At 71.8% G+C, this 227,963-nt stretch carries 198 protein-coding genes, 2 tRNA genes, 5 pseudogenes and 1 riboswitch (2 of these 206 running past the window's edge); of the genes and pseudogenes, 106 read left to right on the top strand and 99 right to left on the bottom strand.

The genetic code is table 11. The features are described 5' to 3' along the window. From ACZ6R6_RS02240 to ACZ6R6_RS02215, 6 genes are all read left to right on the top strand, one after another. Positions 1 to 379, top strand: the 3' portion of a protein-coding gene (locus tag ACZ6R6_RS02240) for a cell division protein FtsK (protein ID WP_470089463.1). Its footprint begins 1,880 nt before the window's first position; 379 of the gene's 2,259 nt are visible here — the last part of the coding sequence; its start codon lies off the left edge, out of view; it ends in the stop codon at positions 377 to 379. Between the two features lie 140 nt (positions 380 to 519). Next, a complete protein-coding gene (locus ACZ6R6_RS02235; protein WP_470089462.1) occupies positions 520 to 738 on the top strand; it encodes a hypothetical protein in 219 nt (72 codons plus the stop codon). 23 nt (positions 739 to 761) lie between these two features. Beyond that, on the top strand, positions 762 to 1,172 hold the full coding sequence (locus ACZ6R6_RS02230) for a hypothetical protein (RefSeq protein WP_470089460.1): 411 nt from the start codon (positions 762 to 764) through the stop codon (positions 1,170 to 1,172). 32 nt (positions 1,173 to 1,204) lie between these two features. Further along, complete coding sequence (locus tag ACZ6R6_RS02225) at positions 1,205 to 2,404, top strand: DUF3631 domain-containing protein (RefSeq protein ID WP_470089458.1); 1,200 nt, start codon at positions 1,205 to 1,207, stop codon at positions 2,402 to 2,404. Between the two features lie 140 nt (positions 2,405 to 2,544). Continuing rightward, positions 2,545 to 2,730 (top strand): helix-turn-helix transcriptional regulator, encoded by a 186-nt coding sequence (locus tag ACZ6R6_RS02220; RefSeq protein WP_470089457.1) that lies wholly within the window; start codon positions 2,545 to 2,547, stop codon positions 2,728 to 2,730. After that, positions 2,730 to 4,136, top strand: a complete 1,407-nt coding sequence (locus ACZ6R6_RS02215; protein ID WP_470089455.1) for a tyrosine-type recombinase/integrase — start codon at positions 2,730 to 2,732, stop codon at positions 4,134 to 4,136. Before ACZ6R6_RS02220 ends, ACZ6R6_RS02215 begins: the two co-directional genes overlap by 1 nt. A gap of 138 nt (positions 4,137 to 4,274) precedes the next feature. Here ACZ6R6_RS02215 and ACZ6R6_RS02210 read toward each other — a convergent pair. Continuing rightward, positions 4,275 to 4,348, bottom strand: a tRNA-Ile gene (locus ACZ6R6_RS02210). Positions 4,349 to 4,500: 152 nt separating this feature from the next. Here ACZ6R6_RS02210 and galK point away from each other — a divergent pair. The 3 genes from galK to ACZ6R6_RS02195 are packed head-to-tail and all read left to right on the top strand — an operon-like array spanning position 4,501 to position 6,007. Next, positions 4,501 to 5,619, top strand: a complete 1,119-nt coding sequence (galK, locus tag ACZ6R6_RS02205; RefSeq protein WP_470089453.1) for a galactokinase — start codon at positions 4,501 to 4,503, stop codon at positions 5,617 to 5,619. 23 nt (positions 5,620 to 5,642) lie between these two features. Continuing rightward, entirely contained in the window at positions 5,643 to 5,888 is a 246-nt protein-coding gene (locus tag ACZ6R6_RS02200) for a hypothetical protein (RefSeq protein ID WP_470089452.1), read from the top strand. Beyond that, entirely contained in the window at positions 5,885 to 6,007 is a 123-nt protein-coding gene (locus ACZ6R6_RS02195; RefSeq protein ID WP_470089450.1) for a hypothetical protein, read from the top strand. Before ACZ6R6_RS02200 ends, ACZ6R6_RS02195 begins: the two co-directional genes overlap by 4 nt. Positions 6,008 to 6,094: 87 nt before the next feature. Here the strand turns inward: ACZ6R6_RS02195 and ACZ6R6_RS02190 are convergent, their stop codons facing one another. Continuing rightward, complete coding sequence (locus ACZ6R6_RS02190) at positions 6,095 to 6,685, bottom strand: MarR family winged helix-turn-helix transcriptional regulator (protein WP_470089448.1); 591 nt, start codon at positions 6,683 to 6,685, stop codon at positions 6,095 to 6,097. Between the two features lie 65 nt (positions 6,686 to 6,750). Between ACZ6R6_RS02190 and ACZ6R6_RS02185 the strand changes: the two genes are divergently transcribed. Continuing rightward, on the top strand, positions 6,751 to 8,136 hold the full coding sequence (locus tag ACZ6R6_RS02185; RefSeq protein ID WP_470089447.1) for an MFS transporter: 1,386 nt from the start codon (positions 6,751 to 6,753) through the stop codon (positions 8,134 to 8,136). On the opposite strand, the gene ACZ6R6_RS02180 is transcribed toward ACZ6R6_RS02185, so the two are convergent. Genes ACZ6R6_RS02180 through ACZ6R6_RS02155 form a run of 6 tightly spaced genes read right to left on the bottom strand, consistent with a single transcriptional unit; the run spans position 8,082 to position 15,964 of the window. Next, positions 8,082 to 9,692, bottom strand: a complete 1,611-nt coding sequence (locus tag ACZ6R6_RS02180; RefSeq protein ID WP_470089446.1) for a dipeptide ABC transporter ATP-binding protein — start codon at positions 9,690 to 9,692, stop codon at positions 8,082 to 8,084. The two genes, ACZ6R6_RS02185 and ACZ6R6_RS02180, sit on opposite strands and share 55 nt — an antisense overlap. Beyond that, a complete protein-coding gene (locus tag ACZ6R6_RS02175) occupies positions 9,689 to 10,558 on the bottom strand; it encodes an ABC transporter permease (RefSeq protein WP_470089445.1) in 870 nt (289 codons plus the stop codon). The genes ACZ6R6_RS02180 and ACZ6R6_RS02175 overlap by 4 nt, the downstream gene beginning before the upstream one ends. 31 nt (positions 10,559 to 10,589) lie before the next feature. Continuing rightward, the gene (locus tag ACZ6R6_RS02170; protein ID WP_470089443.1) at positions 10,590 to 11,561 is read right to left on the bottom strand and encodes an ABC transporter permease; all 972 of its coding nucleotides are present in this window, start codon (positions 11,559 to 11,561) and stop codon (positions 10,590 to 10,592) included. Then, the gene (locus ACZ6R6_RS02165) at positions 11,558 to 13,183 is read right to left on the bottom strand and encodes an ABC transporter substrate-binding protein (RefSeq protein ID WP_470089441.1); all 1,626 of its coding nucleotides are present in this window, start codon (positions 13,181 to 13,183) and stop codon (positions 11,558 to 11,560) included. The genes ACZ6R6_RS02170 and ACZ6R6_RS02165 overlap by 4 nt, the downstream gene beginning before the upstream one ends. Positions 13,184 to 13,218: 35 nt before the next feature. Then, positions 13,219 to 14,973 (bottom strand): FAD/NAD(P)-binding protein, encoded by a 1,755-nt coding sequence (locus tag ACZ6R6_RS02160; protein WP_470089440.1) that lies wholly within the window; start codon positions 14,971 to 14,973, stop codon positions 13,219 to 13,221. Between the two features lie 46 nt (positions 14,974 to 15,019). Further along, positions 15,020 to 15,964 (bottom strand): glutathione S-transferase C-terminal domain-containing protein, encoded by a 945-nt coding sequence (locus ACZ6R6_RS02155; protein ID WP_470089438.1) that lies wholly within the window; start codon positions 15,962 to 15,964, stop codon positions 15,020 to 15,022. Between the two features lie 37 nt (positions 15,965 to 16,001). Then, positions 16,002 to 16,114: riboswitch (SAM riboswitch) on the bottom strand. A 52-nt stretch (positions 16,115 to 16,166) separates the two neighbouring features. On the opposite strand from ACZ6R6_RS02155, the gene ACZ6R6_RS02150 reads away from it, so the two are divergent. Continuing rightward, positions 16,167 to 16,667, top strand: a complete 501-nt coding sequence (locus ACZ6R6_RS02150; RefSeq protein WP_470089436.1) for a DUF402 domain-containing protein — start codon at positions 16,167 to 16,169, stop codon at positions 16,665 to 16,667. Between the two features lie 46 nt (positions 16,668 to 16,713). Here ACZ6R6_RS02150 and ACZ6R6_RS02145 read toward each other — a convergent pair whose 3' ends face one another. The 3 genes from ACZ6R6_RS02145 to ACZ6R6_RS02135 all read right to left on the bottom strand — a co-directional run bounded on the left by ACZ6R6_RS02145 (position 16,714) and on the right by ACZ6R6_RS02135 (position 19,129). Further along, positions 16,714 to 17,487 (bottom strand): enoyl-CoA hydratase-related protein, encoded by a 774-nt coding sequence (locus ACZ6R6_RS02145; RefSeq protein WP_470089434.1) that lies wholly within the window; start codon positions 17,485 to 17,487, stop codon positions 16,714 to 16,716. A 91-nt stretch (positions 17,488 to 17,578) separates the two neighbouring features. Continuing rightward, positions 17,579 to 18,700, bottom strand: coding sequence for a nitric oxide synthase oxygenase (locus tag ACZ6R6_RS02140; RefSeq protein WP_470089433.1), 1,122 nt, complete (start codon positions 18,698 to 18,700; stop codon positions 17,579 to 17,581). Positions 18,701 to 19,053: 353 nt separating this feature from the next. Continuing rightward, positions 19,054 to 19,129 (bottom strand) — tRNA-Asn (locus tag ACZ6R6_RS02135). Positions 19,130 to 19,294: 165 nt separating this feature from the next. On the opposite strand from ACZ6R6_RS02135, the gene ACZ6R6_RS02130 reads away from it, so the two are divergent. Beyond that, positions 19,295 to 19,609, top strand: coding sequence for a YtxH domain-containing protein (locus ACZ6R6_RS02130; RefSeq protein WP_470089518.1), 315 nt, complete (start codon positions 19,295 to 19,297; stop codon positions 19,607 to 19,609). Between the two features lie 248 nt (positions 19,610 to 19,857). On the opposite strand, the gene ACZ6R6_RS02125 is transcribed toward ACZ6R6_RS02130, so the two are convergent. The 3 genes from ACZ6R6_RS02125 to ACZ6R6_RS02115 all read right to left on the bottom strand — a co-directional run bounded on the left by ACZ6R6_RS02125 (position 19,858) and on the right by ACZ6R6_RS02115 (position 24,836). Beyond that, positions 19,858 to 20,319, bottom strand: coding sequence for a hypothetical protein (locus tag ACZ6R6_RS02125; protein ID WP_470089431.1), 462 nt, complete (start codon positions 20,317 to 20,319; stop codon positions 19,858 to 19,860). Beyond that, entirely contained in the window at positions 20,316 to 21,602 is a 1,287-nt protein-coding gene (locus ACZ6R6_RS02120) for an MGH1-like glycoside hydrolase domain-containing protein (protein ID WP_470089430.1), read from the bottom strand. Before ACZ6R6_RS02120 ends, ACZ6R6_RS02125 begins: the two co-directional genes overlap by 4 nt. An 87-nt stretch (positions 21,603 to 21,689) precedes the next feature. Continuing rightward, the gene (locus tag ACZ6R6_RS02115) at positions 21,690 to 24,836 is read right to left on the bottom strand and encodes an AfsR/SARP family transcriptional regulator (protein ID WP_470089428.1); all 3,147 of its coding nucleotides are present in this window, start codon (positions 24,834 to 24,836) and stop codon (positions 21,690 to 21,692) included. Between the two features lie 173 nt (positions 24,837 to 25,009). On the opposite strand from ACZ6R6_RS02115, the gene ACZ6R6_RS02110 reads away from it, so the two are divergent. From ACZ6R6_RS02110 to ACZ6R6_RS02060, 11 genes are all read left to right on the top strand, one after another. Then, positions 25,010 to 25,243, top strand: a complete 234-nt coding sequence (locus ACZ6R6_RS02110) for a hypothetical protein (protein WP_470089427.1) — start codon at positions 25,010 to 25,012, stop codon at positions 25,241 to 25,243. 434 nt (positions 25,244 to 25,677) lie between these two features. Then, positions 25,678 to 27,117 (top strand): aspartate aminotransferase family protein, encoded by a 1,440-nt coding sequence (locus ACZ6R6_RS02105; RefSeq protein WP_470089425.1) that lies wholly within the window; start codon positions 25,678 to 25,680, stop codon positions 27,115 to 27,117. Then, the gene (locus ACZ6R6_RS02100) at positions 27,099 to 28,145 is read left to right on the top strand and encodes an NAD-dependent epimerase/dehydratase family protein (protein WP_470089424.1); all 1,047 of its coding nucleotides are present in this window, start codon (positions 27,099 to 27,101) and stop codon (positions 28,143 to 28,145) included. Before ACZ6R6_RS02105 ends, ACZ6R6_RS02100 begins: the two co-directional genes overlap by 19 nt. A gap of 18 nt (positions 28,146 to 28,163) precedes the next feature. After that, positions 28,164 to 29,195, top strand: coding sequence for a UbiA prenyltransferase family protein (locus tag ACZ6R6_RS02095; RefSeq protein ID WP_470089422.1), 1,032 nt, complete (start codon positions 28,164 to 28,166; stop codon positions 29,193 to 29,195). A 26-nt stretch (positions 29,196 to 29,221) separates the two neighbouring features. Beyond that, the gene (locus tag ACZ6R6_RS02090) at positions 29,222 to 30,253 is read left to right on the top strand and encodes a glycosyltransferase family 2 protein (protein ID WP_470089420.1); all 1,032 of its coding nucleotides are present in this window, start codon (positions 29,222 to 29,224) and stop codon (positions 30,251 to 30,253) included. A gap of 3 nt (positions 30,254 to 30,256) precedes the next feature. Next, on the top strand, positions 30,257 to 31,267 hold the full coding sequence (locus ACZ6R6_RS02085) for a glycosyltransferase (RefSeq protein WP_470089419.1): 1,011 nt from the start codon (positions 30,257 to 30,259) through the stop codon (positions 31,265 to 31,267). Next, positions 31,264 to 32,289, top strand: coding sequence for a hypothetical protein (locus ACZ6R6_RS02080; RefSeq protein ID WP_470089417.1), 1,026 nt, complete (start codon positions 31,264 to 31,266; stop codon positions 32,287 to 32,289). The genes ACZ6R6_RS02085 and ACZ6R6_RS02080 overlap by 4 nt, the downstream gene beginning before the upstream one ends. Next, positions 32,286 to 33,380, top strand: a complete 1,095-nt coding sequence (locus ACZ6R6_RS02075) for a class I SAM-dependent methyltransferase (protein WP_470089415.1) — start codon at positions 32,286 to 32,288, stop codon at positions 33,378 to 33,380. The genes ACZ6R6_RS02080 and ACZ6R6_RS02075 overlap by 4 nt, the downstream gene beginning before the upstream one ends. After that, a complete protein-coding gene (locus ACZ6R6_RS02070; RefSeq protein WP_470089413.1) occupies positions 33,377 to 34,843 on the top strand; it encodes an endonuclease/exonuclease/phosphatase family protein in 1,467 nt (488 codons plus the stop codon). The genes ACZ6R6_RS02075 and ACZ6R6_RS02070 overlap by 4 nt, the downstream gene beginning before the upstream one ends. A 3-nt stretch (positions 34,844 to 34,846) precedes the next feature. Continuing rightward, positions 34,847 to 35,878 carry a glycosyltransferase family 2 protein gene (locus ACZ6R6_RS02065; RefSeq protein ID WP_470089411.1) on the top strand — a complete coding sequence of 344 codons (1,032 nt, stop codon included), beginning with the start codon at positions 34,847 to 34,849 and terminating at the stop codon, positions 35,876 to 35,878. A gap of 59 nt (positions 35,879 to 35,937) precedes the next feature. After that, a complete protein-coding gene (locus ACZ6R6_RS02060; RefSeq protein WP_470089410.1) occupies positions 35,938 to 37,038 on the top strand; it encodes an endonuclease/exonuclease/phosphatase family protein in 1,101 nt (366 codons plus the stop codon). Between the two features lie 94 nt (positions 37,039 to 37,132). Here ACZ6R6_RS02060 and efeB read toward each other — a convergent pair whose 3' ends face one another. From efeB to dnaG, 3 genes are all read right to left on the bottom strand, one after another. Then, entirely contained in the window at positions 37,133 to 38,341 is a 1,209-nt protein-coding gene (gene efeB / locus ACZ6R6_RS02055; RefSeq protein ID WP_470089408.1) for an iron uptake transporter deferrochelatase/peroxidase subunit, read from the bottom strand. Between the two features lie 305 nt (positions 38,342 to 38,646). Next, a complete protein-coding gene (gene rpoD / locus ACZ6R6_RS02050; RefSeq protein ID WP_470089407.1) occupies positions 38,647 to 39,750 on the bottom strand; it encodes an RNA polymerase sigma factor RpoD in 1,104 nt (367 codons plus the stop codon). A 185-nt stretch (positions 39,751 to 39,935) separates the two neighbouring features. Beyond that, on the bottom strand, positions 39,936 to 41,786 hold the full coding sequence (gene dnaG, locus ACZ6R6_RS02045) for a DNA primase (RefSeq protein WP_470089405.1): 1,851 nt from the start codon (positions 41,784 to 41,786) through the stop codon (positions 39,936 to 39,938). A 160-nt stretch (positions 41,787 to 41,946) separates the two neighbouring features. On the opposite strand from dnaG, the gene ACZ6R6_RS02040 reads away from it, so the two are divergent. Continuing rightward, positions 41,947 to 42,789: a M23 family metallopeptidase gene (locus ACZ6R6_RS02040; protein WP_470089404.1), complete on the top strand. Its 843-nt coding sequence runs from the start codon at positions 41,947 to 41,949 to the stop codon at positions 42,787 to 42,789. A 144-nt stretch (positions 42,790 to 42,933) separates the two neighbouring features. On the opposite strand, the gene ACZ6R6_RS02035 is transcribed toward ACZ6R6_RS02040, so the two are convergent. From ACZ6R6_RS02035 to ACZ6R6_RS02015, 5 genes are all read right to left on the bottom strand, one after another. Further along, positions 42,934 to 44,166, bottom strand: coding sequence for a deoxyguanosinetriphosphate triphosphohydrolase (locus ACZ6R6_RS02035; RefSeq protein WP_470089403.1), 1,233 nt, complete (start codon positions 44,164 to 44,166; stop codon positions 42,934 to 42,936). 281 nt (positions 44,167 to 44,447) lie between these two features. Further along, positions 44,448 to 47,093, bottom strand: a complete 2,646-nt coding sequence (gene ppdK / locus ACZ6R6_RS02030; RefSeq protein ID WP_470089402.1) for a pyruvate, phosphate dikinase — start codon at positions 47,091 to 47,093, stop codon at positions 44,448 to 44,450. Between the two features lie 338 nt (positions 47,094 to 47,431). Next, positions 47,432 to 48,817, bottom strand: coding sequence for a glycine--tRNA ligase (locus tag ACZ6R6_RS02025; RefSeq protein WP_470089400.1), 1,386 nt, complete (start codon positions 48,815 to 48,817; stop codon positions 47,432 to 47,434). Positions 48,818 to 48,938: 121 nt separating this feature from the next. Then, complete coding sequence (locus ACZ6R6_RS02020; protein ID WP_306857208.1) at positions 48,939 to 49,217, bottom strand: antibiotic biosynthesis monooxygenase family protein; 279 nt, start codon at positions 49,215 to 49,217, stop codon at positions 48,939 to 48,941. Positions 49,218 to 49,303: 86 nt separating this feature from the next. Continuing rightward, the gene (locus ACZ6R6_RS02015; RefSeq protein ID WP_470089398.1) at positions 49,304 to 49,810 is read right to left on the bottom strand and encodes a DinB family protein; all 507 of its coding nucleotides are present in this window, start codon (positions 49,808 to 49,810) and stop codon (positions 49,304 to 49,306) included. 134 nt (positions 49,811 to 49,944) lie between these two features. On the opposite strand from ACZ6R6_RS02015, the gene ACZ6R6_RS02010 reads away from it, so the two are divergent. From ACZ6R6_RS02010 to ACZ6R6_RS01985, 6 genes are all read left to right on the top strand, one after another. After that, positions 49,945 to 50,337: a DUF6703 family protein gene (locus tag ACZ6R6_RS02010; protein ID WP_470089396.1), complete on the top strand. Its 393-nt coding sequence runs from the start codon at positions 49,945 to 49,947 to the stop codon at positions 50,335 to 50,337. Between the two features lie 96 nt (positions 50,338 to 50,433). Beyond that, positions 50,434 to 51,411: a metal ABC transporter substrate-binding protein gene (locus ACZ6R6_RS02005; RefSeq protein WP_470089394.1), complete on the top strand. Its 978-nt coding sequence runs from the start codon at positions 50,434 to 50,436 to the stop codon at positions 51,409 to 51,411. 36 nt (positions 51,412 to 51,447) lie between these two features. Next, complete coding sequence (locus ACZ6R6_RS02000; RefSeq protein ID WP_470089392.1) at positions 51,448 to 52,200, top strand: metal ABC transporter ATP-binding protein; 753 nt, start codon at positions 51,448 to 51,450, stop codon at positions 52,198 to 52,200. Next, positions 52,197 to 53,030, top strand: a complete 834-nt coding sequence (locus ACZ6R6_RS01995; protein WP_306857202.1) for a metal ABC transporter permease — start codon at positions 52,197 to 52,199, stop codon at positions 53,028 to 53,030. The genes ACZ6R6_RS02000 and ACZ6R6_RS01995 overlap by 4 nt, the downstream gene beginning before the upstream one ends. Beyond that, a complete protein-coding gene (locus ACZ6R6_RS01990; protein WP_470089390.1) occupies positions 53,027 to 53,434 on the top strand; it encodes a Fur family transcriptional regulator in 408 nt (135 codons plus the stop codon). The genes ACZ6R6_RS01995 and ACZ6R6_RS01990 overlap by 4 nt, the downstream gene beginning before the upstream one ends. Before the next feature lie 505 nt (positions 53,435 to 53,939). Next, positions 53,940 to 54,488 carry a CGNR zinc finger domain-containing protein gene (locus ACZ6R6_RS01985; protein ID WP_470089389.1) on the top strand — a complete coding sequence of 183 codons (549 nt, stop codon included), beginning with the start codon at positions 53,940 to 53,942 and terminating at the stop codon, positions 54,486 to 54,488. A gap of 15 nt (positions 54,489 to 54,503) precedes the next feature. Here the strand turns inward: ACZ6R6_RS01985 and ACZ6R6_RS01980 are convergent, their stop codons facing one another. From ACZ6R6_RS01980 to recO, 3 genes are read right to left on the bottom strand one after another with little or no spacing between them, the layout of a single operon-like run. Further along, complete coding sequence (locus tag ACZ6R6_RS01980; protein ID WP_470089388.1) at positions 54,504 to 55,280, bottom strand: crotonase/enoyl-CoA hydratase family protein; 777 nt, start codon at positions 55,278 to 55,280, stop codon at positions 54,504 to 54,506. A gap of 44 nt (positions 55,281 to 55,324) precedes the next feature. Then, a complete protein-coding gene (locus ACZ6R6_RS01975; protein WP_306857195.1) occupies positions 55,325 to 56,104 on the bottom strand; it encodes an isoprenyl transferase in 780 nt (259 codons plus the stop codon). Next, entirely contained in the window at positions 56,101 to 56,838 is a 738-nt protein-coding gene (recO, locus tag ACZ6R6_RS01970) for a DNA repair protein RecO (protein WP_470089386.1), read from the bottom strand. Before recO ends, ACZ6R6_RS01975 begins: the two co-directional genes overlap by 4 nt. A 162-nt stretch (positions 56,839 to 57,000) precedes the next feature. Here recO and ACZ6R6_RS01965 point away from each other — a divergent pair, with 162 nt between their 5' ends. From ACZ6R6_RS01965 to rocD, 5 genes are all read left to right on the top strand, one after another. Beyond that, entirely contained in the window at positions 57,001 to 58,578 is a 1,578-nt protein-coding gene (locus ACZ6R6_RS01965) for a CDP-alcohol phosphatidyltransferase family protein (RefSeq protein WP_470089385.1), read from the top strand. After that, positions 58,575 to 59,282 (top strand): DUF5941 domain-containing protein, encoded by a 708-nt coding sequence (locus ACZ6R6_RS01960; protein ID WP_470089384.1) that lies wholly within the window; start codon positions 58,575 to 58,577, stop codon positions 59,280 to 59,282. Before ACZ6R6_RS01965 ends, ACZ6R6_RS01960 begins: the two co-directional genes overlap by 4 nt. A 181-nt stretch (positions 59,283 to 59,463) precedes the next feature. Next, positions 59,464 to 59,937: an Lrp/AsnC family transcriptional regulator gene (locus ACZ6R6_RS01955; protein WP_470089382.1), complete on the top strand. Its 474-nt coding sequence runs from the start codon at positions 59,464 to 59,466 to the stop codon at positions 59,935 to 59,937. 109 nt (positions 59,938 to 60,046) lie between these two features. Then, positions 60,047 to 60,841, top strand: a complete 795-nt coding sequence (ddaH, locus tag ACZ6R6_RS01950) for a dimethylargininase (RefSeq protein WP_470089380.1) — start codon at positions 60,047 to 60,049, stop codon at positions 60,839 to 60,841. A gap of 43 nt (positions 60,842 to 60,884) precedes the next feature. Beyond that, the gene (rocD, locus tag ACZ6R6_RS01945) at positions 60,885 to 62,096 is read left to right on the top strand and encodes an ornithine--oxo-acid transaminase (RefSeq protein WP_470089379.1); all 1,212 of its coding nucleotides are present in this window, start codon (positions 60,885 to 60,887) and stop codon (positions 62,094 to 62,096) included. 112 nt (positions 62,097 to 62,208) lie between these two features. Here the strand turns inward: rocD and ACZ6R6_RS01940 are convergent, their stop codons facing one another. Then, entirely contained in the window at positions 62,209 to 63,771 is a 1,563-nt protein-coding gene (locus ACZ6R6_RS01940; protein ID WP_470089378.1) for an alkaline phosphatase D family protein, read from the bottom strand. Between the two features lie 256 nt (positions 63,772 to 64,027). Between ACZ6R6_RS01940 and ACZ6R6_RS01935 the strand changes: the two genes are divergently transcribed. Next, the gene (locus tag ACZ6R6_RS01935; RefSeq protein WP_470089376.1) at positions 64,028 to 65,314 is read left to right on the top strand and encodes a Glu/Leu/Phe/Val family dehydrogenase; all 1,287 of its coding nucleotides are present in this window, start codon (positions 64,028 to 64,030) and stop codon (positions 65,312 to 65,314) included. 224 nt (positions 65,315 to 65,538) lie between these two features. Here ACZ6R6_RS01935 and ACZ6R6_RS01930 read toward each other — a convergent pair whose 3' ends face one another. After that, positions 65,539 to 66,015: a MarR family winged helix-turn-helix transcriptional regulator gene (locus ACZ6R6_RS01930; RefSeq protein ID WP_470089375.1), complete on the bottom strand. Its 477-nt coding sequence runs from the start codon at positions 66,013 to 66,015 to the stop codon at positions 65,539 to 65,541. A 74-nt stretch (positions 66,016 to 66,089) separates the two neighbouring features. Between ACZ6R6_RS01930 and ACZ6R6_RS01925 the strand changes: the two genes are divergently transcribed. From ACZ6R6_RS01925 to ACZ6R6_RS01910, 4 genes are all read left to right on the top strand, one after another. Further along, the gene (locus ACZ6R6_RS01925) at positions 66,090 to 67,178 is read left to right on the top strand and encodes a substrate-binding domain-containing protein (RefSeq protein ID WP_470089374.1); all 1,089 of its coding nucleotides are present in this window, start codon (positions 66,090 to 66,092) and stop codon (positions 67,176 to 67,178) included. 78 nt (positions 67,179 to 67,256) lie between these two features. Further along, complete coding sequence (locus ACZ6R6_RS01920) at positions 67,257 to 68,654, top strand: APC family permease (protein ID WP_470089372.1); 1,398 nt, start codon at positions 67,257 to 67,259, stop codon at positions 68,652 to 68,654. 157 nt (positions 68,655 to 68,811) lie between these two features. After that, positions 68,812 to 69,822, top strand: a complete 1,011-nt coding sequence (locus ACZ6R6_RS01915) for an acetamidase/formamidase family protein (RefSeq protein ID WP_470089371.1) — start codon at positions 68,812 to 68,814, stop codon at positions 69,820 to 69,822. A 259-nt stretch (positions 69,823 to 70,081) separates the two neighbouring features. After that, positions 70,082 to 72,790, top strand: coding sequence for an ATP-binding protein (locus ACZ6R6_RS01910; RefSeq protein WP_470089369.1), 2,709 nt, complete (start codon positions 70,082 to 70,084; stop codon positions 72,788 to 72,790). A 19-nt stretch (positions 72,791 to 72,809) separates the two neighbouring features. On the opposite strand, the gene ACZ6R6_RS01905 is transcribed toward ACZ6R6_RS01910, so the two are convergent. The 7 genes from ACZ6R6_RS01905 to ACZ6R6_RS01875 form a co-directional block, all read right to left on the bottom strand. Further along, positions 72,810 to 73,745 carry an acyl-ACP desaturase gene (locus tag ACZ6R6_RS01905; protein ID WP_470089367.1) on the bottom strand — a complete coding sequence of 312 codons (936 nt, stop codon included), beginning with the start codon at positions 73,743 to 73,745 and terminating at the stop codon, positions 72,810 to 72,812. Between the two features lie 79 nt (positions 73,746 to 73,824). Continuing rightward, positions 73,825 to 74,079 (bottom strand): acyl carrier protein, encoded by a 255-nt coding sequence (locus ACZ6R6_RS01900; RefSeq protein ID WP_306857180.1) that lies wholly within the window; start codon positions 74,077 to 74,079, stop codon positions 73,825 to 73,827. Between the two features lie 99 nt (positions 74,080 to 74,178). Continuing rightward, positions 74,179 to 75,429: a beta-ketoacyl-ACP synthase II gene (fabF, locus tag ACZ6R6_RS01895; RefSeq protein WP_470089365.1), complete on the bottom strand. Its 1,251-nt coding sequence runs from the start codon at positions 75,427 to 75,429 to the stop codon at positions 74,179 to 74,181. Then, a complete protein-coding gene (locus tag ACZ6R6_RS01890; protein ID WP_470089363.1) occupies positions 75,426 to 77,120 on the bottom strand; it encodes a thiamine pyrophosphate-binding protein in 1,695 nt (564 codons plus the stop codon). Before ACZ6R6_RS01890 ends, fabF begins: the two co-directional genes overlap by 4 nt. Beyond that, entirely contained in the window at positions 77,117 to 79,807 is a 2,691-nt protein-coding gene (locus tag ACZ6R6_RS01885) for an aldehyde dehydrogenase family protein (RefSeq protein ID WP_470089361.1), read from the bottom strand. The genes ACZ6R6_RS01890 and ACZ6R6_RS01885 overlap by 4 nt, the downstream gene beginning before the upstream one ends. Before the next feature lie 79 nt (positions 79,808 to 79,886). Then, positions 79,887 to 84,416 (bottom strand): aminotransferase class I/II-fold pyridoxal phosphate-dependent enzyme, encoded by a 4,530-nt coding sequence (locus ACZ6R6_RS01880; RefSeq protein ID WP_470089360.1) that lies wholly within the window; start codon positions 84,414 to 84,416, stop codon positions 79,887 to 79,889. Positions 84,417 to 84,471: 55 nt separating this feature from the next. Next, complete coding sequence (locus tag ACZ6R6_RS01875; protein ID WP_470089358.1) at positions 84,472 to 85,767, bottom strand: MFS transporter; 1,296 nt, start codon at positions 85,765 to 85,767, stop codon at positions 84,472 to 84,474. 152 nt (positions 85,768 to 85,919) lie between these two features. Between ACZ6R6_RS01875 and ACZ6R6_RS01870 the strand changes: the two genes are divergently transcribed. From ACZ6R6_RS01870 to ACZ6R6_RS01805, 14 genes are all read left to right on the top strand, one after another. Next, positions 85,920 to 87,710, top strand: a complete 1,791-nt coding sequence (locus ACZ6R6_RS01870) for an NAD(P)/FAD-dependent oxidoreductase (protein WP_470089356.1) — start codon at positions 85,920 to 85,922, stop codon at positions 87,708 to 87,710. 14 nt (positions 87,711 to 87,724) lie between these two features. Continuing rightward, on the top strand, positions 87,725 to 88,492 hold the full coding sequence (fabI, locus tag ACZ6R6_RS01865; RefSeq protein WP_470089355.1) for an enoyl-ACP reductase FabI: 768 nt from the start codon (positions 87,725 to 87,727) through the stop codon (positions 88,490 to 88,492). Beyond that, positions 88,485 to 89,234: a hypothetical protein gene (locus ACZ6R6_RS01860; RefSeq protein ID WP_470089353.1), complete on the top strand. Its 750-nt coding sequence runs from the start codon at positions 88,485 to 88,487 to the stop codon at positions 89,232 to 89,234. Before fabI ends, ACZ6R6_RS01860 begins: the two co-directional genes overlap by 8 nt. Further along, the gene (locus ACZ6R6_RS01855; protein ID WP_470089351.1) at positions 89,231 to 90,658 is read left to right on the top strand and encodes an acyl-CoA carboxylase subunit beta; all 1,428 of its coding nucleotides are present in this window, start codon (positions 89,231 to 89,233) and stop codon (positions 90,656 to 90,658) included. Before ACZ6R6_RS01860 ends, ACZ6R6_RS01855 begins: the two co-directional genes overlap by 4 nt. 16 nt (positions 90,659 to 90,674) lie before the next feature. Beyond that, a complete protein-coding gene (gene gntA / locus ACZ6R6_RS01850; protein ID WP_470089349.1) occupies positions 90,675 to 91,319 on the top strand; it encodes a guanitoxin biosynthesis heme-dependent pre-guanitoxin N-hydroxylase GntA in 645 nt (214 codons plus the stop codon). Between the two features lie 11 nt (positions 91,320 to 91,330). Continuing rightward, complete coding sequence (locus ACZ6R6_RS01845; RefSeq protein ID WP_470089516.1) at positions 91,331 to 92,671, top strand: cation:proton antiporter; 1,341 nt, start codon at positions 91,331 to 91,333, stop codon at positions 92,669 to 92,671. A gap of 136 nt (positions 92,672 to 92,807) precedes the next feature. After that, positions 92,808 to 93,614, top strand: coding sequence for an AfsR/SARP family transcriptional regulator (locus ACZ6R6_RS01840; protein ID WP_470089347.1), 807 nt, complete (start codon positions 92,808 to 92,810; stop codon positions 93,612 to 93,614). 47 nt (positions 93,615 to 93,661) lie between these two features. Beyond that, positions 93,662 to 94,756, top strand: coding sequence for a sugar phosphate nucleotidyltransferase (locus tag ACZ6R6_RS01835; RefSeq protein WP_470089345.1), 1,095 nt, complete (start codon positions 93,662 to 93,664; stop codon positions 94,754 to 94,756). Continuing rightward, a complete protein-coding gene (locus ACZ6R6_RS01830; protein ID WP_470089343.1) occupies positions 94,753 to 96,198 on the top strand; it encodes a class I adenylate-forming enzyme family protein in 1,446 nt (481 codons plus the stop codon). The genes ACZ6R6_RS01835 and ACZ6R6_RS01830 overlap by 4 nt, the downstream gene beginning before the upstream one ends. 18 nt (positions 96,199 to 96,216) lie before the next feature. Further along, on the top strand, positions 96,217 to 97,497 hold the full coding sequence (locus ACZ6R6_RS01825; RefSeq protein WP_470089341.1) for a cytochrome ubiquinol oxidase subunit I: 1,281 nt from the start codon (positions 96,217 to 96,219) through the stop codon (positions 97,495 to 97,497). A gap of 24 nt (positions 97,498 to 97,521) precedes the next feature. Then, entirely contained in the window at positions 97,522 to 98,529 is a 1,008-nt protein-coding gene (gene cydB / locus ACZ6R6_RS01820; RefSeq protein ID WP_470089340.1) for a cytochrome d ubiquinol oxidase subunit II, read from the top strand. A 51-nt stretch (positions 98,530 to 98,580) separates the two neighbouring features. After that, positions 98,581 to 99,495, top strand: coding sequence for an aldo/keto reductase (locus ACZ6R6_RS01815; protein ID WP_470089339.1), 915 nt, complete (start codon positions 98,581 to 98,583; stop codon positions 99,493 to 99,495). A 121-nt stretch (positions 99,496 to 99,616) separates the two neighbouring features. Beyond that, complete coding sequence (locus ACZ6R6_RS01810) at positions 99,617 to 100,162, top strand: VOC family protein (protein ID WP_470089337.1); 546 nt, start codon at positions 99,617 to 99,619, stop codon at positions 100,160 to 100,162. Further along, the gene (locus tag ACZ6R6_RS01805; protein ID WP_470089335.1) at positions 100,146 to 100,964 is read left to right on the top strand and encodes a MerR family transcriptional regulator; all 819 of its coding nucleotides are present in this window, start codon (positions 100,146 to 100,148) and stop codon (positions 100,962 to 100,964) included. The genes ACZ6R6_RS01810 and ACZ6R6_RS01805 overlap by 17 nt, the downstream gene beginning before the upstream one ends. Before the next feature lie 426 nt (positions 100,965 to 101,390). Here the strand turns inward: ACZ6R6_RS01805 and ACZ6R6_RS01800 are convergent, their stop codons facing one another. The 3 genes from ACZ6R6_RS01800 to ACZ6R6_RS01790 form a co-directional block, all read right to left on the bottom strand. Further along, the gene (locus ACZ6R6_RS01800) at positions 101,391 to 102,068 is read right to left on the bottom strand and encodes a response regulator transcription factor (RefSeq protein ID WP_306857162.1); all 678 of its coding nucleotides are present in this window, start codon (positions 102,066 to 102,068) and stop codon (positions 101,391 to 101,393) included. Next, positions 102,061 to 103,020: a sensor histidine kinase gene (locus tag ACZ6R6_RS01795; protein WP_470089334.1), complete on the bottom strand. Its 960-nt coding sequence runs from the start codon at positions 103,018 to 103,020 to the stop codon at positions 102,061 to 102,063. The genes ACZ6R6_RS01800 and ACZ6R6_RS01795 overlap by 8 nt, the downstream gene beginning before the upstream one ends. A gap of 207 nt (positions 103,021 to 103,227) precedes the next feature. Then, positions 103,228 to 104,145, bottom strand: coding sequence for a UbiA family prenyltransferase (locus ACZ6R6_RS01790; RefSeq protein ID WP_470089333.1), 918 nt, complete (start codon positions 104,143 to 104,145; stop codon positions 103,228 to 103,230). A gap of 159 nt (positions 104,146 to 104,304) precedes the next feature. Between ACZ6R6_RS01790 and ACZ6R6_RS01785 the strand changes: the two are divergent. Both ACZ6R6_RS01785 and fabG read left to right on the top strand, forming a co-directional pair. Then, positions 104,305 to 105,672: pseudogene (locus tag ACZ6R6_RS01785) on the top strand (2-isopropylmalate synthase); the annotation flags it as partial. A gap of 162 nt (positions 105,673 to 105,834) precedes the next feature. Further along, a complete protein-coding gene (gene fabG, locus ACZ6R6_RS01780) occupies positions 105,835 to 106,539 on the top strand; it encodes a 3-oxoacyl-ACP reductase FabG (protein WP_470089331.1) in 705 nt (234 codons plus the stop codon). A gap of 16 nt (positions 106,540 to 106,555) precedes the next feature. On the opposite strand, the gene ACZ6R6_RS01775 is transcribed toward fabG, so the two are convergent. From ACZ6R6_RS01775 to ACZ6R6_RS01765, 3 genes are read right to left on the bottom strand one after another with little or no spacing between them, the layout of a single operon-like run. After that, entirely contained in the window at positions 106,556 to 107,446 is an 891-nt protein-coding gene (locus ACZ6R6_RS01775) for a Gfo/Idh/MocA family protein (RefSeq protein ID WP_470089329.1), read from the bottom strand. A 16-nt stretch (positions 107,447 to 107,462) separates the two neighbouring features. After that, positions 107,463 to 108,407, bottom strand: a complete 945-nt coding sequence (locus ACZ6R6_RS01770) for an NAD-dependent epimerase/dehydratase family protein (RefSeq protein WP_470089327.1) — start codon at positions 108,405 to 108,407, stop codon at positions 107,463 to 107,465. 54 nt (positions 108,408 to 108,461) lie between these two features. Further along, the gene (locus ACZ6R6_RS01765) at positions 108,462 to 108,806 is read right to left on the bottom strand and encodes a YrdB family protein (protein WP_306857152.1); all 345 of its coding nucleotides are present in this window, start codon (positions 108,804 to 108,806) and stop codon (positions 108,462 to 108,464) included. 116 nt (positions 108,807 to 108,922) lie between these two features. Between ACZ6R6_RS01765 and ACZ6R6_RS01760 the strand changes: the two genes are divergently transcribed. Together ACZ6R6_RS01760 and ACZ6R6_RS01755 are read left to right on the top strand one after the other, a co-directional pair. Beyond that, the gene (locus tag ACZ6R6_RS01760) at positions 108,923 to 109,621 is read left to right on the top strand and encodes a TetR/AcrR family transcriptional regulator (protein ID WP_470089325.1); all 699 of its coding nucleotides are present in this window, start codon (positions 108,923 to 108,925) and stop codon (positions 109,619 to 109,621) included. 51 nt (positions 109,622 to 109,672) lie between these two features. Next, positions 109,673 to 110,050, top strand: a complete 378-nt coding sequence (locus ACZ6R6_RS01755) for a VOC family protein (RefSeq protein WP_451934579.1) — start codon at positions 109,673 to 109,675, stop codon at positions 110,048 to 110,050. Positions 110,051 to 110,315: 265 nt separating this feature from the next. On the opposite strand, the gene ACZ6R6_RS01750 is transcribed toward ACZ6R6_RS01755, so the two are convergent. From ACZ6R6_RS01750 to leuA, 4 genes are all read right to left on the bottom strand, one after another. Further along, positions 110,316 to 110,624 carry a hypothetical protein gene (locus tag ACZ6R6_RS01750; RefSeq protein ID WP_470089323.1) on the bottom strand — a complete coding sequence of 103 codons (309 nt, stop codon included), beginning with the start codon at positions 110,622 to 110,624 and terminating at the stop codon, positions 110,316 to 110,318. A gap of 110 nt (positions 110,625 to 110,734) precedes the next feature. Then, positions 110,735 to 111,220 carry an Ohr family peroxiredoxin gene (locus tag ACZ6R6_RS01745; RefSeq protein ID WP_470089321.1) on the bottom strand — a complete coding sequence of 162 codons (486 nt, stop codon included), beginning with the start codon at positions 111,218 to 111,220 and terminating at the stop codon, positions 110,735 to 110,737. Positions 111,221 to 111,443: 223 nt separating this feature from the next. After that, entirely contained in the window at positions 111,444 to 112,724 is a 1,281-nt protein-coding gene (locus tag ACZ6R6_RS01740; RefSeq protein ID WP_470089319.1) for a D-arabinono-1,4-lactone oxidase, read from the bottom strand. Between the two features lie 390 nt (positions 112,725 to 113,114). Further along, positions 113,115 to 114,824, bottom strand: coding sequence for a 2-isopropylmalate synthase (gene leuA / locus ACZ6R6_RS01735; RefSeq protein ID WP_470089317.1), 1,710 nt, complete (start codon positions 114,822 to 114,824; stop codon positions 113,115 to 113,117). Positions 114,825 to 115,337: 513 nt separating this feature from the next. Here leuA and ACZ6R6_RS01730 point away from each other — a divergent pair. Then, positions 115,338 to 115,583 (top strand): DUF2630 family protein, encoded by a 246-nt coding sequence (locus ACZ6R6_RS01730; RefSeq protein ID WP_470089315.1) that lies wholly within the window; start codon positions 115,338 to 115,340, stop codon positions 115,581 to 115,583. A gap of 27 nt (positions 115,584 to 115,610) precedes the next feature. Here the strand turns inward: ACZ6R6_RS01730 and ACZ6R6_RS01725 are convergent, their stop codons facing one another. Next, the gene (locus tag ACZ6R6_RS01725) at positions 115,611 to 116,597 is read right to left on the bottom strand and encodes a hypothetical protein (protein WP_470089313.1); all 987 of its coding nucleotides are present in this window, start codon (positions 116,595 to 116,597) and stop codon (positions 115,611 to 115,613) included. A gap of 14 nt (positions 116,598 to 116,611) precedes the next feature. After that, positions 116,612 to 117,526 carry a transporter substrate-binding domain-containing protein gene (locus ACZ6R6_RS01720; RefSeq protein ID WP_470089514.1) on the bottom strand — a complete coding sequence of 305 codons (915 nt, stop codon included), beginning with the start codon at positions 117,524 to 117,526 and terminating at the stop codon, positions 116,612 to 116,614. 421 nt (positions 117,527 to 117,947) lie between these two features. On the opposite strand from ACZ6R6_RS01720, the gene ACZ6R6_RS01715 reads away from it, so the two are divergent. Further along, a complete protein-coding gene (locus ACZ6R6_RS01715; protein ID WP_470089311.1) occupies positions 117,948 to 119,891 on the top strand; it encodes a serine/threonine-protein kinase in 1,944 nt (647 codons plus the stop codon). A gap of 85 nt (positions 119,892 to 119,976) precedes the next feature. Here ACZ6R6_RS01715 and ACZ6R6_RS01710 read toward each other — a convergent pair whose 3' ends face one another. The 3 genes from ACZ6R6_RS01710 to ACZ6R6_RS01700 form a co-directional block, all read right to left on the bottom strand. Further along, positions 119,977 to 121,521 carry a hypothetical protein gene (locus ACZ6R6_RS01710; protein ID WP_470089309.1) on the bottom strand — a complete coding sequence of 515 codons (1,545 nt, stop codon included), beginning with the start codon at positions 121,519 to 121,521 and terminating at the stop codon, positions 119,977 to 119,979. Then, the gene (locus ACZ6R6_RS01705; RefSeq protein ID WP_470089307.1) at positions 121,521 to 122,666 is read right to left on the bottom strand and encodes an FAD-dependent monooxygenase; all 1,146 of its coding nucleotides are present in this window, start codon (positions 122,664 to 122,666) and stop codon (positions 121,521 to 121,523) included. The genes ACZ6R6_RS01710 and ACZ6R6_RS01705 overlap by 1 nt, the downstream gene beginning before the upstream one ends. Positions 122,667 to 123,073: 407 nt before the next feature. Further along, the gene (locus tag ACZ6R6_RS01700) at positions 123,074 to 123,349 is read right to left on the bottom strand and encodes a hypothetical protein (RefSeq protein ID WP_470089305.1); all 276 of its coding nucleotides are present in this window, start codon (positions 123,347 to 123,349) and stop codon (positions 123,074 to 123,076) included. A gap of 124 nt (positions 123,350 to 123,473) precedes the next feature. On the opposite strand from ACZ6R6_RS01700, the pseudogene ACZ6R6_RS01695 reads away from it, so the two are divergent. The 4 pseudogenes from ACZ6R6_RS01695 to ACZ6R6_RS01680 all read left to right on the top strand — a co-directional run. After that, positions 123,474 to 123,847 (top strand): annotated as a pseudogene (locus ACZ6R6_RS01695) (urease subunit gamma). A gap of 15 nt (positions 123,848 to 123,862) precedes the next feature. After that, positions 123,863 to 124,105, top strand: a pseudogene (ureB, locus tag ACZ6R6_RS01690) (urease subunit beta); the annotation flags it as partial. An 83-nt stretch (positions 124,106 to 124,188) separates the two neighbouring features. Then, positions 124,189 to 124,866: pseudogene (locus tag ACZ6R6_RS01685) on the top strand (amidohydrolase family protein); the annotation flags it as partial. Between the two features lie 34 nt (positions 124,867 to 124,900). Continuing rightward, positions 124,901 to 125,230, top strand: a pseudogene (locus tag ACZ6R6_RS01680) (GTP-binding protein); the annotation flags it as partial. A 446-nt stretch (positions 125,231 to 125,676) separates the two neighbouring features. Here ACZ6R6_RS01680 and era read toward each other — a convergent pair. Then, complete coding sequence (gene era, locus ACZ6R6_RS01675) at positions 125,677 to 126,597, bottom strand: GTPase Era (RefSeq protein ID WP_470089303.1); 921 nt, start codon at positions 126,595 to 126,597, stop codon at positions 125,677 to 125,679. Positions 126,598 to 126,614: 17 nt separating this feature from the next. Continuing rightward, positions 126,615 to 126,974, bottom strand: a complete 360-nt coding sequence (locus ACZ6R6_RS01670; protein ID WP_306858552.1) for a cytidine/deoxycytidylate deaminase family protein — start codon at positions 126,972 to 126,974, stop codon at positions 126,615 to 126,617. Positions 126,975 to 127,244: 270 nt separating this feature from the next. Between ACZ6R6_RS01670 and ACZ6R6_RS01665 the strand changes: the two genes are divergently transcribed. Genes ACZ6R6_RS01665 through ACZ6R6_RS01655 form a run of 3 tightly spaced genes read left to right on the top strand, consistent with a single transcriptional unit; the run spans position 127,245 to position 129,983 of the window. Continuing rightward, on the top strand, positions 127,245 to 128,483 hold the full coding sequence (locus ACZ6R6_RS01665; protein WP_470089301.1) for a sensor histidine kinase: 1,239 nt from the start codon (positions 127,245 to 127,247) through the stop codon (positions 128,481 to 128,483). Further along, positions 128,474 to 129,115 carry a response regulator transcription factor gene (locus ACZ6R6_RS01660; RefSeq protein ID WP_306857126.1) on the top strand — a complete coding sequence of 214 codons (642 nt, stop codon included), beginning with the start codon at positions 128,474 to 128,476 and terminating at the stop codon, positions 129,113 to 129,115. Before ACZ6R6_RS01665 ends, ACZ6R6_RS01660 begins: the two co-directional genes overlap by 10 nt. A 13-nt stretch (positions 129,116 to 129,128) precedes the next feature. After that, entirely contained in the window at positions 129,129 to 129,983 is an 855-nt protein-coding gene (locus ACZ6R6_RS01655) for a DUF4097 family beta strand repeat-containing protein (protein ID WP_470089299.1), read from the top strand. Positions 129,984 to 130,092: 109 nt separating this feature from the next. Here the strand turns inward: ACZ6R6_RS01655 and ACZ6R6_RS01650 are convergent, their stop codons facing one another. From ACZ6R6_RS01650 to ACZ6R6_RS01630, 5 genes are all read right to left on the bottom strand, one after another. After that, entirely contained in the window at positions 130,093 to 130,509 is a 417-nt protein-coding gene (locus tag ACZ6R6_RS01650) for a hypothetical protein (protein ID WP_470089298.1), read from the bottom strand. Between the two features lie 702 nt (positions 130,510 to 131,211). Beyond that, on the bottom strand, positions 131,212 to 132,516 hold the full coding sequence (locus ACZ6R6_RS01645) for a hemolysin family protein (RefSeq protein WP_470089296.1): 1,305 nt from the start codon (positions 132,514 to 132,516) through the stop codon (positions 131,212 to 131,214). After that, positions 132,513 to 132,995 (bottom strand): rRNA maturation RNase YbeY, encoded by a 483-nt coding sequence (gene ybeY / locus ACZ6R6_RS01640; RefSeq protein WP_306857119.1) that lies wholly within the window; start codon positions 132,993 to 132,995, stop codon positions 132,513 to 132,515. The genes ACZ6R6_RS01645 and ybeY overlap by 4 nt, the downstream gene beginning before the upstream one ends. An 85-nt stretch (positions 132,996 to 133,080) precedes the next feature. Further along, positions 133,081 to 134,145 carry a PhoH family protein gene (locus tag ACZ6R6_RS01635; RefSeq protein WP_470089294.1) on the bottom strand — a complete coding sequence of 355 codons (1,065 nt, stop codon included), beginning with the start codon at positions 134,143 to 134,145 and terminating at the stop codon, positions 133,081 to 133,083. A 91-nt stretch (positions 134,146 to 134,236) separates the two neighbouring features. Continuing rightward, positions 134,237 to 134,587, bottom strand: coding sequence for a histidine triad nucleotide-binding protein (locus tag ACZ6R6_RS01630; protein WP_470089512.1), 351 nt, complete (start codon positions 134,585 to 134,587; stop codon positions 134,237 to 134,239). Between the two features lie 285 nt (positions 134,588 to 134,872). On the opposite strand from ACZ6R6_RS01630, the gene ACZ6R6_RS01625 reads away from it, so the two are divergent. Beyond that, the gene (locus ACZ6R6_RS01625; RefSeq protein WP_306858550.1) at positions 134,873 to 135,352 is read left to right on the top strand and encodes a SigE family RNA polymerase sigma factor; all 480 of its coding nucleotides are present in this window, start codon (positions 134,873 to 134,875) and stop codon (positions 135,350 to 135,352) included. Beyond that, a complete protein-coding gene (locus tag ACZ6R6_RS01620; protein WP_470089292.1) occupies positions 135,349 to 136,011 on the top strand; it encodes a hypothetical protein in 663 nt (220 codons plus the stop codon). The genes ACZ6R6_RS01625 and ACZ6R6_RS01620 overlap by 4 nt, the downstream gene beginning before the upstream one ends. A gap of 36 nt (positions 136,012 to 136,047) precedes the next feature. On the opposite strand, the gene ACZ6R6_RS01615 is transcribed toward ACZ6R6_RS01620, so the two are convergent. The 3 genes from ACZ6R6_RS01615 to hrcA all read right to left on the bottom strand — a co-directional run bounded on the left by ACZ6R6_RS01615 (position 136,048) and on the right by hrcA (position 139,035). Then, a complete protein-coding gene (locus ACZ6R6_RS01615) occupies positions 136,048 to 136,779 on the bottom strand; it encodes a 16S rRNA (uracil(1498)-N(3))-methyltransferase (protein ID WP_470089291.1) in 732 nt (243 codons plus the stop codon). An 87-nt stretch (positions 136,780 to 136,866) separates the two neighbouring features. Beyond that, positions 136,867 to 138,009, bottom strand: a complete 1,143-nt coding sequence (gene dnaJ, locus ACZ6R6_RS01610) for a molecular chaperone DnaJ (protein WP_470089289.1) — start codon at positions 138,007 to 138,009, stop codon at positions 136,867 to 136,869. A gap of 12 nt (positions 138,010 to 138,021) precedes the next feature. Continuing rightward, positions 138,022 to 139,035 carry a heat-inducible transcriptional repressor HrcA gene (gene hrcA, locus ACZ6R6_RS01605; RefSeq protein ID WP_470089510.1) on the bottom strand — a complete coding sequence of 338 codons (1,014 nt, stop codon included), beginning with the start codon at positions 139,033 to 139,035 and terminating at the stop codon, positions 138,022 to 138,024. A gap of 179 nt (positions 139,036 to 139,214) precedes the next feature. Here hrcA and ACZ6R6_RS01600 point away from each other — a divergent pair, with 179 nt between their 5' ends. Genes ACZ6R6_RS01600 through ACZ6R6_RS01590 form a run of 3 tightly spaced genes read left to right on the top strand, consistent with a single transcriptional unit; the run spans position 139,215 to position 141,537 of the window. Then, the gene (locus ACZ6R6_RS01600; protein WP_470089287.1) at positions 139,215 to 139,949 is read left to right on the top strand and encodes a hypothetical protein; all 735 of its coding nucleotides are present in this window, start codon (positions 139,215 to 139,217) and stop codon (positions 139,947 to 139,949) included. A gap of 55 nt (positions 139,950 to 140,004) precedes the next feature. Then, positions 140,005 to 140,820, top strand: a complete 816-nt coding sequence (locus ACZ6R6_RS01595; RefSeq protein WP_470089509.1) for a DUF3097 domain-containing protein — start codon at positions 140,005 to 140,007, stop codon at positions 140,818 to 140,820. A 24-nt stretch (positions 140,821 to 140,844) separates the two neighbouring features. Then, the gene (locus ACZ6R6_RS01590; RefSeq protein WP_470089286.1) at positions 140,845 to 141,537 is read left to right on the top strand and encodes a DUF4870 domain-containing protein; all 693 of its coding nucleotides are present in this window, start codon (positions 140,845 to 140,847) and stop codon (positions 141,535 to 141,537) included. A gap of 136 nt (positions 141,538 to 141,673) precedes the next feature. Here the strand turns inward: ACZ6R6_RS01590 and hemW are convergent, their stop codons facing one another. After that, positions 141,674 to 142,885, bottom strand: coding sequence for a radical SAM family heme chaperone HemW (hemW, locus tag ACZ6R6_RS01585; protein ID WP_470089284.1), 1,212 nt, complete (start codon positions 142,883 to 142,885; stop codon positions 141,674 to 141,676). Positions 142,886 to 143,065: 180 nt separating this feature from the next. On the opposite strand from hemW, the gene ACZ6R6_RS01580 reads away from it, so the two are divergent. Continuing rightward, positions 143,066 to 144,343: a glycoside hydrolase family 18 protein gene (locus ACZ6R6_RS01580; RefSeq protein ID WP_470089282.1), complete on the top strand. Its 1,278-nt coding sequence runs from the start codon at positions 143,066 to 143,068 to the stop codon at positions 144,341 to 144,343. Positions 144,344 to 144,428: 85 nt separating this feature from the next. Here ACZ6R6_RS01580 and lepA read toward each other — a convergent pair whose 3' ends face one another. After that, complete coding sequence (gene lepA / locus ACZ6R6_RS01575; protein WP_470089280.1) at positions 144,429 to 146,270, bottom strand: translation elongation factor 4; 1,842 nt, start codon at positions 146,268 to 146,270, stop codon at positions 144,429 to 144,431. 74 nt (positions 146,271 to 146,344) lie between these two features. Between lepA and ACZ6R6_RS01570 the strand changes: the two genes are divergently transcribed. Both ACZ6R6_RS01570 and rpsT read left to right on the top strand, forming a co-directional pair. Next, a complete protein-coding gene (locus tag ACZ6R6_RS01570; RefSeq protein WP_470089278.1) occupies positions 146,345 to 147,346 on the top strand; it encodes a glycoside hydrolase family 18 protein in 1,002 nt (333 codons plus the stop codon). Between the two features lie 148 nt (positions 147,347 to 147,494). Continuing rightward, complete coding sequence (gene rpsT / locus ACZ6R6_RS01565; RefSeq protein WP_306857103.1) at positions 147,495 to 147,767, top strand: 30S ribosomal protein S20; 273 nt, start codon at positions 147,495 to 147,497, stop codon at positions 147,765 to 147,767. A gap of 264 nt (positions 147,768 to 148,031) precedes the next feature. Here the strand turns inward: rpsT and ACZ6R6_RS01560 are convergent, their stop codons facing one another. Then, a complete protein-coding gene (locus tag ACZ6R6_RS01560) occupies positions 148,032 to 148,520 on the bottom strand; it encodes a MarR family winged helix-turn-helix transcriptional regulator (protein ID WP_470089277.1) in 489 nt (162 codons plus the stop codon). 75 nt (positions 148,521 to 148,595) lie between these two features. Here ACZ6R6_RS01560 and ACZ6R6_RS01555 point away from each other — a divergent pair, with 75 nt between their 5' ends. Further along, complete coding sequence (locus ACZ6R6_RS01555; protein WP_470089275.1) at positions 148,596 to 149,495, top strand: EamA family transporter; 900 nt, start codon at positions 148,596 to 148,598, stop codon at positions 149,493 to 149,495. Between the two features lie 142 nt (positions 149,496 to 149,637). Here ACZ6R6_RS01555 and holA read toward each other — a convergent pair whose 3' ends face one another. Further along, complete coding sequence (gene holA / locus ACZ6R6_RS01550; RefSeq protein ID WP_470089273.1) at positions 149,638 to 150,609, bottom strand: DNA polymerase III subunit delta; 972 nt, start codon at positions 150,607 to 150,609, stop codon at positions 149,638 to 149,640. Between the two features lie 113 nt (positions 150,610 to 150,722). On the opposite strand from holA, the gene ACZ6R6_RS01545 reads away from it, so the two are divergent. Further along, a complete protein-coding gene (locus ACZ6R6_RS01545) occupies positions 150,723 to 150,875 on the top strand; it encodes a hypothetical protein (protein WP_470089272.1) in 153 nt (50 codons plus the stop codon). Between the two features lie 311 nt (positions 150,876 to 151,186). Here ACZ6R6_RS01545 and ACZ6R6_RS01540 read toward each other — a convergent pair whose 3' ends face one another. The 5 genes from ACZ6R6_RS01540 to hutI all read right to left on the bottom strand — a co-directional run bounded on the left by ACZ6R6_RS01540 (position 151,187) and on the right by hutI (position 158,100). Continuing rightward, on the bottom strand, positions 151,187 to 151,654 hold the full coding sequence (locus tag ACZ6R6_RS01540) for a nuclear transport factor 2 family protein (RefSeq protein WP_470089270.1): 468 nt from the start codon (positions 151,652 to 151,654) through the stop codon (positions 151,187 to 151,189). A gap of 173 nt (positions 151,655 to 151,827) precedes the next feature. Continuing rightward, on the bottom strand, positions 151,828 to 154,236 hold the full coding sequence (locus ACZ6R6_RS01535; protein ID WP_470089269.1) for a ComEC/Rec2 family competence protein: 2,409 nt from the start codon (positions 154,234 to 154,236) through the stop codon (positions 151,828 to 151,830). Between the two features lie 172 nt (positions 154,237 to 154,408). After that, a complete protein-coding gene (locus ACZ6R6_RS01530; RefSeq protein WP_470089267.1) occupies positions 154,409 to 155,125 on the bottom strand; it encodes a ComEA family DNA-binding protein in 717 nt (238 codons plus the stop codon). Positions 155,126 to 155,951: 826 nt separating this feature from the next. Continuing rightward, positions 155,952 to 156,800, bottom strand: a complete 849-nt coding sequence (locus ACZ6R6_RS01525) for a DegV family protein (RefSeq protein WP_470089265.1) — start codon at positions 156,798 to 156,800, stop codon at positions 155,952 to 155,954. Positions 156,801 to 156,891: 91 nt separating this feature from the next. After that, positions 156,892 to 158,100 (bottom strand): imidazolonepropionase, encoded by a 1,209-nt coding sequence (hutI, locus tag ACZ6R6_RS01520; RefSeq protein WP_306857094.1) that lies wholly within the window; start codon positions 158,098 to 158,100, stop codon positions 156,892 to 156,894. Between the two features lie 835 nt (positions 158,101 to 158,935). Here hutI and ACZ6R6_RS01515 point away from each other — a divergent pair. The 6 genes from ACZ6R6_RS01515 to ACZ6R6_RS01490 are packed head-to-tail and all read left to right on the top strand — an operon-like array spanning position 158,936 to position 164,872. Further along, positions 158,936 to 159,820 carry an STAS domain-containing protein gene (locus ACZ6R6_RS01515; protein ID WP_470089263.1) on the top strand — a complete coding sequence of 295 codons (885 nt, stop codon included), beginning with the start codon at positions 158,936 to 158,938 and terminating at the stop codon, positions 159,818 to 159,820. Then, positions 159,820 to 160,200, top strand: coding sequence for an STAS domain-containing protein (locus ACZ6R6_RS01510; RefSeq protein WP_470089261.1), 381 nt, complete (start codon positions 159,820 to 159,822; stop codon positions 160,198 to 160,200). The genes ACZ6R6_RS01515 and ACZ6R6_RS01510 overlap by 1 nt, the downstream gene beginning before the upstream one ends. Then, on the top strand, positions 160,197 to 160,598 hold the full coding sequence (locus ACZ6R6_RS01505) for an anti-sigma regulatory factor (protein WP_470089259.1): 402 nt from the start codon (positions 160,197 to 160,199) through the stop codon (positions 160,596 to 160,598). Before ACZ6R6_RS01510 ends, ACZ6R6_RS01505 begins: the two co-directional genes overlap by 4 nt. Continuing rightward, entirely contained in the window at positions 160,586 to 161,596 is a 1,011-nt protein-coding gene (locus ACZ6R6_RS01500) for an ATP-binding protein (protein WP_470089258.1), read from the top strand. The genes ACZ6R6_RS01505 and ACZ6R6_RS01500 overlap by 13 nt, the downstream gene beginning before the upstream one ends. Next, complete coding sequence (locus tag ACZ6R6_RS01495; protein WP_470089256.1) at positions 161,593 to 163,284, top strand: ATP-binding response regulator; 1,692 nt, start codon at positions 161,593 to 161,595, stop codon at positions 163,282 to 163,284. Before ACZ6R6_RS01500 ends, ACZ6R6_RS01495 begins: the two co-directional genes overlap by 4 nt. Beyond that, complete coding sequence (locus tag ACZ6R6_RS01490) at positions 163,277 to 164,872, top strand: SpoIIE family protein phosphatase (protein WP_470089255.1); 1,596 nt, start codon at positions 163,277 to 163,279, stop codon at positions 164,870 to 164,872. Before ACZ6R6_RS01495 ends, ACZ6R6_RS01490 begins: the two co-directional genes overlap by 8 nt. A 105-nt stretch (positions 164,873 to 164,977) precedes the next feature. Here the strand turns inward: ACZ6R6_RS01490 and hflX are convergent, their stop codons facing one another. Together hflX and ACZ6R6_RS01480 are read right to left on the bottom strand one after the other, a co-directional pair. Next, entirely contained in the window at positions 164,978 to 166,435 is a 1,458-nt protein-coding gene (hflX, locus tag ACZ6R6_RS01485) for a GTPase HflX (protein WP_370879586.1), read from the bottom strand. A 135-nt stretch (positions 166,436 to 166,570) separates the two neighbouring features. Beyond that, on the bottom strand, positions 166,571 to 167,266 hold the full coding sequence (locus ACZ6R6_RS01480; protein ID WP_470089253.1) for a DUF4097 family beta strand repeat-containing protein: 696 nt from the start codon (positions 167,264 to 167,266) through the stop codon (positions 166,571 to 166,573). Between the two features lie 249 nt (positions 167,267 to 167,515). Between ACZ6R6_RS01480 and aceB the strand changes: the two genes are divergently transcribed. The 9 genes from aceB to ACZ6R6_RS01435 all read left to right on the top strand — a co-directional run bounded on the left by aceB (position 167,516) and on the right by ACZ6R6_RS01435 (position 177,761). Next, positions 167,516 to 169,102, top strand: a complete 1,587-nt coding sequence (gene aceB / locus ACZ6R6_RS01475; RefSeq protein WP_470089252.1) for a malate synthase A — start codon at positions 167,516 to 167,518, stop codon at positions 169,100 to 169,102. A gap of 168 nt (positions 169,103 to 169,270) precedes the next feature. Then, positions 169,271 to 170,728: an FAD-linked oxidase C-terminal domain-containing protein gene (locus ACZ6R6_RS01470; protein WP_470089250.1), complete on the top strand. Its 1,458-nt coding sequence runs from the start codon at positions 169,271 to 169,273 to the stop codon at positions 170,726 to 170,728. After that, positions 170,728 to 172,014, top strand: a complete 1,287-nt coding sequence (locus tag ACZ6R6_RS01465) for an FAD-binding oxidoreductase (protein ID WP_470089249.1) — start codon at positions 170,728 to 170,730, stop codon at positions 172,012 to 172,014. Before ACZ6R6_RS01470 ends, ACZ6R6_RS01465 begins: the two co-directional genes overlap by 1 nt. Before the next feature lies 1 nt (position 172,015). After that, entirely contained in the window at positions 172,016 to 173,254 is a 1,239-nt protein-coding gene (locus ACZ6R6_RS01460) for a (Fe-S)-binding protein (protein ID WP_470089248.1), read from the top strand. Between the two features lie 88 nt (positions 173,255 to 173,342). Beyond that, positions 173,343 to 174,083 carry an IclR family transcriptional regulator gene (locus ACZ6R6_RS01455; RefSeq protein ID WP_306857076.1) on the top strand — a complete coding sequence of 247 codons (741 nt, stop codon included), beginning with the start codon at positions 173,343 to 173,345 and terminating at the stop codon, positions 174,081 to 174,083. Positions 174,084 to 174,251: 168 nt separating this feature from the next. Further along, a complete protein-coding gene (locus ACZ6R6_RS01450) occupies positions 174,252 to 175,160 on the top strand; it encodes an ABC transporter ATP-binding protein (RefSeq protein WP_470089246.1) in 909 nt (302 codons plus the stop codon). A gap of 7 nt (positions 175,161 to 175,167) precedes the next feature. Continuing rightward, positions 175,168 to 175,875, top strand: a complete 708-nt coding sequence (locus tag ACZ6R6_RS01445; protein WP_470089245.1) for an ABC transporter permease — start codon at positions 175,168 to 175,170, stop codon at positions 175,873 to 175,875. Between the two features lie 7 nt (positions 175,876 to 175,882). Further along, entirely contained in the window at positions 175,883 to 177,127 is a 1,245-nt protein-coding gene (locus tag ACZ6R6_RS01440; RefSeq protein ID WP_470089243.1) for a sensor histidine kinase, read from the top strand. Further along, the gene (locus ACZ6R6_RS01435; protein WP_470089242.1) at positions 177,120 to 177,761 is read left to right on the top strand and encodes a response regulator; all 642 of its coding nucleotides are present in this window, start codon (positions 177,120 to 177,122) and stop codon (positions 177,759 to 177,761) included. The genes ACZ6R6_RS01440 and ACZ6R6_RS01435 overlap by 8 nt, the downstream gene beginning before the upstream one ends. Positions 177,762 to 177,934: 173 nt before the next feature. Here the strand turns inward: ACZ6R6_RS01435 and ACZ6R6_RS01430 are convergent, their stop codons facing one another. Beyond that, positions 177,935 to 178,867, bottom strand: coding sequence for an SPFH domain-containing protein (locus ACZ6R6_RS01430; RefSeq protein WP_470089241.1), 933 nt, complete (start codon positions 178,865 to 178,867; stop codon positions 177,935 to 177,937). Between the two features lie 169 nt (positions 178,868 to 179,036). Between ACZ6R6_RS01430 and ACZ6R6_RS01425 the strand changes: the two genes are divergently transcribed. From ACZ6R6_RS01425 to ACZ6R6_RS01410, 4 genes are all read left to right on the top strand, one after another. Beyond that, the gene (locus tag ACZ6R6_RS01425; RefSeq protein WP_470089239.1) at positions 179,037 to 179,627 is read left to right on the top strand and encodes an RNA polymerase sigma factor; all 591 of its coding nucleotides are present in this window, start codon (positions 179,037 to 179,039) and stop codon (positions 179,625 to 179,627) included. Next, positions 179,624 to 180,721 (top strand): CU044_5270 family protein, encoded by a 1,098-nt coding sequence (locus tag ACZ6R6_RS01420; protein ID WP_470089238.1) that lies wholly within the window; start codon positions 179,624 to 179,626, stop codon positions 180,719 to 180,721. The genes ACZ6R6_RS01425 and ACZ6R6_RS01420 overlap by 4 nt, the downstream gene beginning before the upstream one ends. A gap of 66 nt (positions 180,722 to 180,787) precedes the next feature. Beyond that, positions 180,788 to 181,729 (top strand): pirin family protein, encoded by a 942-nt coding sequence (locus ACZ6R6_RS01415; RefSeq protein WP_470089236.1) that lies wholly within the window; start codon positions 180,788 to 180,790, stop codon positions 181,727 to 181,729. Between the two features lie 144 nt (positions 181,730 to 181,873). Next, positions 181,874 to 182,224 carry a PepSY domain-containing protein gene (locus ACZ6R6_RS01410; protein WP_470089235.1) on the top strand — a complete coding sequence of 117 codons (351 nt, stop codon included), beginning with the start codon at positions 181,874 to 181,876 and terminating at the stop codon, positions 182,222 to 182,224. Here ACZ6R6_RS01410 and ACZ6R6_RS01405 read toward each other — a convergent pair whose 3' ends face one another. The 6 genes from ACZ6R6_RS01405 to miaA form a co-directional block, all read right to left on the bottom strand. Further along, on the bottom strand, positions 182,225 to 182,908 hold the full coding sequence (locus tag ACZ6R6_RS01405; protein ID WP_470089233.1) for an HNH endonuclease family protein: 684 nt from the start codon (positions 182,906 to 182,908) through the stop codon (positions 182,225 to 182,227). 86 nt (positions 182,909 to 182,994) lie between these two features. Then, positions 182,995 to 183,357 carry a phosphomannose isomerase type II C-terminal cupin domain gene (locus tag ACZ6R6_RS01400; protein WP_470089232.1) on the bottom strand — a complete coding sequence of 121 codons (363 nt, stop codon included), beginning with the start codon at positions 183,355 to 183,357 and terminating at the stop codon, positions 182,995 to 182,997. A 132-nt stretch (positions 183,358 to 183,489) separates the two neighbouring features. Continuing rightward, positions 183,490 to 184,248, bottom strand: coding sequence for an SDR family NAD(P)-dependent oxidoreductase (locus ACZ6R6_RS01395; protein ID WP_470089230.1), 759 nt, complete (start codon positions 184,246 to 184,248; stop codon positions 183,490 to 183,492). A 231-nt stretch (positions 184,249 to 184,479) separates the two neighbouring features. Beyond that, on the bottom strand, positions 184,480 to 186,756 hold the full coding sequence (locus tag ACZ6R6_RS01390) for a tetratricopeptide repeat protein (RefSeq protein WP_470089228.1): 2,277 nt from the start codon (positions 186,754 to 186,756) through the stop codon (positions 184,480 to 184,482). 61 nt (positions 186,757 to 186,817) lie between these two features. Then, positions 186,818 to 187,624 (bottom strand): diaminopimelate epimerase, encoded by an 807-nt coding sequence (gene dapF / locus ACZ6R6_RS01385; protein ID WP_470089226.1) that lies wholly within the window; start codon positions 187,622 to 187,624, stop codon positions 186,818 to 186,820. A gap of 94 nt (positions 187,625 to 187,718) precedes the next feature. Continuing rightward, positions 187,719 to 188,624: a tRNA (adenosine(37)-N6)-dimethylallyltransferase MiaA gene (gene miaA / locus ACZ6R6_RS01380; protein ID WP_470089225.1), complete on the bottom strand. Its 906-nt coding sequence runs from the start codon at positions 188,622 to 188,624 to the stop codon at positions 187,719 to 187,721. A gap of 182 nt (positions 188,625 to 188,806) precedes the next feature. Between miaA and ACZ6R6_RS01375 the strand changes: the two genes are divergently transcribed. Continuing rightward, positions 188,807 to 189,154, top strand: a complete 348-nt coding sequence (locus ACZ6R6_RS01375) for an antitoxin (protein ID WP_470089224.1) — start codon at positions 188,807 to 188,809, stop codon at positions 189,152 to 189,154. A 91-nt stretch (positions 189,155 to 189,245) separates the two neighbouring features. Here the strand turns inward: ACZ6R6_RS01375 and ACZ6R6_RS01370 are convergent, their stop codons facing one another. Further along, the gene (locus ACZ6R6_RS01370) at positions 189,246 to 189,761 is read right to left on the bottom strand and encodes a methylated-DNA--[protein]-cysteine S-methyltransferase (RefSeq protein ID WP_470089222.1); all 516 of its coding nucleotides are present in this window, start codon (positions 189,759 to 189,761) and stop codon (positions 189,246 to 189,248) included. Between the two features lie 19 nt (positions 189,762 to 189,780). Between ACZ6R6_RS01370 and ACZ6R6_RS01365 the strand changes: the two genes are divergently transcribed. Continuing rightward, positions 189,781 to 190,761 (top strand): ribonuclease Z, encoded by a 981-nt coding sequence (locus ACZ6R6_RS01365; protein ID WP_470089221.1) that lies wholly within the window; start codon positions 189,781 to 189,783, stop codon positions 190,759 to 190,761. Here ACZ6R6_RS01365 and ACZ6R6_RS01360 read toward each other — a convergent pair. The 4 genes from ACZ6R6_RS01360 to miaB all read right to left on the bottom strand — a co-directional run bounded on the left by ACZ6R6_RS01360 (position 190,713) and on the right by miaB (position 194,950). Then, positions 190,713 to 191,846, bottom strand: a complete 1,134-nt coding sequence (locus tag ACZ6R6_RS01360) for an aminotransferase class I/II-fold pyridoxal phosphate-dependent enzyme (RefSeq protein WP_470089219.1) — start codon at positions 191,844 to 191,846, stop codon at positions 190,713 to 190,715. The genes ACZ6R6_RS01365 and ACZ6R6_RS01360 overlap by 49 nt on opposite strands. Further along, the gene (locus tag ACZ6R6_RS01355; RefSeq protein ID WP_470089217.1) at positions 191,843 to 192,460 is read right to left on the bottom strand and encodes a helix-turn-helix transcriptional regulator; all 618 of its coding nucleotides are present in this window, start codon (positions 192,458 to 192,460) and stop codon (positions 191,843 to 191,845) included. The genes ACZ6R6_RS01360 and ACZ6R6_RS01355 overlap by 4 nt, the downstream gene beginning before the upstream one ends. 119 nt (positions 192,461 to 192,579) lie before the next feature. Further along, positions 192,580 to 193,248: a class III extradiol ring-cleavage dioxygenase family protein gene (locus ACZ6R6_RS01350; protein WP_470089215.1), complete on the bottom strand. Its 669-nt coding sequence runs from the start codon at positions 193,246 to 193,248 to the stop codon at positions 192,580 to 192,582. A 205-nt stretch (positions 193,249 to 193,453) separates the two neighbouring features. Next, a complete protein-coding gene (gene miaB, locus ACZ6R6_RS01345; RefSeq protein WP_470089213.1) occupies positions 193,454 to 194,950 on the bottom strand; it encodes a tRNA (N6-isopentenyl adenosine(37)-C2)-methylthiotransferase MiaB in 1,497 nt (498 codons plus the stop codon). 238 nt (positions 194,951 to 195,188) lie between these two features. Between miaB and ACZ6R6_RS01340 the strand changes: the two genes are divergently transcribed. The 5 genes from ACZ6R6_RS01340 (at position 195,189) to ACZ6R6_RS01320 (ending at position 200,505) form a co-directional block, all read left to right on the top strand. Next, positions 195,189 to 195,944 carry an amino acid ABC transporter ATP-binding protein gene (locus ACZ6R6_RS01340; protein ID WP_470089212.1) on the top strand — a complete coding sequence of 252 codons (756 nt, stop codon included), beginning with the start codon at positions 195,189 to 195,191 and terminating at the stop codon, positions 195,942 to 195,944. 35 nt (positions 195,945 to 195,979) lie between these two features. After that, a complete protein-coding gene (locus ACZ6R6_RS01335) occupies positions 195,980 to 196,789 on the top strand; it encodes a glutamate ABC transporter substrate-binding protein (protein ID WP_470089210.1) in 810 nt (269 codons plus the stop codon). Positions 196,790 to 196,848: 59 nt separating this feature from the next. Further along, entirely contained in the window at positions 196,849 to 197,517 is a 669-nt protein-coding gene (locus tag ACZ6R6_RS01330; protein ID WP_470089209.1) for an amino acid ABC transporter permease, read from the top strand. Then, positions 197,514 to 198,452: an amino acid ABC transporter permease gene (locus ACZ6R6_RS01325; RefSeq protein WP_470089207.1), complete on the top strand. Its 939-nt coding sequence runs from the start codon at positions 197,514 to 197,516 to the stop codon at positions 198,450 to 198,452. The genes ACZ6R6_RS01330 and ACZ6R6_RS01325 overlap by 4 nt, the downstream gene beginning before the upstream one ends. A gap of 175 nt (positions 198,453 to 198,627) precedes the next feature. Next, positions 198,628 to 200,505: a S9 family peptidase gene (locus tag ACZ6R6_RS01320; RefSeq protein ID WP_470089206.1), complete on the top strand. Its 1,878-nt coding sequence runs from the start codon at positions 198,628 to 198,630 to the stop codon at positions 200,503 to 200,505. Position 200,506: 1 nt separating this feature from the next. Here the strand turns inward: ACZ6R6_RS01320 and rny are convergent, their stop codons facing one another. From rny to recA, 3 genes are all read right to left on the bottom strand, one after another. Next, on the bottom strand, positions 200,507 to 202,123 hold the full coding sequence (rny, locus tag ACZ6R6_RS01315) for a ribonuclease Y (RefSeq protein WP_470089204.1): 1,617 nt from the start codon (positions 202,121 to 202,123) through the stop codon (positions 200,507 to 200,509). A 434-nt stretch (positions 202,124 to 202,557) separates the two neighbouring features. After that, on the bottom strand, positions 202,558 to 203,436 hold the full coding sequence (gene recX / locus ACZ6R6_RS01310; RefSeq protein ID WP_470089202.1) for a recombination regulator RecX: 879 nt from the start codon (positions 203,434 to 203,436) through the stop codon (positions 202,558 to 202,560). Between the two features lie 13 nt (positions 203,437 to 203,449). Next, on the bottom strand, positions 203,450 to 204,553 hold the full coding sequence (gene recA / locus ACZ6R6_RS01305) for a recombinase RecA (RefSeq protein WP_470089200.1): 1,104 nt from the start codon (positions 204,551 to 204,553) through the stop codon (positions 203,450 to 203,452). A 246-nt stretch (positions 204,554 to 204,799) separates the two neighbouring features. On the opposite strand from recA, the gene ACZ6R6_RS01300 reads away from it, so the two are divergent. Further along, positions 204,800 to 205,102 (top strand): hypothetical protein, encoded by a 303-nt coding sequence (locus tag ACZ6R6_RS01300; RefSeq protein ID WP_306857035.1) that lies wholly within the window; start codon positions 204,800 to 204,802, stop codon positions 205,100 to 205,102. A gap of 128 nt (positions 205,103 to 205,230) precedes the next feature. On the opposite strand, the gene ACZ6R6_RS01295 is transcribed toward ACZ6R6_RS01300, so the two are convergent. The 3 genes from ACZ6R6_RS01295 to ACZ6R6_RS01285 form a co-directional block, all read right to left on the bottom strand. Next, positions 205,231 to 205,425, bottom strand: a complete 195-nt coding sequence (locus ACZ6R6_RS01295) for a DUF3046 domain-containing protein (RefSeq protein ID WP_470089198.1) — start codon at positions 205,423 to 205,425, stop codon at positions 205,231 to 205,233. A 79-nt stretch (positions 205,426 to 205,504) separates the two neighbouring features. Beyond that, a complete protein-coding gene (locus ACZ6R6_RS01290; RefSeq protein ID WP_470089197.1) occupies positions 205,505 to 205,993 on the bottom strand; it encodes a VOC family protein in 489 nt (162 codons plus the stop codon). Positions 205,994 to 206,073: 80 nt separating this feature from the next. Beyond that, positions 206,074 to 207,411 (bottom strand): pyridoxal phosphate-dependent decarboxylase family protein, encoded by a 1,338-nt coding sequence (locus ACZ6R6_RS01285; protein ID WP_470089195.1) that lies wholly within the window; start codon positions 207,409 to 207,411, stop codon positions 206,074 to 206,076. A 132-nt stretch (positions 207,412 to 207,543) separates the two neighbouring features. Here ACZ6R6_RS01285 and ACZ6R6_RS01280 point away from each other — a divergent pair, with 132 nt between their 5' ends. Beyond that, positions 207,544 to 212,241: an ATP-dependent helicase gene (locus tag ACZ6R6_RS01280; protein WP_470089193.1), complete on the top strand. Its 4,698-nt coding sequence runs from the start codon at positions 207,544 to 207,546 to the stop codon at positions 212,239 to 212,241. Positions 212,242 to 212,316: 75 nt separating this feature from the next. Here ACZ6R6_RS01280 and bla read toward each other — a convergent pair whose 3' ends face one another. From bla to ACZ6R6_RS01260, 4 genes are all read right to left on the bottom strand, one after another. Then, on the bottom strand, positions 212,317 to 213,324 hold the full coding sequence (gene bla / locus ACZ6R6_RS01275; RefSeq protein ID WP_470089191.1) for a class A beta-lactamase: 1,008 nt from the start codon (positions 213,322 to 213,324) through the stop codon (positions 212,317 to 212,319). 257 nt (positions 213,325 to 213,581) lie between these two features. Then, positions 213,582 to 214,796: an MFS transporter gene (locus tag ACZ6R6_RS01270; protein WP_470089189.1), complete on the bottom strand. Its 1,215-nt coding sequence runs from the start codon at positions 214,794 to 214,796 to the stop codon at positions 213,582 to 213,584. Between the two features lie 18 nt (positions 214,797 to 214,814). Further along, positions 214,815 to 215,012: a hypothetical protein gene (locus tag ACZ6R6_RS01265; protein ID WP_470089187.1), complete on the bottom strand. Its 198-nt coding sequence runs from the start codon at positions 215,010 to 215,012 to the stop codon at positions 214,815 to 214,817. A gap of 93 nt (positions 215,013 to 215,105) precedes the next feature. Beyond that, on the bottom strand, positions 215,106 to 215,996 hold the full coding sequence (locus ACZ6R6_RS01260) for an EamA family transporter (protein ID WP_470089185.1): 891 nt from the start codon (positions 215,994 to 215,996) through the stop codon (positions 215,106 to 215,108). Between the two features lie 113 nt (positions 215,997 to 216,109). On the opposite strand from ACZ6R6_RS01260, the gene ACZ6R6_RS01255 reads away from it, so the two are divergent. Continuing rightward, on the top strand, positions 216,110 to 216,637 hold the full coding sequence (locus ACZ6R6_RS01255) for a MarR family winged helix-turn-helix transcriptional regulator (RefSeq protein WP_470089183.1): 528 nt from the start codon (positions 216,110 to 216,112) through the stop codon (positions 216,635 to 216,637). A gap of 181 nt (positions 216,638 to 216,818) precedes the next feature. Here ACZ6R6_RS01255 and ACZ6R6_RS01250 read toward each other — a convergent pair whose 3' ends face one another. From ACZ6R6_RS01250 to ACZ6R6_RS01220, 7 genes are all read right to left on the bottom strand, one after another. Beyond that, complete coding sequence (locus ACZ6R6_RS01250) at positions 216,819 to 222,326, bottom strand: amino acid adenylation domain-containing protein (RefSeq protein WP_470089181.1); 5,508 nt, start codon at positions 222,324 to 222,326, stop codon at positions 216,819 to 216,821. Positions 222,327 to 222,394: 68 nt separating this feature from the next. Then, positions 222,395 to 223,558: a 2-oxo acid dehydrogenase subunit E2 gene (locus tag ACZ6R6_RS01245; protein ID WP_470089179.1), complete on the bottom strand. Its 1,164-nt coding sequence runs from the start codon at positions 223,556 to 223,558 to the stop codon at positions 222,395 to 222,397. Beyond that, entirely contained in the window at positions 223,551 to 224,534 is a 984-nt protein-coding gene (locus ACZ6R6_RS01240; RefSeq protein WP_470089177.1) for an alpha-ketoacid dehydrogenase subunit beta, read from the bottom strand. Before ACZ6R6_RS01240 ends, ACZ6R6_RS01245 begins: the two co-directional genes overlap by 8 nt. Then, entirely contained in the window at positions 224,531 to 225,448 is a 918-nt protein-coding gene (locus ACZ6R6_RS01235; RefSeq protein ID WP_470089175.1) for a thiamine pyrophosphate-dependent dehydrogenase E1 component subunit alpha, read from the bottom strand. The genes ACZ6R6_RS01240 and ACZ6R6_RS01235 overlap by 4 nt, the downstream gene beginning before the upstream one ends. Then, positions 225,441 to 225,671 (bottom strand): phosphopantetheine-binding protein, encoded by a 231-nt coding sequence (locus tag ACZ6R6_RS01230; RefSeq protein ID WP_470089174.1) that lies wholly within the window; start codon positions 225,669 to 225,671, stop codon positions 225,441 to 225,443. Before ACZ6R6_RS01230 ends, ACZ6R6_RS01235 begins: the two co-directional genes overlap by 8 nt. Positions 225,672 to 225,674: 3 nt before the next feature. After that, on the bottom strand, positions 225,675 to 227,015 hold the full coding sequence (locus tag ACZ6R6_RS01225; RefSeq protein ID WP_470089172.1) for a condensation domain-containing protein: 1,341 nt from the start codon (positions 227,013 to 227,015) through the stop codon (positions 225,675 to 225,677). Next, on the bottom strand, positions 227,012 to 227,963 hold the 3' portion of the coding sequence (locus tag ACZ6R6_RS01220) for a class I adenylate-forming enzyme family protein (RefSeq protein ID WP_470089170.1). 521 nt of this gene lie beyond the right edge of the window; the window shows 952 of its 1,473 coding nt (coding positions 522-1,473); its start codon lies beyond the right edge, outside the window — the gene reads right to left on this strand; the stop codon is at positions 227,012 to 227,014. The genes ACZ6R6_RS01225 and ACZ6R6_RS01220 overlap by 4 nt, the downstream gene beginning before the upstream one ends.

Genomic DNA, 227,963 nt, shown 5'->3' with positions numbered 1-227,963 from the left:
TGCGGCCCGGCAACAGAGGGGCACTCTGTCCGGGCATGCGCTGGGCGAGGCGTTCACCGCCGACACCGCGCCCACCTTCGACCTGCTGGGCGACATCGCCGCCGTGGTGCACGAGCCCAAGTGCTGGTCGGAGACCGTCGTGGCCCGGCTCGCCGAGCTCCGTCCCGAGGTCTACGGGCCGTGGATGGAGCTGGAGGCCGACGCCCGCGCCGCTCAGCTCACCACCGCCCTGAAGCCGTACGGGGTCAAGACCGGTCAGGTCTGGGGCACTCCGGAGAGCGGCGGCAAGGGTGCCAACCGGCGCGGCATCATCCGCCGGGACATCATCACCGCAATCACTTTGCGTGACGGAAGGAAGGGGTCAGGCACCGGCGCCTGACTGGCCGGAGGGCGCTAGGTCTAGCACCGCACCCCGCTAGACCTAGCACCCCCGCTAGCACCCCATCCGAGGATCGACCAGGGCCCTAGTGCACTAGCGCCCTACCTGCGGCAACCCTGAAAACGGCCCTGGAGGCCCCCATGGCGCCCGGCATCGTCCTGCTAGTCCTCTGCCTACTTGTCACCACGTTCAGTTACATCGGTTTCTGTCTCGCCTCCCCCTGGGGGCGCTGCGTCCGCTGCCGTCCGGGCGGCAGGAACCGCGCCTGCCGTGCCTGTGACGGCACCGGGATGCGTCCCCGGCTGGGCCGGCAGCTCTACACCCACCTGCGCCGCCTGCACCGCGACGGCACCCGCTGACCACCTCGAAACGGAGACCATCCATGTCCATCCCGCCCACCACCCGCCCGGCCTTCACCACCGCCACCCGCGTCCTGGCCACCTGCTGCGACTACGGCGCCCCGATCCGCTATGCCCTGGCCGCCGCACTCGTAGCCGATCTGGACAGCCAGCACCGCCGCGAGCGTCAGTCATACGAGCAGGGCTACCGCGATGGTCACCGCTCTGGCTGGGAGATCGGCTACGGCTACGCCCACCAGGAGATGGCCGGCCACTGGGAATCCCTGGCCGCTCAGATCCGCAACCTGTCGCGGACCCGCACCCACGCCGAACTCGAAGCTCTCCGATGGGACGGGCGCCGAGAGGACTTCGGCAGACCTCGCCCCGGCGACCGTCAAGGCCGTCGACTCGCCGCGGCCAACGCCGCTGCGGTCCCGCGTCGGCGGAGCGCATGACCAGCCCACTCGCTCATACGGGAGCCGATCTCATGTCCCAGCCCAGCGCCGACAACAACACCTACGGCGCGATTCTGCTCGACGCCCTGCTCGACGCTCTGACCCGCTACGTCATCCTGCCGACCTCGCAGGCCGCCGACGCGGTCACACTGTGGATCGCCGCCACTCACGCTCAACCCGCGTGGGCGCACGCGCCCCGGTTGGTGATCCGCGCCCCGGAGAAGCGCTGCGGTAAGTCCCGGCTGCTGGACGTGGTCGAGGCCACCTGCCATGAGCCGTTCATCACCGTCAACTCCAGCAGCGCCGCCGTCTACCGGTCCATCAGCGAGGACCCGCCCACCATGCTGGTGGACGAGGCCGACACCATCTTCGGCCCCAAGGCGGACGGCAACGAGGACCTGCGCGGCCTGCTGAACGCCGGACACCAGCGCAACCGCCCGGCCAAGCGCTATGACGCCAACACCGGCCGCGTGGAGTCCATCCCGACCTTCGCCATGGCCGCGCTCGCCGGGATCGGCGCGATGCCCGACACGATCGAGGATCGCGCCGTGGTGATCCGCATGCGCCGGCGCGGCCCCGGCGAGACCGTCTCTCCCTATCGGCATCGCCGCGACCGGCTGCCGCTGCGCCAGCTCGCCGCCGACCTGTCCACGTGGCTGCGCGCCGACCTGGCCACTCTGGAGCAGGCCGAACCCGCCATGCCGGTCGAGGACCGCGCCGCCGACACCTGGGAACCGCTGGTCGCCGTCGCCGATCACGCCGGGGGGCACTGGCCCGAGCGCGCCCGCGCCGCGGTGCTCGCCCTGACCGCCGAGGCCGACGAGACCGGTCGGCCCTCACCGCGGGTCCGGCTGCTGGCCGACTGCCGCACGGCCTTCGGCCCCGATCCCGCCTTGCCTACCGCGGTCCTGCTGGAGCGGCTCAAGGCCGATCCCGAAGCCCCGTGGGCCGACTACGGCCCCAACGGTCTGACCGCGATGAAGTTGGGCGCGATCCTGCGCGAATACGAGATCCGTTCGGCCAACATCCGCTTTCTCGATGGCACCCAGGCCAAGGGCTACCAGCGCGCCGACTTCCTCGACGCCTGGGCGCGTTACTGCCCACTGCCGACCATCCCGGAAACCCCTGAGCACGGCGAGATCGCGCTGTGCGAGGGGGGTAGCCGTCCCAGCCGTCCCAGCCTCGTCATCGCAGGTCAGAGCGGGACGACTGCCCTCCGTGGGACGGCTTAGCCGTCCCGGCGAAACCAGCCGTCCCGGCCTGACCAGCACAAATGAGGCTGGGACGGCTGGGACGGCTACCCCCTCAGAGCTGGTCCGACCTCCCCGGAAACCGCTGCCTCCAAGCGCCTCGTTGAGGAGAACAACTCGCCATGGCCAAGGCCGAAAAGCTCACCGTCGCCGACATCTGCGAAGACCTCGGCATTTCCCGCTCCACCTTCTACGAATGGCGCCAGAAGAATCGTGGCCCCCACTGCATGAGGCTCCCCAACGGAGACCTCCGTGTCCGCCGGGCCGAGTATGACCGTTGGCTGGCCAGCCTGGAGGACGTCGCCTGATGAAGGACATCACCTACGATGTGCGCGTCTACAAGACGGAGGTCTATCGAGGCGCGCGGGTAGCCACTCACACCGCGCGGTGGAAGACCGGCGACAAGCCTTGGAGAAGGCCGTTCCGCACCGCTGCCCAGGCCGACACCTTCCGAAGCGAACTACAGGCCGCAGCCAGGAAGGGTGAGGCGTTCAGCCTCATCACCGGCGAACCCGTCTCGTGGCGCCGAGCCGACAGGGCGGGAATGAGCTGGTACGACTTCGCCATCGCCTACGTGGACATGAAGTGGAAACGCGCCTCGGCCGGATACCGGCGCGACATCGCGCGAGCCCTCACGGCCGCGACGCCGGCCATGCTGACGGGCGTCCGCGGGAAGCCCTCCGACCAGATGATCCGGAAGACGCTTATCCGCTGGGTTTTCAACGCCCGAGACCGAGCCGACTGTCCGAGCGAATATGCTCCCGTCGTCGAATGGCTGAAGCGGAACACGGGCCCGGTTTCCGTGCTCGACGACGCCGCAGCCATGCGCAGAGTCCTCGATACCGCCACGTCCAAGCTCAATGGCAAACCGGTTGCGGCGAGCACCGCCCGCCGCAACCGGGCGATCCTGTTCAACGCCCTGGAATACGCCGTGGAGCTGAAGCTGCTGACCGGGAATCCGATCCAGGGCTTGAAATGGCAGGCCCCGAAGACCTCGCATGAGGTCAATCGCGAGTGCGTCGTGAACCCTGCTCAGGCGAGACGGCTTCTGGCCGCCGTGGGCGCGCAGCCGCGCAGCGGCCCCCGCCTGGTTGCCTTCTTCGCGATCCTCTACTTCGCCGGCCTTCGCCCCGAGGAGGCTGTAGGGCTACGGAAGGCCAACGTGGTGCTCCCCGCTCTGGAGTGGAATCGGGAAACGGAGCAGTGGGAGGGGTCGTCGGACGGGTGGGGAGAGCTGCGGTTCCGGACGGCATTACCCGATGTGGGCAAGGAATGGACCGACGACGGAGCGCAGCGGGAAGAACGTCATCTCAAGCACCGCGCGAACGGGGACAGCCGTGCGGTTCCCTGCCCTCCCGAACTGGTCAGGATCCTCCGCACGCACCTCGCCGCGTTCCCGCCTGCCAAGGATGGCTGGCTGTTCACCGGGGTCAACGGTGGGGAACTGCCGACCATCACCTACCGGCGAGCGTGGGACAGGGCGCGCGCCGCGGTGCTGACCGAAGCCGAGTACGCCTCGCCGCTCGGCAAGCGCATCTATGACCTCCGGCACGCTTGCCTGTCCACTTGGCTCAACGCCGGGGTGCCCGCGACCCAGGTCGCCCACTGGGCCGGCCACAGCGTGGACGTGCTGCTGAAGATCTACGCCAAGTGCATCGTGGGTCAGGACGAAGCGGCCAAGCGCCGCATCTCCGATGCCCTGGAAGGTCGATGATCTCGGTCAAACTTCAGCACGTATTCAGCACGATCAACCGCAGGACACCGGTGACGGCCGTTGACAGCCGGACGAAGCGAGAGCACCGAGGAACGCAAAAGCGCAGGTCAGAAGCGCTTTTCTCCTGGTCATTGAGGGTAGGGCGGGCGGGACTCGAACCCGCGACCCAGGGATTATGAGTCCCCTGCTCTAACCGGCTGAGCTACCGCCCCTCATGCATGCCGTACTGCCGCATTCAACCAAAGGTCCGGCCGGTTCGCACATCCGCCGGGCGGGCGCGTTCAAGATGTGACCTTCGGCGGCGGAACCGGCGTTCCGGGGAGTCGCTAATCTACGGAGGGACGTTGTTTAGGAGTGTTGGATCATGCGCGTTATTGAAGCTTTCCGTGAGTCGTTCGGCGTGGAGCCGCAGGGGGTGTGGCACGCTCCGGGGCGGGTCAACCTGATCGGCGAGCACACCGACTACAACGACGGGTACGTACTGCCGTTCGCGGTGCCGTGGGGGGTCACCGCGGCGGTCACGCCACGCGAGGACGGCACCATCCGGCTGCGGTCGCTCCAGGCGGGCGAGCCGGTGACCGTCGAGAACCTCGACCAGGCCGAGGGCTGGGCGCGCTACGTCGTCGGGGTGTTCTGGGTGCTCCGCGAGGCCGGGCATCCGGTCAGGGGCGCGGATCTGGTGATCGACGGGGATGTGCCGCAGGGGGCGGGACTGTCGTCGAGCGCGGCCCTGGAGGTGGTGGTCGGGACGGCGCTCAACGAGCTGTACGGCCTGGGTCTGACGAAGATGGAGATCGCCCTGGCCGCCCAGAAGGCCGAGAACGACTTCGTGGGCATGCCGTGCGGAATCATGGACCAGGCCGCCTCCGCCCTCGGGGAGGAGGGGAAGGCCCTGTTCATGGACTGCCGGAGTCTCGGCACCAGGAACATCCCGTTCGACCTGGCCCAGCACGGCCTCCAACTGCTGATCATCAACACCGGGGTCCACCACGAGCTCGCCGACGGGCAGTACGCCCGGCGCCGCCAGGACTGCGAGAACGCCGCCAAGCACCTGGGGGTGACCGCGCTGCGCGACGTCACCGACCTGGCGGGCGCCCTGAGCAGGCTCAGCGGCGACGAGCGCAAGCGCACCCAGCACGTGGTGACCGAGAACCACCGGGTCGAGGCGCTGATCGGACTGCTGCGCGCCGGAGCCGTGCGGGAGATCGGGGCCCTGCTGAACGCCTCCCACCTGTCGCTGCGCGACCAGTTCGAGGTGTCCTGCGCCGAGCTGGACGTGGCCGTGGAGTCGGCGGTCCGGGGTGGGGCCAGGGGCGCGCGGATGACCGGCGGCGGGTTCGGCGGGTCGGCGATCGCGCTGGTGGCCGACGACCGGGTGGAGGCCGTGCGGGAATCGGTGACCCGGGCCTACGCCGAACGCGGCTGGGCCGCACCGGAGATCTACCCCGCCACCCCGGCGGCCGGAGCTCGCCGGCTCCACTGAACAGATTCCGTTATCTTGGTAACATGGTAACAGTCGAGCGTGCCCAGACCGGGCTCCGGATCGAGAAGAACGTCCTGAAGGTCCTCAAGGGCCTCGCCGAATATCTGGACATGTCCCTCGGCGACCTCGTCGAGGGCATCGTCCTGCACTCCTTCGAGGGCAAGGCCCCCTTCTCCCCCGAGACCATGGCGAAGATCGATCAGCTCAAGGCCGTCTACGGGCTGACCCTGACCTCCGCCGACGCGCACCGGCTGGAGGAGGGGCGATGAGGCTCACCGGCACGCTCACCGTCGGCCTCCCGCCACGCGAGGCTTGCCCGTTCGCCGCGCGTGGCGGGCGGGACCGGGCGACGGCCGGCGACCCGCGCCGGCGGGACGTCACCCGGTAGGTCCCGACGGGACGTCACCCGGCAGGTTCCGGCGGGACGTCACCCGGCAGGTTCCGGCGGGACGTCACCGGGGACGTCATCGCGCCGTCATGCCGCGCCGCCGTCCGGCTTCCGCCCGCCCGAAGGCCATTCCGGCATCAGCGGCGGCCCGTTCTCCTCCACGCCGCGGACCAGCCGGCGCAGCAGGCCGTCGAGCAGCCCGAGCTCCGCGGGGCCGAGCGTGCCGAGCAGGGCCCGCTCCGACCGGTCCCCCTCCTCCATCCGCTCCTCCCACACCGCGCGCCCCTCTGCGGTCAGCGCGACGAGCAGGCGGCGGCGGTCGCCGGAGTCGTGCGCACGGGTGATGTAGCCGGCCTGCTCCATCCGGTCGAGCCGGTTGGTCATCGTGGCCGGATGGGTGTCCAGCCACTCGGCCAGCAGTGACGGCGCCACCCGGTAGGGCGGCCCGGCCGCGACCAGATGGTGGAGCACCTCGAACTCCCAGGGCTTGAGCCCGGAGGAGGCCAGCCAGCCCTCCTTGTTGCGCCTGAGCAGCCGCACGAGCATCTGCATGCGCGTCACGATCCCCTCGATCTGCGGATCGAGGTCGGACAGCTCGCGCGACCAGTGCGCGATGTGCCGATCGACGGAGTCCGGCCCCGGGGCGCCGAGCCGATCGGCGGAGTCCTGCGCTGACATGTCCACAGGGTAGCGGCCATCATTATACGGATGCATATATTTTGATTTCGTAGTAACTTCCCGCCATGACCCCCTTACGAGATCCGCGCTTCCGCCTGCTCTGGAGCGGCCAGGCCCTCTCCCACATCGGCGACGCCGTCACCCCCGTCGCCCTCGCCCTGGCGATCATCACCGCGACCGGCTCCGCCACCGACCTCGGCCTGGTCCTGGCCGCCCAGTCGACGGCCACGGTGGCGCTGATGCTGCCCGGCGGCGTCTGGGCCGACCGGCTCCCCCGCCAGCGCGTGATGCTGGCCGCCGACCTGGTCCGGGGGCTCACCCATGCCGTGATGGGCGTCGGGCTGATCACCGGCACGGTCGGCACCCTCCACCTGGCGGCGCTCGCCGCGCTCTCCGGCGCCGCGTCGGCGTTCTTCCTGCCCGCCACGACCGGCCTGCTGCCCGCCACCGTGGCCCCCGAGCACCTGCCCCGGGCCAACGCGCTCATGGCGATCGCCAACCGAGGCTCCACGCTGCTCGGCCCCGGGATCGCCACCGCCCTCGCGCTGACCGCCGGGCCCGGCTGGGCACTGGTCCTCGACGCCGCGACGTTCGCGGTCAGCGCCGTGCTGCTGAGCCGCCTCCGGCTCGCGCCGGTCCCGTCCGTGCCGCATGAGCGCTTCGGCAGGCAGCTCGCCGAAGGCTGGGCCGAGCTGCGCCGCCACCGGTGGTACTGGACGAACCTCGTCGGCCACTCCCTGTGGAACCTGGGCCGCTGCGTCCTGATCACGATCGGCCCGCTGATCGCCGTCACCGGCCTCGGCGGCGAGCTGGCCTGGGGGACGATCGTGCAGGGCGGCACGGTCGGCGCCCTCTGCGGGGCGCTGCTGGCGCTGCGGGCAAGGCCGCGCCGGCCCCTCCTGGCGGCCAACCTGGCCCTCGCGCTCGGCGCGCTGCCCTTCGTCACACTCGCCGCCGGGGCGCCCGCCCTCGCGGTCGCGGCGGCCTACGGGCTGATGACCGGCGGTCTGGCGTTCATGGCGCCGTTCTGGGAGACGGCCGTGCAGGAGCACATCCCGGCCGAGGCGATCTCCCGGGTGTCCGCCTATGACTGGATGCTCTCCCTGGGGCTGATGCCGCTCGGCATGGCCCTGGCCGGACCGCTGTCCTCGGCGGCGGGGACGGCCCCCACCCTGTACGGCGCGGCGGCGCTGATCGCGCTCTCCTGCCTGGGCGTCCTCGCCCTGCCCGACGTCCGCGGGCTCGGCCGGGCACCCGCCGGAGCCCAGCCGCCCGGTCAGACGCCCCCCGACGCCGACCGGCCCGGCCGGACGGCCTCCGACGCCGCCCCGGCCGACCGGCCCCAGACCGACCTCCAACCGCCCGGTGAGTCTCCGGCCGGCCTCCAGCCGTCCGGTCAGGCTCCGGCCGACACCAGCTTGGGCACCGCGCCGAGCAGCTCCCGGGTGTAGTCGTGCTTGGGGATGAAGAACACCTCGTCCACGTGCCCCTCCTCCACGACCCGGCCCGCGTGCATGACCAGCACCCGGTCGCTGATGTGGTGGACCACCCCGAGGTCGTGGGAGATGAAGATCAGCGCGGTCCCGTCGGCCGCCTGGATCTCCGCGAGCAGGTCGAGCACCTGCGCCTGGACCGACACGTCCAGCGCCGACACCGGCTCGTCGCAGACGAGCACGTCGGGCCGGGGGGCGAGGGCCCGGGCGATGGCCACCCGCTGGCGCTGCCCGCCGGACAGCCGCCGGGGGTGCCGTCCGGCGATGTCGGCCGGCAGGCCCACCCGCTCCAGCAGCTCGGCCACCCGGGCCCTGCGGTCCCCGCCGGACCCGCCGAGAGGCTCGGCCACCAGGCGGCCGACGGTGTAGCGGGGGTCGAAGGAGCCCAGCGGGTTCTGCGAGATCACCTGGATGCCGGAGCGGCGGGCGCGGCGCCTGCGCTCGGGGATCGCCGACCAGGGGTCGCCGTTCAGCCGGACCTCGCCGGAGACGGGCGCCATCAGGCCCAGGACGAGCCGGGCGACGGTCGTCTTGCCCGAGCCCGACTCCCCCACGATGCCGACGGTCTCACCGGGATGGACCTCGAAGGAGACCTCGTCCACCACCCGGCGGGAGCCGTACGCCGCCGACAGGCCCGAGACCTCCACCACCGGCGAGCTGTGATCCACGGTCCGCTCGGGCAGCGGGGTGCGCAGCGCCACACCTCCGGCCGCGACGGCGGCCAGGCGGGTGCCGCGCGAGGCGGCCGAGGGGACGGCGGCCAGCAGCAGCTCCGTGTAGTCGTGGCCGGGCTCGGACAGCACCCGGGCGGTCGGCCCCTCCTCGACGACCACGCCGTCCTTCATGACCAGCACCCGGTCGGCGATGGAGGAGACCACGGCCAGGTCATGACTGATCATGAGCAGTGCGGTGCCCGTGGCCTTGCGGGCGGCGAGCAGGCGCAGGATCTGGGCCTGCACGGTGACGTCGAGCGCGGTCGTCGGCTCGTCGGCGATGATCAGCGGTGGGTCGGCGGCGATGGCCGAGGCGATGAGGGCCCGCTGGCGTAGCCCGCCGGAGAGCTGGTGGGCGTACTGGCGGGCGCGCAGCTCCGGCTCCGGCACCCCGACGGCGTCGAGCAGCTCGATCGCCTTCGCCTTACGGCCCGCGCGCGGCACCACGTCATGGGTGGCGAGCACCTCGGCGATCTCGTCGCCGACCGTGCGGAGCGGGTCGAGCGAGACGAGCGCGTCCTGCAGCACCAGCCCGGCGAACCGGCCGCGCAGCCGCCGCCAGTCCCGCGCCCCGAACCGGAGCGCGTCCTTGCCGTTCACGGTGAACTTCCCGGCCGTCACCTTCCCGCCGGGACCGGTCAGCCCCACCAGGGTCCTGGCCGTGACGCTCTTGCCCGAGCCCGACTCCCCGACGATCGCCACGCACTCGCCCGCCGCGATCGACAGGCTCACCCCGCGCACGGCCTCCACCCCGGAGGAGGGGAAGCCGACCCTCAGGTCCTCCACCTCGATGAGGCTCATCGGTCTCTCCCTTCGAAACGGCGCTGGAGGCTGCGCCCGACCAGGGTCAGGCTGATGACGGTCAGAGTGACGGCGAGGCCGGGGAAGAGCGCCGTCCACCAGGCGACGCGCAGGTAGTTACGGGCCTCCGACAGCATCGAGCCCCATTCGGGACTCGGCGGCTGCGGCCCCATGCCGAGGAAGCTGAGACCCGAGGTGGCGATGATGGCGGTACCCATGCCGATCGTGGCGAGCACCGGGAGCGGGCCCAGGACGTTGGGCAGCACGTGACGCAGGACCAGGACCGGCCGGGGCAGGCCGAAGGTGACCGCCTGCTCGACGTAGCCGGACCGGCGGACGACGAAGGTCTGGGCCCGGATCACACGGGCGTAGTTGGGGACCTGGGCCAGACCGATCGCGAGGACGACGTTGCCGGTCCCGGGGCCGGTGACCGCGATGACCAGCAGGGCGAGCAGCAGCTCGGGGAAGGTGGCCAGCACGTCGAACAGGCGGCTGAGCAGCTCGTCGAGGTATCGGGGGGACAGCCCGGCCAGCATGCCCAGGACGGTGCCGGTCCCGGCGGCGAACAGGATCGCGGCCGCGCCGATGCCCAGCGAGTGCCCGGCGCCGTGGACGACCCGGGACAGCACGTCCCGGCCGAGGTGGTCGGTACCGAACCAGTGGCCGGCGTCCGGCCCGGCGAGGGCGTGCAGCGGGTCGGCGGTCAGCGGGTCCACCCCGCTCAGCAGGTCCGGGACCAGGGCGGCGACCGCGACGGCGGCCAGGAACAGCAGCGGGACGACCGACCGGGGACGCACGCCGTACCGGCGCCCGGCCCGGGCGGGAGCGACGGCCGTGACCGGCGGCGCCTGGGTGACCGTCGTCATCGGGCCCTCCCCGGACGGAGAACAACTTCGATCATCGGCTCCTCCTCAGGCGGGGGTCGATCGCCAGGTAGGCGAGGTCGACGACCGTGCTGACCGTCACGTAGACCAGGGCCGACAGCAGCACGATCGCCATCACCACCGGCATGTCCTTGCCGGTCACCGCCGAGACGGTGACCTGGCCGAGGCCGGGGCGGCCGAACACGGCCTCGACGACGATCGCGCCGCCGAGCAGGACGCCGGTGAACCATCCGGTGAGGGTGACGGCCGGGAGCAGGGCGTGCCGCAGGGCGTGGCGGGTGACCAAGCGCCACTCGGTGATGCCGCGCGAGCGCGCGGTCACCGCGAACGGCTCCTCCAGCGCCCGTTCGAGACCTTCGCGCAGCACCTGGCCGAGCACTCCGGCGATCTGCAGTCCCAGCGCGGCGGCCGGCAGCACGAGCGCGGCGGTGCCCCGGTCGCCGGAGACCGGGAACCAGCCGAGGCTGAAGGAGAAGACGGCCAGCAGTAGGATCCCGATCAGGAACGGCGGCACCGAGACCGCCACCAGCTCCGACAGCCCGGCCAGGCCGTTGGTCCAGGACCTGCGGCCCGCGGTGACCAGCGCGAGCACCAGGGCCAGCGCCACCCCGAAGACCGCGGCGGCGAGGGCGAGTCTCACGGTCGGCCCGATCTGCGAGGACAGGACCTCGCCGACGCCGCGCTGCAGGATGTAGGAGTGGCCGAGGTCGCCCTGGAGCAGCCGGATCAGATAGTCGCCGTACTGCTGCAGGGCCGAGCGGTCCAGCCCCCATTCGGCGATGATCTGCGCCCTCCGCTCGGGGGTGTCGAGACCGTCACCGATGAGGACGTCCACGGTGTCGCCCGGGGCGAGCAGCAGCGCGACGTAGGCCGCGGTGGCGGCGGCCCAGAGCACGGCCACGCCGGATCCGAGCCGCCGGGCCACCGGGCCCAGCCACCCGGCGGCGGCCAGCCCCCGCCGCCGGGTGAGTGTGAGGGTGCTCATGTCCCTGTCCGGATGTCATAAGCACTGTTGGGGGTGCCGGAGACCGGCTCGAAGGTGAGCCCGGTGACGGAGGCGCTGTAGGCGATCTGGTCGGCCGGCACGTAGAGCGGCAGGAGCAGGGCCTCGTCGGCGACGAGCTTCTGCACCTTGGCGTAGAGCTCCTTGCGCTCGGCGGTGTCGGAGCTGGCCGACGCCTCGGTGAGCAGCCTGTCCAGGCCGGCGTCCGCGAAGTGGGTCCGGTTGATCGCGGCGCCCTTGGGGAGGATCAGGTTGAGCGCGGCCCCGGCGTCGGTGTCGCCGCGCGAGTTCTCGAAGACGTCATACTGGTTGTCGTCGTAGGCCTTCTGCGCGGTGCCCTGGTCGACCAGCTTGACCTGGAAGTCGATGCCGGCACTCTGCTTGACCGCCGCCTGGATCGCCTGGGCGAGGATGTCGCGGCGGTCGCGGACGAACGGGGCGGAGTTGACGGCCCGCACGGTCAGCCGCCTGCCGTCCTTGACCCGGTAGCCCTCGGCGTCGCGCTTGTCCCAGCCCGCCTCGTCGAGCAGCCTGGCCGCCCGCTGCGGGTCGTCGCCGAAGGTGTTCTCCAGTGAGGCGTCGTAGAACTGCGGGCTGCCCTGGCCGATGATGCTCCAGGCCCGTTTCGCCGTGCCCTGGTAGACCGAGTTGAGGACGGCGTCGACGTCGACGGCGTCCCGGAAGGCCTCGCGCACCCGTCTGTCGTCGAAGGGCGGGTGCGACTGGTTGAAGTAGTAGGAGAACGCGCTGCCGGAGTTGAGGCTGGTCTCCAGCCTCAACCGGGGGTCGCCCTTGATCAGGGCGATCTCCGTGGCGGGCACGCCCTCGATCACCTGGACCTGGCCCGAGGTGAGCGCGCCGACCCGGACGGCGGCCTCGGGCAGGAAGCGGTAGGTCACCTCCGCCAGGTGCGCCGGCCCCTGGTGGGCCGAGCCGGCGGGCGGCCACCCGTAGTCGGGGTTGCGCTTGTAGTGGACCTCCTGGCCCGGGGTGAACCGGTCGAGGACGAACGGCCCGGTGCCGACGACGTCGACCCCGCCGGCCTTGAGGTCCTTGGCGTTCCTCAGCGACTTCGGGGAGATCTGGCCGGCGTACGGCGAGGACAGGAAGTCCAGGAACAGCCCGTCCGGCGCCTTCAGCGTGATCTTCAGGGTGTGCGGGCCGGCCACCTCGGCCCTGCCGAAGTTACGGAGCTGGACGGCGGCGACCGCCGGGTTGTAGCCCGGTGACAGGAACTGGTCGAAGTTGGCCTTCACCGACGCGGCGTCGAACCTCTCCCCGTCGTGGAAGGTGACGTCGTCGCGGAGGTGGAGGGTGTAGGTCAGGCCGTCCTTGGAGACCTCCCAGGACTTGGCCAGCCACGGCAGGAACTCGCCGTCCTTGCCCCGGGCGACCAACGAGTCGAACTGGTTGTGCACCAGCAGGCGGGCCTTGTTCTGGCCCCACTGCTGGGGGTTGAACGTGATGGGCTGCGTCTCCACCGCCCACACCAGCGATCCGCCGCCCCCGCCGCCGGCCGCGGCTGTCGGGGCCTCCGTCTCGGCCCCGCACGCCGCGAGCGCCAGCACCGCGGCCAGCGTCAGGGCGCCCCATCGGACTTTCACGTTCTTCTCCTTAAACAGCTCAGGCGACAGACAGCTCAGGCGACGTGTCTGATCCGGGTGGTGACGGCCTCGGACAGCACGATCCGGGCCAGGGCGTCGGCGTGCCGGAAGAGCGGGGCGTTGAGGCCGGGCCGGGCGAATCCGCCGGTGGCCCCACCGCCGACGACCCAGGGGCCGAAGGCGAACCTGCGGGGGTGGGGGGTGTCGGAGCGGTCGAGCAGGCGGCGGTCGGCGGGCCGTACCTTCAGCAGCCCGGAGTCCTCGTCGATCTCGCCCCGGTCGCGGAGCGCGGAGATCAGCGGGTCGGTGGCCCGGCTCACGCTGGGCGCGGGCAGCCGGGCCTCGATCAGGGTCCGGGCCGCCACCGTGCCGGGGACGGTGGGGCTGTGCGCCTGCCACCGCCGGTCGCGGTGCTCCACCTTCAGGTCCGCGCCGAGGAAGGTGACCACGCCGGCCTTGGCCAGCGCCCGCAGCTCCTCCAGCCGGGGGCCGGGCGGACCGCTGGCGATGTAGCTGAAGAAGCCGTGGAACCAGGGGTCGGAGACGCCCAGCTCGGCCAGGACGCCGTAGACGGACAGCAGCCCGAGGATCATGGCGTGGTCGGCGCTGTGCGCGGGGTCGGAGCGCCGCTCCAGGTCCGCTCCCAGGTAGCCGTGCATCCACCTGCGCAGCCCCGCCGGGTCGCCGAACCGCATCCGCTCCAGCGGCCGGTCCAGCCGGTCGAAGTCCAGCCGGTCCAGGTGCCGGGGTACGGCCCTGCGGATCAGCGCGCGCATCCCGGGACTGCGCCACTCCTCGGCCGCGTACGCCTCCTCGAACTCCGCCCAGCCCGTCCGGGCCCGCTCCGGGTGGGCGGTGATCAGCTCGTGGTAGTAGGCGTGGCCCAGCTCCTTGGCGGCCAGCGGCCACACGTCCCTGCGGAAGTTCCACGGCCCCGCGCCGAGCGCCTGCGCGGTGAGGAAGCGCGGCACCGGCGGGCGGGCGCCGCGGAAGGGGTATCCGGTCTTCGAGTGGTACGGCACGCCGCGGCGCGAGCCCACCTGGAGCAGCGGCTCCCGCCCGCTGGGCAGGTAGACGAGCTCCCCGTCGTACTCGCGGACGAACCGGCCGCCCCGGCCCGAGGTGAGCAGCACCATCAGGTCGATGAAGGCCAGTCCCATGCCCCGGACGATCACCGGCTCGCCCCCGGGCACCCGGTCCAGGTCGAGGTCGGCGGCGTAGCCGGTGGGCAGGTAGTGCAGCCCGCCGCCCGCGGCCGTCTCCGCCAGTGCCTGCTCCTGTCTGGTCGGGATCACGTCGCCGTGCCCCTGTGCCAGGATCACCGCGTCCACCTCGATCGTCCGGCCGCCCTCCAGCGTCACGACCTGGCCGCCGGGGACGTCGGTGAGGTCCAGCGCGCGGGCCGCGTGGACGTGCACCCGGACGCCGCGTGGAGCGGTGTCGACCGCCTGCCGGAAGACGTGGGACAGGTAGGCGTTCTGGACCGGCCGGGAGGCGAACCTGCCGGGGTCGCCGCCGAGCCACTGGGCCAGCGAGGGACCGGGGCGGATCGGGCCCTGGCACTGGACCGACGCGTCGGTGAACAGCGTCACGTCGGCGGCGGTGGAGTTCATCCAGAGCAGCTCGGGCTGCTCCCTGCGCCAGACCCGTCCGCCGCCCGGGGGGTAGGGGTCGATCACGTGGACGTCCAGCGACGGCCAGTCGAGCAGCTCGGCCGCGTTGGCGCAGATCCGCTCCACCAGGCAGGTCCCGGTCGGCCCGGCGCCGACGACGGCGACGGCGGCGCTCATGCGATCTCCTCGTCCGGCGGCACGGGGGGCGCGGCGCTCACGGGGCTCATACGGCGGCTCTGCGGTGCGGCTCGTCCCAGTCGGCGTGGAGCGGCTCGACCGGGATCCGCCAGGGGTCGGTCTCGGCGGCGGCCGGGGAGGTGATCGCGGAGAAGTCGGTGTTGTCACGGAAGGCGGGGTGCCGGTAGAGGTCCCGGGCGTAGGCCCACAGGTTCGGGAAGGCGGTCAGCGGGCGCTCGCTGATCCTGGCGGAGGGGTTGTCGGCGAGGTCGAAGCGGAGCAGCGTCGGCCAGAGCCGCACGTCCGCCTCGGTGATCCCGGAGCCGAACAGGAACCTGCGGTCGGCGAGCCGGGCGTCGAGCTCCTCCAGGAAGGAGATCACGGCCTGCCGGGCCCGGCCGTACTCCGTCTCGGTGGCGGCCGAGGCGACGCGGCCCGCCGCGGTGTTGACGTACTCGTAGATCCTGGCATTGAGCGCGTCGATGTCCGGCCGGAGCTCTTCGGGGTAGAGGTCGATCTCCGGGTCGCCGCCGAACCGGGTGCCCAGGTCGATCGTGATGTCGGGGAAGTCGTTGCTGACGATCCGCCCGCCCGCCCTGTCCCACAGCACCGGCACCGAGACGTGGCCGTCGAAGCCCGGCTCGGTCGCCTCGTACGCCTCGCGGAGCGTGGTGAAGCCGTTGACCGGGTCGGCCCCGCGCCGCTCGCGGAAGGCCCAGCCGCGCCCGTCACGCTCGTCGTCCACGTAGGACAGCGAGATCACGTCCTGCAGTCCCTTGAGCGAGCGCACGATCGCCGCGCGCTGCGCGTAGGGACAGACCGCCGCGACGTAGAGGTGGTAGCGGCCCGGTTCGGCGGGGAACTCGCCGGCGCCGTCGGCGGTGATCCGCCCCTGGAAGGGGTAGCGGGGGCCGGGCCGGTCGCCCGGCCGGTAGCGGCCGTAGGCGTCGAGGTCGACGGGGCCGGCGTAGTTGAGTGTGATCTCGGACATGTACTGCTCCCAGGCATGCCTCGGTGACCCGTTGAGGGGTCCGCGCTTGCGGCACGCCGACCGTGCCGCCAGGTCTCCCCCGGGGGCACCCCGCCGCGGTGCGAGGGTTGCCGGTCAGTGAGCCGGGGCTCTGCACTGACACTCTTAACCTAGTTAGAAGGTAGGAAATACATAGATCTCTGTCAACCCTTATTGTCGGGGGATGACACGCGAGATCGTGAATGTGGTCTACCGCAAATACGACGGCTCACTGCACTGGCACCACCCCGCGCTGCTCCTCGGCGAGGACGAGCACGGCGTCTGGACCGGCTGCGTCGCCGGCTCCAGCGGCAGCAGGGGCGATGAGCCGCCGGTGACCTGGGCCGACGCGTTCGTGATGCTCTTCCCCCGCGACGCCTGGTGGACGGCCACCTTCAACGCCGAGCCGAACAGGGTCGAGATCTACTGCGACATCTCGACCGTCCCCGAGTGGCGCGACGGCGAGGTGACCATGGTCGACCTCGACCTCGACGTCATGCGCATGCGCGACGGCCGGATCATCCTGGACGACGAGGACGAGTTCGAGGAGCACCAGGTCCGCTACGCCTATCCCCCCGAGGTCATCGAGAACGCCCGCGCCACGGCCGCCCGGCTGATGGAGGCCGTCACCACCGGCGCCGCCCCCTTCAGGACCGCCCCCCACTGGCTGTCCCACGTGACCTGACCGCCCCGCGCCACCGCCGTGGGGCGGGGCCCGGCGGCGGGCGGGCTCACCGGGGCGGGAACCTGGGGGCGCGGCGCTCGACGAAGCTGGCCACGCCCTCGGCGAAGTCGGGGCGGCCGAACGACTCGGTCATCAGGCGCACGGCGGCCGACTCCGACGCCTCCAGGGTCCGCTCCCAGTCACCCCAGACCTGGCGCTTGATCACGGCCATCGACGCCGGCGAGCTGTGCGTCGCCAGCTCGCGGGCGTAGGCCAGGGTCTCCTCCAGCAGATTCTCCCCGGGCACCGACCGGGCGGCCAGGCCCAGCCGGTAGGCCTCGGCCCCGGTGAACGTGCGGCCGGACAGCAGCAGGTCCATGGCCCGGGCCTGGCCGATGAGCCTGGGCAGGATCCACGACAGGCCGTACTCGGCGATCAGGCCGCGGCGGGCGAAGGCGGTCGTCCACTTGGCCTCGGCGGCGGTGAAGACCAGGTCGCAGACCAGGGCGTGGACCATGCCGAGGCCGGCGCAGGCGCCGTTGACGGCCGCGATGACCGGCTTGCCGATGGTGGCCGGGAAGGTGGTGGGCCGCTTGTCCGGCTCCCCTTCGTAGGAGCCGTCCTGGATGGCGTTGAGGGTCTGGAAGTCCGCGCCGGCACAGAAGCCCCGCCCCGCCCCGGTCACGACGATCACCCGGACCTCCGGGTTCTCCTCCGCCTCGGCGAGCTGGTCGAAGTATCGCCGCCCCATCGTGTCGGTCCAGGCGTTGAGCCGTTCGGGCCGGTTGAACGTCAGCGTCAGCACGCCCTGCTCGACCGACGACAGCACCAGGTCCATCATTGCGCGCCCTCCTTGCCCGGTCTCCATACCGAACCATGTTCTACGGCCTCTCCGCAATGCCCCTGCCGCCGCGCCGCCGTCCCGCCCTCCGTCACCACCCCGGCACGGGCCAGCGGCCGAGCCCCCGCTCCACGGAATCGGGGTGGTGGACGTAGCTCGGCGACAGCTCCGCCTCGTCGTAGTAGCGGTGGAAGACCGGTGTGGCCGAGCCCGAGATGGGCGGGACGATCCAGCTCCAGTCGGCCGGGCAGACCCGGCCCGCCTTCTCCTCACGCGCCAGGTGGGTCAGGAATCGCCGCGACTCGGTGTGGTGGTCGGTCATCGTCACCCCGGCCTGGTCGAAGGAGTGCAGGACCGCCACGTTCAGCTCCACCAGGGCGTGGTCGCGCCAGAGCGAGCGGTCGGTGGAGGTGTCCAGGCCCAGGAGCTGGGCCATGATCGGCATCAGGTCGTAGCGGTCGATGTCGGCGAGGTTGCGCGCGCCGATCTCGCTGCCCATGTACCAGCCGTTGAACGGCGCCGCCCGGTAGTGGATCCCGCCGATCTCCAGGCACATGTTGGAGATCGCCGGTACGGCGTGCCAGCGCAGCCCGAGCTTCTCGAACCAGCGGTAGGACGGGTGGGTGAGCTCCACCTCCAGCACGGCGTCGGCGGGCACGCCGAACATCAGCGGCGAGCCGTTGCCCGCCGAGACGACCAGCGGCAGCACGTCGAAATGCGTGCCGGGGCCGCCGGGCCAGCCGAGTTTGCGCACCATCGTGGTGAAGTCCACATACCGGGGGTCACCGACGACGGACCCGTCGTCCATCGCGTATCCGGCGTAGCGGATGAGCTGCTCGTTCCAGATCCTCGGGCCCGGCCTGCCCGGCCGGTCGGGGGCGAACACCGTGATCGTCGGCCGGACCTTGCGGTTGGGCGCGGCCTCCCTCAGGTGGTTGACGCACTCCACGGCCACGTCCTCGGCCGTGTTCACCCAGCGCCGGTCACGCACCTGCAGCGAGTGCCAGTACAGCCGGCCGATGCACCTGGAGCTGTTGCGCCAGGCCACCCGGGCGCCGAAGGCGAGCTCCTCCGGGGTGTGCGTGTAGCTCCCCGTCCGGTAGATCTCGATCTGGACTTCGCGCATGCGGGCCTCCACCGGCCCCGCCTCGGGATTCTCCGCGTGGAACAACCTCAGGAAGTCCGCGGCCGCCGCGGTATCGATCTCTTGCACGACCGGAACAGGCTCCTTCGCCCTCAAGAACTTGGCCGCCGCGCGCCGGACACCGCCCATCAGCTCCGGTGCACGACGCCGAGACCTCCGCCAGATCAGCACAGAACAACCACCCATGCGTGCTCACGGGCACGGACGGCCGTTCCGGGCGGCGCGGTGCCCTGTGTGCAGCGGCCCTGCCCCACTGCGATCGTTGTGTTCCGCGGCGACCGCGCCGTCCTCGCTGACTGGCGAGCATAGCGATACATGACGCGGTATCTGACATCTTCTACGGCCGGGGAGGATTTGTCTCCCGAATCGGACCATAGAACGCCGAAGGCCCCCGGAGCTGGGCTCCAGGGGCCTTCTGTGTGTGGCTCCCGCGATAGGACTCGAACCTATAACCTGCCGGTTAACAGCCGGCTGCTCTGCCGATTGAGCTACACGGGATCGTGCTTTGCGCCGCTCTGACCGGGGAGTTTTCCTCGCTCCTTGCGGCGCAGGAATAGATTAGCGCACTCTGAGCGTGTGTGTCGCATCGCTACACCGGGGTAGGTCGGAAACGACCCGCGATCCGCGGGTAGGGTCCGGCGGAGCATGGCTGTGGAGGTGGAGATGCGTTACCGGATGATGTTCGGGGTGGGTCTTGCTGTGGGCTACATCCTGGGGAGCCGCGCCGGGCGGGAGCGTTACGAGCAGATCAAGCGGATGGCCCTGCGGGTGTCCGACAGCCCGAGGGTGCAGGAGACCGCCGGCCTGGTCGGCGCGCGGGTCTCGAAGGTCACCGGCGCCGCCAAGACGAAGGTGACCCACGCGGCCAAGAACCGGCTACCGTTCCTGCACTCGGACAACGGCTGGCAGGCCGACAAGCACGACGAGACGGGCACCGGCTGGCCGGAGGATGACAAGGCCACCTCTCCACACCCATGACGGACACCCCTGACGGACGGAAGGCCCCCGCGGGGGCCTTCCGCAGGTCCGGGCCGAGACCGCCGGCCCGGACCTCGGGCCTCCGCCCGAGGTCCGGACGCCCGTCCACGTTCGGACGCCCGTCCGGGCTCGGTCCTCTGCCCGGCTCGGTCCTCTGCCCGGCTCGGTCCTCTGCCCGGCTCGGTCCTCTGCCCGGCTCGTGTCTCTGCCCGGCTCGGGTCTCTATGGGCTCGGGCTCCCGCCCGCGCTCAGACGCCGAAGCTGCGGCGCGTCTCCTCAAGCGCCTGCTCGGCCAGGGCCTGCAGGCCGGGGTCGGTGGGGTCCATGCCGGGGTCGAAGACGAACTCCCAGATCATCTGGTCGTCTCCGGTCCTCCTGGCCACCAGCCGGACTCCCCCGCGCGCGTCCAGCGGGGCGTACTGGTTCACCACGATGGAGGCGGTCACCCGCTCCCGCACGGCCTCGGGGATCCGCCCCGGCTCGGGCAGCAGCGCCCGGTGCGACCCTCCCGCCGTGGTGACGACCGTCAGCCCCTCCTCGTCCCACACGCCGCGGTCCACCTGGAACCACGGCAGCCTGACCCCGCCCAGATAGAGCGCCTTGTCGGTGGCGATCACGTAGCCGTCCGGCCCCTCGGCGTAGGTGAGCACCCGGTCGGTCGGCGCGACGGCCGCGCGGACCTCGGCGGGCATGCGGTTGAAGAGCTTCATGCGTCCACGTTATCCGCGAGCAGATCGAGGGTGAGCGCGGCCGACCAGGAGAAGTCCCGGCTGCCCCGGCCGCTGCCGTCGAAGGGGTCGAAGCACTCGCGGAAGCCCGCCTGCCGTACCAGGCGCAGGGTGCCCGCGCCGAGCAGCCCCGCCGGCCCCGTCAGGCCGTGTACGGCCAGCGCGCGCCGGAGCAGCCAGTTGGTGTTCACCCAGGACGGCCCCCGCCAGTAGCAGGACCGGTCGAACTGCGGCGCGCGGATCTCGCAGCTCGGCACCGGGTATCCCGCGGCGCCCATGAACCGGGGCGACTCCAGCACGCCCACCAGCTTCTCCACCCGGTCGGCGGACAGGCCGGGATCGAGCATCGGCCCGAAACCGCCGATCGTGCAGACGGGGCTGAGCCGCCCGCTGCGCAGATCCCGGGCGCGGAAGACCCCGTCGGCCCAGAGCCGCTCCAGCACCCCCGCGCGGATCCGCTCGGCCGCCTCCCGGTGCGGCCCGGGGTCGGCGCCCGCCAGCGGGGCCAGCTCGGCGAGCACCTGGCAGGAGGCCAGCCAGATCCCGTTGAACAGCGGGTCCTCCACCGCGAACGGATGTTCGTCACGCAGGTAGGCGCCGTCGTAGCCGGAGTCGCGGTAACGCAGGGCCAGCCAGATGTAGCGGTCCTGGTGGCTGTCGGGCAGCTCCTCGCCCCGGTAGGCGTAGCGGACCGCGGGCAGCGCTCCCAGCGGGGCGTCCCACACGGGGCTGTCGTCCATCCCCGACTCCCACGGGTGCACGATCGCGGCCAGCCCGCCCCCGCCCAGGTCCCTGGTCGTGGCGAGGTAGTCGTGCTGGGCCACCAGCATCGGATACAGCCGGCGGACGAGGGCGGCGGCCTCGGCGCGGTCCGCCGCGTGCCGCCACACCCACCACAGGGCCAGGGCCTGCAGCGGCGGCTGGGTCAGCCCGGAGGTGATCGCCTTGTTGGGGGAGGCCGGATGGTCCTGCGAGCGCCAGACGGAGGGGCCGGGGAAGTAGGCGTCGGCGTGGGACGGGTGGAAGACGATGTGCGGCACCATGCCGGTGCTCCACTGCCCGGCCAGCAGGCTGAGCAGTTCGGTCCCCGCCCGCCGGGTGTCCCAGCGGGCCAGGCCGATCGCGACGAAGGTGGAGTCCCAGTTCCACTGGTGGGGGTAGAGCCCGGGTGCGGGCACGGTGGCGGACCCCGTCCAGTTCGCGTCGAGCACGGACCACGCCTCGCGCCCGAGAGCGGCGTCGTCTACGGCCGGCCGCGCCTCCATCCGCCCAGTCTGCGCCTGTATCCGCCAGGAAAACAGGGGTTAAACCCAACAGTCGTCGCAATACCCTCCAAGATGGGCCGAAGACCGCTATGACCGGCGGTCGGGATCACGCAGATGGGCATAGATCTCCTCAGCGCTGATCTCCTCGACCTCCGGGACGCCCAGGTCGGTGAGGATGTCCAGGGCGCGCCGCCACTGCTCGCGGGCCTCCTCGTGCCGGCCCAGGTCGCGGTGGGCGCGGGCCAGGCCGTGCAGGGCGCGCACCTGGCCCGCCGGATGACCGAGGTCGTGGGCGATGTCGAGAGCGGTCCGGTGGTAGGTGAAGGCCCGGTCGGGACGGCCGGTGGCCTGGTGGACACGGCCGAGGCCGTACAGGCCCTCGAACTGGGCGTTGCGGTCGCCGATCCGGCGGGCGATCCGCAGGGTGCGGCGGTAGCAGTCGGTGGCCGGCCGGTGCTCGCCCCGCATGAGGTGGGTGATGCCGAGGCCGGTCAGTGCGCGCAGCTCGCCGTCGCGGTTGCCGGTGACGTCGGCGATCTTCAGTGCCTGCTCGAAGTGGTCGGCGGCCCGCCCGAACCAGCCCTGCGCCCGGTGCACGTGCCCCAGACCGCACAGGGCGCCCAGCTCCCCGTCCCGGTTGCCGGTCACCCGGGCGATCTCCAGCGCCCGCTCGAAGCAGTCGGCGGCCCGCCCGAACCAGCCCTGCGCCCGGTGCACGTGCCCCAGACCGCACAGGGCGCCCAGCTCCCCGTCCCGGTTGCCGGTCACCCGGGCGATCTCCAGCGCCCGCTCGAAGTAGTCGGCGGCCCGCCCGAACCGCCCCTGGGCGAGATGCACGTCGCCCAGGCCGCACAGGGCGGCGAGCTCGCGGTCGCGGTCGGCGAGGGCGCGGGCGGCGTGCAGGGCGTTGCCGTGCAGGGTGCGGGCGTGGGTGTAGTGCGCGCGGGTGTGCAGGTGGCGGTGGAGGGAGGCCCACAGGTGCAGGGCGTGGGCGGGCCAGCCGTGCCGGGCCGCGTACGCGGCGGTGGCGAGCAGGTTGGTCAGCTCGGCGTCCAGCCACTCCGACGCGCGCGCCCGGTCGCCGGGGGCCCCGGAGCGGGCGTCCTGTCCCCGGGCGCGGACGGGGTGGTCGGTCTCGTACATGTGCGCCGTGTCCACGGCGGCCGAAGCGGTACGGATGTAGTGGTCGAACAGGCGCATCAGCGCGGTGCGCCGGTCGGCGTCGGCGTCCTCGTCGGCCAGGGTGGCGGTGGCGTGCGTGCGCACCAGGTCGTGGAAGCGGTAGCGGCCCGGGACCGGTTCCTGCAGCAGGTGGGCGTCGACCAGGTCGTCGAGGAGATGGCCGGCGTGCTGGGGGGTGGTGCCCGCCAGGGCAGCGGCCGCGTGCCGCTCGATGTCGGGCCCCGGGTGCAGGCCGAGCAGCCGGTACATGCCCTGCCTGCCGGGGCTGAGGTGGTGGTAGGACAGGTCCATGGTCGCCGTGATGCTGAGCTGGCCGACCTCGAGCTCGCTGAGCCGGTGCTGGTGGTCGCGGAGCCGGCCGGCCAGGTCCGCCGGGGTCCAGCCGGGCCTGACGCGCAGCCGGGCGGCGGCGATGCGGATCGCCAGCGGCAGCCGGCCGCACAGCTCGACGATCTCGGTGAGCAGCCCGGGCGGCTGGCCGGCCAGGCGCTGCTCACCGGCGGTGCGGGTGAACAGCGTCAGCGCGTCGCCGGGCGGGAGGACCTCCAGGGAGAGCGTCCGGACGTCGTCGAGGCCGGCCAGGCGCCTGCGGCTGGTGATCAGCGTCAGGCAGCCGGGCGTGCCGGGCAGCAGGGGCCGCACCTGGGCCTCGCCGAGCGCGTTGTCCAGCAGGATGAGCACGCGCCGGCCGGCCAGCCGGGTCCGGTAGAGGGCGGCCCGGGAGTCGAGGTCGTGTGAGATCTGCTCACCGGGCACCCCCAGGGAGCGCAGCATCTGGTCCAGCGCGTCGGCCGGGTCGACCGGCGCCACCCCCTGGGTGAAGCCGTGCAGGTCGACGAAGAGCTGCCCGTCGGCGAAGCGGTCGGCCAGGAGGTGCGCGGCGTGCACGGCGAGCGTGGTCTTGCCGACTCCGGCCATGCCGCGGATGGCGCCGATCACCGGCACCCCGGGGCCGGACGCCGGGGCCCCCGGACCCGGCACGGGCGCGTCGGGGCGGTCCGCCGGATGGGCGAGCGCCAGCAGGTGGGCCAGTTCCGCGGCCCGGCCGGTGAAGCTGGCGATGTCCCGGGGGAGCTGCCTGGGCACCGCCGGGACTCCGGACGGGCCACCGGCCGGGACTCCGGACGGGCCACCGGCCGGGACTCCGGACGGGCCACCGGCCGGGACTCCGGACGGGCCACCGGCCGGGCCACCGGAGGCGACCCCGGACGCGGCACCGGACGGACCGGAAGCGCCCCCGGACGGGGTACCGGGCGGGGCACCGGGGGCGTCCGCGGGCGGGGCCAGGTCGGCGTGACCGGCCAGGATCTGGCGGTGCAGCCGCTGCAGCGGTGGGCTCGGCTCCACGCCGAGCTCGTGGACGAGCTGCCGGCGCAGCTCCCGGTAGGCGCGCAGCGCGTCGGCCTGACGGCCCGAACGGTACAGGGCGAGCATCCACTGGGCCTGTAATCGCTCCCGCAGCGGCTCCTCGGTGACCAGCGCCCCCAGCTCGGCGAGCAGGTCGCCGTGGTGGCCGAGGGCGAGCTGGGAGTCGATCCAGGTCTCCTGCGCGGCGAGCCTGCGCTCCTCCAGCCGGACCAGCTCGGCGCCCAGCGCCTGGTCCAGCGCCGGGTCCAGCGCGACGTCCTCGAACGGCCGGCCGCGCCAGAGCCCGAGCGCCCGCCGCAGCCGCTCGGCCGCCAGTCCCGGCCGCCCGTCGGTCAGCGCCTGGCGTCCCTGCGCCGCGAGCTCCTCGAAGGTCAGCAGGTCGAGGTCGGCCGGGGAGAGCCGCATCTGGTAGCCGCCCGGCACGGTGCACAGCAGCGGGGGCTCGGTCCGGTCGGCCAGCCCGAGGGCCTGCCGGAGCGCGGACACGTAGGTGCGCAGCGCGACCGCGGCGGTGCGGGGCGGCCGCTGCGGCCACAGCGCCTCGACCAGCCGGTCGGCGGGGACGGGCCGGTTGACGTTCAGCAGCAGCACCGCCAGCAGGGTGCGCTGCTTGGCGGCGCCCAGCCGGACCAGCCGGTGGTCACCGGAGCGGACCTCGAGCGTGCCGAGGACGCTAAAGCGCATGACCCGGCACCGCCGGACGCCGTCCGCCCCGCGGCAGGTCCTGGCCCGTCGATATTCGGGCGGCCGAAGCCGCTCCGTCCGTCAGCGCCGCACAGCCACATATCATCAGCGCCATATACCCATATATATGACCACGTGTCGATATCTGAAGTTCACGGCGAATTGCCCGATAAATGGTGCTCATGTTCTATTTATCGCTGGCCACAACCACGATTCAGGGCCGCATTAACGAGGGCCGGCCCGCCGTAGCCCACCACCTGCCCGTCAAGTCCCGCACCGCGAAGACGGAGGGCGAGGATCTCGCCGAAATCGGCGGTCGCCGGCCGGGCACGGCCGCGGCCGCACCGGACGGCGTCCCGCCCGTTCCGGATCACGGCGCCACCGGCCCGGACCCGCCTTCCGGATAAACCTTTCCGGATCTTTTCGACCGGCCGGATGAATGGCGGAAAGGCGGGGCGTTTCTCGCGCTCCCCGTCATCGCCCGCCGGACGGCGGAGCCGTGGGCGTCCACCCCCGCCCTCCCCCCGGCACGCCATACCGGACCGGAGCGTTCTCGAATGGTGAGACGGCGCCCGCGGGACCGGCCGGGCCCGCGCCGGAGAACGGACACGCCGGACGTCGGGCTCGCGGCTCCCCATCTGTCTCATCATCTGCAAACGCGTGACTCGACGGTGTCAAGCCGCGCCTTTACCCGCCCTTGACAGCCGGACCGCATCGTCAATGCGACTCCACTTCACTTCCGGAGGGGTCCCGGGACCGACCGCAGTCCCGGGCCGCCGGAACCGTGGCGCCGCGTCCCGATGAGCACCGATTCCCCGGCGACGGGGAGAGGAGAGTGCGCGTGTCCGAACTGATCAGCCTCGAAGAATGCGAGCGGCTCACCGCCAGAGACGTTCACGACCTCTACCGGAAACACGTCAGCCGCAGCCAGGTGTCGCTGATGACCTCGTTCGGTTTCGGCCGGGAGCTCGTCGAGCGCGCCGAGGGCGCCTGGATCTGGACCCGGGGCGGCCGGAGGATCCTCGACTTCACCGGCGGGGTCGGCGTGCTCAACCACGGCCACAACCACCCCCGCGTCCTGGCCGCCCGCCGGCGCTTCCAGGAGGCGCACCGGATGGAGGTGCACAAGACCTATTTCTCACCCTACGTGGCGGCGCTCGGCCACAACCTCGCCCAGCTGCTGCCCGGCGACCTGAACATGTCGTTCTTCCCCAACTCCGGCGCCGAGGCGGTGGAGGGCGCGGTCAAGCTCGCCTACAAGTACCACGGCGGGCGCCGGCAGCGGATCCTCCGCGCCGACATCGCCTTCCACGGCAAGCTGCTGGGCTCCGGCGCCCTCACCGGCGCCCAGGACCGCTTCCGCTTCCCGGGCATCCCCGGGGTGGGCGCCTTCCCCTACGGCGACCTGGACGCCGTGCGCGCCGCGACCGCCGCGGCGCGCACCCGCGACGGCGGCTGCGACGTGTACGCGATCATCATCGAGCCGTTCAGCGCCTCGACCATGCGTTCCTGCTCCGAGGAGTTCCTGCGCGGGCTGCGGGAGCTCTGCGACGCGGACGACATCATGCTGATCTTCGACGAGATCTACACGGGCTGGGGCAAGACCGGCAGCCTCTTCTACTTCATGCGCCATCCCGGCCTCGTCCCGGACATCGTGACCACGTCGAAGTCGTTCGGCGGCGGCAAGTCGTCGATCTCGGCGTACATCGCGCGCGAGCGGGTGTTCCGCAAGGCCTACGACAACCTCGCCGACTCGGTGATGCACAGCACCAGCACGACGTACTACGGGTTCGGCGAGGAGACCGCCACCGCGATCGAGGCGGTCAACGTCGCCGTCGAGGACGACTATCCGGGGCGGGCGCGCGAGATCGAGCGCGTCCTCGCACCGGGCCTGGAGCGGATCCGCAAGGAGCACCCGGACACGGTGGCCGCGGTGCGGGGCGCGGGCGCGCTGTACGGGATCTTCCTGGACGGCGGGCCGAAGATCCTCGACCTCGCCGCGAGGCTCGCCCCGGGCGGCCTGGCCAAGGATCCCAACTTCCGCATCAAGTTGATCACCTGCTCGGTCGTCGACGCGCTCTACCGCGACCACGGCGTCTACGCCTACTACACGCTGAACGGGGACAACCCGCTGGTCGCCGCGCCCCCGCTGGTCGTCGAGCCCGCGGACGTCGAGTACTTCCTCGACAGCCTCGCCGCCACCCTGGACCAGGGCCTGCCGCGGCTGCTCACCCGGTTCGTGCGGGAGAAGGTGGCGCCGCGATGGCCGTCCGGGTCGTAGTCACGGGCAGCTCCGGGATGCTGGGCGGGAACCTGGTCCGGGGCCTGACGGAGGCGGGGTACGACGTGCTGGGCGTGGACCTGCGCCCGCGCTCCGACGGGTGCCCGCGGGCGCGGTACGCGATCGGCGACGTCCGTGACACCCCGCTGATGACCGGACTGGTCACCGGGGCCGAGGCGGTGGTGCACTGCGCCGCGGCGCTGCCGAGCTACCCGGCCGGCGAGATCCGCGACGTGATCGTCGGGGGCACCCGCAGCGTGCTGGAGGCCGCCCGCCGGGCCGGCGTGCCGCGCGCCGTGCACGTCTCCTCCACGGCGGTGTACGGCCTGCCGCGGACTGTCCCCACGGCCGAGAGCCATCCCCGGGAGCCGGTCGACCCCTACAGCCGGGCCAAGGCGGCGGCGGAGGAGGTGGCGGAGGCGTTCCGGGAGGAGGGGATGTGCGTGCCGGTCCTGCGGCCCAAGACCTTCCTCGGCCCCGGCCGCATGGGACTGTTCTCGATGCTCTTCGAATGGGCCGAGGAGGGCCGTAACTTCCCGCTGCTGGGCCGCGGCGACGTGCGCATCCAGATGCTCGCGATCGACGACCTGGTCGAGGCGATCCTGCGCGTGCTCCAGGCGCCCGCGGACGTGGCCGGCGACACCTTCAACATCGCCGCCGCCGCGTTCGGCACCCTGCGCGAGGACTTCCAGACGGTGCTCGACGCGGCGGGCCACGGCAGGCGGCTGGTGCCGCTCCCGGCCGGGCCGACCCTGGCCGCGCTGCGGCTGCTGGGCAGGACGGGGCTGTCCCCGGTGTACGAACGGCTGCTGTACAAGCTGCTCGCGGACTCCTACGTCAGCATCGACAAGGCCCGGGACCGTCTCGGCTTCGAGCCCCGCTTCTCCAACCAGGAGGCGATCCTGCGCACCTACGCCTGGTGGCGGGAGAACCGGCGGCAGCAGGGCCGCGGGGCGCCCGCGGCCGGCCGGACCAGCCGCGACGCGTGGCGACAGGGCGCGCTGTCGCTCGCGAAAGTCTTCTTCTGATCCCGGCCGGAGGTGCATATGCGTGTCATCGAACCTCCCGGCTCCCAGGGGGTGGCCCGGCCGCCGGAGCCGCTCGCCGACGGTGCGCCGGACGGCACGGCGGACCGTGCGCCGGACGGCACGGCGGACGGTGCGCCGGGCCGGCGGCCGGGGCTGCCGGCGGACCTGGTGGCCCTGATACGGCCGCTGCACGCGGCCAAGAGCGTCCTGCTGGTGCCCCTCGCGCTCGCCGACGCGAGCGTCTGGACCCTCGCGATGCTCGGCGCGACGGGCTGGGCCGTGGCCGGCTTCGTCCTGGCCGGGGCCTGCGTGTACGTCGGCAACGACATCGCCGACCGGCACCGGGACCGCCACCACCCCGTCAAGCGCCACCGTCCGGTCGCCGCCGGGCGGGTGCCGGTCTGGGCCGCCTGCCTGTACTGCGCCGCCCTGCTCGCGCTGCTCGGCGTGGTGGCCGGTTCCGGTCCCGGCCGGCCGTACTGGCCCCTGCTGGCCTACCTGGCGCTCAACGTCGCCTACACCCGTGTGCTCAAGCACATCCCCCTGATCGACGTGTGCGCCGTCGCGCTGGGCTTCGCGCTACGCGTCGTCCAGGGGTACGCGGCGATCGGGGAGCCGGTCTCCGGGTGGCTGCTGGTCGCGGTGTTCTCGGTGTCGCTGCTGCTGGTGACCGGCAAGCGGCGCCAGGAGCTGCTGGAGTCCGGGACCGCCCACCGGCCCGCGCTGCGCGGCTACTCGGTGGGGCTGGCCGACCAGATGCTCCAGCTCACCTGCGTGCTCACCGCGGTCGCCGGCCTGATGTACCTGCGCACCGAGGCGCCGTTCGGCCCCTACGGCCAGCCGGCGATGCTGCTGGCCACGCCATTCGTGATCTTCGCCCTGTTCCGCTACCTGCAGGTGGTGCTCGTCGAGGGGGGCGGCGGCGATCCGGTGCGGGGGGTGCTGCGCGACCGGGGCCTGGCCGCCACGGCGGTGGCGCTGGCCGTCGTGCTCGGCGTGACGCTCGTGCTGGCCCACCATCCCGCGCTGGCCGCGACGGTCCTGCGATGAACCCCACGACGCGAAAGGCGGCAGTCATGTCCCGGCCGTACCCCCTGGTCTCGGTCGTCGTCCCGGTGCACAACTCGGCCAAGACGCTGCGCGCCTGCCTCACGGCGGCACTGGCGCAGACCTACCCCGGCCTGGAGGTGATCGTCGTCGACGACGCCAGCACCGACCGGTCCCGGGAGATCGCGGGCGCCTTCCCGTGCCGGCTGGTGACGCACCCCCGCAACCGGGGCGTGTCGGCGGCCCGCAACACCGGGGCGGCGGCGGGCCGCGGCGAGATCCTGTTCTTCCTCGACTCCGACGTCGGCCTGGCCCCGGACGCGGTGCTCAACGCGGTGCGGCTGCTCGGCGAGGACCCCGGATGCGGGTGCGTCTACGGCGTCTACGCCAAGGAACCGCTCATCGACGACGGTCCCGTGGAGGTCTACCGGACGCTGCACCTGCACCACGCCCTCACCCGGGCGGCAGGCCCGACGGCCACGGCGGTCTTCGCCCTCGCCGCCGTCCCGCGGGCGGTCTTCGACGAGGTGGGGCCGTTCGACGAGAACCTGCGCTGCGCCGAGGACGACGAGTACAGCGAGCGGCTGCTGGCGCGGCACCGCATCCGGATCTCAGCCGAGGTGACCGGCCGCCACGACGAGGCCGACCGGCTCCTGCCGCTGCTGGCCGAGCAGTACCGGCGCGCGCAACTGCTGCGCTTCTCCGCCCGCAACCGGCTGCGGCCCGACGCCCTGAAGGTCAACCGCGTGCCGGGCCTCCTCGCCGTCGCGCTGGCCGCGGCGAGCGTCCCCGCCGGCCTGGTGTGGCCGCCCGCGCTGTCGCTGACCGGCGCCTGTCTCGCCGCGTTCGCGCTCTGCGATCCGCCGCTGTCACGGTTCGTGCTGCGGGAGAAGGGCCCGGCGTTCCTGGCCTTCTTCACCGGGGTGCACCTGCTCACGCACGTGGCGCTGCTGTCGGGCGCCGCCACCGGATGGGTGCGCGCCACGCTCGACTCCTCCTTCGGGCCCTCCCGGCGCGCGGCCGGGCGCCGGCGCCCGGCCGATCCCTCGAAAGGCTGGTGAACCATGACCGCCACGCCCCTCGTCTCGGTCATCATCCCCAACTACAACTACGCCGACGTGCTCGGGCTGTGCCTGCGCTCGGTCCAGGAGCAGACGTACTCCCCCATCGAGATCATCTACGTGGACGACTGCAGCACCGACGACTCCGTACGGGTCGCCGAGGCCCACGGGGTGCGGGTGCTCAGCACGCCGCGCAACAGCGGGGTGTCCGTCGCGCGCAACCTCGGCGTGGCGCACGCGCGGGGCGAGGTGCTGTTCTTCCTCGACTCCGACGTCGCGCTCGCCCCCGACGCGGTCGCCCAGGCCGTGGCGCTGCTGCGGTCCGACCCCGGCATCGGCGCGGTCTCCGGCAACTACGAGGCGGTCCCGCTGCGGCGTGACAGCCTGGTCAAGGAGTACCGCACCCTCTACCGCCACTACTGGTACCTGGTCGCCGAGGGCCCGATCAAGGGATTCCTGCCCGTCGCCATCATCGCCTTCCCCGCCGCCGTGTGGGCCGAGGTCGGGCCGTGGACGGCCGAGCTCACCCAGTCGGAGGGCGCCGACATCGGCGAGCGGCTCAACGAGCGCTACACCGTGCTGCTCACCTCGGCCGTGCGCGGGCGCCACGACGACGACGCCACCCTGCGCATCGCGCTGCGCAAGGTCTTCACCCGCACCCGCGTGCACGTGCCGTTCTTCCTGCAGCCCCGGCGGGCCGCGGGCGTGGTCGGCTCGCCGGAGTCGGCGGCGAGCCTGGCCGCCGCGCTGACGCTCCTCGCCCTGCCCGTGCCGCTGCTGACCGGCGCCGCGTGGTCGGCGGCGCTGCCGGCCCTGCTGCTGGCCGCCTGGCTGGGCATCGACCGGAAGATGTACCGATACGTGTTCGCCACCCGGGGCGCGGGCTTCGGGCTGTTCTTCGTCGGCATGCACTTCCTCGTCAACCTGACCATCGCGGCCGGGGCGGGCGTCGGGATCGTCCAGTGGCTGACCTCGCGCTCGTTCCGCCGCCTGTACGCCAAGGCGCCCGCGTGACGGCCGTGCGGGACGCCCGCCGCCTCCTGGCCACCCCGGCGGGCCGCCGGGCGCTCGCCGGGCTGCGCGTGGCCGCCTACCTGCTCGTGGCCGGCTTCCTCGGCTATCAACTGTGGCGGGTCCGCCATGGGCTGGGCGCGAGCCTGCGGCTGGTGGGCTGGGGGAACGCCCTGCTCGCCGCGGCGCTGGCGGCCGTCGGCGGGGTGCCCGGCTTCATCGGCTGGCGCATGCTGCTGGCCGGGCTGGGCACCCGCCTGCCCTGGCCGGTGGCGGTCCGGGTGTTCTTCCTCGCCGGGCTTACCCGCTACCTGCCGGGCGGTGTCTGGCCCGCGGTGGCGCACGCCGCGCAGGCCAGGCCGCTCGGTGAGCCCCCGGCCAGGCTGGCCGGGGCCTTCGTGGCCAGCCAGGGACTGGCGGTGGTCGCCGGGCTCGCGGTCGGGCTGGTCGCCCTGCCCCGGCTGGTGGCGGCCGACGCACTGTGGTGGGCGCTGCTGCCGGCGCTGGCCGCCGCGCTCGTGCCGGCGGCCCTGCCCCGGCTGCTGGAGAGGCTGCTCGGCGTGGCCCAGCGCGTGCTGCGCCGCGGCGACGTCCCGCCGGTCCTGCCCGGACGGCGCGTCCTGCTCACGGTGACCGGGCTGATGACGACCGGCTGGCTGATCAGCGGCCTGCACGTCACGGTGCTCGCGGTGGCGCTCGGCGCGCCCCTGTCCGGGGCCCTGACCGTGGGGGTCGGCGGCTTCGCACTGTCCACCGTGGCCGGGGTCCTCACCCTGGTGATGCCCTCCGGGCTGGGCCCGCGCGAGGCCGTCCTCGGGCTCACCGTCGCCACCCTGCTGACCGGCAGCGGCCTGGTCACGCTGGTCGCGCTGAGCCGGGTGCTGATCACCGTGGCCGACCTGGCGTCGACCGCCGCCGTCCTGGGCTGGCTCGCCCGGACCGGCCGGCGCGGTCACCGCCCCACCCCGCCCGCCGGGGACCAGCACGCACGACTCACCCGACAGCAAGGAGCCTCCCCGTCATGACGTCGACCTCGCACAGCGGCCCGCCGCCGGCCTCCCCGGGCCGCGAGCAGCTCCGCCACCTCGTCCGCCAGCTCCCCGCCGGGCGGGTGAGCGGCCCCCTGCTGCGGGCACTGGCCGCGCTGCCCCTCGCCGACCGGCCCTTCGCGTGGCTGGAGCGGCACCCGGCGGTGCACGGCACGGTCCTGTCCGCCTTCGGCCTGCGCCGGCCGATCTTCATCGACCACCCCGCCCGGCCGGAGCCGCGCTTCGGGTACGGCAGGCCGGACCACCCGCAGATCGCGGCGCTGCTCGAACGGGGCCGGGCCCGCTACGCCGAGCGGCTCACCCGCTTCCTCGCCCTGGAACAGCACCTGGCCGCCGTCCCGGTGCGGGAGCACCCGGGCGGCACCACGCCGTACTGGGACAACGGCTGGCTGCCGCCGCTGGACGCGCTCGCGCTGTACGGCTTCCTCACCGAGGCCGCGCCGCGGCGGTACGTCGAGATCGGCTCGGGCAACTCCACGAAGTTCGTCCGCCGCGCGATCGACGACCACGGTCTGCGCACCCACGTCACCTCGATCGACCCGGCGCCGCGCGCCACCGTCGACGCGCTGTGCGACACGGTGCTCCGCAGCCCGCTGGAGCGCGTGGACCCGGGGCTGTTCGCCGACCTGGAGGCCGGTGACATCGTCTTCCTCGACGGGTCGCACCGGGTCTTCATGGGGTCGGACGTGACCGTCTTCTTCTTCGAGATCCTGCCGCTGCTGCGGCCGGGCGTCCTGGTGCAGCTGCACGACATCCTGCTGCCCAGCGACTATCCGCCCGAGTGGCGCTGGCGGCACTACTCCGAGCAGTATCTGCTCGCGGCCTTCCTCCTGGCCGACCCGGCCCGGTTCGACACCGAGCTGCCGAACGCGTTCATCGAGGGTGACGCGCGGCTGCGCGGGCTGGTGGAACCGCTCTGGCATCGCCTGGGGCTCACCGAGTCCTACCGCCCGGCCTCGTTCTGGCTGCGCATCCGCGACCGGGCGCCCGGCACGGCGGGGACGGCGGGGACGACGGGAACGACGGGAACGGCGGGGACGACGGGGACGGCGGGGACGGCGGCATGACCGCGGGTCCCTCCGGATCGGGGCCCGGCGGGCGCACCGCCGGGCCCCGCCCGCCGGGCGCGGCCGTACCGGAGGACGGGCCGGAGCGGCGCGGGGCGGTGGCCGGGCCAGAGGGCGGGCCGGAGCGGCGGCGGACCGCGGCGGGGCGCTGGGCGGTGCGGGTGGCGCTCGGGGGGTCGGCGGTGTGGCTGCTGTCCGCCCTGGCCAACTGGCTGACCGGCAGGTTCTGGTGGTGGGGGGGCGCGCTGCCGCTCCTGATGTTCTGCCTCGGGCCGCTGCTGGTGCTCGGGGCGGTGGCGATGCTTCTGCTCGCCCGCACGCGGCTGTCCCGCCTCGAACGGGTGCTGGTCAGCCTGGCGGCGGCGCAGGTGGCGCTCATCGCGCTGCGCCGGCTGCTCACCGGCCGCACCTGGATGTGGGTCGTCCCCGACCTCATGGTGCCGCCCCTGCTGTTCGCGCTGCTGCCGGCGGCGCTGCTCGCCGCCCTCGCGGTGCTCCGGCTGTGCCGCGTCCGGACCGCCCGGACCGCCCGCGTGTGGACGGCCCTGCTCGCCGCGGCCGCCCTCGCCCTCGGCCTGGACCAGTCGGGGCTGAACCCGCGCGCACCCTGGGCACGGGCCGGGGACGGGGCCGCCCCGCCCGGCGCGCTCCACGTCGTCTCCTGGGACACCTACTGCTGGAACACCACCGACGACCCCGGCCGCTTCTTCGCCTACCTGAAAGGGTTCGACGCCGACGTCTACCTGCTCCAGGAGCACTCGGGGTGCGGCCCCGGGGCCCCGCTGCCCCTGCGGGACGGGGAGCGGCTGCGGAGCGAGTTCCCCGGCCACCACATCGCGACCGCCGGCGGCCTGCTGACGATCTCACGCCTCCCCGTGGCGGGCCAGGCGGCGCTGGGGGCGGACCCGAACCCGCTCGCGCCCTCCTGGACGGACGCGGCCCTCCGCACCGACCTGCGGGTCGGCGGACGCCTGGTCTCGGTGTACAACGTGCACTTCTACGACATGCTCTACCTCAGCTCCAGCCCGCTGAGCCGGGAGTTCTACCGGTCCATAGCGGCGCTGGACACCGCGCGGACGGCCCAGTTCGACGCGCTGGGCGCCGATCTCGGCCGTAACCGCAACCCCGTGCTGGTCTCCGGCAACTTCAACACGCTGCCCGGCACGGGACACGCCCGGCGGCTGGCGGGCCTGGCCGACGCGGCGCGCGCCGGCCGGTCGCCGTACCCGGCGACGCTCACCTTCGCGGGGCTGCGGCTGTGGCGGATGGACTGGACCCTCACCTCGCCCGGCCTGCGCGTGCACCGCTACGACCTGCGCTCCCCCGAGGGGATGTCCACCCACCACCTGCAGGACGTGGTCGTCTCACCGGCCGCCGGGGAGAGCGCCCGCGGCGCCGGGCCGCCCGCGCGCCGCGCCCCGAGCCGTCATCCCAACCTGGACCAGAATCCGAAAGCGGGGTAACCCATGGGACCGGACCGTCCACTGGTCACCGTCATCGTGCCCAACTACAACCACGCGCGGTTCCTGCCGCTGTGCCTGGCGGCCCTGCGGGAGCAGACCCACTCCCCCCTGGAGATCATGGTGGTGGACGACTGCAGCACCGACGGATCGGTGTCGATCGCGGAGTCCATGGGGGTGCCCGTCGTCCGGACCCCGGCCAACGGCGGCTCCGCGGTGGCCCGCAACACCGGGGCCGCCCGGGCGGCCGGCGAGATCCTGTTCTTCGTCGACTCCGACGTGGCGCTGGCCCCCGACGCGGTGGCCACCGCGGTGGCGCTCCTGGAGGCCGACCCCGGCCTCGGCGCCGTCTGCGGCATCGAGGACCCCGAACCGCTGATCCGCTCCACCCGGACCGAGGACTACCGCGCCCTGCAGCACCACTACTGGTCGATCGGCTCGGAGGGCGAGGTCTCCTTCCTGTGGTCGGCGATGTTCGCGATCCGCGCGGACGTCTTCGCCGAGACGGGACCGTTCAACCCGCTGCTGCGCCACACCGAGGAGGTCGACTACGGCCGGCGGCTCAGCCTGCGCCGGACCGTCGTGATCACCTCGGCGGTGCGCGGCCGGATGGGCCACGACCGCGAGCTGGGGGCGCTGCTGCGCAAACTCTTCCACCGCGGCCGGCTGCGCGTGCCCCTGTACGCCCGGCGGCGCAGGTTCGCGCGGGGCTACGAGACCGCCTCCCGGGCCTGGGCCTCCCTGGCGGCGGCGTTCGCGGCCCTCACCCTGCCGTTGCCCCTGCTCCTGGGCCCGGCGGCCGCCGCCGTACCGGCGCTCTGGCTGGCCGTCTCACTGGCCTGTGACGCGGGCATGTACCGGTATGTGTTCGCCCGGCGCTGCCCGCTCTTCGGCGTGTTCTTCGTCGGCGTGCACTTCCTGGTGAACCTCGTCATCATCGGTGGCGTGGCCGCCGGGGCGGCGCAGTGGCTGGTGTCCCGGCGCTTCCGCGGGGTCTACGACGTCCCGGCCCCGGCCGTGCTGCGGAGCGGAGGCTGAAGGGCGTGTACGGCGGAGCGGAGACGGCGGACATGACAGGCGCAGCGGGGACAGCGGACATGACAGGCGCCGCGGCGCGGCGGCCGCCCGCGCCGGCCGGCCGTACGCCCCGGTGGCGGGCCCGGGCGCTCGCCTGGGCCGCCGCGGCGTGGCTGGCGTTCGTCGTCCTGCACCACCTGCTGTCGGGCCGGTTCTGGCTGTGGCTGGTACCGGACCTCGTGCCGCCGCTGGTCTATCTCGCCGCGCCGCTCCTGCTGCTGGCCGCCGTGCCGCTGACCGGCCGGGCCGGCCGGACCCGGCGGTGGTGCGCGGTCCTGGCGGCCGCCTCCCTCATCCTCGGCGCGGGCCAGAGCGGGCTCAATCCCGGTGCGCTGACCGGCGGCACCGGGGCCGCCGCCCCGGCGGGCGCGCTCCGCGTGCTGTCGTGGAACACCGAATACTGGGACCAGGACGACGACCCGGACCGCTTCTACGCCTTCCTCAGAGCCCGCGACGCCGACGTCTACGCGCTCCAGGAGTATCTGCACTGGTCCGGCGGCGCCCCGCGGCAGATCGACGACCTGGCTCGGCTGCGCCGGGAGTTCCCCGGATACCACCTCGCGGTGGACGGCGAGCTGGTCACGCTGTCCCGCCTGCCCATCGTCTCGGCCCGGGCGCTGGGGCCGGCCGGGGCCCTCGGCCCCGGCTCCCCGTGGCGGGCGGCGTTCGACCTGGCCAAGGTCCTACGGACCGACCTGCGGGTCGGCGCCTCCGTGCTGTCGGTCTACAACGTGCACGTCCCCACCCAGTACATGCTGGACGACAGCCCGCTGACCTCGCGGTTCTACACCGGGTTACGGGACCGCGACGCCGCCCGCCGGGCACAGTTCGACGGCCTGGAGGCCGACGTCGGCGCCAACCGCGGCGCGCTCGTCGTCACCGGCGACTTCAACACCACCGGCGCCATGGGCGACCTGGGGTGGCTGTCCGGCCGGCTCTCCAGCGCCGACCGCGCCTGCCCCGACCTGCTGCCCGCCTCCTGGCCGGCCGGCGGGCCGGCCCTGTGGCAGCTCGACTGGACCTTCACCTCCGCGGCCACCGTCCACGGCTACGACCTCCTGGACCCCCGGGGCATGTCCGACCACCGCGCGCAGGACGTGCTCGTGTCCGTCGGCGGCTGAGGGAGGGGCCCATCCGGCCGGACCGGCTCCGGGGCCCCGGGGACCGTCCGGCCGCGGGCGGCCCCTGAGGTCAGGCCGGCGGCCGGACCTCAGGTCAGGCGAGGAGTCCCGCGCCCCAGTAGGAGCCCGGCTGCACCCCGCCCGGGCAGGCGAAGACGCCGGACCCGACGTGCTGGATGTATTCGTTGAGCGTGTCCTTGGCCGCCAGGGCGCGCTGGATGGGGATGAACCCCTTCTCGGGGTCACGCTGGTAGGCCAGGAAGAACAGGCCCGCGTCCAGCCGTCCCAGGCCGTCGCTGCCGTCGGTGAAGGAGTAGCCCCGGCGCAGGATCGTCACCCCGCCCAGGGAGTCCGGGTGGGCCAGCCGCACATGGGAGTCGGCCGGCATCTTGTCCAGGACCACGGAGTCGTGCTCGCGCGTGCCCCCGTACGGGGCGCCCTCCCGCTTGGTCCGGCCGAAGATGTCCTCCTGCTCCTTCAGCGAGGTCCGGTCCCAGGTCTCGATGTGCATCCGGATCCGCCGGGCCACGAGGTAGGAGCCGCCGCGCATCCACTCGGGCCCCTCCTCGCCCACCCAGACGTGCTCGTCCAGCCTCTTGCCGTCGGTCCCGGCGATGTTGGCGGTGCCGTCTTTGAAGCCCATCAGGTTGCGCGGGGTCTGCGCGTCCGGCGTGGTCGAGGACGTCTTGCCGAAGCCGAGCTGGGACCACCGGACCGACGCCGTGCCGAAGCCGATGCGCACCAGGTTCCGTACGGCGTGCACCGCGACCTGGGGGTCGTCGGCGCACGCCTGCACGCAGAGGTCGCCGCCGCTGCGGGCCGGGTCGAGCTTGTCCCCCGGGAAGCGCGGCAGCTCCTTGAGCCGGTCCGGCCTGGGCAGTTTCAGCTTGTCGAAGAACGTGGGGCCGAAGCCCACCGTCAGCGTGAGCCGCGAGGCGGGCAGGCCGATGGCCTCGCCGGTGTCGTCCGGCGGGGCGAGCTCCGCGCCCGTCGCCCCGCCGCCGACCTCCTGCGCCGCGGTCATCCGGGCCGCCGCGGCGGTCCACGCCTTCAGCATCGCCACCACCGCCTCGCGGGAGTCGGTGCTCAGGTCGAAGGCGGCGAAGTGCAGCCGGTCCTGGACCGGGGTGGCGATCCCGGCCTGGTGCGGGCCGTGGAACGGGATCGAGGCGCCGGGCGTGTCGGCCCGGACCGGCTCCGGCTGCGCCTGTCGTACGAAGCCTGCGCCCGCGACGGCGGCGGCGCCGGCGCCCACGGCGAGGCCCGCGCCGGTCAGGAGCCTGCGTCGGCTGAGATCGGGCATCTCTTCCCCTTCTCGTGAAAGACCAACCGGCCGCGACCTCGGCCGGGCCGGACAGCGGTCCGGCGGCGGTGCGGGCGGGGCGAGGAGGCCATGGGCGGTGGCGGAACGACGGACGGGAGGCATTGGGGCGCCTGATGGTCGGTCAGGCGTCCCTAACTTAGCTTCCCCTTACCTCAATCCGCCAACCGGGTGACCCCCAGGCGGATGTGACAAGCGCCACCGTCGGCCGGCGGGCGCGGGCGCCGACGCCGGGAACGGCGAAGGCCCCCGGGACACGCACCAGGGGGCCTTCGCCGTACGGACTCTCAGTCGAGATAGTCGCGGAGCATCTGAGCTCTGGTCGGATGGCGGAGTTTGGCCAGGGTCTTGGACTCGATCTGCCGGATCCGCTCCCGCGTCACGCCGAACTCCCGGCCGACCTCCTCCAGCGTCCGGGGGTGGCCGTCGGCCAGGCCGAAGCGCAGCTGGATGATGCGCTGCTCACGGTCGGACAGCGTGGCGAGGATGTCGTCGAGCTGGTCCTGCAGCATGATGAAGGCCGCGGCCTCCATCGGCACGACCGCGTCGGCGTCTTCGATGAAGTCACCGAGGTCGGAGTCCTCCTCGCCGATCGGCGACTGCAGCGAGACGGGCTCCTGCGCGATGCGCTGGATCTCGATCACCCGGTCGATCGGGAGATCCATCTCCAGCGCGATCTCCTCGGGCGCCGGCTCGCGGCCCAGATCCTGGTGGAGCTGGCGCTGCACCCGGACCAACTTGTTGATCGTCTCGACCATGTGCACCGGAATGCGAATGGTGCGCGCCTGGTCGGCGATGGCCCGTGTGATCGCCTGGCGAATCCACCACGTGGCATACGTGGAGAACTTGTATCCCTTGGTGTAGTCGAATTTCTCGACCGCCCGGATGAGCCCGAGGTTGCCCTCCTGGATCAGATCCAGGAACAGCATCCCGCGGCCCACATATCTTTTGGCGATGGAGACGACGAGCCGCAGATTGGCCTCGATCAGCCGCTGCTTGGCCCGCGTGCCCTGCCAGACCAGCTCCTTGAACTCCGGGAAGGCCAGCCTCGAGACGACGTTGGCCAGCTTGTCCTCGGCGAACAGCCCCGCCTCGATGGACTTGGCGAGCTCCACCTCCTCCTCGGCCGTCAGCAGTGGCACCCGCCCGATCTCCCGCAGGTAGATGCGGACCAGATCGCTGGTCGGCGCCCGTTTGCCGACGTCCTCCTCATCGGAGCGGGTGGTCTCCTCATCGCCCTGGGGCTCGAGAACCTCCACTCCGTGTTCGGCGAGCATGCGGACGACGCGTTCGAGCGCGTCGGACGGCAGCTCGGATTTGTCGAGAGCGGCGGCCACGTCGTCGACCGTGACGCTTCCGCGCTCCCTCCCTTTCGCAACGAGGTCGGCCACCTGGTCTACCGATGGCGGCCCACTTGGCAGCACCGATGCACCCACGGGACACAGTCTGCTGTATTGGGTCCCCAAAATGGCAGACCTATTTTTGGCACCGAAGGTAAGGCCCGGATCATTATCGAACCGAGACCTTATTAGGGTTTGGTCGAATCAACGCATGGAAATTAAAGCCAATTACGCGATCAGCTTCCGGCGGCGCGTTCCTTCAGCACGCGCCGCTGCTGCTCCAGCGCGACCAGTTCGCCGAACAGCCGGTTGTAGTCCTGCTGCTCCTCGACCGGGTTGGTCCGCTGCATGCGCGACTTCAACTGCTCGATCGACCGGGCCACCGAGACGAGCTCCAGCGCGGCCAGCATGGCCGAGGCGTAGCGCTCCTCGTTCGCCACGTCCGCGCGCAGCTCCTCCACCGCGAACCGGGTGACCACCCCGCGTAGCGCGTCGGACACCCCGTCCAGCAGCCGGTCCACCCACTCCCGCCCGCCGTGCCCGGCCGCCGCGGTGCCGCCGGCGTCCATGACCAGCCGGTGGAGGGCGGCGTGCTCGGGCAGCGTGAACGCCTCCGGGCCGATCGCGTCGAAGCCGGGACCGAGCAACGCCGGGCGCTGCACGGCCAGCTTCAGCACCTCGGCCTCGGTCCGCACGCCCGGGTCGGTGAGGTCGGCGACCCGGCGCGGCCCGGCGGGCCGCTGCGGGCGCTGCTGGGCCGTGGCGGAGATCTCGGCGATCCGGTCCATGACGAAACGCTCGTTGTTGAAGCCCAGCCACCGGTCGAGGTCGACCCCGTAGAGCTGGCGCAGCGCCCGGTCCTTGATCCCGGCCACGATCGGCGCGGCGGCGTCCAGCGCCGACAGCCGGCCCTCGTTGGTGCTCACGTCGTAGCGGGAGATCACGCTGCGGATGGCGAACGCGAACAGCGGCTCCCGGCTGGCGACCAGGTCGCGCACGGCGGCCTCGCCCTGCCGCACGCGCAGGTCGCACGGGTCGAGCCCGTCGGCCTGCACGGCCACGAAGGTCTGGGTGACGAACTTCTGCTCGTCGGCGAAGGCCCGCAGCGCCGCCTTCTGCCCCGCCGCGTCACCGTCGAAGGTGAAGATCACCTCGCCGTGGGACCCCGACTGGTCCAGCAGCAGCCGCCGCAGCACCTTGATGTGCTCCTCGCCGAACGCGGTGCCGCAGGTGGCCACCGCCGTCGGCACGCCCGACAGGTGACAGGCCATCACGTCGGTGTAGCCCTCGACGATCACCGCCTGGGACCGCTTGGAGATCTCCCGCTTGGCCAGGTCGACGCCGTAGAGGACCTCGCTCTTCTTGTAGAGCGGGCTTTCGGGGGTGTTGAGGTATTTCGGACCGTCCTCGGCGTCGTTCAGCTTCCGCGCGCCGAAACCGATCACGTCGCCGGTGATGTCGCGGATGGGCCAGACCAGCCGCCCCCGGAAGCGGTCTATCGGACCCCGCCGCCCCTCCTTGGCGAGGCCCCCCTTGATCAGCTCCGCGCTGGTGAACCCCCGGGCCATCAGGTGGCGTGAGAGCGCCTCCCACTCGGCGGGGGCGTAGCCCACCCCGAAGTGCTCGGCGTCGACCCGCTCGAAGCCCCGCTCCGACAGGAACCTGCGCCCGACCGCGGCCTCCGGCGCGGTCAGCTTCGAGGCGTAGAACTCCGCCGCCGCCCGGTGCGCCTCGATCAGCCGGCTCCGCTCGCCCTGCTCGCGGCCGGGGACGTAGCCGCCCTGCTCGTAGCGGAGCTGGATGCCGGCCCGGTTCGCCAGCCGCTCCACGGCCTCGCCGAACGACAGGTGCTCCAGCCGCCGGACGAAGGTGATGACGTCGCCGCCCTCGGCGCAGCCGAAGCAGTACCAGTATCCCCGGGTGGGGGTGACGTTGAAGGACGGACTCTTCTCGTCGTGGAAGGGGCACAGCCCCTTCAGGTTTCCGCCGCCCGCGTTGCGGAGCTGGATGTGCTCACCCACGATGTCGGCGATCGGTGAGCGCTCCCGCACGAGCGCGATGTCCTCGTCACTGATCCGGCCTGCCACGCCGTGAGTCTAGTGGGGCCCTCCGACAGGTCGGAGCCGGACGACGGGGACGACTTTCTCGAACGGGTCGTGACCAATCGGAAGGTCGGTTACAAAGGTAAAGGCTGATTCTCGATAAGTTACGCGGGTGGAGATCATGCGATCGGGGCATATAGCACGGTTGGCCGCGGTAACCAGCGCGGCGCTCGTCACCGGGGCCTGCGCCTCACCGGGCGGCGTGGCGGGTATCAGCACACTTCCTCCGGCTCCCGTGGCCGAGGCGGTCGCCGCGGCGCCGGGCGCGGTGACCGCGACGATTCCGGCGCCCACGGAGACGCCCGTCCCCAAGGTGAGGGTGACGGTCGACCGGCCCAAGGCCGACGACCCGGTGCAGGTGCCGCCGCCCAAGGTGTCCGACCACACCTACGTCTTCCCCGTCAGGGGCTGCCGGGTGACCTACGAGAGCAGGCTGCTGGTCCTGCCCAAGACCACGATCTGGGCGGGCAAGGGGTGCTCGTTCGTCTCGCCGGTGAACGGCGTGGTCCACGAGGTCAACACCAAGAACCGCTGGAGGCCCTCCACCGACCGGGGGACCGACCGCGAGGGCCGGTTCGTCACCGTCATCGGGGACGACGGCGTGCGCTACCTCGGCGGGCACCTCGACAGGGTCACCCCGGGGATCCAGCCGGGGACGCGGGTCAGCGCGGGCCAGGTCCTGGGCCAGGTCGGCAACTCGGGCAACGCCCGCTCCACCGCCAGCAACCTCTACTTCGCCATCTCCTGGAAGACCGAGCCCGCGCTCTGGTGGGTACGGCGCGGCATGGTCAAGCCGTGGAACTACCTGGACGCCTGGCTGAACGGCAACCGCACGCTCTCACCCAAGGACGAGATGCAGGCCGTGATGGCCCAGACCGGGGCGGCGCCCAAGTGCGCGACCCTGTGCAAGTCCAAGCCGGCGGCCAAGCCCAAGGCCACCGAGAAGCCCCCGCAGCCGGACGACGAGAACATCACCATCGGCGGTTAGCGGCCCCGGGCGGGCCTGGCCGCGGTCCGGCACGCACCTGGAGGCGGTCCGGACCGCGCCGGAAGGCGGCTTCCCGGCACGGCCGCCGGGGCACGGCCGGGCAACGGCTCCCCGGTGCCGCCGGGGCGTGGCCGGGTGAGGGCTTCAGCGGCCGGACAGGCGCCGCTGCCAGGTGACCGCGGAGGTGTCGGTGAGCGAGGCGATCTGGTCGACGACCACGCGGAGCCGCCCGGCGTCGCCGCCGGCCCTGGTGAAGGAGGGCCGGAGCGCGGGCTCCAGCGTGCCGGGCGCGCCCAGCATGATCAGGTGGGCCAGGTCGTGGATGAGCTCGCGCTGCCTGGCCTGGTTGGCGTTGTGCGCGTCCCTGGTCATCACGTAGTGGGCGGTGAGCCCCTTCAGCAGGGCGCACTCCAGGCGGGTGGCCCTGGGCACGATCAGGTCGGCGCCGTGGCGGCCGGCGGCCGGGCCGTACGCCTCCCGGGTGGCGATCTGCGCCGAGCGGCACAGGCGGCCGATGAGCGAGCTGGTGAGGCCCTTGATCGCGGCGAGGGCGGCGAGGGAGCCGTCGAAGTGGCGGGGCCAGAGCGGCTGGGCGACCAGCCGGCTGAAGATGTCCTCCAGCTCGCCGGTGTCGGCGTCCGGGGCGTACCAGTCGCGGGTGGTCTCGCAGACCTCACGGCGCTCGCCGGCCTCGCGCAGCGCCTGCGGCGCGACGGCGCCCGAGTGGAGGGCGTCCTCCAGGTCGTGCACCGAGTAGGCGACGTCGTCGGCCCAGTCCATGATCTGGGCCTCGAAGCTGACCCGCCCCTCGGGCGCGCCCTCCCTGATCCACTCGAAGACGGCCAGGTCGTCGTCGTAGGCGCAGTATTTCGGGCTCGTCTCGCGGGTCCAGGGATATTTGACGGCGGCGTCCAGGGAGGCGCGGGTGAGGTTGAGCCCGGCGCTGCGGCCGTCCTCGGTGACGACCTTGGCCTCCAGCCGGGTCAGCAGGCGCAGGCTCTGGGCGTTGCCCTCGAACCCGCCGCATCCGGCGGCCAGCTCGTTGAGCGCGGTCTCCCCGTTGTGCCCGAACGGCGGGTGCCCGAGGTCGTGGGCCAGGCAGGCGGTCTCCATCAGGTCGGGGTCGCGGCCGAGCGACTGGCCCATCTCCCGGCCGATCTGCGCGCACTCCAGCGAGTGGGTCAGCCGGGTGCGCGGGATGTGCTGCCCGCTGCCGAGGGTCTCCCCCGGCCCGACCACCTGGGTCTTGGCGGCCAGCCGCCGCAGCCCCGCGCTGTGCAGCACCCGCGCCCGGTCCCGCTCGAACGGGCCTCTCTCCGGGTTGCCGGGAGGTTCCGGCACCCATCTTGCCTGGTCGTGCTCGTCGTAACCGTGCATAAGTGCAGTGATTTTATCCAGGAAAGGAGCGGTCCATGCCGAACGGCAGGAAAACACCTGATGACCCTGACCTGCGGGCATCGGGTCGCGTCCGGCGGGCCCGCCGGACCGCCGACGGCCTTCACCGGCATCCGGCCCCCTGCGGAGCCGGTCGCGCGGGCCGGCGGGGTGGGCACCGGCCCACCCCGCCGCCCTGAACGGTCTTGGCGCCGCACCGCGCTTCGGGCGCCCCGCCCGGCGCCGCCGGAGCGCGGGGGCGCCCGAGGACCGGGCGGACGCTCCTAGCGGGTGCCGGAGTCCGCGGGGGCGGCCAGGGCCGCGCGGCCGGCCTCCAGCCGGGCGACCGGGATGCGGAACGGCGAGCAGGAGACGTAGTCCAGGCCCACCTCGTGGCAGAAATGGACCGAGTCGGGGTCGCCTCCGTGCTCACCACAGATGCCCAGCTTGAGGTCGGGACGGGTGGCCCGGCCCTCCTCGGCGGCGATCCGCACGAGCCGGCCGACGCCGTCGCGGTCCAGGGACTCGAACGGGGAGACGCCGAAGACGCCCAGCTCCAGATACTTGGAGAAGAACGCGGCCTCGACGTCGTCTCGGGAGAAGCCCCAGGTCATCTGGGTCAGGTCGTTGGTGCCGAAGGAGAAGAACTCCGCGGCCTCGGCGATCTGCCCGGCGGTCAGCGCCGCGCGGGGCACCTCGATCATCGTGCCGACCAGCGCCTCGACGCCGACCTCGGCGAGGATCGCCCGCGCCTCGTCCTTGACGGTCTCCAGTTCCTGGACGGCGGCGACGAGCGGGATCATGATCTCCGCGCGGGCCCCCGGAACGGCCCTGGCCGCCTCGGCGATCGCCCGGACCTGCATCGCGAACAGGCCGGGGATGACCAGGCCGAGCCGTACGCCGCGCAGGCCGAGCATCGGGTTCTGCTCGTGCAGGCGCTTGACCGCGGCGAGCAGCCGGCGGTCCTTGTCGCCGGCCCCCTCGCCGGCGAGGGCGACCTTCACCGCCAGCTCGGTGTAGTCAGGCAGGAACTCGTGCAGCGGCGGGTCGATCAGGCGGATCGTGACGGGCAGGCCCTCCATCGCCTGGAAGATCTCGGTGAAGTCCGCCTTCTGCAGCGGCTCCAGCGCGGCCAGCGCCCGCTCCCGCTCCTCGTCGGAGGTGGCCAGGACCAGGTCCTCGACGAGCTGGCGGCGGTCGCCGAGGAACATGTGCTCGGTACGGCACAGCCCGATCCCCTGCGCGCCGAACCGGCGGGCGCGGGCGGCGTCCTCGGCGTTGTCGGCGTTGGCCCGCACCTCCAGCCGCCGGGCCCCGTCGGCGTGGCTCATGATGCGGTGCACGGCCTGGACGAGCTCGTCGCCGGTGTCGCCCGTGCCCTCGAAGTACTCCACGACCGAGGAGGCGACCACGGGCACCTCGCCGAGGTAGACGGCGCCGCTGGAGCCGTCGATGGAGATGACGTCCCCCTCGGAGACCACGACGCCGCCGGGGGCGGTGAACCTGCGCTCCTTGGTGGAGACCTCCAGCTCCTCCGCGCCGCAGACGCAGGTCTTGCCCATGCCGCGGGCGACCACGGCCGCGTGCGAGGTCTTGCCGCCCCGGCTCGTCAGGACGCCCTGGGCGGCGATCATGCCGGACAGGTCGTCGGGGTTGGTCTCGTGGCGGACGAGGATGACGGCCTCGCCCCGGGCGGCGAGCTCGACGGCCCGCTCGGAGGAGAAGACGGCCTTGCCGACGGCCGCGCCCGGGGAGGCGTTCATGCCCGTTGTGATCTTCGTGATCTCCGCGTCCTTGGCGAAGCGCGGGAACATCAGCTGGGCGAGCTGGGCTCCGGTGACCCGGGTCACGGCCTCGTCGAGGTCGATCAGCCCCTGGTCGGCGAGCTGTACGGCGATGCGGAAGGCGGCACCGGCGGTCCGCTTGCCCACCCGGGTCTGGAGCATCCAGAGCTTGCCGCGCTCGACCGTGAACTCGATGTCGCACAGGTCGCGGTAGTGGTTCTCCAGCTTCTCCATGATCTGCATGAGCTCGTCGTAGACGGACTTGTCGATGCCCTCCAGCTCCTGCAGCGACATGGTGTTGCGGATGCCGGCGACCACGTCCTCCCCCTGGGCGTTCTGCAGGTAGTCGCCGTAGACGCCCTGGTGCCCGCTGCCGGGGTCGCGGGTGAAGGCCACGCCGGTGCCGGAGTCCATGCCGCAGTTGCCGAAGACCATCGAGCAGATGTTGACCGCCGTGCCGAGATCGGCCGGGATGCGCTCCTGGCGGCGGTAGAGGACGGCGCGCGGGGCGTTCCAGGAGTCGAAGACCGCCTTGACGGCCATGCGCATCTGCTGGTGCGGGTCGGCGGGGAAGTCCCGGCCGGTCTGGGTGCGGATGATGTCCTTGTAGGTCTCGACGAGCCGCTGGAAGTCGGCCGCCTCCAGGTCCAGGTCGTCGCGGCCGTCCTTGATCTCCTCAAGGGCGTCGTCGAACAGCGCGGCGTCGATGTCCTGGACGGTCTTGCCGAACATCTGGATGAGACGCCGGTAGGAGTCCCAGGCGAAGCGCTCGTTGCCGCCGGACTGCTTGGCCAGGCCGTGCACGGACTGGTCGTTGAGCCCGATGTTGAGGACGGTCTCCATCATGCCGGGCATGGAGAACTTCGCCCCGGAGCGTACGCTCACCAGCAGGGGGTCGTCGGCCTGGCCCAGGCGGCGGCCCATCCGCTCCTCCAGCGCGACCAGGTGCCGGGAGACCTCCTCCTCCAGGCCCGCGGGGAGCTCGCCGTCCGCCAGGAACCGGCGGCACGCGTCGGTGGTGATGGTGAAGCCGGGGGGCACCGGCAGCCCGAGATTGGTCATCTCAGCCAGGTTGGCACCCTTACCGCCGAGCAGATCCTTGAGATCTTTGTTGCCCTCGGTGAAGTCGTAAACGTACTTGGGCACGGTTGCTCCTTCTGCGACTTCAAATGACGTGTGGTTCCGCCTCACTTCGGACTCTACCGACGAATAAGATGATGAAACGTCACCCAAGGTGTTGAGGTGTATTTATGCACGTCAGACCCCATGTGGCGGTCTAATCCACTTCAAATCGGAGTCAAATCAACGGTGATATCGGCCGCCCGGAGAATTGGTATAAACCAATTGGTGTAAACCAATTGTCTCAGCATTCAAACCCGTTCACCGCCGGTTCAGTCCCTGGGGTATGGGGCCGGACCCGTCCGGGAAAAGCGACGGCCGGCGGCCCCGTCGGGGCCGCCGGCCGTCACCGGTCGGAGAGGTCCTCAGTCGTTGAGGTGCTGGCGGAGGTAGGACTCGACCTTGTCGAGGGCCACGCGCTCCTGGGCCATCGAGTCGCGCTCGCGGATGGTCACCGCGTGGTCGTCGAGGGTGTCGAAGTCGACGGTGATGCAGAACGGCGTGCCGATCTCGTCCTGGCGGCGGTAGCGGCGGCCGATCGCGCCCGCGTCGTCGAACTCGACGTTCCACCGGCGGCGGAGCTGGGCGGCCAGGTCCTTGGCCTTCGGCGACAGGTCGGCGTTGCGTGACAGCGGGAGCACCGCGGCCTTGACCGGCGCGAGCCGGTGGTCGAGGCGCATGACCGTGCGCTTCTCCATGACACCCTTGGCGTTGGGCGCCTCGTCCTCGGTGTAGGCGTCGATCAGGAAGGTGAGCGTGGCGCGGTCGACACCGGCCGCCGGCTCGATCACATACGGGACGTAACGCTCGCCGGTGTCCTGCTCGAAGAAGCTGAGGTCGGTGCCGGAGGCCTTGCCGTGCGCGGTCAGGTCGAAGTCGGTGCGGTTGGCGATGCCCTCAAGCTCGCCCCACTCGCTGCCGGTGAAGTTGAAGCGGTATTCGATGTCGACGGTCCGCTTGGAGTAGTGGGACAGCTTCTCCTGCGGGTGCTCGTAGATGCGCAGGTTGTCCTGGTTGATGCCCAGGTCGGTGTACCAGCCGAAGCGCTCGTCGATCCAGTATTGGTGCCACTCCTCGTCGGTGCCCGGCTTGACGAAGAACTCCATCTCCATCTGCTCGAACTCGCGGGTGCGGAAGATGAAGTTGCCCGGGGTGATCTCGTTGCGGAACGACTTGCCGATCTGGCCGATGCCGAACGGGATCTTCTTGCGGGCGGACTGCTGCACGTTGAGGTAGTTGATGAAGATGCCCTGCGCGGTCTCCGGCCGCAGGTAGGCCAGGCCGGACTCGTCCTCGACCGCGCCGAGGTAGGTCTTCAGCAGGCCGCTGAACTGCTTGGGCGCGGTGAAGGCGCCCTTGTTGCCGCAGTTGGGGCAGGTGATGTCGGCCAGGCCGTGCTCCGGGGCCTTGCCGTGCTTCTCCTCGTAGGCCTCTTCGAGGTGGTCGGCCCGGTAGCGTTTGTGGCACGCCTGGCACTCGGTCAGCGGGTCGGTGAAGGTCTCCACATGGCCGCTGGCCTGCCAGACCTCACGGGCCAGGATCACCGAGGAGTCGAGGCCGACCACGTCGTCACGGCCCTGCACCACGCTCTTCCACCACTGCCGCTTCACGTTGCTCTTGAGCTCCACGCCCAGCGGCCCGTAGTCCCAGGAGGCGCGCAGGCCGCCGTAGATCTCGCTGGAGGGGTAGACAAGGCCACGTCGCTTGGCGAGGCTGACGATGGTGTCCATGATGTCCGTACGGCGTGCCATAAGGGAAAGTCTCCATCCGGCTGGAGGTCGGCGAGGAATGATTGAGTTCCCAGCTTAGGGGAGTCGGACGAGCGGGACGCGCGCATGGAGCATGACGCCTGCCTTGTGATGGAAAGGCCGGTTAAAGACGGTTCACATCTTCGAAGGCGCTCGGCTCGTTGATCATCAGGGTCATCAGCGGATACATCGCCATCCGCGCGGCTCCCAGGGCGCGCCGGTAGAACCCGGCCCCCTCCCACTCGCTGACCAGCGCCCACAGCTCCGGCTCGTCCACCGACCGGGCGACCCGGCCGCGCACGTATCCGGGCTGTCCGGCCAGGGTGTCGACGATGTCGTGCGCCCGGGCCAGGAACTCCTCGGTCTGGCCGGGCGGCACCGAGTAACGGATGAGAGCCAGCATCCGCACAGCATGCCAGAGGACGGTCCCGCCCCCGCTCCCGGCACGTCGCCGGAGAATGGCGGCGGGGACGCCGGGACCATGTCCGGCTACTCCCCCGTCACGCCGTCGATGCGCTCTCGCAGCAGGTCGGCGTGGCCGTTGTGGCGGGCGTACTCCTCGATCACGTGGACGAGGATCCACCGGTGGGAGCAGTCCTGCCCGTGGCGCTTCCGCTTGCCCACGGCGTCCAGCGGCACCTCGGCCGACACCTCGCGGGCGTGCTCGACCTCGGCCCGCCAGACGGCGAACGCCTCCTCGGCCGAGGCGGTGTCCGCGCCGTCGAAGTCCGCGTCGGGGTTGACGTCCTTGCCGTACAGCGGGGGGACGTCCTCGTCGTTGAGGATGTGCCGGAACCAGGCCCGCTCCACGTGGGCCATGTGGCGGACCAGACCGAGCAGGGACATGGTCGACGGCGGCACGGAGCGCTCGCGGAGCCGGTCCTCCGACAGGCCCGCGCACTTGACGGCCAGGGTCCCGCGGTGCCACTCGAGCCAGTTGTTCAACATGGCGCGCTCGTCGCCGATGAAAGGGGGAGGAATGCGATTGTCGGTCATGTTCGGCAACGTACCGCCCGGCCACGGCCGACGAGGAACCGGACAGACCACCTCGACCCCGCCCAGCACCTCCGGACCCGGCCGGGCGGGCGTGGGGCATGTCGCGCCGGGCGTCGCGGCGTTAGGCTCGGGCCGTGGCCGACAAACACAGCGAGCGACCCGCACACCCGCTGGCCCAGCACCGCCCTCAGCAGCGGAGACAGCACCCGACCCCACCCGGTGAGCAGTTCTTCACCCCGGGCGCGACCGGTCTGCGGCAGAAGGTCGAGCGGCGCAGCGCGGCCCCGCTCGTCTTCCTGTTCCAGCTCCCCCGCTGGATCGCCCCGGTGGCGCTCGTGGCCCTGCTCCTGGCCGGTTTCGCCGTGCCGTCCTTCTGGGGCGGCCTCGCGGTGCTGCCGGTGATCGGGTTCGTCGGCTGGCTCGCCTACATGTCGTGGCCCTCGCTCGGCGCCAAGGGCCGCATCCTGCGTGTCGCCCTGCTCACCTTCCTGATCCTGCTCGCCGCCGACCGCTTCGGAGCCTTCTAGGCTCCGGAGCCGCCGGGGCGTCCGTCGCCTCTCCAGCCGGTCGGCCCCCGGTCGCGATTTTGACAACCGTTTTCATTTGCGGCCATACTGACGGACATGATGTCCGACTTCTCCCGACGTATGCGCATGCGCGGCGCGGCCCTGCTCGCTCTCGCGACCGTTCTCACCGCCACCGCCGCCTGTGGTTCCGGCTCAGCCGACTCCGCCCGGCCGGGCGGCGCGCCGGGAGGCAAGCCCGAGGTCACCGCGGCCATGTATCCGCTGCAGTGGCTGGCCGAGCGGGTGGGCGGTCCCGACGTCACCGTCACGGGCCTGACCAAGCCCGGCGTCGAGCCGCACGACCTGGAGCTGTCCCCGCTCCAGGTGGCCGGGCTGGAGGAGACCACCCTGGTCGCCTACATCAAGGGCGTGCAGCCCGCCGTGGACGAGGCGGTCGAGCAGCACGCCGCCAGCCGGGGCTTCGACGCGGCGGCGGCGGTCAAGACCCTCCCGGCGGTCGCCGGCGACGAGCACGCGGAGGAGGAGGCTCATCCGGGTGAGGAGGAGCACGGGCACGATCTCGCCTACGACCCGCACCTATGGCTTGACCCGTCCCGTTTCGCGACCGTCGCCACCCGGCTCGGCGAGAAGCTCGCCGCCGTCGACCCGGCGCACGCGCAGGGCTACAAGGAGCGCGCCGCCAAGACCGCGGCCGACCTCACGGCCCTCGACGGCGAGCTGGCCCGGGGCCTGAGCGCGTGCGGGTCGAAGGCGGTCGTCACCAGCCACACCGCGTTCGGCTATCTCGCCGACCGCTACGGACTGCACCAGATCGGGGTCAGCGGCATCGACCCGGACGCCGAGCCCTCTCCCGCCCGCCTCGCCGAAGTGGCGAAAGTGTCCAAGCAGGAGAAAGTGACTACGATTTTCACCGAGACCCTCGTCAGCCCCAAGGTCGCCGAGGTTCTCGCCCAGGAGGTCGGAGCCAAGACCGCGGTCCTGGACCCGGTCGAAAGCCAGCCGGCGAGCGGCGACTACCTGTCCGCCATGCGCCAGAACCTCACCGCACTTCAGGCGGCGCTCAGCTGCCCGTAAAGGCAACACGTGACATCCAACCAAGCAGTTTTCACCATGAACGGCGGCCAGGTCAGCCTGGATCGCCGTCCGGTGCTCCGCGGCATCGACCTGACCGTCAAGCCCGGCGAGGTCGTGGCCGTGCTCGGCGCCAACGGATCGGGCAAGTCCACCCTCATCCGCGCCCTGCTCGGCCTGACACCGCTGTCCGGCGGCTCGACCCTCCTGTACGGCGCGCCGCCCGCGCGGTTCCGCGAATGGTGGCGGATCGGCTACGTGCCCCAGCGGCTCTCGGTGGGCGGCGGCGTGCCGACGACCATCCGCGAGGTCGTCGCCTCGGGCCGGATCGCCAGGCAGCGGCGGCTCCGCCCGACCAGCGCGGCCGACCGCGAGGCGACCGCCAGGGCGCTGGAGGCCGTCGGCATGGCCCACCGTGCCGGGGACCCGGTCCAGGCCCTGTCCGGCGGGCAGCAGCAGCGGGTGCTGATCGCCCGCGCCCTCGCCGGAGAGCCCGACACCTTCGTGATGGACGAGCCCACGGCGGGCGTGGACTCCCAGAGCCAGCAGCTCCTGGCCGACACCCTGGCCACGCTCGTCGACCAGGGCAAGACGGTCCTGCTGGTCGCCCACGAGCTCGGCCCCCTGGAGTCACTCATCACCCGCGCGGTGGTCCTCAGGGACGGATGTGTCTGCCACGACGGGCCGCCGCCGCACGCGGTCGGCGCGCACGCGCTGCCCGGTCACGACCACGTGCACCCGCACGCCGAGGAGAAGCCCTCGAGCCCGCTCGACTGGAGACCCGCACCGTGATCGACCTTCTGCAGTTCGACTTCATGCAGCGGGCGCTGATCGCCGCCCTCCTGGTCGGCCTGGCCGCCCCCGCCATCGGCACGTTCATCGTGCAGCGCCGCCTGGCGCTGCTGGGCGACGGCATCGGGCACGTCGCGCTGACCGGTGTGGCGCTCGGCTTCCTGACCGGCACCGCCCCCGTGCTGACCGCCGTGGCGGTCTCGGTGCTCGGCGCCGTGGCGATCGAGCTGGTCCGCGCGCGCGGCAGGACCAGCGGCGACGTGGCGCTCGCGCTGCTGTTCTACGGCGGCATCGCCGGCGGCGTGCTGCTCATCTCGCTGGCCCCGGGCGGCAGCAACGCCACCTTGATGTCCTACCTGTTCGGCTCGATCAGCAGCGTCAGCACCGAGGACGTGTGGGTGATCGGCCTGCTGGCGGTCGCCGTGCTCGGCGTGGTGGCCCTCTTCGGGCGCGAGCTGTACGTGCTCTGCCAGGACGAGGAGGTCGCCAGGGCCAGCGGGCTGCCGGTGCGCCTGCTGAGCCTGCTGATCGCCGTCACCGCCGCGCTGACCGTGGTCATCGCCATGCGCGTGGTGGGACTGCTGCTGGTCAGCGCGTTGATGGTGGTCCCGGTGGCGACCAGCCAGCAGATCACCAGGGGTTTCCGGAGCACAATGGCACTTTCCATGCTTTTCGGGATGGTCGCCACGGTCGGCGGGCTGACCTCCTCGTTCTACGTCGAGGTCCCGCCGGGCGCCATCATCGTCATCGTGGCCCTCGGAGGGTTCGTCCTGGCCCTCGGGCTCGGTAGATTCGTACGCCGGAGCCGACCACAGGAGTCCAGCCCATGAGCAACAGACGGGATGCCGTCCATGAGATCCTCCGCCAGAGCGAGGGTTTCCGCAGCGCGCAGGACGTCTACGCCGAGATGCGCGCGGAAGGCGCCAAGATCGGATTGACCACGGTCTACCGGGCGCTTCAGGCACTGGCCGACAGCGGCCATGTCGACACGCTCAGGACCGACGACGGCGAGTCGGTCTACCGCGCGTGCGCCAGCGGTGACCACCACCACCACCTGGTCTGCCGCCGTTGCGGGCGGACCGTGGAGGTGGCCGGGCCCGCGGTGGAGCGCTGGGCCGAGGCTGTCGGCTCCGAGCACGGCTTCACCGAGATCACTCACACCGTCGAGGTCTTCGGCACCTGCGCCTCCTGCTCGGCCGCCGTCAAGCCCGCGGGCGCGTCGAGCCGGGCCTGAGCGGTCGGCCGGCCGGCGGGGTCCGCCGGACCGGCCACGGGCGACGGCCCGGCAGAGGACCGTCCAGGCCCAGCCGGTCCTGGCGGGGAGCCGTACCGGGCGCCGAGGGCGGTCACCTCGCACCCGGCGGGCTCGACCGCCGGGCCGCTCCCCGGTGCCGCCGCGGACGGCGTGAGCACCGGGCGGGCGGACGGGCAGGGGCGGGCATCGCCGGGAACGGCGCCGGGTGGACACGGCGGGACAGCGTGGGAGGAACGGCGCGGAGGGCGCGGCGGACCCGGCGGCGGGCGCGCCGGACAGGTGGGACAGGTGTACGGGCGCGGCCGGCGTCACGATGACCGTCGTCCCGGTCCCGGCCGGCGTCATGATGACCACCGCCCGGTCACGGCGCGGCGGTGCGCGGTCACGACAGGCACCCCGAACACGCGCCGGAGAGATACGCTTCCGGGACGGCGAGCCGCCGTACGCGCCCCCCACGTTAGAACCGCATTCAACTGGAGGCAACATGCCATTTGGACATGACATGGTGTACTCGCTCGCCACCGTGGTCGATCTCGTCAACACCTCCTCCGCCACGGGAGGCCAGGACGGGCTGGTCACCCTGGAGCAGCTGACGGAGTTCGTGGAACGCCGCCAGGTGAGCGGCATCGGCGAGCTCGGCGCCGAGGACCTGGTCCAGGTGCGCGCCCTGCGCGAGGCCCTCCACAAAGTCTTCACCGCCCCCGACCAGCCCACCGCGGTCATCCGGCTGAACACGCTGCTGAGCGGCACCCGCATCACCCCGCGCCTGACCGAGCACGACGGTCACGCCCTGCACGTCCACTACTTCGCCCCCGGCGCCTCGCTCAGCGAGCACCTGTCGGCCGACCTGGGCGTCGCGCTGGCCCACCTGCTCGTCGAGGGCGAGTGGGAGCGCCTGCGCACCTGCTCGGCCCCCGACTGCGGGCACGTCTTCGTGGACGAGTCGCGTAACCGCTCCCGGGTCTACTGCGACAGCCGCACCTGCGGCAACCGCATGCACGTCGCCGCCTACCGGGCCCGGCGCCGCGCCTGAGGTCACCTTCCGTGATCACTCACAGGACGGCCCCGCGCCGAAGTCGCCGTGGCGCCCGGCGCCCGCGGCGAACCGGGCGGCGCCGGCCACCGCGCCCGGCAGGGCGTCCATGCCGTGGCGCAGCTCGCCCGCCATGGCCTCCTCCTCGGCCAGCCCCTCCTGCTCCAGCACCGACAGGCGGTCGCCGCGCATGCAGTCCTGTGGGAAACGCGCGATGGCGGCGGCCAGGCCCTCGGCGGCCTCGCGCGCCCCGCCGACCGGCACCACCCGGTTGACCAGGCCCATGTCGAGGGCCTCCCGGGCGGGGACGGGGCGACCGGTGAGGATCATGTCCAGCGCGCGGCCGGTCCCGATCAGCCGTGGCAGCCGGACGGTGCCGCCGTCGATCAGCGGTACGCCCCAGCGGCGGCAGAAGACCCCGAACACCGCGTCCGCCTCGGCCACCCGCAGGTCGCACCAGAGCGCCAGCTCCAGCCCGCCCGCGACGGCGTGCCCGGCGACCGCCGCGATCACCGGCTTGGTCAGCCGCATCCGGGTGGGCCCCATCGGCCCGTCGCCGCCGGGGGCCACCCGGTTGCCCCGGTCCGTGCCGATGGCCTTGAGGTCGGCCCCCGCGCAGAACGTGCCGCCCTCGCCCCACAGCACGGCCACCGCCGCGCCGGGATCGGCCTCGAAATCACGGAAGGCGCCGGCCAGGGCCGCGGCCGTGGGCCCGTCCACGGCGTTGCGGACCTCCGGCCGGGACAGGACGACGGTGGTGACGGAGCCGTCGCGTTCGATCCTGACAGTCATCCGGGCGCACCTCTCAGCGGTTCGGCGTCACCCGGAACATAACATTATTCTGTAACCGCGTTCGGCACGGCTCCGCCGTACCGCCTGTCGCGCTTGGCGTAGGTCTCGCACGCCTCCCACAGGTCGCGGCGGTCGAAGTCGGGCCACAGGCGGTTGAGGAAGACCATCTCGGCGTAGGCCGTCTGCCAGATCAGGAAGTTGGAGGTGCGCTGCTCGCCCGAGGAGCGCAGGAACAGGTCGACGTCCGGGATCTGCGGCTCGTCCAGATAGCGGGCGAAGGTCTCCTCCTTCACCCGGCCGGGCTTGACCCGCCCGGCGGCGATGTCCTCGGCCAGGCGCAGCGCCGCGTCCACGATCTCGGCGCGGCCGCCGTAGTTGACGCAGAACTGCAGGGTCAGCCGGGAGTTGCGCTCGGTCATCCGCTCGGCGTCCTGCAGCTCCTGGATGACGCTCTTCCACAGCCGGCCGGGACGGCCCGCCCAGCGGACCCGCACGCCCATCGCGTGGAGGTCGTCCCTGCGGCGGCGGATGACGTCGCGGTTGAAGCCCATCAGGAAGCGCACCTCGTCGGGGGAGCGCTTCCAGTTCTCGGTGGAGAAGGCGTATGCCGACAGGTAGGGGATGCCGAGCTCGATCGCGCCCTCGATCACGTCGAACAGCGACGCCTCACCGGCCTTGTGGCCCTCGGTCCGCGGCAGGCCGCGCTGCTTGGCCCACCGGCCGTTGCCGTCCATCACGATCGCCACGTGCCGGGGCACGAGGTCACGCGGGATGGGGGGCGGGGTGGCGCCGGACGGGTGCGGGGCCGGGGGACGGACGTTCACTGGGCGAGCTCCCTTTCTACGTGTCGGAGAGAGCGTATGCCGTGCTCCAGGTGCCACTGGAGATATGCCGCGACCAGGCCGCTGCATTCGGTGCGGTGCCGGCTCTCGGAGGCGTCGGCGGTGAGCCAGTCGCCTTTCAGCAGCGCGACCATCAGGGCTAGGGTCTCCCCGGCGGGCACGGCGGCGCCGGCGGGACGGCAGGCGCCGCAGACCACGCCCCCCGCCACGATGGCGAACGCCCGGATCGCGGGTGTCCTGCAGCGGGCACACGACTCCAGGGCAGGAGCGTAACCGGCGACGGCCAGCGAGCGCAGGAAATAGGCGTCAAGGACCAGCCGGGGATCGTGCTCCCCCGAACCGAGCGTGCGCAGACCGCCGACGAGCAGCAGGAACTGGCGGAGCGCGGGCTCCTTCTCCCCCAGCGCCAGCCGGTCGGCGGTCTCCAGCATCGCGCTGCCCGCGGTGTAGCGCGGGTAGTCGGTGACGAGCGCCTCGCCGTACGGACGGACCGTCTCGGCCTGGGTGATCACATCGAGCGTGCGGCCGGTGTGGAGCTGGAGGTCCACGTGGGTGAACGGCTCCAGCCGGGCGCCGAAGCGCGAGGTGGTCCGCCGGACCCCCTTGGCGACCCCCCTGACCTTCCCGGTGCGCCGGGTCAGGACCGTGACGATGCGGTCGGCCTCGCCCAGCTTGTGGGTGCGCAGCACGATGCCGTCGTCACGGTACAGACTCACCAGGTCAGTCTAGTGGGATGCCCCGTGTCGCACGGCGTCAACCATGATCAAGTGGCACAGATGGATCACGGATGCGTGTTGTTCATCCAAAACTCACTAAACTTTGGCCCCTGGCGAACTCCCCGCGCCTTGTTTCACCCCGCCCCCGCACGAAAGGGTGCCATGCCCCGCGTGGTCCTGCTGGGTTCATCGCCCGGCCCCGATGCCGCTCCCGGCCAGTCGACGCCGCCCGCCGCGCTGACTCTGCCCGCGCTCCCCGGCTGCCCCACTGTGATCGGCAAGCTGCACGGCCAGCTCGCCTCGATCGATCCCGCACCGGTGACGATCGCCCGCACCGGCGACGCTCCGGTTTACCAGGGCTTCCCGGGGCGGCTCGTCGAGACCTCCGATCTGGCCGGCGACCTGCGCGCCGTGGCCGACGCGGTCGAGCACGCCACGGAGAACCTGCTCATCCTCCCGGCCAACTCGCTGATCCACGACGAGCTGATCTACCAGATCACCAAGTCGAAGCGCGGCGCGCTCGCGCTGATCGCCAAGGAGCCCCGCGAGGAGGACGAGAACGGCGACGCCATCGTCGCCAACGTCCCCATCGACGAGGCGGAGCCGGAGATCGGCGACCGGACGTTCGAGGACCTCCCGGTCCGGGTCCGCGCCGCCAAGTCCCGGGTGATCTCGGTCGGCTCGGCCTACCACGCGGTGACCCGGCCCAACGCCGTCCTGCTCGGCCCGCTGCACCTGCACCACAAGCACGCGCCCACGCTGGCCGAGGCGGCCCGCGAGCTCGCCGACATGGCCCACCTGCTCGGCCCCGGAGACGACCTGCTCCAGCTCCTGGTCCTGGGCCTGGTGCGCAAGGGCGTCTCGGTCGGCATCCGGGGCCGCCGCGACCTGTTCTTCCGCCGGCTGAACACCCGCGGGCAGGCCGACGAGGCAGTGGCCGAGATGTCCACCTACAACGAGGACAGGGCCCGGCTGAACAACGCGGTCAAGGGCGCCGACGGCTTCTTCACCACCTACTTCGTCAGCACCTACTCGCGCTTCATCGCCCGCTGGGCGGCCCGGCGCGGGCTCACGCCCAACCAGGTCACGCTGATCTCGATCGCCCTGGGCGTGGCGGCGGCGGCCTGCTTCGCCACCGGCGCGCGGGCCGGGATGGTCGCCGGCGGCATCCTGATCTACTTCGCGTTCGTGTTCGACTGCGTGGACGGGCAGGTCGCGCGCTACGCCCGTAAGTTCGGCGTGCTCGGGGCCTGGCTGGACGCCACCTTCGACCGCTTCAAGGAATACGTGGTCTTCGCCGGCCTGGCGGTCGGCGCGGCCGTCTCCGGCGTGGGCGACGTGTGGACGCTGGCGCTGGCCGCGCTCGGCATGCAGTCCATCAAGCACCTGCTGGACTTCTCCTTCGGCGCGGCCAACCGGCGCAGGCCCCCGTCCCCGCTCCCCTCGATATCTCTGGCGATCAGCGCCGACACCGACCTCCGGGCGGCGCTGGAGCAGCGCAAGGTCGCGCGCAGCGGCGGGATCCGCGGGCTGCTGAGGATGTGGAGCAAGGCGGGCCGGAACCGGGCCGTGCACTGGGCCCGCAAGATGATCGTTTTCCCGATCGGTGAGCGCTTCGCCGCCATCGCCATCGTCAGCGCCTTCTTCGACGCCCGGGTCACCTTCATCACGCTGATCATCTGGGGCGGCATCGCCACCGCCTACTCGCTCACCGGACGTCTGATGAGGTCGCTCGCATGATCACCCAGCCGCAGACCACCCCCGCTCCGGACCCCTACGAGGAGCGGCTGCGCGTGCAGACCGCGCGCCTGCTCGCCTACCGCGACGACGGTCCGCTGGTGACGGCGCTGCGCGACAAGGTGGGACCGGGGCTGCCCCCGGTGCCGGCCGCGCTCGTCGCGCTGCTGGCGATCGTCGCGATGGCGGTGACCGGGCTGCTGGGCAACGGACCGGTCCTGCTGGTCCCGGTCGTGGTCATGGTGCTCCTGGTGCTGCCCACCGCGGCCCGCGACCACCTGGGCAAGCTCGACTGGCTGGTGCCGCCGCTGATCCGGGGCACCGAGTTCCTCACGATCATCCTGGTCGGCCTGGCGGCCGAGGCGCCCAAGTGGCTGCTGTTCGTGCTGCTCTACGTGATCGGCTACCACACCTACGACACGGTCTACCGGACCCGGCAGAGCATCTGGCCGCCCGCCTGGGTGTTCCAGGCCGGGCTGGGCTGGGAGCTCCGGCTGCTGCTGATCGGCGCCGGCGCCGCGCTCGGCGTGCTGACCTGGGTGCTGGCCGCTCTCACGCTCTACCTCGGCGTGCTGTTCGCCATCGAGAGCGTGACGAGCTGGGTCCGCCTGGACAAGGCGTCGGCGCTCGCCCAGGCCGGCGACGACCTGGAGGCCTCCCCCGAGGAGGCCATGGAGCAGGCCACCGGCGAGGCCGAGCCCGCCTGAGGCACGCCCCCGACATCCCCGCAGAGGGCCGCGACACCTCCGTCGCGGCCCTCTCGCCGTCTGTGCGGAGCGCGTGGCGGGGCGGTCCCCCGCCCTGGCGCCGGGCCCGCGGCGGAGCGGGCCGGACCGCTGTGGCCTGGCGCGTTACGGAAGGGCGGGGGTCGCTGTGTTACAAAGCAGCGTGGAATTGGACCGGCTGGACCGTGACATCATCGGGGCGCTCGTCGAGGACGCCCGCAGCACCTACGCGGAGATCGGGCACCGGGTAGGCCTGTCGGCGTCGGCGGTGAAACGGCGGGTGGACCGGTTACGCGAGGCGGGGGCGATCACCGGGTTCACCGCGCGGGTGGAGCCGGCCGCGCTCGGCTGGACCACCGAGGCCTACGTGGAGCTGTTCTGCGCGGGCAAGACCTCGCCGTCGGAGATCGGGGTGGCCGTGGCCCGCCTCCCGGAGGTGGTCTCGGCGTGCACCATCACCGGGGAGGCCGACGCGCTGCTGCACATCAGGGCCACCGACGTCCGCCACGTGGAGCAGGTGATCGAGCGCATCGCCTCGCAGCCTTTCGTGGTGCGGACCAAGAGCTCCATCGTGCTCTCCCGGCTCATCGACACCCCCCTGGTCACCCCACACAACGGATCGACGTTCGTGACCTGAAGCACGCAAGAGACCCGCGTGGACACGCAAGATCAGGCCCTTGGCCAGCGTGAACACCGTTTCTAGGCTGTTGCCGTTCTCACTACGACGTCCCTTTGCGGAGTTCTCCATGACGAGGCACTACCTCATGTGTCGGCCCGACCACTTCGCGGTTGAGTACGCGATCAACCCGTGGATGGATCCGGAGGCCGGCGCCGACCGCGAGGTGGCGATCCGGCAGTGGGAGGGGCTCAAGAGCGCCTACGAGGAGCTGGGGCACCGGGTCAGCCTGATCGACCCGGTGGAGGGACTGCCCGACATGGTCTTCGCCGCCAACGGGGCGCTGGTCGTCGGCGGCCGGGTATACGGCGCGCGGTTCGCGCACCGGGAGCGCGCCGCCGAGGGGCCCGCCTACCTGAAGTGGTTCGTCGACAACGGCTACGAGCGGGTGCACGAGGCGGCCTTCACCAACGAGGGCGAGGGCGACTTCCTCACCCTCGACCACATGGTGCTGGCCGGCACGGGGTTCCGCACCGACATCACCGCCCACAAGGAGGCCCAGGAGTTCCTGGGCATGCCGGTGGTGACGCTGCAGCTGGTGGACCCGCGCTTCTACCACCTGGACACCGCACTGTTCCCACTAAACGGACATAACGTGGCATACTTCCCAGGGGCCTTCTCGGCGGGGAGCCAAGAAGTACTGAAGAACCTGTTCCCCGACGCCGTCGTCGCGGACGAGGAGGACGCGACCGTGCTGGGCCTCAACGCGGTCAGCGACGGCACCCGAGTGGTGATCAACGCCGAGGCGGCGAACCTTCAGCTGGAGCTCAAGCGCCACGGCTTCGAGGTCATCCCGGTCGAACTGTCGGAGCTACGCAAAGCGGGCGGCGGCCCCAAGTGCTGCACGCTCGAGATCCGGGGATGAACGCAGGTAGAACGGCCAAGAATCAAGGAACGGCGAATATCGGATGACCAGCACAGCAGACTTCATCGAGCTCAGCGAGCGCCGCAGCGCGCACAACTACCACCCGCTCCCCATCGTGATCCACGAGGCGCAGGGTGCCTGGGTCACCGACGTGGAGGGCAAGCGGTTCCTGGACTGCCTGTCCGGCTACTCCTCGCTGAACTTCGGCCACGGTAACCCGAAGATCGTCGCAGCGGCGCAGGAACAGCTCGCCAAGCTCACGCTGACCAGCCGCGCCTTCTTCCACGACCAGTTCGCCGCCTTCGCCGCCGGGCTGGGCGACCTCACCGGCAAGGACATGGTCCTGCCGATGAACACCGGCGCCGAGGCCGTGGAGACCGCGATCAAGGTCGCCCGCAAGTGGGGCTACGAGGTCAAGGGCGTGGCCGCGGAGCAGGCCAACATCATCGTGATGGAGGACAACTTCCACGGCCGCACCACCACGATCATCAGTTTCTCCACCGACCCCGACGCCCACGACGGCTTCGGCCCCTACACCCCGGGCTTCAAGGTCGTGAAGTACGGTTCGGTCGAGGCGATCCGCGAGGCCGTCGACGCCAACACCGTCGCGGTGCTGCTGGAGCCCATCCAGGGCGAGGCCGGCGTGCTGGTCCCGCCGGACGGCTACCTCACCCAGGTCCGCGAGCTCTGCACCGCGGAGAACATCCTGATGATCGCCGACGAGATCCAGTCCGGCCTCGGCCGCACCGGCGACACCTTCGCCTGCGACCACGAAGGTGTCGTCCCCGACATCTACGTGCTGGGCAAGGCCCTGGGCGGCGGTGTGGTCCCGGTCTCGGCGATCACCGCCAACGAGGACGTGCTCGGCGTGATCAAGCCGGGCCAGCACGGCTCCACCTTCGGCGGCAACCCGCTCGCCTGCGCGGTGGCCAACGCGGTCATCGAGATCCTCAACACCGGTGAGTACCAGGCGCGGGCCAAGGAGCTCGGAGCGGTGCTGCACGAGAGGCTGCGCGGCCTGGTCGGCCGGGGCGTGGTGACCGTGCGCGGCCGCGGCCTGTGGGCGGGCGTCGACATCGACCCCTCCCTGGCGACCGGCCGCGAGATCTCCAAGGCCCTGATGCGCCGCGGCGTCCTCGCCAAGGACACCCACGGCTCGACCATCCGCCTCGCCCCGCCGATCGTCGTCTCCGAAGAGGACCTCATCTGGGCCGTCGACCAGCTCGCCGACGCCCTCGGGGAGTTCGCCGGATGACCCCGCCGGTGCGGCTCGTCCCTCACGGGTGAGCCGCACCCCGCCGGTGCGGCTCGTCCCTCACGGGTGAGCCGCACCCCGCCGGAGGCGGGCTCCGCCACGGCGCCCGGCGTCACCCGCCCCCGGTCAGCTTCACCGTGGTGATCTCCGAGATCTCGGTGGCGGCGGCGGTGTCCCAGCGGACGGACAGGGGGTCGGCCCCCAGGGACAGCGTGGCCACCGCGTTGGAGAACCACGGCCCGTGGACGATGCGCCACTTGAACGGCGGCTTGGGGATCCTGGCCAGCCGGGACAGCCATCCGCCGACCAGGGTGGCCAGACCGAACTGCGCGACGATGTTGGCCAGGCGGAGCGTACGGCTCAGCGGGTTGCGGATCGGGGAGCAGACGAGCTGGTAGATGGGCAGCCCCTCGGCCTTGGCGACGTAGGAGTAGTGCACGTCGCCGGAGAGTATGACCACGGGCTTGCCGGTCCGGGCCAGCAGGTCCGACAGGTCCTCGAACGACCGGCGGAAGGCCGCCCAGTGCTCCAGGTCGACCGCCTGGCGGAGCGCCTCGGACCAGCGGGCCATCCGCCTGCCCCAGGCCCCCTGGGCCAGGGCCTCGTTCCAGTTCTGGATGTGGTGGATGCCGGCCGGGAGCAGGAACGGCACCGACGTGCCGATCACGAAGCGCTCGACGCCGCCCCTGCGGAGCTCCTCGGTGAGCCACTCCCACTCCACCGGGTCGATCATGCGTCGGTCCCCCGGGGTGAGCTGCCGGGCGCAGCGGGAGTCGAGCATGATCAGGCGGGTGCCGCCGAGGTCGCGGGAGTAGCTCCACCGGTTGTCGGCGGGAACGTCGTAGGCGTGCTCGGCGAACGTGTCGAGCATCTCGGACCCGTCGCCCTCGGCCGCGCACAACTTGCTGAGCAGCTCGTCCGACGCGCGCTCCTGCGGTGACATGTTGCCCAGGTGCTGGTAGATCCAGTAGGCCCCGAGCCCGGAGACCACCCGCCGCGGCCACCACGGGACCTTGGCCATCTGCTCGCGCCACGTGGCGGAGGTGTTGAAGTCGTCGCGCAGGTCGTGGTCGTCGAAGATCATCGCACTGGGCACCGTCGAGAGGATCCAGCGGATCTCCGGGTCGGTCCACGCCTGGCGGTACAGCTCGGCGTACTCCTCGAAGTCGGCGATCTCACCCACCGGCTCGCCGTCCCTGCGGTTCTTGATGAACTCCAGCATCTCGGCGGACGGCTCGTCGGCGTAGACCTGGTCGCCGAGCAGGAGCAGCAGGTCGGGCCACTCCTCCTCGGGGGCGTCCATCATGGTGCAGCCGTAGGCGCGCAGGACGTCGACCCCGTGCGAGACGATGTGCAGCGTGTCATGGGGCACGCTGGTCCGGCAGGAGCCGAACATCACCCGCCGGGGCCCGCCGGGGCCGAAGAAGCGGATGCGGCTGGGCGGCTGGTCCGGCAGCGGCCACACGGTCTCCCCCGCGAGGCGGACCTCGTAGGCGCCCTCGGCGCCGACGTCGACGATCGCGTAGTGGTGACCGTGCACGGTGAACGTCAGCGCCTGTGACCGCACCCCGCCGACCTCGACCGTCACCTCGCACGGCTCGCTGGTCTCCACCCACACCGACGCGCTGGTCTCGTCCACGTAACGCAGCAGTGGCCCGACCACAAGTTCCGGCACGTTGATCCTCTCAAGCACTACAGAACGGCAGGCGTCAGAACAGGAGCCTGCCATATTGGCGCGTTGCCCTCACCGTGCCCAACCGGTCTGATCGATAACAACAGATCGCCCCATAAGTGAGGAAACCCACAAGGATCGGCCATAAGAACTCAACGTTCCCCGATTGGCGGGCCAAAACCCCGCAACTAGTGTGATCATCACAAACCGCCCTGAGCGGGGCAACGGCGCTCCGCTCACCGTATGGAGGCTCTCCTTCATGTCCCTCATGGTGCCGTCAACGACGCCGGCAGCCGCCACCCTCATCAGCCCCGGCCGGCAGGCCCTCGACTCCGCGCTGTTCCACCTCGACCAGGCGGCCGACCGGCTCCACCTGGACGACGGCCTGCGCACGATGCTGGCCACCCCCCGCCGCTCCCTCACCGTCTCGGTGCCCGTCCGCCGCGAGGACGGCCGGATGGACGTCGTGCAGGGCTTCCGGGTCCAGCACAACACCACCCGCGGCCCCGCCAAGGGCGGGATCCGCTTCCACCCCTCCACCGACCTCCACGAGGTCACCGCGCTGGCCATGTGGATGACCTGGAAGTGCGCGCTGGTCGGCATCCCGTACGGCGGCGCCAAGGGCGGCGTCTCGGTGGACCCCGCCTCGCTGTCCACGCGGGAGCTCGAACGGGTCACCCGCCGCTACGTCAACGAGATCCTGCCGATCATCGGCCCGGACCGGGACATCCCGGCCCCCGACGTCGGCACCGACGAGCAGACCATGGCCTGGATCATGGACACCTACTCGGTGAACGCGGGCTATCCGGTGCCCGGTGTGGTGACCGGCAAGCCCACGACCCTCGGCGGCTCCCTGGGGCGGGCCGGAGCCACCTCCCGCGGCGTGCAGATCGCCACGCTCAAGGCCCTGACGGGCTCCCCCGAGGGCCGCACCGTCGCGGTCCAGGGCTTCGGCAAGGTCGGCGGGCCGGCCGCGCGCCTCCTCGCCGACGCCGGCTGCCGCGTGGTCGCGGTCTCCGACGCCACCGGCGCGGTGGTCGACCGCTCCGGCCTGAACGTCGAGGACCTGCAGGCGTGGGTGCGGGAGACGGGGGGCGTGTACGGCTACCGCCACGCCGACGCCCTGTCCCACGAGGAGCTGCTGGAGCTCGACGTGGACGTGCTCGTCCCGGCCGCGCTGGAGGGCGCGATCACCGCGGAGAACGCGCCCAGGGTCAGGGCCCGCCTGATCGTGGAGGGCGCCAACGGCCCCACCACCCCGGAGGCGGACCGGATCCTGGCCGACGCGGGGACCACGGTGGTCCCCGACATCCTGGCCAACGCGGGCGGTGTGATCGTCTCCTACCTGGAGTGGGTGCAGAACCTGCAGGCCTGCTCCTGGAGCGCGGGTGAGGTCGACGCCAAGCTCCGCGAGCTGATGGAGAGCTCCTTCGACGCGGTCGCGGCGATGTCCGCCGAGCGCGGGATCAGCCTGCGCCAGGCCGCCCACGCCATCGGCGTGGGCAGGGTCGCCGAGGCCCACCGGATGCGGGGGCTCTACCCCTGACGGGACGGCCCGGTCCCCGCCCGGGGATCGGGCCTCGCCCGCCGCGGGCGCCACCCGCCGCACGCGCTCCGGCCGCGGCGGGAACGGAGGACGCCGTCACAGCCGGGCGATGTTAACGTACGGCCAGGTCACCGACGGGCGGCGGGAACGGAAGGCCCCGTCATGGACGGGCGGCATGAACGCAGCACGCTGTCACCGGCGGGCGGGACGGACGTACGGCCACATCAGGAACGGGCGGGACCGCTCAGGTTCCGCTCGACCGGCCGGGAGGGCTCGTCCAGGGCCCTGACGAGCCCTTCCAGGTCACGCATGAGCTGCTCGGTCCGCTCGGTGCCGTAGGCGGCCTCGATCACCCGGTGGTGGCCGGCCACCCCGCCCTCCACCCGGGCGAGCAGCTCGGCTCCCCGGTCGGCGAGGAAGACCGCGACCCTGCGCCGGTCGACCGGGTCGTGCCCCCGGTAGACGAGCGAGCGGTCGATGAGCCGGTCGATCGCCTTGGTCAGCGTCGGATGCGGCATCAGCACGGCCTCGGCCAGGTCGCCCATCGAGTGCCCACGGCCGTCGGCCAGCGCGCGCAGGATGCGCCACTGCTCGACCGTGACGTCCTCGGCGGTCACCGCGGCGGCCAGGCCGCGGTTGACGCTGCGCTCGGCCCGGCTGAGCAGGTAGGCGAGCGAGGATCCCAGTCCGGTCGTCACCACGTGAAGCTCCCGTCTGCATCCCGGCTAAGTAACGGGCCTGCCAAGACCCTCCTTTCAGGAGGATACTCGGCTACGTGGCAGAAGCCATCACACCCGTCATCCAACCTCTGGAAGCCGAGCTCATCCGGAGCCGCGCCCTGCGCGTCGGCCTCGTGGTGCCCGTCTCCGGCGTCCTCGGCCTGGTGGGACCGTGCGCGATCAACTGCGCGATCCTCGCCACCGACGAGGTCAATCTCGTGGGTGGGATGCTGGGCAGGCCGGTCGAGCTGGTCCTGATCGACGGCGGCGGACCCGCCGCGCAGGTGGCCGCCGAGGTCGGGAGGCTGGCGGCCACCGGGGCGATCGAGGCGGTGGTCGGCACCTGCGGCAGCGACGTGCGGATCGCCGTGGTCCGGGCGCTGGCCGGGCGGGTGCCGTTCGTCTACGCCCCGCCGTACGAGGGGGGCGGCCACGCGCCCGGAGTCTACTTCCTGGGCGAGACCCCCGACCGCCAGCTCAGGCCGGGCCTCGACTGGCTGATCGACCGGCGCCGGGCCCGCAGGTGGTTCCTGCTCGGCAACGACTACGTCTGGCCGCGCCTGGTCCACGAGGCGGCCCGCCTCCATCTCGCCGCCCGCAACGTCGTGGTCGCCGGCGAGCGGTACGTGCCGTACGGCATGCGGGATTTCGCGCCGGTCCTGGAGGAGCTGACCGCCAGCCGGGCTGACGCCGTGCTGCTCAGCCTGATCGGCAGCGATCTCGTCGCCTTCAACCGGGCCTTCACCTCGGCCGGGCTGCCGCACCCGCGGCTGTGCGGAGCGCTGGAGGAGCACGGCCTGCTGGGCATCGGCGGTGACGCCACCGGCGAGCTCTACGGGGCGATGGGCTACTTCGCGAGCCTGGTCACCGACGACAGCCTGAGTCTCGGCGAACGCTACGTCCGCCGCTTCGGCCCCGACGCCCCGCTGCTCAACGGGCACGGCCAGGGATGCTACGAGGCGGTGCTGATGCTCGCCGCGCTCGGCTCGCGGGCCGGGACGCTCGCGGTGCCCGCGGTGGACACGATCGCCGACGGCACCTCGATCGTCACCGCGCGGGGACGGCTGACGCTCCAGGGCGGGGGGGTGCGGCGGCGCGCGCACATCGGCCGGGCCGACGGCCTGGACTTCGACATCGTCCGCTAAAAGCTTCCGTCTGAAATCTTTTCCTTTTCAAGGAAAAGTCCTATCGTTACGGCTGCACCCACGTATAGGAGCCGTCCCATGAGCCCTGACCCCTCCCTGGAGCAGTTCGGCTACCAGCAGGAACTCCGCAGGTCCCTGAGCTTCACCGACCTGCTCGTCTACGGCCTGATCTTCATGGTCCCGATCGCGCCGTTCGGCATCTTCGGCGGGGTCTTCCAGGCCTCCGGCGGCATGGTCGCGCTCGCCTACGTCATCGGCATGGTCGCGATGGCCTTCACCGCGCTGTCCTACGCGCAGATGGCCAAGGCCTTCCCGATGGCCGGCTCGGTCTACACCTACGCGGGCCGGGGCATCACTCCCCCCATCGGCTTCCTGGCCGGATGGGTGATCCTGCTCGACTACGTGCTGGTGCCCGCGCTGCTCTACCTCATCGCGAGCGCGGCGATGGCCTCGTTCGTGCCCGCCGTCCCGATCTGGGGGTGGCTGATCGTGTTCGTGGTCCTCAACACGGCCGTCAACTACGCGGGCATCCAGATGACCGCGCGGATCACCAAGATCATGCTGATCGGCGAGCTCATCGTGCTGGCGATCTTCCTGGTCATCGGCCTGGGCGCGCTGGCCATGGGCAAGGCCCAGGCGGGGGCGCTGACCCCGCTGTTCGACTCCGAGACCTTCTCCTGGCCGCTGGTCTTCGGCGCGGTCTCCGTCGCGGTGCTGTCCTTCCTCGGCTTCGACGGCATCTCCATGCTGGCCGAGGAGAGCAAGGTCGACAGCCGGAAGATCGGCAGGTCGATGGTCGCGGCGCTGGGCCTGGCCGGCGCGCTGTTCATCGTGCAGACCTGGGTGGGCGCGCTGCTCACCCCCAACCGGGCCGAGCTGCTGACCAAGGGCGACCCGGCGGGCACCGCGTTCTACGACATGGCCGAGTTCGCCGGAGGCCACTGGCTCAGCGTCCTGACCGCCGTCGCCACCGCCGTCGCCTGGGGCTTCGCCAACTCCCTGGTCGCCCAGGCCGCCACCTCGCGCCTGCTGTACGCCATGGCCCGCGACCGCCAGCTGCCCCCCTTCCTGGCCAAGGTCCACCCCAAGCACAAGGTGCCGGTCAACGCCACCCTGCTGGTGGCCGTCATCTCCCTGGCCGTCGGGCTCTACCTGACCACCCGTGAGGACGGCATCCCGCTGATCAGCAGCCTGGTCAACTTCGGCGCGATGACCGCCTTCCTCGCGCTGCACATCTCGGTGGTCGTCCACTACGTCGTCCGGCGCGGCAGCCGCGACTGGTGGCGGCACCTGATCGCCCCCGTGATCGGCTTCGCGATCCTGGTCTACGTGGTGATCAACGCCAACATCGCGGCCCAGGTCCTGGGGCTCATCTGGCTCGGCGTCGGCGCGCTCGTGCTCGCCACCTTCTACGCCTACGGCCGCCGTCCCCTGCTGGCCGCCCTGGGCGAGACGCACGAGAAGTCCACCCGATAGCCACCGCGCCCGGCTCCGCCGGGACGTGCCGGCCCCCGCCCCACCGATCCGACCACGCAAGGACAGATCACATGTTCGAAATTTTTCTCGAGGTCGAGGAGGGTTTCACCTCTTCCCTGCTCAACTCGGTGACGAACCTCAGCCGGGCGGGTGCGCGATGAACATCGTCTCCTACCGGCCCGCCCCCGAGGAGCTGAGCTACACCTTCGGCGGACGTCCGGCCGTCGGCCGGATCAAGCCCGGCACGATCGTCGAGATGTACACCGAGGACTGCTTCGGCGGCCGGGTCCGCTCAGTCGACGACCTGCCCTCGCGCGTCTGCGACTTCCCCTACCTGAACCCGGTCACCGGGCCCTTCCACGTCGAGGGGGCCGAGCCCGGCGACACGCTCGCGCTGCACTTCGTCTCCATCGAGCCCGCCAGGGACTGGGCGGTGTCGGCCACCTTCCCGCACTTCGGCGCGCTGACCGGCACGCACGCCACGGCCATGCTCACCCCTCCCCTGGAGGAGGTCGTGTGGCGCTACGACATCGACGTGAAGGCGGGCGTGGCCCGCTACCACGCCCGCAGGGGCGACTTCACGGTGGAGCTCCCGCTGGACCCGATGCACGGCACGGTCGGCGTCGCGCCCGCGGCGTCCGAGGCCCGGATGACGATCACCCCGGACGCCCACGGCGGCAACATGGACACCCCCGAACTGCGCGCCGGGGTGACCGTCTACCTCGGCGTCAACGTCGAGGGCGGGCTGTTCGCGGTGGGCGACGGGCACGCCCGCCAGGGACACGGCGAGGTCTGCGGCACGGCCGTCGAGGCGGCGATGAACACCGTGGTCGCGGTGGAGCTGATCAAGGGTGTGAGCACCCCCTGGCCGCGCCTGGAGGACGACGCCCACCTGATGTCGACCGGCTCGGCCCGCCCGCTGGAGGACGCCTTCCGGATCAGCCAGCACGACCTCGTCACCTGGGCCGCCGACCTCACCGGCCTGGACACCCTGGACGCCTACCAGCTGGTCAGCCAGATCGGCGAGGCGCCGGTCGGCAACGTCTGCGACACCAACTACACGATGCTCGCCAAGATCCCCAAGGCGTATCTCGGCGGGGCCGGCGTCTACGAGTCGGCCCACGAGCGGCTGCGCGCCCTGGGCCGGCGGTATCTGGCCGAACGCTGACCCACGGCGTCCGCCGCGGAGAGCCGTTCCGTGTCGCGCACCGCCGGGGCGCGCGACACGGAACTTCCGCGGCCGCGCCCCGCGCGGCCGCGGGAGCCCCACCACGGCCGCCGGAACCCCGTCGCCGCCGCCGGAGCCCTGTCGCCGCCGCCGGAACCAAGCCGTCACATCTCGCTGAACCTGCTTTGAGTGATTCTCTATCGACAATCACGATACTTACGGCATGTGCAGCTACTTCACCCGATGAGATGGGGATGATGTGCACGGAAACGATCCATACCCGTTAGTCGGCCGCCGGCATGAGACCACACTCATCGACGGGCTCATCGGTGACCTCGCGGAGAACCGCTCCGCCCTCGTGATCGTGGAAGGCGGGGCCGGGGCGGGGAAGACCGCCCTGCTCAACTACGTGGTGGAGGCCACCCGGCGGCACGGGGTCCGCGTCCTTTTCACCTCCGGCGGCCATCAGCACCCCCAGCAGCCGCTCGGCGCCGTCCGGGAGCTCCTCGAACCCGGACGCGTCAGCGCGCCGCCCGCCGTCCCCGGCTCCGGGCCGGAGGAGCTGTTCGCCGGGCTCCACGAGCATGTCCGCCACCTCACCGGCGAGGGCCCGCTGGCGCTCGTCGTCGACGACGTGCACCGCATCGACCACCTGTCGCTCGGCTGGCTGGCGCACCTGGCACGCAGGCTGTCGGGGATCCCACTCCTGCTGGTGGTGTCGGTGTCCACCGGCGAGCGCCCGGCGTCGCGGGAGTCCTACGACGATCTCCGCAACACGCTCAACCGCACCGAGATCCACCTGAGCCCGCTCGGGCAGGAGGACGTCGAACGGCTCCTGGAGAGCTACCGGCAGACGCCGCCCAGCCCGCAGTTCGCGGCCCTGTGCCGGCAGCTCACCGGCGGCAACCCGCGTTTCACCCATGACCTGGCCCGGCTGCTCGACGCCGAGGGCGTCGCGATGGACGAGGAGTCGGCCGGCCTGCTGCCCGGCCTGGCCCCGCCGCGGACCGCCCAGTACATCTCGGACAGGCTCGCCCGCCATTCGACCCACTCGCTGGATGTCGCCAAAGTCCTCGCCGTCCTCGGCGGCGGCGCCCGCCCGACCCTCGTCAGGGAGCTGTGCGGCTTCGAGGGCTCGGTGTGCGCCGACACGATCCAGTCCCTCACCGAGCTGGGCCTGCTGCGCGCGGGGGGCACCGTCGCCTTCGTCCACCCGATCGTGCGGACCGCGCTCTACCGCTGCATGCGCGCCGGTGAGCGGAGCCGGCACCATCTGACGGCCGCAAAAGTCCTGGCCGCGCGTAACGGCGACGCCTCGCTGATAGGCCGCCACCTGCTCGCCGCCGCCCCCACCACCGACCCGGAGATCACCGACCTGCTCTGCGACGTCGCCGTGCGGCTGGCCTCGACGGGGGACCTCGAACAGTCCACGGCGTGCCTGCAGCGGGCGATCCAGAGCTCGCTGTCACCCGTCCACCGGGCGAAGCTGACGCTGCAGCTGGGCGTCGCCCTCGGCGGTTACGACGCCCGCGCGTCGATCCGGCATCTGCGGCACGCCAGCACCGGCGTCAGGACTTCGGCCGAGCACGCCCTCATCGGGCAGCACCTCGCCCTCGCCACGGCCGCCCTGGGGGATCTCGACGGCGCGATCTCCGTGCTCGACGAGCATGTCGGCCTGCTCGACGGCCAGGATCCGACCCTCAGCCGGCGGCTGCGGGGATACCGGATGATCCTGGAGACGCTGCACGCCGGCCCGGCGGGGCAGGAGTGGAGCCCCGCCACGAGCGCCACCGACAGCGGGGCCCGGGCGGCGCTGGCCACCCGGCTGGCCTGGCGCGGCGAGGACCTCGAACGTTCGATCAGGGAGGCCGAGACGACGCCGGCGACCGGCCGGTTGATCGGCGCCGGCTCCCTGGTGACCAGCTTCTCCCTGCTGCCGCTGGTGTACGCCGACCGTCTCGACACCGTGGAGCGGCAGCTCCTCGACGCCGAACAGCACCTGCCCGCCGTACAGGTCCCCGAACTCGCGGTGCTGAGATCACACGTCGCGCTGCGCCGGGGGGACGTCGCGCAGGCGGAGGTGGCCGCGCGGGCCGCCGTCGCCGCCGTCGCCGACGGCCTGCCGGAGCCCGTGCTCTTCCACCATCTCGCCACGCTGGTCGACGTGCTCCTGGAACGGGGAGAGCACGAGGAGGCCGCCGACCTGCTGCGCCAGGCCGGGCTCCCCCACGAGCCGCCCGGCACCTGGCGCCACAACCACCTGCTGGACAGCCGCGGACGCCTCCGGATCGCCTGCGGCGACCTCCGGGCGGGCGTCGAGGACCTCCTCGCCTGCGGCGAGCGCCTGGCCCGGTGGGGGGTGGCCAACCCGGCGGTGAGCATGTGGCGCTCGGCCGCGGCGCTCGCCCTCGACCGGCTCGGCGACGGGTCCCGGGCACGGACGATCGCACGGGAGCAGGTCGTCGCCGCGCGGGCCTGGCCGGCCGGACGGTCCCTGGGCGGCAGCCTCAGGACCCTGGCCCTGCTCACCCCCGATCCCCGCAAGCGGGTGACCATCCTGCGTGATGCCGTCCAGATCCTGGAGAAGTCCCCCGCGGCGCTGGAGCTCGGCCGTGCGGTGGTCGAGCTGGGGACCGCGCTCGCGGAGGCCGACCAGGAGGGCGAGGCCCGCGACATGCTGCGCCGGGGGCTGGACCTCGCCCAGCGCTGCGGCGGCACCGCGCTCGCCGACCACGCCCACGCCGAGCTGGTCCGGTACGGCGCGCGCCCTCGCAGGCGCGCGCAGACCGGGTGGGCGGCCCTGACCCCCGCCGAGAAGCGGGTCGCCCAGCTCGTGGTGGACGGCAGGAAGAACAGGGAGATCGCGCAGCTGCTGTTCGTCTCGCAACGGACCGTCGAGCTGCACCTGACCAACATCTACCGGAAGCTGAACGTCTCCAGCCGCGTCGCGCTCGTCAAGGCGGGATGAGCCGGGCGGAGCGCCGCCGCTATCTCCTGGCCGCGGCGCTCCGCTCCGCGCGGCGCTCGGTGAACCGGCTGGCCTGGGCGTCGAGCTTGTGCAGGAAGGTCGCCAGGTCCTCCCGGGCGGCCTCGCCCCGGGCGGTGAAGTCCGCGCGTTCGAAGATCTGCCAGTGCCGCAGGATGGGCATGATGACCTTGTCGTGGTGGAGCCGCAGGTCGTAGATCCCGGCATTGGCGATCATCATGGCGAAGCGCCGGAAGCCGGCCTGGCCGGCGCCGGGCATCTCGAAGTTCATCACCACGTCCCGGATCGCCTCCATCGTCTCGTCGGGCGCCAGCTCCAGCGCCGAGCCGACCAGATTCCGGTAGAAGAGCATGTGCAGGTTCTCGTCGGCGGCGATGCGGGCCAGGAGCTGCTCGCCGATCGGGCAGCCCGTGGCCGAGCCGGTGTTGCGGTGCGACAGGCGCGTGGCGAGCTCCTGGAAGGCGGTGTAGACCACGTTCGGCAGCAGTTCCACCGGCTCGCCGGCGCCGCCCGAGGACGTGAACTGCATACGGCGCCGCTCCAGGTCCACCGGATCGACCGCCCGGGTCACCACCAGATAGTCGCGCAGGGTGATGGCGTGCCGGGCCTCCTCGGCCGTCCAGCGGTAGACCCACTCACCCCACGCGCCGCCCGACCCGAGGGCGGTCATGAGGTTGTGGTGGTAGGCGGGCAGGTTGTCCTCGGTCAGCAGATTCACGATCAGCGAGGCCCGGGCCGCCGGGTCGATCCGGGTGTCCTCCGGCCGCCAGTCCTCGCCGCCGAGCAGGGCGAAGTCGCGCCCCTGGCTCCAGGGCACGTAGTCGTGTGGATTCCAGTCCCGCACCACCGCCAGGTGGCGTTCCATGTTCTCGGCCACGACCGGCTCCAGCTCCCAGAACAGGGTCGCCGACCGCTCGTGGTCAACCGTGCTGCTCACGTGCGCAACCTCCTTGAAGTGATCGGGGGGGGACCGCGGAGCGGGGACGGCCGGAGCGGCCGTCCCCGCCACGACCGGCTCAGGCCACGCCCACCGAGCTGTTGCGCTCGATGTGGTCGATGACGGCTGCGACGGTCTCCAGCTCGCCGGCGATCTCGTCGGGGGTGGCCACGCCGAACTTCTCCTCGACGGCGACCATAATCTCCACCATCGACAGCGAGTCGATGTCCAGGTCGTCGCGGAGGTGCCGGTCGAGCTGCACCTCGTTGACCGGCAGGCCGACGACCTCGTTGACGATCTCGGCCAGCTCTGCCAGAAGTCGTTCCTTGCTCATCTCGTTCTCCTCGGTTGTCGCCGCCGTCCGGGCGGCATGGTTGCCGTTACGTTGTGATCTGGTCGGTGATGCGGTTGCGGTGCGGGCGGATGGTCCGGGTCAGTGCTCGAAACGCCGCACGACGAGGGTCGCGTTGTGCCCGGCGAAGCCGAACGAGTTGCTCATCGCCACCCTGACGTCGTGCTCCTGCGGCCGGTGCGGCACGAAGTTCAGCCCGGCGTCCTCGGGGTCGTCGCAGTTGATGGTCGGCGGCACGATGCCGGTGAGCAGGGCCTGCACCGTCGCGATGAGCTCGACGGCGCCGGCCGCACCGATCATGTGCCCTGTCATGGACTTCACCCCGGTGATGGGGATGTTGGGGGCGTGGTCGCCGAACACCCTGCGGATGGCGGCGGCCTCGGTCCGGTCGTTGAGCACGGTGCTGGTGCCGTGCGCGTTGATGTGGTCGATCTCGGAGGCGGCCACGCTGGCGTCGTCCAGCGCGAGCTGCATGGCCCGGCGGGCGCCGAGCCCCTCCGGGTGCGGCGCGGTCGGGTGGTAGGCGTCGCTGGTCGCCCCGTACCCCACGACCTCGGCGAGGATCGGGGCGCCGCGGCGCTCGGCGGAGCGGGCGTCCTCCAGCACCAGGACCCCGGCGCCGGCGGCCATGACGAACCCGTCCCGGTCCTTGTCGAAGGGACGGCTGGCCCGCTGCGGGTCGTCGTTGCGGCGCGACAGCGCCCTGGACATCGCGGTCGAGCCGATGTCGAAGGAGGTGATGGAGTTGTCGGCGCCGCCGGCGATGACCGCGTCCACGTCACCGCGCTGGATCATCCGCATCGCCTCCCCCACCGCCGAGGTCCCCGACGCGCAGGCCGTGCTCACCGCGCCGGAGGGTCCGGTGGCGCCCACCTTGAGGGCGATCTCACCGGCGGCGCAGTCGATCGAGGTGGCCGCCGACAGCCACGGCGCCAGGGCGCGGTGGCCGCGCTCGTCGAGCGTCAGCGTGCCGGACTGCACCAGCGCGGTGGGACCGTACCCGGAGCCGATGAGCACCCCGACCCGGTGGGTGTTGGCGTCGTCGATGACCAGCTTGGAGTCCTCGATCGCCTGCATCGCCGCCGCGACGGCGAACTGGGCGTACTTGTCGATCCTGCGGCTGACCGTGCGGGGCATGTACTCCAGGGGGTCGAACCCGGTCACCTCTCCGGCGATCTTCACCGGGAGGTCGGTCGTGTCGAAGGAGGTGATCGGCCCCACGCCGCTCCGGCCCGCCAGCAGCGCGTCCCAGAAGTTCTGGACGCTCAGCCCGACCGGCGAGATGACGCCCTGTCCCGTGATGACGACACGCCGCTGTCCGTACGTTCTCATGAGTGCTGTCCCTCCATTTCCGTGAGGTCGGCCGGCACGTCCTCCAGCCGCACCGGTATCCAGACGACGGCCACGCGGCCGGCGGCGCTCTCCTGCGCCGCCTGCCACAGCTCCTTCTTCAGCCCCACCCGGTCGTCCACGACCGCGTGGTACGGCCCGGGCCGACCGTCACCGGCCGCGGTGGGCTCCCGCACGAACCGGAAGCGCGAGCTCCCGGCTCCCCCCTTGTCGAGCTGGGCCTGCAGCCAGCCGTAGCCGCCGTTGTCCAGCACGATGTACAGCACCCCGATCCCCTCGTCGACCAGGACGTCGAGGTCGGCGCCGAGCTTGCCGAAGGCGCCGTCCCCGACGAAGGCGGCCACCGCGTGGTCCGGGGCGGCGAGCTTCACCCCCGCCGCGGCGACGGCGCCGAAGCCGAGGCTGGTCTGCTCCGAGGGCACGATGGAGTCGGCCGAGGCGCCACAGCTCCAGAAGGGGTAGAAGTAGGACCACATGTCCTGCAGGCCGTTCTCCTGCACCAGGATCCGCTTGGCCGGCAGCACCTCGTCGAGGACGTGCAGGACCTCGGCGATGTGGATCCCGGGCAGCTCGGCCACCCGCCGCCGCTCGGCGGCCACCCGTCCGGCCGACCGGCTGTGGCAGCTCCGCACGGAGTCGGCCCACTCCGGATCGGCCCCGTTGCCCTCCTCGGCGAGACCTGCCAGCCAGGTCCGTACGGCCGCGCCGCCGTCGCCGATGACCACCGGTCCGCCCCATTCGGCCGACACCTCGGCCGGTTCGAGGTTGACCTGCAGCACGTCGGTGCCGGGGCCGGCGAAGCCGGGCCGGTAGGTGGCCGTCTCCTCCAGCCTGCTGCCGAGGGCCACCACCAGGTCGGTCCCGGCCCACAGCGGATGCGACTCCTCGGGGGCGTAGAGGCCCGCCAGGCCGCAGAAGAGCGGGTGGTCCTCGTCGACGCTCCCCCGGCCGGTCGCGGTGACGAAGATCGCCGCGCCGAGCCGTTCGGCGAGCCGCTCCACCTGGCCGTCGGCGTTGCGGTGCCGCATCCCGCCGCCGACCAGCAGGACGGGGCGGCGGCTGGCGCGCAGCGCCGCCAGCGAGGTCTCCAGCGCCGGCCCGTCCGGCGTGGGGCGGTGCGTCCGCGGCAGCCGCCACGGACGGCCGCGGACCACCTCGGCCTCCAGCAGGTCGGCGGAGAACTCAAGGTAGACGGGGCCCGGCGCGCCGTTGGCGGCGACCAGGAAGGCGCGCTCGATGGCGGGCACGACCCGGTCGGGGTGGTCGACCCGGTGCGCCCACTTGACCACGGGCGACAGCATCGCCATCTGGTCCAGCTCCTGGAAGGCCCCCGAGCCCCGCGCGCTGGCGGAGGTGCCGGAGGCCAGCACGACCATCGGCGCCCCGGAGCAGCGGGCCTCGACCAGGCCGCCCACGACGTTGGCGGCCGCGGGGCCCTTGCCGATGACGCACACCGCGGTCTGTCCCGACCTGAGCGCGTGACCGGCCGCCATGAAGGCCGCGGCGCGCTGGTCGCGGCAGAGCACCATCCTGACGTCGGTGGGTTCGAGCGCCTTCAGCGGGACGAGGTCGTCGTCGGGCAGTCCGAAGACCGTCTCGACGCCGCTCGCCCGGAGGAAGTCGACGGCCGCGTGCCACGCGCTCGCGTAGCCGGCGCTGTCGGTGAGGGTCATCGGCTGCCCACCGCCTCGGCCTTGTCCGAGGCGAACTCGGCGACGATCTGGGAGATGAGCAGCGGCTTGGCCGTCCGCTCCTTGCGGTGGCTGACGTAGTTGGCCATGATCCCGAAGCCGCCGAAGGGCTGGTTGCCGTCGTCGATGTCCAGCAGGGTCTCGTCGACGGCCACCATGTGCCGCTTGCGCAGGTGCTCGACGAGCTCGGCGGCGTCGCCGTACACCATCGCCCCCATGGCCCGGTCCTGGTAGTAGCCCGTCGACAGGCGCTCGTAGACCTGCTTGAGGTCGGTGTAGGTGACGATGTTGAAGATGGGGGAGAAGATCTCGCTGAGCGCCATCTTCTCCTTCACCGACCGCAGCAGCACCGTCGGCTGGATCTGGCGGGTGCGGAAGTCGATCTGGCCGCCGTAGATGATGTGGCTGTCGTTGTCCCGGAGGAACTCGGCCGCCTCGACGATCGCGCTCGGGTAGCACATCGGCCCGTAGTCCGCCTCCGGGTCGTCGTACTCGCCGAAGGTCATCGCCGACAGCCGCTTGACGAGCGCCTCGACGAACCTGGGGGCGTCGGACTCGGGGACGAAGAAGACGTCGGGCCCGAAGCAGTCCTGCCCGGAGTTGAGCATCCGGATGCGGATGGCGTCCTCGGAGGCCAGGTCGACGTCGGCCCCGGGGGTCAGGATGAACGGGTTGGCGCCCTGCCCGAACAGGATGAAGATCTGCTCCGGCGACAGGTCCGCGCGGATGGTCTCGGCGTTCTGGTAGGTGCCGGTGAAGACCACGACGTCGGCCTCGCTCACCGGGCCCTCCCGGAACTTCCGCTGGCTCAGCGAGGTCATCTCGACCGGGATCCCGTGCACCGGCGCCAGCAGCTCGTGCAGCCGCCAGGTCTGGTCGGCTACCTGGGTGGAGGGCCGCACCACGATGCTCTCGGTGAACAGCGCCGGCACCATCAGATACAGCACGTAGGACGACAGCAGCACGTTGGAGGACATGAAGACCGCCATCTTGTCCACCTTGGACGGCCCGTTGCGGACGACCTCCTCGACCGCGCCGGCGATCGTGTGCAGCGCCGCGTCGATCTCCATCTCCACCGACTTGTAGTCGGAGATCTCGGTGAGGATCTCGATGACGGCGTCGGCGTCGGTGTGCAGGAAGTCGGCCAGCGCGCGCAGGCCGGCCACCCGCTCGGCGAACGGCACCTTCGCCAGGTCGCCGGGGAGCTCGGCGTCCGCGGGCTCCGGCACGGCCCGGTGCGGCCGTAATCGGGCGGGCCGGTAGACGGCGTTCTCGGCGAGCTTGCGCAGCAGCCTGATGTCGGGCTTGCCGGCGCCGTTGACCGGCAGGGCGGGCAGCACGACGACCTTGTTGGGGTGCTCGTAGGACGGCAGCAGCGAGCAGATGGCGGTGCGCCAGTGCGCCGCCGACGCCTCGTTCGGGTCCTCCACGAAGAAGACCAGCTGGCTGCCCTGCCGCTCGTCCTCGACCCCCACGACCTTCACCGGGCGCCCGCAGAACTCCGCCTTGCGCTGGATGGCCTCGGGGTAGAGGTTGTGTCCCATCCGGTGGACGGCGTACTTGCGGCCCATCACCACGAGGTTGCCGCCCGGCATCCAGTAGCCGAGGTCGTCGGTCGGGTACAGCTCCGTCTCGACCGGCACGATCGTGCCGTCGGCCGCGAGATACCCCTCCATCATGCTCGGCGACGACACGAAGATCTCACCGACCTTGCCGGTCTCCACCGGCTCCCCGTCGGCGCCCAGGACGCGCACGTCCACGTCGGTGAGCGGCCGCCCGCACGCCACCGGGTTGGCGAGGTTGGCCAGGGCGATGTTGCCGGCCTCGTTGCTGCCGTAGCCGTCGAGCAGCGGGCGGCTGAAGGTGCGCTCGAACCGTTCGGCCAGCGACGCGGGCAGCGGCGCCCCGCCGGTGCAGAACATGCGCACGGTGCTCAGCTCGCGCAGGGTCCCCGGCCTCCGCTGGGCCAGGGCGTGCAGGCCGTGGTAGGTCGACGGCGTGGCGTCGATCACCGTGACGCCGGCGATGGCGGCCAGCCGCACGGCCAGGTCGAGCCGGTCCCGCGGCGCGATCACCAGGGAGCAGCCGACCGTCCACTGCAGGATCGCGAGCGTCAGCCCGTAGAAGTGGGAGAAGGGCAGCAGCGGCAGCAGCACGTCCTCCGGGCGGTAGCCCATGCGCTCCCGGGTGCGCTGCAGGTCGTTGAGGAAGGCCCGGCCCGAGCGCACGACGCCCTTGGCGGAGCCGGTCGACCCCGAGGACCAGGTGATCAGCGCGTCGGTGCGGGCGTGCCAGGCCGACAGGGAGAGGAACTCCGCCCCCACCTCGCGGCGGCGCGCCTCCTCGGCCAGCGAGTGGATCGCCAGCGTGTCGGTGCCGGCGACGAGGTCGCTGAGGTCGGTGAGGTCGGCGCTGTCGGTGATGAGCAGGCGGGCCCCGGAGACCGAGCTCGTCCTGCGCCGTTCAGCCGCCGTCTCGCGGTGGTCGACCAGCACGATCGACGTGTCCAGGTGCATCAGGGCCAGCAGCACCGCGACGTACTCGGCGGAGTTGTCAGCGCTGATCATTACGCGGTCGCCGGCGGTCACCGAGTGTTCGCTCAGGACCGCGGCCATTCCGAGGGCCAGCTCCTCGATCTCGATCGAGGTGTAGGTAGCGGTGGAAGTCACGATTTTTCCGGTCGCCCAGTCCAATGTCTCATCCATTCGTTGCGAGCAGTCAGGGGTTCTTCTCAGCTCGGCAGGCTTCTCAGCTCGACAGGCTTCTCAGCTCCTCGGCGAGGACGCCGATGGTGTGTTCGATCTGCTGCGGGGTGTGCTCGGAGGTGACGAAGAACCGGAGACGGACCAGCTCCTCGGGCACCGCGGGATAGAGGATGGGGTTGGCGCTGATGCCCCGGTCGAAGAGCCTGTTGGCCAGCGCCAGGCACTGCTGGGAGTCGCCGACGATGCACGGGACGACCGGCGAGTCGGCGCTCACGCCGGTGTCGACGCCGGCCTCCTTGGCCAGCCGCAGGAACAGCTCGGAGTTGCTCCGCAGCCGCTCCAGGCGCTCCGGCTCCTCGCGCATCACCTGCAGGGCGGCGAGGGCGGCGGCCGCGTTGGGCGGGGTCATCCCCACGCTGTAGACGAAGCCGGGGACGGTGTACTTCAGGTAGTCGACGAGGTCGCGGGAGCCGGCGACGTAGCCGCCGCAGCTCGCCCCGGCCTTGGACAGGGTGCCCGACCACAGCTCCACCTGGGAGCGGTCGATGTCGAAGTAGTCGCCGACGCCGCCGCCGGACTTGCCGACCGTCCCGAGGCTGTGGGCCTCGTCGATGAGGAGGACGGCCCCGTGGCGGTTCTTGGTCTCGATGATGGCCGGCAGGTCGGCGATGTCGCCGTCCATGCTGTAGACCCCTTCGATGATGACCAGCGCCCTGCGGTACAGGTGGCGGTGGCGTCTGAGCACCTCCTCCAGCGCGGCCGGGTCGTTGTGCGCGAAGGGCCGGCGGGTGGCGCCGGACAGGTGGCACCCCTGCAGGATGCTGTCGTGGGCCAGCTCGTCGTGGACGATGAGGTCGCCCGCCCCGACGAGGTGCCCGATGACGGAGACGTTGGTGGCGTGCCCGCTGACCATGACCACCGCGTCCTCGGTGCCCAGCAGGGCGGCCAGCTCGGCTTCGAGCTCGTGGTGGATCGGCCGGTTGCCGGACAGGAAGCGGCTGGCCGAGACCGAGGTGCCGTAGCGTTCGACGGCCTCGCGGACCGCGGCGTTGACCTTCGGGTGCCCGGAGAGGCCGAGGTAGTTGTAGCTGGAGAAGCTGATCAGCTCCTTGCCCTCCACCACGGTCGTCGAGCTGATGTTGGCCTGGTGGTCGATGAAGTAGGGGTTGCGGCCGATCCCCTTCATGAACTCCCGGTGCTCGACGAGGTCGGCCCAGCCCTCGATGCCCGTCTCCATCGCGACCCGCTGCCGCGGCACCGCCGCGTCGGGGACCGCGGCGGTGACCGCGACGGGGGCGACGTCCGGGACGGGGGCGGCGGGGACCTCGGGGGCCACGCCGATCCGCGCGGCTACGGCGGCGACCACCTCGTCGATGGCCGGCCGCTTGGCCAGGCCGGTCAGGCCGCCGGCCAGCGCGGGCCAGACACCCTGGAGCGAGGTCCGCAGCTCCGTGATCATCAGCGAGTCGAAACCGAGCTCCTCGACCAGGAGGGTCCGGCCGGTCAGCTGCTCGATCGGGAACGCGCCGATCCTGGCGATCTGCTCGCAGACCCGGTCCCGGACGGCGGCGGACCCGCCGGGCGGCGCCGCGGCCGGGACCGCCTGCGGGGCCTGGGCCGGTACGGCCCGCTGGGCCTGCTGGGCGAGGAGCGCCTCGCCGGCGGCCGGCGGCAGGCCGGCTCCGGCCCCCGCTCCGGCCCCGGCGGCGCGCAGCAGGGCGATCTGCTCACGGAAAAGGCTGACGATCTCGCTCACATGACTCTCCTCCGCTGTGGACGGGTATGCGGGACCCGGCTGCGCGGCGGGCGCGGCCGGCCCCGGCTGGGCGGCGGATACGGGCACCGCGGGCCCGGGCCGTACGGCCTGCGCCGCGGCCGCCGGCCGTGCGGCCGGCATCGGGAAGGGGGGCAGCGCGTGGACCTTGCGCAGCAGCGGCGAGGGCGGCAGGTCCACGACCGTCCGGCGGCTGTCGTCGGGCGGCGTCACCGGCACCCCGAGCACCGCGAGCTGGCCCAGCCCGCTCAGGAAGCTGCGGCCGCCGTCGGGGGTGTCGCCGGACAGCGCGACGTAGTGGCAGCCGTTCTGGTCGCCCAGGGTCCGCCGGGTCATCGCCAGGAGCGAGCGGCCCCCGCTGACCTGGACGAAGATCCGGGCGCCCAGCTCGTGGGCGGCGAGCGTGGCGTCGGCGAAGCGCACCGGCGACGAGGCGTGTCCCTCCCACAGCTCGCGCAGGGCCGCGGGATCCTCGGCGCGCGCGCCGCTGACGCACGAGACGAAGGCCGCGTCCGCGGGGCGGCCGATCTCACGCAGCTCCAGGTCCTTGCGGACGTCGGCGCGGACGCCTTCGAGCAGGGGGGTGTGGAAGGCGTTGGAGACCGCCAGCGGCTGGGCGCTGACGCGCGCCGCCGCGCACCGCTCGGCGAGCGCGGCCAGGCCCTCCGGCATCCCGGCGACGACCGTCTGCCGCGGGTGGTTGAAACACGCGGGCCACACGCCGTCGATCCCCTCCGACAGCTCGGCGGTCGCGGCGGCGTCGGCCTGGACGACGAGCATCCCGCCGCCCTCGCCGGTCTCCGCCCGCCGCATGACGGCGCCGCGGCCGCCCATGATGCGGACCGCCTCGGCCTCGTCCATCGCCCCGGCGGCCGCGGCGGCGGGGAACTCCCCGACGCTGTGCCCGAGCGTCACCGACGGCGTGACCCCGCAGGAGCGCGCCAGGTGGGCGGCCGCGAGGCCGAGCACCCCCAGCAGGGGCTGGCACACGTCGGTGCCCCTCATCCGCTCCCGGCCCGCCTCACTGTCGGCACCCTCCCCGTAGACGCTGTCCAGGACGTCGACGCCGAAGTTCTCCCTGGCCACCGCGTCGAGCGCGCCGGCCACCTCGCGGAAGCGGCCGAAGCGCTCGTACAGGTCCGCCAGGAGGTGGGGCCGCTGGCTGCCCTGACCGGGGAACAGGAACGCCACCGAGCGCTGCTTGGCGTCGACGGGGGCGTCGGCGGCGTACACGCCGTCGCCCAGCGAGCCGGTCCGCCCCTCCCGCAGCGCCGTACCCGCCGAGCGCAGCAGCCGGACGAGCTCGTCCCGGTCGGCCGCCACGACCGCCAGCCGCGCCTTGAGCAGCTCGCGCCCGGCGAGCGTGGCGGCGATCGACGCCTGCGACAGCCCGGGGTCGGCGGCGAGGTGGTCGAGGAACCGGTCGAGATAGTCGGCCAGCAGCTCCGCCGAGCCGGCGGAGAACAGGAACAGCTCGGCGCGGGGCGGCTCCGGCTGCCCGGCCGGCTCGGGGCCGGCCGGGGCCTCCTCCAGCACGACGTGCACGTTGGTCCCGCCGAAGGCGAAGGAGTTGATGCCCGCGCGGCGGACGGCGGAGCCGGTCCGCGGCCAGGGGATGTTGGCGTCCGGGATCCGCAGGGCGGCGGCCGCCGGGTCCGCCTCCGGGCCCGGCAGGGTCTCCGGCTGGCGGGGGATCACCGAGTGGTGCAGGGAGAGCGCCGTCTTGATCAGGGACGCCATGCCGGAGGCGGTGAGGGAGTGGCCGATCAGCGCCTTGACCGATCCCAGGTAGGCGGGCTCGGGCGCCGCGCCGGACTCGTTCCGGACCCGCTGCAGCGACTCCAGCTCCACCCGGTCGCCGACCGTGGTGGCGGTGCCGTGGGCTTCGATGAAGCCCACGGAGCCGGGGTCGACGCCGGCGTCGGCGTAGGCCCGGCGCAGTGACAGGCGCTGGCCCTTCGACCGCGGCGTCATCGGCCCGTCGGTGGTGCCGTCGTTGGAGCAGCCGATGCCGCGGATCACCGCGTAGACGCGGTCGCCGGCGGCCAGCGCCGCCTCCAGCGGGCGCAGGACCACCACGCCGACCCCCTCGCCGAGCACGAAGCCGTCGGCGCGGTGGTCGAAGGGCCTGCACACGCCGCTGGGCGAGACCGCGCCCACCTTGGAGAAGCCGATCAGGCTGTGCGGGATGAGGTTGACGTAGGCTCCTCCGACGAGCGCCTCGGCGCACACCCCGGTGCGGAGCGCGACGACGGCCTCGTGCAGCGCGACCAGTCCCGACGAGCAGGAGGAGTCCACCGTGAAGCTGGGTCCGCCGAGGTCGTAGAACTGGCTGACGTTGGTGGCCGCCATGTTGAGCTGCTCGCCCGGGATCGACCAGGGCTCCATGTCCATGGGGTCGGGCGTGAGATACATGAAGTCGGCGGTGCTCATCGCGAAGTAGACGCCCGTGTTCTCACGGTCGAACGGGCGCCGCTCCCAACCCGCGTCCTGGACGGCCTCGCGGGCGACGTCGAGCAGGAGCCGCTGCTGCGGGTCCATCGTCCGCACCCGCCGCGGCGGCATCCGGAAGTAGGCGGCGTCGAAGCGGTCGATGCCCTCCAGGTAGGACACCTGGTCGGTGTAGGCCTTCCGCGCCGCCCTGCGGTCGGCGGGGTCGTGGAAAACCTTGTGCTCCCAGCGCTCCGCCGGCACCGAATGAAATCGGTGCTCGCCGCCGAGCAGGATTCCCAGATATTCGTTCAGATTTCCTGCGCCGGGGAAACGGCATCCCATGCCGACTATCGCGATATCACGCATCGTGTCCCTACTTCGCGTTGGCGCTTCGCCGCATTTACAAGTCATCGCTTCCGAATTAAGCATCGCACCGGTCGGGCTTTTTTCCACCGAGGGAATTACCGAAGTCCTTGGGACTGCGGTCCCGCCCGGCGTGGTCGTCGTTCCGCGATTTCGCGAGCACGGCCTCGGCGCGCCGCACGCCCTGCCCGGACCGCACGTACAGCGCCGCCATCACGAGCGCCACGGCCCCCGCCGCGGCGGTGACCCGGAAGGCGTGGTGCCCGTCGAGGGCGTCCGTCACCTGGCCGGAGAGCGACACACCGGCCGCCAGGCCGATCACCAGGGCGCTCTGCACCCAGGCGAACCCCTCGCTGCTGCGGGCCGCGGGCACCAGCGTCTCCACGATCTCGTACATGACGATCAGCGTCGGGGCGATGGCCGCGCCGGCGACGAAGGCGCTGAGGGCCATCAGCGGCAGGCCGGTGGTGACGACGAGCGGCAGCAGGCCGACGGCCAGACACGCCGAACAGGCCAGGAACCGCTGGGCCAGCGGTGCCGTCCACTGCCGCGAGCCGTACAGCAGGCCGGTGACGAGGCTGCCGACCGACAGCGCGGCGACGAACGGGCCGGCGAGCGCGGGGCGGCCGAGATCCTCGGTGAAGGCGACCATGGAGATCTCCACCGAGCCGAGGATGACGCCCAGCGCGAGCCCGAACACCAGCACCAGGCGCAGGCCGGAGACCCTCAGGAGGGACGGCTCGCGGTGGTGCTCGGTGGCGAGCGGCGGCTCGGTGCGCCGCATGGCGGCGTAGGCCAGCCCGCCGGCCACCGTCAGGACCAGGCCCGCGACGAAGCCCGCCGCCGGGTGGAGCGCCGCGGCGAGCATGGTGGCGAGCACCGGGCCGACGATGTAGATCACCTCGTCGATGGCCCCCTCGACGGAGAAGGCCGTCTTCAGTTGCGGGGTCCCGCCCACCAGCGCCGTCCACCGGGCGCGGACCATCGGGCCCAGCGGGGGGAAGGCCAGGCCCGCGCAGACCGCCGACAGGAACAGCAGCCAGACCGCGCCCGTCGCGACGCCGGCCATGATGCCGGCCAGCCCGAGCGCGTGCAGCAGCACGACCGGTCGCAGGACCCGTCCCTGCCCGTAGCGGTCGCCCAGCCGGCCGATCCGTGGAGCGGCGAACGCCTGGGAGACCAGGATGGTGGCACCCACCGCGCCGGCGAGTGCGTAGGAGCCGGTGGCCGAGGTCACCAGCAGGATCGTCGCGATGCCCAGCATGGACATCTGCATCCGGCCCACGAAGCCCGCCAGTACGAACCGGCGTACGTCAGGCGAGGCGAGCAGTGCCTTGAAATCGTTGTCAGCCACTCGACAACAGTGCATCGCCGTACTTGCCGCGTTAAGACCGTAGCGAATGTCTTCGGTAATCTCCTCGGTTCCGCAACGGCCGGTCGATGACACTCTGGCTTCTGGCGGACATCGTCTCGCCGCTCCCAAACAAACGCGGAAAAGGGGATGCAATGACCGACGCGATAGGCGCCTATTACGACGTCATCATCATGGGCGGCGGACCGGCCGGGTCGACGCTGGGCGCACAATTGGCGCGCACCACCAATTTGAGCACGGCGATTTTCGACAAGGCGCAGTTCCCGCGCGAGCACATCGGCGAGTCGCTCGCGCACCCCACCACGCCCGCGCTGGAGGAGATCGGCGCGCTGGACAAGATGATGTCCAGCGACTTCAAGGTACAGAAGTTCGGCGGCCTCTTCCGATGGAACAAGACGCCCAACGTGGGCTTCTTCGACCACGACTCGTATCTGGAGGACGGGGTGCACCGCTGGGCGGCCCACGTCAACCGCTCCGAGTTCGACCACATGCTGCTGCAGCACGCCGCCGAGTGCGGGGTTTCGGTGTTCGAGGAGACGACGGTCTCGGCCTTCGACCGGCTGGAGGACGGCTGCGAGGTCACGCTCAACGACGGTCGCAAGATCCGCTGCGGCTACTTCGTCGACGCCTCCGGGCGCCGCAACAGCATCGCCTCCAAGAAGAAGCGCAACTACCTGTCGGGCTACAAGAACATCGCGATCTGGCAGCACTACACCGGCGCCCAGCACGCCTACGACATCCCCGAGGACTGGAACATCTTCCGGGAGAAGAGCCTGTCCCCCATCGCCTGCTCGGCCTTCTCCGACGGCTGGTGCTGGTACATCCCGGTCCCGAAGATCATCGACGGTGAGCGCGTGATGACGCACTCCGTCGGGATCGTGACCATCCCCGCGATCCTCAAGGAGCCGGGCAAGGACTTCACCGACCTCGAGCAGTTCACCAAGGCGATCAAGGAGATCCCGCTCGTCGGCGAGCTGGTCAAGAACGGCACGCCGATCTCCGACAAGATGCAGACCGCCACCAACTACTCCATGATCAACGACCAGTTCGCCGACTTCGACGAGCGCTGGATCCTGGTCGGCGACGCCGCCTACTTCGTCGACCCCCTGTTCTCCTCCGGGGTGGCCTTCGCCATGCACCACGGCCTGTCGGCCGCCACCGTGCTCAAGGCGACCTTCGACGACAGCGTCGACGAGCAGCACAAGCGGGACCTGTGGCACGACTACGACATGGAGTGGCACGGCATCGCCGAGTCCTTCTCGCTCTCGATCGACCAGTGGTACCACGCGATCGGCAAGAGCAACCCGGACAGCATCTACTGGCGCACCCGGGGACAGGACGTCACCACGGAGGTCCGCGAGCAGACCTTCCAGATCCTGCTCAGCACGACGATGGAGCCCGACCTGCTGCGGGTGCTGACCAACCCCGACGGCACCCAGGCCGACCTCGACGCCGAGGGCCCGTACATGAAGGCCTACGGCATGGCCGACCCCGGGCGGATCGGCGACGACGACCTCGTCGCCCTGGCTCCCGGCGCGACGATCCGCAAGAGCCTCGGCCTCGACATCCCGGGCTTCAAGGGCTTCGCTCCGCCGCCGCCCTTCGAGCTGTCGCCGGAGGAGCGGGCCGCCCTCACCAAGTACTGGGAGGACCCGGTCAAGAACGGCGACGCGGTGATCTCCCCCCTGTCGCAGCCCCTCCCCTGCCACCGCTACTCGGTCGAGGGCGCCGCCGGCGGCGTCGAGGTGCGCAGCTTCGACGAGGTCGACGGCGGCAAGGTCGTGTGGGACTGCCTGCAGGACGGCGGCATGCGCTACCGCGACCTTCAGGAGAACCTCAACGAGCTCCAGCTCCACCTGGTCAAGCTCCTGTGGCGGACCGGTGTGGTCACCGTGACGCCCGCCTCGTCCACCTCGACCGGCTGAAGGGAAGTGCCGAGATGGGGATACTCACCGGGAAGAACCTGCTCGTCACCGGCGTGCTGACCGAGGCGTCCATCGCGTTCAACGTGGCCAAGGTCGCCCAGGAGCAGGGCGCGAAGGTCGTGCTGACGGGATTCGGCAGGATGAGCCTCGTCCAGCGCACGGCCCGGCGGCTGCCCGACCCCGACACTCCCGTCATCGAGCTCGACGTGACCGACGACAGCCACCTCGCCAGCCTCGCCGAGCGGGTCGGCGAGCACGTCGACCGCCTCGACGGGGTGCTGCACGCGGTGGCCTTCGCCCCGGAGGCCGCGCTGGGCGGCGGCTTCCTGGAGACGTCGTGGCCGGACGTCGCGACGACGTTCCAGGTGTCGACCTACTCCCTCAAATCGCTCAGCGTCGCGTGCGCGCCGCTGATGCCCGCCGGGGGCTCCATCGTGGGCCTGGACTTCGACGCCACCGTCAGCTGGTCCTCCTACGACTGGATGGGCGTGGCGAAGGCGGGACTGGAGTCCTGCTCCCGTTACCTGGCCCGTTACCTCGGGCCGCAGGGCATCCGGGTCAACCTCGTGGCCGCCGGCCCGCTCAGGACACTCGCCGCCCGCGGCATCCCCGGCTTCGCCGGCGTCGAGGCGACCTGGGACGACAGGTCGGCGCTGGGCTGGAAGGCCGACGACTGCGAACCGGTGGCGCGCGCCTGCGTCGCCCTGCTCTCCGACTGGTTCCCGGCGACGACCGGAGAAGTGATTCACGTGGATGGAGGCTTCCATGCAATGGGTGACTGAGAAACGCGCCGCCTACCGGATCGGCGCGGCGGCCGGGCTCGGCGGCGTGACGCTGGCCGTGATCGCCGCGCTGTCGGTGCCGATGACCATGCAGGACCCGTTCGCCGACATCTCCGCGGCCGACTACATGAACGGCATCGTGTCGGCGCCCGCGCTCTGGGTGCTGCTCCACCTCGCCGTCACCGTGGGGACCGCGCTCAAGCTGGTCGGCCTGATCACGATCGGCGAGACCTTCGAGAAGTCCTCGGCCAGGCCGCTGGCGCTGATCGGCAACGGTCTCGCCATCGCCGGCGTGTCACTGCTGATCACCACCTACGCCCGCGACGGATACGTCCACACCTTCATGGCGGAGACCTGGCAGAAGGCCGGCGCCGGCGGCGACGCCTACGAGGCCATCTTCGCCTCCAGCACCCGGACCGCCTACTCCACGGAGATAACCGGGGTGCTGCTGGTGCTGGGCCTGGCGCCCCTGGCGTACGGCGGCGCCATGCTCCTCAGCTCGCTGTACGCCCGCTGGGTCGGCTGGCTCGGCGTCGTCGGCGGCGTGGGCGGCGTGGTGACCGCCGGCTACCTCTACTCCACCGGACTGACCGACCTCGGCTACGGCGTGCTCTACCCGCTGTTCGGCATGGCGATCCCCACGGTCTGGCTGGTCGCCGCGGCCCTGCGGGTCTGGCGCGCCACCGCCACCGTCCCGAGCCCGGCTCCGCAGCCGGTCGCGGCCCAGGGAGCCCTCGGATGACCCTGCTCGACGAGACCCGCGTCCCCAGCACCGCGCCCGCGGCCGGGGACGCGGACCCCAGGGACCCCCATCCGCGCCTGGCGACGTTCTTCGACCCCGGATCGCTGACGCTCCTGGCCCCCGCCGACGGCAGCGGGGTGCTCGCCGGCATCGGCCGGGTGCAGGGCGTCAAGGCGGTGGCCTTCGCCAGCGATCCCCGCGTACAGGGCGGCGCGATGGGCTCGGCGGGCTGCGAGCACATCGTCCGCGCCTACGACACCGCGGTGCACGGCCGCCTGCCGATCATCGGGCTCTGGCACTCCGGCGGCGCCCGGCTGGCCGAGGGCGTGGCCTCGCTCCACGCGGTGGGCCGCGTCTTCGCGGCCATGACCCGCGCCTCCGGCGTCGTGCCGCAGATCTCCGTCGTGTTCGGCCCCGCCGCGGGCGGGGCCGCCTACGGCCCCGCGCTGACCGACATCGTGATCATGTCCGCCCAGGGCCGCATCTTCGTCACCGGGCCCGACGTGGTGCGCAGCGTCACCGGCGAGGACGTCGACATGGCCACGCTGGGCGGGCCCGACCCGCACAGCCGCAAGAGCGGCGTCGTGCACGTGGTCACCAAGACCGACGAGGAGGCGTTCGCCAGAGCCCGGACCCTCACCGGGCTGCTGGGCGAGCAGGGCGGCGTGCCCGGCGAGGTCGCCGAGATCGACTTCTCGACGCTGCTGCCGGACAACCCCAAGCGGGCCTACTCCGTGCAGCCGGTCGTCGACGGGCTCCTCGACGAGCGTGGCGTGGAGCTGCACGCCAAGTGGGCGCCGAACATCGTGACCACGCTGGGCAGGCTCGGCGGGCGGACCGTCGGGGTCATCGCCAACAACCCCATGCGGCTCGGCGGCTGCCTCAACGCCATCTCGGCGGAGAAGGCCGCCCGCTTCGTGCGGATGTGCGATGCGTTCGGAGTCCCCCTCGTCGTCATCGTGGACGTCCCCGGCTACCTGCCCGGGGTGAGCCAGGAGTGGGACGGCGTCGTACGGCGCGGCGCCAAACTGCTCCACGCCTTCGCCGAGGCGTCGGTCCCCCGGGTCACCCTGGTCACGCGCAAGGCGTACGGCGGCGCCTACATCGCGATGAACTCCCGCGCGCTCGGCGCGACCCGCGTCTTCGCCTGGCCGACCACCGAGGTGGCCGTGATGGGCACGGTCGCGGCCGTGCGCATCCTGCACCGCCGCCGCCTCGCCGCCTGCTCCTCCCCCGAGGAGCAGGCGGCCCTGGAGGAGGAGCTGGCCGTACAGCACGACGAGATCGCCGGCGGCCTCGGACGCGCCGTCGAGCTCGGTGTCGTCGACGAGGTCATCGCCACCCACGAGACCCGGGGTGCGATCGCGCGGGCCATCGCCTGCGCCCCGCCCACGCGGGGCAGCCACGGCAACATCCCCCTCTGATCTTGGAGCTACCGGCATGGATGACGACGTCTTCGACGCTCTGGCCAAGTTCATCGAGCAGAGCGACTTCGTCTGTCTCGGGGCGCGTGCGGCGTTGCGCAAGAAATCCATCGTGCACCACCACTATCCGGAGCTGGGCGCCGAGGAGTCGGTCCTGGCCCACCACCGCGACCTCCTCACCTTCCTGAAGACCTTCGAGCCGTCCGCACGCAGCTTCACCTCCTTCGTCGCCACCTTCGAGGGACCGCTCCACCTCACGGAGCAGGAGTACGAGGACCGGGTCTGGCGCCACCTGCAGGCCATGCACGACGAGGACAGCAAGAATTACAAATGGAATGACAAATACGACTCGGACCCCGCGTCAGCCGACTTCGCGTTCTCCGTCGGCTCGCACCCGTTCTTCGTCGTAGGACTGCACAACGGCGCCTCCCGGCCCAGCCGGCGATTCGAGAAACCGGCCCTGGTTTTCAATTCGCATATACAGTTCAACGCCCTGGGGATCAAGTTCTTCAAACTCCGCGGCAAGATACGTGCCCGTGAGCGTTCGTTCCACGGATCCGCCAACCCCAGTTTCACCACTTACAGAGAGGAGGCACGACACTACGGCGGCAGGTTCACCGAACCGGAGTGGAAGTGCCCGTTCTCGCCGAACGGAGAATGACGGTCTTGGACGTGGTCGCGCACTTCTTCCTCGGCGTCGTCGTCGTGCTGTCCTGCGCGCACCTGGCCGGCTCGCTGGCCCAGCGTCTGGGGCAGCCCCGGGTGGTCGGCGAGATCTGCGCAGGTCTCGCGCTCGGCCCCTCACTCCTGGGCAACCTCAGCCCCGAGCTCGCGGACCTGCTCCTGCCGCGCGACATCCTGCCGATGATCGACGGGCTCTCCCAGCTCGGCCTGGTGCTGTTCGTGTTCGGCGTCGGCCAGGAGCTGGCCTCCACGCGGCTGCGCGGGACCGCCAGGCAGGGGCTGCTGATCAGCCAGGCGTCGATGGCCGTGCCGTTCGTCGCGGGCGTGCTCGTCGCCATCCCGCTGATCGGCGGCTCCGGCGGGACGGCCGAGCACCCGGCGGCCTCCGTGCTGTTCGTCGGGTGCGCGCTGAGCATCACCGCCTTCCCCGTGCTGGCCCGCCTGCTCAGCGACCTCGGCATCGGCCGCACCCGTCCGGGACAGCTCAGCCTGCTCGCCGCCGCGGTGGGCGACGGGGCCAGCTGGCTGCTGCTGGCCGTCGCCCTGGCGGTGGCCGGCGGCTCGGGGCCCGGCGGCCTGCTGGTGAGCGCGGCCGGCGCGCTCGTCGTCACCATCGCCTTCCTCGGCCCCGTGCGCCTGGGGCTGGCCCGCTGGGCCGACCGGGCCGGGCCGGCGTCCCCGATCTCCGGCGGCGTCCTGCCGGTCGTGGCGGTGGCGGCGACGGCGGCCCTGACCGCGGTGATCGGCATCCACCAGCTCATCGGCGCGCTGCTGGTCGGCATCGCCTGGCCGGCCCACCGCCAGGGGGCCGCGGCGCTCATGGAGACGTCCAAGTCGGTGCTCCTGCCGTTCTTCTTCCTGAGCTTCGGGTTGAGCGTCGACCTCGGCTCGCTCCAGATGGACGGGGCCACCATGGGCGCCCTGGCCGCCCTGCTCACCGCCGCCGTCGTCGGCAAGATCGCCGGACCCGGCCTGTGCGGCCGGCTCACCGGGCTGTCCTGGCGCGAGTCCTTCATCCTGGGCTCCCTGCTGAACACCCGCGGCCTCACCGAACTGGTGGTGATCCAGGTCGGCTACCAGGCCGGGCTCATCGACCAGCGGCTGCTGGCCATCCTGACGGTCGTCGCGCTGGCCACCACCGTCATGACCGCGCCCCTGCTCCGGCTGGCCGGCCTGCGCCCGCCGGGCGCCCGCACCCGGCGGGCGGCCACCGGACCGGCCCCGCCCCCGGCTGGAACGTCCGCCCCCGTGCCCCCCGTCCCAGCCGAAACCCCCCTCCCGGCACCTCCGGTCCCAGCCGAAATGCCCGTACCGGCGCTCCACAACTGAATCTTTCGATACTCAGGCGATCCCCCTGGTTCACATCCGGCGACCTTGGTGAATTTCTATTGTCGCTGGCCCGGAGGACTGACTACCTTCAGATCTGACCGCGATCGGAACCGGCCTGGAATTGAGGGTGATCCTGATGGTGGAGTTCAAAGTGCTCGGACCGTTGGAAATCAGTTCAGGCAGCCGGGCCTGGCGACTTACCGCTCCCCGGCAGCAGCAGATCATGGGGCTGCTGCTGCTCTCCGCCAACCAGATTATCGACGCCAACTCCCTGATCCTCGAACTGTGGGGAGAGAATCCCCCGAAAAGCGCCATGACCACTGTCCAGACCTATATTTACCAGCTCCGTAAACTGTTCGATCACGAGGGGATCCACACCACCGCGGCGGAGATCCTGACCACCAGGCCACCTGGTTACAGCCTGGAGGTGAGCCCCGAGCAGATCGACGTGTTCGCCTTCCGCGAGCTCGTCCAGAAAGGGCGGGCACATCTGGACGGCGGGGACCCCGAAAAGGCGTCCCGGTGGCTGCGCCAGGCCCTGGAGCTGTGGACCGGGCCGCCGCTCATGGGCATCACGGCCGGCCGTGTCCTCGAGGGCCACCTCGCCGACCTGGAGGAGCAGCGGCTCCGCGCCCTGGAGATGCGCATCGACGCCGACCTGCAGACGGGCCGGGGCCGCGAACTCATCGGTGAGCTCAGGTTCCTGGTGGCGACCAACCCGCTCAACGAATGGTTCCACGGCCGTCTCATGACGGCGCTGTGCCAGGTCGGCCGGCGCAACGAGGCGCTGGGCGCCTACCGGGAACTGCAGGCCGTACTGGACCGCGAGCTCGGGCTGGAGCCCTCCTACGAGCTGCGGCGCCTGCGCTACCGGATGCTGGACAGCCAGCCCGTCCCGGCGCGGGCGGCCTCTCACATGCACGACATCGCAGCGGCCGTATAAGGCCGCACAGCCTCCCCCGAGGTCATATGAGAAGGAAGGGATAGGTCGTGAAGGCACTTGTCCTGGCGGGCTGGGCGAGGGCGCGGCTGCGGCCTCTCAGCCACACCGCGCAGAGACAGCTCCTCCCGGTCGCCAACCAGCCGGTCCTCTTCCTCGGCCTGGAGGCCATCAGGAAAGCCGGGATCTCCGAGGCCGCGATCGTCGTGGACAGGGACGACCGGGTCGTCCGCGAGGCCGTCGGCACCGGCGCGGCGTTCGGGCTCGACGTCTCCTACATCTACCAGGACACCCCCCGCGGCCTCGCGCACTGCGTGCTCATCGCCCGGGACTTCCTGCAGGACGACGACTTCCTGGTCCACCTGGCCGACAACGTCATCCTGCGCGGCTTCGACGGGCTGCTGACGGACTTCCGGCTACGTGACCGCCCCGACGCGATGGTGATGGTCGGCCAGGCGCCCGGGTCCGGCGGCCACGGCGTCGCCCGCGTCGACGGGTCGGGCAACGTGACGGACCTGACGGAGGGGCCGGGACGGGCCGGAGAGCCGGCCCTGGTCGGCGCCTACGTCTTCACTCCCGCCATCCACCAGGCCATCCTGTGCACCAAGCCGACCTGGCGCAGGGAACGGGAGATCACCCACGCCGTCTCCTGGCTGATCGGCAACGGGGGCACCGTGCTCGCCCACACCGCCGACGGCTACTGGAGGGACACCGCGAGCGTCGACGACCTGCTGGACTGCAACCGCGAGGTCCTCGCCGGGATCGAGCCGGTGGTCCGCGGCGACGTCGACAGCGGCAGCGAGCTGATCGGCCCGGTGATGGTCGACGCGGGCGCGTCCGTCCGCCGCTCCCGCGTGGTCGGGCCCGCCGTCATCGGCGTGGGCGCGACCGTGGTGGACAGCGCGATCGGCCCCCATACCTCAATCGGTGCCGACTGTGACATACAGACCAGTACGATCGAGGCCTCCATCGTGCTTCAGGGGGCGTCGCTACGCGGAGTCGGTCCCGTCAGAGCGTCGGTGATCGGCCGTGACGCCCGTGTCTGGGCCGAGCCCGGCGGCTCGCGCCTCGTTCTCGGCGACCACAGTCAAGTATCGCTTCAGCAGTGCGTGCATTCGGGACCGCAGACGGAGGTGGCGTTGTGAACGAGCCGGATGGCCGGACTTCTCCGGCGTGGGAGGTCCTGTGGCCGGCCGCGGCGGAGAAGGAGGCGCTGGAGGTCGCCGCCCGGCTGGCCGGCCAGGGCCTGCGCGCCGGTGACCGGGTGCTGCTGACGGGAGAGAACTCCGCCGGTTTCGTGACCGCGCTGCTGGCCCTGTGCCACCTGGACGTCTCGATCGTCCTGGCCGACCCGCAACTGACCGCCGAGCAGCTGGAGCGGATCACGCGCGTGGCGAAGGTGCGCTGGGCGGTCGCGGGGGCGACGGCGGCCCGGCCCCCGCTCCCGCCCTCGTCGATACTCGACCTGGAGGTCACCGCCCGCCCGCCCGGCGCGCTCCCCGAGCCGTCGGAGAGGATCTCCCTGGAACGCTGGGAACAGCGCCGCGACGCCGTCGTCATGTGGTCGTCGGGGACGACGGGCGATCCCAAGGCCGTGGTGAAGTCCGGCCACGCCGTCATGGAGAACTCCCGGGTCACCGCCCGGGTCATGGGCTACCGGCCCGACGACGTGCTGGCGCCGCTGCTGCCCTTCTCCCACCAGTACGGCATGTCGCTGCTGCTCATCTGGTGGCTGACCGGATGCGGCCTGCTCGTCGCCCCCTACCGCAGGCTGGAGCAGGCGCTGACCGCGATGGCCGAGTCGGGGGCCACGATCGTCGACGGCTCACCGCCCACCTACCACGGCATGCTGACCCTGTTCGCCCGCACCCCCGCCCTCCTGGAGGGTCTGCGCGGGGTGCGCATGTGGTGTGTGGGCGGCGCGCCACTGCACCGGTCGCTGGCGGCGCACTTCCGCACCGCGACCGGACACGACCTGCTGGACGGCTACGGGATGACCGAGACCGGCAACATCGCGCTGACCGTCCCCGGCCGGACCGAGGGCTGCGGGGCGCCGCTGCCCGGCGTGGAGGTCCGGGTCCTCGGCGAGGACGGCGCGCCGGTGCCGGCGGGCTCCCCGGGGGAGGTCACGGTGCGCACCCCCGGCCGGCTCGAGGGCTACCTGCGGGAGGACGGCGGCCTGGAGCCCTGCGCCGAGACCTGGTTCAGGACCCGCGACCTCGGCCAGATCGACGACGGCGGCCGGCTCCACGTGTTCGGCCGGATGAACGCGGTGCACCGGATGGGGCACACGCTCTACCCCGAATACCTGGAGCGCCGGGCGGAGGAGTGCGGCGCCCCGGTGAAGGTCGTCGCGCTGGACGACGAGCGGGCCGGATCCGTGCTCGTCTTCTTCGTGCGCGACGTCACCGACGACGAGCGGGTCTGGCGGAGCAGGTTCCGCTCCTACCTGGCCGCCTACGAGCGGCCCAACGCCGTCGTGACGGTCCCCGACTTCCCCGTCAACCGCAACGGCAAGGTCGACGTGGCCGCGCTCCGGGAGAGCGCGGTGCGGATCCTCACCAAAACCGCACACCCGACGAGATGATCGGACGAGATCGAGTTGATGATGGACGCTGACATCCTGGCGCGGCTGCAGTTCACCGTCACGAGCGGTTTCCACTGGCTTTTCGTCCTGCTGACACTGGGGCTGGCGCCGATCATCGCGATCATGCACACCCGCCACGTCCTCACCGGCAACCTCCGCTTCGAGCGCATGACCCGCTTCTGGGGGCAGATCTACGTCGTCAACTACGCGCTCGGGATCGCCACGGGACTGGTCATGGAGTTCCAGTTCGGGCTGGCGTGGAGCGGCCTGACGACGTTCGCCGGCAACGTCTTCGGAGCGCCGCTGGCGATGGAGACGCTCGTCGCCTTCTTCGCCGAGTCCACCTTCCTCGGTATGTGGATCTTCGGCTGGGGGAGGCTGCCGAAGGTGCTCCACATGCTCCTGTTCTGGCTGGTCACGCTGACCGCCTACGCGTCGGCGTACTGGATCATGGTGGCGAACGGCTTCATGCACCGCCCCGTGGGACATGAGGTGCGCGACGGGGTGGCCTACCTGACCGACTTCGGGGCGCTGCTGACCAACTCCAGCGCCATCAACGCGATGGAACACGTCGTGGGGGCGGCCCTGCTCACCGGCGGGGCGTTCGTCGCGGGGGTCAGCGCCTACCAGTTCTCCAGGCGCACGTCCGAGGTCGACTTCTTCCGGAGCTCGCTGCGGCTCGGGCTCCTGTTCGCGGTGCCCTTCGGCATCGCCACGGTGGAGGCCGGCTTCCGGCAGTTCCCGGACCTCAACGTGGCCCAGCCGATGAAGATGGCGGTCCTGCGCGACTTCCTGCAGCCCGAGGACCGCGGACCGTACACCGTCGATCAGGTCCAGTCCATGATGGTCCAGCAGTACGGCCCCGGAGACTACGCGCCCCCGGCGTGGATCGGCTCGGCCTACGACTTCATGACGATCACGGCCTTCTTCATCGTCGTGATCTCCCTGTTCGGCGCCGGGTTCCTGATCCGCGACCACATCGTGCGCTCACGCGGCGCGGCCCTCATGGTGACGGTCATCATCCCGCTGCCCTTCATCGCGGCGACCCTCGGCTGGCTCGTGCGGGAGGTGGGCCGGCAGCCGTGGACCATCTACGGCGAGCTGCTGACCTCCCAGGCCCGCTCGTCGGTGAGCGCGGGCACCATGCTGGCCTCCCTGATCGGCTTCACCGCGCTCCTGGCCGGACTGGCAGTCACCAACTGGATCCTGATCGGCAGATACGCCCGGCGCGGCCCCCGGGAGACCGACCTCGGCAGTCCCGGCCCGCGCGTCGACCCCGAACCCGTCATGGCCCTCTAAGCCCTACTAGCCCTAGGACGACTCATGAGTCTGGAAGTCACCTGGCTGGCCCTGCTGGGGCTGCTGCTCGCCGGCTATTTCGTCCTCGGCGGCTACGACTACGGCGTGCAGATGCTCCAGTCCCCCCTCGCCCGCGACGAATCCGAGCGGCGCCTCGCGCTCAACTCCTTCGGGCCGTTCTTCCTCGGCAACGAGGTGTGGCTGGTGGCCTTCGGCGGGGTGCTCATCGGAGCCTTCCCCTTCCTGGAGGGCCCGCTGCTGTCGGGGATGTACGCCCCGGTGGGCGTCATCCTGGGCGGGGTGGTCCTCGGCAACGTCGCGGTCCAGCTGCGCAGCAGGCACGAGGGCCGGGCGGCGCGGGCGGTCTGGGACCGGCTGGCCCTCGTCGGCGGGGTGGTGCCGGCCGCGGGCTGGGGACTGGTGCTCGGCCTGCTGATCCGCGGCCTGCCGCTGACCCCGCAGGGCACCTTCACCGTCGGTTTCGCCGAGCTGCTGGACCCCTTCGTCCTGCTGTGCGGGGCGACGACCCTGGCGCTGTTCGCCGGGCACGGAGCGGCGTTCCTGGCGATGCGGACCCGCGGCGGCCTGCGCGAGCGCGCGCTACGCGCCGGGCGGCCCCTGCTCGGCGTGGCGGCGCTGTGCGTCCTGGCCGGGCTGGCGCTGGGCGCCTTCTCCGGCGTGGCCGCCGACGGCAGGACCGCCGCCCTCCTGACCGGGGCGCTCCTGCTGGCCCTCGTCGTGGCCGTCATCGCGCTGTCCCGGGGCGCCGCCCGCACCGCGTTCGCGGCCACCTGCTGCGCCGCGGCCCTGCCCGTGGTCATCGCCGGGCTCGGCCTGTATCCGGACCTCCTGGTCTCCACCGGCGGCGGAGCCTACCGCCTGGCCGTGCCGGAGGCGGCGGCCGACGCCGCCACCCTGCAACTCCTGCTGCCCCTGGGCACCCTGGTGATCCCGCTGCTGATCGCCTTCCAGGCGTTCAACTGGTGGGCCTTCCGGGGCCGGGTGGACGGGCGCCACTCCATGTACCTATGAGACGTACCGATGAGACGGGCACCACTGGGAGGGACAATCGGAGGTGAAGCCATGCAGCGCAGACGGCTGGGTCACGCTGGACCGGTCTCGTCCTGCCTCGGCCTGGGCAGCATGGCTCTCACCGGCGCCTACGGGCACGTGGACTCCGGGGCCGCCGCCATCATGGGGCAGGCCGTCGACGCCGGGATCACCATGCTCGACCTCAGCGACCTGCGCGCCGGCAGCGAGATGGAGGCGATGGTCGGCAAGGTCCTGGACGGGCGGCGCGAGGGGGTGCTGCTGGCCACCTGCCAGGGGGCGGACCCCTGGACCGCGGGCGGGTCGGGACGGCTCGGCCGTTCCTGCGACGCCACGCTGGCCCGGCTGGGCGTGGACCACATCGATCTCTACTACCTGCACGCCGGCCCGGGGGTGCCGATCGAGAGCCACATGGCCGAGCTGGCGGAGCTCGTCGGCGCCGGGAAGATCCGCCACGTCGGCCTGCACGGGGGGACGCCCCAGCAGCTGCGCCGCGCCCACGCCGTGCACCCCGTCGCCGCGCTCTCGACGGAATACTCGCTCTGGCAGCCGGGCGCCGAGAAGGAGCACCTGCCCGTCGCGCGGGAGCTGGGCGTCGGCATCGTCGCGCGGGCTCCCCTCGGGCGCGGCTTCCTCGGCGGCCGGATCAGGTCCCGCGCCCAGCTCGACGCGCTCGACCTCAGACGCGCGGACCCGCGGTTCTCGGCGGGGAACCTGCGGCGCAGCATGCGCATGCTGCGCGAGGCCGAGGCGACCGCGGCCGACATGGACATCGGCATGAGCCGCCTGGCACTGGCCTGGCTGCTGTCCAGGGGCGAGGACATCGTCGCCGTCCCGAGCACGGGCGACCCGATCCACCTGGAGATGAACATCGCCGCGGTCGAGGTGAGCCTGACCGCCGAGACGCGCGAGCACCTGGCGCGCATCTTCGCACCGGACGGGACCTAGGTGTACTGCCCAGGCAGGTCGGTGGCGGCGACACGGTCGACGAGGGCGACATCGTTCGATGTCGTCGGGTTCACGGATCGGGCTTGACCCTCACGTTGCGTGAGGGGGGACGGTAGACCGCGTGAGTGATTTCTTCAACGCATTCGAGATGGGCCCCGTATCCGAGCGTGGACCGAAGGCGGTTGCGCCAGAGGTGTTCCGCGGCATCTACGCGATGCCGGTGTTCGTGACGGTTCCGACGTCGGACTTGGCGGCGTCGACGGATTTCTGGGTGCGGGGGTTCGGCTTTGTCGAACTGTTCAGCGTCCCGGGGCAGGTGGTCCACCTGCGCCGGTGGGCGTTCCAGGATGTCCTGCTCGTTCCCGCGGCGGCCGGTGCCGAGGCGCCCGGAGCGCCGGCGATGAGCGTGAGTTTCTTGTGCGTGCTGAGCGAGGTCGATCCCCTCGTCGAGGCGTGTTCGGATCTCGTGCCGGGCAGCGTGACCGGGCCGCGGGATACGCCGTGGCGTACTCGCGACGTCGAGGTGATCACCCCCGAGGGTGCGCGGGTCGTGTTCACCGCGGCGCAGGAGTTCGATCCTGACAGCCAAGAAGCGCGTGATCTCGCCTCGGTCGGAATCGTCGCCCCGGGATCGGCGGAGGAGGGACACAATGGTGTCCGTGGTTGAACCCGAGCGCGACATCCGTGACGGTGCCACGGTGGGCGCGGCCGCTGAGCTGGTGGGGGTGACCGTCCGTACACTTCATCACTGGGACGAGATCGGCTTGGCGTCGCCGTCCGTGCGCTCCACCGCCGGCTATCGCCAGTACACCGAGGCGGACCTGCAACGGCTGCATCGAATCGTCGCATACCGGGAGGCTGGTCTCGGGCTGGACGCGGTGCGCGAGGTTCTCGATGACGCGACAGCGGAGATCGGCGCCACCTTGCGTGAGCAGCGTGCCCAGCTCGCCGAGCGCATCCAGGACCTGCGGCGGCTCGACGAGCGCCTGGAACGGATGACCGAGGCTCACGAGCGGGGCATCCTCCTCGACGATGAAGCACAGTCGGAGATCTTCGGTGCGGACTGGGACGCCCATCGATCCCGGCAGGCCCGCACTGTGTGGGGGGATTCCGCGCAATGGGCGCAGTTCGCCGAGCGGTCCGCTTCTCGCACGCGGGAGCAGTGGCAGTCGCTCTCCGCGGCGATGTCCACATTGCAGCTCGATCTGGGCAACGCCCTCGATCGGGGTGTCGTTCCGAGCAGCCCGGAAGCGAACGCGCTCGTCGAACGCCACCGCGAAGTGTTCTCCAACTTCTTCCCGCTCACGCGACAGATGCAGGTGTGTCTGGGAAGAATGTTCGAGTCCGACCCCGGCTTCTCCTCCCACTACGACGGAATCCGGGTCGGGCTGGCCTCCTGGTTTCGGCAAAGCATCGACGAGTGCGCCCGCACTCACGGGATCGACCCGGAGACAGCCACCTGGCAGTGACCCCGTAACGCGGAAACGCTCGTCACCCACTGCGACTCTCGTCTAACCGTCCACGGCAGACATCTGATCATCCGATGTGCCGCACCAGAGCGTGTCTGATGGCTGACGGGTCCAGGCGATGACGGCGTTCAGCACGACGGCGGCTCGGTAGACGATGGCGTGCTCGTCGTAGCGCGTGGCGAGTCCTCGCCATCGGTTGATACGGACTCTCAGCACACCGCCGATCTATTTGTCAGTCACACCCTAGGCCGCACCGCCCGGGTCCGCTCCCCGCCGGCGCGGGAGGGGCCGGCGGGAGGGCCCGTGGCGCCGACCCGCCACGCCCTGCTCCGGCACCGGTCCAGGTCCGCCCGGAGCCTGCCGTACGCGGCCTGGGCGGACCTGGCGTCCCGACACGCCACGAGCTGCTCGCCGCCGGAGGAGGGTCTAGACGAACCCCTGCGGGCCGGCGCCGGGATCGCGCTGGGAGGTGATCAGTGAGGCCGCGACGGCCTTGTTGACCGCGTCGATGCGGGAGACGGCACCGAGCTTGACGAAGATGTTGCGCAGATGGCGCTTGACGGTGGCCTCCGTCAGGCCGAGGCGGGTGGCGATCTGGTGGTTGCTGAGCGCCTGGGCGGCGAACTCGAGGACCTGCCGTTCCTTATCGGTCAGGACGTCGGAGGAGGCCCCGTTCACCTGGGCGAGGCTGTCTCGGGAGACCGCCAGCACGAGCCGGTCGGGGTCGTTGACGACGCTCCTGATGGCCGAGATCACCTCCTCCCGATGCACGCTCTTGAGCAGGTATCCGTGGATGCCGGCCGCCAGCAGCCGGCTCAGCAGCTGGGGTCCGTCGTACATGCTCAGGACAATGATCTTGGTGCCCGGGGACATCGCGCGGACCTGCGCCACGGTGTCGAGGACACCTCTGCCCGGGATCTCGATGTCGAGCAGGAGGACGTCGGGGCGCTCCCCCGCGACCATCGTCAGGGCTTCGACGGAGTCTCCCGCCTCGCCCACGACCGCGAAGTCGTCGTGCGCCCAGAGGATCTCCCGCAGCCCCTCGCGGAAGAGGGCGTGGTCGTCGACGATGCCTATCGTGGTCGGTCCGCCCGGCTCACTCATCGAGCCGCCCGGGTAACGGCATGTGGAGGTCCACGCAGGTGCCCTCCACAGGATCGCTCGTCACAGTGATCGTCCCCCCCAGCAGTTCGGCGCGCTCCCGCATGGATATGAGGCCCATGGATCCGGTGTTCGGCACCTGGTCCACGGCGAAGCCGCGGCCGTTGTCCCGGACGAAGCCGAGCAGCTCGTGCGGGGCGATGTCGATCCGGATGAGGATCATCGAAGCCTGCGCGTGGGCCAGCGCGTTGCGGGTGGCTTCGCGGAAGATGAGGAAGGACTCGTCGCGCACCTCCGGCGACGCCCACGTCTCGTCCCCGTTGACGTGGAGATGGACGGCCACGTCGCCCGTCTCGACCGTGGCGAGATAGCCGAGCAGCGCTTTCTCCAGGCTTTTCAGCGGCTCGTGCGGATGCAGCTCCGACGTCACCTGCCGCAGGTTCCGCATGGTCTCCTGGATGGCCTGCTCGGCGAGCTCGACATTGACCAGGGCTCTGGCCGGCTGCGTGGAATGGTGGAACTCATACAGTTCGAGCTGCTGGTGGACGACGCTGATCCCGTGCCCGATGCGGTCGTGGAGCTCCCTGGCGATGCGGCGCCGCTCCTCCACCTGCACCTCGTGCATCTTGTTGAGAAGAAAGCTCGTGTAGCTCTCCGACGCGGCGCGGATCCGGGTCGAGATGCTCTGTTCCAGGCTCAGGGTCACGGTGTTGAACAGCCTCACGTAGTCCGGGTGCTCTCGCAGGACTTCGCTCAACGTGGACAGCGCTATCCGGAAGAAGATCGACGCGGCGTCGAGCGATTCTTTCGGATGGATGCCCGACCCGGCCCTGTCCGCGCCGATGTCCCAGGCGAGAAGGCTGTGGGAGTCGTCGGTCTGGACCTTGCCGGTCTCCAGCGCCGTGGCCACATCGGTCAGGATCTCTTCGGCGTTCGCCATCATCTGGCGCAGCATCCGGGGTTCTCGCGCGAGACGGCCGCCTTCGACTTCCAGTCTCCGGATGTATTCCGCGAGGATGCGAGCGCGGCTCGCATCTACATAAGCTGCGAAATTTCCCTCATCGCGAGTCTGGCCCCCCACCCAACTCCGCCTCTCGGTGCTAGGCAATCTGAAGCACCTATTTATACCTAATTACCGCTACCCAGGGCAACAGCCCGAAAACTAATACATGATTAAACTGAGGTGTAAGGCATACTGCGTCACCATAAACGCCCGATAAGAACGCCGACGCCGGAGACGGTTTCCGTGTGAGAGCGGACTGAGGGTGACCACGGCGACGAGAACGGCACCGGTCAGCAGTGTGACAACCGTCCCGACCATGGGCAGGCCCGTGATCAGTACGGCGGCCGCGAACGCGACGGCGACGATCAGCGCCGCACCGGCGGCGAGCAGCCGGACCGGCCCCTCCCCGCGTGTCACCCCCAGGGTCGTCCGGCCCGCCGCGGCGTCCCCCTCGATGTCCGACAGGTCCTTGGCGCACACGCCGACAAGCCCCATCCACAGGGACGCGGTGAGCATGAAGACGCACAGCACCTCCGTCCTGGTACTCCAACCGCCGGTGTGCCCGGCGAATCCGGCGGCATACGTCAGGAGGCCGGCGGCCGCGCCGATGGCCGCGGTGGCCCCCGAGCGCCGCTTCCAGTGGAACGGCGGCCCCGAATACACATATCCGAGGGCCAGCACGGCGAGGACCATCCAGAGGATCGGCCCGCCCAGCGCGACGGCCCCCGCGACCGACGCCAGGGCGGCGGCCAGAGCGACGACGAGGGCGTCGCCGGGGTCCAGGCTCCCCCGGGCGATCGGGCGCGAGGAGCCGTTGACCCGGTCCTCGCGCACGTCCATCACCCCGTTGAACAGATAGACGGCGAATATCGCCAGACCCCAGACCAGCCCCCTCCCGACCAGCTCCATCTCCATGCCGGAGGCCTCGACCCCCAGGGCCGCGCCCGCGACGAACCGCAGCATGAAGATGACGAGCACGGAGGGCCGGGCCTCGGTGACGCACATGCGGAAGAGGCTGACAGTGATCTTGACGGGACTGATGAACGACGGCCCGACAGAGCCGCGAATGATAGACATAATCCCGAGCGTGCAGCGATTAAGAATCGAAGTTAAGGGGGTGAGTAAAAGGTTGTATCCCGACTACTACTTCCGATATTTCGATCGCACTTGTCGACCCTGTGGACCGCTTGTAGCGTGAAGCCGGGACAGCAGAAGCGGGCATTAGGTCGCACTGCGATGATACTCGAGAAAGGAAATCCGACTGTGAAATCCGCTCGACGGCCCGCCGGACGTTATAGGGAATTCACACCACTGTCACTCCCGGACCGCACCTGGCCCGACAAGCACATCGTCGCCGCTCCGCGCTGGCTCTCCACCGACCTGCGCGACGGCAACCAGTCACTTTCCAGGCCGATGAGCCCGGCCCGCAAGCTCGCGATGTTCGAGCTCCTGGTGGGGATGGGCTACAAGGAGATCGAGGTCGGCTTCCCCGTCGCCAGCAAGGACGACCACGACTTCGTCCGGCTGCTCATCGAGCAGGACCTCATCCCCGACGACGTGTGCATCTCCGTGCTCGTCCCGGCCCGCGACGAGCTGCTGAGGCGGACCGTCGACAGCCTGCGGGGCGCGCCCCGCGCCACGGTCCACGTCTACAACGCGACCGCGCCGATGTTCCGGCAGCTGGTGTTCGGGATCACCCGCGCCGAATGCAAGGACCTCGCCGTTCAGGGGACCCGGCTGATGATGAAGTACGCCGAGCGGACGCTCGCCGGCTGCGACCTCCGCTACCAGTACTCCCCCGAGCTGTTCAACGAGACCGAGCCGGACTTCTCGCTGGAGGTCTGCGAGGCGGTCATGGACACCTGGGAGCCGGGGCCGGAGCGGGAGATGATCCTCAACTTCCCCACGACCGTGGAGCGCTCACTGCCCCACGTCTTCGCCGACCAGATCGAGTGGCTCGACCGCAACCTGTCCAGACGGGAGCACGTCTGCCTGTCCATCCACCCGCACAACGACCGCGGCACCGGGGTCGCCTCGGCGGAGCTGGCCGTGCTGGCGGGGGCCGAGCGCGTCGAGGGCTGTCTGTTCGGCAACGGGGAGCGGGCGGGAAACGTCTGCCTGGTGACCTTGGGCATGAACCTGCTGACCCACGGAGTCGACCCGACCATCGACTTCTCGGACATCAACGCGATCAGGGACACCGTCGAATACTGCAACCAGATGGCCGTGCACCCGCGCCACCCCTACGGCGGCGACCTCGTCTACACGGCCTTCTCGGGCTCCCACCAGGACGCGATCAAGAAGGGGTTCGACGCCCTGGATCGCGAGGCCGCCGAGGCGGGGGCCGAGCCGGCCGACCTCCCGTGGCGGGTGCCGTACCTGCCGCTGGACCCCGCGGACGTGGGGCGCGGTTACGAGGCGGTGGTGCGGATCAACAGCCAGTCGGGTAAAGGCGGCGTCGCCTACGTGATGGACGCCCACCACGGGGTGGACCTGCCGCGTGAAATGCGGCGTGAATTCGCCGACCTTATCCAGGCCTACGCGGACGCCGAAGGCGGGGAGATCTCCCCCGACCGGATCGCGGAAATCTTCAGAACCGAGTATGAGAACGCTTTCGAGATCGTTGATCACTAGCGGACCGCACAGCAGGGGGCCTTCCGAGATTCTCTGTGAGAACTTGACTTTCCGCCTGACAACTATAACAAGTTCCAGAAACCCTCGCCCAGGCGGGGCCGTCCGACATCTTCACCCCCAGGGAGAGAGATCGTGAGTCGTTCCGTCCTCGTCACCGGTGGCAACCGCGGCATCGGGCTCGCCGTGGCGCGGGCCTTCGCGGGTGACGGAGAGAAGGTCGCCGTCACCTACAGGTCGGAGCCGCCGCCACCGGACCTGCTGGGTTTCCACTGCGACGTCACATCGGCCGCGGACGTGGAGCGCGCCGTCGCCGAGGTCGAGGTCCAGCAGGGGGCCGTGGAGGTCCTCGTGGCCAACGCCGGCATCACCCGGGACAAGCTGCTCCTGCGGATGGGCGAGGAGGACTTCGAGGCCACCCTCGACGCCAACCTCAAAGGGGCCTTCCGCGTGGTCAGGCAGGTGGCGCCGAAGATGCTCCGGGCCAAGCGGGGGCGGATCGTGTTCATCTCGTCGTCGGTGGGCCTGCGGGGCGAGCAGGGGCAGAGCAACTACGCCGCCTCGAAGGCCGGCCTGATCGGATTCGCACGCTCCCTCGCCTGGGAGTTCGGCAGCAGGGGGATCACGGTGAACGTGATCGCCCCCGGCCTCACGGACACCGACATGACCTCCGGCCTCCCCGAAAAGCGCATCGCCGAGATGTGCGCGCAGATCCCGCTGCGGAGGATGGCGAGCCCGGAGGAGATCGCGGAGGCCGTGCGTTTCGTGGCCTCCCCGCGGGCTTCGTACATCACCGGCGCCGTCATCCCGGTGGACGGAGGCGCCTCCATGGGGCACTGACGGCCCGTTCCGGGATCTACACCGCACAGGCGCGGACGATGTCCTCGCAGATCGCGTGGGTGGCCAGGGCGTCGTCGGCGCCGATCAGGGTGCCGGAGCGGACCGCGCCGAGAAACTCCAGGCAGACCTGTTCGATGCCGCGCTGGCGGGAGACCGGGATCCAGTCGCCACGCCGGGTCAGCGTCTCCGCCCCGGCGTAGTCGGTCACGTCGGCGATGTTGACCACCCGGCGTTTGACGTCGTCCCCCATGACCTCGACGGTCTCCTCGGTGGCGCCGCTCACCCGGTTCATGATGCCGAAGGCGGTGAAGCCGGCACCGGACAGCTCCAGCGTCACGTGCTCCAGCAGCCCGTCCCTGACCCGGGTCCGGATCCCGGTCTGCTCGACCTGCCCGGGCACCAGGTATCTGAGGGTGTCGACGACGTGGATGAAGTCGTCGAAGATCGCGGTCCGCGGGTCTTCCGGCAGGCCCCTGCGGTTCTTCTGCATCACCACCAGATGGCGGGGCAGATCCAGCAGGGCCGCGTAGGAGGGCGCCCTGCGGCGGTTGAACCCGACGAGCAGCGACCGCTCCACCTCGTGCGCCAGCCGTACCAGGCGCTCGGACTCGGCCAGGGTGTAGGCGATCGGCTTGTCCAGGTAGACGTGGACGCCGGCCCGGAGCAGCGGCTCGACGATCTTCACGTGGGCGCCCGTGGCGGCGTGCACGAAGGCCGCCTCGACCCCGGCCGCGAGCACCTCCTCCACCGAGGTGGAACGGTGCCCGATCCGGTAGGCGTCACCCAGGCGGTCGAGCGTGTCGCGGTTGCGGGTGCACAGGTGGAGGTCGAGGCCGGGCAGCGCGGAGAGGACGGGAAGATACGCCTTCTCCGCGATGTCGCCGAGGCCGATCACAGCGGTCTTCATGCTGAGAGCGTACGGCCTAGGCCGCGCTGGCCAGGCGCTCGCGCCACCACGCGACCGTCGCGGCCAGTGCCTCGTCCATCGGAGTCGGGGCCACGCCGAAGGTTGCCTGAAAGTCGGTGGAGTCGAGCACGAAGGGCCGGACGAACTGGTAGCGCAGCTCCTCCAGCTCGCCGAGCATGGGCGAGAAGGCGCCCGCGGTACGGACGACCCAGTGCGGCATGACCTTGACCCCCGGGTTCGGGACGCCGGCCAGCGCGCACATGCGCTCGGCGACCTGGTGCGCCGTCATCTCCCCGGCCGTCGGGACGTGCCATGCCCGGCCCCAGGCCCGCCCGTCCGTCGCGGCCGTCACCAGGGCGCGGGCCACGTCGGGCACGTAGGTCCAGCTGTGCGGCTGGGCGGGGTCGCCGATGTAGCGCACCGGCCTGCCGGCCAGGAGCCGGGGGACGAACCTGTCGCCCAGGTGCGCCTGGTCGAGGCAGCCGGGACCGAAGTAGTCGGACCCGCGCACCTCCGTCACCCGGACCCGTCCCGCCTCGTGCGCGGCCAGGGCCTCCCGCCACATGCGGGCCCGGATCCCGCCCTTGACGCTGGGCGGCGTGAGCGGGTCGCTCTCCCGCATCGGCCGCTCGGGCGCGGCGTAGACATAGAGGTTGCCCAGGATGACGTATCCCGCTCCGGTGGCCTCGGCGGTGGCCAGCAGCGACTCCGCGACCGGCGGCCAGTCCTGCGCCCAGCGGTTGTAGGGCGGGTTGACGCAGTTGTAGAGCGCGTCGGCCCCTTCGGTCAGGGCGGTCATCCGCTCCCGGTCGGCGGCGTCGGCCGCCACCTTGCGGATCCCCCGCAGGTCGGGGCCGGACCCGGAGCGGCTGATGAGGACGACCTCGTGTCCCTGGCCGGCCAGCAGCCGGGCGACCTCGGAGCCGACCTGACCGGCTCCCGCGATGACGTGCTTGCCCATGATGGTTCTTCCCTCCGTCGATGGTGATGCGGCCGGGCCCGGCGGGCCCGGGGTTCACTGGTTCCAGACGAGCCGCAGGACGGCGTTGACGACGTAGACGGCGGCGAAGACGATCCCCGGGGTGAGCCGGCCGGCCATGACCAGCGCGGCGGCGCCGCCGCCGAACCACAGGACCTCCAGGAGGACCCGGGCGGCCCCAGTGAGCGGGATCGTGGCGCCGTTGGCCGCGCCGAAGATCGCCCAGACGGCGATGAACAGCGCCGGGGCGCCGAGCCCGAGGAGCAGCTTCACCAGCAGGCTCTGGCCGACGGTGAACCCCCAGTAGCCGACCGAGGCGAGAACACCCAGCTCCAGCAGGAACATGACGAGAAGGTTGGTGTTCTTGGCCAGAGACAGCATCGGGGAGCTCCTTGGAGATTGACGTTCCGTTCTGAGAGCAATGCTCTCGCCAAAGAGCGGAGCTCGTCAAGAGCAGTGCTCTTATTTTTTTTCAGTGCTCTGATATGGTTCCGGGCATGAGCTCAAGCCGCACAGCACGGGAACGGGTCCGGGCCGAGCTGACCCGTGAGATCACCGACATCGCCCGCAGGCACCTGGCCACCGAAGGCGCGGGCGGCCTGTCCCTCCGCGCGGTCGCCCGCGAGATGGGCATGGTGTCCTCGGCGATCTACCGCTACTTCCCCTCCCGGGACGACCTGCTCACAACCCTGATCATCGACGGCTACAACGCCGTCGGCGAGGCCGTGGAGAACGCCGACGCGCTCCGCCCGCGCGAGGACCACACCGGCCGGTGGCTGGCGCTCTGCCACGCCGTACGGGACTGGGCGCTGGCCCATCCGCACGAGTACGCCCTGCTGTACGGCTCGCCCGTGCCCGGATACCAGGCGCCGCAGGACACCGTCGCCGCGGCGCTGCGCGACACGATCGTCTACGGCCGGATCGTCGCCGACGCCCACCGGGCGGGGGCCCTGAACCCGCCGGACATCTGCCCGCCCGCGCCGGCCTCCTTCAGCGGGGACGCAGCCAACGTGCGCGCCGTCATCCCCGACGTCCCCGACGACGTGATCGTCCGCGCCCTGATCGCCTGGACCGGCCTGTTCGGCTGGCTCAACTTCGAGTTGTTCGGCCAGTTCAACAACACGATCCTCGACCCGGGCCCCGCCTTCGACCACTCCATGCGCTGCAGCGCCGCCTTCCTCGGCCTGCCCGTCTGACCCTCCGGGAGCGGCCGCCGGCACGGAGCCGGCCCATGCCACAATCGCCCCATGCTGAACATCGGGATGATCGTGCTGGGCGCCGCCGACGTGCGGCGGGCGGCCGCCTTCTGGAGCCGGGCACTGCGCTATGTCACCCGCGAGAGCGAGTCGAAGGACGACTGGATCGTGCTGGAGCCGGCCGACGGCCCCGGCACCGCGCTGGCGCTGGATCTCAGCCGGACCCCCCTGCAGGAACACCCGCGCGTCCACATCGACCTGCACACCGAGGACCAGAGCGCCGAGGTGGAGCGGCTGCTGTCCCTCGGCGCCGAACGGGTCGACTGGGACCTCTATCCGGACGACCCCGACTTCGTCGTCCTCGCCGACACCGAGGGCAACCGCTTCTGCGTCATCGACCTCAACCACGGTCGAGCTCCGCGGCCGTGACGGGGTGGTCGCGGACGGATCCGCGGCGGGATGATCAGAGCTGGCGGGCGCCCAGCCGGTCGATGAGCAGAGGGTGCCGAGGATGTCGAACTCGGCGCGGGTCAGGCCGTGCTCGCGCAGCGGCGCGTCGGTGGCCTGCTGGAGCAGGAGGACGCAGCGGTTGAGGCGGCCGATCACGGCGATCGGCGCGATGTCCAGCTCCGGGTGGATGCGCCGCCACTGGCCCATCACCTGCGCGACGATGTCCTCCACGCCCCTGCTTCCCTCACCCGCTCACCGGCCCGGAGCCGCCTCCATCCCGGACGGGCCCGGCCGGCAGTGCGAGCGTGCGGTGTCCCCGCTGCTCGGCGCGGGCGATCCGCTCCTCCGGCAGCGCCCGCTGCCACCACTCTCCGGCGGCGACCTCAGTGAGCTCACGCAGTTCCACCAGGGCGGTGACGAGCAGGCCACGGGCCCGCGCCCGGTCCCCCGGTCCGGGAGGACCGGACTCCAGCAGGCGGTCCGCCCCGGTCCGGGCGGCGCTCACGCGCCGCAGGGCGGCGTCGATCCGGTCCGCGGTGCGGCGGTTGGTCACCAGCAGGCAGCCGAAGCCGCGCGGCCCGGGCTCCCAGGTGCGAGCAGGAGGGTGTGCCAGGCGGCGTTCACCGCCGCGGACCGGGCCATGACCTGCCCGGACCCGGGTGATCAGGCCAGGTGCAGGCCGACGTCGACGCTGCCCAGCAGCGCCCTGGAGTACGGGCATTGCTCGTGCGCCTGCTCGGCGATGCGGCCGGCCAGGCGCGGGTCCACCTCCGGAAGGTGGACGGTCACATCGACGCCGATCACGTAGTCGTCGTGCCTTCCGCGCCTGCGCAGCTCCACCGCCGTCTCGACGCTGGCGTCGGTGGTGTCCACCCCCGCCCGGCCGGCGACGAGTGTGAGGGAGCTGTGGAAGCAGGCCGCGTACGCCGCGGCCATGAGCTGCTCGGGGTTGGGGGCGCCACCGGGCCCGCCGAGCTGTTCCGGCACCCTCATCTCCAGGTCGAGGAGGCCGTCGTCCGTCGTCACCCGCCCGCTCCTGCCGCCCGTCGAAGAGGCGCGCGCCGTGTAGAGGGTGCCGTAGCCGGCCTCGCCGCCGAGGGTCCCGGTGAGCTCGGCCTCGACTCCGGGCCCCGAGTAGTCCGAGGCCATCGGCCGCCTCGGCGTACCGGCCGCCCCGCCGGGCCCGCCCTGTCCGGATCGCACATCATGTCCCATGGGTCCGTCCCCCGATCCGCCACCTGAGCCGGCCCGGGCGCCCCACCGCGCTCTCCCCCGCCCGGACCCGCATGAACTGGCCGAAACGCTGGTTACCTACCCGCGGGGACGGTGACCGACACGGCGCCGCGGCCCCGCCGCCGGGCCCGCGCGTTCATCAGGAGCGGGCCCCGGCGAAGACGTGGTCGTCGACGAACGCGTTGCGGAACTTGCCGGCCGGGTCGTAGGCGTCGAGCAGCCGCTGGAAGTCCGGCAGTCGCCGGTAGTGGGAGCGCAGGCGGTCCGGGCGCATGACGAAGAGCTTGCCCCAGTGGGGCCGGGCGTCGAAGGGCTCCAGCCGCTCCTCGACCACGGCGAGCACCCGCCGCACCGCCGGCCAGTCCTTCTTCCAGGTGAAGTGGACGGCGACGGTCTCCTCCCCGTAGGAGGGACTCATCCACAGGTCGTCGGCCGCGACGGTGCGGATCTCCGACACCTGCAGGACGGGGGCCACCTGGTCCCTGACGCCGTCCAGGGCGCCGAGCGCGGCGACCGCGTGGCGGCGTGGCAGCAGATACTCGGACTGGAGCTCCTCTCCGCTGCTGGGCGTGAAGTCCAGGCGGAAGTGCGGCAACCGCTCGTGCCAGGGGCCCGGCACGCCCATCTGCCGGGTGCAGTTGGCGGCCGGCATGCCTGGCAGGGGGTGCAGGTCGGCCTGCGCCGGCGTCGCGCCCAGCCACTGCGCCCCCGCCTCCCAGGGGCCGGCCGCGTCGGCACGCCGCTTCAGCCACACCTGGTTGATCAGCGGGCCCCGCCAGTCGGTGAACAGGCTCACGCTGTAGGCGGCGGAGAAGATGTCCTCGAAGTGGTCCTCCAGCCGCGCCCACGGGAGGTTCTCATACACCTCCTGCCGCGCGTCGAACGCCGGGACGGTGTCGAGGGTGACCCGGGTGACGATCCCCAGCGCGCCGAGCCCGACCACCGCTCCGCGGAAGAGGTCGCCGTCCCGGTCGCGGCTGAGGACGGCGAGCTCGCCGCCGGCGGTGACCAGCTCGATGCCGGCCACCGCGGTCGCCAGGTTGCCGTTAGAGTCGCCCGAGCCGTGCGTGGCCGTGGCGCAGGCGCCGGCGACCGAGATGTGCGGCAGCGAGCCGAGGTTGTGCAGGGCGCGGCCCTGGCCGTGCAGCCACCGGGACAGCTCGCCGTAACGGACCGCGGCCCCGACCGTGACCGTACGGCCTGCGGGGTCCAGGTCCATGGAGCCCGGGATGTTCTCCAGCGAGACGAGGTCGCCGCCGGGGCGGTCGGCGATGTCGTTGAAGGAGTGACGGGTGCCGAGCGCCCGCAGGCCGCCGCTGCTCGCGACGGTCTCCTGCAGCCGCTCGACACTGTCGGGACGGTGGATCCGCGCCGCGCCGTAGGCGACGTTGCCGGCCCAGTTCCTGTGGTGTCCGCTCAACGGTGTGCCTTCCACGCCTCGCACCGAGCCGGGGCGGACGCCGTGGCGGCGGCCGCCGCAGGTCCAGCGCCGTGGCGGCGGCCGCCGCAGGTCCAGCGCCGTCGCGGCCGGGCCCGTCAGACCGGCCGGAGAGCCGGCGACTTGATCGTATGCGTGAGACGGCGACCCGCGGGTCAGCGCGGCGCCCGCCCCTCCCCAGGTCCGCCCGTCCGCTCCACGGGCCGAGGCCGGACCGGCTCCTCGACGGAGCCGCCGGCTGTGTCCGGACATGACTCGACCGCGCGTCCGCGGGTCACGCGGAGGGCGCGGTCGAATGGACGACGTGCGGCCTTGTGGGCGGTTGTCGAGCGCCTCGCCCGGCAGATCGTGCCGGGACCGCGCCTGCCGTGCCTAGCGGGTCGCGCGGTTGACGGCGGAGATGATGGCCTTCAGGGACGCGGTGGTGGTGTTGGCGTCGATGCCGACGCCCCACAGGGGCTCGCCGCCGATCTCGCACTCGATGTAGGAGGCGGCCTTGGCGTCGGTGCCCGCGCTCATCGCGTGCTCGGCGTAGTCGAGGACGCGGACCTGGATGCCGATCCCCGACAGGGCATCGCAGAAGGCGGAGATGGGACCGTTGCCGACCCCCTCGACCTCGCGGATCTCACCGTCGACGCGCAGGTCTGCGCTGATGGCGTCCTTCTCGTCGCCCCTGGAGACGGTGCGGTGGGCCAGCAGGCCCAGCCGCCCCCACGGGCTGGCCGGGTTCGGGAGGTATTCGTCGGTGAAGACCTCGAACATCTGGGCCGGGCTCACCTCGCCGCCGAGGCTGTCGGTGCGGGCCTGGACGACGCGGGAGAACTCGATCTGCAGGCGGCGCGGCAGGTCGAGCTGGTGGTCGGCCTTCATGATGTAGGCGACCCCGCCCTTGCCCGACTGGCTGTTGACCCGGATGACCGCCTCGTAGCTGCGGCCGATGTCCTTGGGGTCGATCGGCAGGTAGGGGACGGCCCAGGTGAACTCGTCCACCGGGACGCCGGCGGCGGCCGCGTCGCGCTCCAGGTGTTCGAAGCCCTTCTTGATCGCGTCCTGGTGGGAGCCGGAGAAGGCGGTGTAGACCAGTTCGCCGCCCCAGGGGTGGCGCGGGTGGACGGGCAGCTGGTTGCAGTATTCGGTGATCCGGCGGATCTCGTCGATGTCGGACAGGTCGACCTCCGGGTCGACGCCCTGCGAGAACATGTTCATGCCGAGGGTGACCAGGCATACGTTGCCGGTGCGCTCGCCGTTGCCGAACAGGCAGCCCTCGATGCGGTCGGCCCCGGCCATGTAGCCCAGCTCGGCGGCGGCCACGGCGGTACCCCGGTCGTTGTGCGGGTGCAGGGAGAGCACGATCGAGTCGCGGTAGGCCAGGTTGCGGTGCATCCACTCGATCTGGTCGGCGTAGATGTTCGGTGTGGCCATCTCGACGGTGGCGGGCAGGTTGACGATGACCTTGCGGTCCGGGGTGGGCTGCCAGACGTCGTTGACGGCGTCGCAGACCTCCACGGCGTACTCCAGCTCGGTGCCGGTGAAGGACTCCGGCGAGTATTGGAAGTAGACGTCCACCTCGGAGGCGTCGGCCAGCTTCTTGCAGAGCTTGGCGCCCTCGACGGCGATGGCGGTGATGCCCTCGCGGTCCTGGCCGAAGACGACCCGGCGCTGGAGCGTGGAGGTGGAGTTGTAGAGGTGGACGATGGCCGTCTTCGCGCCCTCGAGCGACTCGAAGGTCCGCTCGATCAGCTCGGGCCGGGCCTGGGTCAGCACCTGGATCACCACGTCGTCGGGGATCCGGCCCTCTTCGATGATCTGCCGGACGAAGTCGAAGTCGGTCTGCGACGCGGCCGGGAAACCTACCTCGATCTCCTTGTAGCCCATCTTCACCAGCAGCTCGAACATCTTGAGCTTGCGGTGGGAGTCCATCGGGTCGATCAGTGCCTGGTTGCCGTCACGCAGGTCCACCGCGCACCAGCGGGGGGCTCGGTCGATGACCTTGCCGGGCCAGGTGCGGTCGTCGAGACGGACCGGGGCGTAGGGCTGGTAGCGGTTGAACGGCATGGCGCTGGGCTGCTGCTGCGGATACATGCAAGGGCTCCTCGACTGGATGACAATCGCGGCCGACGCGCATGGCTCGCTCCGCGACGAGGGAGCCGGCCTCTTACAGGCCCTCGTCGCGGCAGCTAAGAAGCAGTCCGCGCAGCATGCATAGCACGCTAGCAGACGGTTGCAAATATCTGGGACACGAGCCCACATCGTGAGATCTCCGGCCCGCCCCCGGCCACCGCGGGGCCCTGGCCTGCGCGGTCCGTCTCAGGCGATGTCCTCCGGGGGACCACTTCGGAGATCCGCTCGGCGGCCGGCACCTTGAGATCGCCGTCGGCCGCGTCCGGGCGCGGCCGCTCGGCGCAGTGACCGGCCAGCGGTCGAGTTCGGACACCTCGGCGCGGTCCGGCGCGCCGGGGAAGCGGCCGGCCAGGTCTTCCACGGCGAGGAGCATGGGGCCGGCCGAGTACGCCGCCACCGTCGGCTCGGTCTCCGACGGGGCGGTCACCTGCTGATCGGATACAGTCCGAAAAGGACGCAGACAGGGGGAACGGCATGAAGGACGACGACATCCTCACCCACATCCACGAACTCATCGCCGAGGAGCACGGTCTCCGGCAGCGGTTGGCCTCCGGCGCGATCTCCTCGCATGAGGAGAACAACCGGATCAAGCAGCTGGAAGAGGCCCTCGACCAGGCCTGGGACCTGCTCAGGCAGCGCCGGGCGCGGCGGGAGTTCGGGGAGGACCCCGACTCCGCCGCGCCGCGTCCGATCGACGAGGTCGAGGACTACCGGCAGTAACCGGGGGCCGCCGCCGCGGACGCGGCACTAGTCCTTGGGACGGCCCTGGCAGCGCGGGTCGACCGGGGCCGGCGGCAGGGCCGGGGCCAGCCAGGAGATCACACTCTGCTCGACGTACCAGCCGTGCAGGTTCACCCAGGTTCTGGGCGCCTCGCCGGGGTCGGGGCAGAGCACCTTGGATTCGAGCCGGTCGTTCCGGACGAAGCTGACGACGCCCTCGCGCCCCAGCACGGTGGACATCTGGTCGTCGCTGGCGACCAGATAGCCCACGAGCACCCGCGGTTTCTCCTTCTCGGCCATCTGCAGGGCCATCAGCGGGAGGATCGGCGCCTTCATGACGACCACGCCCACGAGGAACGGCGTGAACACCGCCGTCGCGACCGCGATGCCGTGAGTGAGCACCCGGGCGGGCGCCGGGGAGACCGGGCCGGTCAGCAGGACCGCGACCCCCGGCGGGAGCGTGAGCAGCAGCGAGGTGGCCACATCACGAGCGGCGAACGCCGCCCCGATGGCCGGCCAGAGCACGACGTAGGAGATCACCGCGACCATCACGGGCAGCGCGTAGCAGACGGTGGCCCGCAGCCCCTCGTGGTGGGGGAACCGCTCGCGCACCGTCAGGCCCGCCGCGGCCAGCGACAGCATCGCCAGCGTCGGCAGGAACCGCAACTGCCAGGCCGACAGGCCGACCACGACGGCCAGGGCCACCACCCAGCCGGGCAGCCGCTCGGCGGTCCGCACCAGCCAGGAGGAGTGGCCCGTGCTGATCCAGTAGAGGGTGCCGAGCACCCGGCCGCCCAGGATGAGGGCGGGCACGACCCAGACGGTGGTCAGCAGTACGGCGCTGAGCAGGCCCAGCGGGCTGATGTTCTGCAGCAGCAGGAGCAGCGTCTGGGTGTCCTGCCGGCTGGCGTACCACAACCGCATGACCAGCAGGACGATGGGGAAGACCGGCAGCAGCGCGAGCAGCCACTCCTGGTCCCGCGGCGCGTCCCTGACCCGCCTGCCCCCTTTCAACGGGTTGCCCCCTTTCAACGGGTCGGGCAGTCCTGGACGGGCAGGGACCGCTCCCACGGCCATCTGCGCACCCGCGGGGGGAGCGCGCAGGGCTGCTCCGCCTGGGCGACGTTCACGTTGGGGCTGGCCGCCAGCATCGGGTCGATGTAGGTCTGGTATGCCTGCTCCCACCGCTGGTCCTGGGGGTCGGCGTAGGAGCGGTAGAGCGCGAGGTCGACCAGGGTCTGCAGGGCCTTGTTGGAGCCGGTGTTGACCGCCCACATCTCGGTCTTCTCCAGCGCGATGTCGTGATGGCGCAGCTCCCCGTGAGCCTCGGCGACGAACCCGGCCAGGATGGCCGCGTCGGTGGTCATCGCGTCGAACTCACCCATCTGGTCGGACTCGCTCTTCTTCAGGCCCCTGGCGCAGTCGCTGATCTGGTTCTTGGCGGTGACGGTGGCCTTCGTCGCCTTGCGCAGCTCGCTCTCGGAGGTCGAGGTGCCGAGCGTGCAGACCTTCTTTCCTTCGAGCTGTCCCAGAGAGGTGATGTCTCCCGGGTAGTCGGACCTGGTCACCACGGACTGCTCGGTGTAGAGGTAGGGCGTGGAGAAGCCGACGGAGGGGTCGTCCTGCCGGTCGCGTGTCACGCTGAAGGTGGCGACCACGAGGTCGACCCTGACGAACCGGCCGTTGGCGTCGCGTGCCTGCATGCGCGCCCGGTCCTCGGTGTCGATGGCCAGGAAGTCGACCTTGTCGGGCCGGTAGCCGAGATCCGCGGCGATCAGGTAGGCGATCTGGATGTCGAAGCCCTTGAAGTCGCGCCTGCCGGTCTGTTCCTGGTAAGCGATGCCGGGCGTGTCGGCCTTCACCCCGATCCGGAGCCTGTCCTTGTTGAACAGTCCGGCCTTCTCCCGCAGCTCAGCCTCGGTGGGCGGCCCGTTCACCCACATGATGGACACCCCGACGATGATCGCGGCCAGGATCAGCGCGATCCACGCCGCGAGCCGGAAACGTCGGACCCGCCGCGGCGGTCCGGGTGCGGGCGGCGGCCCCGGCTCTGCCGGCAGAACGGACTCGGACGAAGGAGCGGACTCGGACGGCGCCGCCGGCTCCAGCAGCGGACCGGCCCCGGACAGCGGACCGGGCCGCGACTTACGAACTCTGGAACGGGCCGGCGGGCCCCCCGCCCGTGTCCCCGCGTCCGCAGGCTCTTCGGTCATGACACCTCCGGACTCCCCATCTGTTGAGCAGGCTATGCCGTCACCTCCCGGGCCGGGCATTCCTTCACCAAGACGAGATCAAATGACTTGCGGGTGCGGTGACCGGAACACCCCTTAGGATCCTCTATCAGATCTCTGGGAGCGGGGGGCGATGAACACCGTCATTGGGCCGTACCGCGTGGTGAGCAGGCTCGGGCAGGGCAGGACGGGAGAGGTCTTCCTCGCCCGCGACCCCGACGGACGCCAGGTCGCCGTCAAGGTCGTCCACCCGCGGCTGGCCGCCGACCCCGCTTTCCGGCGGCGCTTCCAGCAGGAGGCGGAGGCCGCCTCCGGGGTCGCCCGCTCCTGCACGGCGCCGATCCTGGACATCAGGCTCGACGACGGGCAGGTCTACCTGGTCACCGAGTACGTCGACGGGCCGGACCTGCGGCGGCGGGTCACGGATCACGGCCCCCTCTCGGGGTCGGGCCTGGAGACGCTGGCGGTGTCCACCGCCGTCGCCCTGCAGGCCGTCCACGCCGCCGGCCTCGTGCACCAGGATCTGAAGCCGTCCGGCATCCTGCTCGGCCCGCTCGGGCCCAGGGTGATCGGTTTCGGCGTGGCCCACCTCGCCGGCCCCACCGGCCCCGCCGGGGAGGAGGCGTCCCGCTACGTCTCGCCGGAGCAGGCGCGGGGCGAGGGGGCCACCGCGGCGTCGGACGTGTTCGCCTGGGGCGGGGTCGTCCTCTACGCGGCGACCGGGCGGCAGCCGTCCGGCGGCGGCACCGGCCGCCCCGACGATCACGCCGGCCCCGGCCCGACCGGGCTGCACGGCGCGCTCCACGACCTCGTCGGCCGGGCCCTCGCCCGGGATCCGGGCCGTCGCCCCGGCGTGCCGGAGATCCTCAGGGCCCTGACGGGTGCCAGCGACCCGGCCACGTCCCTCACCCGGCCGCCCGCGGCGGCGGGCGAGCAGCCCGTGGAGCCGTTCGACGTCCCCACCAACCCGGCCGTCCCCCTCACCCGGCCCCCCGCACCCCCCGTCGCGGCGGTGCCGCCCGCGCTGCCACCTCTCGACGTCCCCACCAACCCGGCCGTCCCCCTCACCCGCCTCCCGTCGGCGGACCCGCCCGCCGCACACCCCCCCGACCCACCCGCCGCACCCCCCAACGGTCCGCTCGCCGCGCACCCCGACGGCCTGCCCGCCGTACGCCCTGACGGCCTGGCCGCCGGAGAGCAGCCTCCGCACCGGCCGGGCCGGATCCCCGGCGGCGGGCCGGGCGCGCCCGGGGCCGCCCCGGCGCGCTGGGGCCGTTCGGTCGCCGCCCCCGTCCTCGCGGGGGTGGCGATCGCGCTGGTCATCGCGGCCGTCTCCTTCTTCCTGCCGCAGGACGGGGCCACCGGCGACCGTGAGCCCCTGGCCCAGCCGGCCACCACGGCGGGCGACGCCGCCGGGCCCACGCCGGAGACGACCGCGGAGCCCGGGGCCACGCTCTCCCCCTCCCCGCAGCCGACCCCGTCGACCTCGACCGCGACGGCCACGCCCGCGCCGGAGCGAGCCTGGCCGTTCCAGGACGACTTCACCGGCGAGGATCGCGGCTGGAGCGTGGCGGCGTGGGGCAAGGGCAAGGGCAGGCACCGCCCGGCCGGCGGCGCCTACCGGATCACCGCCAGGTCCGACGGTTATCTCCCGGTCGCCGCTCCCCTGGCCGCCCCGGTGAAGAACGCCACCATCACCGCGAAGGTCCAGGTGCTGAACGGCACGGGCACCTTCGGCGTCTTCTGCCGGGGCCGCGACGCGGGCGCCAGGCGCTACGAGTTCTCGATCAGCAGCGGCGGCGACGCCTCCATCGTCAAGAGCGGCGAGGCGCCCGCCTCGGTGAAGCGCGTCCCGGTCCCCGGTTTCCGCCCCGCCCGGCTCAACGTCCTGCAGGCGTCCTGCCTCAGCGGCAAGACGGGGACCCGGCTGAGCCTGCGCGTCAACGGCCGGGGAGTCGTCTCCCGGCTCGACAGGGAACGGCCGTTCGCCTCCGGCTCCATCGGCGTGTTCGCCCGCGCCCAGCGCGGCGGCTCCGGCGTGGACGTCGGCTTCAACTCCTTCGAGGCCCGTTCCTGAGTCTCCTTCGAGGCCCGTTCCTGAGTCGGCCCGGCCGGCCCCGCCCCCGGAAGGGACAGCGGACCCGAGGGCACGCCCCCGGAGGTCACCCGGGCCCGGCGGAACTCCGGGGCGATGGCGGTGTGCACAGGTAGGGGTAGGCCAGGGCCAGCGCGGCGGCGGTCAGGCCGATCCCGCAGTAGACAGGTGCAAGGTGCCAGAAGTCGGTGTAGCCGACCTTCCAGTGCACCAGTACGGGGGGCATGAACCCTGCCACCGCGGCCAACGCCAACGACCGCCATACCCACGCCGCGCCCCGGCGCCATCCCCAAGCGCTCAGCAGCGTGATCGCCACGGCGGCGGCCATCAACGCACCGCCGAACCCTGCCCGGTCGTGCGCGATGAACGGCAGCAGCCGGGAGCTTACCGCGTGCAGGTCGCCGGGCGTGGTGCCGAGGAAAGCCAGGTCGCTGGGGACGAACACGTGGGTGAGCCCCACGGCGGACACGGCCGCCCCGCCCGCCAGCAGCCCCACTCCCGTGATGATCAGTAGAAGTTGACCCAGCAGTGCCCTCCGCCACTGGGACGGCGGCCCCTCTGCCATCGATGTCCACTGTGGGCGGGCCGGGGCCCGGAAGGTGGCGAGGACGAACATCGGGACGAGCACGACCGTGACCGCGATGTGCAACGGCTCCACGAATCCGAATCCCAGGAAGTAGAACAAGGTGAGGAACCCGATGGCCCCCGAGATCAGGAAGGCGTTCCGGGCCCACGGCCACCCGCGCCGGATCCCGCCGCCGGCCAGCCCGGTGTAGAGGATCCCGGTCGCCACCATCGTGCCGGCCATGGTGATCCTGTCGTGTTGAAGGAAGTGCACCAGGTTGTGGTTGGTGCTGTGCATCTGGTGGAGGTCCAGGCCGAGGAAGTCTCGGTCGTACCAGAGCAGGACCGGACCGAGGGTGATGGCGTCCGCGCCCAGGCCCGCGCAGATCATCCCGATCCCCATCCATAGCCCCCACCACCAGGCAGGCCACCGTCGGGGATCACGGCCCACACCCCACAAGGCCGGCATCGGGTCCGTCGGCGTGGCCGCTTCGGCCACCCGCTGAAACCAGCCGGGCCCCGCTTCCACCAGGGTCGCCGGCGTCGCCACAACGGCCTTGGTGTCATCCCTCAGGGCCGTCAGCGCGTCGGCGACGGCGGGAGTGGTCATCTCGATCACGTCCGTGTCGTCGGTCAACACCGCGTCGACATGGGCGGCGAGCGCCGCCGCCACCGCGGGATCGGCCGTCCGCGCGAACACGGGGCACCGGCGGCCGGCGGCCGCCGCCCGCACCAGGTCGACGTCATCGCGGCCGACCGGCGCCACCACGATCAGACCGGCCCCCTGGGTCGGCAGCGCGCGGACAGCGTCGCGTGCCGTCGCCGGCGACACCACAGCGCCCAGCCGCGTCGCCACGCCGATACCGGCGACGGTCCCGGACAGCACGGCCGGGGGCGCCATGTGACCGAACGTGCTCGCGATCACCCGGTGCCCGCCGGGCAGCGAGGACAAGGTCGCCAACGTCCGCAGAGCGGTCCGTTGCGATCGGCGTAGGCCGAGTAAGGCGCCCGCGAGCCCGCGCAGCGGGTGATAGGTCCAGTCAGGCATCAGGGTTTCCATCCGAGAATCGGTGTCATGGAACGCAGGGTCGCCGAGTTCGGTGTCAGTCTGGCGGCGAGATCACGGGCCTTGACAGCCGGTGGCCAGGACCACTGTCCGACCGCCCCCAGACGGGCCGATCGGCGCACCACGTTCTGGGTTCTGGACCTACGTCGCCGGTCGTAGCCGGCCAGGCCCGAGGCGATGTCCGGCGCCCGGTCGAGGCAGGAGGCCAGGACGACGGCGTCTTCCAGAGCCTGGCAGGCGCCCTGCCCCAGGTTGGGCGTCATCGCGTGGGCCGCGTCGCCGAGTAGCGCCACCCGACCGCTGACATACCCGGGCAGCGGTGGCAGGTCGTAGATGTCGTGCCGCAGTACGTCGTCTTCGGCGACCGCGGCCAACAAGGTGGGGATCGGTTCGGCCCATCTCCCGAACCGGCGGTGCAGCTCGGCCCATTCGCCGTCCGGGCTGACGCCGCCGGCGGGCACCGTGGCGGTGGCGAAGCAGTAGGCCTGGTCGCCGGGCATCGAGGTGTATCCGAACCGTTCGCCTCGGCCCCAGTTCGAGGCGCCGTCGGTGAGCGGCGCGGGCAGCCGCGAGGTGATCATGCGCCAGGCGGTGTACCCGGCGTATCGGGGCGGCCGTGCGTCGGGCCATCCAAGGCGGCGCACAGTGCTGTGCAGGCCGTCGGCGCCGACCGCCACCTCGGCGCGCAGGCTCCCGTGGTGGTGTTCGACCACCACCGCATCGCCCTCGTCATGTACCCCGGTGATCGTGGTCGCCGGCCGTAGCGTCTTCCTCGGCAGCGCCTCCACCAGGACCCGCACCAGGTCGGCACGGTGCACCACGACCAGCGGCGATCCGAACCGCTGTTCGAGCTCAACGTTGTCGGTCCGTGCCAGCCAACGACCCGCCTGGTTGCGCACACCGCCACCGGCCTCGACTGCGCCCGACTCCCTGACCCGGTCGGCCAGCCCCAGTACCGCCAGGGCCCGCAGCGCGTTGGGCCACAAGGACAGGCCGGCGCCGATCTCGGTGAACTGCACGGCCTGCTCGCAGACCTCCACCCGCCAGCCTCGACGGCACAGGGCGACCGCCGCCGCCAGCCCGCCGATCCCGCCGCCGACGATGACCGCGGTACGCCCCGCCGTCACGGCCGTTTTCTCAGTGTCGCCGGCGCCGCGCCGCCCACATGATCATGCGTCGACACTGCGTATTCGCCCCGAAAATCCTGACAAAACAGATATATCTCCGCCGGGCTCTCGGCGTCTCCGCGTACCCCTGACATTTGTGCAGGTTAGCGCGGTGCGTATCGATTCTTATACCGGACAGAATCGAAGCGCTGTCGGATCCACGGCTGGAGGCATGGTTTCCATGCCTCCTGTGTGCACGCGGTGGGGCTGCTCGGCGACGGCGCCGCCGGGGGCGAGCCGCTGTCGCCGGCCACCGGAGGTGACCTCGCCGGTGGCCACGGTGCCGCTCAGGGAGTGCAGGGTCCCGATCTTGACGGTGTCGTCGCCGCCACCGGAGGGCACGCCCGGCCAGCAGGGCCGCGGGAGGCTCAGAGCGCCACGTCGTAGGAGGCGATGACCGCACCACCGGGGAACCGGCCCGCCGGGGTCACCACGACCCGTCTGCCCGGGTCCTGGTAACCGTGCTCGGTCAGCCACAACAGGGCGGCGGGCCCCAGGTCGCTGTAGGCGATCGGGGAGTCGGGCGAGAAGAGGTCCTCGCCGGCCGAGTGCTGTCCGGCGTCCCCTTCGACGATCCACAGGGTGTAGGTGGTGTAGGCGGTCATGGCAGCCCCCGTGCTGTAGTCGTTCCCCGTGGGGTCCATACCCGGACACGGCGGCACCCCACCGCGAGGACAGGACGACGCGGGGCGTCCCGGTAGGCACGCGGGAGCACGGCTGCGCCGGCGGCCGGCGCGCGCACGCCCCCCAGAAGGCCACATGTGAGGCATGAGAAGTGCGGAAACCGCCTCGACACCGCCGTGCAACACTTCGGAGACCGCCACTCCCTATGGGCCGGTAATGCGGCTCACACCACACGAGCAGGAGCGTCTGCTCATCCACGTCGCCGCCGGTGTCGCCCGTGACCGCAGGTCCCAGGGCTCCGGCTCAACCACCCCGAGGTCACCGCGATCATCGCGTCCTTCCTGATGGAGGGCGCGCGGGACGGGCGGACCGCCGCGGACCTGGTGGAGGCCGGCCGGACCGTGCTGTCCCGGCAGGACGTCATGGACGGCGTGCCCGAGATGCTGGAATCGGTGCAGATCGAGGCCACCTTCCCCGACGGCACCAAGCTCGTCACCGTCCACCAGCCGATCCCCTGACCGAGGAGCCGTGCGTTGAGACCCGGTGAGATCCAGTACGGCCAGGCGCCCATCCCGCTCAACCCTGGCCGCGCACGCGTCACCGTCCTCGTCGTCAACACCGCCGACCGGCCGATCCAGGTCGGGTCGCACTACCACTTCGCCGCCGCCAGCCCCGGCCTGGAGTTCGACCGCCAGGCGGCCTGGGGCACCCGTCTCGACGTCCCGGCGGGTACGGCGGTGCGCTTCGAACCCGGCGTCGAGCGCGAGGTGACCCTCGTACCGATCGCCGGGCACCGGATCGTCCCCGGGCTCCGCCCCGAGTGGGCCGGGCCTCTCGGCGGGAGCCCCCATGTCCGTAACGGTCCCGCTACGCCGCGCTCTACGGTCCCACCACCGGTGACCGGGTCAGGCTCGCCGACACCGACCTGTTCGTCGAGGTCACCGAGGACCTGTCGATGGGCCCGTCCGGGGCGGGCGACGAGGCGGTGTTCGGCGGCGGCAAGGTCATCCGGGAGTCGATGGGGCAGGCCAGGACCGCCCGGGCCGAGGGCGCACCCGACCTGGTGATCACCGGCGCCGTGGTCCTCGACCACTGGGGCGTGGTCAAGGCCGACATCGGGGTCAGGGACGGCCGGATCGTCGCGATCGGCAAGGCCGGCAACCCCGACACCATGGACGGCGTCCACCCCGGCCTGGTGATCGGCCCGTCCACCGAGATCCTCGCGGGCAACGGGAAGATCCTGACCGCCGGGGCGATCGACTCCCACGTCCACCTGATCTGCCCGCAGATCCTGGACGAGGCCCTGGCCGCGGGGGTGACGACGATCGTCGGCGGCGGCACCGGACCGGCCGAGGGCACCAAGGCCACCACGGTGACCGGCACGTGGTATCTCGCCCGGATGCTGGAGTCCCTCGACTCCTACCCGGTCAACGTCGCGCTGCTGGGCAAGGGCAACACCGTCAGCGCCGAGGGACTGCTGGAACAGCTCCAGGGGAGCGCCTCCGGCTTCAAACTGCACGAGGAGCGGTCCGCGACCTGCCGGAGCTGGCCGCGTTCCTGCGGGGGCGGCTGGCCACCGCGGGCCGGTCGGCAGCGGCAAGACCGCGCTGACCGCGGCCCTGTGGCGGACCCTCGGCCAGACGCTGCGCCTCGGCGTGGTGACCAACGACATCTACACCACCGAGGACGCCGACTTCCTACGCAGGGCGGGCGTGCTCGATCCGGAGCGGATCGCCGCCGTGCAGACCGGGTGCTGCCCGCACACGGCCATCCGCGACGACATCGCCGCCAACCTCGACGCGGTGGAGACCCTGGAGGAGCGGCACGGCCCGCTCGACCTGGTGATCGTGGAGAGTGGCGGCGACAACCTCACCGCCACCTTCAGCAGGGGGCTGGCCGAGGACGCCCGGGTGCTCTGGCGTGAGGAGATCGTCTCCGGCCGGTACGGCGAGCGCCCCGGCCGCTGCCACTCCCGCTTCGACGCCACGGCCGGCGGTGGCCCGCCGCTCCGGCAGGAGTTCGTCGTGGGCGATCCGGCGATCGACGCCGGCCCCGCCGTGTACGGCGGCGCCCGCTGCGTCGGCAGCGTCCTGACCACCGGGCGGGTGCCGGAGTCGGTGGTCGGGGACGGCTGGGCGGTGCTCCCCCTGGCCGGGCCCGGCACGCTGGTCTCCGCCCTGGCGCCCGACGCCGTCGCGCTGAGGCGGCGCCTGCGGCGCGGCCAGTCACACGTGGAGGCCGCGGCCGCACCGATCCGGGATCAGTCGTAGAAGCGCAGGCGGCGCGGCCACATGGGGCCGCGCCGGAGCGGGCTCAGCCGTGGAAACGGAGCCACGCGGGTCCGGGATCAGTCGTAGAAGCCCAGCCGGCGCAGCTGCTTGGGGTCGCGCTGCCAGTCCTTGGCGACGCTGATCCGCAGGTCGAGATAGACCCGGGTGCCGAGCAGCGCCTCGATCTGCTGGCGGGCCCGGGTGCCGACGTCTTTGAGCCGGCTGCCCTTGTGGCCGATCACGATGGCCTTCTGCGACGGGCGCTCGACGAACATGTGGGCGTAGATGTCAAGCAGGTCGTCGCGGCCCTCCCGGGGCAGCATCTCGTCGACGACGACCGCGATCGAGTGCGGCAGCTCGTCCCGGACGCCCTCCAGCGCCGCCTCGCGGATCAGCTCGCCCACCAGCACCTGCTCGGGCTCGTCGGTGAGCTGGCCGCCCTCATACAGCGGCGGGCTCGCGGGGAGCCGGCCGATCAGCACGTCACCCAGCACGTCGAGCTGCTCGCCCGACTGCGCCGAGACCGGGACGATCTCCTCGAAGTCGGCGAGCTGGGAGAGCGCCAGCAGCTGCGCGGCGATCTGCTCGCGGGTCGCCAGGTCGCACTTGGTCACCACGGCGACGACCGGGGTCTTCTTGACCGCGGCGAGCTTCTCGGCGATGAACCGGTCGCCCTTGCCGATGGGCTCGTTGGCGGGCACGCAGAACCCGATCACGTCGACCTCGGTGAGCGTGGACAGCACCAGGCTGTCCAGCCGCTCGCCCAGGAGGGTGCGGGGCCGGTGCAGCCCCGGCGTGTCCACGATGATGAGCTGGGCGTCCGGACGGTGCACGATGCCCCGGATGACCCGGCGGGTGGTCTGTGGCTTGGAGGAGGTGATCGCCACCTTCGTGCCGACCAACGCGTTCATCAGCGTGGATTTGCCGACGTTGGGCCGGCCGACGAAGCAGGCGAAACCGGCATGGAAATCAGCGGCTGAGGAACTCACGTCATCCATTGTCGCCGATGTCGGCCTCAGCTCTGACGCACGGTCCCGTCGGGACCGGCCACCAGCAGCGTCTTGCCGCCCATTTCACGGACCGCCCGCGCGTCCGCGTCGGCCGGGCCGTCCCCGGCGGTGACCAGCGCGGCCGCCTCCAGGGACTCGGCGCCGCTGGAGACGGCCATCGCCACGGCGACCTGCAGCGCCGAGAGCGTCAGCGACGGCAGCGCCACGTTGGTCGCCGCGTAGGTCCGGCCGGTCTCGTCGCGCACGGCGGCGCCCTCGGCGGCGCCGTTGCGGGCCCGGGCGGAGCGGGCCAGAACGATGATCTTGTTGTCCTCGGGGTCGAGGGTCGCGTCACTCACAGCGCCAGGGTAGTCAGCGCGCGGCATCCGGTCCCAACCGACCTGCCCGCCGTCCGCCGTCCGGCCCTGGCGGACCGCTCGACGATCCCCGCGGGGGAGGCCGGCCGGTGAGCGGCTGGAGGTGATCCGCCGATCGATGACGGCCCCTCGTCGACCACCGTCGCCCCGGCGTTGCGCGGGTCCGCGCGGACACTCGGTCAGGAGGTGATGCGGCGCTGCCGGGGTGGAGTCTGCCTCACCGTTTTCCGGGATGCCTCGCCCATGTCGCCGGGCAATCGTGATCTCTACGGTGGTCCCATGACCACGACCGGACTGACCACCCCCTGGGACAGGATCCACGCCCACTGGTCGGCGCGGACCTGGCTGCGCACCTCACATGTGGTGACGGGCCTGCCGATCGCCCTGCTGGCCCTGGCCGTCATCGTCGGGCTGACCGCGCTGTCGGTGCTGCTGGTCTGGACCGTGGTGGTCCCGTTGATCGCGCTGCCGCTGCTGTTCCGGTCCGTGCCGATGTTCACGCGGCTGCAGCGGGCCCGGTTCCTGGCCTTCCTGGACGTGGACATCCCCCGGACGCCGCGGCGTCCCAAGGAGCGGAACCCGCTGAAGTGGCTGGTCCGGGAGGCGCGGACGGGAAGCTTCTGGCGGCAGCTCGCCTATCACCTGCTGTCACCGCTGATCAACGGGATCGGATTCCTCATGGTGATCGGGGCCTGGGCGGGGGGCCTGGTCGCGGCCGAATTCGCCGTCCAGGGCCTGATCATCTCGGAGAACATGATGATCGCGGCATCCGCCCTGGCAGCGGTGTTGCTGCTCGTCACCGGGCCGTGGGTGGCGCACGGGGTAACCGCGCTGGACGTGATCGCCGCCGGGGCCCTGCTCGGCCCCAGCCGCAGCGACCTGCTCGTCCAGCGGGTCGAGACCCTGCAGGAGAGCCGCGCCGAGGTGGTCGACGCCGCGGACGCCGAGCGCCGCCGGATCGAACGGGACCTGCACGACGGCGCCCAGCAGCGGCTGGTCTCGCTCGCGATGAGCCTGGGGATGGCCCGGGCCACGCTCACCGACGTCCCCGAGCCCGCGCGGCAGGCCATCGCACAGGCCCACGAAGAGGCCAAACAGGCCCTGAAGGAGCTGCGCGACTTCGTGCGCGGGCTCCACCCGGCCGTGCTCGACGACCAGGGACTGGACGCCGCGCTGTCCGGCATCGCCGCACGGGCCCCGTTCCCCGTGCGGCTCCGCGTCGACGTGCCCGAGCGCGCGTCGCCGACGATCGAGGCGATCGCGTTCTTCGTGGTTTCGGAGGCGCTGACCAACGTCTCCAAGCACGCCGGGGCGTCCGGCGCCGAGGTCACGGTCCAGCGGGCCGCCGACCGGCTCCGCCTGGTCATCGTCGACGACGGCCGGGGCGGCGCCCACCTCGGCGGCGGGACGGGACTGCGCGGTCTGGCCCAGCGGGTCGGCTCGGTGGACGGGACGCTGGACGTCGACAGCCCGCCGGGCGGTCCCACGGCGATCAGGGTGGAGCTGCCGTGCGAATAGTGCTCGCCGAGGACTCCGTCCTGCTCCGGGAGGGGCTCATCTGGCTGCTCGGCTCCGCGGGCATGGAGGTCGTGGCGGCGGTGGCCGACGCCGACGGGCTGCTGCGCGCCGTGGACGAACACGATCCCGATCTCGTGGTCACCGACGTGCGGATGCCGCCCTCGCACACCGACGAGGGCCTGCGCGCGGCGCTCGTGCTCCGCCGGCAGCGACCGGGTCTGGCGATCCTGGTGCTCTCGCAGTACGTGGAGGAGCGCTACGCCACCCGGCTGCTGTCCACCGAGACCAGCGGCATCGGATACCTGCTGAAGGATCGCGTGGCCGACGTCGCCGAGTTCCTGGACGCCCTACGCCGGGTCGCCGCCGGCGGCACGGCCCTGGATCCGGAGGTGGTCGCCCAGCTCCTGATCCGCAGGCACAGCGACCCGCTGGACCTGCTGACCCGCCGGGAGTACGAGGTGCTGGCGCTGATCGCCGAGGGCAGGTCGAACACCGGGATCGCCGAAGCCCTGACGGTCAGCGAGGGCGCCGTCGGCAAGCACATCAACAACATCTTCACCAAGCTCGGCCTCTCCGGCGCGGACAAGGACCACCGCCGGGTGCTCGCCGTACTGCGATTCCTGAAAGTGTGAGGGAGACATGCCGATGCGGAGCACCGTCCGGACCGCCTGGGTCATCGTGGGCGGAGCGCTCACCGCGCTGACCGTGTCCGGGATCGGGCTGGCCGCGTGGTCCGAGGTGAGCCGGACGGAGGTGAGCGGCGACTCCTACGAGAGTTCCCTGCTGCGCCCCGCCAGGCTGTCGGAGACCTCCGTCCGCGACTACACGTTCACCTCGCCCGAGCTCGTCGTGCGGGCGGAGGGAGGGGTCGACATCTCCGTCGTCACCGGCGCCGCGGGACGGCTGTCCGTCAGACGGGAGATCTTCTGGTCCGACGGCGGACCCGGCCCCGACCAGGGCAGACCCAACCTGTCCGAGCTGTGGAACGGCAGGACGTTGCGGGCCACCGTCGGCTGCCCCGGCGGCACGCGGCCCGGTGAGCCCGTATGCCACGCCGTCTACACACTGACCGTGCCCGCCGCCACCGACGTCGAGGCGGCGACCGGCTCCGGAACCGTGTCCGCCCACGCCGTCCAGGGCGACCTGCGGCTGTCCACCGCCTCGGGCGAGGTGACCGTGACCGGCGCGCGGGGGACGCTGTGGGCGCGGGCCGGGACGGGAGACGTGACCGCGACCGGCCTTCAGTCGGCCGTGGCCGACGTCGAGACCGGCAGGGGTGACGCCGTGCTGGGCTTCCAGCATGCCCCCGACGACGTCAGGGCGGTCGCCGGGGAGGGCGGTGGCGTCGTTGTCACCGTGCCGGACGGCGCCGGCTACCGGGTGGAGGCGGACGCCCGCGAGAGCACCGTCGAGGTCCCCCGGGACCCGGACGCCCCGCGGAGGATCACCGCCGCCGCCCCCGAGGGCCGGCTGCGGATCCTCCCGGACGGCCGGCGGTGAAGGCGGGGCGGACGGCGGGTCACGCGACCGGGGCGGAGACACGGCCGTAGGCCATGAGATCCGCGGCAGACCGGACGGCCGGCGGTGAAGGCACGGCGGGCGGCCACGTTCAGAGGGCTGCCCGGGCGACGAGGAACTGGGCGAGCTGCTGGGTGCGTCTGACGTCGACGTCGGCGATCCCGGTGTGCACCAGCGTGACCACGGTGCCCCCGATGCGGGCGAAGACCATGTGCATCTCGTAGGGATAGCCGTTCAGCCGGCCGCGCAGCCGCTTGGCCTGCATGTCGTCGCCGGCGGCGTCCAGATTCAGGCTGGACACCCGCAGGGAGGTGATCCTGCCCGGCTGACGCCTTCTGGCGACCGGGCAGCCCTCCAGCGCCTCGGTGAGCTCGGCGAAGTGCTGCTCGGCGGCGGCGCCGGTGTAGGAGGCCAGGCCGACCCCGATCAGCTCGCCGAGCTCGGCTCCCGGGTAGGTCGCGTCCACCCGGGTCCCCTGCGCCTCTCCCGGCAGCCTGCCTCCCGCCATGTCGAGAACGACCCGGCAGTCACGGTCGGCGGGGCGGAACGGGGACTTCCACCCCTCGCCGGACCAGGAGGAGAATCCCTCCGGTAAATCCTGCGCTTTCGGTAATAACCCGCGTAACCGTGTCAGTTCCGTGACGGCGTCCTTTCGAGCCTGCTCCGGCTCCGCACCGCACGCTGCCAGGGTCCCGGCCAGAGCCACGCAGACGCCTGCCGCAACGGCAATTCGAATCCCCCGCGTCATGACTATTCCCCCGATGTCACGTGCGAGGTGTCTTATCCCCGCCGATCCGCTTTCTTCCCCATTGGTAAAAGCGGCAATCATCGGGAAACGCCTAAGGGTGTTCTCAACCGCTTTATGCGGTTGAGAACACCCTTAGCGAGCGACACAGAACCGGCTGACGCCTGTCTCCGTGCTCTTCTCCCCTGTGAAGCCGTCCCGCGCGCCGCGACCCCTCCCGGCGGCGAGGACACCTTCACCGGCTCCCGCGCGACCGGGTGCCGTGAGACGACGATGACGGACGCCGCTTGCAGCCTGCTTGCGGGCCACTTGGGGGAGCCGCCCGTCCCCTGCGCTCCGGGTCCTCACCGGGCCCCGCCGGGCGCACGCGCCCACCCCGGCCGGCCGCCGGGGCGGGCCCGGTCACGTCCCGCGCGGATCGGCGGTCACGTCCCGCGCGCCGGCGGTCACGTCCGGCGCGGGTGCCTAGTCATGCTCCGCGGAGGCCCCGACCGAGTCGGGCTCGGCCGGAGCGGTCCGCCGGACGACGACGGTGCCGATCCGGTTGCGGCGCCCGGCGAGACTCTCCGCCGTCAGGCTGAGCCCCTCCACCACGGCCTCGGAACCGGCGATCGGCACCCGGCCGAGCGCGTGGGCCAGCAGGCCGCCGACGGTCTCGACGTCGTCGACCTCCAGCTCGACGCCGAACAGGTCCGCCAGGTCGCCCACGGGCAGCCTGGCGGTCACCCGGACCGATCCGTCATCCAGCGGCTCCACCCGGGGAGCCTCCTGGTCGTATTCGTCGGTGATCTCGCCCACGATCTCCTCGAGGACGTCCTCGATGGTGACCAGGCCCGCCGTCCCGCCGTACTCGTCGATGACGATGGCCTGGTGGATCTGGCGGGCCTGCATCTCGCGGAGGAGCTGGTCGATGGGCTTGCTCTCCGGCACGTAGGTGGCCGGACGCATGATCGTCTCGACCGGCTCGGCACGGCCGTCGTCGCCGGTCTCCTGCACCCGGCGCACGATGTCCTTGAGGTAGGCGATGCCGATGACGTCGTCCTCGTTCTCGCCGACCACCGGGATCCGGGAGAACCCGCTGCGCAGGGCGAGCGACAGGGCCTGGTTCAGCGTCTTGCCGCGCTCGATGAACACCATGTCGGTGCGGGGCACCATGACCTCGCGGACCAGGGTGTCTCCGAGCTCGAAGACCGAGTGGATCATCTCCCGCTCGTCCGGCTCGATGACCCTGCGCTCCTCGGCCAGGTCGACCAGGTCGCGCAGCTCGGCCTCGGAGGTGAACGGCCCCTCCCTGAAGCCCTTGCCGGGCGTCACGGCGTTGCCCAGCAGGATAAGCAGCTTGGGGAGCGGTCCGAAGATCCGGGTCAGGCCGTATACGAGGGGGGCGCTGGCGAGCGCGATCGGCTCGGCGTGCTGGCGGCCCAGCGTGCGCGGGGACACGCCGACGATCACGTAACTGATCACGATCATGACCGCCGCGGCGGCGGCGTAGGCCCAGCCCTGGTCGCCGAGCCAGTCGATGAACAGCAGCGTCGCGATCACCGTGGCGATCAGCTCGCAGCTCAGCCGGAGCAGGAGCAGCAGATTGAGGTAGCGCGGCGGATCGGCGACGATCGCCTGCAGGCGCGCGGCGCCCCGACGGCCGTCACGGGCGAACTCCTCCGCCCGCACCCGTGAGATGCGGGCCAGAGCAGTCTCCGCACTGGCTATCAGGCCACCGACCACGACCAGGACGACGGCCGAGAACAACCACCCGTTGGCGAGGTTCACCGCTGGGGGCGCACCTCCCGCCACGACTCCAGGAGCTCGCCCTGCAGGCCGAACATCTCCTTGTGCTCCTCGGGCTCGGCGTGGTCATAGCCGAGCAGGTGGAGGATGCCGTGCGCGCACAGCAGCTCCAGCTCCGCCTCGGTGCTGTGCCCGGCCTCGGCCGCCTGCTTGGCGGCCACCTGCGGGCAGAGCACCACGTCGCCCAGGAGCGCCGGGTCGGTGGGGGCGTCGCCCTCCTGCCGGGCTCCGGAGCCCGGACCGGGGCGGAGCTCGTCCATCGGGAAGGAGAGCACGTCCGTCGGGCCCGGCTCCCCCATCCACTGCTCGTGCAGCACCGCCATGGCCTCTTCGTCCACGATCAGGATGGACAGCTCGGCGAGCGGGTTGATGTCCATCCGCTCCAGCACATGGCCGGCCAGCGAGACGATGAGTCCTTCGTCGACCTCGACGCCGGATTCGTTGTTGACCTCGATGCTCACTGTCCGTTCACCGTTCCTCGCTCGCCACGCGGCCCGATCGTGCCCCGTGACCCACTCCGCCCGCCGCGCCGGATCCGCTGCGTGCTCATCTTCTCTCCCGCGGGCGCTTGACCATGCCCTTGATCGCCTGAGGCGCGCTCTGCCGCTGCGTCTCGTCATAGCGCCCGTAGGCGTCCACGATGTCGCTGACGAGCTTGTGCCGCACCACGTCGACACTGGTCAGGCGGCTGAAGTGGATGTCGGCGATGCCGTCGAGGATCTCCTGCACCACCCTCAGGCCGCTCTGGGTGCCATTGGGCAGGTCGACCTGGGTGACGTCACCGGTGACGACGATCTTCGAGTTGAAGCCCAGCCGCGTCAGGAACATCTTCATCTGCTCGGGCGAGGTGTTCTGCGCCTCGTCCAGGATGATGAAGGCGTCGTTGAGCGTGCGGCCGCGCATGTAGGCGAGGGGAGCGACCTCGATCGTGCCCGCGGCCATCAGCCGGGGGATCGACTCGGGGTCGAGCATGTCGTGCAGCGCGTCGTAGAGGGGGCGCAGGTAGGGGTCGATCTTCTCGTAGAGCGTGCCGGGCAGGAAGCCCAGCCGCTCACCGGCCTCGACCGCGGGGCGGGTGAGGATGATCCGGTTGACCTTCTTCTCCTGAAGGGCCCGCACGGCCTTGGCCATCGCGAGATAGGTCTTGCCGGTGCCGGCGGGGCCGATGCCGAAGACGACGGTGTGCCTGTCGATCGCGTCGACGTAGCGTTTCTGGTTGACCGTCTTCGGGCGGATGGTCCGGCCCCGCGAGGAGATGATGTCGAGGGAGAGCACCTCGGCCGGACGGTCGGAGCTCATGCGCAGCATCGCGATGCTGCGCTCCACCGCGTCCGTCGTCAGCTCGGCGCCTCCCTGGACGAGCTCGGACAGCTCCTCGAACAGGCGCACCACGACGCTGCTCTCCTCCGGGCTGCCGGTGATGGTTATCTCGTTGCCCCGGACGTGGATGTCGGCGCGGAAGGCGCCCTCGATGACCCGCAACAGCTCGTCGCGCGAGCCCAGCAGGCTGACCATCGAATGATCATCCGGAATCACCACCTTCGCCTGGGTCCGGCTGGGACCCTTCGATCGTGGCGGGGATGTTCTGCTGGAATCGTTTGTCTCGGACATAGACGGGCCTTTCGGCCTGTTCGCCTCCAGATATCGGCGTGGGACTTCTACGCCATGGTATCCGTGATCGACGTGATCGCGCTTGTCGGTTTTACCCGGGCGGCCAGGTCAGGCCGCGTCCGCCGAGCACGTGTCCGTGCACGTGAGGGACGGTCTGGCCGGCCCCGGGGCCGGTGTTGAAGACCAGGCGGTATCCCGAGGCCGCGACGCCCTCCTGCTCGGCGACGGCGTGCGCCGCCTTGAGCACGTCGTCGGCGAGCCCGTCGTCGGCCGCGGCCAGCGCGGCCGCGTCCGGGTAATGGTCTTTGGGGACCACGAGTACGTGGGTGGGGGCCTGCGGGTTGACGTCCCGGAAGGCCAGCGTGCGGTCGGTCTCATGGACGATCTTCGCGGGGATCTCCCCGGCGACGATCTTGCAGAACAGGCAGTCGGCTTCGCTCACCATGCAGGCACCCTATCTGTCGGTGACGTTGTCAATCGGTGATGGTCCATCGCCAGCAAAGAAAGATCCACCCGGATAAGGTGGGTATGCAAAACTTCAACAACTACAGACCATTGCGATCCGCACGATATGGCCGCCTGGCGAGGACACGACTGGGTCATGCCCCCTAATGAACCGGAAGAGCGTAAACCCTCTGGGAAGGCCGAGCGTCCCACTGATGTGACCACCGAGACCCTCGTGGCCGACAGGTCGCTCGGGGCGGTGCCCGTCGGGTGGGACGCCGACATGGCCGTTACCGCGCTCTACAGCGCGCACTATCGGTCGCTCGTGCGCCTCGCCGTGCTGCTCGTCCGCGACATGGCAACCGCGGAGGAAGTCGTGCAGGACGCCTTCGTCGCCATCCATGGCGCCTGGCGGCGGCTGCGCGACACCGACAAGGCACTCGCCTACCTGCGCCAATCGGTCGTCAACCGATCGCGCTCGGTGCTTCGGCACCGGGCGGTCGTGGAGAAGTACGCTCCCAAGGGCATGCCCGACGCACCGAGCGCCGAGAACGGCGCGATCGGCGAGTTCGAGCGGTCCGCCGTCATCGAGGCACTCCGCGGCCTGCCCGCGCGCCAGCGGGAGGCACTGGTTCTGCGCTATTACGGAGACCTGTCAGAAGCGCAGATCGCCCATGCCATGGGCATCAGCAAGGGCGCGGTCAAGAGCCACACGGCTCGCGGCATGGCCGCCCTACGGACCACACTGGAGCAACTGTCATGACCGAGTCCCCCGACGAGTACGGCGAGCTGCTCCGCCGTGTCCTCAGCGCGGAGGCGGACTCGGTCGTTCCCTCCCCGGACGGCCTGGAGATCATCCGCGCCCGCGTGGAAAGACGCGGGATCCGCGGGCTGATGTGGTGGCGCGCCGGAGCCTCGGTCGCGGGAGCCGTCCTGGTCGCGGCCACCGTCGTCATGGTGGTCCCGGAGTTCCGCGAGCAGGTGACCCGGCAGGTGAACGACGTCAACTTCACCCAGTCGACCCCACCTGACATGTCCGCCACCTCGCGGGCCCCCTCCAACGGCGACGATCCGCTCCCGGTCGTCACCAAGCCCGAACCCGGCGTCACCGGGCCCCTGCCGACGCCCACCCACTCCAGGTCCTCGGCGCCGCACCCGAAGCCGAGCCCGAAGCCGACGCACAAGCCCACGCCGACCCCGGAGCCCACCCCGTCGCCCACCTGCCCCACGACTCCGCCCGACGGCACGGCGGTCGAGCCCGGGGAGCTCACCGAGGAGTGCCGGACGCCGGCGCCGACTCCGAGGCCCTCGGAGTCGTCCGCCCCCTCGGGCAGCCCGTGCTCGGTCGAGGAGTGCCCGCCGACGGACGACCAGTCGGCTCCGATGCCGACGGAGACGACCACCATCTCCTCCGGCGGCTAGCCGTACCCAACCTCTCAGCTCGGTACGGCTGGCCCGTCACCAGCGGCCGGTGCGCGTCTGGAGCACCGCCGCGGCGGCGACCCCGGCCGTCGAGGTGCGCAGCACCGTCGGCCCGAGCAGCGCCGCCACGGCCCCCGCCGCGCGGAAGGCGTCGATCTCCTCCGGGCCGACACCGCCCTCGGGGCCGACCACCACGACGATGTCACCGGCGCCGGGGAGCTCCAGGGCCGACAGCGGGGAGGCCGCCTCCTCGTGCAGCACGACGCCCAGGGCGGCCGCCGACAGCAGCGCGGCGACCTCGGCGGTGGTGGCGGGCTCGGTCACCTCGGGCAGGTGGAAGCGGCGGGACTGCTTGCCCGCCTCCCTCGCCGTGGAGCGCCAGCGGTTCAGCGACTTGACGGCCCGCTCGCCCTTCCACTGGGTGACGCACCGGGCCGCGGCCCAGGGCACGATCACGTCGACCCCGGCCTCGGTCATCATCTCCACAGCCAGCTCGCCCCGGTCGCCTTTGGGCAGTCCCTGCACCACGACCAGGCGGGGCCGCGGGGCCGGCACGTCGTAGCGGCGCAGCACCTCGACGCGGAGGGAGTCCTTGCCGACCTCCCGGACCACGCACTCGGCGACGGTGCCCGCGCCGTCGGTCAGGTCGAGCCGCTCCCCGGCCCGCAGCCGGCGTACGGCCGCCGCGTGGCGCCCCTCGGGGCCGCCGAAGGTGAACTCCGCCCGGGCCAGGTCGACCGGTTCGGCCAGGAAGACCGGGACCGTCATCGGCCGGCCGGGACGTGCGGACCGGGCCGGCGGACGCCTGCGGCCCGGCCGGACCGGACGGCCCGGCCCGGCCCGGGGAGGCCGCCGTCAGCGGCCATTGAAGGCGTCCCGCAGCCTGGAGAAGAACCCCTGCTGGCCGGGGGCGAACTTGCCGGGCGGGCGCTCCTCGCCGCGGAGCTTGGCGAGCTCGCGCATGAGCTCCTCCTGGGCCGGGTCGAGGCGGGCCGGGGTCTCCACGTTGACGTGGATCAGCAGGTCGCCACGGCCGTTCTCGTTGAGGCGCTGGACGCCGCGGCCGTAGAGCGGGATGGTCTGGCCGGACTGGGTGCCCGGCCGGATGTCGAGCTCCTCGGCGCCGTCGAGCGTCTCCATGGTCAGGACGGTGCCCAGCGCGGCCGCGGTCATCGGGATCTGCACGGTGCAGTGCAGGTCGTCGCCGCGGCGCTCGAAGATCTCGTGCGGGCGCTCGACGATCTCCAGGAACAGGTCGCCGGGCGGGCCGCCGCCCGGGCCGATCTCGCCCTCGCCGGCGAGCTGGATGTGGGTGCCGTCCTCGACACCGGCCGGGATGCGGACCTTGATGGTCCGCCGGGTGCGGACCCGGCCGTCGCCGGAGCACTCCTGGCAGGGGTTGCGGATGATCGAACCGAACCCGCCGCACTGGGGACAGGGGCGGGAGGTCATGACCTGGCCGAGGAAGGACCGGGTGACCTGGGAGACCTCGCCCCGGCCGTGACACATGTCGCAGGTGTCGGGGTGGGTGCCGGACGCGGCGCCGGAGCCCGTGCAGACCTCGCAGAGCACGGCGGTGTCGACGACCAGCTCGCGGGTGGTGCCGAAGGCCGACTCGCGCAGGTCGAGCTCCACCCGGATGGTGGCGTTGCGGCCCCGGCGGGCACGCGACCTGGGTCCGCGGGCGCCGCCGCCGCCGGCCGCGCCGAAGAAGGCGTCCATGATGTCGCTGAAGGGGAAGCCCGCCCCGAATCCGCCCGGGCCCGCACCGCCGCCGGAGGAGAACGGATCGGCGCCCATGTCGTACATCTGGCGCTTGTTGGGATCGGACAGGACCTCGTAGGCCTGGGTGATGTCCTTGAACCGCTCCTGGGTCTCAGGATCGGGGTTCACGTCGGGATGCAGCTCCCGCGCCAGGCGGCGATACGCCTTCTTGATCTCTTCCGCACTGGCGTCACGGCGCACCCCGAGGGTGCCGTAGTAGTCGCTCTTAGCCACTTAGTTGACCTCTTAGGATGCAGCCAGGATCTGGCTGACGTAGCGTGCCACCGCGCGCACCGCGCCCATCGTGACCGGGTAGTCCATTCGCGTCGGACCCAGCACACCGAGCCGGGCCAGTTGCTTGTCCCCCGAACCGTATCCGGCGACGACGATCGACGTGCCCTGGAGTCCGGTGTAGGGGTTCTCCGAGCCGATCCGCACCGTCAGCGCCGACAGGTCGGAGGTCTCACCGAGCAGGCGTATGAGCACGACCTGCTCTTCCAGGGCCTCCAGCACGTCGCGGAGCCCGACGGTGAAGTCGGCTCCCGCGAGGTTGGCCGCCCCGGCGAAAACGATCTTTTCATCATGCCGGTCCACGAGGGACTCCAGCAGCACCGACAGGACCGTGGCCGCGAACGGCCGGTCCTCGGCCGGCAGTCGCTCGGGCAGGTCGGCGACCGTGTCGGGGACCCTGGCCAGCCCGCACCCGTCGAGGCAGGCGTTGAGAGTCGCGCGGAGATGGGCGACACGGGTCTCGTCCACCACGTCGGGCAGTTCGACCACGCGCTGCTCGACCCGTCCCGTGTTGGTGATGAGCACGAACATCAGCCTGCGCTCGCTCAGCGGGATCAGCTCGACGTGCCGGACCGTGGAGCTGGTCAGCGTGGGGTATTGCACGACGGCGACCTGCCGGGTCAGCTGCGCCAGCAGCCGCACCGTGCGCATCACGACGTCGTCGATGTCGACGGCGCCGGCAAGGAAGCTCTCGATGGCCCTCTTCTCCGCGCTCGACAACGGCTTCACCTGCGAGAGCCTGTCGACGAACAGCCGGTAGCCCTTGTCCGTGGGCACCCGGCCGGCGCTGGTGTGGGGCTGGGCGATGTAGCCCTGCTCCTCCAGCACCGCCATGTCGTTGCGGATGGTCGCCGACGACACACCCAGGTTGTGCCGCTCGACGAGGGCCTTGGAGCCCACCGGCTCGTTGGTGGACACGTAATCCTCGACGATGGCGCGGAGAACCGCCAGCTTGCGGTCGTCGACCAACGTGCTCACCTCCCTGCACCCGAATGCGAAACACCAGGTCTGGCACTCTGTGTTCCCGAGTGCCAAGTGTACGGCTCCAGCCCACGGGGTGCGATAACACGGCGTCAGGATGACGGGCCCAAGCAACTGTCAAGTCAACTGCTATCGGGATACAAGCGGCAAGACCCACAATTTACGACATGTCCCACGATTTCGGATCCCCCTCGGGCGGCGCCCCCTCCGGCGCCCCCGGCTACGGCGCCCCCCAGCAGCCCTACGGCCAGCACCAGGGCGCCCCTTCCTACGGCTACGCCTCCCCCGGTTACGGCGCACCCCAGGGGCCGCCGCCGAAGACGAAGGTCAAGCCCAGCGTCGGCTGGATCGTCGGCGCCTGGCTGGTCTTCGTCCTCAGCGTGATCGTCGGCATCGCCGGTTTCGCCGGCGGCATCTTCAGCGCGATCACCGACGCCGCGCCCACCAGCTCGTTCGAGCCGGGCAAGACCGTGACGGTCAAGCTCGACCCGGCGGACAAGCCCGCGATCTACGTCTCCGCCGAGACGGGCACCAACTTCGAGTGCCAGATCCAGGGCGATCCGGAGAAGGTCCGGCTCCAGCAGCCGGGCGTGCAGCAGACCGTCACCTCCGACGGCGTCGTCTGGGAGCTGGCCCTGCGGATCGGGGTGGACAAGGCCGGCGACTACCAGCTCACGTGCACCACCTCCGAGGGGGCGCCCGCCAAGTTCGGCGTCGGCAGGGAGATCGTCGCCGACTCGGTGGTGGGCGGCGCGGTCGCGCTGTTCGCGGTGCCGGGTCTGGGCTTCCTGCTGGCCGTCATCGTGACGATCGTCGTGCTGGTCAGGCGGAGCGGCGCCCGCAGGCGCCAGGCCGCCGCCGCGGCGGGGCAGTGGGGGCAGCCGGGAGCCTACGGCAGGTGATCACGGCTTTTGCTACCGTCCACTTGATCCCTGACGAGAGAGCGAGCGGCCGGTGATGTACGAGCGCGACGTGCTGTCGGAGAACTGGCGGCGCCCCCTCAAGGGGAAGATCCCCCAGGTCCCCGCGGAGCTCGACCTGGTCGTGGAGGACGCCGACGGCGGCTTCTGCGGCGCCGTGGTGGCCTGCGACAAGGAGGCCGTCACGCTGGAGGACCGGTTCGGGCGGCGGCGGCTGTTCCCGCTGGAGCCCGCCGCGTTCCTCCTGGAGGGCAAGGTGGTGACGCTGGTCCGGCCCACCGCCGCGCCGCGGGCTCCGAGGCGGAGCGCCTCGGGTTCGATCGCGGTGGAGGGCCTGCGGGCCCAGGTGGCCAAGGAGAGCCGGATCTACGTGGAGGGCGTGCACGACGCCGCGCTCGTGGAGAAGGTCTGGGGCCACGACCTCCGGGTGGAGGGCGTGGTCGTGGAGTATCTCGAAGGGGTCGACCACCTGCCCTCGATCGTCGAGGAGTTCGGACCCGGCCCCGGCCGCCGCCTGGGCGTGCTCGTCGACCACCTGGTCCACGGCTCGAAGGAGAGCCGGATCGCCGCCCAGGTCTCCTCGCCGCACGTGCTGGTCGTCGGGCACCCGTTCGTCGACGTCTGGCAGGCGGTCAAGCCCTCGGTGCTGAGGATCGGCTCCTGGCCGCCGGTGCCGCGCGGCATACCCTGGAAAGAAGGGGTCATCGCCGCCCTCGGCTGGGATCTGGAGCCCGCCGAGGCGTGGCGCCGCATTCTGGGATCGGTCACCACCTACGCCGATCTGGAGCCGGAGCTTCTCGGCCCCGTCGAGGAGCTGATCGACTTCGTGACGGTTCCCGGCCAGGATGACTAACCCCGCACCCCATCAGGAGGGGCAATGAGCGACAGTCCCCAGAGCCCGCGGTACGAGTCCGCGGGCGAGGAACCCACCAGGCAGGCCGGATGGCCGCCCCAGCCCGGTCAGGGCTACCCGCCCCCCGCGGCTGCGCCGTACGGATCCGGCGACCAGGACGGCCGCCAGGGGCCGTATCCGCCTCCCGGCGGATACGGCCAGCCGACCGGCGGGTACGGCCAGCCGTACGACGCCTACGGCCAGCCACCCGGCGGGTACGGCCAGCCATCCGATGCCTACGGCCAGCCGACCGGCGGGTACGGCCAGCCGTACGACGCCTACGGCCAGCCGACCGGCGGGTACGGCCAGCCGGTCGGCTACGGATACCCGCCCCAGCAGGGGGGCTACGGCTGGCGGCCCAGCCGTGACGAGACCACCATGGCCATGCTCGCCCACCTGCTGGGCCTGCTGACCTCGTTCGTCGGCCCGCTGGTGCTGTATCTCGTGAAGAAGGACGAGTCCCCCTACGTGCGGAGCCAGGCGGCCGAGGCGCTCAACTTCCAGCTCACCCTGATGATCGCCTACTTCGTCTCCTGGGTCCTGGCGTTCGTGCTGATCGGCTTCCTCCTGATCTTCGTGCTCTGGATCGGGTCGCTCGCCTTGATGATCATGGCCTCCGTCGCGGCCAACCGGGGGGAGAGCTACCGCTATCCGATGAACATCCGCTTCGTCAGCTGACCACCGGCGCACGCCCGGCCCTCAGCCGCCCCCGGGCGCCGGCACAGCCTCCCGGCGCCCGTGACGGACCCCGGGCCCGCACTCACGCGGATCCGAGGGCCGTCACGCGGGTCCGGAGGGCGCCGTGGACAGGCCCTCAGGTCAGGTCCCGCACCAGGGCGTCGGCCAGCAGCCGCCCGCGCAGTGTCAGCACCGCGCGGCCCGCCTTGAACGGTTCCATCTCGAGCAGCCCGTCGGCCAGCGCCCTGGCGACGACCGGTGGCCGCCGGATCTCCTCGAGCGGGAACCCCTGGGCGAGCCTGAGCTCCAGCATCAGCCGCTCCACCGCCCTGTCCTCCGAGGTGAGCACCTCGCGGGCGTGCGCGGGCGAGACGCCGGAGGCCAGCCGCCGGGCGTAGGCGGCCGGATGCTTGACGTTCCACCACCGGGTGCCGCCGACGTGGCTGTGCGCGCCGGGGCCGACGCCCCACCAGTCGCCGCCGGTCCAGTAGAGCAGGTTGTGCCGGCAGCGCCCGGCCTCCGAGGTCGCCCAGTTGGACACCTCGTACCACTCGAAGCCGGCCTCGGCGAGCATGGCGTCGGCGATGAGATAGCGGTCGGCGGCCACGTCGTCGTCGGGCATGGGCAGCTCGCCGCGCCGGATCCTGGCCGCCAGCCTGGTGCCGTCCTCGACGATCAGCGAGTAGGCGGACACGTGGTCGGGCCCGGCCTCGATCGCCGCGGCCAGCGAGGCCCGCCAGTCGTCGTCGCTCTCCCCCGGCGTGCTGTAGATCAGGTCCAGGTTCACGTGGTCGAACCCGGCCTCCCTGGCCTCCCGTACGGCCTGCGCCGGCCGGCCGGGGGTGTGCCGGCGCTCCAGCACCTCCAGCACGTGCTCGCGGGCGCTCTGCATGCCGAAGCTCATCCGGGTGAACCCGCCGCCGCGCAGCTCGGCCAGGTAGGCCCGGTCCACGGACTCGGGGTTGGCCTCGGTGGTCACCTCGGCGCCGGGGGCCAGCCCGAACTCCTCCTCGATCGCCGCCAGGATCCGGACCAGGTCTCCGGCGGGCAGCAGGGTCGGGGTGCCTCCGCCGAAGAACACCGTCTCGACCGGGAGGTCCGCCCCGCCGAGGATGGCCCGTGCCCGCCGTACCTCGTCGATCGCGGTGTCGGCGTAGTCACGGTGCGAGGCGCCGGGACCGAGCTCGGCGGCCGTGTAGGTGTTGAAGTCGCAGTAGCCGCAGCGGGTCACACAGAAGGGCACGTGGACGTAGAAGCCGAAGGGTCGCCCGCCGAGCCCGTGGAGCGCGCTGTCGGGGAGCCGGCCCGAGGCCGGTACGGGGTCGCCGTCGGGAAGAGTGGATGGCACGACACCAAGTCTGCCGCTCCCGTCCGGGTGCCCGGAACGGCGGCCGGCGCACCGCGGTGGCCGCCTATGCAGCAAATCAGCGGCAGACCGTTGACGCCCAGATCGGCCAAGTCTACGATCCGTGAAAACTTAAAGGAAAGTTTCCTATAAGTTAACCCCCCGACGCAAGTGGAGAAGCCCGTGCAGAGACTCCTCCGGCACACGCTCGCGGCGGTCATCGCCGCGGGCCTCACGGCGACAGCCGTACCGGCACCGGCTCAGGCCCGGACCGCCCCGGACCACGGCGACCGCTTCAAGCGGGTCGCCTACTTCATCCAGTGGGGCGTCTACGGCCGCAACTACCACGTCAAGGACCTGGACACCACCGGCGCCGCCGCCAAGCTGACCCACGTCAACTACGCCTTCGGCTCCGTCAGCGCCGGCGGCGACTGCGTCTCCTCCGACGCGTGGGCCGACTGGCAGCGCCCGGTCCCCGTCGGGCAGAGCGTGGACGGCGTCGGCGACGCCGAGGGCCAGGCGCTGAACGGCAACCTGAACCAGTTGAAGAAGCTCAAGGCCAAGCATCCCGGCCTGAAGGCGCTCATCTCCCTCGGCGGCTGGTCGGGCTCGAAGTACTTCTCCGACGCGGTGCTGACCCCCGAGGGGCGCGCCAGGCTGGCGGCCTCCTGCGTGGACCTGTGGCTCAAGGGCAACCTGCCCGGCACCGCGCCCGGCGCCGGAGCCGGCGTCTTCGACGGCATCGACCTCGACTGGGAGTGGCCGGGCTCCTCCGGCAACGAGGGCAACGTCATCCGGCCCGAGGACAAGCAGAACTTCACGCTGTTCACCGCCGAGCTGCGCCGCCAGATGAACGAGCTGGACCGGCGGAGCGAGCTGACCGCCTACCTGCCCGCCGCCGCTGCCAAGATCGACGCGGGCTTCGAGGTCCGCGACGTCTTCAAGCACCTCACCTTCGCCACCGTCCAGGGCTACGACCTGCACGGTCCGTGGGAGAACGTCACCGGCCACAACGGCAACCTGCTCACCGACCGGCGCGACCCCAGCCCGGTGAAGTACAGCGTGGACCAGACCGTCCGCGACTACCTGTCGCGCGGCGCCCCGGCCAGGAAGATCGTCGTCGGCATCCCGGCGTACGGCCAGGGCTGGACCGGCGTCACCGGCGGCCGCAACGGCCTGTACGGCACCGCCACCGGTCCCGCGCCCGGCACCTGGGCGGCCGGCAGCGACGACTACAAGAACCTGGTGAACAAGCCCGGCAAGCGCTACCGCGACCTGAGGACCGGCAGCAACTGGATATATGACGGCAACGAGTTCTGGTCCTACGACGACCCGGCCACGGTGGTCCAGAAGGCGGCCTACATCCGCCTCAAGGGTCTCGGCGGCTCCATGATGTGGTCCATCGACCAGGACGACGCCAGGGCCTCGCTGACCTCGGCGCTCTACAGCGTCCTGCGCTGAGTCGCCCGTCCCCGGACTGGGCGGGGCCGCAGGTCCTGGGTCACCGGCGGCCCCGCCCGCCCGCTCCGGACGGGCGGGCCGCCGGCTACTTCTTGGTCTTGTCGGCGGAGGAGGACTCGGTGGACAGCGCGGCGACGAACGCCTCCTGGGGGACCTCGACGCGGCCGACCATCTTCATCCGCTTCTTGCCCTCCTTCTGCTTCTCCAGCAGCTTGCGCTTACGGGAGATGTCACCGCCGTAGCACTTGGCCAGGACGTCCTTGCGGATGGCGCGGATGTTCTCGCGGGCGATGACACGGGCGCCGATGGCCGCCTGGATCGGGACCTCGAACTGCTGCCTCGGGATGAGCTCGCGGAGCTTCTTGGCCATCTCGACGCCGTAGCCGTAGGCCTTGTCCTTGTGGACGATGGCGCTGAAGGCGTCGACCGCCTCGCCCTGGAGCAGGATGTCGACCTTGACCAGGTCGGACTCCTGCTCCCCCGAGGGCTCGTAGTCCAGCGAGGCGTAGCCGCGCGTGCGGGACTTGAGCTGGTCGAAGAAGTCGAAGATGATCTCGCCGAGCGGCATGGTGTAGCGGATCTCGACGCGGTCCTCCGACAGGTAGTCCATGCCCTGCAGGTTGCCCCGGCGGTTCTGGCAGAGCTCCATGATCGCGCCGATGAACTCCGAGGGCACCAGCACCGTGGACTTCACCATCGGCTCGAAGACCTGGTCGACCTTGCCCGTGGGGAACTCCGACGGGTTGGTGACGGTGACCTCCTTGCCGTCCTCCATGATCACTCGGTAGATCACGTTGGGCGCGGTGGAGATGAGCGAGAGGTTGAACTCGCGCTCCAGGCGCTCACGGACGATCTCCATGTGGAGCAGGCCGAGGAAGCCGCAGCGGAAGCCGAAGCCGAGGGCCGCGGAGGTCTCCGGCTCGTAGACCAGGGCGGCGTCGTTGAGCTGGAGCTTGTCCAGCGCCTCGCGGAGCTCGGGGTAGTCGTCGCCGTCGATCGGGTAGAGGCCCGAGAACACCATGGGCTTGGGGTGCTCGTAGCCGCTGAGCGGCTCGGTGGCCGGCCGCCCGAGGGAGGTGACGGTGTCACCGACCCGCGACTGGCGGACGTCCTTCACACCGGTGATCAGATAGCCCACCTCGCCGACGCCCAGACCCTTGTCGGCGATCTTCGGCTCGGGGGAGATGACGCCGATCTCCAGGGTCTCGTGGGAGGCGGCGGTGGACATCATCTGGATGCGCTCGCGCTTGCCCAGGTGGCCGTCCATGACCCGGACGTAGGTGATCACACCCCGGTACGTGTCGTAGACGGAGTCGAAGATCAGCGCGCGGGCGGGCGCGTCGGCGTCGCCGACCGGGGCCGGGATGTTCTGCACGACGTGGTCGAGCAGCTCCCGGACGCCCACGCCGGTCTTGCCGGAGACCTTGAGCACGTCCTCCGGCTCGCAGCCGATGAGGTGGGCGATCTCCGCGGCGTACTTCTCCGGCTGGGCGGCCGGAAGGTCGATCTTGTTGAGCACCGGGATGATCGTCATGTCGTTGTTCATGGCCAGGTAGAGGTTGGCCAGAGTCTGCGCCTCGATCCCCTGCGCGGCGTCGACCAGCAGGATCGCGCCCTCACACGCCTGCAGCGAGCGGGACACCTCGTAGGTGAAGTCGACGTGCCCGGGAGTGTCGATCATGTTGAGGACGTAGTCGGTGCCGTCCACCTGCCACGGCAGCCGGACCGCCTGCGACTTGATGGTGATGCCGCGCTCGCGCTCGATGTCCATCCGGTCGAGGTACTGGGCGCGCATGGAGCGGTCGTCGACCACACCGGTGATCTGCAGCATGCGGTCGGCAAGGGTTGACTTGCCATGGTCGATGTGCGCGATGATGCAGAAGTTGCGGATCACCGCGGGATCGGTCTGGCCAGGCTGAATGCGCACCGGTGTCCGTTTCGACGGGATTGACGACGATCTACGACTGGCATACCAGCCGTCTTCCATGGTGACATGTCCGGGTGATTGCCCGGACCAGAGCACGGCGCGGCCTGCGGTTTCTGACAGTGGTGGCGGCCCTGCTCCTTGTGCTGCCCGGGGTGGCCGCGGCCACCCTCACGCTCCAGTTTACCGGGACACCCGCCTCGTGGGCGAAGAGCACCGGTCATGACGCCCTGTGGCTCGGCCACATGTGGGTGGACGGCCGCAAGGGCGCCGCCGACGTGAAGAAGCTGGCCGTACGGCTGCGCAAGACAGGCATCAAGGACGTCTACGTCCACGCGGGCCCGTTCGGCTCCGACGGATCGCTGCCCGGCGACAGGCACCCCGCCGCCAAGGACTTCCTGAAGTGGTGGCGCGCGGAGCTGCCCAAGGTCCGGGTGTCGGCGTGGCTGGGCCAGAAGGTCGACGGCGCCCTGGACCTCGACGACCCGGCCTCCCGGCAGCGCGTGCTGGACGGCGTGAGCCACGTCATGGAGCTCGGCTTCGACGGCGTGCACTACAACTTCGAGCCGATCGGCAGCGGCGACACCGACTTCCTCGACCTGCTGACCCGTACGCGCCCGATCGTCGGCGACGGGCTGCTGTCCACCTCCACCCCGCAGATCGAGCCGTTCCCGCTGACCCGCCCGGCCGTCCGTGCCGCCATCGGCCACGACAAGTACTGGTCGCCCGACTACTTCCGGGAGGTCGCGGCCCGCACCGACCAGGTGGCGGTCATGACCTACGACTCCTTCCTCCCCTCCGAGCTGCTCTACGGCGGCCACGTCGTACGGCAGGGCACCCTCGCCCTGGATCTCGTGCCGCCGGAGAAGACCCTGCTGCTCGGCGCGCCCGCCTACCACGACCACGGCGTCTCGTGGTCCGACGCGGCGGAGAGCGTGGCGACCGCGGCCGAGGGGGCACGCCTGGCGCTGACCTCCCACGGCAGGGGCCGGGAGCGGTTCGGGCTGGCCCTCTACGTCGACTTCGCGGCCACGGAGGAAGACTGGTCGGAATACGAGCGGTTCTGGTCCCGTCCGTGACGGGAGCACGGTAAGCTGATCAGGCATCCCTCTGTCCAGCCGGTCGATTTGAGCGACCGTCCGGGCAGTTGGTAGCCTGTTCAACTGCGTGTGGCGCGCCCTCTCTGCCCGCGCGCCCCACTCCGACGACATTCACCGAGGCTTCTTCGTGGCGAACATCAAGTCCCAGATCAAGCGCAACCGGCAGAACGAGAAGGCCCGGCTGCGTAACAAGGCTGTCAAGTCGTCCCTCAAGACGGCGATCCGCAAGTTCCGCGAGGCCGCCGACCAGGGCAACGTCGACGAGGCCGTCGTGCTCCAGCGCGCCGCCTCCCGCCAGCTGGACAAGGCCGCCAGCAAGGGCGTGATTCACAAGAACCAGGCCGCCAACCGCAAGTCGGCGATCGCCCAGCGCGTCGTCGAGCTCTCGGCTGCCAAGTAACCCAGGTTCTTCCAGACGCCGCATCCCCCGAAAGGGGGGTGCGGCGTCTTGGCGTTCTCCCGGCCCCCACTCCCCCGCCGCCCGGCCCCCTCCACAGGCCGGACCGCGCGGATCCACGGATCGCGCCCCACGCCGGTCCGGGCGGACCCACGCCGGTCCGGGCGGATCCATACGCGACCACTCCCAGGTCAGGTCGGGCGTGGCCGCACGCGACCCGGCCGGCCAGATCGGGCGGGCCTGGAGATCGCTCCTCGCCGGGCCGGACTACTCCAGGACGCCCATCAGGGCCCTGAGCAGGTCACCGAGCCGCCGGCGATCCTCCTCCGACAGCACGGCCAGCGCCTGGTGCTGGGGCTCCAGTCCCGCGGCCACGGCCTCATCGATCACCTGGAGCCCCTGGACGGTCAGGCTGACGCGCAGCGCCCGGCGGTCCTCGAGATCAGGGGTGCGGACGATCAGCCCCGCCCGCTCCAGCCGGTCGAGCCGTCCCGTCATGCCGCCGGAGGTCAGCATGAGCGTGGCGGTCATGGCCTTGGGTGACAGCGTGTACGGCTCGCCGGACCGGCGGAGGGTGGCGAGCACGTCGAACTCACCCCGGCCGATGCCGTAGGCCGCGTACACCTCCTCTATGCGGTCCCCCATGAGCCGGGCGATCCGGTAGATCCGCCCGAAGATCCCCATCGGCGACGGCTCCAGGTCGGGCCGCTCCCGCTGCCACTGCATCACGATCCGGTCAACCGGGTCCTCACTCATGCGATCAGGATAGCTTGACTCTAAATAACTTGATGCTAAGTTACTTGCTACTGATCTTATTGAAGGAGTTCCCCCGTGACCGCCCCGCGTCCGGCCCTCATCGCCGCCACCGCTCTCGCCCCCGCCGTCTGGGGCACCACCTATATCGTGACCAGCGAGTTCCTCCCCCCGGACCGCCCACTACTGACCGCCCTGCTCCGCGCGCTGCCCGCCGGGCTGCTCCTGATCGCCGTGACACGGGTGCTGCCCAAGGGCGACTGGTGGTGGCGCGCGTCGGTGCTGGGCGCGCTGAACATCGGCATGTTCTTCCCCCTGCTCTTCCTGTCCGCCTACCGGCTGCCCGGTGGTGTCGCGGCGGTCCTCGGCGCCATCCAGCCGCTCCTGGTCGCCGGGTTCACCCGCGCCGTGCTGCGCGAGACCGTCCCGGTCCACCGCGTGCTCGCCGGGATCCTCGCCACGGTCGGAGTCTCCCTCGTCGTGCTACGGGCCAACGCCGCTCTCGACGCCGTCGGCATCGCGGCGGGCGTCATCGCCGCGGCGGGCATGGCGGCCGGAGTCGTCCTCACCCGCTCCTGGGGGAAGCCCGCAGGCGTGGGCGACCTGGCCCTCACCGGGTGGCAGCTCACCGCGGGCGGCCTGGTGATCGCTCCGGTGGCCCTCGCCGTCGAGGGCATGCCGCCCGCACTGGACGGAGCCGCCATCGGCGGCTACCTCTGGCTGGGCCTCGTCGGCACGGCCGCCGCCTACACCCTGTGGTTCCGCGGCGTCTCCCGGCTGCCCGCCCCGCAGGTCTCCCTGCTCGGCACCCTCAGCCCGCTCACGGCGGCGCTGCTCGGCTGGATCGCCCTCGGTGAGTCCCTGAGCCCGCTTCAGCTCACCGGCTTCGCGCTGGCCCTCGCCGCGACCGTGCTCGGCCAGCTCCCCTCGCTCCGCCGCACCCGCACCCGCACCACCCCGAGCCCGCAGACCGTCTAGGCCCACCCCGAGCCCGCAGCCCACCCCCAGACCACCCCGAGCCGGCGGACCGCCCAGGCACCGCCCCGGGTCTTCCGGCCATCGGGGCACCGGGGGCCGCCCCGGGCGGCACCTCGCCGCGGCAGAGCCGGCAGGGCAGGGTCTAACGGCCCGTACGGCTGGCGACGACGGTCTGGATCATGTGTTCCAGCGCGTAGGCGGGGTCGGCGCCGCCACCCTTGACCTGCTCGTCGGCGGCGGCGGCGGCCTGGAGCGCCCGGGCGATGCCGTCGGGGCCCCAGCCGTTCAGCTGCCGCTGGACCCGGTCGATCTTCCAGGGCGGCATGCCGAGATGGCTGGCGAGCTGCCCGCCGCGCAGGTTGCGCGGGGCTCCACCCACCTTGGCCAGCGAGCGCAGCCCTCCGGCGAGCGCGCTCACCAGCAGGACCGGGGCCGTCCCGGTGGCCAGCGCCCAGCGGAGCTGCTCAAGGGCGTCACCCAGGCGCCCTTCGACGGCGGAGTCGGCCACGGTGAACCCGCTGACCTCGGCCCGGCCCCGGTGGTAGCGGGCGACGGCCGCCTCGTCGATGGCCTTGCCCGGAGTGTCGAAGGCGAGCTGGCTGCAGGCCGCGGCGAGCTCCCGGAGGTCGTTGCCCACCGCGTCGAGCAGGGCGGCGGCCGCGTCACCGCCGATGGTCCGTCCCGCCCGCTTCAGCTCGGCCTTGACGAACGCGAGCCGTTCGGCCGGCTTGGTCAGTTTGGTGACGGTGACCACGTGGGCGCCGGCCTTCTTGACCCCGTCCACCAGGGCCTTTCCCTTGACCCCGCCGGGATGGACCAGGACCAGCGCGACGTCCTCGGCCGGATGCGCGGTGTAGGAGACGATCTCGGCGATGACCTCCTTGGCCAGATCCTGGGCCGAGCGGATCGCCACCACCGACCTGTCACCGAACAGCGACGGCGAAGTCAGCCGGGTCAGCTCCCCCGACTCCACCTTCCCGCCGGTCAGATCGTGCACCTCGGTCCCCGGATCCGCCGCCCTGGCCCCCGCGATCACCTCTCCCACCGCACGGTCGGCCAGCAACTCCTCGTCGCCGAGTATCAGGGTCACGGGTGCTGGAACGGTCGCCGCCATGCTCAGCAGCATGCCATGCGCCGGTGACCGGATCACAACAAGCAAGCCATTCGCAATCCGAATGCAGGCGGTCCGGGGCACTCTTGGAGCGAGCAAGGGAGGCGAAACCCACGATGAACTCCACCACCTGCCGCCAGACCTGCCCGCACTGCGGGACGGCCCTCGACGAGGGCCCCATCATGTACCGCTGCGCACCCTGCAGCCGTTCCGTGTACGCCGCCGACGTGGACACCGAGTTTCACCGCCCGGCCAAGACCTCAACCTGATCCCCATACAGGGGGACCTGATCCCCGTAAGGGGAGGACCTGCCCCCCACACAGAGGGCCCCACACACGGAGGGACCTGATCCCCGCATGGGGGACCTGATCCCCGCATGGGGGACCTGCCCCCCACACAGAGGGCCCCACACACGGAGGGACCTGACTCCCACACGGAGGGACCTGATCCTCACGTGGGGAGGACCTGATCCCCGCACGGGAGAGACGGGGAGAGCACGTGCGGAGGCCCCACCGGGGAGCCGGCGTTCCTTGCGGCCCCGGCCGGTGGGAGGTCCATGGAGCGGGCGTGCGCAAGGCGGTCAGGCGCTCTGCGGGGTCTCACTCCATGCCTCGGCCCACCCTCCCTGCACCATGGTCTGGAAGACCCACCGGCCGCCGGCCTTCACCAAGAGGTCCGCATAGCGCATGCCGTACGCCTCGCCGTTCATGGTCACCGTCGCGTCGGTGACCACGACGACCAGATGCTTGGTCAGGAAGTGCGGCGTGCGGGTCGACTCCATCTGGATCTCTCCCTGCTCGCCGCCCCCCAACACCTCGGACATCGTGCGCGTGAACCGCTCGCGCGTCCACTGGGCCGCGAGACCTTCGCCGTCGGCGCTGTCGGTCACCACGTTGAGGGGGAACATCGCCATGTCCGCCATCCGCTCGACGTCGACCTTCGCGCTGTGGGCGTCGTACTCGGCGAACCACGCCTCGACGCTCTGCCGGTCCTCGGCCGTCGGGGTGAAGGCACCGCCGTCGAACGGGGATCCCTGGGTTTCCGTCACTGCCTGCTCCTTCGTGATCGGTGCTCTGCCCGGCACACGGCCACCGACTCTCCGTCCTCGGCGGGCCCCGCCAGAACCTCTTCCGGCGACCATATGAACCGTACGGTGTACCGTACACGGTACGGCAGATTCCGGCCACCCGGCGCCGGCGCACGGTCGGCTGGTCGACGCCGTCAGGGCCATGAAGATCCCATCCGGCCGGGACGGCCCCGGGGGATGACGGCCAGTCCTCCTTGGCGGGCCACCACGGCGAGGTCTCCCGACAGGTCGGTCCGGTAGACGCGCACACCGAGCCCGTTCAGCCGGGCCAGAGTCGACGGGGCCGGATGGCCGTAGTCGTTGTCCGCTCCCACGCTGATCAGCGCGGCACGGGCACCCGTGGCCGCGAAGAATGCCGGGTCGTGGCCGGCCGATCCGTGATGGGGGACCTTGAGGATGTCGGCCCGGGGAAGACCTCTCCGGAGCAGCTCCGCCTGAGCCTCGGTCTCGATGTCTCCGCTGAGCAGCGCCGTCCCGGCCGTCCAGCGCACGTGGACCACGACGCTGGCGTTGTTGACCACCGCCCCCTCCCCTCCTCCTGCCGGGGGCGCCTCGGCCGGCGGACCGAGGACGGTGAGCTCGGAGGGGCCGAACCGCCAGGTCGCGCCGGGCCGCGCCAGCCACTCGACGGTCCGGCGACGGGCGAGGTCGGCGCTCAGCCTGGTGTTCTCCCGCTCCGCGACCCTGTGCGGGGTCACCACCACCGCCCCCACACGGCGACCCCGGAAGACGCCGTCCAGTCCGCCGACATGATCGAAGTGTGGGTGGGTGAGGACGACCAGCGGCACCTCGCGGACCCCCATGGACCGCAGGCACCGGTCCATCAGCACCGGGTCCGGTCCCGCGTCCACCACCACGGCCCGGCCCGGCCCGGCGGCGACCAGCAGCGCGTCCCCCTGGCCGACGTCGCACGCGACCAGCAGCCAGTCTCTGGGCGGCCAGCGAGCGGCAGCCGGCGTCACCACGGCGACGGCGACGACCACCCCGGTCACCACGGCCAGGGCGGCCCGGCGCGACCACCGGCGGCGCAGCACCAGGACGGCGATCGGGGCGGCGACGGCCAGGATGATCAGCCCGATGACGCCGCCCGGCCACGGGATCACCGCCAGGGGAAGTCCGGCCGCGTGCTCCGCCACCTCGATGATCCACCCGGCGGCGAGACCCGCCGGGCGCACCAGCGATTGAGCCAGTCCCATGTGCAGGGGCGCGACCAGCGCCACGACGGATCCGAGCAGGGTCGCCGGTGCGACGGCGGGCCCGGCGAGCAGGTTGGCGGGGATCGCCACCGGCGCGAGCTGGCCGGACATCAGGACCAGCACCGGGGTGACGGCCGCCTGGGCCGCGGCGGGCACGGCGATCGCCTCTGCGGCCCAGCGGGGCATCCGCCCCGCGAGGCGGTCCCGCCATCGGGGAGCGAGGACCAGAATGCCGCCGGTGGCGCAGACCGACAGGGCGAAGCCGTAGGACCGGGCGAGGACGGGGTCGAAGAGGATCAGCCCCAGGACGGTCACCGACAGTGCCGCGACACCGTCGCGTGAGCGGCCCGTACCGAGCGCCACGGCGGCGACGGTGCCCATGAGGAGGGCGCGGAGCACACTGGGCGACGGGCGGGCGACGACGGAGAAGGCCAGCATGGCCGCCACCGCCAGCAGTGCCCGGGCCGCGAGCGGCAGCCCCGCGGTCCGGGCCAGCGCGACCGCCGCCCCCGCCATGACCGCCAGGTTCGCCCCGGAGACCGCGGTGAGATGGCTGAGCCCCGCCTCCTTGAAGTCGGCCCTGACCTGCCGGTCCAGGTGGGAGACGTCGCCGACCACGAGCCCCGGCAACAGGCCGCGCTGCAGCGGCGGCAGCACACCGGCCGCCTCCCGCAGCCCCGACCGGAACATCCCGGCCGTGCGCTGCACCCATGAGGGACCACTCATGACTCGCGGCGGCCCTCGTACGAGCACCACCGCCGCGAGCAGCTCTCCGGAGCCGGCCGGGCCGAACCGTCCCTGGACGGCCACCCGCTGACTGGGCAGCAGCGACCGCCACTCACCTCCCGAAACGAACATCACCACCGGAGCGCGCAACGTGATCCTGCCCGTCGGCGTCACGATCGACTCGATGCGCGCGGGCACCACGGAGCTCTCCCTCCGGAACGTCCCCCCGCGCTGGGGCAGCTCCCGGGGGTCGTCCGTGACCACCGCCTCCACCACCGCCGAGGCACGTCTGTCCACCAGCTCGGCCACCGGCCCCGTGCCGACCGCGTGCACCCGGAAGGCCACCGCCGCGGCCACGGCCGCCGCGCATCCCAGCACCGCGATCAGGACGTTCCGCCAACCGGCCATCCCTCCGCCGGGGACCGTCACGGCCACCGAGAGCGCGCCCACCGCCGCCACCACGGCCACCGCGGCCCCCGCCGAGGGCGGACAGCCCAGCAGGACGAGAGCGGTCACCCAGGACGCGAGGGCGGACGGGACCAGGTGGAGAGCATGTGCGCGCAGGCCCCTCTCGGCGGGCCCGCCGTCCCGGATCATGGCGGAGGCACCGAACCGGCTCATGACCGCGCCCCCCGGAGACAACGGGCCGACGGCCGCATCCCTCGAAAGGCCCAGGCCGACGGCCGCACCCCCGAAGGCGCCGGATCAGAGCTCACAGCTCCTGAAAACACCGACCTGATGACAGCACCCCGAGAACACCAGCCCGACGGCCGCATCCTGGGAAGGAGCCGGGTCATACGTGGACCTTGTCTTTCAGCTCGGCGTATTTCCGGTCGCCGATGCCACTGACGTCGCGGAGCTGCTCGACTGCGCGGAAGCCGCCGTGGCCGTCGCGGTATTCGGCGATACGGCGGGCGAGCACCTCGCCGACACCCGGCAGTTGTTCGAGCTGTTGCTGAGTCGCGGCGTTGAGGTCGAGGACGGCTGCGGCGGGGTCGGCCAGAGCGGGTGCGGCGGCGGGACCGGAGGCGCCCACGACGATCTGCTCGCCGTCGACAAGCTTGCGGGCGAGGTTGAGGGGGCCGGCGGCGGCCCCTCTACGGACGCCGCCGGCGGCCTGGACCGCGTCGGCGACTCGGGAACCGGCGGGCAGAGTGATCACTCCGGCGCGGCGGACCTTGCCGGTGACGTGAACGGTCACCTCGATGGCGCTGCCGGACGGCGGGAGACCGAGCTGTGGGGAACCGGGCCGTGGGGAACCGGCCTGCGGGGAAGCGGAAAGGGTGGAGGCCGGTGTCGGGAGAGGGGGACCGGAGACGGGCGAGGGCGGCGCCAAGGGCTCGGGCTCCGGCTGCGATCGCCAGAGGTGGACCCCACCGGCGACGGCCGCGACCAGGGCGATGAGGAGGAGCAGGTGCAGTCCTGGGCGGCCGGGGGCGAGCATGGGCCCCTGGGCGGCGACAGCCGTACGGAGGGCCTCGAAGGAGGGCGGGATCGGGCCGGAGCGCATCCGGGCGGCGGGTCCGTCGAAGTGCGCCAGGCCACCTGCAGATGCGACGCCATTTGCAGAGGCGGAGCCACCGGCCCGCGCCCGCCCCTCCGGACCGGCGACGCCACCCGCCCATGCCCGACGGGCCAGACCGGACGGGCCGCCAGCGCCCACCCGCCCCTCCGGACGCTCGGAACCACCCACCCATACCCGACGGCCCAGACCGGTGACGCCGCCGGCCCGTGCCTGGCTGTCCAGATCGGCGGAGGCGTCAGAGTGGACCGGGCTGTCCGGAGCGCCGGGAGTCGCGGAGGTGTCGGACCGTGCGGGAGCGGCCGGGCCGTCGGAACGGGCCCGCCGGGCCGGGCGGTGTGGCAACGGCGGGAAGGGGGTGGGGGCAGGAGCGCCGGACGCCGTCAACATCCGCAGTCGTGACGCGGCGCGCAATCGCTCGGTGGCCTGCTCTGTGGTCCGCACAACCCGGACGCTACGGCGGTACCACCGGGCGACCACTGGCCGAACGCGGCTCTGTGTACAACCTGTCCGGCCTACGGCGAGGCTGTGGACATCGCTGTCCGGACACGCCCCGGCATGCTGTTCGAGATCGACGCCATCGCGGTCCGGCCCTGACCTCGGGTGCGGCATCCGTGACGGGCGAGTGCGGCCGAGAAGGCGTTACGCCACCTCGGTCCAGCGGTCGTTCCGGCGCGCCATGTCGGCGACCGGCCACGACGAGTACGGCGGCGCGACAAGAGGGACCAGGACGCCAGGGAGAACCGGGGCACCAGGAGGGACCGGGGCGACCGGCCACGACGAGTACGGCGGCGCGACAGGAGGGACCGGGGCGTCAGGCGCAGGGCGAGACGGTCAGGCCGAGCATGCCGGGGCCCGCGTGCGCCCCGATGACCGCGCCCACTTCGACCACGGTGACTTTGGCGATCCCGGGGATCCGCTGGGGCAGGCGGCCGGCCAGGGCCTCGGCACGGGATCGGGCGCCGAGGTGCTGGACGGCGACGTTCACCGGCCCGGTCCCGGCGGCCTGGACGGCGAGGTCTTCGAGGCGGGCGATGGCCCGGGCGGCGGTGCGGACCTTCTCCAGGGGGACGATCGCCCCCTCGGCGATGTGCAACAACGGTTTGATCATCAGAGCGGATCCGAGCAGGGTCGCCGCGGCGCCGATCCGGCCTCCCCTGCGCAGGTATTCCAGGGTGTCCACGTAGAAGAAGCTACGGGTGGAGGCCATGCACCGACGGACGGCGTCCGCCACCTCGGTCCGGGTCGCGCCCCGGGCCGCGGCTTCGGCGGCGGCGAGGACGGGGAAACCCAGCCCCATGGCGATCGACCTGCTGTCGATGACCTCGACGGGGATCAGCGCGTCTTCGGCCCCGGCACGGGCCGCCTCGGCCGTGCCCGACATCTCCCCCGACAGGTGGACGGAGACGACGCCGACCGCGCCCCGCGCCGCCGCCTCGTCGTAGACGTCGGCGAAGCGCTGGGGAGCGGGCCGGGAGGTCGTCACCGGGGCCCACTCCCTGAGCGCGTCGTTCATCCTCGCGCCGTCGATCTCCGCCACGTCGTCGAGCGGCCGGCCGCCCACCACGACCTGGAGCGGCACCACGGTGATCCCCAGCCGGGAGATCTCCTCCCGCGGAAGGTAGGCGGTGGAGTCCGTGACGACGGCTACCGGTGGCGACATATGCAGAGATTACCCAGCTGAGAATGCCTGATCAGACCGGCGTCACCGCCGGGCCGCTCTCCGTACCGCGCGCCGGACGGCGGCGCGGTCCTTACTGGACGGGGGTGCCGCCGCGCCAGACCCGGCGAGGCTTGAGACCGAAGGCCCAGGCGAAGGCGCCTTCGTGGTCGGCGTCCCACTGGACGATGTCGGCCAGGCGGCCGGGGGCGAGGACACCTCGGTCGGGGACGCCGAGGACGGTGGCCCCGCCGAGCGTGGCGGCACGGAGCGCGTCACCGACGCTCATGCCGAAGGCGGCCACGGCGAGGCTGATGACCAGGGACATCGAGGTGATCCCGCAGTGGCCGGGGTTGTGGTCGCTGCCGAGGGCCACCGTGACGCCCTGGGCGAGCATGCGGCGGACCGGGGGCAGGCTGCCGCGCTGCAGGGCGGTCCCCGGGCAGACCACGGCGGGGACGCCGTAGCGGGCCAGGATCGCGATGTCCTCGTCGGAGGTGTGGTGGAGCAGGTCGGCGGAGGCGCAGCCGAGCTCGGCGGCGAGCTGGACGGCGCCGCGGCGGCTGTAGGCGCCGGCGTGCACGCGCGGCAGCAGGCCGACGTTGCGCCCCGAGGCGAGGACCCAGCGGGCCTCGTCGGTGGTGAAGTGACCTTCGTCGCAGTAGACGTCGACACTGTCGGCCCCGGCCGCGGCGGCGTCGGCGCACCAGGCGCCCACGGCCTCGACGTAGTCGCGCTGGCGGCCGAAGTATTCCGGCGGGACGACGTGCGCGGCCATGAACGTGACGTGCACGCGCGGCATCATCGGCTCTTTTTCGAGCTCGCGCAGGAGCCGCACGTCGGCCAGCTCGCCGTCGCGGGTGAGGTGGTAGCCGGTCTTGGCCTCCACGGTGGTGGTGCCGCTGAGCAGCCAGTCACGCAGGCGCTCGCGGACGCCGTTGCACAGGGTCCACGGGTCGGTGCCCCGGGTCACCGTGACGGTGGAGCCGATGCCGCCGCCGGCCGCGGTGATCGCGGAGGGTGTGGAGCCGCCGGAGCGCATCGCCATCTCGGCGTAGCGGTTGCCCGCGTAGACCGGGTGGGTGTGGGCGTCGATCAGGCCAGGCGTGACCAGCGCGCCGCCCAGGTTCTCGACGTGGTCGACGTCGACGATGTCGTCCACCACGCCGGGGACGCTCTGCGGCAGGTCGGCGGCACGGCCGACCCAGGCGATCCGGTCGTTGTGGACCAGGATCGCGGCGTTGCTGCACACGTCGTTGCCGGTCCAGAGCCGGCCGATGTTGGTCAGAAGGCGGACCGTCATCGCATCACCGCCTTGTCGCAGGGGAAGACGTCGGGAGGGAGACCGCTTCCGGGAACGAGGGGCGGACCCAGCCGATGCCGGGCTCCATGCCCACCGGATCCGTTGTGAGTCCGGACGACATTGGGGGGTCTCCTGCTCTCATCCGCATATTCGTGGTGCGGCGACAGTATCGCCGGGATCATGATCAGGCGATTTCAGTTCAGTTACGTTATTTCACAAGTGAGCTCGCTGTACAGGCTAATTGGGAAGAACGCCGCTTCGCCGTAGCCGCCTCCGGCGGACCGGTTTCTTGGTCACACTCGGCCGTGAACGTGTTTTCACTGCTCAGACCACTTCTTTCCCGCCTGTCACAGCAGTCGCCGAGATAACTTGCACCCTAACATCTCGGCAGATTTGCCTTATGGTAGCAATCCAAACCGCAGCCGACCACTGTCATCTTTGGGGCTTTTGTACCGTTTTCGCGCACCATCAGTGCACATCACAAGACCCTTCCAGGGCAAGTCCGCTCATTGAAACGCGGTATCCGATCCGCCTAGCCTGGAAGATCTGTTCAGTCCGGAAGCAGGAAGGCCGGCGGGCGGGCCGCCGCCGGGCTCCCGGATCCCGCCCCACGGGCGATCACGTTCTCTCCCGGTCCCGGGGCGGTCACGCCATCGGAGAAGTCACGGTCACGTCGCCGGAGAGATTCCCGGAACGGGCGGCGGGACCTGCTACGGTCCCCCCGGCTCAGGGCTGCCGCGACTCCGCGCGGGACCGGCCCGCGGACCCCTGAAATAGGCTCTAAGCAGGACGTTCAGTGTAATCTTTCGTGCGAGCTGTCCATAAGGCCGCACATATGGGAGTCACCTTGTCCGTCCACGCGGACGCCAGCCGGCGTCGCATCGAAGAGCTGCTCCGGGAGAACGAGGCGTCCGTCCTCAAGCGCTGGCTGGAGATAGCCGGCTCCTCCTCCAACGGTCAGGTGGACCGCGGCGACCTCGCCGGCCAGCTCCGTGAGCTCTACCAGGCGCTGCGCCAGTCGTTCGGTGACTCCAGCGACTCCAGCGACTCCAGCGACCTGCGCGGGCTGCTGGCCGAGCTGTCCCGGACCCGGGCCCGCCAGGGGTTCACCCCGACCGACACCGCCATCGTGGTGTTCGGGCTCAAGGAGGCGCTGTACGAGCTCGTCGAGAGCGACGGATCTCCCGAGGCCCTGCGAGGTTTCATCTGGTTCTCTCAGGTCATCGACGAGCTTGGGCTCTTCACGATGGAGACCTACGCGGCGGCGAGGGAGAAGATCATCATCGATCAGGCAGAGCAGCTCCTGGAGCTTTCCACCCCGGTGGTCAAGCTCTGGGACGGCATCGTGGCGGTGCCGCTGGTCGGCACGCTCGACTCGGCCAGGACCCAGGTGGTGATGGAGAAGCTGCTGCAGACGCTGGTGGACACCGGTTCCGAGCACGCGGTCATCGACATCACCGGTGTGCCCGCGGTGGACACCCAGGTCGCCCAGCACCTGCTCAAGACCGTGGTGGCGGCACGGCTGATGGGTGCCGAGTGCGTGATCTCCGGCATCCGCCCGCAGATCGCCCACACCATCGTCACCCTCGGCATCGAGTTCGGCGACATCGTGACCAAGGCCTCGCTGGCCGACGCGCTGGCGCACGCGCTCCGGGAGAGCGGCGTCGAGTTCGTCAAGCACAGGGGGACCCGCATCGCCGTACGGACCGTGGAGGAGTGATGGACCGCGTACCCGTCCTCAAGCTCGGGGACATCCTCATCGTCTCGATCCAGATCGACCTGCAGGACCAGAGCGTGCTCGCGCTGCAGGAGGATCTGGCGGACCGGGTGGTCGCGACCGGCGCGCGAGGGGTGATCATCGACATCACGGCCGTGGAGATCGTCGACTCCTTCATCGGGCGCATGCTCGCCACCATCGCCGCCATCTCCCGCATGCTCGACGCCGAGACGGTCGTCGTCGGTATGCGGCCCGCGGTGGCGATCACCCTGGTGGAGCTGGGCCTCTCGCTCGGCGGCGTGCGCACCGCGCTCAACCTCGAAAAGGGGGTCGCGCTGCTGAACCACATCGACGGCGCGCAGATCGTCGCGGCCACCCGGTGACGACCTCCGACGAGCTGCCCATCAAGAGCAACAGCGACGTCGTCCTGGTGCGCCAGCACGTCAGGACCGCCGCTGTGAACGTCGGGCTCTCCCTGGTCGACCAGACGAAGGTGGTGACCGCGGCCAGCGAGCTGGCCCGCAACGCGCTCGTCTACGCCGGAGGAGGGCAGGTGCGGATCGAGATCGTGAACAACGGCATACGCCAGGGGCTGCGGCTGGCCTTCAGCGACGACGGTCCCGGCATTCCCGACATCGAACAGGCGCTCACCGACGGATGGACCACCGGCGGCGGTCTCGGCCTCGGCCTCAGCGGCTCGCGCCGCCTGGTGGACGAATTCGACCTGCGGTCGGCTCCCGGCGAAGGAACGCTGGTCACGGTGACGAAATGGGCACGGTGATCCGTTCCCAGAACGACACCTGGACACGGGCCGAGGACGCCAGCGCGATCGGTTCCCTCCGCCGTGCCGCCGTCACGCTCGCCGAGGTCCGGGGATTCGACGAGGAGGACGCCGGGCGGGTGGCCGTCGCGGTGAGCGAGGCCGCCTCGAACCTGGTCAAACACGCCGTCGAGGGGACCATGCTGATCCGGCCGCATCCCGAGCTGGATTCGGCGATCGAGGTCATCGCGATCGACCGGGGGCCCGGCATGCGTGACGTCTCCCGCGCCCTGCGCGACGGCTACTCCACCGCGGGCACGCTCGGCATCGGCATGGGCGGCATCGCGCGGATGGCGAGCGGATACGAGGTTCACTCCATGCCCGGCCGGGGCACGGTGCTCGGCATGTACTTCACCGCGCGCGGCGCCCCGCGCCCCGAGTCGCGGCTGAGCGGCGTGACCCGGCCGATCGGCGAGGAGACCGTCTGCGGCGACGCGTTCGCCAGCGCCGATACCGGCACGACGACGAGCGTGATGCTCTGCGACGGGCTCGGCCACGGCAGCGCGGCGGCCTACGCCTCGCAGGAGGCGGTACGGCTGTTCCTCCGGCACGCGGACCTCGCCCCGGCCACCGTCCTGGAGCGGATCCACCAGGGGCTCGGCTCGACCAGGGGCGGCGCGGTCGCCGTGGCCCGGATCGACCGGGCGGCGGGCGTGGTGAGCTTCGCCGGCCTCGGCAACGTCGCGGCGTGGATCACCCACCAGGAGGGCCGGCAGGGAATGATCTCGGTGCCGGGCATCGCCGGGCACAAGGCCCGCACCCTGCGCCAGTACGAATACGCCGTGCCGCCGCACAGCATGATCGTGCTCCACTCCGACGGACTCTCCGACCGCTGGGACATCACCTCCTATCCCGGACTCGTCACCCGCACCCCCTCCGTCGTCGCCGCCACGCTGCTGCGCGACGCGGGCACCCGCAGGGACGACGCCTGCGTGGTCGCCGTGAGGCCGTGGACATGACGGCCGACATGACCGGGCAGGAGCTGATCCGCATCCCCGTCCTGAACGACCAGGACGTCTTCGCCATGCGCAAGCTGGGCCGTGAGGCGGCGGAGGCGGTCGGGCTGGAGAGCCAGGACCAGATCCGGGTGGCCACCGCGCTGAGCGAGATCGGGCGGGAGGTCCTGAGCGAGGGCACCGGCGCGTCCGCCGCCTTCCTGCTCGGACTCGACAGCCTGATCATCAGGATCGACCTGTCGGCACCGGCCGACCTACGGCCGGCCGACGGCGTGACGCTGGCGGGGCGTCTCGTCGACGCGATCGAGCTCGATCCCGCCATGGGACGGATAAACATGCTCAAACGGCTCCCGAGCGGCCGCCCCAGGCCATCCGTGGAGGAGATCCGCGCCAAGCTCGCCTGGTTGACCCCGGCCACCGCCCTCGAGGAGCTGCGCCAGCAGAACCACGAGCTCGCCGCCACCCTGGAGGAGGTCCTGCAGCTCAACACCGAGCTGCAGGAGACCAACCAGGGCGTGCTCGCCCTGTACAACCAGCTCTCGGAGGAGCTGGAGGAGACCAACCGCGGCGTCGTGGCGCTGTACGCGGAGCTGGATGAGAAGTCCGCGCAACTGCGGGAGGCCAGCGAAGCCAAGAACAGGTTCTGGGCCACGGTCAGCCACGAGCTGCGCACCCCGCTCAACTCGATCATCGGCCTGGTCCGCCTCCTGGTCGGCCCCGGCGGCGACCCGCTGGCGCAGGAGCAGCTCCACCAGATCCAGCTCATCGGCTCCTCGGCGGAGACCCTCCTGTCCCTGGTGAGCGAGCTGCTCGACATGGCCAAGGCCGAGGCGGGGCGGCTCGACCCGCAACCGTCCGCGGTGGACCTGGTCGCGCTGGCCGAACGGCTGCGCATGACACTGCGCCCCACCAGCGGCACCGACCTGGTCACGCTCTCGGTCGAGGTCGCGGACGGGGCGGCGGAGCTGCTCGCCGACGAGGTGATGCTCACCCGGATCCTGCGCAACCTGCTGTCCAACGGGCTGAAGTTCACCGAGGAGGGTGAGGTCAGGCTCAGCGTGCGCGTCGACGCCGGCACCGAGGAGATGGTCTTCGAGGTGACCGACACCGGGATCGGCGTCCCCGCCGAGCATCTGGAGCACGTCTTCGAGGAGTTCTTCCAGGTGCCGGGGCCGATTCAGCTACGGGCCAGGGGGACCGGGCTCGGCCTGCCGTACGCCCGCCGCCTCGCCCAGGCGATGGGGGGAACGCTCCGGCTGGCCAGCACGGTGGGCGAGGGCACCACGGTGACCCTGCGGCTGCCGCACCGGCACGGCGCGGCGCCGGTGATCGGCCGGGTGCTCGTCGCCGACGACGATGAGGAGTTCCGCGCCACCGTCCGGCGGATGCTCACCGGGTTCGCCGCCCACATCGACGAGGCCTCCGACGGGCTGGTGGCGCTGGAGGCGATGACGGAGCATCCGCCGGATCTCGCACTGGTCGACCTGCTGATGCCCCGGCTCGACGGCGCGGCCCTGATGCAGCGGATGGCCGACGACGAGCGGCTGCGCGGGGTGCCGGTGCTCGTGGTCACCGTGGCCTCCTCCAGCCAGTACCCGTGGGGAGCCGCTACCGTGATCTCCAAACACGGGCTGAGCAGGGAGAGCCTGCTGGAGGCCGTACGGAACACCCTGGGGCATCGCGATGAATGAGGGATCCGCGACGGTGCTGGTCGTGGACGACACGCCGACCAAGCTCTACATCCTGTCCAGCTGGCTGCGGCGCTCGGGGCACCAGGTCGTGCAGGCCACCGGCGGCCTGGAGGCGCTCGCCAAGGTCAGGGAGCTCCGGCCGGACCTGGTCGTCCTCGACGTACGGCTGCCCGACATCAGCGGCTACGAGGTCTGCGAGCAGATCAAGGCCGACGCGGCGACCTCCTCGATACCCGTCATCCAGATCTCGGGGGCGGCGATCAGCCCCGCCGACCGGGCCCAGGGCCTCGAACGCGGAGCCGACGCCTACCTGGCGGAGCCGGTCGAGCCCGACGAGTTCGCGGCGACGGTCGAGGCCACGCTGCGCTACTACCGCGCACGGCAGCGGGCGGAGCGGATGGCCGAGCGGCTGGCCTCCCTCACCGAGGTCACCCTCGCGATGAACTCCGCCGACACCTTCGAGCGGCTCCTCGCCACGGCGGTCGAAGGCGCCGCCCGGATCCTCGGCAGGCACGCGGGAGCGCTCGCGCTCCCGCCGGACGGCCGGATCCGCAGGTTCACCGCCAAACCTCCGCAGAGCGTCGCCACCGCCAAGGCCGCGGCGCCGGAGACGCTGCTGGCGCTGAGCTCGATGTCCCTGGGCAACGCGGCCGGCACGGAGGTCTTCACGATCTCGACCGGCGACTGGCTGAAGCTGATGCCCGACGCCGACATCAGCGGCGACGTCTCGGCCGTGCTGTGCCGCACCAAGGTCGGCAGGCCGCCCGTCTATCTCGGGGTGGAGGCGGCCCAGCCGCTCGGCAGGGACGAGCTCAACGTCCTTCGCCAGCTCGGCCAGGCCCTGGCCCTGGCGGTGGACGCGCTGCGCGCCTACACCGAGGAGCACGCGATCGCCCTCACCCTGCAGCGCAGCCTCCTGCCCGCGCGGATCCCGGAGACGCCCGGGCTGGCGATCGGCTGGCGCTACCAGCCGGCCGTCGACAACATCGAGGTCGGCGGCGACTTCTACGAGGTGCTGCGGTTGGGCGAGCGGGTGCTCGTCGCCATCGGCGACGTCCAGGGGCACTCCCTGCTCGCCGCGACGGTCATGGCGGAGCTCCGCCACGCGCTGCGCGCCTCGCTCATCGGCACGGTGGACCTGGGCACGTCCATGGCCCTGCTCAACAACGTGCTCCGGCGCTACCACCCGGGCATGACCGCCACCGTGTGCCTGATCCTCATCGACCCGGAGACCGGGGAGATGGAGATCGCCAACGCGGGCCACATCCCGCCCCTGCTCGTCGACGGCGGCGAGCCCCGCTACCACCTCCTGGGCAACCTGCTGCTCGGCGTGGCCGAGGAGACCTACCGGGTCGACCAGCTGACCCTGCCGCCGGGGGGATGCGCGCTGATGTTCACCGACGGGCTCATCGAGGACCGCGACAAGCTGCTCGACGAGAGCCTGGAGATCGTGCGGCAGCTGGCGGAGACCGTGGAAGACGATCTGGAGCTCTTCTGCGACCGGCTCATCAAGCAGTTCGGCGCCCGCGAGGACGACGTGGCGCTGGTGGCGTTCCGCCGCGTGGCGGCCGGGAGCGCCTCTCCCTGAACCCCGCCCGGTGACGCCACGGCACCGGCCCACGGCCCCGGACATGCGACGCCCCGTCCTACCGCCCCCGGAGGGGGGTGGGACGGGGCGTGAGGCCGGCGGCCGTCAGACGGTCTCGACCGGCTTGGCGGTCCTCTCCAGCTCGGCGAAGAGGCTGGGCAGGACCCTGGCGTGCAGGATCGTGCCCTCCTCGGTGTGCTCGATCCCGAGCACCTCGCCCTCCTGGTGCGCCCGGGAGATCAGGTCACCGCGCTGGTACGGCACGAGCAGCCTGACCTCCTGGTCGAAGCGGGGCAGCTCGCGCTCGATGACGGCCAGCAGCTCGTCGATCCCGGCGCCGGTGCGGGCCGAGACCACGACGGTGTGCTTCTCGCGCGCGGTCAGCTGGGCCAGCACCACCGGGTCGGCGACGTCGGCCTTGTTGATGACCACGATCTCCGGGATGTCGCGGGCGCCCTCGATGTCGGCGAACACCTCCCGCACGGCGGCGAGCTGCGACTCCGGGTCGGGGTGCGAGCCGTCGACCACGTGCAGGATCAGGTCGGCGTCGCCGACCTCCTCCAGCGTGGAGCGGAAGGCCTCGACGAGCTGGTGCGGCAGGTGCCGGACGAATCCGACGGTGTCGGCCAGCGTGAACAGCCGGCCCTCGGGCGTGTGCGCCTTGCGGACCGTCGGGTCCAGCGTGGCGAACAGGGCGTCCTCGACCAGCACACCGGCCCCGGTCAGCCGGTTCAGCAGCGAGGACTTGCCCGCGTTGGTGTAGCCGGCGATGGCCACGGCCGGGACCTCGCGCTCCAGCCGCCGCGCCCGTTTGGTCACGCGCGAGGTGGTCATCTCGGCGATCTGGCGGCGCAGCTTGGCCATCCGCTCGCGGATCCGGCGGCGGTCCAGCTCGATCTTGGTCTCACCGGGGCCACGGCCGCCCATGCCGACGCCGCCCGCGGCGCGCCCGCCCACCTGCCGGGACAGGTTGCCGCCCCAGCCGCGCAGGCGCGGCAGCAGGTAGTTGAGCTGGGCGAGCTCCACCTGCGCCTTGCCCTCACGGCTCTTGGCGTGCTGGGCGAAGATGTCGAGGATCAGCATGGTCCGGTCGATGACCTTGACCTTGACGACCTCTTCGAGCTGGCGGAGCTGGCCGGGGCTCAGCTCTCCGTCGCACACGACGGTGTCGGCGCCGGTGGCGGAGACGATGTCGGCGAGCTCCTGGGCCTTGCCCGATCCGATGTAGGTGGCCGTGTCGGGCTTCTGGCGGCGCTGGATCACACCTTCCAGCACCTCCGAACCCGCGGTCTCGGCGAGGAGCTTCAGCTCCAGGAGTGAGTTTTCGGCGTCGGTCGCCGTGCCCGAGGTCCAGACGCCCACCAGAACGACCCGCTCAAGTCGCAGCTGGCGGTATTCGACCTCGGTGACGTCCTCGAGCTCCGTGGAGAGCCCCGCGACCCGGCGTAGCGCCTGGCGCTCGGCCAGGTCCATCTCACCGAGATCGGGCAGGTCGTCGAACTGGTCAATGTCCAGCGGCTCACGAGTGTCTATGTCGTTGCTCCATTCAGGTGCGTGGTTCATATGCGTCCTCTCCGAAGAGTTGAACGCCTGAACCCCTCGGCTCTCTTCCCTTCGATGGTGCCACGTGAACGCCCGTGTCTCATCTGGTTATCGACCGTTTCGGGCAGAAGAACCCGGGGGTGGGGATCGGCGTCCTCAGGAGGGCAGGACCTTGGCGTCCCCGGAGCCCGTCCTCACCACGACGGTCCTGGGAGCGGAGGGGTCGTCGGTGACCTGGACGACCTTCTCGCCGGCGCCGGCCTCGGCGGTGATGTTGTAGGAACCCTGCGGCAGCCGTACCGTGGCGCCGCCCGAGCCGGTGCGGACCTCGACGTGGTCCGGCGCGGAGGTGAACTTCACCTCGACCTCGCCGCTGCCGGTCTCGGCGGTGAAGCGCTTGGCGCCCAGGGTGCCGGCCTCGACGGTGCCGGAGCCGGTGTCGGCCTCCACCTCGCCCTCCAGCGCGCGCAGCGTGAGGTTGCCCGAACCGGTGTCCAGCTTGACGCTGAGTCCCTTGGGGATCTCGATCCTGTAGTCGACCGAGCAGTTCCCCTTGGGGCACTTGTGACGCAGCGAGAGCGTCCCGTCAGCCACGGGGTGCTCGGTCGTGGGCCTGTCGTCGCTGTCTCCGCTCCAGTGGAGCGTCTCGGTCACCCGCGCGCCGGAGCGGTCGGACCCGGTGACCACGATGTCCCCGGATCCGGTGTGGGCGTCCAGGACCTTCAGGTCGCCGGTGACGTCGTAGGAGAGGACCTCCTGCTCCTGCCTGCCGAAGTCGAAGTTCATCTGGCAACCGGACAGCAGGAGCACCGAGCCCAGAAGCGCCCCCGCGACGATCATGTTCTGCTTCATGAGCCCAATCCTCAACTCCGGGGAGGCGTTCCGCCTCCCTCTCACGATCCGTTCTCCTCTCCCTCCACGGAGGGAGTCCCCCTCTGCGGAGGGGGCCGACTCAACTGTGACCGGGCGCGGGGGCCCGGCGTATCGGGGACTCCCCCGACTCTGCCCTTAGCCGACCCTGTCTTTGACCGGGAAGGGGCCATCCAGTAGCGTCGATTCCACAATTCAGAAGTTTTTTTCCATGATGTGGAAAGGAAGCTCATGGACGGCGTTGAGATCATCGGTCCCTCGCAGGACCGCTACGACGAGATCCTCACGCCGGAGGCACTGGCCTTCCTGGCCGCCCTCCAGCGCGAGTTCGGCGCCCGGCGCCTTGAGCTGCTGGAGGCCCGGCAGGCTCGCCAGGCCGAGCTGTCGGCCGGTGGCACCCTCGACTTCCTGCCCGAGACCAGGCACGTGCGCGAGTCCGAATGGCGGGTCGCCCCGCCCGCGCCCGGCCTGGCCGACCGCCGCGTGGAGATCACCGGCCCGGTGGACCGGAAGATGACGATCAACGCGCTCAACTCCGGCGCCAAGGTCTGGCTGGCCGACTTCGAAGACGCCAACGCCCCCACCTGGGAGAACACCGTCAACGGCCAGCTCAACCTGCGCGACGCGCTGGACCGGGCCATCGACTTCTCGGCCGGCGACAAGAGCTACGCGCTCAAGCCCGACGAGGAGCTCGCCACCATCGTGGTCCGCCCGCGCGGCTGGCACCTGGAGGAGAAGCACCTCACCCTCGACGGCGCCTCGTTCTCCGCCTCGCTGGTCGACTTCGGCCTCTACTTCTTCCACTGCGCGCAGCGGCAGATCGCCAAGGGCAAGGGCCCCTACTTCTACCTGCCCAAGATGGAGTCGCATCTGGAGGCGCGCCTCTGGAACGATGTCTTCGTCAGGGCCCAGGACCTGCTGGGCATCCCGCAGGGCACGGTCCGCGCGACCGTCCTGATCGAGACCTACCCGGCCGCGTTCGAGATGGAGGAGATCCTCTACGAGCTCCGCGACCACTCCGCCGGGCTGAACGCCGGCCGCTGGGACTACCTGTTCAGCGTGATCAAGAAGTTCCGCACCCGGGGCCGGGAGTTCCTGCTGCCCGAGCGGAACGCGGTGACCATGACCGCCCCGTTCATGCGCGCCTACACCGAGCTCCTGGTCCGCACCTGCCACAAGCGCGGCGCCCACGCCATCGGCGGCATGGCCGCGTTCATCCCCTCCCGCCGCGACCCCGAGGTCAACGAGGTCGCCCTGCAGAAGGTCACCGCCGACAAGACCCGCGAGTCCGGCGACGGCTTCGACGGCTCCTGGGTGGCCCACCCCGACCTGGTCCCGATCTGCCGCGACGTCTTCGACGGCGTCCTCGGCGACCGGCCGAACCAGCTCGACCGCCTGCGCGAGGACGTCTCCGTCTCCGCCGCCGACCTGCTGTCGGTCTCCAAGACCCCGGGCGACATCACCGAGGCGGGACTGCGCAACAACGTGGACGTGGCGCTGCGCTACCTCGCCGCCTGGATGGGCGGTCTGGGCGCGGTGGCGATCCACAACCTGATGGAGGACGCCGCCACCGCGGAGATCTCCCGATCCCAGATCTGGCAGTGGATCCACAACGACATCGAACTCGCCGACACCGGGACCGTCGTCACCAAGGAGCTCGTCGAGCGGATCATCGACGAGGAGCTCACCCGGATCAAGGCCGAGCCCGGCTACGACGAGGCCCGCTACGCCCAGGCCACCGCCCTGTTCAAGGAGGTCGCCCTCGACGACGACTTCGCGGAGTTCCTCACCCTGCCCGCCTACGCGCGCATGCCGTGACAGCGCGCCCGCCCCCGGACCGGCGGTCCGGGGGTGGGCGCGGTCATCGGGCGCCGGCACCCCGATCCTGAGCGAGAATGCGACATAGAGGGATGTTTTCCTCGATCAACCGGGTGGCCGCGAGAGCAGGGGCACTGCCCAGCTCCCGCGCACGCGGGAGGAGGAACGATGGGGACGAAGACACTCGACGGACTGGCCGGGCGTCTGCAGGAGGTGCTCGGCCGCGGAGCGGTGATCACCGATCCGGTGCGGCTGCGCACCTATGAGTGCGACGGGCTGACCCACCACCGGGCCACGCCCGGCGTCGTCGTGCTGCCGGAGACCGCCGAGCAGATCGCGGCCGTGGTGCGGCTCTGCAACGACCACGGCGTGCCGTTCGTGGCCAGGGGCGCGGGGACGGGGCTGTCGGGCGGGGCGCTGCCGCGGACCGACGGGGTGCTGATCGTCACCTCGAAGATGCGGCGGATCCTCTCGATCGACCTGGCGGACCGGCGGGCCGTGGTGGAGCCGGGCGTCACCAACCTGGCCATCACCGAGGCGGTCCGCGACCAGGGCTACTACTACGCGCCCGACCCCTCCAGCCAGCAGGTCTGCTCCATCGGCGGCAACGTCGCGGAGAACTCCGGCGGCGCGCACTGCCTGAAGTACGGCTTCACCGTCAACCACGTGCTCGCCCTGGAGGTCGTCACCCCCGACGGCGACATCGTCGAGCTGTCGGAGGCCGACCCCGGCTACGACCTGCTGGGCGCCTTCGTCGGCTCGGAGGGCACGCTCGGCATCGCCACCAAGGTCACCGTACGGCTGACGCGGGCCCCGGAGACCGTGACGACCCTGCTCGCGGCGTTCGACGGCATCGAACGGGGCGGCCAGGCGGTGTCGGCCATCATCGGCGGCGGCATCCTGCCCGCCGCGATCGAGATGATGGACGCCCTGGCGATCGAGGCGGCCGAGGCGGCCGTGGCCTGCGCCTACCCCGAGGGCGCCGGGGCGGTGCTCATCGTGGAGCTGGACGGCCCCGCCGCGGAGGTCGCCCACCAGTTCGGCGAGGTGACCCGGATCTGCCGGGAGAGCGGCGCGTTCGAGCTGCGGGTCGCCGCCGACCCGGCGGAGCGGGCCGCGATCTGGAAGGGCCGCAAGTCGGCCTTCGCCGCGGTGGGCCGGATCAGCCCCGCCTACATCGTGCAGGACGGGGTCGTGCCCAGGACCGCGCTGCCGGAGGTGCTGGCGAGCATCGACCGGCTGTCGCGCGAGTACGGCATCCGGGTGGCCAACGTCTTCCACGCCGGTGACGGCAACCTGCATCCGCTGGTGCTGTTCGACGACGCGGAGCCCGGCGCGGGCGAGCGGGCCGCGCTGGTCTCGGGGAGGATCCTCGACCTCTGCGTCGAGCACGGCGGATCCATCACCGGCGAACACGGTGTCGGCGTGGACAAGTCACGATATATGCCAAAAATGTTCTCCGACGACGATCTCGACACCATGCAGCTGGTGCGCTGCGCCTTCGACCCCCGCGGCCTGTCGAACCCGGGCAAGATCTTCCCCACCCCGCGCCTGTGCGGCGAGGTCCCGGGGGTCCGCAAGGGCGTGCACCCGCTGGTCGAGTCAGGACAGGCGGAACAGTTCTGATGGACGCCTTGCACGAGACGGGCGCGGCCCCCCTGACGGACGCGCTGCGCGAGACAGGCGTGACGGTCTGGCGGGCCGGGCCGGGCGACGCCGTGGCCGGGGTCCTGCCCCGCTGGGTGGCGCTGCCCGAGACCACCGAGGAGGTCGCCGCGCTGACGCGCCTGTCGGCCGAGCACGATCTCGCCGTGGTCCCGGTCGGCGGCGGCACCAAACTGCACTGGGGTCCCCCGCCGGAGCGCTGCGACCTGCTGCTCGACACCTGCTGCCTGAACCAGGTGCTCGAACACGCCTCCGGCGACCTCGTCGTCCGCGTCCAGGCGGGCGTGACCACGCACTCGCTGGCCGAGACCCTCGCCGCCAGGGGGCAGGAGCTCTCCCTCGACGTCCCGCTCGACGGCGCCACGGTCGGCGGCGTGCTCGCCACCGCCACCGCCGGCCCCCGCAGGTTCCGCTACGGCACGGCCCGCGATCTGCTGATCGGCGTCACGGTCGTGCTGGCGGACGGCACGGTCGCCAGATCCGGCGGCAAGGTCGTCAAGAACGTCGCCGGCTACGACCTGGGCAAGCTGTTCACCGGCTCCTACGGCACGCTCGGCGTCATCACCGAGGCCGCCTTCCGCCTCCACCCGATCCCCGGCGACCGCCGCTGGATCACCGTCCGGCTGCCCGCTCCCGGGCCCCCGGACGGCGACGGCCGGCCCGGCCCCCTTCCCGGCGTGGAGGCGCTCGCCCTCGGACTCGCGGCCTCCCAGGCCGAGCCGAGCGCGATCGAGCTGGACTGGCCCGACCTCCGGGACGCGCCCACCGTGGCCGCCCTGGTCGAGGGGAGCGCGGCCGAGGATCGGGCGCAGGCCGTACGGACCCTGATGGGCGGGCACGGCGCCGCGCGGGTCGCCGACCGCCCGCCCGGCTGGTGGGGGACGCTGCCCGGCGACGAGCCGCTGCTGGAACTGCGGGTCCGGCCCGCCCGCGTGGGCGACGCGCTGCGGGCGGTCGCGGCGCACGGGCCGCCCGCGCGGGTGCGCGGATCGGTGGCCTCGGGGATCCTCCAGATCGCCCTGCCTCCGGACGTCGACGGCTCGGCGTTCGCGGGGTTCGTGTCGTCCGTACGCGACGGCCTCGGCCCCCTCGGCGGCCGGCTGACCGTGCTCGCCGCGCCGCACGGGCTCGCCCGCCGGGTGGACCGCTGGGGCCCGGTGAGCGCGCTGCCGCTCATGCGGCGGGTCAAGGAACGGTTCGACCCCGGCCGGAGGATGTCTCCCGGCCGGTCGGTGGGAGGGATCTGAGATGGACCCCGAGCTGATCGGCGACTGCGTGCACTGCGGGTTCTGCCTGCCCACGTGCCCGACATACGTCCTGTGGGGCGAGGAGATGGACTCCCCGCGCGGCCGGATCCACCTGATGAAGCAGCATGTCGAGGGCACGCCGCTGACACCGGAGATGGCCGGGCACTTCGACGCCTGCCTGGGGTGCATGGCATGCGTGACGGCCTGCCCCTCGGGGGTCAGATACGACCGGCTGATCGAGCAGACCCGGGCCGAGGTGGAGCGGACGCACGTCCGGCGGCCGGACGACCGGGCGCTGCGCGCCCTGGTCTTCCAGCTCTTCCCCTATCCCCGGCGGCTGCGGGCGATGCGGCTGCCGCTGCGGCTCAGCGCGGGGCTGCGCCGCAGGATCGCCCCGAGGCTGGAGCGGATCAACCCGTCCCTGGCGGCGATGGCCGACCTCGCTCCCCCGGTCCCGGCGAGGGTGCGGCTGCCCCGCAGGATCGAGGCGAGGGGCAGGCGCAGGGCCACGGTCGGGATGCTCACCGGATGCGTGCAGGGCGAGTTCTTCCCCCAGGTCAACGCGGCCACGGCCCGGGTGCTCGCGCTGGAGGGATGCGAGGTGGTCATCCCTGCCTCGCAGGGCTGCTGCGGAGCGCTGTCGCTGCACTCCGGGCAGCAGGGGCAGGCGGAGCGGTTCGCCAGGCGGACGATCGCCACCTTCGAGCGGGCGGGCGTGGACACGGTCGTGGTCAACGCGGCGGGCTGCGGGTCGACCATGAAGGAGTACGCCGAGATCCTGGAAGGCGGGTGGGCCGACCGGGCCCGGGCGATCCGGACCGTCGACCTGACGGAATATCTCGCCGAGCTGGGCCCCGCGGCGCGGCGGCACCCCCTGCCGCTCACGGTGGCCTACCACGACGCCTGTCACCTGGCCCACGCGCAGGGGATACGATCCCAACCCCGTCAACTGCTCACCGCCATCCCCGATCTGGAGTTGAGAGAGATCGCCGAGTCAGCCATCTGCTGCGGTTCCGCGGGAACCTACAACCTCCTCCAGCCCGAGGCCGCCCGGGAGCTCGGAGACCGCAAGGCGGAGCGGGTGCTGGCCACCGGCGCCGACCTGCTGGTCTCGGCCAACCCCGGCTGCACCATGCAGATCACCGCGGCGATCCGCCGCCGGGGAGCGGCGGCGATCCCCGTCGCGCACGTCGCCCAGGTCCTGGACGCCTCCCTACGCGGCCTGCCGGCGGTGCCATGAGCCGGCGGACCGGAGCGCGCAGCGAGCGGATCAGAGGGCACGGGGCGTCCGCGGACGCGGGCTCCGAGCCGCCGGGCGAGGAGGTCGCATGAGTGGGGTGCAGTCGGTCGACCGGGCACTGGACGTGCTGGAGGCTCTCGCGGAGCGGGGTGGGCAGGCCGGCCTGTCGGAGATCGCGGCCGGCACCGGCCTGCCGTACGGGACGATCCACCGGCTGCTGCGCACGCTGCTCGACCGAGGATACGTGCGCCAGGAGTCGGACCGTCGCTACGCGCTGGGCGGCGCCCTGGTACGGCTCAGCGGGGTCGCCGAGCGGATGGTCGGTGTCCGGGCGCAGCCGTACCTGACGAAGATGGTCGAGCTGTCCGGTGAGACGGCCAACCTGGCGGTGCTGGAGGGCGACTTCGTCGTCTACGTCGCCCAGGTCCCCTCGCCGCGGCGGCTGCGGATGTTCGCCGAGGTCGGCAGGCGGGTGCTGCCGCACAGCACGGCGGTGGGGAAGGTCCTGATGGCCGGGCGCCCGGACACCGAGGTGGCCGCGCTCGTCGAGCGGACCGGCATGCCCCGGCGGACCGCCGGCACGATCACCGACCTGCCCGGCATGCTCGCCGAGCTGGGGCGCGTGCGGGAGCAGGGGTACGCGATGGACCTGGGCGAGGAGGAGTTCGGCGTGCACTGCCTGGCCGTGGGGGTGCACGACGGCTCGCGGATGGTCGCCGCGATGTCGGTGTCGGGTCCGGCCGAGCGGATCGACGCGCTCGATCGGGAGGACCTCGCCAGGGACATGCGGAAGATCGCGCATGACTTCGGCTCCGAGCTGAGCTTCTGAGGTCCCCGGCCCGGCGGGAGCGGACCGCGGGACCCGGGCGGGAGGGGACGGCCGGATCCGATGCCCCGCATCCACCGATCGGTGGATGCGGGGCATCGACCGCGTACGGCTCCGGTCATGGCCGGCTGGGCGATCCGCGCGGGCACCCTCGGGGACCACGATTGACCCATGGCAATCATCGAGGTGAAGGACCTGGTCAAACGCTATGGGAAGCACACGGCCCTGTCGGGGGTGTCCTTCTCGGTGGAAGAGGGCGAGATCTTCGGCATCCTCGGGCCCAACGGGGCGGGCAAGACCACCGCGGTGGAGTGCGTGGAGGGGCTGAGGCGGCCGGACGGGGGGTCGATCCGGGTGCTGGGGCTGGACCCGGTCGGGGACGGCGACCGGCTGCACCGGCAGATCGGCGTGCAGCTCCAGCAGACCCAGCTGCCCGAGAACATCAAGGTGTGGGAGGCGCTGGAGCTGTACGCCTCCTTCTACCGTGATCCGCTCGACTGGCGGACGCTGCTGGAGCGATGGGGGCTGGCCGACAAGCGCAACGCGAGGTTCGGGAAACTGTCGGGCGGCCAGCAGCAGCGGCTCTTCATCGCCCTGGCCCTGGTCGGCAACCCCCGCGTGGCCTTCCTCGACGAGCTCACCACCGGCCTGGACCCGCAGGCCCGGCGCACCACCTGGAAGCTGATCCAGGAGATCCGCGCCACCGGGGTGACGGTGGTCCTGGTCAGCCACTTCATGGACGAGGTGGAGGAGCTCTGCGACCGGGTGGCGGTCTTCGACCGCGGGCGGATCGTCGCCGTCGACACCCCGGCCGGCCTGATCGCCCGGGTCGACACCGAGCACGAGATGCGGTTCCGGCCGATGGCCGAGTTCGACACCGGCCCGCTGACGGACCTGCCGGGGGTCGTGTCGGTGACCCGGTCCGGCGGGCAGGTCGTCGTCTCCGGCACCGGTGACTTCGTCGGCGCGGTGACCGCCGCGCTGGCCCGTGACCATGTCCTGGTGGCCGACCTGCGCATGGACCAGCGCACGCTCGACGACGCGTTCATCGCGCTGACCGGCCGCCCCTTCGAAGCCTGAGGAGATCATGATGACCGGCTTTCCCAAGCTCACCCTGGTGGAGACCAAACTGCTGCTCCGCGACCCGGGCTCGATCTTCACCCTCATCGTCCCGCTCTTCATCCTGCTGGTCTTCAGCTCCACCAGCTCGCCCGGCGACACCGTGCTCCCCACGATGACGTTGACGATCGCCATCGGGCTGGTGGGCCTGTACATGGTGCCGACGACCCTGGCCACCTACCGTGAGAGAGGGATCCTGCGGCGGCTGTCGACCACCCCGGTCCGGCCGGTGACGATGCTGACCGTGCAGCTGGTCCTCCAGACGGCGTTCGCGGCCGTCGCCACCGCGCTGCTCATGGGGATGGCGCTGGCCTTCCTCGGCGCCACCGCGCCCGCCCGGCCCGCGCAGTTCCTGCTGACCTTCGTCCTGGGCGTCGCGTCGGTCTTCTCCATCGGCCTGGTGATCGCCGCGCTGGCGCCGAGCGGCCGCGTCGCCAACGGCGTCGGCGTGCTGCTGTACTTCCCGCTGGCCTTTCTGGGCGGGCTGATGCAGCCTAAGGAGATGATGCCCGCCGTGCTGGCCCGCATCGGGGAGTTCACCCCGCTCGGAGCCTTCCGCCAGGCCGTCCACGACGCCTGGGCCGGGGCCCCGGCGCAGCCCCTGCTCATCTGCGTGATGGCGGGATACGCCCTGGCCGTCGGCGCGGTCGCGGCCAGGCTCTTCCGCTGGGAGTAGGCAGAACATGCGGCTCGACCTCTGGGAACGGCGCCTGGCACGGCTCACCGACGCCGCTCCCTACGCGCTGCTGGCGATCTCCACGGCGCTGTCGTGGCTCACCGACGGCCGCTCCGGGGCCGACCGGCTGGGCACGCCGGTCATCGCCCTGCTGGCCGGCGCCTGGATCCTGTGGATGGTGACCCTGCATCCCGGCTGGCAGGCGCGCCCGTTCCCGATGGGGATCTACTGCGCGGGGCTGCTGGTCCTGATCGCGGTGCTGGTCTCCAGGAGCTTCTGGTTCATCCCGTTCTTCGGCTTCACCGGCTACCTGCACTCCTGGCGGTTCCTGCCGGGGAGGTGGAGGCTGGCGGGGGTCACCGGCACCGCCGCGATCACGGTGACCGCCGTCTACGGAGGGCCGCCCGCCACCCTGTCCGCGGCCCTGTTCCACCTGCTGTTCGTCGGGGCCATCGTGGGGATGGTCGCGCTGTTCAGTTTGGTGGGAGAGGTGACGGCCGAGCAGAGCGCGCAGCGCAAGGAGATGATCGCGGAGCTGGCCGAGGCCAACAGCCGGCTGGAGGCGACGATGCGGGAGAACACCGGGCTGCACGCGCAGTTGCTGGTCCAGGCCCGGGAGGCCGGGGTGCTGGACGAGCGCCAGCGCGTGGCACGGGAGATCCACGACACGATCGCCCAGGGGCTGGCCGGGGTCATCACCCAGGTCCAGGCGGCCAGGCAGGCCGGGCAGTGCCCCGCCGAACGGGAGCGTCATCTGGACAACGCCGTCCGGCTGGCCCGGGAGAGTCTCACCGAGGCCCGCCGGACCGTGCACGCCGTGGGCCCGCAGGTCCTGGAGACGGCCCGCCTCCCCGACGCGCTGGCGGACGTGGCACGTCGCTGGTCGCACATCAGCGGGGTGGCCGTCGAGGTCGCCACGACCGGTACGGCACGGCCCCTCCACCCCGAGGTCGAGGTGACCCTGCTGCGCGCGGCGCAGGAGGCGCTGGCCAACGTCGCCGGCCACGCGCACGCCTCCCGGGTCGGGCTTACGCTCTCCTACATGGGCGAGGTGATCACGTTGGACGTCCGCGACGACGGCGTCGGGTTCCGGCCCGGCCCCGGAGGCGCGGGCGGCGGCTTCGGGCTGGCCGCCATGCGGCAGCGGGTGAGCAGGCTCGCCGGGACGCTGGAGATCGAGTCGGAGCCCGGTCAGGGCACCGCCGTCTCCGCGAGCCTGCCGGCGATCTCGCTGGAGGCCCGCGATGGGTGAGCCTCCCATCCGGCTGCTGGTCGCCGACGACCATCCCGTCGTCCGCGACGGCCTGCGCGGCATGTTCAGCCGCGACCCGCGGTTCGAGGTGGTCGGCGAGGCCGGCGACGGGGCCGAGGCGGTCGCCCTCGCCGAGGAGCTGCGCCCCGACGTGATCCTGATGGATCTGCGGATGCCCCGGATGGACGGGGTGACGGCGATCAGGCGGCTGGCCGAGCGCGGCGTCACGGCGGGCGTCCTCGTGCTCACCACCTACGACACCGACAGCGACGTCCTGCCCGCCGTCGAGGCGGGAGCCACCGGCTACCTGCTCAAAGACGCGCCGCAGGAGGATCTGATCCGGGCGGTCCAGTCGGCGGCCCGCGGCGAAGCCGTGCTCTCCCCGTCGGTGGCGACCCGCCTCCTCGGCCGGATGCGGACCCCCGTGGAGCCGCTGAGCCCGCGCGAGCTGGAGGTCCTCGGCCTGATCGCCCGGGGGGCCACCAACCGGGAGGCCGCCCGCCGCCTGTTCATCAGCGAGGCGACGGTCAAGACCCACCTGCTGCACATCTACGCCAAGCTCGGCGTGAACGACCGCGCGGCCGCCGTGGCGGTGGCGTTCGAACGCGGCGTGCTGACGCTCGGCCCCCGGTAGAGTCGCTGACGCCCGGCCCCGCCGAGGGGCGACCGGAGCACGCGGCCTCCGCCGGCGGGGGCGGCCGGAGCGCGCGGCCTCCGCCGGCGGGGGCGGCCGGAGCGCGCGGCCCCGGACCGGCCGCCCGCCGAGCGGCGGCGCGGGCCGTACGTCCTGCCGGCCGTGCGGGGTCGCTAGCGGTTCTGCGGGGTGATGTTGAGGTTGCTGCCCTGCGGGACCGGGACCACCGACACCTGCCCCTTCTGGATGGCCTGCCAGAGCACGGCGCCCTGCGGGCCGAGGACCTTGACGAGGTCCTTGATGGATTCGAGCTCGGTGCGGACCTTGGCGTTGCGCTGGGCCTGGGCGATGTTCTCCGCCTTGGCGGCCTGCTCGGAGGCGAGCGCGCTCACCAGGGCCTCCGGCGGCTCGGGCTTCTGGATCGTCAGGGAGATGTCGCCGCAGTCACCGCCGCCGGAGTAGTTCTGGTTGCAGAAGTAGTCGGCCCCGGCCGTCTCCTTGATGAACTCCCGGGCCAGCACCCCGACCCGTGCCTCCCATGCCTGCTTCACCTTGGGGTCGTTGAACAGCCCCCGCCACTCGAACTCCTGCGACGCGGCGTCCAGCGCCCGGTCCAGCGGCACCCGCAGGTAGATGTTGAGCATCCGCCGCCACCCCTCCGACTCGCCGTCCTCGTAGTAGGCGCGGAACTTCAGCCCGATCTTCTCGTGGAAGCGCTGCAGCGTCTTGCACTCGGTGTTCAGCGTGAACGTCGCCACCCCGGACACGGTCATCTCGACGTTGTCCTTGGAGACCACCGACAGCGGCTTGGACTCGGCGTCCTCGGCCCCGGAGAAGTCGAAGGTCCGCTGGCCGAAGGGGTAGGAGTAGGCCGTGTCGCCGGGGCCGAGCAGCGTGGCGCCGCTGGAGGGGTTGATGCATCGCTCGAACTTGATGGCCTCGAAGGTGCCTCCCGCGTAGTGCAGGACCATCTCGTCGGGCTGGGTGCTCACCCGGGAGCACCCGCTGAGGACGAAGCCGGAGACCACCACCACGGCGACCGCCAGCAGGAACCCCTTCAACAGCAGCCGCCGGCCGCCGTCCTTCTGCGCCTTCTGCGCGCTCATCGCCTCTCCCTTTGCTCCCGGTTCACCGAAGGCGGATCCTAGTGCCGCGCCGCGGAGTCCGGCAGGCCCCCGCCGAACGGGAACCGGGAGACGCCGAGCGGCGGAGTAAGGGGTGAGGGCGCGGACGCGCCCCGGAAGGAACTCTCCTGATGACTGGACGAAACGGGTGGTGACGCTGGCGCTCCCCCAACAGGCCGGAGTGCCCACGCTGCCTCCGCCCTCCGATGACGCGGCGCTGATCAAGGAGTCTCTGGCGGATCCCGACAGGTTCGCCGGGCTCTTCGACCGGCACGCCGACGAGATCCATCGGTATGCGGCGCGGCGGCTGGAGGACGTCACCACGGCCGACGACGTGACGGCCGAGACGTTCCTCGTCGCGTTCCGCAAACGGGCCCGCTACGACCTGCGCAGGACCGACGCCAGACCCTGGCTGTACGGCATCGCCTCGAACCTGATCTCCGGCCACCGCAGGGCCGAGGTCCGCAGGCTCAAGGCACTGGCCCGGCAGGCCCCGGAACCGGCGGCCGAGTTCGAGGAGCGCAGCGCGGAGCGGGTCACCGCCGACCGGCTCCGGCCCGCGCTGGCCGCCGCGCTGGCCGGGCTCGGCTCCGCCGAGCGGGATCTGCTCCTGCTGGTGGCCTGGGCCGAACTGACCTACGAGGAGGCCGCCCAGGCGCTCGGCATCCCGATCGGGACCGTGCGGTCCCGGCTCTCACGCACCCGGACCAAGATCCGCCGCTCACTGGAGTCGCACGCATGAACAACGACGAGATCGAGATGGTGGCCGGCATCCGCCCGGACGCGCCGCCGTACGGCCAGGAGGCGAAGAACGCGGCCCGGCGGGGGCTGGTCGCGGCCACCACGGCCACCGCGGGCCGCGGGCCGCTGTGGCGCAGGCCCTACGCGGTGGCACTGGCCGGAGCGCTCGCGGTGGCGGCCACCGTGGCCGTGACGGTCACGGTGCGGGCGCCGGAGCCGCAGACAGGCGGCGCCGAGGTGGTGGTGGCGATGCCCAAGATCGCCCCCATGTCGGCGACCGAGGTGCTCGGCAGGGCCGCGCGGGCGGCCGCGCGCAGCGACCTCGACCCGCGTGACGACCAGTTCGTCAAGGTCGAGTCGCAGACGATGTACGGCGCGTTCGGGGGCATGGGCACCGACGCCGACGGCGACGCGCAGACCGAGTGGCGGTATCTCTACCGGACCAAGCGGGCCATCTGGCAGTCCGCCAACGGGGAGAGGGACGGCGCGCTGAAGATCGAACATCTGGAGCCGCGCGCCTATCCCGGCTGGCCCGTCCCGCCGGAGGCCCACCGCGACAGCGGCACCCAGTGGAACCGGCTGCCGGTCTGCGCGAAGGCCCCCGACCACCTGCGCACCGACTACGCCAGCCTGAAGAAGCTGCCCGCCGACGCCGAGGGGATGCGCGCCCACCTCTACACGGGCGAGCGTGGCGGCAACTCCAAGGACGAGGCCGCGTGGACCGCCGCCGGCGACATGCTGCGGGAGAACTACCTGCCCCCGGCGCAGCGGGCGGCGCTCTTCCAGGCCGTGGGGACGATCCCCGGGGTCGACGTCGTACGGGACGCCGAGGACGCGGCGGGCCGCCGGGGCATCGGCGTGGGCCGGGTCTCCGCGGGCGTGCGGGAGGACCTGATCTTCGACCCGGACACCTACGAGCTCCTGGGCGAGCGGGGCGTGGTGGTCGACGAGAAGGCGGCCGAGTCCCCGGTGGGCAGCCTGGTCGCCTCGACCGCCCAGCTCTCGGTCACCGTGGCCGACTCCCCGCCCGACGTGCCCGAGCTGGCGGCGGACACGGCCTCCACCTGCCCGGAGCCGGTGGGCCAGACGGGGTAGCCGGCCGGGCCGGGGCGGGCGGTCTCGGCGGCCGGCCGACGCTCGCGCGAGCCGTACAGTCAGGGGATGAGCAACCTGGAAACAGTCCCGAGGGAGACCCGGTGCGCCGCGGCCGCCGCGGCCGGGCCGGTCGTCGAGCGGCTGACCGGCCACGCGGTGGCGCTGGGCGGGCCACGCGCGATGACGGTCACCCGCACGCTGCCCAGCCGGGGGCGGCGGATGGTCGGCGCCTGGTGCTTTCTCGACGACTACGGTCCCGAGATGGCGGCCATGCGCGTGCCGCCGCACCCGCACACCGGGCTGCAGACGGTCACCTGGCTGCTCTCGGGTGAGGTGCTGCACCGCGACAGCCTCGGCAGCCTGCAGAAGGTGCGGCCGGGCCAGCTCAACCTGATGACGGCGGGGCGCGGCATCTCCCACTCGGAGGAGTCGGCCGAGGCGCTGCTGCACGGCGTGCAGCTCTGGGTGGCCCTGCCCGACGGCGACCGGCACACGGCCCCGCACTTCGAGCACCACGCCGACCTGCCGGTCCTGGAGAAGGGTGACGCGCGGGTCACCGTGATCATGGGATCGCTGGGCGGCGCCGTCTCCCCGGCCCGCGCCTACACGCCGCTGGTCGGCGCGGAGATCACGCTGTCCGGCGGCGCCGACCTGCCCCTGGAGCCCGGCTTCGAGCACGCGGCTCTCCTGCTGTCCGGCGACGTCGAGGCGGCCGGTGCGCGGCTGGAGCGCGGTGCGCTGCTGTATCTCGGCTCCGGCCGGCCGGATCTGCGGCTGCGCGGGCAGGGCCGCCTCCTGCTGCTGGGCGGCGAGCCGTTCGACGAGGAGATCGTGATGTGGTGGAACTTCATCGGCCGCAGCCACGACGAGATCGTCGCCTTCCGCCAGGAGTGGGCGGAGGGTGCGGAAGGTGGGGTCTTCGGCACCGTCCGGGGCTTCGACGGCGCCCCGCTGCCCGCCCCCGCCCTGCCGACGACCCGGCTGAAGCCCAGGGGCCGCGTCCGCTGACGACCCAGCTGAAAGAGTCCGCGTCCGCTGACCGGCCTGCGGCTGGAGCCCGCGCGGGGCGGTGCGCCGCGCCGGCGCAGACGTGACGCTCTTTTTAACGGAGGCTTAGCGCGGCCCTATCTTGATCGCGGCAGATCTAGAACCATGAAACAGATCACCGCGATCACCATCGTGACCATCGGAACCGCAGCCCTCCTGGCCGGCGGGGGCGGCACCGCCCTCGCCGCGGACCAGGCCGCCTCCTCCTCCACCGCGTCCACCACGGCGTCCATCGCCGCCGCACCGGCCGCCGTGGCGGACATCTCCTACTACAGGGCCGCCCAGATCGCCGGCAGGCGTGTCCCCGGCGGGCACGTGACCGAGGTCGAGCGCGAGTGGGAGCAGGGCCAGCCCATCTGGAAGGTCGAGCTACACAAGGGCGACTGGGAGTATGACGTCTACGTGTCGGCCACGACCGGTGAGATCATCAGGCTCAAGCGCGACCACCGGGAGTGATCAGCAGGAGTTCAGCACGGCCTTCATGGCGTCCTTCTCCGCGGACGTCACCCACAGGTCGTACTTGACCTTCACCTCGATCTGGCGCGAGACATAGGTGCACCGGTAGGCGCGGCGCGGCGGCAGCCAGGTCGCCGCGTCGCCGGCGCCCTTCTGGCCGTTCAGCGGACCGTCGGCGGCCAGCAGGTTGAGCGGGTCGTTGGCGAGCTCCTTGCGCTTGCTCGCCGGCCACTGCTGGGCGCCCTTCTGCCACGCGTCCGCGAGGGCGACCACGTGGTCGATCTGGACCGCCATGCTGGTCTTCTGACCGCGTTCGAACTTGATGGTCTTGCCGCTGTAGGGGTCGTCGAGGACCCCGCTCAGCACGATGCAGTCATGGGTGCCCGGTCTGAACGTCTCATCCTTGAGGTCGCGCTTGAGGATGTCGTTACGGGTGTCACAGCCGTTGTGGTCGACATCCGACCAGGCGGGACCGAACTTCTCCCGGTCGAACCCGGTCATCGGGGCACGGCCCTTGACCTGCAACTTCTCCAGGCCCTTGAGCGCCGAGGCGGCGGAGGTCCCCTGGTCGGCGAGCCGGCCGTCGGCCCCCTGCCCCACGAGGCCGCAGCCCGCCAATGTGAACGCGGTCGCCGCGACGACCGCACCTCGTCCCAGCGCCGACCGCACTCTGCCACCTCTCACGCGCATTGACTACCCATGAAGTGGCAAATTACCCCATATATCGAGCGGATCGCGTGAGCCCCGCCCGGAGAGCCGGCCGGGGAGCCTCAGATCCGCCCGTAGGAGTCTTCGAGACGCTCGATGTCGTCCTCGTCGAAGTGGCCGAAGGCGACCTCCAGGATCCTGGTGGCCTGACCGGCGGAGCTGAGGCGGTGGGTCTGGCCCGCCCGGATGAGCACGCGGTCGCCGACCGAGGGCTCGATCCGCTCACCGTCGATCTCGAACACCGCGCCGGGGTCGAGGGCCACCCACAGCTCGTCCCGGTGCTCGTGCCGCTGCAGGCTGAGCCGCTGCCCGGGCGCCACGTCAATGATCTTCACGGTGGACGCCTCGTTGAGCGTGTAACGCTCGAACCCACCCCAGGGGCGCTCATCGCGAACGATCGCGCCGAGCCGGTCGATCTCCAGCAAGATGCCTCCATCCGTTCCCGTCATATGACGGGAACTCTCGCACACGTGCGTGACGGATCCGCGTGCTCCACGGAACCGGACACTTAACCGGGAGAATACGATTACCTCCGGTACCTTCGGTGCCCGGGAGGCTCAGGTGACGAGGATGCCGCCGTCCACCGGGATCACGGCCCCGGTCACGTAGGAGCCGGCGTCGGAGGCGAGGAAGACCGCCGCCGCGACGAGCTCGGCCGGGTCGCCGGGGCGCTTCATCAGGACACGGTGTTCGAGCTGCCACGCCATGTATCCCTCGGCGTACTGCTCGGTCATCTCCGAGGCGAAGAAGCCGGGCTCGACGCAGTTGACCCGGATGCCGCGCCGGCCGGTCCACTGCTGGGCCAGGTCGCGGGTGAGCCCGACGACCGCGGCCTTGGAGGCGCTGTAGGCGGCCTGCGGCAGTCCGGCCGTGGTCTCCCCCAGGATGCTGCCGATGTTGACGATCGAGGAGCCCGGCTTCATGACCCGGGCACAGGCCTGCGCCATCCAGTAGGTGCCGTGCAGGTTGATCTCCACGACCTGCCGGAACTGCTCGGGCGTCTCCTTGAGCGCGGGCACCGCCGTACCGACACCGGCGTTGTTGATCAGAATGTCCACCGCGCCCAGCTCGGTGACCGCCGCCTCGACCAGCGCCTGGCAGTCTTCGGGGCTGGTCACGTCGGTCGCCACGGCCACGCACCGCCTGCCGGTCTCCTCGACCAGGCGCCGGGTCTCCTCGAGGCGGTCCTTGCGGCGGGCGCCGATCACGATGTCCGCGCCCGCCTCGGCCAGGCCCCGCGCGAACGCGACGCCGAGGCCCGAGGAGGCTCCGGTGACGATCGCGACCTTGCCGTCCAGCCGGAATCGGTCCAGCATCCAGATCCTCCTCTTGCGCACCGGGCTCGCCGCGCCCGCGCACCGGACTCACCGTGCGGAGCCCGGGGCGCGGAACGCACAGAATGAGATTCTAGAGGTGGAGAGCGCACCGCCCGTGAGGGGGTCGCCTCACGGGCGGTGCGGTGAGTCCGGAGCCGGTGGCCGGGGCCCCGCGCGACGGTCCGGCCGGCGCGTGGCCCCGGCGGCGCGCAGGGCCGCCGGAGAGCCCGCCTACAGGCCGTACTCCTTGGTGATGCGCTCATGCCGCTCCACCTCGACGTCGACGGCCTTGGCCAGGTCGAGCCAGGCCAGCGGGTGCACCCAGCGCTCGGTGGCGTCGTCGAGCAGCGCGTCCACCTCGACCGGCGTGACGTCCGGCGGGACCGCGACCCAGCCGAACACGCCGGGCAGCCGCTCACCGGAGGTCGGGTGGCTCACGGTGTAGTTCTCGTCGCTGTAAACCCACATCGGCCAGCCGCGCTCGGCCATGACGTCGTTGAACTCGGTCCAGTCGGCCTCGCTGGGGGCCGCGCCGTCGAAGAACCAGCTCGTGTAACCGCCCGGACGGAGCATGCTGACCGCGGCGAACGGCGGGATGAAACCCTCCTGGTCCTCGGGCTTCTCCGGGAGCGGCTCCAGCAGCTGCGGGTCGAAGACCACCAGGTCGCCGGCGTTGTAGTCCATGCCGGGGGGCTGCGGGATGGCCAGGCGGGCGGTCGCCGGACCGGTGCGCACGCTGATGACCGCGCGCTGGCTGCCGTCGGGGGCGGGCAGGATGATGCGCACCAGGCCCATCTCCTCCTCGATCGGCCCCTCGGTCGACTGCAGCGGCATGCCGACCGCGGCGGTGCCCGCGCGGACGGTCTCCCAGTCCTCGGCGGCCGTCGCCATGGTGATCATCCGCCAGATGTCCTCCTGCTCGACCTCCCCGGCGTCGAGGAGGTCACGCAGGATCTTGGCGCCCTTGGCGTTGTCGCCGGTCTGCTGCACCGCCATCGACCACAGCCGGCTCGCCTCGGCGCCCGCGCCGGCGGCGACCGCCGCCTCCCCCTCGGCCGCGGCCTGCTCCCAGCGCTCCCGGGCGCGGTGCAGGCGGCCCAGGGCCAGATGGCGCTGGGCGTCGGGGAGCCGCTCGGCCATCTGCTCCAGGCGCTCGTCCTGGCGGGCCTCGATCAGCAGACCGGTGAGGTAGGAGACGTCCTGCGGGTCGGCGGTCTCGATGCCGCCGGACTCGACCAGCATGGTCCAGTAGACGTCGGCGCCCTTGGCGGGGTAGCCGAGGAAGCCCATCGTGGTGGTGTGCCGGCGGGTGGCCGCCAGGTCCTGCCCGGACAGCGGGGCCAGCCAGCCCACCCAGTCTTCGGGGTCGGCGTTGAAGCCGTCGGCGGCGTCGAAGTAGCCGACCAGCTCGGCCTGCGGACCGGGGGCCTCCTTCGGGGTGGCCCCGTCGGCGGCGGCGCGCAGCGCGGCGATCCGCTCGGCGACGTCGCCGGGGGCCTTGAGCTCACCGGCGGCGGACTCGGCGACATCGGCCAGCAGGCGGGCCTGCCACACACCCTGCCGGGCGATGGCCAGGTCACCGGCGACGAGCGCGAGATCGACCCGCGCGCGGTAGCCGCCCATCATGGCGAAGTAGTCGATCCACTGCTTGAGCACCCGGCCGAGCTGCCAGCTGTTGGTGATCCGGCCGGACCCGGCGAGCTCGCGGATGGCGTGCGTCCACTCGACCCAGTCGCGCGGGTGCTCGCCGACCACGTCGAGGTCGGGCAGGGCGTCGACGGACTCCTGCACCTGGCCCAGGGTGGCGAGCACGAGCGCGCGCAGCACGCCCTCCCGGTGCGGCTTGGCCACCGGGTCGTCGGGCTTGAACCCCGTCGCGGCGTCGAGCGCGATGAGCGCGTCCTGCGCGCGGCCGGCGGCCAGGAGCGCGCGGACCGAGGCCGCGCCCAGCTCCCAGCTCGCCTCGCGGCCGGCGTCGCCCAGCCTCGCCACGGCGGACTCGGCGTGGATGACCGCCTCCGCGCCGCGGCCGGCGTCCATCAGGGCCGCGACGTACTGCTCGGCGATGGCGGAGAAGGCCAGCGAGTCAGGGCCGACCTCGGCGGCGGCCAGGGCCGCCAGCCGCTCGGCCGCGTAGCCGGGGCCGTCGGTGTTGGCCTGCGCGACGGCCAGCGCGATGACGGCGCCGGGGGCTGCCGGGCACTCACGGACGTCTTCGCGCCCGGCGAACTCGACGAGCGTCTCCGCGTCGGCCATCGCGACCGCGCCCTGGGCCCGGTCGCCGACGCGGCCGATGAGGTGCCAGTAACGGGCGTAGAACTCAAGCCAGGGCAGCTCCAGGTTCTCCGCCTGCTGCGCGATGGCCGGCGCGAGCACGTCGAGCTGCGAGTATCGGCCCTCCAGCGCCTGCGCGGGCACATCGCCGATCGCCATGGCCAGACCGGTGTGCCCGGCTTCGTGCAGTTGCCGCTGGGTGTCGCCGACCCAGGCCCAGATGTCCACGTCCATGGGACGTCAGTCTGCCAGGTCGGCGAGCATGCCCCAAACGACTCGGCTCACGCGTGTGCCCTCACAGGGTGAGTTCGCCCGAGGCGACCAGAGTGGCGGGGCCGGCCAGGTAGCTGGTGTGCTCGTCGAGGGTGACCGTCACGGTGCCGCCCAGAACCTCGACCGCCCAGGTGCCGGCGGTCTCTCCGGACAGCTGCGCGGCGGCCACGGCCGAGGCGACCGCGCCGGTGCCGCAGGAGCGCGTCTCGCCCGAGCCCCGCTCGAAGACCCGCACCACGACCCGGCGCGGCCCCACCGGGTTGAGCAGCTCGATGTTCACCCCGGCCGGGAAGATCTCCGGGTCGAACGCGGGCTGGTGGCTCAGGTCGAGCTGGGCCACCGGGTCACCGATGACGCAGGCCAGGTGGGGGTTGCCCATGTCGATGTGGAGGCCCTCGTACTCCCGGCCCGCCACGGACGTGCGGCTGCCGCCCAGCAGCCGGGGCAGCCCCATGTCGACGGTCACGTCGCCGGTCTCCGCCAGCCGTACGCGCTTGACCCCCGCCCGGGTCGCCACACCGAACTCACCCGGGGCCGCCAGCCCCGCATCGACCAGGTAGCGGGCGAAGACCCGCACGCCGTTGCCGCACATCTCGGGGATGCCGCCGTCGGCGTTGCGATAGTCCATGAACCACTCGGCCGCACCCGCCTGGTCGGCCACCTCGGGGCTGAGCATCGTCGGCATCACGTGCAGCACGCCGTCGGCGCCGATCCCGGCCCGCCGGTCGCACACCGCGGCCACGAGCGCGGCCGACAGCTCCAGCTCACCGTCGGGGTCGGGAAGTATGACGAAGTCGTTCTCGGTTCCGTGTCCCTTTACGAATCGCATGTTCCGACTCTAGGCCCTGTCCGTCACAGCTCCCGCGGCGAGCGCGGGCCCCGCCCCGGCGCCCCCGACGGCCCCCCGGTCCCGCGCCGCCGGGTCACCGGCGCACCCGCGTGAGCGCCTGGTCGAGGAGGTCCGGAGACTGCTGGGGGAGCCAGATCACCCGGGGGTCGCGGCGGAACCACGACTCCTGACGGCGGACGAACCTGCGCGTCGCCCGGACCGTCTCCTCCATCGCCTGCCGCTCGGTCCACTCCCCGTCGAGGAAGCGCAGCACCTGGGCGTAGCCGAGCGCGCGGCTGGCCGTACGGCCTCCGGCGAGCCCCCGCGCGGCGAGCTCCCGGACCTCCGCCACCAGCCCGGCCTCCCACATGCGCTCCACCCGCGAGGCGACCCGCGCGTCCAGCACCTCTCTGGGCACCTCCACGCCCAGCTGCACGCTGTCGTAGACGGCGTCGTAGGACGGCATCGTGGCCGAGAACGGCCGTCCGGAGAACTCGACGACCTCCAGCGCGCGGACGATCCTGCGGCCGTTGCCGGGCAGGATCGCCTCGGCGGCCCTGGGGTCGCACTCGCGGAGGCGCTCGTACAGCGGCGCCGGGCCGGTGCGCTCCAGCTCCGCCTCCAGCCGGGCGCGGATCTCCGGATCGGTGCCGGGGAACTCCAGGCCGTCGAGGGCGGCCCGCACGTAGAGTCCGGAACCGCCCACCAGGATCGGCACGACGCCCCTGTCCCGCAGCCCGTCGATGATCGGCCGGACCAGCGCCTGGTATTCGGCCACACTCGCGGTCTTGGTCACGTCCCAGATGTCGAGCAGATGGTGCGGGACCCCACGGCGCTCGGCCGGGGACAGCTTCGCCGTTCCGATGTCCATTCCCCGGTAGAGCTGCATGGAGTCGGCGTTGATGACCTCGCCCCCCAGTTCGAGGGCGAGGTCCACGGCGAGATCGGATTTCCCGGCCGCCGTGGGCCCGATGACGGCGATGACTGGTAGTTGACGCACGGGACAAGTGTGTCAACTCATCGGGGGTGCATGAGAGACGGTGCTCAGCGAGACCGCGAGACGCCTTTTTGACACGGGTTTCCGTTTCCCTGGACCACGAAGCGGACATATCCCATCAAGAAGCCATCAAACCGGTCCTTTTGCCCCATAAGATCGCATCACCGTAATTGGGGGAACAGCCTATGTCGATCTTCGACAAGCTCCGGAGCATGCTCGGCGAGCACGGCGCCAAGGTCGAGGAGCTCGCCGACCAGGGCATCGACAAGGCAGCACAGATGGCCAAGGACAAGACAGGCGGCCAGTACGACCAGTACATCGACGCCGCGGCTGATCAGGCCAGGCAGCGGGCGGACATGATCGACGGCCGGACCGGGACGTCCCCGGTCCCCGGCGAGACGGCCACGCCCCGGGTCCCTGGCGAGCCCGACACCTCACAGTCCCTTGGCGAGACCGGGACGTCCCAGGCCCCTGGTGAGACAGGCGGGCCTCGGAGCTCCGGTGAGGCCGACCGGCCTCCGCACACCGGTTGAGCGATGCGACTTCTGACGCGGACCGCCCGGCTGAGTCCCCGGGCGGCTCCCGCGCGTCCCGCCCGGCCCCGGCCGGTCGGCCCCGATCGGTTCAGTCCCAGTCGAGTGTCGGCTGCAGGTAGCCCTCCATGGTCAGCAGCCACCGCTTGGACTCCACGCCCTCTCCCCCGCTGAAACCGCCCAGTCCGTTCCCGGCGACGACCCGGTGGCACGGGACGATGATGGGGATGGGGTTGGCCCCCATGATCGACCCGATCGCGCGCGCGGGCACCCCGGTCCCGCTCCGCGCGGCGAGCTCGCCGTAGGTCACGGCCTCGCCGTAGGCCACCGTCTCGTGCAGCGTGCCGAGCACCCTGCGCTGCACCGGCGAGGTCAGCCGCCAGTCCACCGGGACGCTGAAGGCCCGCAGCTCGCCCGCGTAGTATCCGGCCAGTTCGCCGAGTGCCGCGGCCGTCCGGCCGGGGTCGTCCACCTCGACCAGCTTGAGCCCCTCCAGGATGCGGGCCCTGAGTCCCTCCCGGCCGCTCCAGCCGACCCCGGCCACGCCGGTCTCCGTGACGGCGACGAGCATGTCCCCCAGCGGTGTCGGGACACTCCCGAACGCCACGGTTCCTACCATGTGGACTGTGTCCCTTCGCGAACTCGTCGTCCTCGGCACCTCAAGCGCGGTGCCCACCCGCCACCGTAACCACAACGGATATCTCCTGCGCTGGGACGGCCAGGGCTTCCTGTTCGACCCCGGCGAGGGCACCCAGCGCCAGATGCTCCACGCGGGCGTCGGCTCCCACGACATCACCTGGATCTGCGTGACCCACTTCCACGGCGACCACTGCCTGGGGGTCCCCGGGATCGTCCAGCGCATCGCCCGGGACGGCGTCGCCCACCAGGTCCAGGCGGCCTATCCCGCCAGTGGTGAGACCTACTGGCGCCGCCTGCGCCACGCCAGCTCCTTCGCCGACACCTCGGTGATCGCCGAGCGTCCGCTCTCCGGGCCGGTCGCGGCCTTCGAGGCGGGCCCGGTGACGCTCACCGCGCGCCCGCTCTCCCATCCCGTCGAATCCTACGGCTACCGCCTCGACGAGCCGGACGGCCGCCGGATGATCCCCGAGCTCCTCGCCGGACGGGGGATCGGCGGCCCGTCGGTCGGCGAGCTGCAGCGCACCGGCACGGTGACCGCCCCGGACGGGTCCGTCGTCCGCCTGGCCGACTGCAGCGAGCCCCGGCCCGGCCAGAGCGCGGCGTTCATCATGGACACCCGGCTGTGCGAGGGCGCGTTCGCCCTCGCCGAGGGCGTGGACCTGCTGATCATCGAGTCGACGTTCCTGTCCTCCGAGGCCAGACTGGCCGAGGAGTACGGCCACCTGACCGCCGCCCAGGCGGGCCGGATCGCCGCCGAGTCCGGCGCCCGCAGCCTGGTCCTGACCCACTTCTCCGAACGCTACGACGCCGGCGACGGGCCCCGCTTCCTGGAGGAGGCCCGCGGGTCCTTCGACGGCGACGTCGTCCTCGCCCATGACCTGATGCGCGTCCCCGTCCCCCGACGGGACCGCGGGACCTCTCACCAGCGGGCGCGCAGCCAGGCGGCGAAGGCGTCGAGCGCCTCCTGAGCCCCGTGCCGGCCCACCCCCAGGCGGAAGCGGTCGGCGGGGACGTCGGTGAGCTCGGAGCGGTAGAGGCTCGCGGGCAGCAGCAGCACACCGGCCTCCTTGACCAGGCTCTCGCAGAAGTCGTCCATCGAGCCGGGCCCCAGATAGCGGGGGAAGCAGACGCAGCCGCCCTCGGGCGGCGCCCACTCGAACAGGTCGGCGAACTCGGCGAAGAAGGCGTCGAAGATCGGCAGGTTGGCGGCGATGATCCCGCGGTTACGGGCCAGGATCGCCTCCCGTGACTTCACCGCGATCCGGGCGAGGATCTCGCTCGGCGCCGCGTTGCAGATGGAGGTGTAGTGCTTGGCCCGCTCCAGCCTGGTCAGCAGCTCGGGGTCGCGGCAGGCGATCCAGCCGACCCGCAGTCCGGGCAGGCCGTACGCCTTGGAGACCACGTTGAGCGACAGCGCCCGGGGGGACAGGTCGGCGGCCTGCGGCAGGACGCGCGCGGGGTCGAGCTCCAGCCCGCGGTAGACCTCGTCGCTGAACAGGTGGATCCCCCGCGCGTCGCACAGCTCCACCAGGCGCCGGAAGTCGGCCTCCGGGATCAGCTTCCCCGTCGGGTTGTTGGGGAAGTTCACCGAGACCACCCGGGTGTTGGGCCGCAGCGCCGCCTCGACCGCCCCGACGTCGAGGGCGAAGTCCCGTCCGGCGTCCAGCGCCACCCCGGTGACCTCGCACAGCGCCAGCGGGACCGTCTCGGCCGACTGGTAGTTCGGTGTGATCACGACGGCGTGGTCGCCGGGGCCGAGCAGGACGCGCATCGCCAGGTAGATGCCCTCCTCCGCGCCGGCGAAGCACAGGACGTCCTGGGGCCGCACGTCGGCGTAGGTGGCCGCGATCGCCTCCCGCAGGCCGGGGTCGCCGAACGTCTCGGTGTAGCCGAGCCGCAGCTCCGCCCAGGCCCGGCGGTCCTCGCCGTCGGCGAGCGCGAGCAGCTCCGCCATCGACATGGTCTCCGCGTCCGAGGCGGTCAGGTGGTGGCGGGCGGCGAACTCCCATCGGGAGAAGTGGGTCTCGAGCTTGAAGTCGGGCAGGAAGGTCATGACGTGCTCCTGAGATCGGACAGCAGGGTGTAGACGGTCGAGCGGGACACCCGCAGGGCCCTGGCCACCACCGGAACGGCCCGCCGCACGCCGAACACGCCGAGCCGGTCGAGCTCGGCCAGCACGGCCAGGCGGTCCTCCCTGGTGAGCTGCTCCAGCGGCCGCCGGCGGTCACGGACGAAGGCGCCCACGGTCTCGGCCACCCGTTCGGTCCAGTCCTGCTCGAACAGCGCCCGCGGCCGTTCGGTGACGGGCGCGGCGAAGGCCGTGAGCAGGGCGGCGGCCTGGTCCAGCGGGGTGCGGTCGACGTTGACGCACAGCAGCGCCGAGGGGCGCCCCTCGGCGCCGGTGACGACCGCGCTCACCGAGGACAGCCGCCGGCCGTCGGCGAGCAGCTTCTCGTAGGGCCCGTACACCCCCGACGGGGAGGGAGTCAGCCGGTCGAGCTCGCCGAGCAGCGAGGGGTCGCCGGGCTCCCGCCCGGACATCGGGTTCCAGATCGCCAGGATCTCGTCCCGCTCCGGGTCGTGCAGGACGACTTCGGCGTGCGGGGCGAGCAGGGCGGCGATCGCCGCGCACACGGGCGACCACTGCGCCACCCTCGGATCGTTCATGGTTAAGACAATAAGTCCAGATTGGACTTTCTGTCCAAGCGAGCGGCGTGCGGACGGGACGCGGGGCGAACGCGAGGCCGTCCCCCTCTACGGAGAACACGCCGGTCACCGGCCGGGGATCACTCCACCCAGCGGGCGACGAAGTAGCCCACCCCGTAGGGGGCGCCGTCGTAGAGGACCTCGCCGTTCAGGGAGCCGCCCGCTCCGGCGAGGACCTGGAGGGCCGCACGGCCGGCGACCCACAGCTCTGCGGCCTCGCCGGGATCCAGCTCCGGGACCTCGCCCCGGGCGAGCGCCCCGACGATCGCGGCGTTGTACGGCTGCGCGCGGGGATCCAGGTATCCGGGGGATTTCTCGGTGAGGCGGGCGGAGCCGTCGGCCATGACCAGCATCGCCACCCGGCCGGGCGCGTCCGCCAGCCGCGCGCCGAGCGCGGCGCACGTCTCCGCGGAGGCGTCGAACGGTACGGCGTGGAACCACGACGCAGCCATCCCCTCCCGCTCCAGCAGCCAGCGGCCGACCGACAGGGAGAGCGGCAGGACGGGCTCACCGGCGCCGACCCGGACGTCGGCGCCCCAGGGCGCGAGGCTCCCGGCGGCGTCGGCGCCATGGACCCCGGCCCGGTCGGCGCCGCCGACCACCACGATCACGTCGGGCGCGCAGTCCCGCAGGGCGCCCAGTGCGGCGGCGCAGGCCGCCCGGAGCTCGTCGAGCTCCGGGGCCGCGGCACCGGCCAGCTCGGGGATCAGCAGCGGAGGATGCGGGCAGACAGCCACGGCGGCAAGCACCCGGCCAGACTAACGGAGTCCCTCCGCCGCGGCCGCCCGCCGCCGCAGGCCGGACGGGTGCCGCACCGCGCACCGCCGGACGGCCGGAGGGGAGCCGGACGGGCACCGCACCGCCGGACGGCCGTGGAAGCACCGCACCGCCGTACGGGCACGCGAGCACCGTACGGCGGGGCGCGGATGAGGTCGCCTCATCCGGGCGGCTCGCTCAGGGGCGGGTGGAGCAGCCCGCGGGCTCCTGCGCCGGGGCGGGGCGGCCGATCGAGGGCATGCCGAGCATGACCCCGGGACCGGTGGTCGCCGGGGCGGCCTGCCGGGCCTGCCAGGCGTCGCCCGCGCGGGTGCGGCGGAGCTTCAGCGCCGGGCCGTCGGCCACCAGGTGGTGGGGGGCCGCGTAGGTCACCTCGACGGCGACCATGTCACCGGGGCGCGGGGTCTCCTCACCGGGGGCGAAGTGGACCAGGCGGTTGTCGGGGGCGCGGCCCGACAGGCGGCGGGTCGCCTCGTCCTTGCGGCCCTCCCCCTCGGCCACCAGCACCTCGAGCGTCCGCCCGACCTGCTTCTTGTTCTCCTCCCAGGAGATCTCGGTCTGCAGGGCGACGAGCCGCTCGTAACGCTCCTGGACGACCTCCTTGGGGATCTGGTCGTCCATGGTGGCGGCGGGGGTGCCGGGCCGGATGGAGTATTGGAAGGTGAAGGCGTTGGCGAAGCGCGACTCGCGCACCACGTCGAGCGTGCCCTGGAAATCCTCCTCGGTCTCGCCGGGGAAGCCCACGATGATGTCGGTGGAGATGGCGGCGTCGGGCATGGCCGCGCGGACCCGCTCGATGATGCCCAGGTAGCGCTCGGCCCGGTAGGAGCGGCGCATCGCCTTGAGGATCCGGTCGGAGCCGGACTGCAGCGGCATGTGGAGCTGGTGCATCACGTTGGGCGTCTCGGCCATGGCCGCGATGACGTCGTCGGTGAACGCCGCCGGGTGCGGGCTGGTGAAGCGGACCCGCTCCAGCCCGTCGATGTCGCCGCAGGCCCGCAGGAGCTTGCCGAAGGCGAGCCGGTCGCCGAACTCCACGCCGTAGGTGTTGACGTTCTGGCCCAGGAGGGTGATCTCCAGCACGCCCTGGTCGACCAGGGTCCGCACCTCGTTGAGGATGTCGCCGGGACGGCGGTCCTTCTCCTTGCCGCGCAGCGCCGGCACGATGCAGAAGGTGCAGGTGTTGTTGCACCCGACGGAGACCGACACCCACGCGGCGTAGGCGGACTCCCGCTTGGTCGGCAGCGTGCTCGGGAAGGTCTCCAGGGACTCCTTGATCTCGACCTGGGCCTCCTGCTGGACGCGCGCCCGCTCCAGCAGCACCGGCAGCGAGCCGATGTTGTGGGTGCCGAACACCACGTCCACCCAGGGCGCCCTGCGGACGATCTCCCCCTGGTCCTTCTGCGCCAGGCAGCCGCCCACGGCGATCTGCATGCCGGGGTTGCTCACCTTCGAGGGGCGCAGATGCCCGAGGTTGCCGTAGAGCTTGTTGTCGGCGTTCTCCCGCACGGCGCAGGTGTTGAACACGACCACGTCGGCCGTCGCCCCTTCGGGCGCGGGGACGTAGCCCGCGTCTTCGAGAAGGCCCGACAGGCGCTCGGAGTCGTGCACGTTCATCTGGCACCCGTAGGTACGTACCTCGTACGTGCGGGCGCTCTCCACGGTGACAGTCATCTCAGTAGACAAGGGTAGGCGCTCCGCACGGCCTCCGGGTACGGCCCGTCCGCTTACCGGAGCGCGGCGGGGACGGTCCCGGAGAGCGCCGCGCCGTACAAACTGACACCCGATCCGGCCGCTTTCGCACAGATCTGACAGAAGCTGGTCCATTTTTTACCCGAAACTGGCAGGTCGTGATCTGATCGGTACCGCAGGGTTAGCCTTGGGTGCCCTTTACAGAATTACGTTGTCCACCATGACGGAGAACGGGGACACGACTCCTCTGGTTGTGCTTGCGGATGTCAACAAGCACTTCGGCAACCTGCACGTCCTGCGTGACATCAATCTGACGATCTCTCGTGGCGAGGTCCTCGTCGTCATCGGCCCTTCAGGTGGCGGCAAGTCGACCCTGTGCCGGACGATCAACCGGCTTGAGACGATAGACGGCGGAACAATCACATTTGACGGGCAGCCGCTCGCGGCTGAAGGCAAGACGCTGGCCAAGCTCAGATCCGAGGTCGGCATGGTGTTCCAGTCCTTCAACCTGTTCGCGCACAAGACGATCCTGGAGAACGTCACGCTCGGGCCGATCAAGGTCCGCGGCATCGCCAGGGCCGAGGCCGAGCGGCGGGGCATGGAGCTGCTGGACCGGGTCGGCATCGGCGCCCAGGCGTCGAAGTATCCGGCGCAGCTGTCGGGAGGTCAGCAGCAGCGCGTGGCCATCGCCCGCGCTCTGGCCATGGACCCCAAGATGATCCTGTTCGACGAGCCGACCTCGGCGCTGGACCCGGAGATGGTCCAGGAGGTGCTCGACGTCATGATCGGCCTCGCCCAGGAGGGCATGACGATGATGGTCGTGACCCACGAGATGGGATTCGCCCGCCGCGCGGCGAACCGGGTGGTGTTCATGGCCGAGGGGCAGGTCGTCGAGGAGAACACACCTGAGGAGTTCTTCACCGCACCCCGGACCGACCGGGCGAAGGACTTCCTCTCCAAGATCCTTACGCACTAGCGGCTCACCCCCCTTTAAGAAGAAGAGGTAGCAAGATGCGTGTACGTCGTATTGGAGCCGTGGTGATCGCGGTGGCGGCCGCGGCGGCGAGTCTCACCGCGTGCAGCGGCGGCAGTGACAAGTTCGTCGTCGGAATCAAGTTCGACCAGCCTGGCCTGGGACAGAAGCAGCCGGACGGTTCGTTCAAGGGCTTCGACGTCGACGTGGCCAAGTATGTCGCCAAGGAGCTCGGTTACACCGACGACAAGGTCGAGTTCAAGGAGGCCATCTCGGCCAACCGCGAGTCCTTCATCCAGCAGGGCCAGGTCAACATCGTGATCGCGACCTACTCGATCACCGACGACCGCAAGAAGAAGATCGGTTTCGCCGGGCCGTACCTGGTGACCGGTCAGGACATCCTGACCCGCGCCGACGACACGACGATCAACGGTGTCGACGACCTGAAGACCAAGAAGGTCTGCGGCGCCCAGGGCTCGTCCTCGCCCAAGCGTCTGGTCGAGAAGTTCGGCGAGGCCTGGAAGGGCCAGTACCTCACCGAGCAGCAGGGCTACGGCGCCTGCCTGCCCCTGCTGGAGAACAAGCAGGTCGACGCGATCTCCACCGACGCGACGATCCTGGCCGGGTTCGCCACCCAGTCGCCCGGCAAGTTCCGCCTCGTCGGCAAGCCCTTCTCCGAGGAGAAGTACGGCATCGGCGTGAAGCTGGACGACAAGGACACCCGCGAGAAGCTCAACGCGGCCGTGGAGAAGATGTTCAAGGACGGCAGCTGGAAGAAGGCCGTCGACGCCAACTTCGGCGAGTTCGGGAAGTTCTTCACCACCCCGCCGACCGTCGAGCGCTACTGATCGGCCCCGAATCGGCCGGGGTGTGCGAACGCCCCGGCCGACCGCTATTGGAGGGATGAGTGCAGGCACTCTTCGACGAATTCCCGGTCATCCTGAGCGCGTTCTGGCTGACGATCCGGCTCGCGCTCACCAGCGGATTCATGGCGCTGGTCCTCGGGACGGTCCTCGCCGGGATGCGCGTCAGCCCGCTGCCCGTCCTTCGCGGGATCGGCACGGCGTACGTGAACATCGTGCGGAACACCCCGTTGACGCTGGTGATCGTGTTCTGTGGACTGGGTCTCGGCCTGGTGCTGGACATCTCGTTCTCCACGAGCCTGTCCACGAACTATCTCTGGCTGTCCATCATCGGCCTGTCGGCCTACACGGCGGCGTTCGTCTGCGAGGCGATCCGGGCCGGGATCAACACGGTGCCGCTCGGCCAGGCCGAGGCGGCCCGCGCCATCGGCCTGACCTTCTTCCAGAACCTGCGGATGATCGTGCTGCCCCAGGCGCTCCGCGCGGTGGTCGCCCCGCTGGGCAGCGTCCTGATCGCGCTGATCAAGAACACCACGATCGCCGCCGCCATCGGGGTGGGTGAGGCCTCCCTGACGATGAAGACGCTCTTCGAGTCGCACGGCGACGCGGTCGTCCCGATCTTCTTCGGCTTCGCGCTCGGCTTCCTGATCCTGACTCTGCCCACCGGACTGCTGTTCACCTGGCTGTCCAAGCGCATGGCGGTGGTTCGATGAGCACGCTGACCGCGGAACCGAGAAAAACGCGTAAGCGCGCGTCCGCGCCGGATCGGGCCAGCGTCCTCTACGACGTTCCCGGCCCGCGCGCCCAGATGCGCAACACCGTGCTCACGGTGCTGGTCGTCCTCGTCGCGCTGTTCGCCGTCTACGTGATGGTGACCAAGCTGGATGAGAAGAACCAGCTCAACGCCGACCTGTGGACCCCGTTCCTCCGGGGCGACGTGTGGGTCAACCTGATCCTGCCCGGCCTGTTCAACACGCTCAGCGCGGCGGCGGTCGCCGCGGTGATCGCGGTGCCGTTCGGGTTCGTCTTCGGCATCGGCCGGCTGTCCGACCACGCCTGGATCCGCGTCCCGGCGGGAGCGGTGGTCGAGTTCTTCCGGGCCATCCCGCTGCTCATCATGATCTTCGCGGTGATGTACGGCGGGAGCGCGGTCTTCGGACTGACCGTGACCCCGTTCATGGCGGTGGTGACCGGCCTGGTCCTGTACAACGGGTCGGTGCTGGCCGAGATCGTGCGGGCGGGCATCCTGTCCATCCCGCGCGGCCAGTCGGAGGCGGCACTCGCGATCGGGCTGCGCAAGGGCCAGGTCATGCGGATGATCCTGCTGCCGCAGGGGGTCACGGCCATGATGCCGGCGATCGTCGCGCAGCTCGTCGTGCTCCTCAAGGACACGGCCCTGGGGTTCATCGTCTCGTTCGAGGACCTGTTGAACGCGGGGGCGCGCGTGCTGCCGTCCAACTTCAACAACATCATCCCGGCAGTGATCGTCATCGCGATCGTCTACATCATCATCAACCTGATCGTCGGGGCCGTCGCCACCTGGCTGGAGAGGCGCAGCCGCCGCAGCCGTAAGACGACGGCCCAGCCGGTCGCCCCGCCCGGAGCGGTCGTGGCGCCCGGATCGGGCGAGGTGTCCGCGGTGGACTGAGGCGGCTCCGCATACGGGCAGCCCCGGTTCCGGGGAGCTTGTCCAGGTTCCGCCGAGGGCGGTCACCGGTCGCGGTGGCCGCCCTCCGGCGTTCCGGAACACAGAATCACCGCATGTCGCGCGGGATGCGCGCCATACCGGCGACAGGCGGCGGGTTATCGGGCAGGATTACGCCATGTCCCCCGAGCAGGCCGTCCTGCCGTACGCCACCTGGCCTTCCCCGATCTCCAGCACCGGGGTGGCCCGGTCCGGGCTGCGCCTGGGGTTCCCGACGGTGCTCGGCGGAGAGGTGTGGTGGACCGAGGACCGCCCCGCGGAGGGCGGCCGGACCACGATCGTGCACCGGGCCGCCGACGGCGCGTGCCGCGAGCTGCTGGCCGCCCCGTGGAGCGCCAGGACCCGCGTCCACGAGTACGGCGGGCGCTCCTACGCGGTGGTCCCCGGCGGGGGCGTGGTGTTCGCCAACCTCGCCGACCAGCGCCTCTACCTGCTGCTCCCCGGCGCCGAGCCGCGGCCGGTCACACCGGTCCCCGGCCAGGAGTCCGGGCTCCGCTACGCGGACATGGTCGTCCACGACGGGCAGATCTGGTGCGTCCAGGAGCGGCACCACGGCGGCGGGATCAGCCGCTCCATCGTGTCCGTCCCACTGCACGGCGAGGACGCGCCGCGCGAGCGGGTCGGCGGGAGCGACTTCTACGCCTGCCTCGCCCTCTCCCCCGACGGCGAGCACCTGGCCTACATCTGCTGGGACCACCCCCGCATGCCGTGGAACGGCACCGAGCTGCGGGTCACCCGGCTGGCCGACGGCGCCTCCTGGACGGTCAGAGGAGGGCCCTCCGAATCGGTGCTCGCCCCGCAGTGGCGCGACGACCGGCACCTCTACCTGATCTCCGACTGCTCCGGCTGGTGGAACCTCTACCGGGTCGGGATGCACGGCACCTCGCTCCAGGCGCTCCACCCGCTGGAGGAGGAGTTCGCCGGACCGCTGTGGCAGCTCGGCGGCCCGCCGTACCAGGTGCTGGCCGACGGGCGGATCGCGGTCCTGCACGGACGGGGGGACCCGCGGCTGGGCGTCCTCGACCCGGACAGCGGCGTGCTGGCCGACCTGGAGGTGCCCTACGACGGCTGGGAGCAGGTCCTCGCCTCGGACGGGCGCGTCCTGGCCGGGATCGGATACGGCGCGACGGCGCCCCGGTCGATCGTCCGGGTCGACACCGCGACCGGGCGGGCCGAGGAGCTCCGCCGCGACATCGACGAGCTGCCCGACCCCGCCTACCTGCCGCTCGCGCGGGCCGTGGAGATCGAAGGCCGGTCCGGCCGCCGGGTCCACGCGTTCGTCTACCCGCCGTCGAACCCGCGGGCCCGCGGCGACGGCGCCCCGCCCTACGTGGTGTTCGTCCACGGTGGCCCCACCGGGCGCGCCAGCGGCGCCCTCGACCTGGAGAAGGCGTTCTTCACCAGCCGCGGCATCGGCGTGCTCGACCTCAACTACGGCGGCTCCACGGGCTACGGCCGGGCCTATCGAGACCGGCTGCGCGGTCAGTGGGGCGTGGTCGACGTGGATGACTCGATCGCCGCCGCGGAGTGGCTGGCGGCCGAGGGCCTGGCAGACCCGGGACGGATCGCGATCCGGGGCGGGAGCGCGGGCGGCTGGACGGTCATGGTGGCCTGCTGCACCTCCGGCGCGTTCGCCGGCGGGGTCTCCTACTACGGCGTCAGCGCGCTCGCCCCGTTCGTCGCGACCACCCACGACTTCGAGTCCCGCTACATCGAATGGCTGGTGGGCCCCGCCGACCCCGTCCTGTACGGCTCGCGCGAGCCCCTCGGCCGGGTCGCCGGGGTGAGCTGCCCCATGCTGCTCCTGCAGGGGCTGTCGGACCCGGTGGTCCCCCCCGCCCAGTCTCAGGCCTTCGCCGACGCCCTCGCCGAACGTGGCGTCCCCTGCACCTATCTCACCTTCGAAGGCGAGGCCCACGGCTTCCGCCGCGCCGAGACCCGCAGCGCGGCGCTGGCCACCGAACTCGCCTTCTACCAGCAGATCTTCCGGAGCTGACTCAGCGCGCGAACTCCGTGGCCCTCGACTCGCGGACCACCGTGATGCGGATCTGCCCGGGGTAGGCGAGCTCCTCCTCGACCTGCTTGGCGACGTCACGGGCGATCACCTGGGCCTGGATGTCGTCGACCGAGTCGGGTTTCACCATGACCCGGATCTCCCGGCCCGCCTGCATGGCGAAGACCTTGTCGACGCCGTCGTAGGAGGTGGCGATCTCCTCCAGGCGTTCCAGCCGTTTGACGTAGGCCTCCAGGGACTCCCGCCGGGCCCCCGGACGGCCCCCGCTGATCGCGTCGGCGGCCTGGGTGAGGACGGCCTCGACCGTCTTGACCTCGACCTCGTTGTGGTGGGCCTCGATCGCGTGGACCACGTCCTCGTGCTCGCCGTAGCGCCTGGCGATCTCGGCGCCGATGAGCGCGTGGCTGCCCTCGACCTCGTGGGTGAGGGCCTTGCCGATGTCGTGCAGGACCGTGCAGCGCTTGAGCAGCATCGGGTCGAGCCTCAGCTCAGCCGCCATGATCCCGGCGATGTGGGCGGACTCCACGAGGTGGCCGAGCACGTTCTGGCCGTAGGAGGTGCGGTAGCGGAGCTGGCCCAGCAGGGTGATCAGCTCGGGGTGCATCTCGGTGATGCCGAGCTCCACCAGGGCGTCCTCGCCGGCGCGCACGCACAGCTCCTGGACCTCGGCCTTGCTGCGCTCGTGCGCCTCCTCGATGCGCTGGGGGTGGATGCGGCCGTCGAGGACGAGCTTCTCCAGCGTCAGCCGGGCGGTCTCCCGGCGGACCGGGTCGAAGCACGACAGCAGCACCGCCTCGGGCGTGTCGTCGATGATCAGGTTGACCCCGGTGGTCGACTCGAAGGCGCGGATGTTACGGCCCTCGCGGCCGATGATGCGGCCCTTCATCTCGTCGCCGGGCAGATGCAGGACGCTGACGACGGACTCGGCGGTCTGCTCAGTGGCCACGCGCTGGACCGCCAACGTCACGATCTTGGTCGCCCGCTTCTCGCCCTCCCTGCGGGCCTCGCTCTCGATCTCCCTGACGATCAGCGCGGCCTCACGCTTGGCCTGGTTCTCGATCTCCCTGACCAGCTCGGACCTCGCCTGGTCGCTGGTGAGCCCGGCCACCCGCTCCAGGATGGCCCTGCGCTCCTGCGCGACCCGGTCGAGGTCCTCACGGCGGTCGGCGAGCTTGGTCTCCGTCTCGGCGAGCTTGCGCGCCCGCTCGGCCTGGCGCCTGGCCTCCTCGTCGAGGCGCTGCTCCCGCTCGGCCAGCCGGTTCTCCCGGCGCTCAAGGTCGGAGCGGAGCTCCTTCAGCTCGTATTTCAGCACCTGGCTCTCCGCCTCGGCCTCCTTGCGCAGCTCGGCGGCGGTCTCGACGGCGGCTTCGGACCTGCGCAGGATCTCTTCGGCGTCGTGCTGGGCCTTGGTGCGGATGTCGGCCGCCTCGCGCCTGGCGTCTTCCAGCGCGGTCTGGATCTCGGCCTCCTGCTCGGGGGAGGGACCGCCCGTCCCGCCGCCCGCCCCGGTGCGGCGCAGCAACACGATCAGCGCGGCTATCGTCACCACGGCAAGAACCGCGACCGCCCCCGCCAATATGACGATCACAACCGGATCCATGCGCGCCCCGCCCTCCTCGCGTCGCAAATATCAAGCACGCGAGGGTCACACGCACGGCACGGAGAGCCCAGGCGCCGACGCCACCGGAACAGATATCAACCCAAGGCCGACGCTGCGCCGGTCACTCCCGCCGACACGCCGTCCGCCCACATCCGCCAAGCCTGCTCGTCCGTAAATTCGCCGTTATGACAATCCGCACTGCGCGGAGTAACTCCTCACTGCCGTCGAGATTAAGCGTCAAACAAGTCACGGGCAAGGCAAAGCCCGGTTGGGGACCGTTCAAACATGAGAAGCCGATGTTTCTTTCCCCAACATCCCCGCCCGGCCCGGTGACATCGCCGGATCCCCGGCGGCGCCGGGGGTGACGGCACCCGGCCACGGAGCGGACCCCGCCGCCGGGAAATTCCGGCGGCAAACAACTCAGCGTGCTTTCGCTAGTCGGGTGGGTAATCCAACTCGGCGGAAAATGCGGGATTTTCCGCCTCTTCACTCTCAAGTGCCTCACGGACCACACGGAAGGCCAGCCCGGGGCCGTATCCCTTCCGGGCGAGCATGCCGGCCAGCCTGCGGGTCCGGACCGCCGGCTCCAGCCCGCGCGTCGAGGCGAGCTTGCGCGCCACGAGCCTGCGGGCCGTCTCCACCTCCTGCTCGGGGTCGAGCTGCTCCACCGCCTCCTTGACGGTGTCCTCGTCGACCCCGCGGTGGCGCAGCTCCGAGGCGAGGGCCCTGCGGGCGAGACCCCGCCCGGCGTGGCGTGAGCTCACCCAGGCCGCGGCGAACGCCTCGTCGTCGATGAGCCCGACCTCGGAGAACCTTTCGAGGACGGCCTCCGCCGCCTCCTCGGGCACCTCGCGCTTGCGCAGCGCCTCGGCGAGCTGGGCGCGGGTGCGCGGCGCCATGGTCAGCAGCCGCAGGCAGATCGCCCGGGCCACGGCCTGCGGATCCGCGGCGGGCCCCTGGCTCGCCGGAGACCCCTCGACCGGCCCGTCCGGCAGGATCTCCCGGGAGGCACCCCGGGAGCGCTTCCCACCACGCCGGGACCCACGACCGCCCCGGCTCTCCCCTCCGGAGCGGCCCGCCGCGTCTTCTGCTGGGCCGCCTTCTGGAGCGGGGCCGTCGTCCAGGGCGGAGCCGTCCTCCCAGTCGGGGCCGGACGCCTCCCATGCGCCCGGCTGACCCCGGCGGGAGCGCCGCGACCGGCCGCCTGCCCGCCTGCCCGTCCCGGAGGAGCCGGCCTCCGGCACGTCCGGCCAGGCGCCCCAGTCTCGCGGCCCGGCCGCGCCGGCCGGACCGGAGTCAGGTCCCGTCGTCATCGATCAACCCGGCTCAGACGTCACCCGGCTTGGGAGTGGCCGCCTTGGAGCCACGGCCGGACGCGGTCGGGGCCGGGGCCGGGGCGGCAGCGGCGGCCGGCGGAGTGGCCGGGCTGTCGAGGCGCGGGCCGATGCCGAGCTTCTCCTTGATCTTCTTCTCGATCTCGTTGGCCATGTCGGGGTGGTTCTTCAGGAAGTTACGGGCGTTCTCCTTGCCCTGCCCCAGCTGGTCGCCCTCGTAGGTGTACCAGGCGCCGGACTTGCGGACGAAGCCGTGCTCGACGCCCATGTCGATCAGGCCGCCCTCGCGGGAGATGCCGACGCCGTAGAGGATGTCGAAGTCGGCCACCCGGAAGGGCGGGGCCATCTTGTTCTTGACGACCTTCACCCGGGTGCGGTTGCCGACCGCCTCGGTGCCGTCCTTCAGCGTCTCGATGCGGCGGATGTCGAGCCGGACCGAGGCGTAGAACTTCAGCGCCTTTCCACCCGTCGTGGTCTCGGGCGAGCCGAACATGACGCCGATCTTCTCGCGGAGCTGGTTGATGAAGATCGCGGTGGTGCCCGTGTTGTTGAGCGCGCCGGCGACCTTGCGCAGCGCCTGGGACATCAGCCGGGCCTGGAGGCCGACGTGGCTGTCGCCCATCTCGCCCTCGATCTCGGCCTTGGGCACCAGGGCCGCGACCGAGTCGATGACCAGCAGGTCGACGGCGCCCGACCGGATCAGCATGTCGGCGATCTCCAGCGCCTGCTCACCGGTGTCGGGCTGGGAGACCAGCAGCGCGTCGGTGTCGACGCCCAGCTTCTTGGCGTATTCCGGGTCGAGGGCGTGCTCGGCGTCGATGAACGCCGCGATGCCGCCCGCCCGCTGGGCGTTGGCCACCGCGTGCAGGGCGACGGTGGTCTTACCGGAGGACTCCGGACCGTAGACCTCGATGATGCGGCCACGCGGGAACCCGCCGATGCCGAGCGCGACGTCGAGGGCGATGGAACTGGTCGGGATCACTTCGATGGGCGCGCGGGTCTCATCGCCGAGGCGCATGACAGAGCCCTTGCCGAACTGACGCTCGATCTGAGCGAGCGCGGTCTCGAGCGCCTTCTCGCGGTCGTTAGCCGCCATGGGAGCCCCCTGAAGGGTCGCGGGTTGAATCGGTTGCCAGAAAGCTACGGGGTGCCACCGACATTTTCTGGAGAGCACGCCACGGGTGGCGGCGTGTCCAATATAGCCGAACGATTGTTCGATCGTGGCTCAACGGCGCCGGACGCTCCGGGGGCGCCGCAGGTCACAGCAGAGGGTGACCCCATCCTTGGGGCGACATTTCCGGGCATTGGCTCGGACCTGTTGCCACCGGGCTGACCTGGGGTGATGCTGGAGGCAAACGACTCCGAGGTGCCCGACGTGACCGCTGCGTTCGCCCAGCAACGCCTGGCCCGCCTTGAGGCCCTGGCCGCCGAGCTGTCCGGCCGGGGGCTGGTGGGACGCATCGTCGGGGCCACCGCTCCCGTGCTCTGGGTGTGGCATCCGGGCAGCGGGAGACAGACGATCGTCTTCGCCAGCCCGGCCAGGGAGGGCTGGCTCTTCCTGTGGTCGCCGGACGGACAGGAGAGCGCCGAGGCCCCCGGCCACGTGGCCGAGCTGGTGCGGAAGCTGCTGGACCGCGCCTCCTGACCGCACTCCCCGGGGAGAGCTCCGGCGCCTTCCACCGGTCGCGCTCTCGGGCCCCACACAGCCCTTCGACACAGCCGGCCGGCACGGCCCTTCAGCACGACCGACCGGCGCAGCCCTTCAGCAGCCCTTCAGTGGAGCCGTGCGGAGACGTCGGACACCCCGCACACGGCCCGCCAGACCTCCTTGGCGGCGATGCCGTCGGCCAGCGCCTGGTTCACCGTCCGGCCGCCGAGGTCGGCGATGACGTAGTCACGGGCCCATGACTCGGCATAAGAGTCGCCGAAGTGTAGTTTCATCCGGTTCCAGAACTCCGACAGGCGCATCCTCCAAGTGTGGCCCCTCCCGGCCGCGCCCATGACCGCCGGTTCCTCCTCCGGAGCGCCGCCCCGTCCCGCCGGGGCCTCAGATGACGCGGAAGCCGTACATCTCGCCGAGCGGGTCGGCGAGCAGCTCCAGGCGGGCTCCGTCGGGGTCCCTGAAGTAGATCGACGCGCCGCTCTCGATCCGGTGCGGCACGCCCTCCGCCTCCAGCTTGCCCCGCAGCCGCTCCCAGGTCGACGGGTCCACCGAGATGGCGATGTGGTGGAGCCCGCCGAGGACCTCCTTGTAGGGACCGAGGTCCAGGCCCGGGAAGTCGAAGAAGGCCAGCAGGTTGCCGTTGCCGACGTCGAAGAAGAAGTGGTTCGACCCCCGGTGGTCGCGGTTTTCGAAGATCTCCGTGAGGGGGAACTCCAGGAGGTCCTGGTAGAACGCGATCGTCGCCTCGACGTCGGAGGAGATCAGCGCGAAGTGGTGCAGACCCCTCGCGCTGCTCGGCGGGCGGTGCTCCCGCAGACGTTCCGCCTTGATCCGCTCACGCGCCGTCTCCACGGCCGGCTGGTCGATGCTCATCGCTGGCTCACCGCTCAATGCGTCGGATGCTCGTCTGGTCTCTATCTCCGTGACGGGACGCGATGAACCTTCCCCAGCCGTCACGCCATGGTGGCGAGGATCTCCTCCACGATCTCCATGGACGTGCCGGGGTGCAGGAACGCGAACCTGGCCACGGTCTCGCCCTCCCAGCCGGTCGGCGTGACGAAGCCGATCTGCCCGGCGAGCAGCCGCTCGGACCACTCGTAGTAGTCCCGGGCCGTCCAGCCGGTGCGCCGGAACAGCACGGCCGACAGCTCGGGCTCCCGGATCAGCTCCAGGTGCCCGGAGCCGTCGATCAGCGCGGCGGTCTCGCGGGCGAGCGTCAGCCCCTTCTCGATCGCCTCGGTGTAGGCGTCGGTGCCGTTGACCGCGAGGGAGAACCAGAGCGGCAGGCCGCGGGCGCGCCGGGTCAGGTGGTAGGCGTAGTCGGTGGGATTCCACTCGTCGCCCTCGGTGTGCAGGACGTCGAGATAGGAGGCGTCCTGGGTGTGCACGGCGCGGGCCAGGCGGGGGTCGCGGTAGAGCAGGGCCGCGCAGTCGAAGGGCGCGAACAGCCACTTGTGCGGGTCGACGACGAAGGAGTCGGCGTGCTCGACGCCCGCGTAGCGGTGGCGGATCGAGGGGGCGAACAGTCCGGCGCCGCCGTACGCGCCGTCCACGTGGAACCAGAGGCCGCGCTCGCGGGCGACCTCGGCGATCCCGGCGAGGTCGTCGATGATGCCCGCGTTGGTGGTGCCCGAGGTGGCGACCACCGCGACCACGGTGGAGGGGTCGGGGTCGGCCGCCAGCGCCGCGCGCAGGGCCTCGCCGGTGAGGCGGTGGTCGGAGGAGGGCACGACGAGGGCGTCCACGTCGATGATGCGCAGGGTGTTGGAGATCGAGGAGTGCGCCTGGTCGCTGACCGCGACGCGCAGGCGGCCCTCCGGACGCGCGCGCCGGGCGGTGTCGCGGGCCACGACGAGTGCGGACAGGTTGCCGGCCGAGCCGCCGGAGACGAAGCAGCCGCCCGCGCCGGCCGGCAGCCCCGCCCTGTCGGCGAGCAGGCGGAGCACCTGGTTCTCCGCGGCGATCGCGCCGGAGGCCTCCAGCCAGGAGATGCCCTGCAGCGAGGCACAGGAGACGACCATGTCGAACAGCAGGGCGGCCTTGGTCGGCGCGGCCGGGACGAACGACAGGAACCGGGGGCTGTCGGCGGAGATGACCGCCGGGGCCAGCTGGGTCGCGTAGACGTCCAGGACCTTCTCCGGGTCGGTGCCCCCGGGGGTGATGAGTCCGGCCAGGGCGGCGTCGAGCTTGTCCTTCACGCCGGGGTTGTCGAGGGGGACGGGATCGAGGGCGAGCCGCTCCCTCATGTAGGAGAAGACCAGGTCGGTCAGGCGCTCGTCATAGCTGTGCACCCGAGAATTATGCGGACAAAACAGCTAAAACGGGTAATAGATACCTAAGATCACTTAACATCATTTTTCTCCCACCCGTACGGCCGCGTCCCGGCGGCCGGTTCTGTCGGTGGGGCGATGCACTATGGAGCGATGACCGGATCAGCGCTCGACCACTTCAGCCCCGTGACCAGGGAGTGGTTCGCCGGAGCCTTCGCCGCGCCCACCGCCGCCCAGGAGGGGGCGTGGTCCTCGATCGCCCGGGGGGACAACACGCTCGTGGTCGCGCCCACCGGGTCCGGCAAGACGCTGGCCGCGTTCCTGTGGTCGCTCGACCGGCTGGCCGCCGAGCGGATGGCCCCGGCCGCCGGTGGCGGGCCCGCCGCCCCGGCCTCCGGTGACGCCCCGGGCACCGTGGGCGGGCGCGGGCGGGCGGGCAAGGACGGCGGCCCGGCCCGGCTGTGCCGGGTGCTCTACGTGTCACCGCTCAAAGCCCTGGCCGTGGACGTCGAGCGCAACCTCCGGGCGCCGCTGGCCGGGATGCGGCAGACCGCGCGGCGGCTCGGGCTCACCGTGCCGGAGATCTCGGTGGCGATCCGGTCGGGCGACACCTCGCCGGAGGAGCGGCGCCGTTTCGCGGCCAAGCCCTCGGACATCCTCATCACGACCCCCGAGTCGCTGTTCCTGCTGCTGACGAGCCAGGCCCGCGAGGCACTGAGGGGCGTGGAGACGGTCATCGTCGACGAGGTGCACGCCGTGGCGGCCACCAAGCGCGGCGCCCACCTGGCCCTCAGCCTGGAGCGGCTCGACGCCCTGCTGCCCCACCCCGCGCAGCGTGTCGGCCTGTCGGCGACGGTGCGGCCGGTGAGCGAGGTGGCCGCCTTCCTCGGCGGCCCCCGCCCGGCGGCGGTGGTCCAGCCGCCCTCGGAGAAGGTGATCGAGGTCGAGGTGGTCGTCCCCGTCGAGGACATGACGGAGCTCGACGGCGCCCCGCGCCCGGCCCGCTCCGGCGACGACGACCAGTGGCTGATCGAGCCCCCGGCCCGGCGCTCCATCTGGCCGCACGTGGAGGAGCGGCTGCTCGACCTGATCGGGGGTCACCGCTCGACGATCGTGTTCGCCAACTCCCGGCGGCTGGCCGAGCGGCTGTGCACCCGCCTCAACGAGCTGGCGTGGGAGCGGGAGGCGGGCGGGGCCGGGGCCGCGCAGCCGGCGGAGCCGGCGCACTGGGCCGAGGGGTTCCCCTCGCCGCCGGCGTCCCTGTCCACCCCGGCCGCGATGATGGCGCAGGCCGGCGCCTCCAAGGGCGCGGTCCCGGAGATCGTGCGGGCCCACCACGGGTCGGTGTCGAAGGAGGAGCGCTCCCAGATCGAGGAGGCGCTCAAGTCCGGGCGGCTGCCCGCCGTGGTCGCGACCTCCAGCCTGGAGCTCGGCATCGATATGGGCTCGGTGGACCTGGTCGCCTGCGTGGAGTCGCCGCCGAGCGTGGCCAGCGGCCTGCAGCGGATCGGCCGGGCCGGGCACCAGGTGGGGGCCGTCTCACGTGGCGTGATCTTCCCCAAATACCGCGGCGACCTGGTGCAGACGGCCGTGGTGGCCGAGCGGATGAAGAGCGGGGAGATCGAGGAGCTCCGCTACCCGCGCAACCCGCTCGACGTGCTCGCCCAGCAGATCGTGGCGATGACCGCGCTGGAGGAGTGGACGGTCGACGAGCTGGAGACCGTCGTACGGCGCGCCGCGCCGTACCGGACCCTGCCCCGCAGCGCGCTGGAGGCGACGCTCGACATGCTCGCCGGGCGCTACCCGAGCGAGGAGTTCGCCGAGCTGCGCCCGCGCATCGTCTGGGACCGGGTCACCGGCGTCCTGCAGGGCCGGCCCGGCACCCAGCGGCTGGCCGTGACCAACGGCGGCACGATCCCCGACCGCGGGCTGTTCGGCGTGTTCCTGGTCGGGGAGCGGGCCTCGCGGGTGGGCGAGCTCGACGAGGAGATGGTCTACGAGTCCCGGGCCGGCGACGTGTTCGTGCTGGGCGCGACCTCCTGGCGGATCGAGGACATCACGGCCGACCGGGTGCTGGTCTCCCCCGCGCCCGGGCAGCCGGGCAAGCTGCCGTTCTGGCACGGCGACAGCGCGGGGCGCCCGGCGGAGCTGGGCCGGGCGATCGGCGCGTTCCTGCGCGAGATGTCCGGCGCGGACGCCGGCTCCGGCGCCACGGAGCGGATCAGGGCGGCGGGGCTCGACGGGTCGGCCACGGCCAACCTGCTGTCCTACCTGGCCGAGCAGCGGGAGGCCACCGGATACGTGCCCGACGACCGGACGCTGGTGGCCGAGCGCTTCCACGACGAGCTGGGCGACTGGCGGGTCGTGGTGCACTCGCCGTACGGGGCGCGGATCCACGCGCCGTGGGCTCTGGCGATCGGGCGGCGGCTGCGGGAGCGCTACGGCGTCGACGTCCAGGCCGTGCACTCCGACGACGGGATCGTGCTGCGCATCCCCGACACGCTCTCCGGCCCCCCGACGGAGGTCGCGATCTTCGACGCGGAGGAGATCGAGCAGATCGTCACCGAGGAGCTCGGCGGCTCGGCGCTGTTCGCCGCGCGGTTCCGGGAGTGCGCGGGACGGTCGCTGCTGCTGCCGCGCCGCACCCCCGGCAAGCGCACCCCGCTGTGGCAGCAGCGGCAGCGGGCCTCGCACCTGCTCGACGTGGCAGGCCGCTACGGCTCGTTCCCGGTGGTGCTGGAGACGATGCGCGAGTGCCTGCAGGACGTCTTCGACGTGCCGGGGCTGGTCCGGCTCATGCGGGACATCTCGGCGCGGCGCGTGCGGCTGGTGGAGGTCGAGACCTCCCAGGCGTCGCCGTTCGCGGCGTCCCTGCTGTTCAACTACGTCGGCGCGTTCATGTACGAGGGGGACGCCCCCCTGGCCGAGCGCCGCGCCCAGGCGCTCGCGCTCGACACCAACCTGCTGGCCGAGCTGCTGGGCCAGGCCGACCTGCGCGAGCTGCTCGACCCGGAGGTGATCGCCGAGACCGAGCGCGAGCTGGCCCGGCTGGACCGGCCGCTCCGCGACGCCGAGGACCTGGCCGACCTGCTCCGCGCCCAGGGCCCCCTGGTCGAGGCCGACGTGAGCCTGCGCGGGGGTGACCCGGCCTGGCTGACCGGCCTGGAGAGCTCCCGGCGGGCGATCAGGGTGCGGGTGGCCGGGCAGGAGCAGTGGGCGGCGATCGAGGACGCCGCCCGGCTGCGCGACGCGCTCGGCGTGCCGCTCCCGGTGGGGGTGCCGCACGCCTTCCTGGAGCCGGTGGACGACCCGCTGGGCGACCTGGTCGCCAGGCACGCCCGCACGCGGACCCCGTTCTCGGCGGGCACGGCCGCCGCCAGGTTCGGCCTCGGCCCGGCGGTCGTCACCGACGCCCTGCGCCGTCTGGCCGTCGCGGGCCGGGTGGTGAGCGGGGAGTTCAGGCCGGGCGGCCGGGGCGAGGAGTGGTGCGACTCCGGGGTGCTGCGGATGCTGCGCCGCAGGTCCCTGGCCAGGCTCCGCAAGGAGGTGGAGCCGGTCTCCGCCGAGACGCTGGCCGCCTTCGCCCCCGCCTGGCACGGCATCACCGGCGCCCCGCAGCGGGGCAGGCCGCCGATCGACGCGCTGGTGAGCGCGGTCGAGCAGTTGCAGGGCGCGGCGGTGCCCGCCTCGGCGCTGGAGACCCTGATCCTGCCCTCCCGGGTGCCCGGATACGACCCGTCGCTGCTGGATGAGCTGACCTCCTCCGGCGAGGTCGTCTGGGCCGGGCAGGGCTCGCTGCCGGGCGGGGACGGCTGGGTGGCCCTGTATTTCGCCGACACCGCCCCCCTGCTGATGCCCGAGCCGTCCGAGATCACCATGACCCCGCTGCACGAGGCCGTCCTGTCGGTCCTCGGCGGCGGGGGCGCGCTGTTCTTCCGCGACCTGGCGGGCCGGGTCGGCGCGCTGACGGCCGGCGCGGTCCCGGACGACATGGTGCTGGCGGCGGCGGTGTGGGACCTGGTGTGGGCCGGGCGGATCACCGGTGACACGCTCGCGCCGCTGCGGGCCACGCTCGGCACCGGCCGTCCCGCCCACCGGCCGGCCACGACGCGCAGGCGGCGGCCGGTGCTGCCCACCCGGAGCGGGCCGCCGACCGTCGGCGGGCGCTGGTGGCTGCTGCCCGCGACGGCGGGCGAGCCGACCCAGCGGGCGCAGGCCCAGGCCGAGGTGCTTTTGGAGCGGCACGGCGTGGTGACCCGGGGCGCGGTCGCCGCCGAGCGGCTGCCCGGCGGGTTCGCCGCCGTCTACCAGGTGCTCCGCGCCTTCGAGGAGAGCGGCCGGTGCCGCCGGGGCTACTTCGTCGAGGGGCTGGGCGGTGCCCAGTTCGCCCTCCCCGGAGCCGTCGACCGCATGCGCGCCGCCTCGGCGCCGCCCGCGCCGGCCGCGCCCGACCCGTGGAGCACCCGCAGGCCGGAGGGCAACGGCCGGCGGGCGGTGGTGCTGGCGGCGGCCGACCCGGCCAACCCCTACGGCGCGGCCCTGCCGTGGCCCGGCCGTCCCGGGGAGGCCTCCCACAAGCCGGGCCGGAAGGCGGGCTCGCTGGTGGTGCTCGTCGACGGGCACCTGGTGCTCTACGTCGAGCGCGGCGGCAAGACCCTGCTGTCCTTCTCCGACGACGACCGCCTCCAGCCCGCCGTGGACGCCCTGGCGCTGGCCGTACGCGACGGCGCCCTCGGCAAGCTGACCGTGGAACGCGCGGACGGCGCCGCCATCAACGACTCCCCGCTGGGCGCCGCGCTGGAGGCCGCCGGTTTCCACCCGACCCCCCGGGGCCTGCGCCTGCGGGCCTAGCGGTCCGCTGAGGAGCTCGGTCTGGGCCGCCGGGCCCCGTGTCGTCCGGCGCGGGGCCGGACCACGCGTGGGCTCCTAGCCGAGCTTGCCGAGGGCGCGGGCGAGGATGGTGGCGGTGTCGGCGATGACCTTGTTGTCGTTGGGGGCGTCGGCGGCGCGGTGGGTGGTGTAGATGGCCATGATCAGCGGGGAGGCGGACTCGGAGGTCCGGATGACGGCGATGTCGTTGGTGGATCCGTAGTGCGAGGAGGCGCCGGTCTTGTCGCCGATGATCCAGGTCTTGGGCAGTCCGGCGCGGATGCGCTCGTCGCCGGTCTTGTTCGCGCGCAGCCACGCGTTCAGCCGCGCCCGGTCCCTGGCGTCGAGCGCGTTGCCGAGGGTGACTTCCCGCAGGCTCCGGGCCATGGCGGCGGGGGTGGTGGTGTCCCGCTTCTCCTTGGGGTCCCAGTCGTTGAGCTCGGTCTCCCAGCGGTCCAGACGGGAGATCGGGTCCTTCAGCGTGCGGAGGTATTTCGTCAGTCCCGCCGGCCCGCCGATCTGCTTCAGCAGCATGTTGCCCGCGGTGTTGTCGCTGAGGGTGATGGCGGCCTCGCACAGTTGGGCGACGGTCATCCCGTCCTCCACGTGCTTCTCGGTCACCGGCGAGTTCTCCTTCACCTCACCGGCCTTCCAGTGGACGACCCGGTCCATCAGCTCGGGGTCGGAGGTGCGGGCCTTGTGCAGCACCGCGGCGGCCGCCAGCGCCTTGAAGGTGGAGAGCAACGGGAAGCGCTCGCCGGACCGGTAGGTGACCGTCTCGCCGGTGGCCGTGTCGAGGACGTAGGCGCCGATGCGGCTCTGGGAGGAGGCTTCCAGCGCGCGCAGCCGGGCGCGCGCGTCCGCCTGGTGGGACGGCCCCCGCAGGTCTTCGAGGACTGCCTGCCCGCTCCCCGTCCCGGCCAGGGCCGTCGCGGCCTGCGGGACCGCCTGGCTGTCGGCCGAGGCGGCGTCCACGCCATAGGCGGTGCCACCCACCAGGATGGAGATCGCCAGCCCGGTCGCCTTCAGGCTCGCGGGGAGGCGGCGGGCGTCAAGGTGTCGCATTCCATGTCCTTGCTCTTGATCAGCAGATGTAGGGAGCCAACCAGACGGGATTGAATGATGTCCAATATCGATATAAGTAAAATATCAATATTGATTTGGATATCAATGCAGCTCACGCCATCTCTGAGGGGCCTCGCCGCGGAGACCGCGGGCGCTCGCCGGGGGCGCGGGCGGTCAGGGCCCGGCACCCCAGGGCTGCCGGGAGCGGAAGGGCTCCGTGTATGCCCCCGCTCCCTCATCGGGACCGGAGGGCCGGCTCATCCACTGACGGCCAACGCGTCATCGGAGACGGCGCGTGAGGTCTTGCGGCGAGTGCTGAGCGTGACGAGCAGCGAGGCCGCTATCAGCGCCGCACCGAACCAGAAGGCACTCCTGACACCGAAATGATCGGCGAACAGTCCGCCGAAAAGCGCTCCGAGCGCAATGGATGTGTTGTATCCCAAGGTGTTGAGTGACATGGCGGCTTCAAAGGTGTCGGGCGCGGCGGCCAGCGTCATGTTGATCTGGCACAGGTTCAGGGCGCCGAAGGAGACTCCCCAGAGGGCCACCGAGACGATCAGGCCGACCTGTCCGTGACCGATCGTGAGCAGCAACAGCAAGGACGCCACGAGCCCCGCGCAGGCGGCGACGAAGCTGGCCCTCAAGTTTTTGGTCACGGTGTATCCGGCGATGAAGTTTCCGGCCGCGCCTCCGACGCCATAGATCACCAGCAACGCGGTGATGAAGGCGGGCCCGGCGGATGAATTGTTCTCGGCGAAGGGTCGTATGAACGTGTACGCCCCGAAATGGCCGAGCACGTACAGCGCGACGGCAAAGATCACCAGACGTAGCCGCACGTTTCTGAGGGGGAGCCCGAAGACCTCCCGGACCGAGACCGCGTTCTCCGACGGCAGTGACGGGACTACGGCGGCGACCGCGAGGAACACCAGCACACTGAGGCCGCTCCAGATGAGGAACGTGGTCCGCCAGCCGGCGAGGCTTTCAAGGAACGTTCCCAGCGGCATGCCCACCACCGTGGCGATCGAGATGCCGGACAGCGCGACCGCGGCCGCCCTGCTCGCGTGGCGTTCCGGAACCAGGCGCATCGCCATGCTCACGCCTATGGCCCAGAAAACCCCGTTGGCGAATCCCATGATGAGCCGTGTTGTCAGGACGAGCGGAAAGTTCGGCGAGACGGCGGTGATCAGGTTTCCCAGGGCCAATATCGCCAGTAGCGCGGACAGCAGCACGCGCCGGTTGACGCGCCTGGTCCAGGCCACGATGAACGGGACGCCCAGCCCGGCCGAGATGCCGTACAGAGTGACCATCAGCCCGGCGACCCCCACCGATATCCCCAGGTTCACGCTTACCGGAGTAAGCAGACCGACGGGCATCAGCTCAGTGGTGACGAAGACGAACAGACTGGCTGTGATGATAGAGACACCCAGCCACGACCTCAGGGTCGAGTGCGGGTGTTCATCGTGTGTGGCCATTTCTTCTCTCTGGTTGTCTCAGGTTTCAGACTTACGGATGAACAGATGAATAGATGAACAGATGAAGGGTGAAGCACGGTGTTTCAGGCCGCGTTCATCGAGCTCTGCACGCGAACGCGTGATGGGGTTGAAGGAGCCGTGGATGATGACGTCGAATTCCGTCGCCACCAATGGTCGGCCGGCGGCGATGACGTCCGGGATCTCTTCGCCGGACACCGATGGACCCGCTCGGGGTGTCGCCCAGGTGTCATCATGAGCGCCCCCGCCGTCCACGGTGGTTCCGCTCCGGGTGCCGCGGGGCTGTCGCCGTCAGGTGGTCACCGGGTGGAGCTCTCGCGGGCCGACCGGTCGGGGTTGCGCGAGCAGCACGGCACCGATGATCACCACGATCCCGGCCAGCTGCAGAATCGACAACGTCTGGTGGAGGAACAGATATCCGAGGAGGGTCGCGACGATCGGGCTGCCCAGGGCAAGGAAGGAGACCGCCAGTGCCGGCAACCTCTCTATCCCGCGGAACCAGATCGCATAGCTGACGACGGCGCCCAGGGAGATGAGATAGCCGAACCCGATGATGTTGGTTCCGCTGATGGCGGTCGGCAGCCCTTCGACGGACAGCGTGAAGGGCAACAGCACGAGTCCGCCCGCGGTGAGCTGCCAGCCGGTGTAGGGAAGCAGCCCCACCCCGTCCGGGCGTCCCCACAGTTTGGTCAGCGTGATGCCGGCCGCCATGCTGGCCGCTCCGGCCAGCGCCGCCGCCACACCGACGGCGTCCAGTGCCGCCGCCCCCTTGAGCACGAGCAACACGACGCCGCCCGCGCCGAGGACACAGGCCGCCACGTGCGTATACCGAATCCTGTCCCCGATGAGCAGCGCCGCAAGGACCAGCACGAGCATCGGCTGCACCGCCATGATCATTGCCGCGACACCACCCGGCAGGCGGTAGGCCGCGACGAACAACAGGAAGTTGAACGCGCCGATGTTGAGCGTTCCGAGCGCCAGGGCGCGCCACAGCCATATCCCGGCCGGCAGCGTGCGGGCGGCGGCCAGCAGGACCAGGCCCGCGGGAAGCGCCCGCACGGTGGCGGCCAGCAGGGGACGGTCCGGCGGCAACCACTCCGTCGTCACCAGATAGGTGCTTCCCCAGATCGCCGGCGCCAGCGCCGTCACACCCGCGGCAAGGAGTTGCCGGCCGCTGTTCATGCCACACCGCCCTCCGTGTCGAATCACCGGTCACCGAAGTCGCCGGCGCCAGGCGACAGACGGTTAGTTTCCGTGGAAGATACATTACTTTCCGCGGAAGGTATAGTCAAACCATGCCTCAGGACATCGACCCCTTCGCCTCGCGCACCGACGCCGACGCGGTTGATCGCATCGTCGGTCAGTGGCGCCGGGAGCGGCCCGACCTCGACCCCAGTCCGATGCACGTGATCGGACGCATCGCCCGCCTGCACTGGGCGCTGGACGAGCGGCTGTGCCGGGTCTTCGAGCGCTACGACCTGGGCAGGGGCGAGTTCGACATGCTCGCCACGCTGCGCCGCTCCGGCCCTCCCTTCGAGCTGACCGCCGGCGAGCTGCGCGATTCGGCGATGGTCACCTCGGGGGCGGTGACCAAGCGGATCGACCGGCTGGAACGCGCCGGGCTGGTCAGTCGCCGAGCGGCCGAGGATGACGCGCGGGGCCGGCTGATCCGGCTCACCCACCGGGGTCGGGAGCTCATCGACGAGGCGGTCGAGCAGCACGTCCGGAACGAGACGCGACTACTGGCCGGGCTGACCGCCGACGAGCGGAGCACCCTGACCGATCTGCTGCGCAAGCTGGGCCGGACGCTGCCGGGCGAGTAGCGGCTGGTGGTGTCGCCCGACCGGCGGGACCACCGCGCCGCCGGGGGAGCCCGCGTCCCTGTGACGCGCACGCCCGCCGGCCCGGCCCATGGAGACCGGGCCGGCGGGCGCGGACATCACATCTGACCAGGACGGCGGGCGCGGACCCCGTACTACGACCGGGCCGGCGGGCGCGGGCGGCTCACCTCCGTACGGCGACCGCCTCGACGGCCGGCTCCGCGGCCGGTCCGTGGCGCTGCTGCAGGGTCTGGAAGCCGACCAGGTCGTCCGGGAGCGCGTCCGGCACGTCCACGTCGAACCGCGACAGCGTCCGGGTGCGCATCGCGACCAGCGCGGTTACGGCGATGGCGACCGCGAACAGCACGTACATCAGGCCGACGCCCCGGCCCTCGCCGGTGCCGAGCACGAGGCCGACCGTGTCGGCCAGCGGGCCGCCGGGCAGCAGCAGCGGCTCGAACAGGGCGCTGCCGTACGGCGCGACCAGGCCGAAGCCGATGGGCAGCGTGGACCAGGCGATCAGCGTGTTGAGCGCGATGACCCGGCCGTGGAAGCGCTGCGGCACCTTGACCTGGATGATCGTGGCGTAGACGCCGTTGAGCATGGTCAGCCAGAACGACATGCCGAACGCGCCGACCGCGATCACGACCAGGTTCTGCTGGAGGCCGGTGACCAGGCAGAAGACGGCGAGGATCACGGTGGACAGCAGCACGCCGCGCAGTCGCCGCCGGCGCGGGCCGCCCCAGACGGTCATGGTCAGGCCGCCGAGGAAGACGCCCAGGCCACCGGCGAAGGAGATCCGGCCGACGTCCTGCAGCGTGGCGAAGCCCAGGACCAGCGGGGAGATGAGCAGGAACAGCGGGGACAGGAAGACGTTCAGCACCGCGAAGAAGAAGAGCATGCCGCGGAAGCCCCGGCTGCCCCAGGAGAACCTCCACCCCTCCACCATCTCGGAGACCAGGGACTCCCTGCGCTTCCAGGCCATCGTCTTCGGGAAGCGGACCAGCAGCAGCACCGCGATGGCGAAGGCGTAGGAGACGACGTCCAGGACGAGGATGCCCTCCAGACCGATCACGGCCATCAGGCCGACCGCGACCAGCGGGACGACGAGCTGGGCGGTGCCGGTCACCATCTGGACGACGCCGTTGGCGTGGCCGAGGAAGCGTTTGGGGACGAGCTGGGGGACGGCCGAGTTGTAGGCCAGGCGCTGGAAGGTGAGCGCGACCGACAGCAGCACCAGCAGCGGGTAGATGTGCCAGACCTCCAGGTTGCCGGTCCACAGCAGGATCCCGAGGGCGAGCTGGGTGCCGAACGCGCCGGCGTCTCCGGCGAGCATGACCTTGCGCCGGTCGTAGCGGTCGACGAGGGCGCCCGCGATCGGGGAGACCAACATGCCGGGGACCAGCGCGAGGACCGAGAACAGGGCGAACCTGGCGAGTGAGCCGGTGGTGACGTAGATCCACAGCGGGACCGCGAACTCGGTCAGCGACGACCCGACGATCGAGACGAGCTGCCCCGCGGCCACCGTGGCGAACCGCTTCATGCTGGGCTCCGGCCCCCGCCCCCCGGCCGGGACCGCCCCGCCTCCCGGCCCGGCCCGCTCGGGTCCGGCCTGCTCGGGGACGTCCGGGACAGACCCGGCCCGCTCGGGGATCTCCGACGTGGTCTGCTCGGGGGTGTCCGGGACGGACGTGGCCCGGCCGGTCGCGCTCTGGTCGGAGACCCCGCCGAGCCACCAGGTGGACCGGTCCGTACGGCCCAGCGCGGCGGTCTCGCCGGAGGCGATGGCCCGGTGCGTGCCGGTGACGATGGCGGAGAGCTCCTCGGCCCGGTATTTCAGGAAGAAGTGACCGGCCTCGTCCAGGACGACCACGGCGGTGGAGTCGGTGAGGAGATGCCACTCACGGTAGCGCTCCTGGTAGAACTCGGTGGCCGGGTCGCGCTCGCCCGCCACGGATATGATCGGCGCCCTGAGCGGCTCGACGCCTTCGGCGAACAGACTGGTGAAGTAGCGCTCGGCCTCCTTAGTGCCCTTGCGCCGGTTGTCGATCATCAGCTTGAGCTGGTCGCGGTCGAGGTCCTCGACGTCGAGACCGGCGGCCTGGAGGGCGTTGGCCCAGACCTGGTCGCTGCGGAGGCGGTCGGTCAGGTTCGACAGCCAGGCCAGCGTCGAGGCGGGCCGGGCGAAGGGGAAGATGCCGCCGAGGTAGATGGCCTCGACCGGCCGGCCCGCCGCCTCCAGACGCCGGGCGATCTCCACGGTCAGCATGACGCCGAGCCCGCAGTGGCCGTACAGCGCCAGCGGCCCCCGGATCCCGTCGAGGATCTCCTCCACGCAGCCCTGCGCGACCTCGGCCACCGGCCGGGTCTCCTCGACCAGGCCCATCTCCTGACCGGGGACGGCGACCGCGTGCAGCGCCCAGCCCGCGGGCATGGCGTCGGCCAGCGGCTGGTAGATGGCCGCGCTGCCGCCGCCGTACGGCACGCAGACCAGGGTCGAGGTGGCGGTGCGGGCCGGGGTGAGCCGGTGCAGGAGCATGCGTGGGCCGTCGTCACCGGCCTCGACGAGCCGGGCCAGCTCGCGGACGGTCCGGTGCTTGAACAGGTCCAGGATGCTGACCTGGCGCCCGCCTGCGGGAAGAGCTTTCCGCAGGCGGGCGACCACCTGTGCGGCGAGCAGCGAATGTCCGCCCAGGTCGAAGAAGTCGTCCAGCACGCCGACCTGGACCAGGCCGAGCACCTGGGCCCACACCGCCGCGATCGCCTCTTCCACCGGCGTCTCCGGCGGGACGAACCCGGCCTCCTGGTCGGGCCGCTCCTCGTCGGGCTCGGGCAGTCGGGCCCGGTCGACCTTGCCGTGCGACTTCAGCGGCAGCTCGTCCAGCCAGACGAACCGCCCAGGGATCATGTATTCGGGGAGCCGCTCGCCGAGTGCCGCGCGCAGCTCGCTCACGCTGGTCCGCTCTCCGACGAGATAGCCGATCAGCCGGTCCCCCCGCAGCTCGACGACGGCCTGCGCGACACCGGGCCGGCCGGTGAGGACCGACTCGATCTCCGACAGCTCCACCCGGTAGCCCCGGACCTTCACCTGGAGGTCACGGCGGCCGAGGAAGCACAGGTCTCCCGAGGGCAGCCAGCGGCCGAGGTCGCCGGTCCGGTACATGCGCGCGCTGGGCCCGCCGTACGGGTCGGGCAGGAACCTGTCGGCCGTCAGGCCGGGCTGCCCGAGGTAGCCCCGGGCGAGCCGGTCGCCGCCGAGGTAGATCTCGCCGGTCATGCCGGGCGGGACCAGCCGCAGGTACTCGTCCAGCACGTAGACCCTGGCGCCGGGCAGCGGCCGGCCGATCGGGAGGTTCAGCGCCCGCTCGGCCTCGCCGGTGACGGCGTGGGTGGAGATGCCGACCGTGGCCTCGGTGGGGCCGTAGTGGTTGACCACGGTGGTGTGCGCGCTCAGCTCCCGCGCCCAGCTCCACCTGGACGCCTCGCCGCCGAGGACGAGCAGCTTGCGCGGGAGCAGCTCGGCGGGGTCGGTGACGTCGGGGTCGGCCAGCAGCGAGGCGAGGTGGGAGGGGGTCATCTTCAGGTAGTCGGTACGGCCGAGCTGCCCGGCCAGCTCCTCGACCGGCGACTGCGGGTCGGCCAGGTGCAGCTCGCCGCCGGTCATGAGCGACAGGTAGAAGATCGTCACCCCGAAGTCGAACGAGAGCGACTGCAGCAGCGTGTAGACCGCCGCGGGCTCGACCTCGAACCGCTCCCTGACCCCGGCCAGGTAGTTCAGCACCTGCCGGTGCTGCACCCCGACGCCCTTGGGCCGCCCGGTCGTTCCCGAGGTGTAGATCACATACGCCAGGTGGTCCGCCGTGACCGCGGGCGCCTCGAACGCGCTGTGCCGCAGAGTCTCCTCGTCCAGGCAGACGACCGGCGTCCCCGGGACCAGGTCGCGGAGGGAGGAGGTGGTGACGACGGCGACGGCTCCGGCGTCGCCGAGCATGTGGGCCAGCCGGTCGCGGGGCTGCTTGGGGTCGAGGGGGACGTAGGAGCCGCCCGCCTTCATGACGCCGATGACGGCCGCGGCCAGGTCGGTGGACTGCTCCAGGAAGACGCCGACCCGGGTGTCGGGGCCGACGCCGTACCGGCTCCTCAGCAGGGCGGCGATCCGGGTGGAGCGGTCGTCGAGCCCGGCGTAGGTGAGGGACTCCTCGCCGCAGACCACGGCGGTGGCGCCGGGGGTCAGCGCGGCCTGCGCGGTGACGAGGTCGTGGAGCAGGTCGTGGCCGGCGGGGGCGGGGGCGGTGCTCGACCCGAAGCCCAGGACCCGCTCCCGCTCCTCCTCGGAGAGCAGGGACAGCTCCCCGACCCGCGTCCGCGGGTCCGCCACGATCGACCGCAGCAGCGTCTCGAACCGGGACGCCAGCAGCTCCATGCTCTCCGGGTCGAACAGGGCCGTGCTGTAGGTGAGGTTCCCCACCAGCCCGTCGGGGCTCTCGAACAGGTAGAGGCCCAGGTCGAAGCGGGTGGTCCTGGCCGGCAGGGCGAGGTAGGAGACCCGGCCGTCCTCCTCGCCGGCCTTGAAGTTCTGCAGCGCGAACGTGACCTGGACGAGCGGTGACCGGCTCACGTCGCGGACCACGTTCAGCTCGTTGACGAGCCGGTCGAACGGGAGCTCCTGGTGGGCGAACGCGTCCAGCGCGGTCTCGCGGGTGCGCTCCAGGAACACGCTGAACGGCGGGTCGTCGGCCAGGTCCGCGCGGAGCACGAGCGTGTTGACGAACATGCCGACGACGCCGTCCAGCTCCGGCAGGCCACGGCCCGCGACCGGGGAGCCGACCGCGAAGTCCGACTGCCCCGAGTAGCGGGCCAGCAGCACCTGGAAGGCGGCCAGCAGCGTCATGTACGGCGTGGCGCCGGCGGCCTGGCCCAGCTCGGTGAGCCGCCGGGTGAGGTCGGCGTCCAGCCGGACGTCGAGGGCGGCCCCGGCGTGGCCCTGCTCGGCCGGGCGTGGCCGGTCGGTGGGGAGCTCGATGGCCGGCAGGCCGGCGAGCCGGTCCCGCCAGTGGTCGATCTCCCGGCGGTGGTCGAGCCCGCGCTGCCAGAGGGCGTAGTCGCCGTAGCCGACCGGGGCGGGCGGCGGGACCGCGCCGTCGTGCAGGGCGAGCAGCTCACGGATGATCACATCGGTGGACCAGCCGTCGATGACGGCGTGGTGCGCGGCGATGAGAAGCACGTGGTCGTCCGGTGCGAGCCGGACCAGCACGGTCCGGAAGAGCGGACCGTGCTCCAGGTCGAAAGGGGTGGCGAGGTCGGCGTCGAGCAGCTCGATCGCGGCGTCCAGGTCGGCCGCCTCGGTGACGCGCAGCTCCGCCGGCCGGGGGTCGTCGACCACGAGTTCGGGGGTGCCGTCCTCGGTGGTGAGGAAGCGCGTCCGCAGGGCCTCGTGGCGCGTGACGATCTCGTCCAGCGCCCGGCGCAGCGCGCCGGCGTCCAGTTCGCCGCGTAGGCGCGCCGCGACGGGGACCGTGTAGGTGGTCGTGCCCGGGCGGTACTGCTCCAGGAACCACAGGCGCTCCTGGGCGTGGGACAGGGGCGGGGCGGTCCCCGGAGCCCGGGCCGTGACGGTCCGGGACTCCTCCCGGCGCCGGAGCCGCTGGGCGAGCAGCGCCCGCTTGGCGTCCGACAGCGCGGTCTCGGTCATCGGGATTCCTTATTCCTTAGGCGTGGAGTCCCCGGGCCGTGGCCGCGGGGAGGGGACCGGGCAGGAGGTCAACACAGCTCCGTCCGGAGGGCCGCGAGGAAGAGCGCGGCGTCCCGGCCGTTGATCAGCCGGTGGTCGTAGGCGAGGCCGATGTTCGCGACGGTCCTCGCCGTCACGGCACCGTCCTCGCCGAGGACGAGCTCCGGCTGCGGCGAGGTGACCGCGAGCGCGCAGACCGTCCCGGGGAAGACGAAGGGGATCGCGAGGGTCACGTCGGCGTCGGTGTGCAGGGTGACGGCGATGTTCGCGCCGGTGAGGTCCCGCTCCCGGAAGCCGCCCTCGGTGGCCGCCAGCCGGTAGCGCATGAGCGTGTCGGCGATCTCCCTGAGCGATCCGGTGTCGTGGACGACGGGCACGTAGAGGCCCTCGCCCATGTCGAAGGTGATCCCGACGCGCGGAGCCCGCGCCAGCACGGCCCGGTCCCCGTCGACCGAGGCGAAGAACAGCGGGAAGGCCGGATGCAGCGCGGCCACGGCCTGGACGGTCAGCTCCGCCAGCCCGACCGGCCTGCGGACCTCCCTGCTCAGCCCCCTGGTCCGCGCCAGCAGCGGCCCGACGTCGAACTTCACCACGGTGTAGGCGGCGGGGATCGTGCCGTGCGAGGTGGTGACCGCCCGCGCGACGGCCCGCTGCACCCGGGAGAGCCGGTGCGTGCCCGCCGTGGTGTCGGAGACCGTCCCGCCGGAGGCCGTCCCGCCGCCCCGCCCGGAGGCGCCGCCGGCGGGGCCGGAGCCGGAGTCGGCCAGGCGTTCCACGTCGGCGCGCCGGACGACGGACAGTCCCAGGGCGGCGACCTGGGCGGAGGTGACGCCGAGCTCCGCCATCCGGGCCCGGGCGGGGTCGGTGACGACCGGTCCCCCGGCCGGGACGTCCGCGCCGGCGGGCGGGGCGGAGGCGCCGGCGGGCGGGGCGGAGGCGCCGGCGGGCGGGGCGGGGGCGGCCTCGGGGGCGATCCGGGCGAGGACGGCGCCGGGGGCGACCCAGGTGCCGGCCGCGGCCACGTGGTGGAGGTGGCCGGGCTCGGCGGCCTCCAGCTCGTCGGCCGCCTTGGAGGTCTCCAGGACGGCGACGGGGTCTCCGGCCTGGACGGGCTTGCCGTCTTCGACGAGCCACTCCACGACCAGATACTCGGTGTCGTTGTTGTTGAGCTTGGGTACGCGGATGTCAGCCACGCAGGGCCTCTCGTACGGCGTGGTGGATCGTGGACTCCCCCACCAGGACCTCGTTCTCGAGGTGGGCGGCGGTGGGGATCACGCCGGCCCGGGAGTGGACGAGGCGGACGGGGCCGCGCAGGCGGTCCCAGAGGCGGCCGTGCAGGAGATGGGCGACCTCGCTGCCCCAGGTGCCGCCCGCCGTGCTCTCCTCGGCGACGAGGACGACCTCCCCCAGGTACGGCAGCAGCGCCTCGACGTCCAGCGGGTAGAGCCGGGAGGGGACCAGCAGCCGGCCGGAGACCTCCTGCTCCACCAGCAGCGACCGCATGGCGGCCAGGGCCCGGTGCGCCACCCCGCCCGGCGCGATGATCACGTAGTCCGGCCGGTCGCCCGGGTCGCGGAGCTCGACCACGGCCGGATCCCCGTCCCGGCGCACCGTGAACAGCGGGTCGACCTGGTCCATCTGCCGGGTGTAGAGGACCTTGTCCTCGAAGAACACACACGGCTCGCCCCGCTCCAGCATCGCGCCGAGCACGGCGCGGTTGTCGTGGAAGGGGGACATCTCATACAGCGACAGCCCCGGCATCCCGACGAAGTGCTTCTGCAGGCTCTGGCTGTGCGTGGGCCCGTAGCCCCGGCCGCCGCCGGTCGGGCAGCGCACCACCATCCGCAGCGGCAACCGCCGGCCGTACATGGAGACCGACTTGCTGGCGAAGTTGCAGAGCTGGTCGAAGGCGAGCGCCACGAAGTCGCCGAACATGATCTCGGCCACCGCGGTGTTGCCGGTCAGCGCCAGGCCCGCCGCGACGCCGGTCAGGGCGCCCTCGCTGATCGGGGTGCCGATCACCCGGCCGGGGAACCGGGTCGACAGGCCCCTGGTGACCTTGAAGGCGCCGCCGTACGGGTCGGTGATGTCCTCGCCGAGCACGTAGGCGGTGGGGTCGTCGTCCAGCAGTCCGTGCAGGGCCGCGTTCAGGTTCTCGGCTACTCTCACGCCCCCTCCCAGCGGACGGGCGGGCGGGCGGCGACCTCGTCGGCGATCGCCTGGACCTCGGCTCTGACCAGCCCGTCGAGCCGGTGGAACTGGTCGGGGTGGTCGTGGGCGTAGCGGTCGTACCAGTCGTTGTCCCTGGCGGCCCGCACGGCGCCGGCCGGGCGGATGTCGTCGCCCTTGCTGTGCGGGCCGAGCCGGTGGGTGACGAACTCCACCACCAGCGGCCGCGACCCGCGCACCTCGGTGACCAGCGGGCCGAGTGAGGCCCGGATCTCGTTGACGTCGCCGGAGACGACCAGGTGGTGCCGGATGCCGAAGGCCGCCGCCCGGCTCCCGACGGTGCCCGCCATGTGCGACGCGGTCGGGGTGGACTGGGCGATGCCGTTGTTCTCCACCACCAGCAGCAGCGGGAGCTCCCAGAGCGCGGCGAGGTTCAGCGCCTCGTAGACCGCGCCCTCGCCCCAGGTGCCGTCGCCGATGTAGACGCAGGCCAGCGCGCCGGGCTCGGACCGCTTGAGGTGGAGGGCGACCCCGGCGGCCACGGGCAGGCTCTCGCCCTGCACGCCGGTGGACAGGTAGCGGTCGCGGTGGATGTGCTGGCTGCCGCCGACGCCCCCGCAGACCGCGCCCTCCCTGCCCATGATCTCGGCGAGCAGGCCGTGCGGGTCGCGGAAGGCGGACAGGTAGTGGCCGTGGCCCCGGTGGTTGCTGAAGACGTGGTCGTCCGGGCCGAGCAGCGGGCGCAGCGCCACCGGGACGTACTCCTGGCCGAGACAGGTGTGCGTGGTGCCGTTGAGCTCGCCCCTGCCGTACAGTTCCAGGAGTTTCAGCTCGAAGTGCCGGACCAGCAGCAGCAGTTCCAGGTCGTCGTCGTCCAGACGGGACAGGCGGAGCCGGTCGAGGGTCTCAGTCATCGCCGAGTGACTCCACGATCCCGGCGATGGTGGGGTTGTCGAAGAAGGCGTCCAGGGAGACCTCGACGTCCAGGCGCTTGCGCATCCGGGCGATGATCTGCGTGATGGTCAGGGAGTGGCCGCCCAGGTCGAAGATGTCGTCGTGGTCGTCGATCGGGGAGATGCCCAGGACTTCCTCCCAGATCTCGCGTACCTGGTCGGTGAGGGTGGTGACGGAACCCATCTCTTACTCCAGAATTTCGTTCAGTATTTCGTTCAGCGTCAGGTCGGGGTCGTGTGTGGCGCGTTCCAGGAGGAGACGCAGGTCGGCGGCCGCCTTCGCGGCGTCCGGGACCGCCTCGGGGTCGTGACGCAGGCTGATCGTGAGGCCGCCGGGACCGTCCACGCACTGCAGGTGCAGCGCTCCGCGGACCGCGTGGTTGAAGACCGTCCACTCCACCGAGGCGTCGAGGCCGGCGAACACCGGGTCGGCGCCGTGCCGGGTGCGGTAGCTGACCGAGACGGGGACCAGCGCGGCGTGCGGCCGGATGCGGGGCATCGCTCGGGTCAGCGGCACCTGCCGGAACCGGTAGACCTCGCGCAGCTCGGCGCGGAGCGCGGTGGCGAACGCCCGGAAGGTCGTCTCCGGTGAGGGGGCGGAGGCGACCGGGAGCTCGTTGACGAACAGGCCGATGTGGCCGGCCGCCTCGGCGGGCCGGGTGGACAGGTCGACGGCGGTGGTCACCTCGGCGTTGCCGTACCCGGAGAGCAGGACGTGCAGGGCGGCCAGCAGCACCTCGAACCGGGTGAGCCCGGGGACCGACGGGTCGGCGGTGATCCGCAGCACCCGCCCCTCCCCCGCCCGCCGGGACCGCAGCGCCCGGCCGAGCAGCACGGTCTCGCCCGGATCGCGCCACCGGGGCTTCCAGAACTCCTTCGCGGCCGGGAGCAGGGCCGCCACCCGGTCGCGCTCGGCGCGGCCGTGGTCGATCGCGGGCAGCGGGGGCGGCCGCTCGCCGTTGTAGAAGGCGGCCAGGTCGCTGACCAGGATGTCCTTGGACTGGCCGTCGAAGACCAGGTGGTGGGCGACGAAGACGAGCAGGTGCCGCCCGGGGCCGGTCTCGAACAGGGTGAACCTGGCCAGGGGACCGCGTTCCAGGTCGAAGGGGCGCAGGATCTCCTCCCGCACCGCCGCGTCCACGCCCTCCCCGCCCGCCGGACCGCTGGACGGCCCGTCCGGCGGGCCACCCGCCGGACCTCCCGGACCGGTGAGCGGACCGTCCCGGAGACCGTCCGCCGGACCTGCCGGGGAGCCGGCCGCCCGCCGTACGGGGACCTCGGCGCCGGGCACGAGCCGCAGCTCGTCGCCCACCTCCGCCACCACGCCGCGCAGCACCGGATGCCTCTCCACGACGGCCGCGCAGGCGGCCAGCAGCGCCGCGGTGTCGAGCTCGCCGCGTAGATGGACGAGCAGCGGCATGTGGTAGGCGGTGCCTACCTTCACGGTCTGCTCGGTGACCCACATCCCCTGCTGGGTGAAGGTGACCTCGGCCGTCCCCTGCCCGGCGGAGGCCGCGCCGCCGGTCATCGGGCGTCCTCCAGGGTCCGGCGCAGGGCCCGCTTGTCGACCTTGCCGCCGTTGTTGCGGGGCAGCGCGTCGGCGGTGGTCACGTGGGCGGGCAGCTCGTGCGGGGCGAGCCGGTCCTTGAGGAAGATCCGCAGATCCTCGGGCGTGAGGGGGACGCGGGTCACCATGGTGACGGCGACGACGGTGCCGAGCACGGGGTGCGGGACCCCGAAGGCGGCCGCCTCGACCACGGCCGGGTGCTGGTAGACGGCCTCCTCGACGTGGATCGTGGAGACCTTGTAGGCGCCGGACTTCACCACGTCGCCCTCCCGGTCGACGAGGTAGAGGTAGCCGTCGGCGTCGATGCGGCCGAGGTCCCCCATCCGCACCCATCCGTCGCGGAAGGTCCCGCTCTCCGGGTCGCCGTAGTAGGCGCGCGGCGCCGCCGGGGACCGCATCCAGACCTCACCGGTCTCCCCTTGGGGGAGCGGAGCGCCTTCGGCGGTGGCGATCCTGACCTGTCCCCCGGCCACCGCGCGGCCGACGCTCCCCGGCCGGTCCGGGTCGAACATCATGATCGTCTGAGCGGGGGCGGCCTCGGTCGAGGTGTAGTAGTTGGTGATCGTCGCCTTGGGGAAGGCGGTGGCGAGGGCCTGGGCGACGGCCGAGGGCAGCGGCGCGGCGGCCGAGCCGAGCAGCAGCACGCTGGACAGGTCGTAGCGTTCGCCGACCCCGGCGTTGATCAGCTCGATGGCCATCGCGGGGACGAGGAAGACCGTCCCGGCCCGGTAGGACTCGACCAGCGCGGCGAACCGGCCCGGGGTGAAGCGCGGCAGCGTCACCACGGCCGGGTGGGCGTCGAGCGCGTTGATCAGCATGGCCTGACCGGCGTTCGTGCCGATCGGGAAGGCGTGGAGCAGATGCCTGGAGTGCGCGAACGGACGCCGCTTGGCACCGCAGCCGTAGGCC

It is taken from the genome of Streptosporangium sp. NPDC048886 (genome assembly GCF_055586905.1).
The sequence above is the reverse complement of the archived record's forward strand: the minus strand, read 5'-3'. Positions and strand labels throughout refer to the sequence as shown.

Coding starts and splice junctions, on each gene's coding strand:
- ACZ6R6_RS02175 (WP_470089445.1), bottom strand. CDS start 10,558: ATGACGACGGTCACCCAGGCGCCGCCGGTCACGGCCGTCGCTCCCGCC.
- ACZ6R6_RS01935 (WP_470089376.1), top strand. CDS start 64,028: ATGTCCCTCATGGTGCCGTCAACGACGCCGGCAGCCGCCACCCTCATC.
- ACZ6R6_RS01890 (WP_470089363.1), bottom strand. CDS start 77,120: ATGACCCTCACCGACAGCGCCGGCTACGCGAGCGCGTGGCACGCGGCC.
- ACZ6R6_RS02225 (WP_470089458.1), top strand. CDS start 1,205: ATGTCCCAGCCCAGCGCCGACAACAACACCTACGGCGCGATTCTGCTC.
- ACZ6R6_RS02035 (WP_470089403.1), bottom strand. CDS start 44,166: ATGCACGGTTACGACGAGCACGACCAGGCAAGATGGGTGCCGGAACCT.
- ACZ6R6_RS02160 (WP_470089440.1), bottom strand. CDS start 14,973: ATGAGCGCCGCCGTCGCCGTCGTCGGCGCCGGGCCGACCGGGACCTGC.
- ACZ6R6_RS01325 (WP_470089207.1), top strand. CDS start 197,514: ATGAGCACGCTGACCGCGGAACCGAGAAAAACGCGTAAGCGCGCGTCC.
- ACZ6R6_RS01870 (WP_470089356.1), top strand. CDS start 85,920: ATGACCGACGCGATAGGCGCCTATTACGACGTCATCATCATGGGCGGC.
- ACZ6R6_RS01620 (WP_470089292.1), top strand. CDS start 135,349: ATGACCGAGTCCCCCGACGAGTACGGCGAGCTGCTCCGCCGTGTCCTC.
- hutI (WP_306857094.1), bottom strand. CDS start 158,100: ATGACGGTCCGCCTTCTGACCAACATCGGCCGGCTCTGGACCGGCAAC.
- ACZ6R6_RS01320 (WP_470089206.1), top strand. CDS start 198,628: ATGTCCCCCGAGCAGGCCGTCCTGCCGTACGCCACCTGGCCTTCCCCG.
- ACZ6R6_RS01795 (WP_470089334.1), bottom strand. CDS start 103,020: ATGCTGCGCCAGATGATGGCGAACGCCGAAGAGATCCTGACCGATGTG.
- ACZ6R6_RS01665 (WP_470089301.1), top strand. CDS start 127,245: ATGACCACGACCGGACTGACCACCCCCTGGGACAGGATCCACGCCCAC.
- ACZ6R6_RS02215 (WP_470089455.1), top strand. CDS start 2,730: ATGAAGGACATCACCTACGATGTGCGCGTCTACAAGACGGAGGTCTAT.
- ACZ6R6_RS01255 (WP_470089183.1), top strand. CDS start 216,110: ATGCCTCAGGACATCGACCCCTTCGCCTCGCGCACCGACGCCGACGCG.
- fabI (WP_470089355.1), top strand. CDS start 87,725: ATGGGGATACTCACCGGGAAGAACCTGCTCGTCACCGGCGTGCTGACC.
- rny (WP_470089204.1), bottom strand. CDS start 202,123: ATGGATCCGGTTGTGATCGTCATATTGGCGGGGGCGGTCGCGGTTCTT.
- ACZ6R6_RS02185 (WP_470089447.1), top strand. CDS start 6,751: ATGACCCCCTTACGAGATCCGCGCTTCCGCCTGCTCTGGAGCGGCCAG.
- ACZ6R6_RS02180 (WP_470089446.1), bottom strand. CDS start 9,692: ATGAGCCTCATCGAGGTGGAGGACCTGAGGGTCGGCTTCCCCTCCTCC.
- ACZ6R6_RS02130 (WP_470089518.1), top strand. CDS start 19,295: ATGCGTTACCGGATGATGTTCGGGGTGGGTCTTGCTGTGGGCTACATC.
- ACZ6R6_RS01965 (WP_470089385.1), top strand. CDS start 57,001: ATGCCCCGCGTGGTCCTGCTGGGTTCATCGCCCGGCCCCGATGCCGCT.
- ACZ6R6_RS01530 (WP_470089267.1), bottom strand. CDS start 155,125: ATGCGCTCCGGCCCGATCCCGCCCTCCTTCGAGGCCCTCCGTACGGCT.
- ACZ6R6_RS02145 (WP_470089434.1), bottom strand. CDS start 17,487: ATGATGGACCTGGTGCTGTCGTCGGTCGAGCAGGGCGTGCTGACGCTG.
- ACZ6R6_RS01900 (WP_306857180.1), bottom strand. CDS start 74,079: ATGAGCAAGGAACGACTTCTGGCAGAGCTGGCCGAGATCGTCAACGAG.
- ACZ6R6_RS01805 (WP_470089335.1), top strand. CDS start 100,146: ATGGTGTCCGTGGTTGAACCCGAGCGCGACATCCGTGACGGTGCCACG.
- ACZ6R6_RS01765 (WP_306857152.1), bottom strand. CDS start 108,806: ATGCTGTCTCTGGCCAAGAACACCAACCTTCTCGTCATGTTCCTGCTG.
- ACZ6R6_RS01600 (WP_470089287.1), top strand. CDS start 139,215: ATGTCCCACGATTTCGGATCCCCCTCGGGCGGCGCCCCCTCCGGCGCC.
- ACZ6R6_RS01800 (WP_306857162.1), bottom strand. CDS start 102,068: ATGAGTGAGCCGGGCGGACCGACCACGATAGGCATCGTCGACGACCAC.
- galK (WP_470089453.1), top strand. CDS start 4,501: ATGCGCGTTATTGAAGCTTTCCGTGAGTCGTTCGGCGTGGAGCCGCAG.
- ACZ6R6_RS01390 (WP_470089228.1), bottom strand. CDS start 186,756: ATGGACGTGGACATCTGGGCCTGGGTCGGCGACACCCAGCGGCAACTG.
- ACZ6R6_RS02060 (WP_470089410.1), top strand. CDS start 35,938: ATGACAGGCGCCGCGGCGCGGCGGCCGCCCGCGCCGGCCGGCCGTACG.
- ACZ6R6_RS01700 (WP_470089305.1), bottom strand. CDS start 123,349: ATGGACCCCACGGGGAACGACTACAGCACGGGGGCTGCCATGACCGCC.
- leuA (WP_470089317.1), bottom strand. CDS start 114,824: ATGTATCCGCAGCAGCAGCCCAGCGCCATGCCGTTCAACCGCTACCAG.
- ACZ6R6_RS01495 (WP_470089256.1), top strand. CDS start 161,593: ATGACGGCCGACATGACCGGGCAGGAGCTGATCCGCATCCCCGTCCTG.
- ACZ6R6_RS01525 (WP_470089265.1), bottom strand. CDS start 156,800: ATGTCGCCACCGGTAGCCGTCGTCACGGACTCCACCGCCTACCTTCCG.
- ACZ6R6_RS01500 (WP_470089258.1), top strand. CDS start 160,586: ATGGGCACGGTGATCCGTTCCCAGAACGACACCTGGACACGGGCCGAG.
- ACZ6R6_RS02170 (WP_470089443.1), bottom strand. CDS start 11,561: ATGAGCACCCTCACACTCACCCGGCGGCGGGGGCTGGCCGCCGCCGGG.
- ACZ6R6_RS01655 (WP_470089299.1), top strand. CDS start 129,129: ATGCGGAGCACCGTCCGGACCGCCTGGGTCATCGTGGGCGGAGCGCTC.
- efeB (WP_470089408.1), bottom strand. CDS start 38,341: ATGCCCGATCTCAGCCGACGCAGGCTCCTGACCGGCGCGGGCCTCGCC.
- hflX (WP_370879586.1), bottom strand. CDS start 166,435: ATGAACCACGCACCTGAATGGAGCAACGACATAGACACTCGTGAGCCG.
- ACZ6R6_RS02120 (WP_470089430.1), bottom strand. CDS start 21,602: ATGGAGGCGCGGCCGGCCGTAGACGACGCCGCTCTCGGGCGCGAGGCG.
- ACZ6R6_RS01440 (WP_470089243.1), top strand. CDS start 175,883: ATGCGGCTCGACCTCTGGGAACGGCGCCTGGCACGGCTCACCGACGCC.
- ACZ6R6_RS02110 (WP_470089427.1), top strand. CDS start 25,010: ATGGTGCTCATGTTCTATTTATCGCTGGCCACAACCACGATTCAGGGC.
- ACZ6R6_RS01290 (WP_470089197.1), bottom strand. CDS start 205,993: ATGAGCATCGACCAGCCGGCCGTGGAGACGGCGCGTGAGCGGATCAAG.
- ACZ6R6_RS02005 (WP_470089394.1), top strand. CDS start 50,434: ATGATGTCCGACTTCTCCCGACGTATGCGCATGCGCGGCGCGGCCCTG.
- ACZ6R6_RS02190 (WP_470089448.1), bottom strand. CDS start 6,685: ATGTCAGCGCAGGACTCCGCCGATCGGCTCGGCGCCCCGGGGCCGGAC.
- bla (WP_470089191.1), bottom strand. CDS start 213,324: ATGCGACACCTTGACGCCCGCCGCCTCCCCGCGAGCCTGAAGGCGACC.
- ACZ6R6_RS01920 (WP_470089372.1), top strand. CDS start 67,257: ATGAGCCCTGACCCCTCCCTGGAGCAGTTCGGCTACCAGCAGGAACTC.
- ACZ6R6_RS02070 (WP_470089413.1), top strand. CDS start 33,377: ATGACCGCGGGTCCCTCCGGATCGGGGCCCGGCGGGCGCACCGCCGGG.
- ACZ6R6_RS01230 (WP_470089174.1), bottom strand. CDS start 225,671: ATGGGTTCCGTCACCACCCTCACCGACCAGGTACGCGAGATCTGGGAG.
- ACZ6R6_RS01535 (WP_470089269.1), bottom strand. CDS start 154,236: ATGAGCCGGTTCGGTGCCTCCGCCATGATCCGGGACGGCGGGCCCGCC.
- ACZ6R6_RS01510 (WP_470089261.1), top strand. CDS start 159,820: ATGGACCGCGTACCCGTCCTCAAGCTCGGGGACATCCTCATCGTCTCG.
- ACZ6R6_RS02125 (WP_470089431.1), bottom strand. CDS start 20,319: ATGAAGCTCTTCAACCGCATGCCCGCCGAGGTCCGCGCGGCCGTCGCG.
- ACZ6R6_RS02220 (WP_470089457.1), top strand. CDS start 2,545: ATGGCCAAGGCCGAAAAGCTCACCGTCGCCGACATCTGCGAAGACCTC.
- ACZ6R6_RS02015 (WP_470089398.1), bottom strand. CDS start 49,810: ATGACCGACAATCGCATTCCTCCCCCTTTCATCGGCGACGAGCGCGCC.
- ACZ6R6_RS01235 (WP_470089175.1), bottom strand. CDS start 225,448: ATGACTGAGACCCTCGACCGGCTCCGCCTGTCCCGTCTGGACGACGAC.
- ACZ6R6_RS01455 (WP_306857076.1), top strand. CDS start 173,343: ATGAGTGGGGTGCAGTCGGTCGACCGGGCACTGGACGTGCTGGAGGCT.
- recX (WP_470089202.1), bottom strand. CDS start 203,436: ATGACGACGGGACCTGACTCCGGTCCGGCCGGCGCGGCCGGGCCGCGA.
- ACZ6R6_RS01755 (WP_451934579.1), top strand. CDS start 109,673: ATGCTGAACATCGGGATGATCGTGCTGGGCGCCGCCGACGTGCGGCGG.
- ACZ6R6_RS01855 (WP_470089351.1), top strand. CDS start 89,231: ATGACCCTGCTCGACGAGACCCGCGTCCCCAGCACCGCGCCCGCGGCC.
- rocD (WP_470089379.1), top strand. CDS start 60,885: ATGACCAGCACAGCAGACTTCATCGAGCTCAGCGAGCGCCGCAGCGCG.
- ACZ6R6_RS01650 (WP_470089298.1), bottom strand. CDS start 130,509: ATGGCGGGAGGCAGGCTGCCGGGAGAGGCGCAGGGGACCCGGGTGGAC.
- ACZ6R6_RS01710 (WP_470089309.1), bottom strand. CDS start 121,521: ATGCCTGACTGGACCTATCACCCGCTGCGCGGGCTCGCGGGCGCCTTA.
- recA (WP_470089200.1), bottom strand. CDS start 204,553: ATGGCGGCTAACGACCGCGAGAAGGCGCTCGAGACCGCGCTCGCTCAG.
- ACZ6R6_RS01445 (WP_470089245.1), top strand. CDS start 175,168: ATGATGACCGGCTTTCCCAAGCTCACCCTGGTGGAGACCAAACTGCTG.
- ACZ6R6_RS01515 (WP_470089263.1), top strand. CDS start 158,936: ATGGGAGTCACCTTGTCCGTCCACGCGGACGCCAGCCGGCGTCGCATC.
- ACZ6R6_RS01770 (WP_470089327.1), bottom strand. CDS start 108,407: ATGGGCAAGCACGTCATCGCGGGAGCCGGTCAGGTCGGCTCCGAGGTC.
- ACZ6R6_RS01415 (WP_470089236.1), top strand. CDS start 180,788: ATGAGCAACCTGGAAACAGTCCCGAGGGAGACCCGGTGCGCCGCGGCC.
- ACZ6R6_RS01745 (WP_470089321.1), bottom strand. CDS start 111,220: ATGGCCTCGGACTACTCGGGGCCCGGAGTCGAGGCCGAGCTCACCGGG.
- ACZ6R6_RS02000 (WP_470089392.1), top strand. CDS start 51,448: ATGAACGGCGGCCAGGTCAGCCTGGATCGCCGTCCGGTGCTCCGCGGC.
- ACZ6R6_RS01915 (WP_470089371.1), top strand. CDS start 68,812: ATGAACATCGTCTCCTACCGGCCCGCCCCCGAGGAGCTGAGCTACACC.
- ACZ6R6_RS01480 (WP_470089253.1), bottom strand. CDS start 167,266: ATGAAGCAGAACATGATCGTCGCGGGGGCGCTTCTGGGCTCGGTGCTC.
- ACZ6R6_RS01280 (WP_470089193.1), top strand. CDS start 207,544: ATGACCGGATCAGCGCTCGACCACTTCAGCCCCGTGACCAGGGAGTGG.
- ACZ6R6_RS01355 (WP_470089217.1), bottom strand. CDS start 192,460: ATGAACGATCCGAGGGTGGCGCAGTGGTCGCCCGTGTGCGCGGCGATC.
- ACZ6R6_RS02150 (WP_470089436.1), top strand. CDS start 16,167: ATGACACGCGAGATCGTGAATGTGGTCTACCGCAAATACGACGGCTCA.
- ACZ6R6_RS01250 (WP_470089181.1), bottom strand. CDS start 222,326: ATGACCGAGACCGCGCTGTCGGACGCCAAGCGGGCGCTGCTCGCCCAG.
- ACZ6R6_RS02100 (WP_470089424.1), top strand. CDS start 27,099: ATGGCCGTCCGGGTCGTAGTCACGGGCAGCTCCGGGATGCTGGGCGGG.
- ACZ6R6_RS01420 (WP_470089238.1), top strand. CDS start 179,624: ATGAACAACGACGAGATCGAGATGGTGGCCGGCATCCGCCCGGACGCG.
- miaB (WP_470089213.1), bottom strand. CDS start 194,950: ATGACTGTCACCGTGGAGAGCGCCCGCACGTACGAGGTACGTACCTAC.
- fabF (WP_470089365.1), bottom strand. CDS start 75,429: ATGAGAACGTACGGACAGCGGCGTGTCGTCATCACGGGACAGGGCGTC.
- ACZ6R6_RS02155 (WP_470089438.1), bottom strand. CDS start 15,964: ATGTCCGAGATCACACTCAACTACGCCGGCCCCGTCGACCTCGACGCC.
- ACZ6R6_RS02085 (WP_470089419.1), top strand. CDS start 30,257: ATGACCGCCACGCCCCTCGTCTCGGTCATCATCCCCAACTACAACTAC.
- holA (WP_470089273.1), bottom strand. CDS start 150,609: ATGGCGGCGACCGTTCCAGCACCCGTGACCCTGATACTCGGCGACGAG.
- ACZ6R6_RS01615 (WP_470089291.1), bottom strand. CDS start 136,779: ATGACGGTCCCGGTCTTCCTGGCCGAACCGGTCGACCTGGCCCGGGCG.
- ACZ6R6_RS01715 (WP_470089311.1), top strand. CDS start 117,948: ATGAACACCGTCATTGGGCCGTACCGCGTGGTGAGCAGGCTCGGGCAG.
- ACZ6R6_RS01985 (WP_470089389.1), top strand. CDS start 53,940: ATGCCATTTGGACATGACATGGTGTACTCGCTCGCCACCGTGGTCGAT.
- ACZ6R6_RS01490 (WP_470089255.1), top strand. CDS start 163,277: ATGAATGAGGGATCCGCGACGGTGCTGGTCGTGGACGACACGCCGACC.
- ACZ6R6_RS01720 (WP_470089514.1), bottom strand. CDS start 117,526: ATGTGGGTGAACGGGCCGCCCACCGAGGCTGAGCTGCGGGAGAAGGCC.
- ACZ6R6_RS01225 (WP_470089172.1), bottom strand. CDS start 227,015: ATGACCGGCGGCGCGGCCTCCGCCGGGCAGGGGACGGCCGAGGTCACC.
- ACZ6R6_RS02065 (WP_470089411.1), top strand. CDS start 34,847: ATGGGACCGGACCGTCCACTGGTCACCGTCATCGTGCCCAACTACAAC.
- ACZ6R6_RS02095 (WP_470089422.1), top strand. CDS start 28,164: ATGCGTGTCATCGAACCTCCCGGCTCCCAGGGGGTGGCCCGGCCGCCG.
- ACZ6R6_RS01435 (WP_470089242.1), top strand. CDS start 177,120: ATGGGTGAGCCTCCCATCCGGCTGCTGGTCGCCGACGACCATCCCGTC.
- ACZ6R6_RS01410 (WP_470089235.1), top strand. CDS start 181,874: ATGAAACAGATCACCGCGATCACCATCGTGACCATCGGAACCGCAGCC.
- ACZ6R6_RS02075 (WP_470089415.1), top strand. CDS start 32,286: ATGACGTCGACCTCGCACAGCGGCCCGCCGCCGGCCTCCCCGGGCCGC.
- ACZ6R6_RS01815 (WP_470089339.1), top strand. CDS start 98,581: ATGCAGCGCAGACGGCTGGGTCACGCTGGACCGGTCTCGTCCTGCCTC.
- ACZ6R6_RS01825 (WP_470089341.1), top strand. CDS start 96,217: ATGATGGACGCTGACATCCTGGCGCGGCTGCAGTTCACCGTCACGAGC.
- ACZ6R6_RS01840 (WP_470089347.1), top strand. CDS start 92,808: ATGGTGGAGTTCAAAGTGCTCGGACCGTTGGAAATCAGTTCAGGCAGC.
- ACZ6R6_RS02235 (WP_470089462.1), top strand. CDS start 520: ATGGCGCCCGGCATCGTCCTGCTAGTCCTCTGCCTACTTGTCACCACG.
- ACZ6R6_RS01450 (WP_470089246.1), top strand. CDS start 174,252: ATGGCAATCATCGAGGTGAAGGACCTGGTCAAACGCTATGGGAAGCAC.
- ACZ6R6_RS01625 (WP_306858550.1), top strand. CDS start 134,873: ATGGCCGTTACCGCGCTCTACAGCGCGCACTATCGGTCGCTCGTGCGC.
- gntA (WP_470089349.1), top strand. CDS start 90,675: ATGGATGACGACGTCTTCGACGCTCTGGCCAAGTTCATCGAGCAGAGC.
- ACZ6R6_RS01395 (WP_470089230.1), bottom strand. CDS start 184,248: ATGCTGGACCGATTCCGGCTGGACGGCAAGGTCGCGATCGTCACCGGA.
- ACZ6R6_RS01670 (WP_306858552.1), bottom strand. CDS start 126,974: ATGCCGCGCGCTGACTACCCTGGCGCTGTGAGTGACGCGACCCTCGAC.
- ACZ6R6_RS01360 (WP_470089219.1), bottom strand. CDS start 191,846: ATGACCTTCCTGCCCGACTTCAAGCTCGAGACCCACTTCTCCCGATGG.
- ACZ6R6_RS01545 (WP_470089272.1), top strand. CDS start 150,723: ATGAACTCCACCACCTGCCGCCAGACCTGCCCGCACTGCGGGACGGCC.
- ACZ6R6_RS01465 (WP_470089249.1), top strand. CDS start 170,728: ATGGACGCCTTGCACGAGACGGGCGCGGCCCCCCTGACGGACGCGCTG.
- ACZ6R6_RS01590 (WP_470089286.1), top strand. CDS start 140,845: ATGAGCGACAGTCCCCAGAGCCCGCGGTACGAGTCCGCGGGCGAGGAA.
- ACZ6R6_RS02020 (WP_306857208.1), bottom strand. CDS start 49,217: ATGCTGGCTCTCATCCGTTACTCGGTGCCGCCCGGCCAGACCGAGGAG.
- ACZ6R6_RS01460 (WP_470089248.1), top strand. CDS start 172,016: ATGGACCCCGAGCTGATCGGCGACTGCGTGCACTGCGGGTTCTGCCTG.
- ACZ6R6_RS01960 (WP_470089384.1), top strand. CDS start 58,575: ATGATCACCCAGCCGCAGACCACCCCCGCTCCGGACCCCTACGAGGAG.
- ACZ6R6_RS01300 (WP_306857035.1), top strand. CDS start 204,800: ATGCTGGAGGCAAACGACTCCGAGGTGCCCGACGTGACCGCTGCGTTC.
- era (WP_470089303.1), bottom strand. CDS start 126,597: ATGGATGACGTGAGTTCCTCAGCCGCTGATTTCCATGCCGGTTTCGCC.
- ACZ6R6_RS01560 (WP_470089277.1), bottom strand. CDS start 148,520: ATGAGTGAGGACCCGGTTGACCGGATCGTGATGCAGTGGCAGCGGGAG.
- ACZ6R6_RS02230 (WP_470089460.1), top strand. CDS start 762: ATGTCCATCCCGCCCACCACCCGCCCGGCCTTCACCACCGCCACCCGC.
- aceB (WP_470089252.1), top strand. CDS start 167,516: ATGGACGGCGTTGAGATCATCGGTCCCTCGCAGGACCGCTACGACGAG.
- cydB (WP_470089340.1), top strand. CDS start 97,522: ATGAGTCTGGAAGTCACCTGGCTGGCCCTGCTGGGGCTGCTGCTCGCC.
- ACZ6R6_RS02090 (WP_470089420.1), top strand. CDS start 29,222: ATGTCCCGGCCGTACCCCCTGGTCTCGGTCGTCGTCCCGGTGCACAAC.
- ACZ6R6_RS01595 (WP_470089509.1), top strand. CDS start 140,005: ATGTACGAGCGCGACGTGCTGTCGGAGAACTGGCGGCGCCCCCTCAAG.
- dapF (WP_470089226.1), bottom strand. CDS start 187,624: ATGCGATTCGTAAAGGGACACGGAACCGAGAACGACTTCGTCATACTT.
- ACZ6R6_RS01470 (WP_470089250.1), top strand. CDS start 169,271: ATGGGGACGAAGACACTCGACGGACTGGCCGGGCGTCTGCAGGAGGTG.
- ACZ6R6_RS01760 (WP_470089325.1), top strand. CDS start 108,923: ATGAGCTCAAGCCGCACAGCACGGGAACGGGTCCGGGCCGAGCTGACC.
- ACZ6R6_RS01790 (WP_470089333.1), bottom strand. CDS start 104,145: ATGTCTATCATTCGCGGCTCTGTCGGGCCGTCGTTCATCAGTCCCGTC.
- ACZ6R6_RS02200 (WP_470089452.1), top strand. CDS start 5,643: ATGGTAACAGTCGAGCGTGCCCAGACCGGGCTCCGGATCGAGAAGAAC.
- ddaH (WP_470089380.1), top strand. CDS start 60,047: ATGACGAGGCACTACCTCATGTGTCGGCCCGACCACTTCGCGGTTGAG.
- ACZ6R6_RS02195 (WP_470089450.1), top strand. CDS start 5,885: ATGAGGCTCACCGGCACGCTCACCGTCGGCCTCCCGCCACGCGAGGCT.
- ACZ6R6_RS01270 (WP_470089189.1), bottom strand. CDS start 214,796: ATGGCCACACACGATGAACACCCGCACTCGACCCTGAGGTCGTGGCTG.
- ACZ6R6_RS01880 (WP_470089360.1), bottom strand. CDS start 84,416: ATGCGTGATATCGCGATAGTCGGCATGGGATGCCGTTTCCCCGGCGCA.
- ACZ6R6_RS01340 (WP_470089212.1), top strand. CDS start 195,189: ATGACGGAGAACGGGGACACGACTCCTCTGGTTGTGCTTGCGGATGTC.
- ACZ6R6_RS01375 (WP_470089224.1), top strand. CDS start 188,807: ATGTCGATCTTCGACAAGCTCCGGAGCATGCTCGGCGAGCACGGCGCC.
- ACZ6R6_RS01295 (WP_470089198.1), bottom strand. CDS start 205,425: ATGCGCCTGTCGGAGTTCTGGAACCGGATGAAACTACACTTCGGCGAC.
- ACZ6R6_RS02115 (WP_470089428.1), bottom strand. CDS start 24,836: ATGCGCTTTAGCGTCCTCGGCACGCTCGAGGTCCGCTCCGGTGACCAC.
- ACZ6R6_RS01730 (WP_470089315.1), top strand. CDS start 115,338: ATGAAGGACGACGACATCCTCACCCACATCCACGAACTCATCGCCGAG.
- ACZ6R6_RS01635 (WP_470089294.1), bottom strand. CDS start 134,145: ATGTCCGAGACAAACGATTCCAGCAGAACATCCCCGCCACGATCGAAG.
- ACZ6R6_RS02025 (WP_470089400.1), bottom strand. CDS start 48,817: ATGGCACGCCGTACGGACATCATGGACACCATCGTCAGCCTCGCCAAG.
- ACZ6R6_RS01980 (WP_470089388.1), bottom strand. CDS start 55,280: ATGACTGTCAGGATCGAACGCGACGGCTCCGTCACCACCGTCGTCCTG.
- ACZ6R6_RS01335 (WP_470089210.1), top strand. CDS start 195,980: ATGCGTGTACGTCGTATTGGAGCCGTGGTGATCGCGGTGGCGGCCGCG.
- ACZ6R6_RS01775 (WP_470089329.1), bottom strand. CDS start 107,446: ATGAAGACCGCTGTGATCGGCCTCGGCGACATCGCGGAGAAGGCGTAT.
- ACZ6R6_RS01260 (WP_470089185.1), bottom strand. CDS start 215,996: ATGAACAGCGGCCGGCAACTCCTTGCCGCGGGTGTGACGGCGCTGGCG.
- ACZ6R6_RS01430 (WP_470089241.1), bottom strand. CDS start 178,867: ATGAGCGCGCAGAAGGCGCAGAAGGACGGCGGCCGGCGGCTGCTGTTG.
- ACZ6R6_RS01990 (WP_470089390.1), top strand. CDS start 53,027: ATGAGCAACAGACGGGATGCCGTCCATGAGATCCTCCGCCAGAGCGAG.